This window comes from Microvirga rosea (assembly GCF_020595095.1).
Classification (GTDB): domain Bacteria; phylum Pseudomonadota; class Alphaproteobacteria; order Rhizobiales; family Beijerinckiaceae; genus Microvirga; species Microvirga rosea.
This window is the reverse complement of record NZ_JAJDOP010000007.1, coordinates 1-226,085: the sequence shown is the minus strand read 5'-3', so window position 1 is coordinate 226,085 and position 226,085 is coordinate 1. Positions and strand designations below refer to the sequence as shown.

The window sequence follows — 226,085 nt, the reverse complement described above, 5'->3', positions numbered from 1 at the left end:
TCGTCAACAAGCGCTGCTTGCGCGAATACGGACGCGTGCCCAGAACGCTGTCCCCCACAACAACCAAGCCAGCCCCGTAAACATCATCCGACAATACCTCAATCCCGGGATCGCGACCTATCAGGGATGTCGCGACTCAACAGGCCAATTTCGAGCAACGGTGTCTATGCCCAAGGATTTAGAACCCCCGCGTAGACGGCTCTCCGAAATTCGATAAACTCCATCCGTAAAGCCGCTCCCATGCGGCTGTTCTGTTGATTGGAGATACCGGAATGCCTACATCCTTGACGCGCCGTCACTTGGCGAAGCTCGGCCTCGGCCTCGGCGCCGCTGCGGCCCTCGGCCGTAATGCCTTGGCGCAAGCGCCGGCGTTTTTCCGTATCGGCACGGGCGGAACGGCAGGCACGTATTATCCTGTCGGCGGACTCCTCGCCAACGCCATCTCCAGCCCGCCGCAGCTGATCCTGACCGCTCAGGCTTCCAACGGCTCCGTCGCGAACATCAACTCGATCGCCTCGGGGGCGCTCGAGTCCGGCTTCAGCCAAGCCGACGTCGCCTATTGGGCTTATACCGGCACCGGTCTTTTCGAGGGAAAGAGCAAGCTCGAGGATCTTCGCCTGCTCGCCAATCTCTATCCCGAGAGCATCCACCTCGTGGCCGCGAAGGCTGCCAACATCAAGTCCGTCGCCGACCTGAAAGGCAAGCGCGTTTCCCTCGACGAGCCGGGCTCGGGCACGCTCGTCGACGCCCGGATCATCCTGAATGCTTGGGGAATCAAAGAGGGCGACGTCAAGGCCGACTTCCTGAAGCCGAACCAGGCGGCGGAAAAGATGCGCGACGGCGGCATGGACGCCTTCTTCTTCGTCGGCGGTTATCCGACGAGCGCCATTACCGAACTCGCCGCGACGGGTGGCGGCATCGACATCGTTCCTCTTGCCGGCCCCGAGGCCGATGCGCTGATGAAGCAGTACAACTTCTTCTCCACAGACGAGATTCCGGCAAATACCTACAAGGATGTCGGAGCCGTCAAAACTCTTGCGGTCGGCGCCCATTGGATCACCTCTGCGAAGGTGCCCGAGAATGTCGTATACGAGGTGGTCAAGAATCTCTGGAGCGACAAGACGCGCGCCGCGCTCGATGCGGGGCACGCCAAGGGCAAGTTCATCCGCAAGGAGACCGCTCTGACCGGTGCCGGCATTCCGGTCCATCCGGGTGCCGCCAAGTTCTATAAGGAAGCAGGCCTCCTGAAGGCCTAAAGCCTAACCATCCTATGGAAATGCCCCTTACGGCCTCTGTCGTGAGGGGCAGTTTCATGTCGAGCGTTCGAAGCGAGCCTATCCCCATGTCCCATGCAGACGCCTCCGTGATCGTCGAAGATCGCAGCCTTGAAGAGAAATTCGATCCCGAGATGCGCTTCAGGCCTCTTCGGCCCGGCACCGCATGGATCGTGGCGGGGCTCCTCTTCGCGCTCTCCATGTTCCACTACTATACGGCCGGCTTCGGTCTGCTGCGCGAGACCACCCATCGCGGCATCCACATGGCCTTCGTCCTGGGCCTGATCTATCTCGTTTTCGCCGCACGCAAGTCGGATCAGGACAAGCTGGCGCCGTCCGAATGGTGGCGTCCGGGAGGAATTTCCCTTCTCGATTGGACACTCGCCGCCGTCGCTGCCGTGACGAGCCTCTACGTTCCCTGGATCTTCAGCGAACTTGCGTTCCGGGTCGGCAATCCCACGACCATGGACGTGATCATGGGCACCGCCCTGATCCTCGTCCTTCTCGAGGCGGTCCGGCGCTCGGTCGGCTGGCCGCTTCCCTTCATCGCAATTCTGCTGATGCTCTATGCATATTTCGGGCCATCGATGCCCGGAATCCTCCAGCATCCGGGAGCGTCCTGGCCGAACATCGTCAACCATCTCTATCTGACGAGCCAGGGCATCTACGGCATCGCCCTCGGGGTGGTTGCCACATACGTCTTTCATTATGTGCTGTTCGGCGTTCTGGCGACCCGTGTCGGGCTCGGCAAGCTGTTCATCGATCTGGCATCCTGCTTGGCGGGCCGCTATGCGGGAGGGCCGGCCAAGGTGTCGATCTTCGGCTCGGCCCTGTTCGGCATGATCTCGGGTTCGTCCATCGCCAATACGGTTACGGTCGGCTCTCTGACCATTCCCGCCATGATCCGCCTGGGCTATCCGCGCCACTTCGCGGCTGCCGTCGAATCGACCGCTTCGACGGGTGGACAGATCACGCCGCCGATCATGGGGGCAGCGGCCTTCCTGATGGTCGAGTTTCTCAACGTTTCCTATCAGACCGTGATCCTGGCGGCGATCGTCCCGGCACTGATGCACTTCTTCGGTGTCTTCATGCAGGTTCACTTCGAGGCCCGCCGCTCCGGCATGCGGGGCATGAACCCGGAGGAGCTGCCGAGCCCGGCACGGGTGCTGCGGGAAGGATGGCAGTCGGTTATGCCGCTCGCCGTTCTCCTCGTCGTCCTTTTCACCGGGTTCACGCCGTATCTTGCGGCCTTCTGGGGCATCACCGCCTGTATCCTCATCGGCACGGTGCGCATTCCGGTGATCACGCTCGCCTTCCTGGCGGCGATCGTCGGGGCGATCGCCGGTGGCGTGCTAACGCAGCTCGCCTTCGTGGTTCCCATCTTCGCCATCCTCGTCGGTTTGATGGTCTGGACCTGGCTCCAAAGCGACACCGGCAAGGCCAAGATCATCGATCTCATCGATGCCTTCGTCGTGGGCGCAAAATATGCCATCGGCGTGGGCGCCGCGGCTGCCACGGTCGGGATCATCGTCGGTGTCGTGACCCTGACGGGGGTCGGCTTCAAGATCTCCTTCATCGTCACGTCCTTCGCGGCGCAACTGGCGCAGGGCTTGGGAGACTATGTCCCGGCCGCGTTCTTCGACCTGAAGGGCATGACCCTGTTCTTCACACTCGTGATGACGGCCCTCGTCTGCATCCTGCTCGGATGCGGCGTTCCGACGACGGCGAACTACATCATCATGGTGACCGTGGCGGCCCCGGCCCTCGGGCTTCTTGGAGTGCAGCCCATCGTGGCGCATTTCTTTGTGTTCTATTACGGAGTCCTCGCCGACATCACGCCACCTGTTGCGCTCGCCGCCTATGCGGGTGCGAGCATGGCGGGCGCCGATCCGTTCAAGACCGGAAACACCGCGTTCCGGCTTGGACTCGGCAAGGCGCTCGTGCCGTTCGTCTTCGTCTATGGCCCTGCCATGCTGATCGTGACGCCTGAATTTACATGGCCCAGCTTCCTCTTCGTCACCGCAGGCTGCATGTTCGGGATCGTCCTCCTGTCCGCGGCGTTCACGGGTTATGCCCTCGGGCCGATGCGAGCGTGGGAGCGGTGGCTCGCGGGAATTGCCGCCCTGCCGATCATCGCGCCCGACGTGACCATGACGTTGGTTGGTTTGGCGCTTGCGTGCCCGGTGATCATCGTCCAGCTGATGCGGGCTCGCCCGCATCGGCCTCCGTTGCCCGCCTAACGGTGCAAAGGGTGCCCTCCCAAGGCCCTTTTCCACCCGCCGACCTTCTGCGTTAGGACCATGCCATGACGTCGAAAACCGAGAGTCTTCGAGCTTACACGCGCCTCGCGCCGGTGATCCCGGTCGTGACGATCGACGATGCACGCATGAGCATCGACCTTGCTCAAACCCTGGTGCAGGCCGGGTTGCCCGTTGTGGAAGTGACCTTGCGAACGCCGGAGGCGCTCGATGCGATTGCGGCCATCGCGAAAGCGGTCCCGGAAGCCGTTGTCGCCGCAGGCACGGTTCTCACCGCGAGCCAGGTCAACGAGGTGATCGATGCCGGGGCCAAGCTCATCGTCACGCCGGGGACGCCGCCGAAGCTGGCGGAGCATCTTGCGGACGCGTCCATTCCGGTCATGCCAGGCTGCGCGACAGTGTCGGAAGCGATGGCCCTTGCCGGTCTCGGCTTCGAATTTCTCAAGTTTTTTCCTGCTGCGGCATCCGGCGGCGCGGCGTGGCTGAAAGCCGTTCAGGGGCCGCTCCCGAAGTTGTCCTTCTGCCCCACGGGGGGCATCGACCTCGCCAGTGCACCCACCTATCTGGGCCTTGGCAATGTTCCTTGCGTCGGAGGAACCTGGGTCACGCCTGCGGATGTCCTCCGCAAAGGCGATTTCAAGCGCATCGGCCAACTGGCGGCCGCGGCGGCCGCTCTTCGCCGGACAACCTGAACCATTCGAGGCCGCCCTCGTTGTGTCCGTGACTGGAACATAACGAAGGGAGGCCCTCGTGGTCGATTACCGCAAGCTGCTGGATGCCGTCGTCGGAGCTTTGGCAAAGCCCGATCAGGGACAGGCCCCTGGGGCATCGGGTGCTGCCTCAGGATCATCAGGGTCGCAGACGGGCACCACGTCGCTCCCTCCGGTGCTGGATAAAGCCAAGGAGCTCGCCACGAAGCATCCTGCCTTGGCGCAGGCTGCCTTGCTGGGACTCGCCGGCCTCATGTTCGGCAAACGAAAGAAGGGCGGCATCGCGGGCGGCATTGCGAAGCTCGGGGGCCTCGCGGTCATCGGCGGGCTCGCCTACAAAGCATATCAGAGCCAAAAGGGCAGGGCGTCTGAGACCGCCGCCATGGATACGGTCACGGCTTCCCCTTTGCAGATGTCGTCGGGGGTCAGTCCTTTGGACGTGCCCGAAACCTCCCGTTTCCATCCCGTATCGCAGACGGAAGACGACGCCATGCGGTTCCTCCGGGCCATGGTCGCTGCGGCCGCCGCCGACGGGCAGATCGACCAGATCGAGCGGGAGCGGATTACACGAGGATTGGCGCAGGCCGGTATCGACCCCGAGGCAACCCGTTGGCTCGATCGGGAGATGGAAACGCCTGTCAGCGTCGATGAACTGGCGGATGGCGTCGAGGACCCCGAGCTGGCTGCCCAGGTGTACGCCGCGGCTTTGCTGGCCATCGATCCCGACACTCTTCAGGAGCACGAGTTTCTGCGGCAGCTTGCGGATGCTCTCGATCTCGATCCGAAGCTCAAGAGCCAAATCGAGGAGACGATCGGGGCAGCCCGGTGAGGACGAGCCTTCGAGGCTAAAGAGGGGCGCTGCGCGCGAGCGGGCGGATGCGCTGATAAAGGACGGTGGTCTGGCGTCCGCCCTTGTCGTCGTAGCGTTTCCCGAGAACGAAGCCGAGCTCGGAGGAGTACAGGTCGGTGTGCTCGGAGAGAACCCGGCCCTCCGGGTTCATGAGGCGGTTCCGGATGATCAGGACATCATAGCCGCAGGATCCAAGCTGCAGCTTTTCCTGTCCGGCAACGGTCATTTCCAGGGAGATCGGAGCACCGACCCGGCTAGGCTCGGCCGGAGCATAGGTGAAAGCGCGCCGGGCCTTCGGATCCAGCGGAAAGATCGAGCGCAGGTCCGAGAGCGGCACATTGAAACGGCGCCCGTTCTCGTCGGAGCGGCTGATTTCGAAGAGCCCGCGATAATAGATCACATCCTGCTTCTTCCCGCCCGGATAGAGATTGACCACATGCACGAAGTTCTCGGCGCTTGGCCGCACTTCGGCCTGGGTGCCTTGGCGCTCGAGCACGAAGCCTGTTCTGGCCGTTTGGGCCGTCAGGCACTCGTCGGCCGTTGCCGGGGCAACGGAGCCCAGGACAAGAGCAAGAAGCAGAAAGCGGTGAACCATTCGACTATCCAGGTGTTCTCGGACCTCGATGAGAACGATTTTTGGTATGATGTTGCAAGAGGAATTTCCTGGTCCCTTGATTTCCTGGTCCCTTGATTTCCTGGTCCCTTGGTTTCCTGGTCCCTTGCAAGTTCGATCGACGCCATTGCTGACGAAGCCGGCTTCGCTTGCAGGAAGGCGTCCCGGCCAAAAGCATACCTGCGACGATCCGAGGATGGTTGATTTCCGTCGCGGCTCCAGATCAAATCGCGGCACGCACAGAGTTCAGTGGAAAGGATCCATTCATGGCCGAGAAGCCGAGACGCCGGACGCCTGATCAGCTTCGCTCCCGGTTGTGGTTCGACAACCCGGACAATCCCGGCATGACCGCCCTCTACCTGGAGCGGTACCTCAATTACGGCCTGACCCGGAACGAATTGCAGGGCAAGAAGCCGATCATCGGCATCGCTCAGACGGGATCCGATCTGTCTCCCTGCAACCGTCACCATCTCGAGCTGGCAAAACGCGTCCGCGACGGCATCACCGAGGCCGGAGGCCTGGCGTTCGAGTTCCCCTGCCATCCGATCCAGGAGACCGGCAAGCGTCCCACAGCCTGCCTTGATCGCAACCTTGCCTATCTGTCGCTGGTCGAGGTGCTGTTCGGCTATCCGTTGGACGGCGTCGTGCTGCTGACCGGCTGCGACAAGACCACGCCCGCCTGCCTGATGGCGGCGGCGACGGTGGACATCCCGGCCATCTCCCTCAATGTGGGTCCCATGCTCAACGGCTGGTTCCATGGCGAGAGAACCGGTTCCGGAACGGTGATCTGGAAGGCGCGTGAGCGTCACGCCGCCGGCGACATCGATTATCAGCAGTTCATGGACATCGTCGGCTCTTCCGCTCCGTCGGTCGGGCACTGCAACACCATGGGCACCGCGTCGACCATGAATGCCCTGGCCGAAGCGCTCGGCATGGCCCTGCCTGGATCTGCCGCCATTCCGGCGCCTTACCGCGAGCGTGGCCAGGTGGCCTACGAGACGGGCAGGCGCATCGTCGAGATGGTGTGGGAGGATCTCAAGCCCTCCGACATTCTGACCCGGGAGGCTTTCGAGAACGCCATCGTGGCCAACGCGGCCATCGGCGGCTCCACCAATGCCCCGATTCACCTCAATGCGCTCGCCAAGCATATCGGCGTTCCGCTCGATTGCGACGATTGGGAGCGCGTCGGTTTCGAGATCCCGCTGCTCGTGAACGTGCAGCCTGCCGGCGAATATCTCGGCGAAGAATATTTCCGTGCCGGCGGTCTGCCTGCCGTGATGGCCGAGCTGATCGGTGCCGGCAAGATCCATGAGAACGCCCTGACCTGCACGGGCGCCACCATGGGCGAGAACTGCCGCGGCAAGTTCACCTGGGACCACGACGTGATCCGCAGCTACGACAATCCGCTGAAGGAAAAGGCGGGCTTCCTCAATCTGAAGGGAAGCCTGTTCGATTCCGCCATCATGAAGACAAGCGTGATCAGCGAGGAATTCCGGAACCGGTACTTGAGCAATCCTCAGGATCCGAATGCCTTTGAAGGCCCCGTGGTCGTCTTCGACGGGCCGGAGGATTATCACCACCGGATCGACGATCCCTCCCTCAACATCGACGAGCACACCATCCTGATCATGCGCGGTGCCGGCCCGGTCGGCTATCCGGGCGCAGCCGAGGTGGTGAACATGCAGCCGCCGGGAGCGCTGATCAAAAAGGGTGTCCTGTCCCTTCCCTGTATCGGTGACGGGCGCCAATCGGGGACATCCGGAACGCCGTCGATCCTCAATGCATCGCCGGAGGCTGCCGTTGGGGGAGGGCTTGCTCTGCTCCGGACGGGGGACCGCATCCGGGTCGATTTGAACAAGCGCAGCGCCGACATCCTCATCTCCGACGAGGAGCTGCAGCAGCGTCGTCGGGACCTCAAGGAGCAGGGCGGTTATCCCTATCCGGAAAGCCAGACGCCTTGGCAGGAGATCCAGCGGGCAATGGTCGACCAGCTGTCGGAAGGCATGACCCTCAAGCCTGCCGTGAAGTTCCAGCGCGTGGCGCAGAAGTTCACGCCGCGCGATAACCACTGAGGCCATCAACGCCGGAAAGACGGCCCATGGACAGGCTCAAGGGAAAAACCGCCCTCGTCACCGCAGCGGGGCAGGGGATCGGGCGCGCCATCGCGGAGGCATTCCTCCGCGAAGGTGCGTCCGTTTGGGCAACGGATCTCGATCCGCTCAAGCTTGAAACCTTGGAGGGGGCACGGACGCGAAAGCTCGACGTGCTTTCCACATCCGATGTCGAAGCCCTCGTGGCCGAGGCCGGTCCGCTCGATATTCTGGTGAATGCCGCAGGCTTCGTGCACCATGGGAGTGCTTTGGACTGCTCGGAGCGGGACTGGGATTTCTCGTTCGATCTGAACGTGAAATCGATGCACCGCACGATTCGAGCCGCGCTTCCGGGAATGCTCGAGAGGGGAAGAGGTTCGATCGTCAATATCGCGTCCGGCGCTTCGTCCGTGAGGGGCATCCCCAATCGCTATGTTTACGGCGCGACCAAAGCGGCGGTGATCGGGCTGACGAAAGCGGTCGCGGCCGATTTCATCCGAAAGGGCATCCGCGCCAACGCGATCTGTCCCGGAACGGTCGAATCACCCTCCCTCGACGAGCGCATCGCGGCTTTGGCCGAGGCGTCCGGTCAAAGCCTTGAAACGGTTCGGCAGGGCTTTGTCGACCGGCAGCCAATGGGGCGGCTCGGAACTCCGGCGGAGGTGGCCAGTCTCGCCGTTTATCTGGCCTCCGACGAGGCCAGTTATACGACCGGCCAAATTCATCTCGTGGATGGTGGCTTCGCTCTCTGATGGAGTGACGATTTGGGGACGCGGTCCTTAAAAAAGGAAAGTCGTCACATCGGCCGCGGCATTCTGATCGCCAGCGTCTCCCAAACGGCGGTTCTTCTTTTCCTGCGCCATGCGGTCGATCCATGAGGCGGCTTCCTCATGCCGCCAGTTCAGACGCAGGGCGCAGCGGAAATCGTTAATCGCAGCGTCAAGCAATCCCAAATGATACAAAATTCGGCCACGCTTTAAGTGAAGCTGGATCCGAACTTGACGATACATAGCGTTACAAAAAGACTTCATCAATGGTGATAGCGGCTGTGAAGAGCGAATATATTTTGCTCTTGAGAAAGTATTAGGGACGACAACGCTGCAGAACTGATGGGTCATTGATGTATCCAGCGAATTGTCTTGAGTTTTATTGGCAGTCTTCGTTTGTAGGAATTTTGAGGTGCGTTCTCTGTTGACCCCTGAACATTGCCACTGGGCCTCACCCTACGAAAATCGGAATTGCGCACGACTTGTCGGAATTGCGCAGAAATCGTAGGTATCCTGGAGGTCTGTCATCTCGGGAGCATTTGAAGAGTAGATGGCGCGGAGAACTGGGCTGGGCGACTGCGGACTACTTTATTGCATTTCCTGGCGCCCTGCTGTCTCGCAGACACGCATGGCCTTGCCTTCCATGGCTCTCGGAAGGCCGGCGATGGCGCGAAAGACGCAAACAGCTTTCAAAACCGGCCGTTCCCTTGCTCGAAAGACGCCGGGCCTGCCGTCTCATCGGGGCTCGTTGAACCGGGTATGAGAGAGTTCTTCTCGACGTCTCCCATGCGTCATCCCGGCAGTTTCGGCGACACAAGCAGGGTCTGTGCTCGGGACCGGCGCATTCCTCGCATCATGGCCCGCGACACGCTGCCGAAGAGGGACGACGCATGAACCGTGCGTCGCACACCCAGGAGAAGGACGAACTCGTTCCCGGTCAGGATGGTGCGCGCGGCAATGCCGGCGACAGCAGCGTTCTTCAGTATACGTACAAAACGCCCAAGCTCGACGAGATCGAGGACGCGCTCAATCGGTTCGTCGCTCCGGAAAAGCTGGTTCCCGTTGCGCGCGGTCAGCAGACCGACGGAGCATTTCGGTTTCTGGCGGGAACGAGCCTGGGGCTTTTCAATGTTCAATTCGGACGAGAGATCGTTTGCGAGCTCCTTCCTGAAGAAACGGACGACCGCGTCGCCGTTGTCATGAGCACCAACGGTAACGGCAAGCTCGACTTCCGCGGCAAGAGTTATGACATTTCTCAGAAGAGCGGCGTTCTTCTCACCTCAGGCAATTCCAGGGTGCTTCACTTTGGAGAGAATACCGCAAATCAGGTTTTGCTGAGCGAGCAGAGCAAGCTGCTGGAAGTCTGCGGCAAACTTCTCGGACATGAGGTGGTGAAACCCGTCAAGTTCGACGTCAGCTTCAATCTCGAGAGCGAGGCCGGGCAAAGCTGGATGAATTTGTTTCGCTTTGCGTCGTCGGAACTGGAGAGCCAACATTCTCTTTCCCGCTTTTCTCGCGCCGCACGAAAGCAAATCGAAGATATGGTGCTGACGGGTTTGTTGCTGGGGCACACCAACAACTACTCCGACGCATTGCTGCGGCCCCAGCCAGCCGTCGCGCCCTTTTACGTGAAGCGAGCCGAAGCCTTCATCGAAGCGCACTTTGCCGATCCGTTGTCGCTGGCCGACATCGCAGCTCACGCAGGGGTAAGCGCCCGGAGCCTGCAGAACGGGTTTCAACAATTCCGCGGCATGACGCCGATGGCGTTTCTGCGTTCGACCCGCCTGCAGCAGGTCCATGAGGCTCTGACGCTGGCAGATCCGTCCAAGGCGACGGTGACGGAAATCGCGCTAGCCTGCGGCTTCAGTCACATGGGGGAGTTTGGAACCCTCTACAAGCGTACCTATGGCGTCACCCCTCGCGAAAGCCTGCGGAAGGCCGCAGGTTGATGAAACGCACGCTCAATGCTCGGAGGAGAAAACCTTCCGGTCCGGAGCAGGTGAACGCGCTGGATAACGCCCCCCAGAGTGGAATTCTTCAGTACACCTACAGTACCCCAAAACTGGAGGAGATTGAGGACGTCCTCAATCGGTTTGTCGCGCCTCAGCGGCTCATCTCTGTTTCGCGTGCGCAGCATGCAGAGGACGCATTCGAATTTCTCGGTGGAGAAAGCTTAGGCTTATTCAAGATCCATTTTGGCCAGGAAACAGTTTGTGAGCTCTTGCCCGAAGAAACGGATGATCGAATTGCATTTGTGAGTGCCGGAAGCATGGCCAGCCGGGTTACGCTCAATGGGCAAGACTATGAGGTCTCGAAAGGCAAGGGTGCTCTTCTCACCTCAGGCTCGTCGCGATTGTTGCATTTTGATAACGATGCAGAACATAAAGTTCTGTTGAGTGATCAGGGCAAGTTACTGGAGGTTTGCAGTAAGCTGCTTGGCCATGAGGCCGTAAATCCTGTCAGATTTGATGTGAGCTTCAATCTTGAGGAAGAAGCAGGTCGACGTTGGATGAACCTACTTCAATTCGCCTCGGCGGAACTTGAGAACAAACAGTCTCTTTTGATGCAATCTCAGATCGCGCGAAAGCAGATTGAGGACATGGTGCTCACAGGCTTGTTGTTGTGCCATGCCAACAACTATTCCAATGCACTGCTGCGACCTCAATCAGCCGCTGCGCCCTTTTACGTAAAGCGAGCGGAAGCCTTCATCGAGGCGCACTTTGCCGATCCCCTGTCGCTCGCGGAGATCGCAGCTCGCGCCGGGGTAAGCGCCCGGAGCCTGCAGAACGGATTTCAGCAATTTCGCGGCATGACGCCAATGGCGTTTCTGCGTTCGATCCGCCTGCAGCGGGTTCATGAGGCCCTGAGAGTGGCCGATCCGACAAAGACAACGGTGACGGAGATCGCGCTAGCCTGCGGCTTCAGTCACATGGGCGAGTTCGGCACCCTTTACAAGCGCACTTACGGAGTCACGCCAGGGCAAACATTGTTGAAGCTCGCCTGATCGGCTTACCGCCGGCCAGCCTCGTAGGGCGTTTCCGGTACGGGCGTCAGGGGCCCCTTGCCCGAAAACCACGAAACGAGATTGTCGACGACGAGCTGTCCCATGGCTTTGCGGGTATGAACCGATCCCGAGGCGATGTGCGGGAGAAGGACCACATTATCCAGGTCGATCAGCGCCTGAGGCACGTGTGGTTCCTTTTCGAAAACATCGAGCCCGGCTGCGAGAATCGTACCCTGACGCAGGGCATCGATCAGGGCTGCCTCATCCACCACGCTGCCACGAGCGACATTGATCAGGACGCCGTTCGGACCGAGCGCCTTGAGGATTTCCGCATTGACCAGGTGCTTCGTGCCCGCGCCGCCGGGGGTGATCGCAATAAGAACGTCGACGGCCTCCGCCATGCCGACCAACGTCGAATGATAGACGTAAGAGACATGTTCCTGTCTGGTCCTGCCATGATAGGCGATCTCGACTCCAAAGCCTTCGAGCCGTCTTGCGATCGCCTTGCCGATCCGGCCGAGGCCGATGATGCCGACCTTGCGGGCGCGCAGGCTCGGCGACAGGGGAAACGGCGCTTTCAGCCATTGGCCGGCGCGCAGGTAGCGGTCCGCCTGGGGGATACGGCGCAACGTGGCGATGAGCAGCCCGATGGTCAGGTCGGCAACCTCGTCGTTCAGCACATCGGGGGTGTTGGTGACGATGATGCCGCGCTTCGCCGCCGCATGGACGTCGACATTGTCGTATCCGACGCCGAAGCTCGCGACGATTTCGGCATTCGGGAAGAAGCCCAGAAAATCCGCGTCCGCGCGTCCCGTCATCGTGCTGGTGGCAAGGCCACGGATCCGGGGGCCGATCTCGCGCAGGAAAGCGTCCCTGTCCGGGGCCTCCCACATGCGATGAAGGGTGAAGCGCTCTTCAAGAGCCTCGATGACGCTCGGCAGCATCCGCCCGGTCATGAGAATGTCCGTCTTGCTCATAATCCGCCCCGTTCGATGCGCTCAGTCGAGGCGACAGCGGGAGGAAAGGCCCCGCCGCAGCGCCTCGTTGATGGCTTTGGCTTCCTGCTGAAGAACGGTCTTAACCGAGGTTGGCAGATCGAGCCAGTGACATCCGCGCAGAGCCGCCTCCAGCCCGTAGAGAGCGTTCAGGGTGACCTCTTGAGGAAACAGGAACTTGAGCCGGCGGTAGGCCTCGACGGCGCCCAAGGATTGCAGGTCTCCGATCGTCGCGATGCCGGCTTCCTCCAGCCGCTTCTGGCTGACAGGCCCGATGCCCGGAAGGGTGCTGATGGGAGGACTGCTCATGAAAGCTCCGTCTGACGCGTTTCAGGACAACACGCTAGAACAGGGAGCCCGCCCGGGCGACGGTCGATTGCCGTTGCACACAGGTGTTGGAAGGAGCGAGGTTGAGCGTCAGGCGGTTGCCGCCAGGGGCTCTTCGAGCGCTGCGGCATCATCCCCTTCATCGTCGCCATCGAAGCCGCTCGGGTCGGCCCCAGTGATGTTGGCAAGGTTCTTCGCGGCGCGACGCAGGAGCTTGCGCAGTCGCTTGCGGTCCTTGTTGTCGAACCCGGTCAGAAGCTCGTTCTCGACCTCGTCCCAGAGAGCGTTGATCGCCGCAGCCTTCTTCTTGCCCTCCCGGGTCAGTTTCACCCGCACGACGCGGGCATCGCCGGGCTCGGTGTGCCGTTCCACCAGCTTCAGGCTCGAGAGGCGGGAAATCGTCTTCGAGGCTGTGGGAGGTCGCACGCGCAGGATCACCGCAAGGTCGCCCATGGTCATGGGACCTGAATGGGCCAACGCCTGGAGAACCTGTTCCTGGCCGGCAAAAAGACCCAGTTCGGAGAGCTTGTCTCCGGTGCGACTCCGATGGAGGCGTGCCGCCTGGACCAAAGACCACCCAACGCTCTTCACGCCAGGATGTCTGATATCGGTGTCCATCCCATTCCCCGCCATTTGAAGCTTTGGTGGCACCATGAGCGGAACTCATGACGGTTCGATGACAGTTTCATTGCAGAGAAGACAAGGTGCCTGATCGTAGGGGAGATCACCGGGTAGGGGCAAGGGCGCTTTCATGCCATCGCCTGAGAAGAACATGCGTGATGGCGGCCACGGCGCCGAACAGCACGATTCCCGTGATCGCCAGGAGAATCAGCGCCGCGAAGAGCCTTGGGATGTTGAGGCGGTACTGGCTCTCGATGATCCTGTAGGCCAGCCCCGATCCGGCGCCCGCCGAACCGGCGGCCATTTCAGCCACGACGGCCCCGATGAGGGAGAGGCCGACGGCGATTCGCAGCCCGGCCAGAAAGGCCGGTAGGGCCGCCGGTCGGCGCAGGTGCCACAGAACCCTCAGATGGGACCGCAGACGGGCTGCAGGGCCTTCGGAAGGCGATGCACCGTAAAGCGCGAAAAGGTCGATCAGGCCCCGGTCCACCGATTGAAGGCCGAGCATCGTATTCGACAGGATGGGAAAGAACGCGACGATCCACGCGCAGGCGAGGACGGCCGTATCCTGGGGCAGATAGATGAGGAGCAGCGGCGCGATCGCGATCACTGGAGTCACCTGAAGCGCCACCATAAAGGGATAGAGCGAATACTCCACGAGCCGCGACAGGCTGAACAGAACCGCCAGCATGACCCCGCCCACAAGGGCGAGGACGAGGCCCAGAAGCGTCGTGCGCAGGGTCACGAGAAGGGACGCGGACAGCACCGGCCAGTCGGACACGATGGTTCGGGCGATCAGGCTCGGCGCCGGCAGGATATAGGCCGGGACACCAGCCGCACGCACGTAAAGTTCCCATGCGGCAATGGCGGCGGCGAGAAGGCCGAACGGAAGGGCGATCCTGAGAGCGTCCCGCTTCCCGAAGCGCCTGCCGGATGAGGTTGATAAGGGTCGCTCCACGGTTCAGGCCTCTTTATCCGCCATGGCCTCGCTCAAGACCTTCGAGACCGCGCGGCAGAGTTCGCCATAGCGCGAGCTGACGCGGAAATCCTCGCCCCTGCGATCGGGCGCATCCACCTTAAGCTCCGCAATGACCGAACCGGGGCGGGGAGACATCACCACGACCCGGTCCGACAGGGAAACGCTTTCAAAAACCGAATGGGTCACGAACACGACCGTGCAGCCCAGATCCGCCTTCAGGCGCAGCAGATCGTCATTCAGACGGAAGCGGGTGATCTCGTCGAGGGCGCCGAAGGGCTCGTCCATCAGCAGCAATCTGGGCCTCATGACCAAGGCGCGGGCGATCGAGACCCGCATCTTCATGCCTCCCGAGAGTTCACGGGGATAGGCAGCGGCAAAGGCCTCCAGGCCGACCCGGGACAGGCTCTCGGCGATCTGCCGCGAGGCCTCGCGTCTCGACAGGCCGCGCAAACGCAAGGGCAGCCACACATTGTCGGCGACATTGGCCCAGGGCATCAGGGTCGGCTCCTGAAACACGAAGCCGATCTCGTGACGGTGATCGACTTGCGACGCTCCCGCCCACGCGACCGCGCCGCGCGTCGGCTCTGAAAGGCCCGCGATGAGGCGCAGAACCGTCGACTTCCCGCAGCCCGACGGCCCGAGAAGCGTCAGGAACTCGTTGCCGAAGACGGTGAGATCGAAATTGCTGAGCGCCTGGACACCGTTTTCGTAGCACTTTTCGACACGGTGCAGAGCAAGGATTGCTGTCGGCGGCAGGGTCATGGGGGCATCCGCATCATTGCAGCCTTGGCGATGCCGGCTCGCAGGACATGGCGGATGCCGGACGAGCTTCTGCGATTTGGCTTGCCTTGAGAATCTGCTCAAAAGCTTGGCGTGAAGCGCCTCGGGCGAACATCATGGCCGATGACTGCCGCTCCTCCAAGGTGAGCCAGGTCGCCAGCACCTCCTGTTTCTGTCCCATGAACATATCCGTCCTGGCAACACGAACCTTGCGGTCCCCGATCATACCGTTCCACTCCTCGGTGAACGAGGCAGGGCCCTTCGGTACGGGAGGCTGAAGACTGTTCCACCAAAAGAGATGAAATTCCCGTCCTTGCGGGTCGGACCAGGAGCAGAACACCTCATCGGCATGTCCCATCACGGGCGGGTTGAGACCGAGGACGGGAATGCGCTCCCTGGACTGGTTCACGAGAGTCATGTCCGCAGGCAGCATGAGAAGAAGGCCCGCGGCGATCCATGACACTTCAGCCATCCCGACCTGCCTTTACGGGCGGGGTTTCAGGTCGAGCCCGACGCCCTTGTTCACGAACTGGAGCGTGTAGGAGCGCCGGTAGTCGAGATCGGCTTTGAAAAGACCGGCCTTCACCATCTTGTCGAAAAAGTCCTTCATTCTCGCATCGGTCATGGCACCGATGCCGAGCTTCGCGGTGTCGCCTGAATCGACGATGCCGTATTCCTTCATTTTTGCGACCGAATAAGCGATCAGCTCGTCCGTCATCTCCGGATTGTCGCGCTTGATGAGCGCATTGGCCTTGGTGTTGTCGCCATAAAGATAGTTGTACCAGCCGATCGTCGAGGCATCGACGAAGCGCTGCACGAGGTCCGGGTTCTTCTCGATGAGCTCGCGTCGGGTCTCTACCGTGGTGGAATAGGTGCTGAAGCCATAATCGGCGAGCAGGAAAACGTTGGGTTTGAAACCGCCGGCTTTCTCGATGGTAAGCGGTTCCGCCGTCGCATAGCCCTGCTGCACGGCGCGTGGGTTGGCGATGAACGGGGCGGGTGTAAACCCGAACGGCTTCACCTGCTCGTCCTTGAACCCGTATTCAGCCTTCATCCATTGATAGAAGGTGGCAAAGCCGTCCTTGGAAAGCAGGATGTCGTTGGATGTCTTGAGGGACTCGAAGCCGTCGAGCCCCTGGCCCGGATGACTGAGAAGAACCTGCGGCTCCTTCTGGAAATGCGCGGCCACCACCACGGTCGGGATATTCTTCTCCACCGCGGAAAAGGCCTGGATCAGACTTCCGCCCATGTAGAAGTCGAGCTTCCCGACCGTCATCAGCATGCGGTTGTTGGCGCGGGGACCGCCCGGGACGATGGTGACCTTCAGGCCGTATTTCTCGTAGGTGCCGTCCGCGAGCGCCTGATAGTAGCCGCCATGCTCTGCCTGGGCGAGCCAGTTCGTCCCGAACGTCACATCCGTCAGAGCCTGTTCCGCCCATGCCGGGCTCGAGAGCCCCGCGAGACAGGCGCCTAAACACGACAATATCCCGGCCTTCATCACCATCTCGAACCACCCTGCCGACCTGCTGCATCCGGCGCTCTCTGTGCCGGGACAGGACAAGCTTGGCAAGGTGGCGCCGTCATGCGGGCATCATTCCACGGCCCAGGGATAAGTCCATGTTTCCGTCAGGGTCTTGTTGCCGGCGCGCAGGAAGGCCCGAAGATCCGTGGATTGCCCGGGTTCGAGCCTCACGTCGATGGCGACCCGGAAGCCCTTCGTGTGTTCGTTGGGCACCACGAAGGTATGGGTGATCGTCCCGGCCGAGGTCGTCGGGATCAGCTGCACCTGGCCCGGATCGGCCAGATAATAAGCGAGATCTCCCCCCGCGAAGTCGATGATGAAGCGCCGGTGAGTCGGGTCGCTCGGGCTGTTCGAGCCGCTGTTGCGGGCAGGGGACTGGAAGGTGTTGATGACTTTCGCGCCAGGATGCATCCCGTTCGACGTCGTGAGCGCGCGCAGACGATAGGACAGCGTGAGCTCCTGACCCGCCTCGACGGGACGGCTGGGTTGCCAATAGGCCACGATGTTGTCGTGGGTTTCGTCCGGGGTGGGAATTTCCACCAGCTCGACCCGGCCTTCGCCCCATTCTCCGATCGGCTCGACCCAGTAGCTGGGCCTCTTGTGGTAGAAGGTCTCCAGATCCTGATAATTCTCGAAGACCCGGTCCCGCTGCATGAGCCCAAAGCCGCGCGGGTTCTTGTCGCTGAACGACGAGATCGCCTTCCGTGGCGGATTGCGCAGGGGGCGCCAGATCCACTCGCCCGCACCGGATTGGATGAGAAGGCCATCCGAATCGTGGAGTTCCGGCCGGAAGTCGTCCGTCCGGCGCCGTTCGTTCTCACCTTCGAAGAACATGGACGTAAGGGGCGCAAGCCCGATATTCGGGATGGCGCGGCGGGGAAACAGCGTCGCCGTGACATCGAGGGCCGTTTCCTTCGACGGGTACAGGACAAACCGATAGGCTCCCGCAACCGACGGGCTGTCGAGCAGGGCATAGATCGTCGCCTGATCGCTGTCCGGCTTCGGCATCTCGACCCAGAACTCGCGGAAGTGCGGGAATTCCTCCGCTTCTCCGCTTTCCACGTTGATTGCCAGCCCCCGGACCGAGGCGCCGTATTTCTGATCGGCCCCGAGAAAGCGGAAATAGCTCGCCCCAAGGAAGGCAATGACCTCATCGAAGACCTTCGGGTTGTTGAGCGGGTAGTGAAGGCGGAAGCCCGCAAAGCCGAGATTGACGGGAAGCGGCTTGTCGATCTTGTTGTGCCCGTAGTCGAACAGCTCCTTCTGGTAAGGCACGGGCGTCGGAACCCCGTCCCGCAGGATGTTGACGGTGACGGGGCGCTGATAAAGAAACCCGAGGTGGAAGAGCTGCATCCGGAAGGGGCCGCCGCTGGAGGCGAGAAGGGCCTTGTCGGGGCGGAAACGGATGTCGCGGTAATCGTCGAAGCTCAGCCGGTTCAGGGGCTCCGGCAACTGAGACGCCATGGGCTCGTAAGGCTGCGCGGCGAGCTCGCGCGCGCGACGGACCACATCCTCGAAACGGAACGGATTGGGCGCCGGGATCCCAGGCTGCTGCGCCAGGGCCGGCAAAGCCACGCTGGCGAGGAGGCTCTGGAGAATGATTCGGCGCGTCGGGTTCATCATGGAGCGTGACGGTTCTTCTGATATGAGGGGCGGAACTGGAAATGGGCATCCAAGCCCTCTCCGTCCACGTGTGGCGCTTAATAAAAGCTGAACAATTCAAGAGGGACGGGGCCTCTGAGAGCCCACGCGAAAAAATCCCTCGGAAAGGCTAAAAAGGTCTTGTGATCCGGGCTCATTAGTCCTATTTCACTGCTTGCCCAATTTCGCACGTGCCTGTGGTCGCGTGCCGGTTGGTGGGCATCCGGACAAGAGGCCGGACAGCCGCCCGAGAACGACCTAGTTCTCGAAACCCCTAACCGGCAGCCGGAGGCGAAACCGGCGTACCCCGCTCTCAACGGGGGACGTGACTTAAAGCAACGACGAACGGGCTTTTTTGGTCTCGTTGGCCCTCCAAAGGTCAGCACCGAAGAGGCTTGTTTATCATTGCCAGGCGTGCGGACGGGAACTCCCATCCAATCCAAGGCAGCATCGTCGGGTGAAGAGCCCATCGCCGCTCATCGTGTCTCCATCGCACGACGCGGGATGTCATCTTCCCTCGCTGACGCCGGACGCGCAGAAGATCCTTTCGAGGAATTCCGCGACGTCTGAACTTCAATCCGGAGGCTTGAAGACCTCCATTGAACCTTTGGTGGGGAGAGCGCCATGACTGAGCGCATTCGTGAATTCCTTCGCAACCGACGTGAGGATGGCCCCTGCGTGGTCGTCGATCTCGACGTGGTTCGCGACAACTACTCGAAATTTGCCCGTGCGCTTCCCGACACGCGCGTTTTCTACGCCGTGAAGGCCAATCCTGCGCCAGAGGTGCTCAAGGCTCTCGCCGGTCTCGGCTCGTGCTTCGACACGGCTTCGGTGGTCGAGATCCAGCTCGCCCTCGACGCGGGTGCGACGCCGGAGCGGATCTCTTTCGGCAACACGATCAAGAAGGAGCGCGACATCGCCCGGGCTCTCGAGCTCGGCGTGCGTCTCTTCGCGGTCGATTGCGAGGTAGAGGTCGAAAAGATCGTGCGGGCGGTCGAGCAGGCCGGAGTGGCGTCTTCCGACGTGAAGGTGTTCTGCCGCATCCTCTGCGACGGCGCGGGCGCCGAATGGCCCCTGTCGCGCAAGTTCGGCTGCGTTCCCGAGATGGCCGTGGACGTGCTGGAGCATGCCTGTCGTCATGGACTTGAGGCTTATGGCGTCTCGTTCCATGTGGGCTCGCAGCAGCGCAACACGGAAGCCTGGGATCAGGCGCTGGCCTCCGCATCGGCGATCTTCCGCGAATGCGCGGCCCGCGGTATCCACCTGTCGATGGTCAACCTCGGCGGCGGTTTCCCGACGAAGTACCTGAAGTCGATCCCGCAGGTGGAAGCCTATGGCGAGTCGATCTTCCGGGCGCTCTCGAAGCACTTCGGCAACCGCATCCCCGAGACGATCATCGAGCCGGGTCGCGGCATGGTCGGCAATGCGGGCATCATCGAGGCCGAGGTCGTTCTCATCTCGAAGAAGAGCCAGGATGAGGACGAGGTGCGTTGGGTCTATCTCGACATCGGCAAGTTCGGTGGCCTCGCCGAGACGATGGACGAGTCGATCCGCTACCCGATCCGCAGCGAGCGCGATCACGACCGTAAGGTGCCGTGCGTGCTTGCCGGGCCGACCTGCGACTCGGCGGACGTTCTCTACGAGAAGGAGCCTTACCCGCTCCCCATCTCGCTGGAGATCGGCGACAAGGTGTTGATCGAAGGCACGGGTGCCTACACGACCACCTATTCGGCGGTGGCGTTCAACGGCTTCCCGCCCCTGAAGTCCTACGTGATCTAACTCACGTCCCGCCTGCCTCGGCGCATGAGGCAGGCACCAACCCCGAAAAGAGTTGTCCCGGACGGCCTGCATGCCCTGGCATGCAGGTGCGAGGGCTGTCGCTCACCCCAACCTTGGGAGGCTACGGCCATGATCACCATCCGCGAGGAAGTTCACCGCGATGTCGAGGCGCGTGAGGCGCTGCTCGATGCCTGCTTCGGTCCCGCCCGTTTTCAGAAGACCTGCGAGCGTCTTCGCGAGGGCAGGTTGCCGGCGGAAGGTTTGGCTCTTGTCATCGAGCAGAATGGCCGGATCGTCGGCACCGTGCGCCTCTGGCACGTCTCGGCCGGCCCGAACCGACCGGCCCTGATGCTCGGCCCGATCGCCATCGATCCTGCCCTGCAGGGGCTCGGCATGGGTGGAAAGCTCATGCGTGAAGCCCTCAAGCAGACGGCGGCCCGGGGACACAAGGCCGTGCTTCTGGTCGGAGATGCTCCGTACTATGAGCGTTTCGGTTTTTCGACAGACAAGACCGGCTCGCTCTGGCTGCCGGGTCCGTACGAGCGCAACCGTTTCCTGGCGCTCGAGCTTGAGGCCGGCTCCCTCGAGGGCGCGCGCGGTCTTGTCTCGGCAACCGGCGCGTTCGAGGAGAAGCCCGACCTCAGCGCTCTCGTGGCAGCGGCAGCGCAAGGGACTTGGCAAGGCGCCCGGGGCGGCATGCGCCCGGCGGCCTAACGCGCCGAACCCTCCGAGGGCCGCAACGGCTCGGCCCTCGGATTGGGCAGGGTGAAGGTAATGGCCGCCGCCGCAATCATGTAGGCGGCAAAGCCCAGCGCCACGACGTCGATTCCCACACCAATGTCGAACAGGGGGCCGGCGATGACCGGCCCGATCGCTGACGCGATCACCATGATGGCTCCCGCCAGCGCACGGATTTTTCCCAGATGCTTCGTACCGTAGATCTCAGCCAAAACTGCAGCGATCACCACGTTGGTGCATCCGGTGGTCAGGCCGATCAGGCCAAAGAAGAGAAGTGGGACGAAAGGTCCGTCGAGCGTGACCAGCGTGAAGGACGCGAGGATCATCCCCAACAGATAGAAATGGCTGAGCCGCACAGCGCCGAAGCGATCCACCAGGGCTCCCGCCGTCATGGTAACGGCGACGGATACCAGGGCGAACAGCGTGATTCCGGTCGCCAGCAATTCCACGGGCCATCCTTTCGCTTCCGCGATGAAGCGCTGATGGAAGAGATAAGCCGTCATGATGGCCGGATAGCCCACCATCGTCGGGATGAGGGCGACAAAGCGCCAATCCCGCAACGTGTCGATCCAGCGTGGCCCTGGCTCGCGGATCTGATCGCCATCCGTGGCTTCGGACATGTTCGCTGGGCGCGGCTTGAGAGCGAAGCCGAGCAGCCAGCCGATGCCCAGGCATGTGATGGCCACAAGAGCGGCGGTTCTCCAGGTGCCGGTCCAGCCGAGGACGGCGATGAGGGCAACCGCAATGCCGGGGAGCACGGCTTCGCCGCCGGAAAAGCCCAGGGTCGCAACACCCACGGCCCTGCCGCGAATGCCGGCAGGCAAGCGGGCCGTGCTCATCACGCCCGCATGGCCCAGCATGCCCTGTCCGCACAGGCGCAGGAAGAAAAGACTCAAGCCCAGCATGACAAGGTTCGACGCGAAGGAGAGGCTGATCGCAGCCGTCGTCAAACCCAGCAAGGCGACCGTCGCGTAAAACCGGATGCTGACGCGGTCGATCACGCTGCCGATCCAGATCATCAGGATGCCCGACACCAGGGTCGCGGCCGAGTAGATCAGGCTGAAGCCGCCATGGGTGAGGCCGAAAGCTTCACGAATGTCGGGACCCGACAGGGAAATGAAGAAGGTCTGCCCGAACGAGGACAGGAAGGTGAGGGCAAAGCCGAGGCCGATGGCGCGCCAGTGCTGCTTGAGAAGTTCGTGGAATGTCATCGATTCAGGTCGGACCGCGTGAGGCCGTCGATCATGCATCCATGTTTCATGATGTCGAGAGAAATTGCGCCCGCTCGGATTGCTTCGGTCATCAGTCCTTCGCTGTCCGCAGGGAACTTGCCCTTGGCCGCGCACGAGGGAGCGCAGCCATTGACCCCAAGGGCCCCTCAATCCTAGATGCGGCCGGAGCCGTTTTACCCGGAGACAAACTTCCTTCCATCATGCGCTTTCGCAAGGAGAACTATCGATGACCACTTGGCCCGTCCATGGCCGTATCACCGGCCCGATCGTGATGATCGGCTTCGGCTCGATCGGCAAAGGCATGCTGCCCCTGATCGAACGCCATTTCGACTTCGACAAGAGCCGCTTCGTGGTCATCGATCCGAACGATGCCGACCGTCACCTGCTGGACGAGCGGGGCATCAAGTTCGTCAAGGCCGCCGTGACCCGCGACAATTACCGCGAGCTCCTTTCGCCGCTTCTGACGAACGGCGACGGCCAGGGCTTCTGCGTCAACGTCTCGGTGGATATTTCCTCACGGGCCGTGATGGAGCTCTGCCGCGAGCTCGGCGCTCTTTATGTCGACACGGTCGCTGAGCCGTGGGCCGGTTTTTATTTCGACAAGAGCGCCGGCCCGGAGGCCCGGACGAATTATGCCCTGCGCGAGAACATCCTCGATGCGCGGCGCCAGAAGCCCGGCGGGCCGACCGCCGTGTCCTGTTGCGGAGCCAATCCCGGCATGGTGTCCTGGTTCGTGAAGCAGGCCCTTCTCAACATCGCCGGCGATCTCGGCATGAGCGTCAAGGAACCGACCTCGCGCGAGGAATGGGCCCGGCTGATGCAGCAGGTCGGCGTGAAGGGAATTCACATCGCCGAGCGGGATACGCAGCGCGCAACCTCCGAAAAGCCCATGGGGGTTTTCGTCAATACCTGGTCGGTGGAAGGCTTTGTCTCCGAGGGCGTACAGCCGGCGGAACTCGGCTGGGGAACGCATGAAAAGTGGATGCCGGAAAACGGCCGTACCCACGAGACCGGCAGCCAGGCCGCCATCTACCTTCTTCAGCCGGGCGCCAACACCCGCGTCCGCACCTGGTGTCCGACGCCGGGCCCCCAGTACGGCTTCCTGGTCACCCATAACGAGGCGATCTCGATCGCCGATTTCTTCACGGTGCGTGAGGACGGGAAGGCCGTTTACCGGCCGACATGCCACTACGCCTACCATCCCTGCAACGAGGCGGTGCTGTCCCTGCACGAGATGTTCGGGCAGGCGGCTCGCGTTCAGGACAAGCATCACATCCTCACGGAAAACGAAATCGTCGACGGCATCGACGAACTCGGTGTCCTGCTCTATGGCCATGCCAAGAACGCCTATTGGTACGGCTCGCAGCTTTCCATCGAGGAAACCCGGAAGCTCGCGCCCTACCAGAACGCGACAGGGCTTCAGGTGACGTCGGCAGTCCTTGCCGGAATGGTCTGGGCGCTCGAGAATCCCGAAGCGGGGATCGTCGAGGCGGACGAGATCGATTTCCGCCGCTGCCTCGAGGTTCAGAGGCCCTATCTCGGCCCTGTAGTGGGCGTCTACACGGATTGGACGCCACTCGCGGACCGCCCCGGCTTCTTCCCTGAGGACATCGACACATCGGATCCGTGGCAGTTCCGGAACATCTTGGTACGATGACGCGATAAAATGCCGTTCCCGGCCTGCAACGGCGGGCCGGGAACGGCCATGGAGACGCCGCTATGCCTCATTTCGAGCCTTTCTACGCCGACAAGCTCCGCGGTTCTCTCGGCGTCGTGGATGCGGAAGCGGTGATCGATCTGCGGGGTGCGTCCCGCGAACAGGCGGTTTCCTCGATCCAGGACATGCTGGAGCGCAGCCGGTTCGCGCAAAGCAAGTCGGTGGCCGTGCGTCTGTCGCCGCCTCCGGAAGGGGGAGGGGAGACCCTGTTCCAGCCGGTCGGCAAAGCGCTTCTCGAAGCCAAGAAGCGGGGCTGGATCACCCGTCTGCAGACCTTGCCGGCCCAGGACGGGCTCGGTTTCTACGTAGTTCTGTCGGGAAAGCCGGAAAACGCCTGATCTCAGGCCCGGGCAACGCGGGTCCGTGGGCGCCGCAGGCTACGCACGAAGTTTGCCAGGACCAGCAGGCACCCCCATGCGGCGATGAAGCCGAGGGCGGCCGCCAGGATGCCTTCTTCCGTCACCGGTACCGCCGGCTCGAAGTCCTGATAGGCGGCCTCCATCACGTCCGTATCCCCGTTACGGATCATCAAGGCGACACGCATGAAGGGTCCCGCCTCCATCATGGCCCGGCGATGGGCCTCGAGCCGTGAAAGCCGCTCCGCATTCGCCTGCATGGCGACGCCCTGGCGGCTGATCAGATTGTCCGCGTTGCCGCGCAGGCGAAGGATCGCGCTCTCCCGCGTCTCGCTGTTGTTCCGAGCATCCGAATCGAAGCGCTGGAGCACCCTGGTCAATTCGTCGATGGACCCTCCCAGGCGCTGCCGATATTGCTGGGAGAACTCCGGGAGCTGGGATGTCAGAACCCCGCCCAGAAGGCCAAAGCCGAAGGCCACGATGCGTGTGATCCGAAACAAGAGCATCTCCCTCAGAATCCAAGCGCAACGGCGATATCTTGTTCCGTCACCTGATCCAGGGGCTTGGAGATCTTGTAGGCTCGGGTCTTCACGCCGGGCTCCATGACCAGGATCACGGTCTCGATCCCGGGACAGGCCGGGTCCGTGCAGGCGATCTCGTTGACCGCAAAGGCCGTCTCAGGCGGAAACGGTCTTGCGGCGCGGGTCAGGTTCTTCACGCGCTCGATCCCCTCCCGGTCCGGTTTCGGGATCCCGAAGGCTCCTCTCAGGAAAGCACCGAGGCGAGCCATGGCCTTAAGGAAGGGTCAGGATCCCGGCCTGCCCATCCTCGCAGCCGAAGGCGAGGTGACGGCCGGCCTTGTCCCAGGCCATGGCGGTGATGCCGCTTTCCTTCACGGCCGGGCGAACCAGGAGCTCGGAGGCGTCACCCAGGCGGATCAGAAGAATGCAGCCGTCCTCATAGCCGACCGCCAGCACATAGGCGTTGGGATGGAAGGCGACGCGGCTGACCTTGGCCGGACGGACGCCGCATTCCCGGGGCGCCTTGCCCATGGGGCCTTCCTTGGATTCGAACGGCCATACGATGGCGGCTTCCGCGCCGGAGGTGGCGAGCCACTTTCCATCATGGGACCAGGACAGGGAGCGCGTCTTCGACGGATAGCCCGTCATGCGCATGTGCCCCTTGTCGGGAACGAGTCGCCAGCCGTGAAGCGCGTTCTCCTGCATGGACGTGACCACGAAACGGGCGTCGGACGACCAGGTCACGTCCAGATGGGAGCCTTTCCATTCCAGCCCCTCGGGCTTGGCTTCCACATTGGGGAACCAGAGGGTGACGCCGTTGTAGTGAGCGATCGCCAGGCGGTAGCCCTTGGGCGCGAAGGCAAGGCCCCGGGCCGTCGTGGGAACTTCGAGGACCTTTTCACGGCCCTTGTCGTCCCGGGCGATCACCCGCTTGCCGGCTCCGTAGGCGAAGGCGCCGCTCCCGCTCACCGCAAGGGAGTCGATCCAGGCCCCCTTCGTCTCGGCAAGGGTCTTGATCGAGCCGTCGGCTCCGGTCACGGCCACCCGGCCATCATCGCCGCCGGTCAGGAACCGCTCCCCGTCGCTCAGGCCGATCAGTACGCCCGCGTCGGGATGGGCCTCGACCCGGTGCGTTTCCCCGTCCTTGGCCAGAAGCACGCCTCCGTCTGCGAGGCCGAAAGCCACGGTGCTTTTCATCCACCCGATGGCGGTCACATGGGCTCCCGCGTTCAGGGGAGCGATGCTTTCAGTCAGAGAAGACGAGGCAGTTCCAGCAGTCATCGAGGCGATCCCTTTCACGGGAGCGTTATCACAGGTTGGTGGCGTTGGGGCAGGGGCGCGCGGAAAATCGGCTCCTCGCAGCGGGCCACGGGCCTTTCCGACGGGATCCGATGCCGCGGGCCGCAGCGCACGGGTGCCGTTACACGGCGCAGGCCAGGAACCCTTCCGTGATGGCTTTCTCGTTCAGGTCGCGTCCGATGAACACCACCTTGGAGTCGCGCTTCTCGCCCGGTTTCCAATCGCCCTGCACATCTCCGTCGAGGATCATGTGGACACCCTGGAAAACGAAGCGCTTCGGCTCGTTCGGGAAAGCCACGATGCCCTTGCAGCGGAGAATGTTCGGACCCTCCACCTGGGTAAGGTTGGAAATCCACGGCATGAACTTTTCGGGATCGACCTCGCCATCCACGCGAACGGAAATGGACTGCATGTCCTCGTCGTGATGATGGTGATGGCCTTCTTCCAGGAAATCCGGCTCCAGCTCGATGATCCGGTCCAGATCGAACGCCTTGCGGTCCAGGACCTCGCTGATCGGAATGGCGCAGTTCTGGGTGCGATGAAGCCTTGCGTAGGGATTGATGGAGCGAATGCGCGCCTCGACGGCGTCGAGCTCCTCGGGCGTCACGAGGTCAGTCTTGTTGAGGATGATGACATCCGCGAAGGCGATCTGGTTCTTCGCCTCGGGGGCATCCTTGAGCCGGTCGGACAGCCACTTGGCGTCGGCGACCGTCACCACCGCATCGAGGCGTGCCGTGTCGGAGACGTCCTGATCCATGAAGAAGGTTTGCGCCACCGGAGCCGGATCCGCGAGGCCGGTGGTCTCGACGATGATGGCGTCGAACTTGCCCTTGCGCTTCATCAGCCCGTCGAGGATGCGGATGAGATCGCCGCGCACGGTGCAGCAGATGCATCCGTTGTTCATCTCGAACACTTCCTCGTCGGCGCCGACCACGAGCTCGTTGTCGATGCCGATCTCGCCGAATTCGTTGACGATCACGGCATATCGCTTGCCGTGCTGCTCGGTCAGGATGCGGTTGAGGAGCGTCGTTTTTCCGGCGCCGAGATAGCCTGTGAGGACGGTGACGGGAATCTTGTCGGTCATCGGACAGTCCGCAGATTTGAACCCGTCCCGAAAGGGGCGGGTCGGCCCTCGAGGGCCAGGGAAATTTGAACGATCGAGGCGAAGTCGCGCTGCCGCCTGCCCGGATCGCCGGGAGAACGGGTTCAGCTCGACAGGGCCGCGCTGAAGGCCCTTATATTGTGTCGCATCATGTCAATGTAAGTGCCGGCGGGCCCGTCAGGCTCCGAGAGAGCGTCGGAAAATACCCGGTCGCCGATCCGGGCTCCGGTTTCCTTGGCGATCCGCTCCATGAGGCGCGGGTCGGACACGTTCTCCACGAAGACGGCCTTGATCCGCTCGCGCTTGATCTGCTGGATGATCTTGGCCACATCCCGCGCGGAGGCTTCCGCGTCCGTCGAGACCCCCTGGGGGGACACGAAGGTGATTCCATAGGCTTCCTGGAAGTACCGGAAGGCATCGTGGGAGGTGATGAGCCTGCGCCGGTCCTTCGGGATCTGCGACATCTTCTCCTTGACCTCTGCGTCCAACGCCTCGAGCTTGTCCAGATAGGCGGCGGCCTGCGTCTCATAGGCGGTCCGGCCGGCCGGATCGGCGGCGATCAGAGCGTCACGGATGTTGGCCACGTAGATCTTGGCATGGGCGATGTTCTGCCAGGCATGGGGATCGAGCCCGCCGTGGTCGTGGCCATGATCATGGTCGGCGCCGTGATCGTGGGCCTCCTCCCCCGTCAGAGGCTTGACGCCCTTGGCGGCTTCGACCGTTGCGGCCTTTGTGCCGGAGGACGCGATGAGACGGTCGATCCAACCCTCGAACTTGAGGCCGTTCACGAACACGATCTTTGCGTCGGCGAGCCTTCGGCCATCGGCCGGTGTCGGCGCGTAGACGTGCGCATCGCCATTGGGTCCGACGAGCGTCGTGACGGTGACGCGGTCCCCGCCGACCTGTTTCACCAGATCGCCCAGGATCGAAAAGGTCGCCACCACATCGAGCTTCCGGGCGTCCTGTGCCGTGGCGGCAAACGGCGCCGCGGCCAGGGCAAACGCTCCCAGAAGAGATGTCAGCAGCTGTCGTCTCATCAGCATCGCAAGATCCTTTTCGTTTCAGGCTTCCAGGTGGCTTCAGGCTTCCAGGTGCTTGCCGGGCCACGCGAGCCAGAGCAGGCCTCCCTCTCGGCCGACCAGGAGGGACAATCCATAAATGCCGCCCGCCGTGAGAATGATCGCGGGGCCCGCCGGGAGTTCGGCGTGGAACGACAGCAGCAGCCCGCCGATTCCGGACGCAATCCCGATGGCGATCGAGACGATCATCATGACGGTGATGTCGTTGGTCCAGAAACGCGATGCGGCAGCCGGAAGCATCATCATGCCGACCGCCAGCAGCGTTCCGAGGGCGTGGAAGCCGCCCACCAGGTTGAGAACCACGAGGCCGAGAAAAACGAGGTGCGTCGGTGTTCCGGACCGGCTGACCGAACGCAGAAATGTCGGGTCGACGCATTCCAGCACGAGCGGCCGGTAGAGGAGCGCAAGGGCCACGACCGTGATGGTCGAGATCGTTGCGAGCAGCAGGAGCGTCTGATCGTCGAGGGCGAGCACGGTCCCGAAGAGAACGTGCAGCAGGTCCACGTTGGAACCGCGCAAGGACACGATGGTGACGCCCAGGGCCAGAGACAGCAGATAGAAGGCCGCGAGGGAGGCATCCTCCTTCAGGGACGTCAGACGCGACACGAGGCCGGCCGCCACGGCCACGATGACGCCGGCGATCAATCCGCCGATGGTCATGGCCGGCAGGGACAGGCCGGCGATCAGGTAGCCGACCGCGGCGCCCGGCAGGATCGCATGAGCCATGGCGTCCCCCGTCAGGCTCATCCGGCGCAGCATCAGGAACACGCCGACGGGACCGCCGCCCAGGGCGATGGCGACGATGCCCACGAGCGCGCGCCGCATGAACTCGAAATCGGCAAAGGGGCTGATGAGAAGATCGGCCATGAGCAAGTCCTTGGGCAGTCCTTCAAGAGTAGGCTGGCATCAGGCCGCGCTGCGTTGGCACGCCGTCGCATGGGGATCGTAGGCCTCGACCATCCGGCGGGCCGCGAGCAGGTTCTCGGGGCTGAGGACTTCACCGGTCTGCCCCCACGCAACCGGCTCGCGGGCGATCAGGAGGGTTTCGGGGAAAACCCGCCGCACCATGTCAAGGTCGTGAAGGACGGCGACAACGGTGCGCTCTTCTGCGTGCCAGCGGCGGATGAGGTCGAGAAGATCGGCGGTGGTCTTGGCGTCGATGGCCGTGAAAGGCTCATCGAGCAGGATCAGCGACGCGTCCTGAAGCAGGAGGCGCGCGAACAGGGCCCGCTGCATCTGGCCGCCCGAGAGAGTGGAAATCGGCCGCCGTTCGAAGCCGATCAGGCCGACGGCCGCGAGGGCTTCCTCGATCCGGCCCCGGTCCTTGCGGCCGATGCCGCCGAAGAGGCCCGAGCGGGACCAGAGCCCCATGGCCACGAGATCATAGACCGACAGGGGAAAGGACCGGTCGATCTCCGCGGCCTGGGGCAGATAAGCGATGGGCTCGAGCCTCTCGGTCTCGCGGCTGATCTGGCCTTCCAGGGGAGAAAGCGTTCCGACGATCCCTTTCAGCAGAGTGGACTTGCCGGCTCCGTTCGGGCCGACGATCGCCATCAGGCTGCCGGCCGGGATCGTGCCGTCCAGGTGATGAACGGCAGGGCGCCGGCCATAACCGAGGGTAACGCCATCAAAGCGAACAGAGGCCGTCGACATCGCGGCTTTTATCCCACAACCAGAAGAACCAGGAGCCACAGTCCCGCAAGCGCAATCCCGGCTCCGGCGACCCGCTGAAGTGCGGAAAGCCGCAGGAGCGAGAAGGTCGGAGCCGCTGCCACGGCGTGAGAAGCGTGGCGATGGTGTCCGTGTGCGTGATCGTGGTGGCTCATGACCCCTTAGTATAGGGAGAAACGCCCACTTTCCAGAGGCCGTATAGTATTTTATACGCATTTTTTGATTGTGCCTGGGGCGGGGCGCAACCTTAGAATGAAGGGTGATACTGATAGAGCCAGGTCTCGCTCAAAATCTCGTCCCCTTGGCGAAGGTAGCAGCGCATCTCCACCGGCTCCGTCCCGGTGACGCTCAGGTCGAACTGGGTTCGCCAGTGGCCGGGCACGTCGTTGGGAACGGCTTCCGTCAAAATGTTCGAGAATTCGCCGCGCGAGGCGGACAGGACGGGTCGCGGGATGACGCCGTTGGGCAGCCGGGCCAGGGGCTCGCCCTTGAATTCCACCATGAACTTGCGCACGCCCTTGGGACGTGCGGTCCCTGCCTGGCCTCCGTTGCCGAAACGGGTGGCGACCACCCGGGCCAGGGGGGTCGGATAGGGCTCGTCCGCGGTCCAGAACATCCGGTAACGCAGATCGAACGATTGGCCGGCCCGCGCCGGTTCCGCCGGCACCCACATGACGACGATGTTGTCGTGGATCTCGTCATCAGTCGGAATTTCGACGAGCTGAATCGATCCCTTCCCCCAGGATCCCAGGGGTTCGATCCAGAGGGAAGGACGCCGGTCGTAATAAACGCCGTCGAGGTAGTGATCGAAGTTCCGGTCGCGCTGGAGCAGCCCGAACCCTTTCGGGTTCTCCTCCACGAAGGCGGAAGTGACGATTCGCGGCGGGTTGTTGAGCGGGCGCCAGATGCGCTCGCCCGTGCCGGTCCACATGGCCAAGCCGTCGGAATCGTGGATCTCCGGCCGCCAGTCGATGGCGCTCGGCTTCGCTTTCTCGGAATACCAGTACATGGAGGTCAGCGGAGCGATGCCGAGGCGGCTCACGTCCTGGCGCAGGAACACCGCACAATCGAGGTCCATGATCACGGCCTTGGTCCGCCGCATGACGAACCGGTAGGCGCCCGACACGCTGGGACCGTCGAGAAGCGCATAGACGGTGACCGTGTCGGATCCCGGCTGCGGCGTGTCGAAATAGACATGCGTGAAGTCGGGGAATTCCTCGTTCTTGCCGAAAACCGCAACGTCGACCGCAAGACCGCGAGCGGATAGGCCGTACTGATAAAGTTCGCCGATGGCCCGGAAATAGGACGCACCCAGGAAGGCGACCCAGTCGTTCTTACGCCAGTCGAGCGGGCCGTTGCGCGATTCCTGGAAGCGAAAGCCCGCGAACCCTGAATTGACCGGCAGCTTATGGGCCGGGGAATCGGCCGGCATGTCGAAATAGGCGTCGTCGTAGATGATCTCGCGGGACTGGCCGTTCTCGACCACATGCATGCGCACGGGCTTCTGGAAATAGCGTCCCAGATGGAAGAACGTGACCGGGAACTCGCTCGGCCCATTGGCCCAGAGGGCGAGATCCGTCTTGAACTTGATCTTGCCGTGGGCGTCGTAATCGATCTGGTAGAGAACATCCGCCGGGGCCTGGGGCGGAGCCGCATAGGGCCGCTGCGCCAGGTCCTTCGCCCGTGCCTTGAGGGCATCGAAGGAGAACGCGGCGGATGCGCCGAACTTCAAGCCCTGCTGGGCCATGGCCGGAGCCGAGAAGCCCGAGGCGGCGAGACCTGCCGTAGCGGCAGCGTATTCCAGAAACTGACGACGATTGAACATGTAAGGGATGTGCTTCGACTGTGGAGAGACGAACCCCTACCGACCAAGGTGGCAGGATTAAGTCACTCTTATCCTCTTGAGAAATCCGCGTCAGCCGCCAAACTAGGCCCACACACAGGCACGAGCGTAACCGTGCCGTTGTCGGGAGAGAAGCATGAACCGCCGTATCGCGCGCCTTCTGGGCGCAGCCGCCCTTGTTTTTGCCGGGACGGGACTGCCCGCGCAGGCCCAGGAATTCCTCACCGTGCTGACGGGCGGAACCTCCGGGGTTTACTATCCGCTCGGAGCGGCCCTGTCGAAAATCTATTCGGACAAGATCCCCAACGTGCGTCCCTCCGTCCAGGCGACGAAGGCCTCAGTGGAGAACCTCAACCTGCTGCAGCAGGGTCGGGGCGAAATCGCCTTCACCCTCGGAGACAGCCTGGCTTTCGCATGGGAAGGAAACGAGGAGGCCGGATTCAAATCGAAGCTCACGAAGCTTCGCGGCGTGACGGCCATCTATCCCAACTTCATCCAGATCGTCGCCTCGAAGGATTCCGGGATCAAGACTCTGGCTGACCTGAAGGGCAAACGTCTCTCCGTCGGCGCGCCGAAATCCGGCACGGAGCTGAACGCCCGTGCGATCCTGCAGGGCGCGGGCCTCAGCTACAATGATCTCGGAAAGGTGGAATACCTGCCGTTCAACGAGTCGGTCGAGCTCATGAAGAACCGGCAGCTCGACGCGACCCTGCAATCGGCGGGCCTGGGCGTCGCGTCCCTCAAGGATCTCGCCACGTCGATCCCGATTGCCGTGGTGGAGATTCCGGCTTCGGTCGTGGACAAGGTGGGCGCGCCTTACGTCAAGGCGACGATCCCGGCCGGGACCTATACGGGCCAGGATGCGGCGGTGCAGTCTGCAGCGGTCGTGAACTATCTCGTGACCCGTTCCGATCTCTCCGACGACCTCGTCTATCAGATGACGAAGACCGTGTTCGAGAACCTGGGGGACCTGACGGCGGCCCATAGCGCCGCGAAGGACATCAAGCTCGAAAGCGCCATGAGCGGCATGCCCGTTCCCATGCATCCGGGCGCCGAGCGCTATTTCAAGGAAAAGGGCATCTCGAAATAGCCTTCGGATCCGATTTTCTCCTGTGGCCGGGCGCGCCTGTTCAGGCGCGCCCCTCTGTTTGACCAGAGATTCCCGATGAGTACTTCCGCCTATCCCGCGACTGAAGAAATCGCCGCTCAGATTCCGAACGTTCCGGATGTCGATATCGAACACGGTTTGCCGACCGGTTGGGGCGGAGGGATGAAGGGGCGCATCCTGTTCGGGATCGCGATCGCGTTTTCGGTCTTCCAGATCGCCACGGCCGTCTACGCCATCCTGCCGAGCCAGGTTCTGCGGACGGTCCATGTCGGCTTTCTGGTGCTCGTCTCCTCGGCTCTCATCGCCAACCACCGGTCGACGAACGCTGCCGGTCTGGCGCTCGGCTGGGGCATGGGGATCGCAGGATTCCTCATCGGCCTCTACCACTGGGTCTTCTACAACGATCTCGTGAACCGGGCGGGCGAGCTGCTGCCGATGGATCTGGCCGTGGGCATCGTCGGCCTGGTGATCCTGTTCATCGTCGCCTGGCGCATGATGGGACCGGCCCTGCCGCTCATCTGCCTGGCCTTTCTGGCCTATGCGCTCTTCGGCAATTACCTGCCCGCTCCCCTCAATCATCGCGGTTATTCCATCGACCAGGTCGTGGAGCACATGGCCTTCGGGACGGAAGGCATCTACGGCACGCCCACTGCGGTGTCCGCCACCTACATCTTCCTGTTCATCCTGTTCGGCTCCTTCCTGGAGCGGGCAGGGATGATCCAGCTTTTCAACGATGTGGCCATGGGCCTGTTCGGAAGTTCCAAAGGCGGTCCCGCGAAAGTGGCGGTTTTCTCCTCCGCCCTCATGGGGACGATCTCCGGATCGGGCGTCGCCAACGTGGTGACCACGGGACAGTTCACGATCCCGCTCATGAAGCGCTTCGGCTACAAGCCCTCCTTCGCGGGCGGCGTCGAGGCGACCGCCTCCATGGGCGGGCAGATCATGCCCCCAGTCATGGGCGCGGTCGCGTTCATCATGGCCGAGAATATCGGCGTGCCCTATGCCGACATCGTCAAGGCGGCGATCATTCCGGCGATTCTTTATTTCGGCTCCGCCTTCTGGATGGTTCATCTCGAAGCCGGCAAGGAAGGCCTCGTCGGCATGGCGCGCCACGAATTGCCGAGCCCCGTCCTGGCGCTCCGCCGGCAATGGCACCTCGCCTTGCCCCTGATCGTCCTGATTGTTCTCCTCTTTGCCGGGTTCACGCCTCTGTTCTCCGGTTCCGTCGGTCTGGCTCTGACGGCAGTTCTCATCCTCGGAAACGCCATCGCGGCCGCCATTCCGAGCCGAGCCCTGAGAACCTTTTTCTGGCTGGGCCTCGTTGCCATCGTCATCTACGTGATCGGTGCCGCCATTCTCCCGTCCCTGCCGGACTGGGTCGGCACCATCTTCAGGGTGTTGAGCATCCCGCTGCTGGCGCCGGCCTTGTTCGCCGCGGGACTTTTCACGCTGATCGCCGTCCTCGTCGTCATTGCTACCCTGCGCCGTGACTGGCGGCAGACTCTGGTCGAGTGCCGGGACGCTCTTGCGGACGGCGCGCGCCAGGCTTTGGCCGTCGGGCTCGCCTGCGCCATCGTGGGTACGGTGATCGGGACCATGACCCTGACCGGAGCGGCGACGACATTCGGCAACTACATTGTGTCGTTCGGGCAGGAATCGATCTTCCTGTGCCTCGTGCTCGTCATGTTCACGAGCCTGCTTCTGGGCACCGGTCTGCCGACGATCCCGACCTACATCATCACCGCGGCCCTTGCGGCGCCGGCGCTGCTGAAGCTGGGCGTGCCGCTGATCGTCAGCCACATGTTCGTGTTCTATTACGGCATCATCGCCGACCTGACGCCGCCCGTGGCGCTCGCGGCTCTGGCAGCCGCGCCGATCGCGAAAGCCTCCCCGGATGCGATCGGCTGGCAGGCGAGCCGCGTGGCTCTGGCCGGCTTCCTCATCCCGTTCATGACCGTTTATGAGCCGTCCCTGATGCTCCAGGACGGAGGCGCCATCGCGGCGCAATACGGCTATTGGGTCGAAGTCGCCATTGTGCTGTTCAAGGCACTCGTGGTCGTCGGCATGTCGGGCGTTGCAGCCATCGGCTTCCTGTTCAGCCGCACGCCGCTGGCGGAGCGAATCCTGGCAGGTGTTGCCGCAGGACTCCTGATCGGCAATTTCCCCTGGAGCGATACTCTCGGGCTGCTCGCCGCAGCGGTCGTCGTCGGGTTGAATCTCTCGCGTGCCCGCAAGGACGTGAACTCCCCCGTTCAGGCTCGATCATGATCTGCCTGCTCGCAGGTTCGAAAGTCGTGCCGCTGCTCGTCAGCGCCATGACTCTCGCCTGGACGCATTCCGTGGAAAAAATCCTCTGGGAGGAGGAGTGGCGCTCGGGTCCCGCCGGACTCGAACTGGTGGAGGCACGGGTGCGCGGGTCCGGCGCCGGCATGGAGCCACCTCCGGAGGCGACATCCGATCACGGAGTTTGGAAATGGCGGCCGAATGTGCCGCCCCTTCAGGAGGTCGCGTTGAGGCGTTCGGGGGCGACGGCCGACTGGGGCATCTGCATCGAGGGCCGGTGCAGGCCCATGGGCGAGTTCGTGCCGCCCGAGGCCGATCCCGTCGTGATGAAGCCCTGCGACGGTTAAAGAGCCTCAGGCGCCGGTGATCGGCTCGACGGCGATGCAGCGCCGCCAGAGGATGCTGAGAATATAGAGAGCGAACAGGCTGAAGATCCCCATGAGGGCATAGCCGACCATGTTGCCGAGCTCAAAGAGGCCGGCAATGGCCCAGCCGCCAGCAATCGCAACGCCGAGCACCTCGGTCCCTACCAGGATCATGATGCTCAGGATCGTCACGAGATTGCGCGTGTTCATGCGTTTCGCCTGAGCCACTCTCGCGTCTCCCTTCATTTCGATGCCGGAGGCACTACCCTAAGTGACCCCTGCCGTGCAAGTTTCGCCCGCCGGAATCACCCGGTCTTTTCATCGCATCCATGCCGGAAACTCCTGTTTTTGCCACCGCCGCCGTCGCCGCGCCCCATTCCTCGGCAGCCGAAGCCGGCCTGATGATCCTCGCCGCGGGCGGCAACGCCGTGGAGGCAACCATTGCCATGGCGGCCAGCGCGTCGATCGCTTGCCCTCACGTTTCAGGTCTTGGGGGCGATGGCTTCTGGCTCGTGCGAGAGCCGCGCGGGCGCGTTCATGCTCTCGATGCTTCCGGACCTTCCGGCAAGGAGGCCGGTCTTCGGCAATACCGCCGCAACGGTTACGATGCGCTGCCGGTCCGGGGACCGGACGCGACCGTGACGGTGGCCGGAGCCGTGGCCGGCTGGGCGCTGGCCCTCGAGCTTGCCAGGGCCCTCGGCGGCCATCTTCCCCTCGACATGATCCTTGCCGATGCGATCCGTTTGGCGCGCGACGGTCTTGCGGTGAGCGGGCGCGACGCCGCCCGCAAGGCTCTCCAAGACAAGGACCTGCGGGCTTCTCCCGGCTTTGCGGCAACCTTTCTCTCCAGCGACGGCAAGGTCCCGGAAGCCGGTGCGCTGCGCCGTTTCCCGATGCTGGCCGACACCCTCGGGCAGCTGGCCCATGCAGGGCTCGGCGACTTCTATCGCGGCGACGTGGGGCGGGAGATCGCGGCGGATCTGGAGCGCCTCGGCAGTCCGGTCCGGCGCAAAGACCTGGAGGAGTATCGGGCCAGAGCCCTCGCGCCCCTGTCCGTCGCGCTGCGCTCCGCCACCGTCTTTGCCCCTCCCTTGCCGAGCCAGGGAATCGCCTCTCTCATGGTGGCCGGGATCATGGACCGGATCGATCTCCGCCGGGGTGAGAATGCGGAGCGCCACCATGCGATGGTCGAAGCCGTGAAGCGCGCCTATGCGGTCCGAGACAGGATCGTGACCGATCCCCGCGAAACGCCCCGCGATCCGGGCCTGTTTCTCGAACCGACGCAGCTGGAGCGCGAGAGCGCGGCCATCGATGGCCAGCGCGCTGCGCCCTTCCGGTCGGTCGTCCCGCCACAAGGGAATTCCGCCTGGATGGGCTGCATCGACAAGAACGGGCTGGCGGTCTCCTATGTCCAGTCGCTGGGCCCCGACTTCGGCTCGGGATGTGTCCTCCCGGGAACCGGCGTTCTCTGGCATGCCCGCGGCGGCGGCTTCTCCCTCGATCCGAGCGGTTGGAATCCGCTCGAGCCCGGACGAAAGCCGTTCCATGCCCTTTCGCCCGCATTGGCTGCCTTCGCCGACGGACGTGTTCAGATTCTCGGGGCCGGCGGGTCCGACGAACCTCAGGCCGTGGCCCAGATCTTCGCCCGTTATGCCGAGATCGGCATGGCGCCGGCCGAGGCCGTGGAAGCCCCGCGCTGGCTGCTGGAGCCGGAACACGGTCAGGAGCCCGCCTGCCTGCGCGTGGAGGCGGACTTCGATCCAGCTTTGGCTCGCGACCTCGCCCGGCGCGGTCATCGGATGGAGGAAATCGGGCGGGATGCCGGAGACGGCATCGGCGCGGCCGGGATGCTGGTCAGACATGTCAGGGACGGGCGGGTCGCCGCGACGTCGGATGTCCGATCCGAGGGAGCGGTTCTCGGCCTCTAGCTTGCGAGACCGGAGGTCCACAGGCCGAACAGCAGGCTGCCGCCCAAAACCACCACGAAGGCGGCCGCCAGGAGTTCGATCACGGCAACGGCGAGTGCGCCCGCCGCTCCCCGGCCTCCCGCCAGTCTCAAGGCGGCCGTCTTGGCGAAAACCGCCAGTGCCGCGATGGCTCCGGTTGTCAGGGCCGTGCCGAGGGCCATGGCGAAGGTTGCGGCAATCCCTGCGGCGAGCACGCCTTGTGAAAGGGCGAAGACCAGGACCACCAGGGCGCCGGCGCAGGGCCGGATGCCTGCGGCGAGCGCGACGGCGGCCATGTCGCGCCAGTGGTTCAGGCGGCGCAGCTCTTCCGGCTCGGGCATGTGCACATGATCGCAATCCGCGTCCTGCGGAGCGGCCGCCGGGTCGCGGGCGAGTGCCGCGACGCCCAGAACCTTTCCGGCCTTCCGCCAAGTGATGATCGAGCCGATGAGGGCAACCGCCGCGAAGCTCATCCATTCGATGCCGGTCGTCACCTGCGTCATCGTCGCGGCGGTTGCGCGAAACAGGAGGGCCGCGATGCCGACGATCAGGATGGCCACCAGCGCCTGCACGAGCGCGGCCGCGAGACTGAGGCCCAGCCCTTTGGCGAGCGCCCGCTCGTCGGCGACCAGGTAGGCGGCGATGACGCCTTTGCCGTGCCCGGGGCCGGCCGCGTGGAAGACCCCGTAGGCGAAGCCGATCAGCACGAGGGTCGAGAGCGCGGCGCCATCACTTTTAAGGGCGGTGACCGCCTGTTGCAGGTGCCTGTAGAAATTGCTCTGGACGGCCAGAATATAGGCGCCGAGATCGCCCGTCGGAGCGGCCTCCCGGAGCCCCATCCCGAAGGGATTGCGGGCCGGTGGCGCCGCACCCGGGGCCAGCCACCAGAGAAGAAGCGTCACGACGATCCCCACCGACGCAACGGCGCCGACGGCCAGAACGATGCGCTGCCCCACGGGGCGTCCGGCGGCATCCGGGAGACCGAGCGGCTCGGCTGTCAGGGACATGCGACGATGGCCTTGTTGGCGAATTGCACGGCGAAGGTAGAGGCAGCCGTCAGAGTCTCGAAAAATGCCTCCGACATGGGCTGGGCCTGGGTCGGCGGAGGGGTTTCCTTGGGCCGTGAAATGTTGGTCGCGCAGCCCTGCGGCGCGCCCGCGAGGGTCACCGCATCGCCTTCGGCCAAGCTGAACGACACGAAATAGGTCGGGTCGTAGACCTCGAGCGAAACGGTCTTGGCTGGCGCCGGGGCCTTCAGGGGAAGAAAATAGGACATGGTCACCGCCTCGTCCGCATATTCCATGCGGTAGTCGCGCGGCGCGCCGAAATCCTGTTTCAGGCCGTTGCCCTTGAGCACGGTGAAATAGTCGAATTCCGAGAGGGACTCGGTGTTTTCCCTGGCAAGGTCCTGAAGCTCGTCCGGCGTCAGCTTGCCGTCGCCATTCTTGTCGAGACCCTGGGTCACGAAGGCCGAATAAGCCTTGTCGAAGGTCCAGGCGTGTCGGACGCCGGTCATCCGTCCCTCGCCGTCATAGACAAGCTCCGCCTTCGCGGTGACCCACACATGAGGGTGGGCGAGAGCCGGAGACGCAAATGCCGCGAGCGCGGCCATGGCGAGCGAAACGAGGACAGGGCGACGAATCATGCAGCTCACCGTAGAAGGATTCCCGTAGGGAGAGGACAGGGTGGTCATCCAGAGTTCTGATGCATGATGGTTAATGGAGGCGAAACGGAGACCTGTCTTTAGGGGATCTGCCTTTCATTGACGGAGGAACGGACATATGTCAGCATTGCTGACATAATTCATGAAGAACAAGACCGGTAACCGGCAGCAGGGGCTCACGCCTCAGGAGGAAGACGGACGATGGCCGAAGGTCGCATGGCGCTCCGTGACGTATCGCTCGACGATAAGTACGACCTGACGAAGGACCGGATCTTCATCACCGGCACTCAGGCGGTGGTCCGCATGCTGCTCATGCAGCGCGAGCGTGACCGGCTTGCCGGCCTCAACACGGCCGGATTCGTGTCCGGCTACCGGGGCTCGCCGCTTGGCGGCATGGATCAAAACCTGTGGCGCGCCCGCCGGTGGCTCGAACAGGCGAACGTTCTGTTCCAGCCGGGCCTGAATGAGGAGCTCGCCGCCACGGCGGTCTGGGGCTCGCAGCAGGCGGAAATTCGCGGCGACGGCAAATACGACGGTGTATTCGGCCTCTGGTACGGCAAGGGGCCCGGGGTCGATCGCTCGGGCGACGTGTTTCGTCACGCCAACATGGCCGGCTCCTCGAAGCACGGCGGCGTGCTGGCTCTCATGGGCGACGATCATACGGCGGAATCCTCCACCGTCGCCCATCAGTCCGAGTTCCACTTCGTCGATGTCATGGTCCCGATCCTGAACCCGGCGGGTGTTCAGGAAATTCTCGATTACGGTCTCTACGGCTACGCCATGAGCCGCTTCTGCGGAACATGGGTCGCGTTCAAATGCGTGAAGGAGAACATCGAGTCGACGGCGTCCGTGGACGGCTCCCTCGACCGGGTGAAGATCGTCATGCCGGACGATTTCCAGATGCCGCCCGGCGGCCTCAACATCCGGGCGCGGGATGGCGTGCTCGATCAGGAAGCGCGACTTCAGGACTATAAGCGTGACGCCATGATGGCGTTTGTCCGCGCCAACAACCTGAACCGGATCATTCTGTCCGGCGGGCGGCAGCCGAAGATCGGCGTGATCACCGTCGGCAAGTCCTATCTCGATGTCCGGCAGGCCCTTGACGAACTCGGCATCGACGAGGTCAAGGCGAACGATATGGGCCTGCGACTCTACAAGATCGCCTGTCCCTGGCCGCTCTCCCAGAGCGAGCTTCTCGATTTCGCCCGCGGCCTCGACATGGTGATCGTGGTCGAGGAAAAGCGCTCGCTGATCGAGGTGCAGCTGCGCGAAGAGCTGTACGGAACGGCGAACCAGCCCCTCTGCATCGGCAAGAAGGACGAAAACGGGAACTGGCTCTTTCCGGTCAAGGGAGCGCTCGATCCCAATGACATCGCCATCGCCATCGGCGAGCGCCTTCTCAGGTATCACAACAATGACGATCTGCGCGGCCGCGTCCAGCGTCTGCGTCACGCCCAGCAGGTTCTGTCCGTCACGACCGATGTGGCGACGCGCGTGCCCCATTTCTGCTCCGGCTGTCCGCACAACACGTCCACCAAGGTGCCCGAAGGGATGCGTGCCTATGCGGGCATCGGGTGTCACTACATGGTACAGTGGATGGATCGGGAGACCGACGGCTTCACGCAGATGGGCGGCGAGGGCGCGAACTGGATCGGCGAGGCGCCGTTCTCCAGCCGCGGGCACGTTTTCCAGAACCTGGGCGACGGGACCTACAACCATTCCGGTGTGCTGGCCCTGCGGTGGGCCATCGATACGAAAACCAACATCACCTACAAGATCCTCTTCAACGACGCGGTCGCCATGACCGGCGGGCAGAAGCACGAAGGGGGGCTGACCGTGGACATGATCGCCCGTCAGGTGCGCGAGGAGGGTGTCGAGCGCGTCGCCCTCGTTACCGATGAGCCGCACAAATACCCGAAGTCGATCCGCTGGCCTGACGGGATGACGATCCATCACCGCTCCTCATTGGAGGCGGTTCAGCGGGAACTCGCGGCGATCCCGGGTGTCACGGTCATGATCTACGACCAGACCTGCGCGTCGGAAAAGCGCCGGCGCCGCAAGCGCGGGGAGTTTCCCGATCCCGACAAACGCGTCATCATCAACGATCTCGTCTGCGAGGGATGCGGCGATTGCTCCGTCCAGTCGAACTGCGTCGCCGTACAGCCCGTCGAGACCGAGTTCGGCCGCAAGCGTCAGATCGATCAATCGAACTGCAACAAGGACTTTTCGTGTGTGTCGGGCTTCTGCCCTTCCTTTGTGACTGTCCATGGCGCCAAGATAAAGAAGACCGTACCGGACGCCGCTGCCCTCGACGGCCCGGCGCTCGCAGACCTGCCAGAGCCGGTCATTCCGGCGATCGACCGCACCTTCAACATGATCGTGACCGGCGTGGGCGGCACGGGCGTCGTCACCATCGGGGCCATCCTCGGCATGGCGGCGCATCTCGAAGGCAAGGGCCTGGGCATGATCGACATGGCGGGACTCGCCCAGAAGGGCGGCGCCGTGTACAGCCACGTGCGTCTCGCCAATTCTCAGGATGATATCCATGCCATTCGCGTCACGGCGGAGGCGGCTCACCTGGTTCTCGGCTGCGACCTCGTCGTCACCGGCACGAAAAAGGTGCTGGCCTCGGTGAAGAAAGGCCAGACGGCGCTCGTGGTGAACACGGCCGAGGTCATGCCCGGAGAATTCACCCGCAATGCGGATTTCTCCCTGCCGACCGAGCGCCTGAAACGCGCCGTGATATCGTCCGCCGGACAGGAAGGCGTCGACTTCATCGATGCGACTGCCATCGCGACGGCGCTCCTCGGCAATGCGATCGCCGCCAATATGTTCATGCTCGGATACGCGTATCAGAAGGGCCGCGTGCCCCTGTCCCGCGCGTCGATCGAAAAAGCCATCGAGCTCAACGGCGAAGCGGTGAAGATGAACCTTTCCGCCTTTGCCTGGGGTCGGCAGGCGGCCGCGGCGCCCGAGACGTTGGCGTCGCTCATGAATGCCGCGAAAGCGCCGACGGAATCGCGACAGCTCTCGGAAACGCTCGACGAGGTGATCGACCGGCGTGCCCGGTTCCTGACCCGCTATCAGAATGCACGCTATGGCGAACGCTATCGCAGGATCGTGGAGCGTGTGAGGGCGGCGGAAGCGCGGACCGTGCCGGACGCGAGCGGGTTGACCGATGCGGTAGCCCGGTCCCTTTTCAAGCTGATGGCCTACAAGGACGAGTACGAGGTCGCCCGCCTTTACACGAGCGGCAGCTTTCAGCGGCAGGTCGACTCGACCTTCGAGGGCGAGAACCTGCGCTATGAGTTTCACCTGGCGCCGCCGCTTCTGGCCCGCAAGGACCCGGCGACCGGATTGCCCCGCAAGATGAGCTTCGGCCCATGGATGATGAAGGCCTTTGGCGTGCTGGCGCATCTCAAGGGCCTGCGCGGCACGCCCCTCGACATCTTCGGCTATACGCATGAACGCCGGACCGAGCGCCAGCTCATCCGCGATTACGAGGCTCTGCTCCAGGAGATCGTCGCAAAGCTCGATGCCCGCAATCATGCGACGGCGATCGGCTTGGCATCGCTCCCGCAGAAGATCCGTGGCTTCGGTCATGTGAAGGAGCGCAACCTCAAGGCCGCGAAGGCGGAGGAGGCGGAATTGCTGTCGCGCTTCCGCACGGTGGAGCAGCCGGTCGCGATGGCGGCGGAGTAGCGCGCCTTAGAGGTCGAGGACCCAGTTCTCGCCCACGAGATCGTGTCCGAAGCTGTGGTGGGCTTCCGCGCTGACGAGACGGAAGCCCGCTTTGTCGTAGATGCCGCGAGCCGCGTGGAGGATGTCGTTCGTCCAGAGGGTGATCTGCCGATAGCCCCGCTCGCGGGAAAAGCTGATCGCCTCCTCGACAAGGCGCTTGCCGACGCCGAGCCCACGCGCACGAGGCTCCACGTAAAGGAGCCGCAGCTTGGCGATGTCGTCCGATTGCCTGACGATGAAGATCGAGCCGAGGATGTCACCGTCGCGGTCGGCCAGCCAGCAATGTTCCTTCTCGGGATCGTAATTCCTGACGAAGCTCGCGACGATGTCCGCCACCAGAGCCTCGAACGTTTCATCCCAGCCATATTCCTGCGCGTAGAGCGCCCCATGGCGATGCACGATCCAGCCCATGTCGCCGGGACGGTGTGGGCGGAGCGAAAAGGTCTCGTTTCGATCACGGGCACCGTCAATCTTCGCCTCGATGACGTGCATGCTCGCAACCAGCTGCCGCTGACCGGATTCCGGCAGGGCTCCCAGAAGACTGGCGATCTGCTCGCGGGATTGGCGATCGAGCGGAGCGAAGGCTTCGTGCCCCTTCGCCGTCAGCACGAGATGATGCTGCCGGCCGTCCTGCTCGGATCGCACGCGCCGGACAAGGTAGAGGTCTTCGAAGCGTTTCAGGATGCGGCTGAGATAGCCTGGATCGAGATCGAGTTCATGACAAAGCTCCGTGGCGGTCGGAGCATCTCTGTGCGCCAGCTCATAAAGCACCCGAGCTTCCGTCAAGGAAAAGGGGCTGTCGAGCAGACCTTCGCGCAGGACGCCCAGGCGCCTCGTATAAAAGCGGGTGAACCTGCGGACGGCTGCGATCCGGGCGTCCATGGGAGAGACATACGTCATGATCGGTCTCCTTCGACAGGAGAGTGAGACCGATATTTGACAAAGTCAAATAGTTTAGTCGAGACGCCAGTCGATAGGCTTCAGGCCTTTCGTCTCCAGCCAAGTGTTGGTGCGGCTGAACGGTCTCGTGCCACGGAAATCCTGAAGGCGGTTGAGGGGCGACGGGTGGCCCGCCTCGATCACAAGGTGCTTGGTGGTATCGACCAGGGTTGCACAGGTTCTTGCCTTGGCGCCCCACAGAAGAAACACGGCCGCAGGCCGACGATCCGAGACTGCTTTAACGGCCTGTTCCACGAGGGCGGACCATCCGAGCTTGAGATGCGCCCCGGCTTTGCCGGCCTCCACGGTCAGGGCGGTGTTCAGGAGCAGCACGCCCTGTTCCGCCCATCGGGAGAGATCGCCCTTTCGCGGCATGGGAACGCCGAGATCGTCGGCCATTTCAGCCAGAATCGTACGCAGCGAAGCCGGGAGGCGGCGGTTGCCCGCATAGGAAAACGCCAGTCCGTGCGCGTCACCCGGCGTCGGATAGGGATCCTGGCCCAGAATCACGACTTTGACACGCTCAAGAGGAGTCAGAGCGAGGCTGTTGAAGATCTTGTCCGGGGGCGGCAGCACATGGGCCCCCTCGGTGGCGCTCGCATCCACGCGCCTCGCAATGCTGTCGGCTTCGCCGTCCCGGAAGAACGGCAGGGCGCACCAGGAGGCGGCTTCGGGTTGAGCGCGAAATGCCGCGAGAGCCTTGCTGACGGGACCGGTCATCGGACGGTGTTCTCCTCGGGTGTCGCCGGTATCACCGGCGGCCTGTCCTGTCGAGACGCTGACGTCTTGTGCGAGAGCGGGAAGACGGCCTCGGCGTCATGACCTGGAACGGTGTCCCCAGCCGACAGTTCACTTGGAAAGACAACCCTGGAGAGCCGCGGCTGATCCGCAGCCTCGTTCCCGCCCAGATCCGACGAATGAGCCCCAGGAGGCCCCAGTGACAGACCATTCCGACGTTCCTCCGACCCGCACGGTCAAACCGGTCGACGCCCCTCCGCCCTCTGGCCATCCGACCACCGCCATGCTGAAGGCGGACATCGACAGCGGCCGCACCGGCGATAAGAATCCCGTGTTCGATCCGGGGTTGTCGCCCCTGGGGACGGACGATGAAGCCGCTGGAGTTCCGCCGTCTCCCTTCCGCGTCAGGCTTGCTCGCACCTATGAAAACATGATGCGCTGGTCACAGGGCGCCCAGGCCGTCGGCGCGGCTCACCACAAGCAGGATGGCTTCCCGACGATTTTCGTCAGCTTCATTGCGGCCATCGGCGTCGTTTTCGTTCTCGGTATCTGGTTGGTGCGAGCCGGCTAGAACGACAGGCGGCAATTCGCTCGCTTGCCTTTAGGCCCGTCAGAAGGGATTGCCCCATGGCTCATTCCTCCGAGCTCTCCGTGAAAGCGGACATGCGTCCGCGTGTCGTTATCGTCGGAGCAGGCTTCGGAGGACTCGAAGCCGCGAAGGCACTTCGGCACGCCCCGGTCGACCTGACGGTGATCGATCGTCACAATTATCACTGCTTCCAGCCGCTCCTGTACCAGGTGGCGACGGCGACCCTGTCACCCTCGGATATCGCATGGCCCATTCGGGGGATATTGCGGGGGCAGAAGAACACAACGGTTTTCATGGCCGAGGTTACGGGTGTGGACACGGCCACGCGGGTCGTCCATGCCGGTCCTCGCGCCGTGCCTTACGATGACCTGATCCTGGCCACCGGTGCGACGCATTCCTATTTCGGCCACGACGCATGGGCTCCGGTTGCTCCGGGCCTGAAGCGGATCGAAGATGCCACGAGTATTCGCCGCCGGATCCTTCTCGCGTTCGAGTGTGCGGAACTGACCGACGATCCCGCCGAGCGGGAGAGGCTTCTCACGTTCGTCATCGTCGGGGGCGGGCCGACCGGCGTCGAAATGGCCGGCGCGATCGCCGAGGTGGCCCGCCAGACCCTGCCGCCGGAATTCCGCAACATCGATCTGCGCGGTTCGCGGATCATCCTCCTGGAAGCCGGGCCCCGGGTCCTGGCGACCTTCCCGGAGGATCTATCGGCCTATGCGCAGCGGGAGCTCGAGCGGCTGGGCGTCGAGGTCCAGACGGCCACCGCCGTCACCGCATGCGATGAACGCGGTGTCGAGACGGCCAAGGGACGGGTCGAGGCCGGAACCATCATCTGGGCAGCCGGTGTCGTCGCATCCCCCGCTGGCGGCTGGGTCGCGGCCGACCGGGACAGGGCCGGACGAATCAAAGTCTCACCGGACCTGACGATTCCAGGCCATCCGGAGATTTTCGCCATCGGCGATACGGCCGGGCCGACGGGCGACGATGGCCGGCCCGTTCCCGGCATCGCGCCTGCGGCCAAGCAGATGGGACGCTATGTCGGAACCGTCATTGCCGCCCGGGTGATGGGGCGGGAGGTTCCCGGTCCCTTCCGCTACCGCCATCAAGGAGATCTCGCGACGATCGGGCGTAAGGTCGCAGTGGTGAAGTTGCGCCATGTTCACTTGCGCGGTTTCATGGGGTGGATGTTCTGGGGCATCGCCCATGTGTATTTCCTGATCGGGCTGAGAAATCGCTTCGTCGTTGCCTTCACCTGGCTCTGGAACTACTTCACGTTTCAGCGCGGAGCCCGCCTCATCACCGAACCGACACCGGCCGATCCGAGACAGGCGCCCGCGGCTCTGCGGAAAGCTCCCGCGGACTCCCCCGGGATCCCGTCCGCCTCTCTCACCGAGCGCTGAAACGGCGTTAGGCATGCCGAGGATCCGGCGACGGGAGGCGTCGACAGGATGTTACTTCTGTGACACGTTTCGCCCCTAGGCTTCCTGTACTCACCGGTGGAACTCACCCCCATGCGAGGATATTCGACGATGCATCAAAGCCGCCCGCTGGCCGCTCTCCGTGCCGGCTTTCTTGGATTCTCCCTGCTTCTGTCGGGAACGGCGCTGGCTCAGGAAGCCGTGACGATCCGCTTCGTGCAGACGAACGATATCGACCGTATGAGCCCGGAAAAGGGCCGGGGGGGCTTTGCCAAGCTCGCAACGGTGATCAAGGAGGAGCGGGCCAAGGGCAACGCCTTCTTCATTCATTCGGGCGATACGATCTCGCCCTCGCTTCTGTCCGGTTTCGACAAGGGCGCTCACGTGATCGACATCCTCAACCATATGGGGGTCGACGCCATGGTGCCGGGCAACCATGAATTCGATCTGGGGCCGGATGCATTCCGGGCCCGCATGGCCGAAGCCAAGTTCGACGTTCTCGCGACGAACATCGTCGACGGCGATGGGCTTCCGGCGAATACCAAACCCGACAAGATCATCGACGTGCAGGGAATCAAGATCGGATTCTTCGGTCTGACGACCGAGGACACGCCGATCGCGTCGAGCCCGGGCAACATCAAGTTCAAGCCTTCGGTCGCCACGGCCCGTGACAAGGTCAAGGATCTGCGCGCCAAAGGGGCCGATCTCGTGGTGGCCGTGGTTCACACGCCTCTCGAAGTGGACATGCTCCTCGTTCGGTCCTCGGGAGCCGACGTGGTTCTCAGCGGCCATGACGAGCACCTGCTGGCCTTCTACGACGGCAAGGTCGCCCTCACCGAATCGGAATCGCAGGGCAATTACATCAACGTGGTCGAACTCTCCGTGACCAAGGCGGAAAAGGACGGCAAGACAACGGTGTCCTGGCGGCCCAATTTCCGCATTGTGGATAGCGCGGCCGTCAAGCCCGATCCGGAAATCGAAGCGATCGTCAAGGGATACGAGGACAAGCTCTCTAAGGAGCTCGACATCGAAATCGGCGTGACGGAAACGCCCCTCGACAGCCGCCGCGCGACGGTCCGCGGCGGTGAGGCGGCCATGGGCAATCTGGTCGCCGATGCCCTGAGGGCCTCGGTCGGCGCAGATGTGGCCATCACCAACGGGGGCGGGTTGCGGGCCGACAAGGAGTATCAAGCGGGACAGAAGCTGACGCGGCGCGACATTCTGGCCGAGATGCCCTTCGGCAACACCACCGTCCTGCTCGAGCTCACCGGCGACAAGATCAAGGCGGCGCTCGAAAATGGCGTCAGCCAGATCCGCGAACTCGGCGGACGTTTCCCGCAGGTGTCCGGCATGGTTGTCGAGGTCGACACGAAGCAGCCTCCGGGAAGCCGCATCAAGTCGGTGACGATCAACGGCCAGCCATTGGATCCCGCCAAGACCTACAAGCTCGCCACGAACGACTTCATGGCCCGGGGCGGCGATGGTTACCGCCCCTTCGCGGACGCCAAACAGCTGATCGACGTGGCCGCGAGCCAGCTCATGGCATCGCAGGTCATCGATTATGTGTCGAAAGCCGGCAAGGTCGCGCCAAAGGTGGAAGGACGCGTCGTCCTGCGCTGATCGCCCCGTCGGAGGACAGGCCGGAACTCTTATGTTCCGGCCTTTTTCGTCGTCCGATGTTTGGAAAATGGGAAACCGGCTGCTATGTCTCCCATCCGACATCGTTTTGCCGCGGATGACTGGCGAAACGGTTCAATCCAACGAGATTTCGAAGCGACCTGCCCTTGCAGAAAAAAACCCGTCAGGCGGATTTAGTTCTGTCTCAGAAAAGGCGACGCCAGTCTCTGTTTCGCGGGCGGATGACCCTTGCCATGGGGTTTCTCGGGATCGCCTTCATCGTGCTGACTTTCGCGTTTATCGCCTGGGAGCAGCGTAGCCGCCTCATCCAGCGGGACGTGGACGATATTCGCAACAATGCTTTTTTCCTTGCCGACCACGCGGCTCGCCTTCTCGAGGTCACCGACGTGACTTTGCGGCAAACGGCCGCCCTCATGGAGGATGAGAGCTGGTACACGGTCTCGCCCTCGCGGTCCCTTTGGGAGCAGATACGGGCCGTCAAGCAAGCGCTGCCTTTCATCGAAGACATCTGGCTCAACGATGCGCAAGGCAAGTTGCGTCTCACGACGGCGGCATTCCCGACCCCGGAATCGTCCGCCCTGGATCGCGATGCGTTCCAGGCGCAAATGGATACGGACCAGGGACTCTTCGTCGGGGAGCCGATCATCGGCCGCGTGACGAATGCGCCGACATTCATGGTCAGCCGGCGCCTGCAATATCCCAACGGGACCTTCCGGGGCGTGGTCTCCGTGACCGTTTCGCTGACCTACCTCAACGATTATTGGGCACGGCTTCGGCTTCCTCGGGGCACCAGGGTGAGCCTGATCCGCGCCAGCGACGGCAAGATCATCGCCCAGCATCCCATGGAGCTCGGGAACATTTCGTTCGCGCCGATCGACAAAGACGCCTTTGACCGCGCGATATCCGAGAATTTCGAGGCGGGACTTTACACGGCCGTCAGCGACGGCAGGGAGCGGCTGGGGGCTTATCACAGGATCGGACAGCTTCCCCTCCATGTGCGTGTCAGCATTCCGGCGGATTCCTACTGGAGGCCCTGGATCGATCAGATCAGGATCTATGGTTCCTTCGCACTCTTTGCCTTGATCGCTCTCCTGGCGCTCATGGCCGTCGCCGCGCACCAGTTTCAGGAGCAGGCCGCCACAGCGGCGCTTCTGGAGCGGGAGGTGGCTTTGCGGACGAGCGAATTACGGACGGAAACAGCCGCGCTCGAAGTGCTGAACCGCACCGGCCGTGCGCTCGCGGCGGAGCTCGAATTCGGAAAGATCGCCCAGCATGTCATCGATGCGGGAGTCGAACTGACGGGAGCGCAGATCGGCGCCTTCTTCTACCACGTCGACGAACATGCGCAGACCAGCGACAGCGCGCGCCCGGCCCCCATGCCGTACGCGATTTCCGGGGAACTGCAGGCGAAGTTCGCCGACATTGCGATGGTTCAGCATACATCCGTCTTCGCCCCCACGCTGGTCGAGGGCGAGATCGTGCGGTCAGACGACATCACGACGGATCCGCGTTTCGGACCGGCCGAACGCCGCAGGGACGTTCCCGACTGGCATCCCCTGCTGCGCAGCTATCTGGCGGTTCCCGTGGTCTCGCGCACGGGAGCCATCGAAGGGGCGCTGCTGTTCGGCCATGAAAAGCTGGGCGTCTTCACCGCCCGTGCGGAGCGCCTGGTGATCGGCCTCGCGGGACAGGCGGCCATCACGCTCGAGAACAGCAATCTCTACAAGGCGGCCCAGCACGAGATCGAAGAACGCAAACAGGCACAGGCGCAGCAATCCCTGCTGATCCGCGAACTGCACCATCGGGTCAAGAATACCCTCGCGACCGTTCAGGCGGTGGTGGGCGCCACGGCGCGTTCCACATCGAGCATCGAAGACTTTTACGCCGCCTTCGTCGGGCGCATCATCTCGCTCGCGAACACCCATTCGCTGTTGACCGAGGCCATCTGGCAGACGGCCTCCTTGCGCGAGATCCTGGAAAAAGAACTCAGCCCCTATAACGACGACACCGGCGAGCGGATCATCATCGACGGCCCGCCGGTCGAGCTTCCCTCGGAGGCCGCCGTCCCCATCGGGATGGCGATTCACGAACTGACCACGAATGCCGCAAAGTATGGCGCCCTCTCCATCGCGGCTGGCCACGTCATCGTCCGCTGGGAATCGGCTATCGAACCCGGCGGCCTGCGGCTGAAGCTGACCTGGAGCGAGGAGGGAGGACCGTCCGTCGAGCCGCCCAAGCGCCAGGGGTTCGGGTCCCGTCTCCTGCACCGGGTCCTGGCGACCCAGCTGAATGCCGCCGTTCAGATGGATTTCGAGCCGAGCGGATTGAAGGTTTCCATCGACGTGCTCTTGAGGCCGGGTGGCTTCGTCAATCCTTCCGCCTAAAGCCGGGCCAGAAGGGCCGGGAGCATTCATCCGGGCGCGTCGTGGCGCCCGGTTGGCGCGGGGGCGAGAAAATCCTATCTAGAACTATCTCAAGCAACCGGCCCATGCAGCCATGTGCCAAGGGACTCCTCGATGAACGAAACTGTCAAGCTCGCCGACCTCCGCCAAGGAGTTCGTCCGGTCGATCATCCGACCGCCAGGACGGGACGGATCGGCGTTCTGCTTCTCAACCTGGGAACGCCCGAGGGGACGAGCTACTGGCCGATGCGACGGTACCTCAAGGAGTTCTTGTCCGACCGTCGGGTCATCGAAACGCCCCGGCTCCTGTGGTGGCCGATCCTCAATCTCATCATTCTGACCACGCGGCCCGGCCGGAAGGGGCGCGACTACGCGACCATCTGGAACAAGGAGCGGGACGAAGGGCCCCTCAAGACCATTACCCGGGCTCAGGCCGAGGATCTCGCCCGGCACCTGAAGGGCGTTGCCGGCGACAAGGTCACGGTCGACTGGGCCATGCGGTACGGCAAGCCGGAGGTTCGCGAGCGCATTCAGGCTCTGCTGGAGCAGGGATGCGACCGCGTCCTTCTCGTCCCGCTTTATCCGCAATATTCGGCCGCCACCTCCGCCACGGCCTGCGATCAAGCCTTCCGAGCCCTCATGGACATGCGCTGGCAGCCCACGATCCGCGTGTCGCCGCCCTACCACGACGATCCGGTTTATATCGACGCGGTGGTGTCGTCCATGAAGCGAGATCTGGCGAAGCTCGACTTCGAGCCGGAGGTGATCCTCGTCTCTTTCCATGGCGTGCCCAAGGAATACCTCCTGAAGGGCGACCCCTACCATTGCCATTGCGTCAAGACGTGGCGTCTGATGCGGGAAGCATTCGGCTGGCCCGCAGACAAATTCCGGATGAGTTTTCAATCCCGCTTCGGCACGGCGGAATGGCTCCAGCCCTATACGGACAAAACCGTCCAGGCGCTGGCCGAGAGCGGCATCAAGCGCATGGCGATCGTCGCGCCCGGCTTCTCCGCCGATTGCCTGGAAACGCTCGAGGAGCTGGATGGCGAGAACCGTGAGATCTTCATGCATCATGGAGGAGAGAAGTTCGCGTATCTGCCATGCCTCAACGACAGCGAGGATGGAATGCGTGTGATCCGCCACATCGCGGAGCGGGAGCTGCAGGGCTGGATTTAACCGAGAGGCTGCTCGTCTTTCGGCCGCCACGCGTCCTTTAGGGAATGCCCTTGAGTTAAAGGGCATTCCGTCTCGGATTTTCGAACAACATTTCAAAAGTTTTCAAGAAAATATTCATTGTTCTGAGGCATGACTGGCGAGCCTGATTTCTTCGCGTCAGAGCGGCGCGAGCCTCCACGGCGATGTGGCAGGTCCCCTGAACCGACATGCGTGCCCTTCGATCCCTCTCCATCCGTGCCAAGCTGATCGGCGCATTCTCCTTCCTTGTGCTGCTGCTGCTCGCGCTTGGTTTCCTGGGTCTTCGCGGCCTTCAGGCGATCAATGCCCAAACGGCTGAAATTGCCGATAATTGGCTGGTCTCGACCCAAAGGATCGGCGCCCTCAACGCCGATGTCCGCGAGTTTCAGACGATTGTCCTGCGTCACATGCTCGCCAATGGCGAGGAGGCCCAGGAAATCGAGGAGGGCCTGGCTTGGCGTCTCAACAATATCGCGGACGCCACGAGCTCCTACGAGAAGACAATCATCGACGAACAGGACCGCAAGCAGTTCCAGGAGTTCAAGAAACTCTGGGGCGACTACGAAAAGGAAGCCAGGAACATCCTCGACCTGTCCCGTAACGGCGAGGTCGCGAAAGCAAGGGATCTGAACTCTCAGAAGGCGGTTCCGATCGCCGAACAGATGAGCTCCCTGCTGACGCGGATGACGAAGTGGAACCGCGACGGCGCCAATGCGGCAAGAGCGCGTGCCTCGAACGTCTATGGCGACACACAGAGCCTGACCCTCGCCGTTCTGGCGATCGGCACGATCCTGGCCATTGCTCTCGCGGCGCTCCTCACACGCTCCATTTCCCGCGGCATCGAGTCGGTCACGCATTCCATGGGGTCGCTGGCGCAGGGTGATCTTTCGACGGTGATTCCCTATCGCGGCGAGAAAACGGAGCTGGGCAAGATCGCGGACGCGGTTCAGGTCTTCAAGGAAGCTCTGATCGCCAAGCAGCAAGCCGACGAGGCCGCAGCGCTCGAAGCCGACGCCAAGATGCGCCGGGCGCAGAGGCTCGACGAGCTGACGCGGCGCTTCGAGGCCAATGTCTCCGCCTTGACGGAAGGCCTGGCCGGAGCCGCTACCCAGATGGAAGTGACGGCGCAGGGCATGACCACGGTTGCGGATCAGACCAACCGGCAATCGGTGCACGTGGCGACCGCCGCCGCGCAGACCTCCGCGAATGTCCAGACCGTCGCCGCGGCGACGGAGGAAATGTCGATCTCCATTCAGGAGATCGCCACGCAGGTCACCCAGTCGTCCCAGATCGCCAACCAGGCTGTCGAGGGCGCCAAGCGCACCAACGCCACCGTTCAGGCTCTTGCCACGACCGCGGAGAAGATCGGCAACGTCATCGCCCTCATCAACACCATCGCGGGACAAACCAACCTGCTGGCCTTGAATGCCACCATCGAAGCGGCCCGCGCCGGAGAGGCCGGACGCGGCTTTGCGGTTGTGGCGAGCGAGGTGAAGGACCTGGCGAGCCAGACCGCGAAGGCCACGGAGGAAATCGGAGCCCAGATCGCGAGTGTCCAGCAGGCGACGCAGGATGTGGTCGCGGCCATTCACGAGATTGCCCAGACGATCTCCGACATGTCGCAGATCTCGACCGGCATCGCCGCGGCGATCGAGGAGCAGGGGGCCGCCACCCGTGAAATCTCCCGTAACGTGCAGGAGGCTGCCCGCGGCACCGAACAGGTGACCAGCAGCATCGGCGACGTCCAGACGGGGGCCGGCGAGACGGGTGAGGCCGCCACGCAGGTTCTCGGCGCCGCGCAGGACCTTGCCCGCCAGTCGGAAAGCCTCAGCCGCGAGGTGGCCGATTTCCTCTCCGACGTGAAGGCGGCCTAGGACTTTTCGAGCGCCTGGAGCGAGCCCCGCTCTAGGCGCTTTTCACACTTTGCGATAGGTTGAAGATCCTGCAACTCCGTTGCCTGGAGGCGTCATCCGTGCTGAGTGGTTTCGACATTTTCGTCATCGTCCTCGTGTTCATCGTGATCGTGACGATCGCCATGGGGATCAGGACGGTTCCGCAAGGTTACGCCTATACGGTCGAACGTTTCGGACGCTATTCCCGTACTTTAAGTCCGGGCCTCGGGCTGATCATTCCTTACATGGAACAGATCGGCAAGAAGGTGAACGTCATGGAGCAGGTTCTCGACGTTCCCAGCCAGGAGGCTTTCACCCGTGACAACGCGGGCGTCAAGATCGATGCCGTTGCGTTCTTTCAGGTGCTGGATGCCGCGCGGGCATCCTATGAAGTGTCCAATCTCAATCAAGCGCTTCTCACCCTCACCATGACCAATATCCGAACGGTCGTGGGATCCATGGATCTCGACCAGCTCCTGTCCCACCGGGACGAAATCAACGAGCGTCTCCTGCGGGTCGTGGATGCGGCTGCCTCGCCCTGGGGCGCGAAGGTCACCCGCGTCGAGATCAAGGATATCGTGCCGCCGGCGGACCTTGCCGGCGCCATGGCGAGGCAGATGAAGGCCGAGCGCGAGAAGCGCGCCGCCGTGCTCGAAGCGGAGGGCATGCGTCAGTCGGAGATCCTGCGGGCCGAGGGCCAGAAGCAGTCCCAGATCCTGGCCGCCGAAGGCCGCAAAGAAGCAGCGTTCCGCGACGCCGAGGCCCGCGAGCGCCAGGCCGAGGCGGAAGCAAAGGCGACCACCATGGTCAGCGAGGCGATCGGCGCGGGCGATCTCTCGGCGGCGAATTTCCTCGTGGCGGAAAAGTACGTCGATGCCATCAAGGCCCTGGCGACGGCTCCGAACCAGAAGGTCGTGATCGTGCCGATCGAAGCGGCCGGCCTTGCCGGAACCCTGGGCGGGATCGCTGAAATCACCAAGTCAGTTTTCGGCGACGGCGGGCCCGCAAGGCCGGCGCGAAGCGTTCCCACCGTGGTGAGCGGAACCGAGCGCCCATGATCGCGAGCGCCTTCGCGGGCCTCGGTGCCTGGGCCTGGATCATTCTCGGTCTTCTGCTCGCCGGCGTCGAACTGATGGCGCCGGGTGTCTTCTTCATCTGGCTGGGGTTGGCGGCTCTCGCGACCGGAGTGCTCGATGCGGTTCTCGGCCTATCCTGGCAGGCATCGGCGCTTCTCTTCGCATTCCTGTCGATCGTTGCAGTGTTCGCCGGGCGTGCCCTGACCCGTCCGAAACTGCAGCCGGATACGCAGGCCGACTTCCTCAACCGGCGGGGACAATCCCTCGTCGGTCGCATCTTCGTCCTCGAGACCCCGATCAAGGACGGGGAAGGGCGGATCAAGGTCGACGACAGCTCCTGGCGCGTGACCGGCGCGGACCGGTTCGCAGGGGCGCGGGTGAGAGTTGTCAGGGTCGAGGGCTCGACCCTCGTGGTCGACGATCCTTAAGCAGCTCCGGCGCGCAGCAGGTCCAGATAGTGCACGAGGCCGACGGGGCGGCCGTTCTCGACCACGATCAGGGCCGTGATCTTCGAGCTTTCTTGGATTTCGAGGGCGGATGCGAGGAGGTCGTCGGGCGCGATGGTGCGGGGCGTTTTGGTCATCACGGCGGTCACGGGCAAGGTACCGAGTTCGGGCCGCAGGTTGCGCCGCAGGTCGCCGTCGGTGACGATGCCGGCGAGCGTACCGTCGGGGTGAACGACGATCACCGAGCCAAAGCCTTTGCGGCCGATCTCCTCGATGGCTTCGCTCATCCGCGCATCGATTCCGACGATCGGCAGGCGCTCGTTCTTGTGCATCACGTCGCGCACCAGCTTGAGGCGTGCCCCAAGCTTTCCTCCGGGGTGGAACACCCGGAAATGCTCCGCCGTGAATCCCCGCCGCTCGAGAAGCGCGACCGCCAGCGCGTCGCCGAGGGCGAGCTGCATAGTGGTGGAGGTCGTCGGAGCCAATCCGTTGGGGCAAGCCTCCTTGGCTTTCGGCAAGGTCAGGCAGAGATCGGCCGCATGCCCAAGGGTCGAGGCCGCGTTGGACGTCAGGGCAATCAGCGGAACCCGGAAGCGCTTGGCATAGCCGATGATGTCGGCAAGCTCCGCCGTCTCGCCGGACCAGGACAGGGCGATGATCACGTCGTCCGGCTGCACCATGCCCAGGTCGCCGTGGCTGGCCTCGGCGGGATGAACGTAGTGAGCCGGGGTGCCGGTCGACGCAAGGGTCGCCACCATCTTGCGGGCGATATGGCCGGATTTGCCGATTCCGGTGACGATCACCCGGCCTTGCGCGGCCGCAATCTTCTCGACGGACGCCGTGAAGACCAGCCCCAGGCCATCGTCCAAGGCATCCATCAGGGCGGTCAGGCCGTCCCGCTCGGTTGCAAGCGTCCGCAGGGCGGAGGACACGGCCTGGTCGGGGGAAGAAGGGAGAGGATGAGGTGTTGCCATGGCCGCCCGTCTAGCACGGGGCGGCCACCTGGCAAAATCGTGCCTGCGATCACTTCTGCCGCAGAAGGGCCTCGAGTTCCCGGCGGAAATCCGGGCCGAGATCGTCCCGCTCCAGCGCATAGGCGACATTCGCCATGAGGAAGCCGATCTTGGAGCCGGTATCGTAGGTCTGGCCGTCATACTTCATGCCGAAGAAGGACTGCTCCTTCATGAGGCGAATCATCGAATCCGTCAGCTGGATCTCATTGCCCGCGCCGCGCTCCTGCGTGGACAGAAGATCGAAGATCTCCGGCTGGAGGATGTAGCGGCCGGAAATGATGTAGTTGGAGGGAGCGGTGCCTTTCGGGGGCTTTTCCACCATGCCGGTAATCTCGAAGGTCTGGCCGAATTCCTGGCCGACCGAGACGATCCCGTACTGGTGCGTCTGGTCCTCCGGCACCTCTTCGACCGCGATGACGTTGCCGCCGTGCTTTTCATAGGCGGCGATCATCTGGGCCATGGAGCCGCGGCTCAGCATGTCGGGAAGGATGACCGCGAAGGGCTCGTCTCCGACGATCTCCCGCGCGCACCAGACCGCATGGCCGAGCCCGAGGGGCTCCTGCTGGCGGGTGAAGCTCGTCTGGCCCGCCTGAATCTGGTCCTTTGCAAGGGATTCCAGTTCCTTCGTCTTGTTGCGGCCCGCGAGGGTCTGGTTCAGCTCATAGGCAATGTCGAAGTGATCCTCGATGACCGCCTTGTTGCGACCGGTCACGAAGATGAAATGCTCGATGCCCGCCGCGCGGGCGTCGTCCACCACGTGCTGCACGACGGGACGGTCCACCACGCAGAGCATTTCCTTTGGAACGGCCTTGGTGGCCGGCAGGAAACGGGTGCCGAGACCGGCGACGGGCAGAACTGCTTTGCGGATGCGCTTCATGGAGTGAGCCATTGGGGCGAAGGATACCTAAGGAGAAACGGAGGAGGCGAACTGTCAAGGTTCGACGGGTCTATAACGCCTGAGTGAAGGTCTTGTTGCAATCAGGCGCATTTCCTTTTGCGGCGGCGGATCTGAATTGGGGGTGAAGCGTTAGGGTTAAGCTGTAACAACATGGCTTTCGGGAGATACGGATGGCGGTTCTGGTCGTCGGCGGCGCCGGCTATATCGGCAGTCACATGGTGCTCGAGCTCTTGGATGCCGGTGAGAAGGTGGTCGTTCTGGACGATCTTTCAACCGGGTACCGATGGGCCGTGCCTCCGGCCGCGACCTTCGTTCTGGGCGATGCCGGCGATCAGGGTTTGGTGTCCCGCGTCATCGACGAGCATGGAATCGACAGCATCCTGCATTTCGCCGCCAGGATCGTGGTTCCGGAATCGGTTGCCGATCCGCTCGCGTACTATCTAAACAATACGGTGAAGTCCCGCGCGCTGATCGAAACGGCTGTCGAAAAGGGCGTTCGCCACTTCATCTTTTCCTCAACCGCCACGGTCTATGGCAATGCCGATGTGAGCCCGCTCAGCGAGGACCTCCCCGTCGCGCCGATCAATCCGTACGGCCGCACCAAGGCCGTGACCGAATGGATGCTGGAGGATGCCCACCGGGCCCACGGCCTGCGTTATGCGGTTCTGCGCTATTTCAATGTGGCGGGAGCCGATCCCAAGGGGCGTTCCGGTCAATCGACCCCCCAGGCCACCCACCTTCTGAAGGTCGCCTCCCAGGTGGCCCTTGGCCAGCGGCCCTTTCTCGAGGTCTACGGGACCGATTACGATACGCCCGACGGCACTTGCATTCGGGACTATGTCCAAGTCAACGACCTGGCTCGCGCCCATCTCGTCGCCCTCGATCATCTCCGTAAAGGCGGGGACTGCACCGTCATGAATTGCGGCTACGGCCACGGGGCGTCGGTCCTCGATGTGATTCGGGTGGTGAAGAGCGTCTCCGGCGTCGATTTCGAGGTCCGTTACAGTCCTCGCCGTGAGGGAGACCCCGACACGCTCGTGGCCAAGGTCGACCGGATTCGGGGCCTCGGGTGGCAGCCTCGCCATGACAATCTTGAGGAAATTGTCGCTCAAGCGTTGAATTGGGAGCGGGCTCTGGCGGAGCGGAAAGCCGCATAGGACCCCCCCTATCAACCAGCTTTTAACCTTCATAAGGTCGCATGGCGGGATTCTTGTGCCTGTCCTGACCGTGAGCGACCTTTATGAAGCAGCCCGTTCGCCTGGTTCGTCGCCTCCTTTGTGGCGCCCTTCTCCTCGGCTTGGCCCTGGCGGGAGGGCGGGAAGCCGTATTTCCGCAAGCGCATGCCCAGGCGCAGGGAAGCTTCCAATCCTTCGTCGAAAATCTGTGGGGCCCGGCAAAGGCCCGGGGCGTCTCGCGCGCCACCTTCAACGAGGCGTTTCGCGGGGTCGAGCCGGATCCCAAGATCATCGCCCTGACGAAAAAGCAGTCGGAATTCGTTCGGCCGATCTGGGAATACATCGAAGGTTCCGTCTCCGCGCAGCGTCTGGACCGGGGTCGGCAGATGGCGTCCGAGTGGTCTCGGACCCTCGACCTGGTCGAGCGGACCTACGGGGTACCGCGCTCCGTCGTGCTCGGCGTCTGGGGAATGGAAACCAATTTCGGCAGCTTCACCGGCTCGATTTACGTAGTCCGTGCCCTTGCGACCCTGGCGTATACCCGCTACCGCGGCGACTTCTTCAAGGAGGAGCTTTTGACGGCTCTGCAAATCCTGGAGAACGACCATGTCGATCGGGAAAAGATGCTGGGTTCCTGGGCCGGCGCCATGGGCCAGACACAGTTCATGCCCTCGAGCTTCATGAAATTCGCCGTGGACGGCAATCGGGACGGGACGCGGGATATCTGGACCTCGGTTCCCGATGCGCTGGCGTCAACCGCCAACTATCTGCGTCAGCAGGGATGGGAGCCGGGCCTTCCTTGGGGATTCGAGGTGAAGCTTCCGAAAGGCTTCGATTTCCGCAACCTCAGGCAGGGCTTTTCCAGCTGGGCCGCCCTTGGCCTGCGGCGGGCAGACGGAAAGGCGCTGCCTCGCTCCGGTGAGGCGTCCCTGTTCTTGCCGGGTGGCGCAAGCGGACCGAGTTTTCTGGTCACCGACAATTATGACGTGATCAAGTCGTACAATTCCTCCGATGCCTACGCGATGGGCGTTGCCTATCTGGGCGATCGGGTCATGGGAGGTATGCCGATCCAGGGCAACTGGCCCAAGGGCAAACCCTTGCTGGACAAGGAACAGCGCGAGGAGGTGCAGCAGCATCTGGCAAACCTCGGCTTCTATGACGGCAATGCGGACGGCAAGCTCGGCTCCAAGACGCGGGAGGCAGTTCGGAACTTCCAGCTCAGACGCGGCTTGGTTCCGGATGGCTATGCCGACCTCGCCCTTTTGCAGGAATTGCGCGCGGCCCGCTGACGGAGCCTCGGCAGGGCTCTATATAGGAAGCGGGTCCGCTCCGAGAGGGAACCGCCGATGAGGATGCCTTGCGCCCTGCGCCACCTGCTGATCGTCCTGCCGCTCCTACTGGTCGGCGGTAGTCTTTCGGCATGGGCACAGCCAGGCTACCCCCCTCCCTACGGGCCCTATGGCCAGCCACCGCCTCCAGGCTCAAGGGATATGCGGGCGTATCCACCCGGTTATTATCCCGGCAAGCTCGTCCAGCCGGCTCAGCCGCAACCGGGCTTCAGTTTCCGTCGTTTGTTCGGCGTGCCGGATGAACCGCCGCCTTCGTCGCGCAAACCCGTGGCGCGGCCGCGGCGCCCGGCGCCTCCCCCGGCCGCGGTGGCCCGCCAGGAAAAGCCCAAGACGAATGCCGCCACGCAGGTCGTCGTGTTCGGCGATGCGCTGGCCGGCGCCGCAGGACAGGGAATCGCGGATCTCTATGCGGATTCCGATGACGTTGCGGTCGTCCGCAAGACGAAAGAGGAAAGCGGCCTCCTGCGGGCCGACGCGGAGGAGTGGCCGAAATTCATCCGCGAGGTCCTGGACGGCGGGCAGAAGGCCAGCCTCGTGGTTGTCATGCTGGGGTCGAAGGACAGGATCTCCTTCAAGGATCAAAACGGTGACCACGAGCCCCTTTCGCCCGCATGGCGCGAAGCCTATCGCCAGCGGATCGATGGGGTGCTGAGAACCTTCAAGGAGCGCGGGATTCCGGTCATCTGGATCGGTCTTCCGCCCATGAAGAACGAGGCGATGTCGGAGGATCTCGTGGCCATGAACGAGATCTTTCAGGAGAGCGTCCATCGCAACGGCGGCACCTATGTGGACATCTGGCCGGGCTTCGTTGACGAGGACAGCCGTTATACGGCCACGGGCCCGGACATCGACGGGCAGCCGGCCAAGCTCCGGTCGAGCGATGGGGTTTCGTTCACGAAGGCGGGTGCCCGCAAGCTTGCCCATTTTGCCGATACCGAGATCAAGCGCATCATCTCGGCAAATCAGGTTGGAACGGCCAATGCGGTTCCGCCACGCCCGGTGGAGGGAGGGACCGAAACCTCCCCCACGCCTTCCTCGATCGAGGCCGCCATTCCGGCTCCTCCGGAAGCCGCGAGCCCCGTATCCTTGCCCTCGAAGCCCCTGATCGGGCCGGTTCTGCCTCTCAACCGCCCGGAGGTGACCCCCAGCGGCACGCTGATCTCCAGCAAGCCGAAGCTCTCGGGCGATCAGGTCTATCCGATCCAGCGGGCGCTGCGGGACGGCGTCGCCCCGAGTGCGCGACCTGGCCGCGCCGACGACTTCCGCTGGCCGCCACTCTAGGTGCCTTCAAGCCCGGTTGTGGCGGTTCGCGATATATCGTACCACTGCCGGGTGGCGATTGTTCACGTTGTCCGGACCCTCCTCATCGTGGCCGTTTTGCCCCTGTATTCAGGCATGTCCGAGGCCTGGGCCGAAGAGCAGGGTTCGGGTGAATGCGTGCTCGACGTGCCCGAACCCGTTTTCGCGAAGGGTGGGTTTGCGCTCGACGGCAGCAGGAGGGCGGCCCGGGAGACGCTCCGGCTCAACGGCACCGTCGTGGTTCATCTCGAACAGACCCAATGCGAATATCGGACCCAGATCTACACGTTCGCCATCAAGGGATTGCCGGAGGAGACAGAAATCACCGGGTGGCAATATCGAAAAGCCGTCGATCTTCTGTCCCTGCTCGAGGCCCGTTCAATTCCCAAGCTTAAATTCACGGCCGAAAAGAAGGCCCTGAGGGCTTATGAGCAGCTTGTCGCCGACGCAAAGCCCGACGTCGATATCAACATCAGGCCGCCCCATGACCAGTTCTCCGAGCTGATCTCCGTATCCGCGCAAACGGGCGGGCAGGACCATCGCATCACGGTCAAAATCTGGAGCGGTCCATATTAGGCACTCTGCATGAAGCAGGCGCCGAAATCGCCCGGCATGGCTCGGGCGATTTCGGCAACACCTTGGAGGAGCCCTCGAGATTATCGGGGCAGAGCGCTCGATCCCGTCAGGAATTCGTCGATGGCGCGCGCAGCCTGCCGACCCTCGCGGATCGCCCAAACCACCAGAGACTGCCCGCGCCGCATGTCGCCTGCGACGAACACCTTGTCGCTGGTCGTCCGGTAATCCTGATCGCTGGCCACCACATTGCCGCGGCGATCAACGGACACCCCGGACTGCTCCAGGAGACCCTCTTTCACCGAACCGGCAAAGCCGATCGCCAGGAACACGAGATCCGCCTTGAGGATGAATTCCGAACCGGCGACCGGCTGGCGCTTCTCGTCCACACGGGCGCATTGGACGCCGATGACACGGCCCTTCTTGCCTTCGATGCCGAGGGTCGCCGCCTGGAACTCGCGCTCCGCGCCTTCCGCTTGGCTCGACGAGGTTCGCATCTTCGTGGGCCAGTAGGGCCACACGGTCAGCTTGTCTTCCCGCTCGGGCGGCTTGGGACGGATATCCAGCTGGGTCACCGACAGAGCGCCCTGGCGGAAGGCCGTGCCGACGCAATCCGACGCCGTATCGCCGCCGCCGATCACCACCACGTGCTTTCCGGCGGCCAGGATGGGCTCGCCGGTGAAGTCCTCCTGGCCCACGCGCTTGTTGGACTGCGTGAGATACGGCATGGCGAAATGAACGCCCGCGAGATCCTGCCCGGGAAGCTTCGGGTCGCGCGGATCCTCGGCGCCGCCGGCGAAGAGCACCGCGTCGTACTCGTTGTGGAGCGAAGCGAAGCTCTTGGTCACGCCGACATTGACGCCGCAATGGAACACGACGCCTTCGGCCTCCATCTGCTTGACGCGCCTGTCGATATGGTACTTCTCCATCTTGAAGTCGGGAATGCCATAGCGCAGCAAGCCGCCCGGCTTTGCCTCGCGCTCGTACACGTGCACCTCGTGGCCGGCGCGGGCGAGCTGCTGAGCCGCCGCAAGGCCCGCCGGGCCTGAACCGATGACCGCCACGCGCTTGCCCGTCGATACCTCGATCGTTTCCGGCTTGATCCAGCCCATCTCCCAGGCCTTGTCGGCGATGGCCTGTTCGATGGTCTTGATCGTGACGGGCTGGTTTTCGAGGTTGAGCGTGCAGGCTTCCTCGCACGGGGCCGGGCAGATGCGCCCGGTGAATTCCGGAAAGTTGTTGGTGGAGTGCAGGTTGCGCGCTGCTTCTTCCCAGTCGTTCTGCCAGACCAGGTCGTTCCAGTCCGGGATCTGGTTGTGCACGGGACAACCCGTCGGTCCATGGCAGAAGGGAATGCCGCAATCCATGCAGCGTCCCGCCTGCTTCTTCAGGTCGTTGTCGTCGAGCGGCAGCGTGAATTCGCGGAAGTGGCGAACGCGTTCGCCCGCGAGCTGATACTTCTGTTCCTGACGGTCGTATTCGAGAAAGCCTGTGACCTTGCCCATTGGAAGTGCCCCCGATCCTTATTCCGCTGCCTGCAAGGTGCGCAGCCGATCCATTTCCTGAAGCGCGCGGCGGTACTCGACCGGCATCACCTTCACGAACTTCGTCCGATAGGTCGCCCAGTTGTCGAGGATCTCCTTGGCGCGCGCCGATCCCGTGTAGGTGTGGTGGTTGGTGATGAGCTGCATCAGCCGCTCCTCATCCGAGCCCGACATGTTGGCGAGAATGTCGATCCGTCCCTTGGTTTCCAGATCGCCGCCATGATGCAGCACACGCCGCATCAGGTCCTCTTCTTCCTCGACGGGCTCGAGATCGACCATGGACAGGTTGCAGCGCTTGGCGAAGCTGCCGTCCTCGTCGAGCACATAGGCGATGCCGCCCGACATTCCGGCCGCGAAGTTGCGTCCCGTCTGACCGAGCACGACCACGAGGCCGCCCGTCATGTATTCGCATCCATGGTCGCCCGTGCCTTCCACCACCGCAATGGCGCCGGAATTGCGCACGGCGAACCGTTCGCCCGCGACGCCGCGGAAATAGGCCTCGCCCGCGATGGCGCCGTACATGACCGTATTGCCGACGATGATCGAGCGCTCCGGCACGGCTTTCGTCGTGGCCGCCGGCCTGATGATGAGCTTGCCGCCGGACAGTCCCTTGCCGACATAATCGTTCGCTTCGCCCTCGAGAGCCAGCGTCACGCCCGCCGCAAGCCATGCGCCGAAGCTTTGGCCGGCTGTCCCCTTGAGCTTCACGGTGATCGTGTCGTCCGGCAGGCCCTCGTGGCCGTAGCGCTTGGCCACCTCGCCCGAAAGCATGGCTCCCACCGCGCGGTCGGCGCTGCGGACCGTCTCCTCGATCACGACAGGCTCGCTGTTCTCCAGGGCCGGACCGGCCTTGGCGATGAAGGCGCGATCGAGCACGTTGGCGATCGGGTGGACCTGACGCTCCGCATGGCGGATGGCGACCTCCGGCCCGACCTGCGGCTTGAGGAAGAGCCGCGTGAAGTCGAGGCCCTTCGCCTTCCAGTGGTCGATCACCGCGTTCTTGTCGAGAAGGTCGGACTGGCCGACCATTTCGTCGAGGGAGCGGAAGCCCATTTGGGCCATCAGCTCACGTACTTCCTCGGCCACGAAGAAGAAGTAGTTGATCACGTGCTCGGGCAGGCCCTTGAACCGCTTGCGCAGCACCGGATCCTGCGTCGCGACACCCACCGGGCAGGTGTTGAGGTGGCACTTGCGCATCATGATGCAGCCCGCCGCGATCAAGGGCGCGGTCGAGAAGCCGTACTCGTCGGCGCCGAGCAGGGCGGCGACCACGACGTCGCGTCCCGTGCGCAGGCCGCCGTCGGCCTGGAGCGCCACACGGCCGCGCAGGCGGTTCAGCACGAGCGTCTGCTGCGTCTCGGCAAGCCCGATCTCCCACGGAGAGCCGGCATGCTTGAGAGAGGTGAGGGGAGAGGCTCCCGTCCCGCCTTCGAAGCCCGAAACCGTGATGTGATCCGCCCGCGCCTTGGCGACACCTGCGGCCACCGTACCGACGCCCACTTCCGAGACGAGCTTCACGGACACGTCCGCCGACGGATTGACGTTCTTCAGGTCGAAGATCAGCTGCGCCAGATCCTCGATGGAATAGATGTCGTGATGGGGCGGCGGCGAAATCAGGCCGACGCCGGGCGTCGAATGGCGCACACGGGCGATCTTGGCATCCACCTTGTGGCCCGGAAGCTGGCCGCCCTCGCCGGGCTTGGCGCCCTGTGCGACCTTGATCTGCATCATGTCGGCGTTGACGAGGTATTCGGTGGTCACGCCGAAGCGGCCGGACGCCACCTGCTTGATCGCCGAACGCTTGGAGCGGCCATCGGGAAGCGGCTTGAAGCGTTCGGGCTCCTCGCCGCCTTCGCCCGTGTTGGACTTGCCGCCGATGGTGTTCATGGCGAGCGCCAGCGTCTCGTGCGCCTCCTTCGAGATGGAGCCGAAGGACATGGCCCCCGTGGAGAAGCGCCTCACGATCTCCTGCGCCGGCTCGACCTCCTCAAGCGGCACGGGAGCGCGGCCGGTTTCCTCCGCGAGCTTGATGCGGAAAAGGCCACGGATGGTCTTGAGGTTGTTTTCCTGCTCGTTCACGAGCCGGGCGAACTCACGATAGCGGTCATGCGCATTGAGACGCACCGCGTGCTGCAGCGTCGCCACCGTGTCCGGATTCCACGCATGCCCCTCGCCGCGAATGCGGTAGGCATATTCACCGCCCACGTCGAGCATGTTGCGATAGACCGGAGCATCGCCAAACGCGTCCCTGTGGCGCTGCACGGTCTCCTGTGCGACCTCGTCCATGCCGATGCCTTCGATCATGGTCGCGGTGCCGAAGAAATCGCGGTTCACGAACTCGGACTTGAGGCCGACCGCATCGAAGATCTGCGCGCCGCAATAGGATTGATAGGTCGAGATGCCCATCTTCGACATGACCTTGAGCAGGCCCTTGTCGATCGCCTTGATGTAGCGATGGACGATTTCGTCCTCGTCGACTTCCGGCGGCATCTCGTCCTTCATGGACAGGAGGGTTTCGAAGGCGAGGTAGGGATTGATCGCTTCCGCGCCGTAGCCCGCAAGGCAGGCGAAGTGATGGATCTCGCGCGGCTCGCCGGATTCGACCACGAGGCCGACCGATGTGCGCAGACCTTTGCGGATCAGGTAGTTATGAACGGCGGCGGTCGCGAGCAGCGCCGGAATCGGGATGCGGTCCGGCCCCACCATGCGGTCGGACAGGATGATGATGTTGTAGCCTCCGTGAACGGCGGCCTCGGCGCGGTCGCAGAGCCGGTCGAGAGCGCCGTCGAGAGCCGAGGCCCCGAGCTCCGCCGGATAGGTGATGTCGAGGGTCTTGGTGTCGAAGCGGTCCTCGAAATGACCGATGCACCGGATCTTCTCCAGATCCTCGTTGGTGAGAATCGGCTGGCGCACTTCCAGGCGCTTGCGGCGCGACGTGCCCTCGAGATCGAGAATGTTCGGGCGCGGTCCGATGAACGACACGAGGCTCATGACGAGCTCTTCGCGGATCGGATCGATCGGCGGATTGGTCACCTGCGCGAAGTTCTGCTTGAAATAGGTGTAGAGCAGCTTCGACTTGCTGGAGAGCGCGGAGATCGGCGTGTCCGATCCCATGGAGCCGACGGCCTCCTGTCCCGTGACGGCCATGGGCTGCATGAGAAGCTTCAGGTCTTCCTGCGTGTAGCCGAAGGCCTGCTGGCGATCGAGGAGCGACACGTCGGTGCGCGATTCGCGCGCCTGCACGGGCTTGAGATCTTCAAGCACGATCTGCGCGCGCTTGAGCCAGTCCTTGTAAGGATGAGCCTCCGACAGCTGGCGCTTGATCTCGTCATCGGACACGATGCGTCCCTGTTCGAGGTCGATCAGCAGCATCTTGCCCGGCTGCAGACGCCACTTCTCGACGATCTTTTCTTCCGGAATCGGCAGCACGCCCATTTCGGAGGCGAGCACCACGAGCCCATCGTCGGTCACGAGATAGCGGGCAGGCCGCAGGCCGTTGCGGTCGAGGGTCGCGCCGATCTGCTTGCCGTCCGTGAAGCACACGGCCGCAGGCCCGTCCCACGGCTCCATGAGCGCGGCGTGATACTCGTAGAAGGCGCGCCGGCTTTCATCCATGAGCGGATTGCCGGCCCAGGCCTCGGGGATCAGCATCATCATGGCGTGCGCCAGCGAGTAGCCGCCGCGCACCAGGAATTCGAGGGCGTTGTCGAAGCAGGCCGTATCCGACTGGCCCTCGTAGGAGATCGGCCAGATCTTCGAGATGTCGTTGCCGAAGAGGTCGGAATCGACGGATGCCTGGCGGGCCGCCATCCAGTTCACGTTGCCGCGCAGCGTGTTGATCTCGCCGTTATGGGCAACCATGCGATAGGGGTGGGCGAGCTGCCATGTCGGGAACGTGTTGGTGGCGAAGCGCTGATGCACGAGCGCGATGGCGCTCTCGAAACGCGGGTCCTGGAGATCGAGGTAGTAGTTTCCGAGCTGCGTCACCAGCACCATGCCCTTGTAGACGATGGTGCGAGAGGACAGCGAAACTGGATAATAGCCCTCCGTGCGCGGGTCCTTCATGTCGTAGACCGCGTTCGAGATGACCTTGCGGGCCAGGAACAGGCGGCGCTCGAAGGTCTCCGGGTCGTCCATTCCCTTGCCCTTGCCGACGAAGATCTGCCGGTGCAGCGGCTCGGAGGCCTTGATGCTCTCGCCGAGATCGCTGGAATCCACGGGCACGTCGCGCCAGCCGAGCACTTGCAGGCCTTCGTCGGCGATCGCCTTCGTGACGATCTCTTCCACGAGCTTGAGGCCTTCGGGATCGCGCGGCATGAACAGGTGGCCGACACCGTACTCGCCCGCCTCGGGCAGCCAGATGCCGAGCTTGGCGCATTCCGCCGAGAAGAACTTGTGCGGGACCTGCACCAGAATGCCGCAGCCGTCGCCGGTCTTGGGGTCGGCGCCGACAGCGCCGCGGTGGTCGAGATTGAGGAGAATCTGCAGACCCTGCTCGACGATCGCATGGGATTTGCGGTTCTTCATGTCGGCGATGAAGCCGACCCCGCAGGAATCCTTCTCGTTTGCCGGATCATAAAGACCCTGCCGGATCGGAAGCGCCGGATCGCGTACGACTCGGACCGTATCCGTCGTGGCGGCCGTGCGGCTCGAGGCTTCGGTCGTCAGGCTCATCATCGGCACGTCGGTCATTCCAGATCCTCGCATCCAGGCGAACAGGTCATAAGGTTCGTTCGAGGCGGGTTTCGGGACCGCCGGATGTCGGTGAAGATCCGGAGCCCGCCGCTTCTTGCGTTTCTTGGAGGGTCGGGATCCTGGCAGGGGAGCCCGCTCCTCGCGGGCTGCCTTGGGCTTGAATTCAGCCCAGAGTCGCCCGTTCCGCCCACGTTTTGCGGGCAGTTTTATTGGTATCTCGTTTCGTTCGCGTCGAGCGAAGCATCAAGAAAACCTCAGGGACGAAAGAGCGCAGGCGCTCAGATGGGACAGCATCGCTGTCCTAATGCATGCAAATTGCCAGAACTCAGCCATCGGCACAAGAGGGTTTAGAAAAGTTTTAGACAAAAGTTTCAAGCGGAGCCTTCGGAATGTAACAAAGGCATGCTTTGGGCGCTGAGGACGAAAGGCTTCTCCGATGGGTCAATGTCCTTGACTTGATCGTCCAAGTCGTGACGGTTCGGCCCCAAGGAGACGATTTCATGAATTTTGCGAGCGATAATGTTGTCGGCGCCAGCGCGCCGGTGATGCAGGCCCTGATGCAGGCCAATGCAGGCGCCATGGCGGCCTACGGAGCCGATGAGATCACCCGGCGCGTGAAGGCGCGGTTTTCCGAGATTTTCGAACGCGACGTCGCGGTTTTCCTCGTCACCACGGGAACGGCCGCCAATGCGCTTGCGCTTTCCTCCGCCGTGCCGCCGTGGGGCCTGTGCGTTTGTCACCGGGAGGCGCATGTGATCGACGATGAGTGCGGCGCCCCGGAATTCTTCATGCATGGGGCCAAGCTGATCGGCCTGCCGGGGATCGCCGCCAAGCTCGATGTCCCGACGGTCAAATCCTATCTGCAGGGCCTTCCGAAATCGGTGAAGCAAATGCCCCCGAAGGCGCTCTCCATTTCTCAGGCAACGGAATGCGGCACGGTCTACGCCCGCGACGAGATCGCGGCACTGGCGGCCGTGTGTCGCGAACATGGCATGGCGCTGCATATGGACGGAGCGCGCTTCGTCAACGCCCTGGTGTCCCTCGGCTGCACGCCGGCGGAGATGACATGGAAGCAGGGGGTGGACATTCTTTCCTTCGGGGCGACCAAGAACGGCTGCCTGATGGCGGAGGCGATCGTCGTTTTCCGGCCGGAACTGGCGGAGGCCCTTGATTATCGCTCGAAGCGGGCTGGGCAGATCATCTCGAAAGGGCGCCTCATCGCCGCGCAGCTCGAGGGCTACTTCGCCGACGATCACTGGCTCGCCAATGCCCGTCATGCCAACAGGATGGCGGGCCTGCTCGCCGAAGGACTGAAGCAGCTCCCCGGCGTCCGTCTCGCCTGGCCGGTCGAGGCAAACGAGGTGTTTCCGATCATCCCGAAGGCCATGAGCGAGGCCCTGAGGACGGCAGGCGTGCTGTTCATGGGATGGACGGAGGCGAGTCTGCCGGAGGGAGAAGCGATTGCGCCCGACGAGGCTCTGGTGCGCCTCGTCACTTCCTTCATGACCCCGGAGGAGGACGTCGGCCGGCTCATCGAGATCGCCCGCGGCGCGGTCGCAAGACAAGCGGCGGAATGACTTCGCCCTAACCCTGCCGCATTCTCCGACGATGTCTGCCCTCGAGACCGAACACCGGGGTGCCTCCAGCCCCAGCGGGACTCAAAGGACCAGGTCTGATAATCAAGAACGAATAGCATTGCGCCCCGGTTTTGCCGGGGCGCCTTTTTTATGCCGATCGGCAAGGCCTGCGGATTTACGCGGCCTGCTGGGCCTCGATGGTCCGGGACACACCGTTGGTGTTGATCGGAATGAGCTTCGGCTTCTTGGCTTCGGGGATCTGCCGGGTGAGGTCCACGTGCAGCAGCCCGTTTTCAAGGGCTGCACCCACTACCTGGACACCGTCGGCGAGCTGGAAACGGCGCTCGAAGGTGCGAGCCGCGATCCCCTGATACAGGACATCCGTCTTGCGCTCTTCCGAGGCTTTCTTCTCACCGCGGATCGACAGGGCGTTTTCCTTCACTTCGATGGAAAGGTCCTGATCGGTGAAGCCGGCGACCGCAACCGAGATCCGGTATGCGTTCTCACCGGTCCGCTCGATGTTGTAGGGCGGATAGCTCGGAGCCGCGTCGACGCCGACGAACTGGTCGAGCATCGAGAAAAGACGGTCGAAGCCGACCGTGTTGCGGTACAGGGGGGCAAGGTCAAACTGGCGCATGGCATATTCTCCACTTGAAGCAACATGCAGTGACGATCCACCTTCAAAAGGCTGGATCTAAGGGGGCTGTGCCGCCTTCTGGCCGGCACAATCCCGATGTGGGAAGCGGCGTTTTTCCTGTCAAGGGGAGGGCTTAAGGCCAGTGGCCGAGGCCGAAAATACCCTATAAAGAAAGTAACCCCGATCTCGAGACATCATCCGTGCAGCTCGTTCCCACTCCCGACAATCCCATTCCGGCCGAGCCGACGCTTCATGCCGTCAGAACGAAGGACGGTCTGTCCCTGAGGGTCGCCACCTGGCTTCCGGAGACGGAAAAGCCGCGCGGAACCGTGTGCATTCTCCAGGGGCGGGCGGAGTTCATCGAGAAGTACTTCGAGGTCGTCGGCGAACTGCTCCATCGGGGCTTCGCGGTCGTGGCCTTCGACTGGCGCGGACAAGGGCTTTCCGACCGGCAGGTGAGGAATGGCCGCAAGGGGCATGTTCGGCGTTTTGCCGATTACCGCCATGATCTTGAGGCGGTCAGGGATCAGATCCTGGTGCCGCATATGCCCGAACCGCATTTCGGTCTTGCCCATTCGATGGGGGGCGCGATCGCCCTGAACGCCGCGCATGAGAGCTGGCTGCCCTTCCGCCGTCTCGTGACGACGACGCCGATGATCTCGCTCAGCATGATCAAATCGCTCCGGACCACCGCCGTTCTGGCACGCCTCCTCCGATACACGGGCTTCGGCAGGGCCTTCGTGCCCGGTGGCGGGGAGACGTCCATCTCGACCAAGCCCTTCAAGGGCAACAGGCTGACCAGCGATCCGGACCGCTACGCCCGCAATGCGGAAGCCGCGACGGCCATTGGGAACGGTGCGATCGGCGCTCCGACGGTGGCATGGCTCGATGCGGCGTTTCGCTTCATGACCTGCTTCACCGACCCGGCCTATGCCAGAAAAATCCGGTTGCCGACGCTGATCATCGCGGCGGGTGCTGATCCCGTTTGCGCGACGCCCGCGACGGAACGCTTCGCGTCCCGGCTGAAGGCCGGACATGCCATCGTCATCCCAGGGGCCCGGCACGAAATCATGATGGAGCGGGACAGCATCCGCGAGCAGTTCTGGGCCGCTTTCGATGCCTTCATCCCCGGCAGCGCGGGGCTCGTCGCGGAGGAGACGGTTTCCGAGGCGTCGGCGCCGCCGGACGCGCTAGCGGCCGAGGAGCTCGACGGCGGCGGCATGGACACGGCGGTCCCCCGCCGCGACGATGCGGCCGCCCTGAGCGGCTGACCCGCCGTCCCAGGCGGTCACGATCCCTCCGGCCCCCTCGATGATCGGGATCAGGGCCACGATATCGTAGGGCTTGAGGCCGGACTCGACCACGAGATCGATATGTCCCGCTGCCAGCATGCAATAGGCATAGCAATCGCAGCCGTAGCGGGCGAGACGGGCTACGCTCTCCACCCGGTCGTAGGCCCGCAACTCCTCCCCGGCGAAGAGCTTGGGGCTGGTGGTCGAGATAATGGCGTCCTTCAGGGACGCGCAGCGGCGTGTCATGAGCTTCCGCTCGCCGCCGGGGCCACGATAGGTCGTGCGGCCTCCGTCACCGAAGAAGCGCTCGCCCGTGAAAGGCTGGTGCATCATGCCGAAAGCCGGCTGTCCGGCCCGCGTCAGGCCGATCAGCGTTCCCCAGGTAGGAAGTCCGGCAATGAAGGCGCGGGTGCCGTCGATGGGATCCAGAACCCAGACATATTCCGCGTCTTCACGCTCGGAGCCGAATTCCTCTCCGATGATGCCGTGGGTCGGGAAGGTGCGCTTGATCAGCTGGCGCATGACGGCTTCACTGGCCCTGTCGGCTTCCGTCACGGGATCGAAGGCCCCGCCGCGAGACTTGTCCTCCGCCGCGATGGCGCTGCGGAAGAAGGGCAAAATCGCCTGACCCGAGGCAGCCGCGAGCTCATTGACGAAATCCGTAAAGTCGATGAGCCTCATGGCGCTCGTTGTCCTCTGACCTGAAAACGGTCTGACGCCGGGGAATGGCGAGGCCGTCAGGCTTCGCTTTTACCAAGTGCGTATTCGGCGGCAAGAGCGCACACAACCAAAGCCCGATCAACCACGGCGCCGCCATTGCGGCGGGGACCCGATGCGTCGCTAGATTTGCTCTCGATGCAAGCGGCTAAAGAAAATCCAGGCTGACATGCGCCAAAGGCATAGCTTCTTGTTATTTTGCGCTTGCAAATGGTGCGGTGCACTTTATATTGTGCAGTGCGATATGGCGATGGCGTCGTCATATCGCTGCCCTTCTTGGGCGTTTCCTCCCTAAACTTCGGGCCGCTGGCAACAGCGGCCTTTTTTCTTTTGGGCTCCGCTGCTCCGAAACCCATGAGGGCGGATGCGGCAGCCGACGGATGTCGCAGGCGCAGCCGGTCGACTCACATTCCGACGGAATCCTTGACGCACTTGTTGGTGAAGCTGGTCTTCGCGGCCCCGTTCAGCTTCTTTTCCGATGCCTGTGTGTCACACGAAGCCTTCATGTCCCGTTCGCACTTGGTCATGAAGCTGGTCTTTGCCGCCCCTGCGAGCTTCTTTTCCGTGGCTTGAGCCGTGCAGGAACTTTCGGCCGCGACGGCACTGCCGGCGCACATCATGAGAACGAAGGCTGCAGCAATGGTTTTCATGGAAGGGTCCTCCAGCATGCGATCCTGCTGAAAAGGTTAGGGCGCTTCAGAAGGAAGGCAAAGGGTATGGACGCGGCCTCACGGAGCGTGCGTGAACTCAAAGGGGGTGGTGCATCCAGAGATTGGGTTCGACATAGAGCCCGGTTTGCGCCTCCCGGTCGATGTCGACCGGCGCCAGCGCGCCTGGAACCCAGTATCGTCCCGACGCGGGAAATCGCAGGCCGGTCCAGCTCTCCCATGCCGAGACGGATCCCGGAACCGTCATGGAACGCCCTGCGATCTTGAGAACGTGGGCCCCCAAACGCCGATGGGTTCGGATCCAAGGGTCGAACGGCAGGCCGTCGGAGCCGGTCCAGGCGCAGTACTCCTCGAAGGACTGCAGAGGATATTGGGCTTTCCGTGTCGGGCGGATGGGAGCGACCATGTGCGCAAGGCCGGCTTCCCGCGCGGAGCGCTTCATATTCCGGATCAGCGTTTCCGCCAGCCCCGTTCCGCGCCGATCGGGGTGAAGGGTGATCGAAAGCGCCGAAAGCGCATTGGCCTCGTGCCCGGCCAGCATCGCCTCGACGCCATCCTGAAGCACCGCGTCCCATCCGTCGTCCGGAAGACCCGCGGCCAGATCGCCATTGTCCAAGGCACATCGGAACGGGATGGCATTCGCGAAGCCGACGACACGATCGCCCCTGCCCAGTCCCTCGACCGCAAAAGTCTGGAAGGCGGCAAGCTGCGGTTTGTAGAGATTGTGCCAATAGCGGCCCGCGATGGGGTCTTTCAGGACAAACGTGGGCCAGAGGGAGGCGACCAGTTCATCGGCCTGGGTCAGGAGATCCGGGCGCTCCTGCAATGTGACGAGTGCGATGGACAAGGACGGCGATCCAGCGGCGATGGGATGGTGTCCTGTAGAGAAATCCTGCCGCAGCGTCGAGCTTGCAGGGCCACGCTCGATCGCAGCCGGAGACCGCGTCAGGCGGAAACGCTCCCGGGAGGCCCCCTGGCATCGGCATTCGGCGGTGCCTGACGGCTTAGCCGAACGCGTGATTGCAGAGCGTGCCAAGCACGCCGAGTCCGATCAGCATGAAGACGAACCACTTCGGGCAGTGGTCGGAGCGATCTTCGCGATCCAGTTGGGGATCCGCAGTGTATCTATCGGTCGTTTGCATCATACCAGGGCCAATAAAGCCGCCATGTTTCGCTTTCGTGACAATAGGCGTGCAGCATGGACCCCGTCATTGCGTAGGGTCAACCTGGTGAAGAGGCTTTCTAGACGAAGGGCGTAGGCCGCCGAGGCGGGGTGCGATTTTCGTAGGCGGTCGTTCGCCGATATTGATGGAAAATAGGGCAGGGGTGCTGCCCTTTTAATCTTGCGAACAGTTCAGTCGGAAACTAATTATTGCAGTGCGATATGGCGATGGCGTCGTCATATCGTTGCCCTTCTTGGGCGTTTCCTCCCTAAACTTCGGGCCGCTGGTAGCAGCGGCCTTTTTTCTTTTTGGGCCGATGGACCGGGATTATTCGGCTGCGATCTGCCGAGGGTGCAGGTCGCCGGTCAGGTCCTCGATGACCTGCGAGAACACGCCCGCGAGATCCGATGCCAACACGTCGAAGCCTGGCTTTTTCCGCAGGCTGCGCTCATCCATGTAGATCGAGCGATTGATCTCGACCTGGAGCGCGTGCCGGTCGAGGGCGGGTTCGCCGTAGTGCTCCGTGATGAAGCCGCCCGCATAGGGCTTGTTGCGGATCACCGTATAGCCGCGGTTGCGCAGGGCCGCTTCCACGAGGTCGATCAGAAGAGGCGTGCAGCTCGTGCCGTAGCGGTCCCCCAGAACCACGTCCGCCTTGGCGCCCTCGTCGCGGCTGACGCTGGTCGAGGGCATGGAATGGCAGTCGATCAGGAAGGACTGGCCGAAGGTCTGGGCCGTCCGGCGGATGAGATGGCGCAGGGTGCGATGATAGGGCTTGTATAGCCATTCGATCCGGTGGAGGGCCTCGTCGACCGACAGGCGCCCGGCGTAGATCTCCTGCCCGTCGGCCACGATCCGCGGAACCGTGCCGAGGCCGCCGGCGACCCGCATGGACCGGGTGTTGGCGAAAGGCGGAAGCCGCCCGTCGAACATCCGGGAATCGAGTTCGTAGGGCTCCCGGTTCAGGTCCAGGTAGGCCCTCGGGAACCGGGCCGTCATGAGCGGCGCTCCGAGTCCGACGACCGCCGCGAACAATTCGTCGACGAAAGCATCCTCGGAACGGCGCAGGGCGAGGGCATCCAGACGCGACGATGCCAGGAAGGCCGCCGGATAGATCGCCCCCGCATGAGGAACATTGAAGATGAAGGGCACCGTCCGGCCGATTGGCTCGACGACGACAAAGGGGGGTTCGAACTCGTCGGTGATGACTGGCCGCATCCGGTTTTTATAGGTCTTGATCTGGTGGCAGGAAGAAGGCTGGAGATAGTGTAAGGCAGCGCCATATTCTGTCCATGGCAATATCGTGGACGGACTGCGTCGTTCTTTCACGGCTTATTTACCCCGACAAGGCATCAAGGCTGGAGACGTTCGTGACGAATCGAGGTTGGCGGCGATGAAGATCCTTCTTGCCGAAGACGATAACGACATGCGGCGCTTCCTTGTGAAGGCGCTCGAGAACGCCGGCTACGACGTAGCCTCGTTCGATAACGGCCTTTCGGCCTATAACCGGCTGCGCGAAGAACCCTTCGAGCTGCTCCTGACCGACATTGTCATGCCGGAAATGGACGGAATCGAGCTGGCGCGCCGGGCAACAGAGCTTGATCCGGATATCAAGGTGATGTTCATCACGGGCTTCGCGGCCGTGGCGCTCAACCCCGATTCCCAGGCTCCGCGGGAGGCCAAGGTGCTGTCGAAGCCCTTCCATCTGCGCGATCTGGTGAACGAGGTCGATAAAATGATGGCGGCCTGAAAAAGGTCGTGATCATGGCTTGCGTCCCCGCGCGCTTGCCGGTATATCGCGCACCACACCTGAAGCGGGACCCAAACCTTCGCCGTTTCATGGGCGCGTAGCTCAGCGGGAGAGCACTACGTTGACATCGTAGGGGTCGCTGGTTCGATCCCAGCCGCGCCCACCATTTGCTTTTTGTCGGCCTTCCCGAAAGGCTGCTGCAGGAGATCGGACATGAAGATCCGTAACTCGTTGAAGTCGCTCCGCGGCCGTCACCGCGACAACCAGCTGGTTCGTCGCAAGGGCCGCGTGTACATCATCAACAAGACCCAGAAGCGCTACAAGGCTCGTCAGGGCTAAGCTTCGACGGGCGGCTTTGCCGCACGATTTTATGAATTGACGGCGCATGCCGGGATCCTAGAATCCCGGCATGCGCTTTTTTGCGTTCCTTCTGACCGCATCCTTAAGTCTCGTGGCCGTGCCTGTTTCGGCGCAGGAGGACGCACGTCCTCCGGGGATCAAGCCGCCTCAGAATCAGCAGGTACGCCGCCCGGTCACGCTGGACAGCCTCTTCGAGCGCCTGGCCAAGGCCGAAAGCGAGCGGGAGGCGGACGGGATCGCCACGCTGATCGAGCGGCGCATGTCCCGCTCGGGCTCCGACACGGCCGATCTTCTCTTTTCCCGTGCCGCCAAAGCCCTCGAGGACAAGGATTATCCCCTGTCGATCGAGATTCTCGACCGGATCCTGGCGCTCGAGCCGCAATGGGCGGAAGCCTGGTATCGTCGCGCGCTCGTCTTCTACATGCTCGACGATCCCGTGGCGACGCTGGCCGATCTCCATCAGGCGGTGACGCTGGAGCCGCGCCATTTCGGCGCCTGGACCGCGCTCGGCCACCTCTTCATGGCCTCGGATGAGAAGTCTCAGGCTCTGGCGGCCTATCGGAAGGTGCTGCAAATCAATCCTCAGACATCCTCCGTCCAGACCATCGTGTCCCGGCTTGGCCTGGAAGTCGATGGACAGGACCTCTAAGGGCCCGGGATGGGGTTTCTTTTCGGCGCCTTGGGACTTGCGCTTGCCGTCCTCGTCACGGGCGTCACCTTCACCCGAATCTATGCTGCCAGGGTTGCGGCCCTCTACCCGCCCAAAGGGCGGTTCCTGACCGTCGACGGCGTCAGGATTCATTACATCGACGAAGGCCCAGGGACCGGATCCCCTGGCGGAACCGTGGTGCTGCTGCATGGCGCTTCGTCGAATGCAACCGAATCGATGCTGGGGCTGGGAAAAGCTCTTGCGGACCGATACCGGGTCGTCGCCTTCGACCGCCCCGGCCTGGGATGGAGTGCGCGCAGCAAGCCGGACGACATGTGGACGCCGGCTCGACAGGCCCAGGTTCTGGCACAGGCCCTTCGCCAGCTCAAGATCGAGAAGGCGGTCGTGGTCGGCCACTCCCTGTCGGGATCGGTCGTGCCCCATTTCGCCCTCGACCACACGGACGTCGCCGGCGCGATCCTGATTCTCTCGGGGGTGACCCATCCTTGGCCCGGCGGTCGTGTCGCTTGGTACAACCACATGGCGGCTTCGTGGGCGGGCTCGCTCCTCACGCGGTCGCTTGCGACGCCGCTGGGCCTGATGCTGTTTCGCGCAGCCCTGGCGCAAACCTTCGCGCCGCAGGCGGTGCCGCCCGGCTTCGTGGAGAAGGCACAGATCCCGCTCGTCTTCCGCCCGGCCTCGTTTCAGGCGAACGGGGTGGATATCGCCGGTCTCTACGAGGCGGTGCGGCAGCAGAGTTCGCGCTATCCGGAAATCCGCATCCCGGTCACGGTCATCGGGGGTGATGCCGATGAGGTCGTCTGGACGGACCTGCACAGCCGATCCTTCGCCCACGACGTGCCCCATGCGAGGCTGATCGTCCTGCCGGGGATCGGGCATATGCCGCAATATTCCCGATCCGATCTCATCGTGGCTGAGATCGGGGCGCTCGCCGTGCAGATCGCCGCGCCCGCAGGCGCGGCGTCGTAGCCGGCCGATTCAGAGAGGTTCGGCCGATCAGGCCTTGGCGGCGTGCTCGCTGTTGATGAAGGCGATCCGCACCATGTTGGTCGCGCCGGGAGTTCCGAACGGAACGCCGGCGACGATGATGATCCGGTCGCTCACCTCCGAGAAGCCTTCGCGCACGGCGAATTTGCATGCGCGGAACGCCATGTCGTCGATGTCGCTCGCATCCTTCGTCCGAATCGGATGCGTCCCCCATACCAGGGCCAGACGCCGGGCCGTGTGGATGTTGGGCGTCAGGGCGATCACGGTCGAGTTCGGCCGCTCGCGAGCCAGGCGGAATGCCGTGGCGCCGGACGACGTCCAGGCCGCGATCGTCTTGAGGTGAAGGGTTTCGGCAATCTGGTGGGCACCGGCGGCGATGGCGTCGGACCCGGTCGCTTCCGGCTCGGCGGCCTGGGTCTTGATGATCGACCAGTAGCTCTGGTCCTGTTCCACTTCCTCCGCAATGCGGTTCATGGTGGACACCGCCTCGATGGGATACTGGCCCGAGGCACTCTCGGCGGAGAGCATCACCGCATCGGCGCCGTCGTAGACGGCGGTCGCGACGTCGGAGACCTCGGCGCGGGTCGGGACCGGCGAGGTGATCATGGATTCCAGCATCTGGGTCGCGACCACCACCGGCTTGCCGAGCTTGCGCGCCGCACGGACAATGCGCTTCTGGATGCCCGGAACCTTCTCGAGGGGCATCTCGACCCCGAGATCGCCGCGCGCCACCATCACGGCGTCGGAAATTTCCATGATCTCGTCGAGCCGGGTAATGGCTTGCGGCTTTTCCAGCTTCGACATGACGAGCGCCCGGCCTCGCGCCACCTTCTTGACCTCCGCCACGTCCTCGGGGCGCTGCACGAAGGAGAGGGCGATCCAGTCGACCCCCGCGTCGAGTGCGGCCTCGAGATCCGAGCGGTCCTTCTCGGTCATGGCCGCGACGGGAATCACCGTGTCCGGCAGGCTGACGCCCTTTCGATTGGAGATCTTTCCGGCAACCTCCACGGACGTGACCGCGGTTCCCGGCTTCACGCTCGTCACGCGCAGCCGCAGCTTGCCGTCATCGATCAGGATCGTATGTCCGGGCTCGAGGGAGGACAGGATTTCCGGATGCGGCAGGTGAACCCGTTCCCCGTTGCCGGGAGCCTTGTTGTCGTCGAGGGTGAAGGTCTGGCCCTTCACCAGCATGGCGCCGTCGTTGTCGAAGGTGCCGACGCGCAGCTTCGGTCCCTGAAGGTCGGCCAGGATGGCGATGGGCCGCTTGAACTTGGCCTCGACGTGGCGGATCATCTCGACCCGCTCCTTGAGCTTCTCGCGGGGCAGATGGCTCATGTTCAGGCGAAAGACGTCCGCGCCGGCCTTGAACAGGCTTTCCACCATCTCCGGATTCTCGGAGACCGGTCCCAAGGTTGCGAGGATTTTCGTGCGCCGTACGCGTCTCATGATCATTGCCCCCCCGGGCGGTTCGTTTCGGTCAGCTGGATCGTCCAGCTCTTCTGTTCACCTGTGTCGACTTCAAAGAAGCCGTTACGATCAAAGCCCCTCGCGAGGCAATCTTCCGTCCCGCGAATCGTGAATTCCCGTTCCCGGGTGCACATGAAGGACCGGCCGCTCCAGTCGCCGCCCCGGTCGTAATCGATGGCGTAGACGTAGTAGAACCGGCTGGCGAGCTGGCCCTTCAGAAGCGTCTCGCATCCACGCGAGTCGAGGTTCCACCAGCCTTCGGTGACCCAGCCCTGAGTGTCCCGATAGCCGATCGCCACCCCGACCCGGCTCGACGTCATGTTGCACATGCGCAGGTCCGCGTGGGCAGGGGAGGCCGCCATAAGGCCGCCGAGAAGGATGGCCGCGAGCCCAAGGCTACGCCACCCGCTATGAGCCGATAGGGAGAATCCGGCAATCATGGATGTGTTCGAGTCGATTCGGATAATGAAGATGCACAATGCTTCGGGAAGTATGTCGGCCCCTTGTCGGCCAGAAGTGCCGCCGCATCAAGTCCTATGGTGAAAAACACTCCGGCCCCGGCTGCCGAAAATGGCGGCGATCCTCATTTCTCCTGCTTCGCCTTCGGACGGGCGACCCAGATCCCCGCAAGGATCGCGGCTCCGCCGAGGGCCTGGACCGGGGTGATCGCTTCACCCAGCAGAAGCCAGCCGAACAGGGCCGCCGCCACCGCTTCCAGGAAAATGACAAGGGACGAGAAGACGGGCGAAAGGCGCCCCAAGGCGATGGACAGGAGCCCTTGGCCCCCGGCATGGCTGATGAACGCCATGGCGACGAGAGCGGCGAGGCCCTGGCCCGTCTGCGGGAGAAGGCGGCCTTCGAACACGAGGGCGATCACCACGAGGACCGCGGAGGTGATGACCCCGCTCTCGAACGTGACCCTCGCGGCGCCGGCCACGGTCCGGGCCCGGCTGGCGAAGATGAAATAAAGGCCGAAGAAGAACGCGGTGGCGACCCCGAACAGGTCGCCGCGGATGCGCGACGGGTCCACCTGAAGGCTCTGGCCGATCAAGGCGGTACCGCCGAGCAGGCACATGACGAGACCGAGGAACGTGCCGCCCGAAACCTTCTGCTTCAGCACCAGCCACACGACGAGCACCACGAAAAGGGGCGCGGTGGTGGCGAAGAACGTGGCGTTGGCGACCGTCGTGCTAAGGATCGACAGGTGCCAGAAGAACAGGTCCGCCGAGAAGGCCAGCCCGGCGAAGATCGTGACCTTGGGGAAGGACTGGCGGGGTGTACCCGCCGGGGCCTTGGCCTCCTCGATGCGCATCCAGCCATAGAGAAGCGGAAGGGCCAGAAAGACGCGCCAGAAGGCGCTGGTGAAAGGACCCACATCCGCCGAGGCGTAGCGCACGAAGATCGGCGAGATGCCCATCGCCACGGCCCCCAGGCAAAGGGCCGCGAACGCGGAGGCAAAGCCTGATTCCAGGCGTGCCTGGGCCGAAGAGGGGGATGTCGGTGTCGGGGCCATGCGCTTCATCGAGAAAGAGCCGCATCGGCCAAGTGCCGCGCGGGAGGGTCGCGTTGTCAGCTTTCCTAGGGCAGGGTAAGGCTTCTCTTCAATCCTTAATGTTTCATCGAGCTCCTTCCGTCTTTCCATCATGACCGCGTCTCCTGCGCTCCGGCGCGACGAAACCGCCCCCGACGCCGATCCTTGCCTCGACACCTGTCCCGTCGAGACCATCGAGGGCTCGGTCCAGTCCGGCGTCCTGCTCCTGTGCGACCATGCGTCGAACGCCGTCCCGCCCGATCTCGGGGATCTCGGCCTGCCGCCGACGGAATTTCAGCGCCACATCGCCTACGATATCGGGGCGGCAGCCGTGACGCGGTCCCTGGCCCGGCGGCTCCGGGCGCCGGCGGTGTTGACCCGGTTTTCACGGCTGATCATCGATCCGAATCGGGGCCGGGACGATCCGACCCTCGTGATGCGCCTGTCGGACGGGGCGGTCGTTCCCGGCAATGCGCGCATCGCCGAAAAGGACGTGCAGGAGAGGATTCGCCGTTTCTACGATCCTTACGATGCAGCCATCGATGACGCCGTGGCACGGGCCATGGCGGCCGGGCATCCGCCGGCGATCGTGACGGTTCACAGCTTCACGCCGATCTGGCGGGGCTGGCCGCGTCCCTGGCATGTGGGAATCCTGTGGGACGCGGACACCCGGTTCGCCCAGCCGCTCATCCGGGCCCTGCAGGCGGAGGAGGGACTCGTCGTCGGCGACAACGAGCCTTACGATGGGGCACTGCTGGGCGACACGGTGGACCGGCATGCGACCCGCCGCGGCCTTGCCAGCGCGTTGATCGAAATCCGGCAGGACCTCATCGCGGCAAAGGATGGGCAGGAGGAGTGGGCGGAGCGTTTTGCCCGTCTTCTTGCTCCCCTGGTTGCCGATGCCGCGCTCCGGCGGCCGGCGCCGCAACCGACCCGCACCAGGGAGCGCCTGCGCCGGCATTAGGGGCAGGCATCAAGGGTAGGCTTCAAGGGCAGGCTTCAAGGGAAAGACACATCATGACCATGGATCCGAACGTCAGGACGCAACTCGAAGCAGCGGCCTTTCGCAGGCTTCTGGAGCATCTGCGCGAGCGAACGGATGTTCAGAACATCGATCTGATGAATCTCGCGGGCTTTTGCCGCAACTGCCTTTCGAACTGGATGAAGGAGGCTGCCGATGCGGCAGGCGTGCCGCTCTCCAAGGAGGAAAGCCGGACTTACGTCTACGGAATGCCCTACGAGGAGTGGAAGGCCCGCCACCAGACCGAGGCCACGGGGGCTCAGCTGAAGGCCTTTGATGAATCGAAGCCGGGTCATTAAAACGGCCTCAACCAAATGACCTTAACATTTCCCCCGAACCCATTCCTGGCGCCAGCGCCATCACTCAAAGGTTACATTTATGGATGACGCAGCTTTTCAAACCGAATCCGTCGCGGCCGACCAGCTGAAGGCCTTCATCGAGCGGATCGAACGTCTCGAGGAAGAGAAGGCCGGCATCGCGGGCGACATCAAGGATGTTTACGCGGAGGCGAAGGGCAACGGCTTCGACACCAAGGTCCTGCGCAAGATCATCGCCCTCCGCAAGCGCGATTACGCCGAGCGGCAGGAAGAAGAGGCGATCCTCGAGCTCTATATGCAGGCCCTCGGCATGGCCGGCTAAGAACGACTTTCGTCGATCAACAAAAAGCGGGGCCGAAAGCCCCGCTTTTTGCATTCGGAGGTTCCTCAACAACGGCTCGGCGTTCCCGAGGGATTGGCGTTGGCGCCGGTCTGGCCGTTCTGTTCCGGAAAGCACGGATTGCGGCCGCTGGCCCCGCTCTCGGCCGCGTTGTTCCGGCCGGGAGTAAAGGTTCCGGGTGGATTGCCGGGCGGATTGACGTCGGCGTTGTTGCGGCCCGTGGCGCCCGTCGCCTTGGGGTCCGAGGTCTCTCGAACCGGAAAACGTGGGCTACCCGCATTCCCCATATCGGGGGTCGGGGCCACGGTCGACATTCCCGAAGGACTCCCCGGCCGGCTCCCGGTCTGGCCCGAGCCGACGGAGCCCAGACCTTCCTGCGCCAGTGCGATGCCCTGTCCGCTGACCAGCGCGACCGTAAGGCCCAGAACGGGCCATAGCTTCACTGCCATCGACAATCTCCAACCACGGAACGAGACCCAATGGGGAGAGACTCGCCCGGCGGAGAGTTGTTTCACCGTGGCCGGAGATTTCGCCGAGGCGTCCTTTCCTCGGTTACCGTACGACCGGGAGGGGCTTCACGGCGGGGCCCGTGAACCGGTTCGTCGCAAGATCGCCGACCGGCTTCGACGAGAAGCCCATGTTGAGACTGGGACCCGCGGTCAGGAGAGCCCGTGGGGCTGCCGGATGCTGGGCCTTGTCCTTGCCGTCCTTGGATGGAGCCGATTTGGTTTCGGCTGCGGCAGCTTTCGGTTTCTCGACCGTGAGGTTCGTCGTCCGGGCAGGCGCGGGAGCCTGGACCGGAATCTCGACCGGGGCGGCCGACGCGACGGCGACCGCACGGCCACTCGGCCTGGGCGGCGGGAGCGGGACGCCCGCATTTCCACCACTGCTCTGCACGAGGTTCGCGATCTGCATCGAACCGCGCAAGTCCGGGATGCCGGGGATCGGGTTGCTTTCCGCAAGGGCGCTGGGCCGCGCCGGCGGGATCGGCGCATAGGCGATGGCACCGGTCGCGGAAATATCATCCGGCCGCCGGGGCGGCATCGGCGCGAAGGCGATCTCGCGACCGGTATCGGAACCGGAATTCTGCCCGGAGGGACCTTGCTGCCAGGAAAGGGTCGGGCCGGTGGGCGTCGCCACCGTGCTCGGAAGTCCGGCGATCCGGGTTGGCGGCAGGGGCGGAGGAGGAGCGATTTCCTCGCGCAGAGCCGGAGCCGCCGCCGCGATGGCCGCCGCCGACGGCGCAGGCATCGGCGCGGGAGCCGGTTCAGGCTCGGGTCTCGGCTGAACGACCGGGACAGGTGCGGGCCGGGCCGCGACCTGCGTCCGTGCGACCGGCTGGAGGGCCGCGTAGACGGAGGAATTCGAATCGCTCGCGTAATAATCCTGCTGCGGCTGGGGCTGCGGCGCCGAACGGGAGGCCAGCAGATTGCGGCCAGGCCGGGACGCGGCGCGGATCTCCTCCACGTCCTCATCCTCGTCGCTGCTGCCGAACAGGGTCGCCCACAGGCTCTTGCGCCGGGTCGGTGCCGCGACCTCGCCGGCTTCGGCGACGGCCGTATAGCCCGCCACCGTTCCGCCGTTGGCGAGAACTTCGGCACGGGCCAGCTCATAGCCCGGCAGGGGCGTGCCGTCCGCCGGAATGTGAACGGTCTTGCCATCGGGGAAGAGGCGGACGAGCTGGTCCCGGGTCATGCGCGGCCAGGCGCGCACGCTGCCCACGTCGAGATGCACGAAAGGCGTGTAGGCATTCGGGTAATAGCCGACGCCGCCCCGCTGGAGGCGCATGCCGATGGCGCGCAGGCGATCCGCGGACGCGTCCGGCAGATAGAAGTCCAGTGCCTTGCCCTGCATGTGCTGGCTGTTCTTCGCCACCACGCTGGAGCGGCGCCGGAGCATGGAATTGGTCTGCGGCGACCGGTAGGCCGAATTCACGTGGACCGGGGCGCTCGATCCCACTTCCCGATAGACTTCCCAGACGGTGTCGAAGAGACGCGGGTCCATGTGCGTCTTTTCTTCCCGCCGCCAGTCGCGCAGGAACCAGTTCAGCTGTTCCAGGGCCTGCGGGTCGTACTGGCCGTTGCGCCGGAACGTGACCGTCAGGCTTTCCTTCGTATTGTTGTGGTAGAAGGTCAGTGTGCGCGTGTCGCCGTTGGCGACGGCATCCTGCGTCCCGCGTGTTCCGCCAAACAGAACAGCCAAAACGGCCGCAAGACCGATACCGGCACGGCACACGAACGTTGACGCGGCCGCTCGGCGATCCGAACGCAATACTCTCACTGTGATACTCGTCTTTACGCGCCGCTGGTGTGGGTGCGGCATCCCTTATCGTGAAGGGATCTTTGCCGAAGACGGTTACTTCGAGGTTAAGTGCGCGGCAAAAAAGTTCGCCGCGCGGGCACGAAACGTGCGCAGTTAAAGGCCCAGGGCCTCGCGGACCTTGTGATTGAAGCCGTAGAGATCCTCGAAGGTTTTCATCTGACCCTTTGCGTCCACGGCGAGCGTGAAATAGGTGAGGTGCACGGGCAGCGGGCGGCTGAGGTTGAGATAGCGCTCGCCCTTGCCGATCAGGCCCCGCAGCTTTTCTTCGGACCATTTCTCGCCCAGCACTTCCTCTGCGAGCTGGAAAGGCTGGTCGACGCGCACGCAGCCATGGCTGAAGGCACGCTTGCCGGCACCGAACAGCTTTCGGTTGGGCGTGTCATGCAGATAGACCGCATGCTGGTTCGGGAACATGAACTTGATGAAGCCGAGGGCATTCCGTTCTCCCGGCGGCTGCTGCACGGTGATCCGGTTGCCTTTGCGGATAACCTTGTAGCCCTTCTTCTCCGCATAATATGGGTCGTTGGCGAGAGCCGGCAGAAACTCTTTCTTGAGAATGGAGGGCGGGACGGTCCAGGACGGATTGATCACCAGATACTTCATGTTCTCCGAGAAGATCGGCGTCTGGGACTGCTCCTTGCCGACGATCACGCGGGTCTGATGGATCACATCGCTGCCGTCCACGAGGCGCAGGCTGAATTCCGGCACGTTCACCATGATGTGGCGCTCGCCCAGATCGGACGGCAGCCAGCGCCAGCGCTCCATGTTGGCGATCAGCTCGCCTTCCATGCGCGCGACGGACGGTCCCGAGAGCGCGGCCACCGTTTCCGGGCCGAGCATTCCATTGCCGGGAAGGCCCTGTTCCTTCTGGAAGGCCGCAACGGCGGAAGCAAGACGCGCGTCATAGACGGTTCTGTCCTCCGGCTCCTTCCCGAGATTGAGGCGGGATCTGATCAGCGGCACGCGGTCGTCGCGCATGCCGACCCGCAAGGTCGGGCCCTTGGGCACCTTCACGCTCGGCTGGGACGGGTGCGTGGCACGCAGTTTGGCGAGTTGCGCCTTCAGGGCCCGGTAGCCTTCATGGGGTGGGTTGTAGGTTTCCAGGGCAGCGCCGGCATCGGCGGCCTCGGCCACGCGGGCCAGGACATCGCCGGCATCCGGCAGATCGAGCTTTGGGGTGATGAGGGGAGAGAGCCGGGAGGGGTCGATGCGTCCGCCCCGCGCATCCCGGGCGTAGCGGATCACGGCGGCGCTGAGTTTCAGATCTGTTTCGGCCCATTGCGCCGGAGGTGCGCTCTTGGGAAGCCGCAAATCGGGAATGGGGTAGTCAGCCGGGTCGAGCCCATCCTCGTCGGCGGCCTTGATGCGTGCGACGGCCGCTTGGGCTGCCGGAGTGAAGGCGCCGTCGCGGATCCAGGCCAGGGGATACTCCGCCTTCGCGTAGTAGGCGGAAAGGGATTCCCTGTCGCTCTGCCTCAGGCGCAGCTCCCGCAAGGTTAAGTCGGCTGACAAGCGGGCCTCCACGGCCACGCGCAGCCAATCCTTCTGCGCCGCCGCGAGCGCCGCGGCCGAATCGGGCAGAGGGATGTCCGGCAGCGGCCTGATGACTTCCGCCGCATCGATCGTCACGGGTGCGGCGGGCGGAGGATCCGGCAGGGCGACGTCCTTCGGAGCCGGGGCTGCCGGCGGGGGGGCCACATCCGCAAAGGATGGTTCTGCGACATCGATCGTCACGGAGGGAGGGATCGGCTGCGGGCCGCCTGCATCGCCTTCCGCCGCACCAGCAGCCAAGGACATCAGCGACACCGTGCCCAATAGGCCAAGCCACAGTGCCGTCTTGCGCAGGCTAAGCATCCCGTTGCTCATCATCATCCGTCTCTTTCGGGCCGACCGCGAATCGTCCCATGGTTCCTAAACTGCGGGCGTGACGATGCACACCCGCCAAGCTCTCAACGTATCAACGCTCAAGCGGCTTCATCGCTCAGCCCAAGTTCCTTCAACTTTCGGTAAAGAGTGGAACGGCCGATGCCGAGACGGCGGGAGATGGCCGACATCTGGCCCCGATAATGCGACAGCGCGAACCGGATCACTTCGGCTTCCAGTTCGGCCAGCGTGCGCATCTCTCCGCAGGCGCTCATCAGCGCCAGCGTTCCGGCGTCCTGCATCTGAGGCAGGAGACGGTCATAGGCGGGAGCCGGCGCGCGGGTTTCGGGCAGCGATGGGATATCGATCCTGCCTCTTCCGGCACGCGCGGCGACCTGGGGGAACTCGGCGGGGGTCAGCAACGGGCCGTCCGCGAGCGCCACGGCCCGATACACGGCGTTTTCCAGTTGCCGAAGATTGCCCGGCCAGTCGTACCCGGCGAGGAGATCCAGGGCCTCCGGGGTCAGGTCGACGAGAGACTTGCCCTCCTCGCGCGCGAAAATGCGCAGAAAGGCACGAGCCCATTCGTCGATGAGCCCCGGCTCCATCCGCAGGGGACGAAGGATGATCGGCTGGATCTGGAAACGGTAATAGAGACTCTCGCGAAACCGGCCGCTGCGCACCTCGTCGCTCAAGGTCAGCCCGGTCGTGGCGATGATTCGCATATCGAGCCGGGCGGGGCGGCGCGTGCCCTCCTGCTGCGCCAGCGCGTCGAGCAGTCGGCTCTGCGCCGCCGGCGACAGACATTGGATGTCCTCGATGCAAAGGCTGCCGCCATGGCCGTCCCGCAAGCGGTCGTGAAGAAGTTCTTCCTGATCGACGCCCGGCCGAAGCAGCTCCTCGCTGCGCAGGACCGTGAAGGGTTTCGCCTTGCGATCGCTGGCCAGGTGGATGGCGCGCGCGAGCGCCGACGCGCCGCTTCCCGGCTCGGCCTCGATCAGGACCGGCGACAGGGACCGGGTCGCGCGGTCGGCGAGGCGGATCGTGCGAAGGCCCTCAGGGTGCCGCACGTGCCCGCCAGCGCCCTGGCGGAGAGCCCGGATATCGTCCGCAAAGATCTGATGAAGCGACATGAAAATACATCAAATATCGAGAAGAGAAGGTGGCGATGCTGCGCGACAACGGTAAACCGGTTCTTAACAAAACCGGCCAAGAGCGCGCTTATCCTCGGTTGATCGCGGGTTGATCCGGCGAGGCAGACGGCCAATATGGGGCACAGAGCCCTCGAAACTCGTTCCCGGAATGGTAATCGCCTTGAAACGTCAGAACAGTTCTCCGTTGCATCATGTGTCTTCCAGCGGCGCCAAGCAGGCCGAAATCGGTGCCCTGCCCGAGTGGAATCTCGCCGACCTGTATCCGGCGATCGACAGCGAGGCGCTCAAAAGCGATCTCGCCAGGGCGGAAACGGAATGCCGGAGCTTCGCGGAGGCCTATGCCGGCAAGCTCGAGACCCTGGCGCGCGCGGACGACGCGGCGACGTCCCTGGGAGAGGCCGTGAAGCGCTATGAAGCCATCGAGGATCTTCTCGGGCGGCTGATGTCCTACGCGGGTCTCGTTTATTCCGGCGACACGACGGATCCCGTGCGGGCGAAGTTCTATGGCGATACGCAGGAGCGGCTGACCGCCGCGTCGAGCGATCTCCTGTTCTTCGGGCTCGAGCTCAATCGCATCGAGGATGACGTCCTGAACACGGCCATGGCCGAGGAGCCCCTGGCTCATTACCGTCCCTGGATCGAGGATCTGCGCAAGGACAAGCCCTATCAGCTCGACGACAAGACGGAGAAGCTCTTCCACGAGAAGTCGGTCACCGGCCGCGCCGCCTGGAACCGGCTTTTCGACGAGACGATCGCCTCGCTGCGGTTCCAGGTCCGCGGCGAAGAGCTTGCCATCGAACCCACCCTCAACAAGCTGCAGGATTCGGACGAGAGCGTCCGCAAGGACGCGTCGGATGCCCTGGCCAAGACCCTGAAGGCCAACCTCCGGACGTTCACCCTCATCACCAACACCCTGGCCAAGGACAAGGAAATCTCGGATCGCTGGCGCGGCTTCGAGGATGTGGCGGATTCGCGCCATCTGGCGAATCGGGTGGAGCGCGAGGTGGTCGAGGCGCTCGTCTCCGCCGTGCGTGAGGCCTATCCGCGCCTGTCGCACCGGTATTATTCGCTGAAGGCCAAGTGGTTCGGCAAGGACCGGCTCGACCACTGGGACCGCAATGCGCCCCTGCCGAAGGTCGAGCAGCGGACGATCCGCTGGGAGGAGGCCAAGGACACGGTGCTGTCCGCTTATTCGGCTTTCTCGCCGCGCATGGCCGATATCGCCCGGCGCTTTTTCGATGAAAACTGGATCGACGCGCCCACGCGTCCCGGCAAGGCGCCGGGGGCGTTCGCGCATCCGACGGTTCCGTCGGCCCACCCCTATGTCCTCCTGAACTACCAGGGCAAGCCGCGGGACGTCATGACCCTGGCGCACGAGCTCGGCCACGGCGTTCATCAGGTGCTCGCGGCTCCCAACGGCGCCCTCATGGCGCCCACGCCCCTGACCCTCGCCGAAACCGCCAGCGTCTTCGGCGAGATGCTGACCTTCCGGCGGCTGCTCGATCAGACCACCGACCCGGCCCAGCGCAAGGCGATGCTGGCCGCGAAGGTCGAGGACATGATCAATACGGTCGTGCGCCAGATCGCGTTCTATTCCTTCGAGCGGAAGGTCCATGTGGAGCGCCGCAACGGGGAGCTGACGGCGGAAAAGCTGTGCGAGCTGTGGATGTCGGTCCAGGACGAGTCCCTCGGTCCTGCGATTCGCCTCGGCCCGGGCTACGAGTCCTTCTGGACGTATATTCCGCACTTCATCCATTCGCCGTTCTACGTCTATGCCTACGCGTTCGGCGATTGTCTGGTGAACTCGCTCTACGGCATCTACGAGCGCTCCAGCGACGGTTTCGTGGAGCGGTATTTCGCCCTGCTGTCCGCCGGCGGCACGAAGCATTATTCGGAGCTTCTCGAACCCTTCGGCCTGGATGCCCGCGATCCGTCGTTCTGGCAGATCGGCCTGTCGATGATCGAGCGCCTCATCGGAGAGCTCGAGGCGATGGAGAAGGCGGCCTGACCTGATGTCCGACAACGATCCCGAGGCCAACCGTTTCTCCGCCCGCGCCGCGCGATATGCGCGGGTGGGGGCCAATATGGGAGGTGTGGCCGCCCGCATGGCAGGGGCGCGCCTCTTCGGCCAGGACGGGGCCAACGCGTCGAACGCCGCGGCCTTGGCGCAGGCGCTCGGAGGCCTCAAGGGGCCGATCATGAAGGTGGCGCAGCTCCTCGCCACCGTCCCCGATCTCATTCCGCCCGAATATGCCGCGGAGCTCCAGAAGCTCCAGAGCGAGGCGCCGCCCATGGGGGCGGCTTTCGTGAAACGGCGCATGCAGGCGGAACTCGGACCGGGATGGCAAGGCCGGTTCGGCAGCTTCGATCTCAATCCGGCTGCCGCCGCGTCCCTCGGCCAGGTCCATCGGGCGACCACGAAGGACGGGGAGCCCCTGGCCTGCAAGCTGCAATACCCGGACATGCAATCCGCCGTGGAGGCCGATCTGTCCCAGCTCGAATGGGTGTTTTCCCTTCACCGGCGCATGGACCCCGCCATCGACACCCGCGAAATCGCCAAGGAGATCGGCGAGCGGGTGCGCGAGGAGCTGGATTACGAGCGGGAGGCTCGCCACGCGGCGCTTTATGCCAGAACGCTGGCCGATGTCCCGGACGTCGTTGTGCCGAAGGTCTATCCCGATCTCTCGACGCGCCGCCTTCTGTCCCTGGAATGGCTCGAAGGCGACAGGATCCTGAATTACGCGCAGGCCGACGTGAGCATCCGCAACCGGCTTGCCGTCGCCATGTTCAAGGCCTGGTGGCATCCCTTCAGCCACGCGGCCGTGATCCACGGGGATCCGCATCTGGGCAATTACACCGTGTTCTCCCGGGACGGAGAGCCCGGCGGCATCAACCTTCTCGATTACGGCTGCGTCCGGATCTTCCATCCGCGATTCGTCGGCGGCGTGGTGGATCTTTACCGCGGGCTTCAGAACAATGAGCGGGACCGGATCGTCCATGCCTATGAGACCTGGGGCTTCAAGGGATTGTCGGCGGAGCTGATCGACATTCTCAACATCTGGGCGCGGTTCATCTACGGGCCTCTCCTGGACGACCGGGTCCGGACCGTGGCGGACGGGGTGAAGCCGGGCGATTACGGCCGCCGGCAGGCTTTCGAGGTTCACAAGGCGCTGAAGGAAAAAGGCCCCGTCACCGTCCCGCGCGAATTCGTTTTCATGGACCGGGCGGCGGTCGGGCTCGGCGCCGTGTTCCTTCATCTGCGGGCGGAGCTGAACTACCACCGGCTCTTCGAAACGGAAATCGAGCGGTTTTCCCTTGAATCCCTTGCGCAGCATCAGGAAGAGGCCCTGAAGGCTGCCGGTCTCCCCCTGCCGATGTAATGGAGTTGCGTTGTCGTCCGTCTCGCCGTAGAGGAAAGGTGACGGCGCGTCAGGGGAAGCCATGAAGTTCGTTTTCGTTCACCAGAATTTTCCCGGCCAGTTCGGCCGGATCGCCAAGGCGCTCGTGCAGGACGGGCACGAGGTGGTGGCCCTGGGAATGGTGAAGGATTGCACGATTCCCGGCGTCCGCTACGTCTCCTACAACGCCGTGCCGGGCCCGGACGATGCACCGTACCAGAACCGCTATTCAGCCGTCGTTCCCCGGTTGCGGCGGTCCTATGGGGTGGCCCACCGGGCGCGGCAGATGGCCGAGCAGGGGTTCCATCCCGACGTGGTCGTGGTGAACACGGGCTGGGGCGAGAACCTGTTCCTCAAGGACGTCTGGCCCGCCGCGAAGCATGTGGCCTATTTCGAGTATTATTATGCGGCAAAGGGCCAGGACCTGGATTTCGATCCGGAGTTTCCCGTCACGAACCCCGAGATCATCTGGCGGCTGAGGGCGAAGAACGCCATGCAGCTCGGCGCGCTCGACGCGGCCGATCTCGCGGTTGCCCCGACCCATTACCAGAGAGATACTTTCCCCGCTTACCTGCGGGACCGCATTGCCGTGATCCACGACGGCATCGATGCCCAGAACCTCAAGCCGAATCCGAACGTCAGCATCCGTCTCGGCGAGAAGGGCCCCCGGCTGAGCCGGGAGATCCCCGTCGTGACCTATGTCAGCCGCAATATCGAGCCGATGCGGGGCTCCCACATCTTCTTCAGGAGCCTCCCCGACATGCTCAGGATCGATCCGCGGCTGCGGGTGGTCGTGGTGGGCGGCAAGGGCACGAGCTATTCCGGCCAAGCTCCCGGCGGAAAAAGCTGGTTCGACGTGTTCCGGGAGCGAATCAACGAGAAGGTGGACTGGTCGCGGGTCCATTTCGTCGGAAACTTGCCCTACGACCAGTTCGTCAAGGTGCTCCAGGTCTCCTCTGCCCATATCTACATGACGTACCCGTTCGTGCTGTCCTGGTCGTCGATCGAGGCCATGGCGCTCGAGTGCCGGATCGTCGCCTCGGACACGGCGCCGGTGCGGGAGATCATTCAGGACGGGGTGAACGGGAGATTGTTCGATTTCTTCGACTCCAAGGCTCTGGTGGAGCGCGTCCGCGAGACCCTCAATGACCGTACCCGCTCCGCCGAAATGGCGCGGGAGGCGCGCCGCATCGCCTTGGAACGATACGACTTTCAAAGCGTATGCCTCCCGAAGTGGCAGGCGTTTCTGGGGGCGTCATAGGACATTGCCGATTATTTTGGCGCCTTGTCGGTAGCGAAGCGTTGCGGCGCCTCACCGCATGGGGTAAACGCAGCCAAAAGAACTGTTGCGAAACAAGGCATCGATTATGGCCGATACAAAACACGCACCCTTTGGGGGTTACAGCCCGGACATGGACGGGCCGGCGCACGAGACGACGTATGGCGGTTTCGTCCGCTTCGTCGAGATCGCGACGGTCGTTGTCATCTGCCACGTCCTGGCGCTCGCCGTCGGTGGCGTCCACCATGCCTGGCTGACGGCGATCTTCGGCGTCGTCCTGTCCCTGGCGGCAGGCGGCATCGGAGCGGTTTCCCCAGCAATCGGCGTCCGGGCTCCGGCCGTGGTCGCCGTGCTCTTGCTTCTGGCGCTCCTTTTCTATTGAAATGGGCCGTAAGGGGACAATAGTCCCCTTCGAGCAATAAGAGGTCTGCCGGTCAGGCAGACATGGCGGGGGGTTGCATGCGGATTGCTGTTCTCTCGGAGTCCGATCTGGCGGAGACGCGCGTCGCCGCGACCCCCGAGACCGTCAAGAAATACAAAGCGCTCGGCGCCGACGTGACGGTGCAGGCGGGCGCGGGAACACGGGCCGGAATTCCGGATGCGGACTTCGAGGCCGCCGGCGCAGCCGTCGCGGCGACCGGCGCGGAAGCCGCCCAGGATGCCGAAGTCGTTCTCAAGGTTGCGCGTCCCAAGCCGTCCGAGCTGGCTTTTCTCAAGCCCGGCGCCCTTCTGATCGCCATTCTGAACCCTTACGGCGACAACGCCTTGCTCAAGGCCCTGGCCGACGCGAAGGTCGCTGCCTTCGCCATGGAGCTGATGCCGCGCATCACCCGGGCCCAGGTGATGGACGTGCTGTCCTCGCAGGCCAACCTAGCCGGATACCGGGCCGTGATCGACGCGACGGCCGAATATGGCCGCGCGATGCCGATGATGATGACCGCGGCCGGAACCGTCCCGGCCGCGCGCGTCTTCGTCATGGGCGCCGGCGTTGCCGGTCTTCAGGCCATTGCGACCGCGCGGCGCCTGGGCGCCGTGGTCACCGCGACCGACGTCCGCCCCGCCGCCAAGGAGCAGGTGGAAAGTCTCGGCGCCAAGTTCGTCGCGGTGGAAGACGAAGAGTTCAAGCAGGCCGAGACCGCGGGCGGCTATGCCAAGGAAATGTCGGCCGAATACAAGGCCAAGCAGGCGGCGCTCGTCGCCTCCCACATCGCCAAGCAGGATATCGTCATCACCACGGCGCTGATTCCCGGGCGCCCGGCGCCCAAGCTGATCAGCCGCGAGATGATCGAGGCCATGCGGCCGGGTTCCGTGATCGTCGATCTCGCGGTCGAGCGGGGCGGCAACGTGGAATTGGCCGAGGCCGGCAAGGTCGTCGACCATAACGGGGTGAAGATCGTCGGCCACCTCAATGTGCCGGGCCGCCTCGCGGCGACGGCGTCGAGCCTTTACGCCCGAAACCTCTATGCCTTTGTCGAGACGCTGATCGACAAGAACACCAAGACGCTTGCCGTCAAATGGGACGACGAACTCGTGAAGGCCACGTGCCTGACCCGCGACGGGGCGATCGTCCACACGGCTTTCCAGCCGACTGCGTAAGGGGGCTCCGCCATGGCAGTACTGACACCCGAACAGGCCGTCGAACAGTCTCGGGCGGCGGCTGAGGCTGCCCAGAGGGCGGCCGACACGGCTCACGCCATCGCCGATCAGGTGGCCGTGGCCGCATCGGCCGTTACCCATGGGGCGGTGGATCCGACCGTGTTCCGCCTCGCGATCTTCGTCCTTGCCATCTTCGTCGGCTATTACGTCGTCTGGTCGGTGACGCCGGCCCTTCACACGCCGCTTATGTCGGTCACCAACGCGATTTCGTCCGTGATCGTCGTCGGAGCCGTTCTGGCGGTCGGGGTCAACGTGGCTCCGGCTCTCGGCGACGGGCCGATCTGGGCGCGGGCCTTGGGCTTCATCGCCCTGGTTCTCGCCTCCATCAACATCTTCGGCGGCTTCCTGGTGACCCAGCGCATGCTCGCCATGTACCGCAAGAAGGGTTGAGGCGATGTCGGCAAATCTGGCCTCGATCCTGTATCTGATCTCCGGCGTTCTGTTCATCCTGGCCCTGCGGGGTCTGTCCCATCCCACCACCTCCCGGCAGGGCAACCTCTACGGCATGGTGGGTATGGGAATCGCCGTCGTCACCACCCTCCTGGTCTCGCCCCCCAACGGGCTCGGAGGCTGGGTCCTGGTGATCGCCGGCCTCGCCATCGGCGGCGGCATCGGTGCCGTGGTGGCGAAACGGGTCCCCATGACCGCGATGCCGCAGCTTGTGGCGGCGTTCCATTCCCTCGTCGGCATGGCGGCTGTTCTTGTGGCGGCCGGTGCTCTTTACGCGCCGCAGGCCTTCGGCATCGGCTCGGTCGGGACCATCCACGGCGGCTCGCTCTTCGAAATGGCCCTTGGCGCCGCCATCGGTGCCGTCACGTTCACGGGTTCGGTGATCGCGTTCCTGAAGCTCGACGGACGCATGTCCGGAAAGCCGATTCTCCTGCCGCAGCGTCATTTGCTCAACATCGCCCTCGGCGTGCTGCTGCTCGTTCTGCTCGTCGCCTTCATCCGCACGGAAAGCCATACGCTGTTCTGGCTGATCGTGCTGGTCTCGTTCGTGCTCGGCGTCACGCTGATCATCCCCATCGGGGGCGCGGACATGCCGGTGGTGGTGTCGATGCTCAACTCCTATTCGGGGTGGGCCGCCGCAGGCATCGGCTTCACGCTCGGCAATCTGGCGCTCATCATCACCGGCGCGCTGGTGGGCTCTTCGGGTGCGATCCTGTCCTACATCATGTGCAAGGGCATGAACCGCTCGTTCATCTCGGTGATTCTCGGCGGGTTCGGCGGCGAGACGGCTGCGGCCACCGGCGGAGCCACGGAAAGCCGTCCGGTGAAGCAGGGCTCTGCGGATGACGCCGCCTTCATCATGAAGAACGCCTCCAAGGTCATCATCGTGCCGGGCTACGGCATGGCCGTGGCCCAGGCGCAGCACTCGCTGCGGGAGATGGCCGACCAGCTCAAGGCCGAAGGCGTCGAGGTGAAATACGCCATTCATCCCGTGGCGGGCCGCATGCCGGGCCACATGAACGTCCTCCTGGCGGAAGCGAACGTGCCCTACGACGAGGTCTTCGAACTGGAGGACATCAATGGCGAGTTCGCCCAGGCCGACGTGGCTTTCGTGATCGGCGCGAACGACGTGACGAACCCGGCCGCCAAGACCGATCCGGCCTCGCCGATCTTCGGCATGCCGGTTCTCGATGTCGAGAAAGCCAAGACGGTTCTGTTCATCAAGCGCAGCATGGGATCCGGCTACGCGGGCGTCGAAAACGAACTCTTCTTCCGCGACAACACCATGATGCTTTTTGGCGATGCCAAGAAGATGGTCGACGAAATCCTGAAGAACCTCGACTGAGCAATCGTCCGCGACATTTCTCGTGAGTCGAAGGCCGGTTCCGCGCCGGCCTTCAGCTTATGGAGCCTGGCATGAGCGTAACCTTGCGGACGGCGCGCCCCGCCGACCGGAGCATCGTGATCGAGCTGATCCATCGCCTCAACCTTTTCGAGGCGGACCTCACCGGTGACCGCCGAAGGGACTACAAGGGCGCGGGCGCCTATTACGACGAGCTGCTCCAGCGTCTGAGCGGACGGCAGGGCCGCGTGATCCTGGCGGAAGACAACGGGATCGTGGTTGCCGCCATGGGGTTTTCGATCGATCAGGATGCCGCCTACGTCACGGAGGACGTGCGCCGGCATGGCACCGTGACGGATCTCATCGTGCACGAGGATTGGCGCGGCCGCGGCATCGGCCAGATGCTTCTGCGGGAAGCCGAGCGTCTGACCCGCCAGGCCGGGCTCAAGCGCCTGATGATCGGCGCCCTCGTGGCGAACGAGCGGGCCGAGCGCACCTACCGGCAATTCGGCTTCGAGCCGTACGTATCCTATATGGTCAAGGCGTTGTGACGGCGGGCGGGCCGTCGACAAAGGTCAGCTTCGGCCAGCGTTCGGCCCAGTTCTTCCGCGCCAGGCGCTCGCGATAGATATCCATCTTCCCGAGAAAGGCCGGCGTCGGCCTGACCTTGAGGGCGAGAAGGTCATCGACTCCGTGCGGAGCCATGATCTCCACCCGCCGGCCCACGAGCCGGGCCGCGATCGCCGTTGCGGTTTCGGGCCAGCGGGCAATCGCATCGGCCGTGCCGTCATAGGGCCCATCGCCGTTGCGGACATGCATGCGGGCCTGGTTCTTCACCTGCCAGACGGGGCCGGGATGAAGACGCCCGAGATTCTCCTGGAGCGTGTGATCCCGCTCGGCACGCGGGTTCGCGGGATCGAAGAACACCACATCGACATCCTCGAGGGATGCGAGCGCGAAGGCTCTTTCATGGAGGGCGTCCCAGACCGCATTGCGCACGAAGCCTGCTCCGATCCAGGCGTCCGGCAGGCGGAGAGACGCCACGGCAGCCAAAAGCCCACGCATGGGAGCGTGGGCTTCGATCAGGTCGGAAATGTCGGACAGGCCGCGCACGAAGAACGCGCCCTTCAAGCCGCTCAGAGGCGGGAATTGCCCTGACGCGCCACCGAATTGGAGTTGTCGAGGGCAAGCGCCCGCTGGAAGCTCTCGGCCGCCTGGCTCTTGTTGCCCTGCTTCTCGAAGGCCACCCCGCGCCATGCCCAGGAATCGGCGTCGCGCGCGTTCACGTTGAGGGCGGCGTTGAAATCCTCGATGGCCTTGTCGTACTGGCCGATGGCGATGAGGCTCTGGCCACGGGCCGCATAGGGTGCCGCCACGAAGGGATTCCGGTCGATGGTCGCGTCGAAGTCGAGGATCGCCTGCTGGTGCTGGCCCTGGCGCTGATAAAGCAGGCCGCGGGCATGAAGCGCCTCGGCGGATTCCGGCACGAGGCGGATCGCCACGTTCAGATCGTTGAGGGCGTCCTGATATTGGTTTTGCGCCCGCAGCAGGTTGCCGCGTCCGATATAGGCCGGTCCATAATTGGGATCGGCCTGGATGGCGCGGGTGAAATCCGCCAGCGCCTGATCGTTCCGGCCCGTCTGCCGAAGGGCGAGGGCGCGGTTGGTATAGGCGGGCGCATAGTTCGGATCGAGCTGGATCGCCTTCGAGAAGTCGGCCATGGCGTCGCTGTAGCGCCCGACCCTCGCATAAGCGGCGCCACGGGTATTGTAGGCGCTCGGATCGCCCGGGTTGCGCTCGATCACGTCCGACAGGGACGCGATGTTCACCTTGCTGGTGCCTTGGGTGTCCTCTTCCACGACGGCAATGCGACGGGTGACACCGCCGCCGGTGGTTTCGCACCCTGCAAGGCCGAGGGCGACAAGGACAAGGGTCAGGGGCGCAAAGCGGCGAATCGATGTGACGAGCACCTTCGTCTCCAGCTCAATGAAGGGGGATCGGGCTACCCTAAGGGGTAAACCTTAACAGCCATGAAATAAAGCAGCATAAACGGAGGGGGCGGCCCCTGAAATGCAATCGGCGCCCGGTCTTTTCAGACGGGCGCCGTTCACAATCGAAAGACCAAGATTTTTCAGCTCTCGAAAGAGCTTAGCGGGCCGGGCGACCCGGAGCGACCGTGCGCGGCTTCGAAGGCAGAAGGCCTTCGCGCTGCATGCGCTTGCGGATCAGCTTGCGGGCGCGGCGAACGGCCTCGGCCTTCTCACGGGCCTTCTTCTCAGACGGCTTCTCGTAATGGCCGCGAAGCTTCATCTCGCGGAAGATGCCCTCACGCTGCATCTTCTTCTTGAGAGCGCGGAGCGCCTGATCGACGTTGTTATCCCGGACAAGAACCTGCACGCGAATTCCTCGTAATGATCCGTTTCGATTGTGGTAAAAACAAACGAGGCGCGTCGTGCGCACCTCTATCTGACCGGCGTGACTAGCAGAAGATGCCTTGATTGTCCAGGCTTCTTCACAAGAAAAGCGCCGGCGTCGATGATAACGCCGCGCTTTGGAAGAGGTTCAATCTCTTTCGGGATAGACGCGGGTCACGTGGCCCATCTTGCGGCCGGGGCGGGCCTGTGCCTTGCCGTAGAGGTGCAGGTGGGCGCCGCTTTCCGCCAGGATCCTCTCCCAGGCCTCCACGTCATCGCCGATCAGGTTCTGCATCTCGACCCGGCCGAGGCGGGTCGTGGCGCCGAGGGGCCAGCCGCAGATCGCCCTCACATGCTGCTCGAACTGGGACGTCACCGCGCCCCCGAGGGTCCAGTGGCCCGAATTATGCACGCGGGGCGCGATTTCGTTGACGACCAGACGCTCCCCGTCCTCCGTCGTCACCAGGAACAGTTCAACCGCAAGGATGCCCACGTAATCGAGGGCATCGGCGATGGCTTTCGCGATGTCGAAAGCCGCTTCCTCGGTCCGGCGTGATACGCCGGCCGGGATCCGGGTGGTCGCCAGGATATGATGGCGATGCTCGTTTGCGCACAGGTCATAGGCCGCAAAGCCGCCGGCTGCCGTCCGGGCGGCGATGACGGAGACCTCGCGCTCGAAAGGCACGAAACCTTCGAGAATGGCCGGCGCCTGACCGATGGCCGCGAAAGCCTCGGCCGGATCCGTGTCGGGACGGACCATCACCTGCCCCTTGCCGTCGTAGCCGAAGCGGCGGGTCTTGAGGACGGCGGGACGACCGATACGCTCCAGGGCTGCGATGAGGTCCGCCTCGGACGCCACGGCCGCGAACGGGGCGGTGGCGATGCCGAGCTCGGCCATGAAGGTCTTCTCCGTCAGCCGATCCTGCGACACCGCGAGCGCGCGGGCATTCGGCGCCAGGAGCGCGTGAGCCGCCAAGGTGGCGGCGGTGGCCGCCGGAACGTTCTCGAATTCGTAGGTGACCACATCCACGGCCTTGGCGAAGCGCACGAGGGCCGCCTCGTCCTCATAGGCCGCAACCGTGTGCTCGGCCGCGACATCGAAGGCCGGGCTGTCGCGCTCCGGCGCATAGACATGGGTTCGCAGCCCAAGCTCCGCGGCCGCCATGGCCATCATGCGGCCCAGCTGGCCGCCCCCGAGAATCCCGAGTGTGCTGCCGGGGCGGATCATCGGGCTCAGCCTTCGTTGACGGGCCGTTCGGCCACGCTCGCGCTCTGCCGGGCCCGCCACGTGTCGAGCCGTTCCGCCAGATCCTTGTCGTGCAGGGCCAGAACGGCGGCCGCCAGGAGCGCGGCATTCACCGCCCCCGCGCGCCCGATCGCGAGCGTTCCCACCGGGATGCCGGCGGGCATCTGAACGATTGATAAGAGGCTGTCCTGGCCGGACAGGGACTTCGACTCCACCGGCACGCCGAAAACCGGGAGCGGGGTCATGGCGGCGGTCATGCCGGGCAGGTGCGCGGCTCCGCCGGCGCCCGCGATGATCACTCGAAAACCCTCGGCCTTCGCGCTCTTGGCGAACGCCACCAATCTGTCGGGGGTCCGGTGCGCCGAGACGATGCGCGCGTCGTAGGGGATCGCGAGCAGGTCGAGGGTTTCGGCCGCATGGCGCATGGTCGCCCAGTCGGATTGACTGCCCATGATGATGGCAACGGGACTTCCCGCCATGTTCCGGCTCCGGCTTTGGCCAATGCGTCAGGGCGGGCATAGCGAAGGCTGCCCTGCCAAGCAAGGCCGATGCGCCGAAAGACCGGCTTTTCCCGTTGGTTTCGAAGAACCGCCGTATCGGGCCCTGCTGGAGGGAACCGTCAGGCGATGATGTCCGGCGTGATCTGATCCTCGATCTGCATGATGCGATCCTTGAGGCTCAACTTGCGCTTCTTGAGACGCTGGACCTGCAGCTGATCGCCGGTGATGATCTGTTCGAGCGCCTCGATCGCCATATCCAGATCCCGGTGCTCCTGCTTCAGGCGCGAAAGTTCCGCTTCGAGTTCAACCAGATCGTGCATCGAAAAGTCCAGATGGCGCATCGCCCGAAAAGGCGCGCGAGAAGCCAAAATTATGCTCTTTGGACATGCGCAGAGCAAGCTCAAACCGGACTGTTCACAGGCCAAGCTTCAAGGATTCTCTTTCTGCGTTGCAGCATGCTTTGCCTTCGACTCGCCACTTTCTCTGTGTCACACTTCCGTCGTCAGACATCGAACAGGAGGTTGCTGACATGCCGCTGCAGAATCATCTGGTGGAACTTGAACGGAGGCATCAGGCGCTCGAGCGCGAGATCCAAGATGCTCTCAACCATCCCTCCATGGATGACGCCAAGCTTGTGGAGCTCAAGCGGAAAAAGCTTCACCTCAAGGATCAGATCACCCGCCTCAGAGGTTCCCACGCGGTGATGCACTGATCACGCTGTTTTCAGACAATTCCCATCCAAAGAGCTGTCGCTCTCCTACAGGAAGCGGCAGCTTTTTTCATGACAGGTCTTCATAGAAAAGCCCGCGCGCCGTCGAACACGAGCTTCGCGCCGACAAGGATCAGCAGCAGATAGACGAGGGTGTAGAATCGCTCTCCCGAGGTTCGGCGGACGAGCAGGACGCCGAGCCAGGTGGACACCACCGCAACCGGAAACAGGGCCCCGGCGGTGGCGAGGTTTTCGCCCGTGAACTGACCGAGCGCCATGTAGGGCGGCACCTTGATCCAGTTGAGCAGGGCAAAGCAGATGGCCCCGGTGCCGACGAACACATCCCGCGGCAGACGCTGCGGCATCACATAGATCTGGAAGGGCGGGCCTCCAGCGTGGGCGACCATGCTGGTAAAGCCCATGACGTAGCCCCAGAGCAGGCCATGGGGCATGTCCGCCTTCGTCGGGTCAGGCGGTGTCGCGCGCCGCTCCAGGATCAGCCGGCGAACGGCGAAGGCGGTGGAGATGATGCCGACCGCCAGCGTGACGGCGGCATCGGAAACCCGCGCTGCCAAAAGATAGCCAGAGATGATGCCGATAATGCCGCTCGGAAGCAGGATGGCGAGATTGCGTCGGTCCCAATGATGCCGGTAGGCCCAAACGGTCACGACATCCTGGATGATCAGGATCGGCAGCATGATCGCGGCCGACTGGACGGGCGAGACCACGAGCGCCATGAGCGGCAACGACAGGAGGCCGAGGCCTGAAAAGCCGCCCTTGGACAGGCCCATCAGGACGACGGCCGGAATGGCCGCGGCATAGAACAAGGGGTCGGTGATCATGGCAAACTCGCCGAAAGTCGCCGCTGACCACGGCGTCTTTGCCTGCTACCACGGCAGAGCTTTGAAGTCTCACGTGGTGAACACATTGGGGTAGCGCCATGACAACGACCCGGATGACGTCGGAGACGCCAGGCACGGCCGCAGCCGGTCACGATGCCTTGCAAAGGAGCCGCTATGGCGAGGTCTATGCGCGCTGGCGATCCGATCCGGAATGGTTCTGGGAAGAGGCGGCCCGGGACATCGATTGGATCAAGCCTGCTGACAGGATCTTCGATCCCGCAAGCGGGATCTTCGGACGCTGGTTCGTCGGAGCCGAATGCAACGTTTGCTACAACGCCCTCGACCGTCACGTGGAGCGCGGCCGCGCGGGGCAGGCGGCGCTGATCTACGACAGCCCGGTGACCGGCACGATCAGAACCTTCACCTATCATGAGCTGCGGGATGAGGTGGCGACCCTGGCGGCCGTGCTGCAGGACATGGGAGTCGCCAAGGGCGACCGGGTCATCCTTTACATGCCGATGATCCCGGAGGCGGTGTTCGCGATGCTCGCCTGCGCGCGCATCGGCGCGATCCATTCGGTGGTTTTCGGGGGCTTTGCGGCCCGGGAGCTCGCGACGCGGCTCGAAGATGCCGCGCCGAAGGTCGTCCTCTCGGCCTCCTGCGGCATCGAGGCGGCGCGGGTCGTCCCCTACAAGCCGCTTCTCGACGAAGCGATTTCCTTGAGTTCCCACAAGCCCGAGACCTGCCTCATCTACCAGCGCCCGCAGGCGGAGGCGCGCCTTGCCGAGGGACGGGACCGGGATTGGGCCGCGGCGGTGACGGATGCCCGTAAGGCAGGCCGCATGGCGCCCTGCGTGCCTGTCGCAGCCACGGACCCCCTGTATGTCCTCTATACCTCAGGCACCACGGGACGGCCGAAAGGCGTCGTGCGCGACACGGGCGGCTACATGGTCGCTCTCAAATGGTCCATGAAGAACCTCTACGGCGTCGATCCGGGCGAGGTGTATTGGTGCGCGTCCGACGTGGGTTGGGTCGTGGGCCATTCCTACATCGTCTACGGCCCCCTGCTCCACGGCTGCACGACGATCCTCTATGAGGGCAAGCCGGTGGGCACGCCGGATGCCGGCGCCTTCTGGCGGGTGGCTTCCGAACACAAGGCGGTGGTTCTCTTCACGGCACCGACCGCCTTCCGGGCGATCAAGAAGGAGGATCCGGACGCCCGGCTTCTCCAGGGCTACGATCTTTCGGAGTTTCGCGCCCTGTTCCTGGCCGGCGAGAGAGCCGACCCGGACACGGTGCAATGGGCCGAGCGGATTTTGGGCGTGCCCATCGTCGACCATTGGTGGCAAACGGAAACCGGCTGGCCGATCGCCGGAAATCCCCTTGGTCTTGGGGCCCTGCCGATCAAGTATGGCTCGCCGACCGTGCCCATGCCCGGCTACGACGTTCAGGTTCTCGACGAGGGGGGGAAGCCGCTGCCCGCCGACACGATGGGCTCGATCGCCATCAAGCTTCCCCTGCCTCCCGGCTGCCTTCCCACCCTGTGGCATGCGGACGAGCGCTTCCGCGAAGCGTACCTGACCACCTATCCGGGCTACTACAACACCTCGGACGCGGGTTTCATCGACGGTGACGGCTATGTCTACATCATGGGCCGCACGGACGACATCATCAATGTCGCCGGCCACCGGCTCTCCACGGGCGGCATGGAGGAGGTCCTGGCATCCCATCCGGCGGTCGCCGAATGCGCGGTCATCGGCGTGAAGGATTCCCTGAAAGGGGAGGTGCCCTGTGGTTTCGTGGTGCTCAAGGCGGGCGTTGCCCAATCGCCCGCGGCGGTCGAGACGGAGCTGGTCGGCCTGGTGCGCGAGAGGATCGGTCCCGTGGCCGCCTTCAAGCTCGCCATCACGGTCGGGCGCCTGCCCAAAACCCGCTCCGGCAAGATCCTGCGCGGGACGATGAAGAAGATCGCGGATGGAGAAACCTGGACCATGCCGGCCACGATCGATGATCCCGTCATTCTCGACGAGATCGGAGACGCGCTTCGGCGGCGGGGAATGGGAGAAGGGCCATGACATTCTCCCGGGATCCGGAAAAGACCGCCGGAGAGGAGACTTCGGCCTCCGACGATCCGCTGCCGCCCAAGGAAGCTGATTTCGAGATGATGCTGAAACACGTCCTGTCCGACGAGGAGGCCCGCCTGCATCGGGCCGCCAAGGAACGCCGCCAGGAAGATCGGGGCGAGGCCGTCAAAGCGAAGCGGACCTTCGAGCGCGGCCGCGAACGGCCCGCGAAGCAGCCACGAAGAAAGGCCGGACGCGCCGGCTGAAAGTCCGGCAAAACAAAAAGGCCCGGATCGCTCCGGGCCGTTTGTCTTATTCCTCGTCTTCGTCGGGACGCTTGAGCTGCTTGAGCTTGGCGAAGACCGAGTTGACGTCGATCTCTTCTTCGGGAGCCGGTTTGGGACGGCTCATATCCGCAAACGGCTCGTCGCGCTCCGGTTCGGCGGTCGAGATTTCGGCCGGCATGAGGGTGCCTCCCTCCTGCGGCGCCACGACGGCGTGCGGACGGTCCTTCGCGGCGCGCTGGACCTCGAAATCCAGGTCGATCTGGGAGCACAGCCCGAGCGTCACCGGATCCATGGGGGACAGGCTGGCGGAGTTCCAGTGGGTGCGCTCGCGAACCTGCTGGATCGTGGTCTTTGTGGTGCCGACGAGACGCATGATCTGGGCGTCCTTCAGCTCGGGATGGTTGCGCACCAGCCAGAGAATCGCGTTGGGGCGGTCATGGCGGCGCGAGACGGGCGTATAGCGCGGTCCCTTCTTGATCCGCTTCTGCTCCGGAAGCTTCACGCGGGATTCGGCCATCCTGAGCCGGTAATTCGGGTTGTCCTGCGCCTTCTCGATTTCCTCACGGGTCAGCTGGCCCGTGGTTACCGGATCAAGGCCCTTGATGCCGGTCGCGACCTCGCCGTCGGCGATGCCCTTCACCTCGAGGGGGTGGAGCTTGCAGAACTCGGCGATCTGGTCGAACGACAGCGATGTATTCTCGACGAGCCACACGGCCGTCGCCTTCGGCATCAGCGGTCCTTGGGACATGGGCTTAACTCCTCCAGGCCGGGCGCCGGCTCTTCGGCGCCGCACGGCAAAACTCTCCTGCGCTCCGTCCCGGCCGGGCCGGAGCGATCTCGTCTCACATTGTGAGGGAAACAAGGTGATTATAGGGAGCCTGTCTCCGTGTTGCAATTCTTAAAGGGTGAGGACGATCTTTCCGATGTGCTCCCCGCCGTCCATGCGGGCATGGGCTTTGGCGACGTCGGCGAAGGGAAAGGCCGAATCCATCACGGGTTTGACCCGGCCCTTTGCCAGGAGCGGCAGCACCTTTTCTTCCAGCTCCCGGGCGATGACGGCCTTCTCCGCGACGGAGCGTGGCCGCAGGGTCGAGCCGGTGTGCGAGAGGCGCTTGACCATCAGGAGGCGGAAATCGACCTCGGCCCGGCTGCCCTGGAGAAAGGCGATCTGAACGATGCGCCCATCCCGGGCCGCAGCCTCGTAGTTCCGGGAGATGTAGTCGCCGCCGACCATGTCGAGGATGACGTTCGCGCCTCGCTTGTCCGTGATGTCCTTCACGGCGGCGACGAAATCCGTATCGCGATAATTGATGGCGTGGTCGGCCCCGAGCCTGAGGCAAGCCGCGCATTTGTCGGCGCTTCCGGCGGTCACGATGACCTGGGATCCGAAAGCCTTGGCGAGCTGAATCGCCGTGGTGCCGATGCCGGATGATCCTCCATGGATCAGAAGGGTTTCGCCCGGCTGAAGGCCGCCGCGCTGGAAGACATTGGTCCAGACGGTGAAGAAAGTCTCGGGGACGGCGCCTGCCTCTTCCATGGAAAGCCCCGCCGGGACCGGAAGCGCATTGCTTTCATGGACGACCGCATAATCCGCGTAGCCGCCGCCCGGCACGAGGGCCATGACCTTCGTGCCGACCGGGAACCGCGAGGCGCCGGGGCCGGTTGAGGCGACCTCGCCGGCGATCTCCAGCCCCAGGATGTCCGGCGCGCCGGGCGGTGGCGGATAGGTGCCCTGACGCTGGGCCACATCCGGACGGTTGACGCCGGCAGCCTGGACCCGAACCAGAATTTCGCCGTCTCCCGGGCGCGGGACCGGACGCTCGACCACCTGGAGGACCTCCGGCCCTCCGGCTCCTTGTGCAACAACGGCGCGCATCGTGTCAGAAATTGCCCCCATTCGGTCCTCCTTCGGTCAAAGGTTGATGGATATAGGGCAAGAGTGGCAAGGTGCGCACCGCGCTCTATCCTTATGGCAGCGTGAGGAAGGAGGATGTCATGGCTTTCGATCCTTTGGACGAGGAAACCCGTACCCACCCCGTGGGCCATGAGTTCGGCCAGGACCTCTCGGTGCTGTCGATCGACGAGATCGACGAGCGCATTTCCATGCTGGAGCGCGAAATCAACCGGTTGAAGGAAGTCAAGCGCGGCAAGGAAAGCTCGAAAGCCGCCGCGAGCGCCTTCTTCAAGCTCGGCACATCGTAAGCGGCGCTTAACCGGACCTTAAGGTTTCCAGACGATTATGATGGACATCCAGTCTTCCTCTGGATGTCGAGTGGCTCCTGTCACTCTGTTTGACGCCTCCCTGTGATGACTTGAGCCGCCTCGGGCGGCTCTATTTTTAACTGCTCTTTTTTCGCTTAACCTTAAGAAACGGTTAGCTGAGCATCGAACCAAGAGCCGCTCTATAGTGTTCTTCTGACATGAGAGCTCTCAGGCCGAGACCGCGGCCGGAGATTTGCGTCTATGGGGAGATGGCCAGTGAGCGAACCCGATGTGATCAAGCTTAGTACCGGAACCGTCCCGTTCGGGCACAGCTTCGTCCATTCGGACGCTTTCAAGGCTTTGTTCCAGGAAGGGATGGAGCTGGTGGAGGACACCGCCAGCTATCTCGACGGCCAGGGCCGCACCGATTCCAAGCTTCTGCCCCGGGACGGGGTGATCGCCTATGCGACGGAGAGCATGCGGCTCACCACGCGCCTGATGCAAATTGCCTCATGGCTGCTGCTGCAGCGCGCCGTTGCGGAAGGGGAGATCACGCCCGATCAGGCCCAGCTGGAGAAGAACCGAGTTCATCTGACCCGGCAGGATACGGTCACGACCATCGACGATTTCGAGGCCCTGCCGGTGCGCCTTCGCGAGCTCATCGGCCTCGCGACCCGGGTCCATGCCCGCATCCTGCATCTCGAACGCCTGATGAGCGAACCGGAGACGGTCCCCGTGGCGCCCCGCGCCAACCCGGTTGCCGCCCAGCAGCGCCTCCTCGAGCAGGTCTTCGGCGGGGGCTAGACGGAGCTGCCGCCGACGCAAGCCTTGCAGGCAAAAGAAAAGCCCCGCGCTGCGGGGCTTTTGTATGAGCTCCGCAGAGCCGAAGACGACTTACTTCTTGCCGAACGACAGATTGCCGAACTTCGAGTTGAAGCGCGACAGGCGGCCGCCACGGTCGAGCAGCTGCTGCTGGCCGCCGGTCCAGGCCGGATGGGTGTTCGGGTCGATGTCAAGGTTGAGCGTGTCGCCCTCTTTGCCGTAGGTGGACCGGGTGGTGTACTCGGTGCCGTTGGTCATCACGACCTTGATGAAATGATAATCGGGGTGGTCGGTTTCTTTGCGCGCCATTGCCATATCCTCTTGCGGTCCGCCAGCGTGTGCCCGCAGCCTAATGATCGAGCCTGTCTTGAAAGGTTGCGGGCCTATACCTTACTTGGAACCCTGAAACAAGTCGGGACAGGGATTCTCGCCCTTTGAACGCCCGTCTCCCGAAACGACAGTGATATGGCCTCTCATCCCGACGGTTCGCAACGCTCCAACGCCGCCTTGAGTTCTCTCAGGCCTCTTCTCCCTTACGCTCTCGCCTACAAGGGGCGCATCCTGGCGGCTCTTGCCGCCCTCGTCCTCGCCTCCGCGATGACGCTGGTCATGCCGGTCGCGGTCCGCCGGGTCATCGATCTCGGCTTTACCGACGGGGGCAGGGGCCTCATCAACGCTTATTTCGGCGTCCTCATCCTGGTGGTCGGGCTCCTCGCCCTCGCAAGCGCTTCCCGGTATTACTTCGTCATCACCCTCGGCGAGCGCGTGGTGGCGGATCTGCGCTCGGCCGTGTTCAGGCACCTGACCTCCCTCGATCCGGCCTTCTTCGACCAGACCAAGAGCGGCGAGATCGTATCCCGCCTCACCGCCGATACGACCCAGGTCAAGGCCGCTTTCGGGGCCAGCATCTCCATCGCCCTGCGAAACCTCTTCCTGTTTCTCGGGGCCGTCGCCCTGATGATCGTCACGAGCCCGAAGCTCTCGGCCCTGGTGCTGATCGCGATTCCGGTCATCGTTCTGCCTCTCGTGGTGTCCGGCCGCGCCGTGCGGCGGCGCTCACGGGCGGCGCAGGACCGGCTTGCCGACGCCTCGGCCTACGCGGCGGAGGCCATCGGAGCCGTTCGGACCATGCAGGCCTTCGGCATGGAGCGTCAGACCGCGCTGCACTTCGCCTCGGCGGCGGAGGAAGCCTTCGATGCCGCCCGCTTGTCGACCACCATGCGGGCTTTTCTGACGGGAATCGGCTTGTTCCTGGTGTCGGCCAGTGTGGTTGGGGTGCTGTGGTACGGCGCCCAGGACGTGATGGCCGGGACCATGACGGCCGGTCAGCTTTCCCAGTTCGTGCTTTATGCGGTCTTCGCGGCCAGCTCCCTCGGGCAGCTCTCGGAGGTCTACGGAGAGCTGGCGCAGGCTGCCGGCGCGGCGGAGAGGCTCGGGGAAATCCTGGCCGCCAAGCCTGCGATCGAGGCGCCCCCCGCGCCAAAGGCGCTTCCGCAGCCGTCTCTCGGGACGGTCGCGTTCGAGAACGTGCATTTCGCCTATCCGACCCGTTCCGAGCAGCAGGCGCTGCACGGCCTCACGTTCCGGATGGCTCCCGGCGAGCGGGTCGCCCTGGTCGGCCCTTCGGGTGCCGGGAAAAGTACCGTGCTTCAGCTGCTCCTGCGCTTCTACGATCCGCAGCAGGGCACCATTCTGGTGGACGGCATTCCGATCAAGGACACCGATCCCCTGGCCTTGCGTCGGCGGATGGCCCTGGTGCCGCAGGAGCCGACCGTTTTCGCCGCAAGCGTTTTCGACAACATCCGCTACGGCCGCCCGGAGGCCTCGGAGGAGGAGGTTCGCCACGCCGCCGAGCTTGCCTCCGCGGATGGATTCATCCGCGCCTTGCCGCAAGGTTATGCGACGCAGATCGGGGAGCGGGGCGTGACCTTGTCCGGCGGTCAGCGCCAGCGTCTCGCCATTGCCCGGGCCATTCTGAAGGACGCGCCGATCCTCCTTCTCGACGAGGCGACCTCGGCCCTGGACGCGGAAAGCGAGAAGAAGGTGCAGGTCGCCCTCGACCGGCTTATGCAAGGACGGACGACCCTGGTCATCGCCCACCGCCTCGCCACCGTCCGTTCCGCGGACCGGATCCTGGTCATGGAGGGAGGGTGCATCGTGGAGGAGGGCACGCACGACACCCTCCTGGCCGCCAGCGGGCTCTATGCGCGCCTGGCCCACCTCCAATTCACCGACGAGCACGGGCGAGCTCAAGCCGCCGAGTGAGCGAAATCGAACCGAACCTTGGCTCCGGAAGTTGATAATGGGCGCCGGCACACCCGCCGGTCCATGCAGCGTCAGGAGATCAGGATGGCTGACAGTCTGAACAAACGGCACCCGCAGGACGCCTCCCGGATCAATATCCACGAGGACTGGGAGGTCCGTTACTGGACCGACAAGTGGAGCGTATCCCGGCAGGAGCTGATGGACACGGTCAAGCGGGTCGGCGTTCAGGTCGCCGATGTCGCGAAGGCGCTGGGCAAGAACCACTGAGCCGGCCGCCACTGAGCTGCCGGTGAGCCGGACCCGCTAGCGCTCCGTCAGCTTCAGCTCGATCCGGCGATTGCGGGCATGGGCTTCCTCGGTCGTCCCGAGATCCAGCGGCTGGTATTCCCCGAAGCCCGCCGCGAGCAGGTGTTGCGGATGGACGCCCCGGGCCGCGAGGGCCTGGACGACCGCAATCGCACGCGCCGCCGAGAGGGCCCAGTTCGACGGGAATTGCGACGTGGCGATCGGGCGTGCGTCCGTATGGCCGTCCACGCGGACCACCCAGGGAATATCGGGCGGAATCTGTCTTTGCAGCTCGACGAGGGCGCTGGCGATCCGATCGATCTCATCGGACGCTTCCGGCTTCAGATTGGCTTGGCCGGCCGGGAACAGGACCTCGGACTGAAATACGAACCGGTCGCCCACGATCCGCACGTCGGGCCGGGTCCCCAGGATCTGCCTGAGACGCCCGAAGAAATCGGAGCGGTAGCGGGCCAGCTCCTGGACACGCTGCGCGAGCGCCACGTTGAGGCGGCTGCCGAGGTCGGCGATCCGCGCCTGACTTTCTTTGTCTCGGCTTTCGGACGCCGCAAGGGCTTCCTCCAGGGCGGCGAGTTGGCGGCGCATGGCGGCAATCTGCTGGTTCAGGATCTCCACCTGGCTCAAGGCCCGGCCGGTTGCCTGGCGCTCGGCCTCCAGGGCCGTGTTGAGCTCGCCCGCCTTGGCCTGAACGTCGCCGCCGCTCTCGATCAGGCTTTGGAGCCGCGCCCGGTCGGCCTCGGCGGCGCTGAGGGTGCTCTGAAGAGCCGTCAGGTTTTCTTCGCTGGTGCGGCGGCTCGATTTCTCGAGCGCCAAAAGGTCCGTCAGCTCGGCGATCTGGCGGTTCAGGCGGTCCAGAACCGTGTCGCGGCTCGACAATTCCCTGGACAGGAAGAACTGCCCGACCATGAAAACCGAGATCAGGAAGACGATGGACAGGAGCAGGGTCGACAGCGCATCGACAAAGCCGGGCCAGTAATTCAGCTGGCCCTGCCGGCTCCGGCGGCGCCCCCCTGTGCTCGCGACAGGCATCAGGGCAGCCTTTCGCGGGAGAGACGGTCCAGGACCTGCTTGAGTTCCTTCTCGCGGGCGGCCTGGGCTTCCACCCAGTCGCGGATCATCTGCTGCTCGGCGCGCATGTGCTGCACGAGACCCTGGACGCCCTCGGCCAGGTTGGCCATGGCCTGGGTCGACGCCCGTCCGTTCGCACCGTCGTTGACCGCGGCGGTCAGCCGGTTGAGTGCCACGGTGATGTCGTTGGGCATCGCGCCGGTCCGCAAGGGCGAGTCGGGCTGTATGTCGGTGGTGGAGGTGGCGAGCCAGTCCTCCAGCTCCGTATAGAAGCGATTCTGCGCCTGCCCGGCCTGAAGGTCGAGAAAGCCGAGCACCAGGGAGCCGGCGAGGCCGAACAGGGAGGCCGAAAACGACAGCCCCATGCCCTGGAGCGGTCCGGCCAGGGAGTTCTTCAGCTCGTCGAACAGCACCGCCGTATCCTGGCCGGTGCGAAGGGACGAAATGATGCGGCCGACGGAGCCCACCGTATCGATGAGGCCCCAGAACGTGCCGAGCAGGCCGAGAAAGACGAGCAGGCCCGCGAGATAGCGCAGGATCTCACGGCTCTCGTCGAGGCGCGCCCCGATCGAATCCAGAAGCGAACGGGTGGCGGCCACGGACAGCAGCGACTGGGAGGAGCGGTTGCTGATGAAGGCGGCAAGGGGCGCGAGGAGAACCGGCGTGGTCGGCTGAATGAGCCCTTCTTCCGTCTGGCGCAGGGTGTTGACCCAGCGCACCTCGGGAAACAGGCGCCATACCTGACGGATGGCAAGGATGATGCCGATGAACATCACGCCGATGATCAGGCTGTTGAGGCCCGGATTGGCCATGAAGGCGTTCCAGACCTGTTTGTAGAGGATGAAGGCGACAAACCCTGCCAGGATCAGGAAAACCGCCATGCGGATAAGGTAGATCCGCGGTGGGGTAAGGGTCTGATCGTCCATCTGGATCCTGCTCGCTGAGGCCTCTCGACCGTTCTAATGTGACCGGACGGGGTGGCAGGATCAAGCGTTGCCGCAAAATCCCTTGGTGCCACGAACAGAAATATCAGCTTTTTGACTTCTTCAAGAGCGCGAGCAGCTCCCGATGCAGAACTTCGTTTCCGCAGGCCACGCTTCCGGTCGCAAGCGGATTGGGACCGCCGTCCGCGTCGGAAATGAAGCCGCCGGCCTCGCGGATCATGAGAATGCCCGCCGACACGTCCCAGGAATTCAGCCCGCGCTCCCAATAGGCGTCGAGGCGGCCGCAAGCCACGTAGGCGAGGTCGAGGGCAGCCGCACCCCAGCGGCGCATGCCGCCCGCATAGCCCATCACGACGGATGATTCGCGCAGGAACAGGCCGTGGTCGCCCTTGCCGATATGGGGCAGGCCGCAGGCGATCACGGCGTCCGCCATGTCGTTGCGGGCCGCGACGCGAATGCGGCGGTTGTTGAGATAGGCGCCCTTGCCCTTCTCGGCGATGAAAAGCTCGTCCTTGGCCGGATCGTAGATCACGCCCGCCACCACCTGGCCGTCCCGCTCGAGGCCGACCGAGAGCGCGAAATGGGGCAGGCCGTGGAGGAAGTTCGTGGTCCCGTCGAGCGGATCGATATGCCAGCGGTGGCTTTGATCCTTGCCTACGACGACTCCGCTCTCCTCCATCACGAAACCGTAATCGGGACGGGCCTTTTCGAGAGCCTCGCGCAGGATCTTCTCGGCCTTGCGGTCGGCGGCGGAAACGAAATCGCCCGGGCCCTTGCGGGACACCTGCAGGTTTTCCACCTCGCCGAAGTCGCGCTTGAGCGAGCGCGACGCCTTCATTACGGCATCGGTCATGACGGTCATGAGAGGCGAGCGGATCATGGGCGGACGGTCCTGAAATGGGCGGGGGAATGTGATCCGGATGGACCACGGGTGGGAGCGAAGGTCAAGGGTTGCAGCTCACCGGGCGCCGAGGCGCTCCGCCGCGACCTTCTCGGCACGGGTCTTCTCGTCGGCCGTCATATCCTTCAGGGCGTCGTCGAGCCAAGGGTCCTTCAGCCCCTGTGCCGAAGCCAGAAGATGCCAAGCCGCCGCGTCGACCTTGTTCTGAGGCACGCCCCGGCCGGCCGCGAGCATGCGGGCGAGACGGTTCTGCGCAATCGCATTGCCTTTCGCGGCCGCGCTGCGGAAATACCGGGCCGCCCTGGATTCGTTTTTCGTGATGCCCTCGCCGTTGAAGAGCAGGATGGCGTATTCGACCTCGCCGATCGAGCTTCCGTTGCGGGCGGCGCGCTCGAAATAATGCGCCGCCTGGGCCGCGTCGCGCGTTACCCCGCGACCCTGGAGATAGAGCACCCCCAGGGCATGCTGGGCGTCCGAAACCTCCGCGTCGGAGGCCTGCCGCAGCAAGGCCGCGGCTTTGGCCAGCTCGGCGTCGCTGCCGGTCGTCAGAAGCATCAGGGCGAGATTGTAGGATGCCACCGGCTCGTCCTTGGCGGCGGCCTGTTCAAGCCATGTCCGCGCCTGAGCCGGGTCCTTCTTCATGCCGCGCCCGTCGAGAGCCATCAGCCCGAGGGAGGCGAGGGCATGGGCATCCCCGCGCTCCGCGGCGAGGCGATACCAATCCGCCGCCTTCTCGGGGCTCAAGGGAACGCCGAGTCCCTGATTGTAGAGTTCCCCCAGCAGGGTCATGGCGGGAGCGTCGTTCTTGTTCTTCTCGACCCGCAACGTCGCTTCACGAAAGGCCAAGAGATACTGCCCCCGCTGATACGCCCCAAAGGCGAGATCGGGTTCCGCATGGGCCATCGTCGCCGACCCGCCGATCAGCAGGGCCGCGAGGCACAGGGCGATACGCATCAGGACAAGGCCTCCTGCGCCGTGATCAGCGTCGCGGCCTCCGCGACGGCCTTGCCGGGCCCCTCCGGGTGGGACCAGACGACATCCCCGAGGGCGATGAACTCGGCTCCGGTGCCCGCAAGGGTCGTCACGGCTTCCATGGTGGGGGCAAAGACCACGCAAGGGGTTTCAAAAATTTCGGCCCACCAGGATGCCCGTTCGACCACGGTGTCGAGGGACGGCAGGGACCCGTCCGGTCGCGGCTCCCCGAACATCAGGTAATCGACCCCGGCTTCGCCCATGGTCATGGCGTCGTCCTTGGTCCGGAGCCCGCCGACGCCGATGGCCCGTTCGGTCTTCAGACGGTCCCGCAGCTCCTTGATGCGGCCGCTGCTGCCTGACAGGTGAATGCCGTCCGCCCCGCCGCGCGCCGCGATCGCCGCGAGGTCCGCCTCGCCCTCAACGGCGATGACGGCGGCCGCCTCGGCTTCCTGAACGGAAGGTACAAGGGCCTTCACCTGGTTGATGAGGCTGCGCTCGTCGGCGGAGCCGAGGCGCAGCAGCACGGCCGCCACCTGGCCGCCGGCGCAGGCTTCCGCCAGGCGCGGCGCAAGGGAGGCGTCCGTCAGGAGGGGAGTGACGAGGTAAAGACGGGCGGAGGGCTCTGCCATGGTTCTCGGATTCTTCAGAAGGTCCAGACATCCCCATAACGAAAACGGGGCCATCTTGCGAGGCCCCGTTCTGCGATGGGATTGAGGCGAAAGCCTGATGACCTACTCGGCGGCCTGCCGGCTCGCGCTGAAGGTCGGGTCGAGTTCGCCCGACGCGTAGCGCTTGGCCATCTCGGCGAGGGTGAAGACCCGCTTGATCTTGGAGGCCTGACCGGCGGTGTTGAACTCCTCGAGGCGCTGCTTGCAGAGCTTGGTCATCGCCTCCATGGCGGGCTTCAGATATTTGCGCGGGTCGAATTCGCCAGGATTCTCCGTGAGAATCTTGCGGATCTGACCGGTCATCGCCATGCGGTTGTCGGTGTCGATGTTGATCTTGCGCACGCCGTGCTTGATGCCGCGCTGGATTTCCTCCACCGGCACACCCCAGGTCGGCTTCATCTGGCCGCCATACTGGTTGATGATGTCCTGAAGATCCTGCGGCACCGACGAGGAGCCGTGCATCACCAGATGGGTGTTCGGAAGCTTGCGGTGGATCTCTTCGATGACATGCATCGCGAGGATGTCGCCGTCCGGCTTGCGGGTGAACTTGTAGGCGCCGTGCGAGGTGCCCATGGCGATGGCGAGGGCGTCGACCTTGGTCTCGGCCACGAACTTCACCGCCTCGTCCGGATTGGTCAGGAGCTGGTCGTGGGACAGCTTGCCCTCCGCTCCGTGGCCGTCCTCGGCCTCGCCCATGCCGCTCTCCAGCGATCCGAGCACGCCGAGCTCGCCCTCCACCGAGATGCCGCCGAGATGAGCCATCTCGACCACTTTCCGGGTGACGCCGACATTGTAGTCCCAGTCGCCCGGGGTCTTGCCGTCCGCTTTCAGCGAGCCGTCCATCATCACCGAGGTGAATCCGGCCTGGATCGCCGTCATGCAGGTGGCGGGCTCGTTGCCGTGATCGAGGTGCACGCAGATCGGGTTCTGCGGATAGATCTCCGTCAGCGCGTCCATCATGTGCTTGAGCATGACGTCGTTGGCATAGGAGCGCGCGCCGCGGCTGGCCTGGATGATGACGGGCGCATCCACCTCGCTGGCCGCCGCCATGATGGCCAGCGCCTGCTCCATGTTGTTGATGTTGAAGGCAGGCACGCCGTAATCATGCTCGGCGGCGTGATCCAGAAGCTGCCTCAAGGTAATGCGCGCCATCTCTTCCTCCTGATTGGGCGCGCTACTCAAGCGCGCCGAAACTGAACCGTGGCTTAAGCTCTCAGAGCTTCAACACCCGGCAGCGACTTTCCTTCGAGCCACTCGAGAAAAGCACCGCCTGCCGTTGATACATAGGTGAAGCTTTCGGCAACGCCAGCGTGGTTGAGGGCCGCCACCGTATCGCCGCCGCCCGCCACCGAGACGAGCTTGCCTTCCTTTGTCCGCGCGGCGGCATGGCGGGCCGCCGCGACCGTGCCCTGGTCGAAGGGAGCGATCTCGAAGGCGCCGAGCGGGCCGTTCCAGACCAGCGTCTTGGCGTCGTTGATCGCCGCGTTGACCCGTTCCACCGACTGGGAGCCCACATCGAGGATCATCTGATCCTCCGGGATCGCGTCGATGCCGTAGGTCTGGTTGTGAGCGCCTGCCTTGAACTCATAGGCGCAGACGCCGTCGACCGGCAGAATGATGGCGCAGTTGGCATCGCGGGCCTTTTCGATGATGCGCATCGCCGTGGCCGCCAGCTCCTTCTCGGCCAGGGACTTGCCGACGGTAAGGCCCGTGGCGTGCAGGAAGGTGTTGGCCATCCCGCCGCCGATCACCAGGGCGTCGACCTTCTGAACGAGATTTTCGAGCAGATCGATCTTGCTGGAGACCTTGGCTCCGCCGACAATGGCCACGAGGGGCCGCTGCGGAGCCTCGAGGCCCTTGGTCAGGGCATCGAGTTCCGCCTGCATCGTGCGTCCCGCATAGGCCGGCAGCACATGGGCGAGGCCCTCCGTCGACGCATGGGCGCGGTGCGCGGCCGAGAACGCGTCGTTCACGTAAAGATCGCCGAGCTTGGCCAGCTCCGCGACGAAATCCTTGTCGTTCTTCTCCTCGCCCGCATGGAAGCGGGTGTTTTCCAGGAGCAGAACCTCGCCGTCCTTGAGAGCCGAAACGGCCTGGGCGGCCGGTTCGCCGATGCAATCATCGGCGAACGCGACGGGTTTATCGAGGTGCTGTGCGAGCGCCTCCGCAACCGGCTTCAGGGAGTCCTTGGCGTCGCGGCCTTTCGGCCTTCCGAAATGGGCGAGCAGGATGACCCGCCCGCCTTTCTCGGCGATTTCCTGGATGGTCGGAAGGACGCGCTCGATGCGCGTCGCATCCGTCACTCTGCCGTTCTCCATGGGGACGTTGAGGTCCACCCGGACGAGAACGCGTTTTCCTTTGACGTCAGCCTGATCGAGGGTGCGGAAGGCGGTCATGAAAGCCTCCCTCAGATGAGCTTCGCCAAGGCAACGGCGGTGTCCGCCATCCGGTTCGAGAAGCCCCACTCATTGTCGTACCACGACAGGACGCGGACGAAATTGCCCTCCATCACCTTGGTCTGATCCAGGTGGAACACGGAGGAATGGGGATCGTGGTTGAAGTCCGACGAAACGTTGGGCTGGTTCGTATAGCCGAGGACGCCCTTCAGCTCCTGCTCGGCCGCGCGCTTGATCGCCTCGTTGATCTCTTCCTTCGTGGTCGTCTTCTTGGCGACGAACTTGAAGTCGACCACGGAAACGTTCGGGGTCGGGACGCGGATCGAGGAGCCGTCGAGCTTGCCGTTGAGCTCGGGCAGAACCAGGCCCACCGCCTTGGCGGCGCCGGTCGAGGTCGGGATCATGTTCAGGGCCGCCGCGCGGGCGCGGTACAGGTCCTTGTGCATCTGATCGAGGGTGGGCTGATCATTCGTGTAGGAATGGATCGTCGTCATGAACCCCTTCTCGATGCCGACCGCATCGTGCAGCACCTTGGCGACCGGCGCGAGGCAGTTCGTGGTGCAGGAGGCGTTGGAGATGACGACGTGGTCCTTGGTCAGCTTGTCATGGTTGACGCCGTACACGACGGTCAGATCGGCGCCGTCGGCCGGAGCCGACACGATGACGCGCTTGGCGCCGGCGGTCAGGTGCGCGGAGGCCTTCTCCTTCGAGGTGAAGATGCCCGTGCATTCCATTGCGATATCGACGCCGAGTTCCTTGTGCGGAAGGGTCGCCGGATCCTTGATCGCCGTGACCTTGATCTTCCGGCCGTTGATGACCAGGAAGTCCCCATCCACCGAGACGTCCGCCGGGAAGCGGCCGTGCACGGAGTCGAAGCGGAGCAGGTGAGCGTTCGTCTCGACCGGACCGAGATCGTTGATGGCAACCACCTCGATATCCTTGCGGCCGCTCTCCACGATGCCGCGGAGGATGTTGCGTCCGATGCGACCGAACCCGTTGATCGCGACCTTCACCGTCATAGCCTTAGCTCCCTTATGCGATGGGCTTGAATGTACTGAAGCCTCACAGATTGTGTGTTCTCAGGACCTGCTCGGCAACCGCCTCGGCGGTGATGCCGAAGTGCTTGTAGAGGTCCTTGTACGGCCCGCTGGCTCCGAAGCCGTGCATGCCGACGAAGATGCCGTCCGGACCGATCACCGCGTCCCAGCCGAAGCGGACGGCTGCCTCGACCGCGACCTTGACCGGCGCGTCGCCGATGATGCGGGCGCGGACTTTCTCGGGTTGAGCGAGGAAGAGGTCGAGCGAGGGCACCGAGACAACGCGTACGGCGAAGCTTTGTTCAGACAGAATTTTCTGGGCCGCAAGAGCGATCTCGACCTCGCTGCCGGAGGCGAAGATCGTCGCCCGCGCCTTGCCTTGAGCCGGAGACAGCTCATAGGCGCCGGTCGCCGACAGGTTCTCCCGGCCTGCGTCCTTGCGGACCTGAGGCAGGTTCTGGCGGGTGAGGGCCATCAGGGTCGGTCCATCCGTCCGCTCCAGCGCCAGCTGCCAGGCTTCCGCCGTCTCGACCGCGTCGGCGGGACGGAAGACGCGCATCTTCGGCATGGAGCGCAGGGCGGCCAGATGCTCCACCGGCTGGTGGGTCGGGCCGTCCTCGCCGAGGCCGATGGAATCGTGGGTCATCACGTAGACCACCGGAATTCCGGCAAGGGCCGCGATGCGCATGGCCGGACGGGCGTAGTCGGTGAAGACCAGGAAGGTCGCCCCCGCCGGCACGAGGCCGCCATGGAGGGCGATGCCGTTCATCGCCGCCGCCATGCCGTGCTCGCGGATGCCGTAATGGATGTAGCGTCCAGCATATTGGCCCGGAGAAATGGCCGACAGGTTCTTGGTCTTCGTGTTGTTGGACGGCGTCAGGTCCGCCGACCCCAGGACCAGCTCGGGCACCGCCTCGGTGATCACCTCAAGGGCAATCTCGCTGGCCTTGCGGGTCGCGACATTCTGCGGCTCGGCCGCGAGGCGCTCCTTCAGCCTGGCGACCGCGTCCGCCAACCCTTGCGGGCGCACGCCCTTGACCCGGCGCTCGAACTCTCCGCGCCTTTCGCCCGGAACGGCCTTCAGACGGTCGGTCCATGCCTTGCGCAGGCGGCGTCCTCTTTTGCCGGCCTTTGCCCAGGCATCACGGATATTCTCGGGGATCTCGAACGGAGCATGGTTCCAGCCGAGAGCCTTCTTGGCTCCCGCGAGTTCCTCCGCGCCCAAGGGTTCTCCATGGGCCTTCGAGGTGCCGGCTTTCTTGGGCGCGCCGAACCCGATGGTGGTGCGGCATGCGATCAGCGTCGGGCGGTCGGACTTCTGGGCGCGGGACAGCGCCCGGGCCAGGGCCTTCTCGTCATGCCCGTCGACCCGCACGGCACGCCAGCCGGCGGCCTCGAAGCGCTTTACCTGATCGACGGAGTCGGACAGCGACAGGGGGCCGTCGATGGAGATGCCGTTGTCGTCGAAGAGGACGATGAGGCGGTTCAGCTTCAGGTGGCCCGCGAGCGCAATGGCCTCCTGGCTGATGCCCTCCATAAGGTCGCCGTCGGAGGCCAGCACGTAGGTGCGGTGATCGACGAGGTCGTCGCCGTATTCCGCGTTGAGCATGCGCTCGGCCAGCGCCATGCCGACCGCTGTCGCGATGCCCTGGCCGAGGGGGCCGGTCGTGGTCTCGACGCCCGGGGTCATGAAGTTCTCGGGATGGCCCGGCGTCTTCGAGTCGAGCTGGCGGAAGCGCTTGAGCTCGTCGATGGTCATGCCCTTCACGCCGGTGAGGTGCAGCAGGGCGTAGAGCAGCATGGAGCCGTGGCCGGCGGACAGCACGAAGCGGTCCCGGTCGGGCCATGTGGGATCCGTGGCATCGTATTTCAGGAACTTCGTGAACAGGACCGTCGCCATATCGGCGGCGCCCATGGGCAATCCGGGATGCCCGGACTTGGCTTGCTCCACGGCATCCATGGCGAGAACGCGAACGGCGTTCGCCAGATCGGAGTGGGTGACACGATCGGCGGAAACGGTATTGGGCACGGCTTGATCCACAAAATCCTGACGGCGGGCCCTTGGGGGCCAAAGCCTATCGAAAAGAGCGTGGGCTCCTTAACACGGGGGAGGGGCGAGTCAAAGGCTCAAGGGTCTGAAATCCCCCATTGCCCGTTGCCGGTGGGCGGCGGGGGCCGTAGTGTCGTCAACGATTCCCGGAGGACAGATGACCGCCATTCTGGACGATGCGCTCAAACGGCTCGACGTGGCCGTGGGTCTCCTCGAGGCTTCCGTGCAGCGCCGTCTGGACATGGAGAAGCGGCGGGGGGATCTCGAAACGGAGCTCCAGCTCATGCAGGACGACAGGGCTCGCCTTGCGGTCGAACTCGATGGGGCGCTCACCCGGCTGCACCGGTTCGAAGCGGCGACGGACGATGTGAGCCAGCGCGTGCGGCAGGCGATCGGAGCGATCCAGTCCGTCCTGGTGCAGGCCGGGCAACTCGCGCCCGAGGAAACCTGACATGGCCCAGGTGACCGTGACCATTGCCGGAAAAACCTATCGCATCGCCTGCGGCGACGGCGAGGAGGGGCATCTCGAAGCGCTGGCGGCCTCCTATGACACCAAGATCGAGGAGATGCGCGCGGCTTTCGGGGAAATCGGCGAGATGCGGCTCCATGTGATGGCCGCCATCACCCTGGCGGACGAGATGCACGAGACCAGGAGCCGCCTCGCGGCCACCGAGGCCGAGCTGGCCGAACTCCGGCGTTTCGCCTCGCAGGGAGATGAGCGTACCCAGGCGATCGAGTCCCGTCTGGCCGAAGGCGTGCATCGGGCCGCCGAGCGAATCGAACTCCTGGCCCGAAGCCTCAACGCTCCCGGGCAGGGTTGACGCCGGGCAAGTCCTGCGCGCCGCTGCGGAAGGGCGTTGTCGACGGAAAACCCTTCTGATCTATTGCCAAGATGGCAGCTTTTTCCAAAACAGATGTGACGGCCCGGGTTCAGGAAGCCTGCCTGAACGGCTGGCCGGCCTTGCGTGAGGTCGCCCTCGACGGCTGGTTGCTGCGCTTTTCGCAAGGCTATACCCGACGGGTGAATTCGGTGAACATCCTGGCCCCGGGCGAACGCCCTCTGGACGAGAAGATCCGTTACTGCGAGGCGCTTTATGCCGACCAGGGATTGCCGACGATCTTCTGCGTTCCGACCACCGGCCTGATCCAGCTCGACCAAATCCTCGACCAACGGGGCTACGCCCCGCCCGAGGATGAGACCCGCGTGCTCCACGTGAGCCTCGAGCAGGGAGAGCCTGTTCGCTCGGAGGATGTGGCCCTGGACGAGGGCCGGCCGAGCGAGGATTGGCTGCAAACCCTCACGGATCTTCAGGGCCGCCGGGAGCGGGAGCGCCGTATTCACCGCCAGATCCTCGATGCCCTTGCGGTTCCGGCGGTCTTCGCAAGCGTCCCGGTCGGCGCCGGGCGGCTCGGGGCGATGGCCTTCGGGGCCGTGCATGACGGGATCGTCTGCGTCAATTCCGTCGCGACCGATCCGGAATTCCGCCGCCGAGGGCTTGCCCAGAAAACCATCGCGGCCATCCTTGCCTGGGCCCGCGATGTCCGGGGAGCCACGGGGGCCTGCGTGCCGGTTGCCGCCGACAACGCGCCCGCCGTCGCGCTTTATCAGGGGCTTGGATTTCGCGACGAGATCTTCCGCTACCACTATCGCCGCGCCGGGTGACCGGGACGCCGTGCGATATTCTCAAAATTCCTCTTCCCCCCGGCCCATTCGCTCCCTACATAGAACAGGCGGGGCTGCGGGGCGCGTTAGGAGTTCATTTCCCCGGGGCCTTATCGATCCTGAAGGGAGCTGTCCCTGACCCGGTCCGTGGACCGGGACATACGGCGCCCACCTACTTTGTAGGTTCCCGGGATCGCTTCTCCGACGGCTTTTGTGGCTCCGCACTTCATGACTTCTTCCTCTCTTCCCGAGCGCAAGGAACGGCTCCGCCGCGAGGCGTTCACCATTCGTGACGGTCTCGATCAAGCCTTTCGCACGAAGGCCGCGGACCGCATCGCCGAACGGGCCCTTTCCCTGGACGACCTGACGGATATCAATCCGGTCGGCAGCTACTGGCCGATCCGAAGCGAGGTCGATCCGCGTCCGCTGATGGAAGCGCTGACCGCCCGCGGCCAGGACGTGGCCCTCTCGCAGATTCTTCATCCGCACCTGAGCTTCCGGCTCTGGCGGCCGGGGGACGTTCTCGTGAAGGGCGGCTTCGGCGTCCGGGAACCGGGGCCCGACGCGCCGGAGGTTTTTCCCACGGCGCTCCTGGTGCCGCTTCTCGCCTTTGATCGGCGCGGAGGGCGGATCGGCTATGGCAAAGGACATTTCGACCGGGCTATCGCGGCTCTGGAGAAGACCCATCCGGTCTTGACCATCGGGCTCGCCTATGCGGTTCAGGAGATCGAAGAGGTTCCGGTGGAGCCTCATGACCGCTTCCTCGATCTCGTCATCACCGAAACCGAGCTTGTTCGCACCGCTCCCGCCCGTGGCCCATCGTAAGGACTGTTCATGCGTCTTCTGTTTCTCGGCGATGTGGTCGGACGGGCCGGTCGCAATGCGGTCATCGAGCGCCTGCCATCCTTGAGAGATCGCTGGCGTCTCGATTTCGTGGCCATCAACGGGGAAAACTCCGCCGGCGGGTTCGGCATCACCGAGGCGATCTGCGACGATCTGGTTCAGGCCGGCGCCGACGCCGTGACCCTCGGCAATCACAGCTGGGATCAGCGCGAGACGCTTGTCTTCATCGAGCGCCAGCCCCGGCTGCTGCGGCCCGTCAACTACCCGCCCGGAACGCCCGGGAGGGGCGCCAACCTCATCGAAAGCCAGTCCGGACACCGGATCCTCGTGATCAACGTCATGGGCCGCCTCTACATGGACGCCCTCGACGATCCCTTCGCGGCGGTCGATCGGGAACTCGATGCCTGCCCGCTCGCTCAAGTCGCCGATGCGGTCATCGTCGACGTTCATGCCGAGGCGACCAGCGAGAAGGAGGCGATGGGCCATCATCTCGACGGCCGCGCGAGCCTCGTGGTCGGAACGCACACCCATGTACCCACGGCCGATCACCGGGTGCTCCCGGGCGGCACCGCCTATATGTCGGATGCGGGCATGTGCGGCGATTACGATTCCGTCTTGGGCATGCAGAAGGAAGAATCCATTCGGCGCTTCCTGCAGAAAACGCCGGGACCGCGCATGGAGCCGGGCCTGGGAGAAGGAACGCTTTCGGGGATCGCGGTCGAGACCGACGACCGGACGGGCCTTGCCGTGCGCGTCGCCGCCGTACGTCTGGGGCCCTACCTCGAGGAATCCTGGCCGCGCTTCTGGGATTAGAAGCCCGTCCCCTTGGTTCACGGCAAAACGTGCCCATCTGTCTCCAGACGGAGACGCCAGTGGACGCCGAAAACCCGCAGACCCTTCATGATGTTCGTGACAACGATGCCTTGCCGGAGGCAGCACAGCATAAAAGCGTGTCGGCCGTTCTCAGGGCGGTGATCGACGGGGCCGAAGGCGAAACCATCACCATTGGCGAGATCATCGATGCCTTTGGCGAGCGCGCCTTCGGTTTCGTCCTGATCCTGTTCAGCCTGCCGAACTGCGTGCCCAACATTCCCGGAATCGCCGGGATCGTCGGCACGCCGGTTCTGATCTTCGGCATTCAGATGATGCTCGGACACCGGCATCCCTGGCTTCCGGGCTTCGTGAAACGGCGTTCGGTCTCGGTCGCGAAATTCAAGTCGCTTATCGACGTGGCGGAGCCGAGGCTGCGCTGGCTCGAAGGCTATTGCAAACCTCGGCTGCCGCAGCTTTTCAGCGTCATGGGCGACCGGATCGTGGGGCTCTTCGCCTTCCTGGTGGCAGTGTCGGTCCTGATCCCCTTTCCGGGCACGAATTTCCCGCCTTCCATCGCCCTCGTGGTGGTGTCGATCGCCGTCATGGAAGAGGATGGGTATCTCCTGCTGGTGGGCTATCTGATCGGGATCGCCGGGCTTGCCTATACGGCAACCGTCTTAGGGGCCTCCTACCATCTGATCCGGGCTGCCCTGACCAGTTGGTTCGGGATCTGATCGAGGGGGCTTTGCCTCCGGCGGTGAGCCGCCTTATAAGCCCTTCATCGTCAACATCCGCGGCCTGATGGGCTCTTGAACGCCAAGACGTTCTCGGTCGCGATCTGCGGAGGCCCCATGGCCGGACATTCACAGTTCAAGAATATCATGCACCGCAAGGGCCGGGTGGACGCCGTCCGCTCGAAGGTGTTCTCCAAGCTTGCTCGCGAAATCACCGTCGCGGCCAAGATGGGGCTGCCCGATCCGAACATGAACCCGCGCCTGCGTGCCGCGATCCTCGCCGCCCGCGCGGAAAACATGCCCAAGGACAACATTCAGCGCGCCATCAACAAGGCTGCCGGCAACGATGGCGAGAACTACGAGGAAATCCGCTACGAGGGCTATGGCCCGGGCGGCGCCGCCCTGATCGTCGAGGCGATGACCGACAACCGGAACCGCACGGCCTCGGACATCCGCTCCTATTTCACCAAGAGCGGCGGAAACCTTGCCGAAACCGGCGCCGTCTCGTTCATGTTCGACCGGGTAGGGTTCGTGGAGTTCGGCCCTGAGGTCGCAAGCGCCGACGCGGTGCTGGAGGCGGCAATCGAGGCCGGGGCCGATGACGTGGCGTCCACCGAGAACGGCCACGAGATCTACTGCGACCAGGGCTCGCTCAACGAGGTCACCAAGGCGCTGGAAGAGAAGTTCGGCGAGCCGAAGGCATCGAAGCTCATCTGGAAGCCTCAGACCCCGGTGGTGGTGGACGACGAGGCGGGCGAAAAGCTGATGAGGCTCATGGAGACCCTCGAGGAGCATGACGACGTGCAGAACGTCTACGGCAATTTCGAGCTGTCCGAAGCGCTGATGCAGAAGATGGCAGGCTGAATGTGAGCGAGCGCGTCCGCATCCTCGGTCTCGACCCCGGCCTGCGCAACACGGGCTGGGGCGTCATCACCGTCGAGGGGACGAGGCTCTCCTTCATCGCCTGCGGGGTCGTGACCTCCGATGGGGATCTGGGCCTCGCCCAGCGCCTCAAGCAGCTTCACGACCGCCTTACGGAGGTGGTCCGCACCTGGACACCCGACGAGGTCGCCGTCGAGGAGACGTTCGTCAACAAGGACGCGCAGGCGACCCTCAAGCTCGGCCAGGCCCGCGCCATGTCGCTCCTGGTGCCGGCGCTCCACAACCTGCCCGTGGCGGAATACGGCGCGAACCAGGTGAAGAAGACGGTGGTGGGCGCCGGCCACGCCGAGAAGGACCAGGTGCAGGCCATGGTGAAGATCCTGCTGCCCAAGGCCGACTTCAAGAAAGCGGATGCCGCCGACGCGCTCGCCATCGCCATCGCCCATGCGCACCATCGCAAGGCGCGGGCTTTGGTGGCCAGCCTTTAATTTGTTACAGAACAACCACTGTCATTCCGGGACGGTGGAGCGAAGCCCGGAACCCATGAACACCGGCAGAGCAGAAGACAGAACCGTCAGCGGTTATGGATCCCCGCCTTCGCGGGGATGACAGTGGAGGGGATAAGGACCGTGATCGGCAAACTCAAAGGCGTGGTGGATTCCTACGGCGAAGACTTCGTCATCATCGACGTGCACGGGGTCGGCTATGTGGTCCATTGCTCCTCCCGCACGCTCCAGAACCTGCCCCCGGTCGGCGAGGCGGCGGTGCTCTCCATCGAGACCCATGTGCGGGAGGACCTGATCCGCCTGTTCGGCTTCAAGTCCGATGCGGAGCGCGAATGGTTCCGCTTGCTCCAGAGCGTGCAGGGCGTGGGCTCCAAGGTGGCGCTCGGCATCCTCTCCGTGCTCGATCCGGGGAGCCTTGCCACCGCCATCGCCACCGGCGACAAGGCCTCCGTCGCACGCGGGCCCGGCGTCGGCCCCAAACTCGCCCAGCGCATCGTGTCCGAACTCAAGGACAAGGCGCCCGCCTTCGCCTCCGTGGACCCGGCCCTGATCCGCCTCACCGGCGCGGTGGAGGACCGGAGCGCGCCTGCCCCGGTGGCCGACGCCATCTCGGCTCTCGTCAATCTCGGCTACCCTCAGGTCCAGGCCTCCGCCGCCGTAGCCGCCGCCATGAGGCAGGCGGGCGAAGAGGCCGAGGCGAAGACGCTGATCCGGCTGGGGCTGAAGGAATTGGCCCGGTAGGAGCCGGAAGTTGGCACCCGCACGCGGCATTGATAAGAGGCGCTCCTTCGGCCGGCCCGCGGCCGATGGTCGTTCCTGTTTTGATCCTGTCGCAAATTAGCGTATGAGATCAGAGTTCCTCTTGATGATGGTTCCGGAAGGTAAGTCTCTTTGACCGATTCACGCCGCCTGCTCAGCCCCGAGAAACGCGAGGACGATGTCGATGCGTCGATCCGGCCGTTGTCGCTGTCCGACTTCACGGGCCAGGCTGCCGCGCGCGCCAACCTTCAGGTCTTCATCAACGCCGCCAAAACCCGGGGCGATGCGCTCGACCACGTGCTTTTCGTCGGCCCTCCCGGCCTCGGCAAGACGACCCTGGCGCAGATCGTGGCCCGCGAGCTCGGGGTCAATTTCCGCTCGACCTCCGGACCGGTCATCGCCAAGGCGGGCGATCTGGCGGCGCAGCTCACCAACCTCGAAGAGCGCGACGTGCTCTTCATCGACGAGATCCACCGGCTCAACCCGGCCGTGGAGGAAATTCTCTATCCCGCCATGGAGGATTACCAGCTCGACCTCATCATCGGCGAAGGCCCGGCGGCCCGCTCGGTGAAGATCGAGCTGCCGAAATTCACCCTTGTCGGCGCCACCACCCGCGCGGGCCTGCTCACCACGCCCCTGCGCGATCGCTTCGGCATTCCGATCCGTCTTGAGTTCTACACGGTCGAGGAACTCGAGCACATCGTCCGGCGCGGTGCCCGGGTGCTCGGTCTCGGCATGAGCGACGAGGGCGCCAACGAGATCGCCCGCCGTTCCCGGGGCACGCCCCGCATCGCCGGGCGCCTCCTGCGCCGGGTGCGCGATTTCGCCATCGTCGAAGGCGTCCAGACGGTGAGCCGCGATCTCGCCGACCGATCCTTGCGCCTCCTCGATGTGGATCCCATCGGTCTCGACCTGATGGATCGCAAGTACTTGACCATGATCGCCACTTCCTTCGGCGGCGGCCCGGTCGGCATCGAGACCATCGCGGCGGCCCTCTCCGAGCCGCGCGACGCCATCGAGGACATTATCGAGCCGTACCTGATCCAGAAGGGCTTCGTGCAGCGGACTCCCCGCGGGCGCATTCTGACGCCCCATGCCTTCAAGCATCTCGGCCTCGCCGAGCCTGCCCGCGAGACGGCGGCCCAGTTCGGCTTGTTCAACGGGGACGAAGATGCGTGAAAAGGCGCACGACCCTGTCGCGCTGAGGCCTGAGGCAACCTCTCCGGGCGGGAGTGCGATGCCGGACGCCGGGATTTCGGGTCATCTTCCCGGCCGGCTCGTGGGCGACACGCATCTTCTGCCGATCCGTGTTTACTACGAGGACACGGATTTCTCCGCCCGCGTTTACCACGCCAGCTACCTGCGCTTCATGGAGCGGGGACGGACGGAGCTTCTGAGGGCCGCCGAGGTGGCGCAATCGGACCTTCACGCTCAGATGGGAGGCCTCGCCTTCGTGGTCCGCAAGATGGTGATCGACTTCCTCGGGGCCGCCCTGATGGACGATGTTCTGACCGTGGTGACCCGTCCGAAGGAAATGCGCGGCGCCTCGATGACCCTGTTCCAGGAGGTCCGGCGCGGCGAGGACGTTCTTGTGACCGCCGAGGTCACCGTGGCGGCTGTTCGCGGTGGGCGCGCCGTGCGCATTCCCGATGAGCTGCGCGCGGCCCTCTCGCCCTTGGCGGAGTGATTTTCCTCAAACCGACAAAGACCCGTCGAGATAGCGCTGAAGGGTTGCGCGGGTCCCCTCCTGCCAAAGGCTGCGCAGCGCCGCCTCGAAGCGGGAGCGGAAGGGCGCTGCCGTCGCGAGGTCCCCGAAAATGTCCTCCAATCCGAGAAACGCTTCCGGATCGTGTTGCGCCGCCCGGGCTGCGGGGATCAGGCGGCCGGCCTGCGGATCGTCCAGCCGAGGCGGTGAGCCGCCATCCCCGTTTCCGGCGCAAGAGCGGCACCAGAGGGCCGAGACCAGGGCGAGACCCGTCACGTCGGCGCCCGCCTTCAGGCGGTCCCGGGTCGAAGGCAGGATGAATTTCGGCTGCCGGTTCGAACCGTCCTGCGCCAGCCGGGGGATCGTGTCGCCCACCTCCGGGTTGCTGAAACGCCGGGCGATCAGGTCGTAATAGGCGCGAAGATCCACGCCGGGGACCGGCGGCACGCAAGGGATGATCTCCTGCGTTTCCAGCTTGTCGAGGAAGGCGCGGACCTGGGGGTCCGCCATGGCGTCATGCACGAAGTGAATGCCGAGCAGCCCGGCCGGGTAGGCGAGCGCCGCATGCCCGCCGTTGAGGATGCGGATTTTCATGAGCTCATAGGCGGCCACGTCCGGCGTGAAGGTGACGCCCACCTCCTCCAGGGCCGGGCGGCCGCTCGGGAAGCGGTCTTCCAGAACCCATTGACGGAAGGGCTCGCAGAAGACAGGCCAATTGTCCCGAATGCCAAAACGCTCCTCCAGCATGGCGCGTTCTCGGTCGCTCGTGGCCGGGGTGATGCGGTCGACCATGCTGTTGGGGAAGGCCACTTCCTGGCGCACGAAGGCGGCAAGGGCCGGGTCGTAAAGGTCGAGGAGCCCTGCCACCGCATTCATCGCCACATGGCCGTTGCCCGGAATATTGTCGCAGGACATGACCGTGAAAGGGGCAACTCCCTGCTCACGGCGGCGCCTGAGGGCCGCCGCCAGAATGCCGAACACCCCTTTGGGCGAATCGGGATGAGCCGCGTCATGGCGGATCTCCGGATGGTCGGGATTGAAGGCGCCCGTCGCCGGGTCGATGCAGTAGCCGCCCTCCGTGACGGTGAGGGAGACGATCCGTAGGCGCGGATCGTCAAGGGCCTCGACGATCGCGCGCCCGTCCTCGCGGACCGGCACGAAATCCACCATGGAGCCGGTGACCCGGGCCCGATGAGCGCCGGGCTCCAGCTCCACCACCGTCGTCAGCCAGTCCTGCGGCGCCAGGGCGTCCCGCATGGCCTGGTCACCTGACCGCACACCCGCGCCGATCAGGGCCCAATCACGGTCCCGCCCGGCGCGAAAGAGATCGTCGAGATAGACCGCCTGATGCGCGCGATGGAAATTTCCGACGCCGATATGGAGAATTCCGGGCCGTAACGAACCGCGCTCATAGGTCGGGCGGTCGATCGCGGCGGGCAGGGACGGGAGGGTCGAAAGGGACAGGGGCTGGGCCATGACTTGAACTCTCCCGCTCACAGATACGCGGCATATCGCCGTCCGCGATGTCCCTTAAACCAACCCTTAACCTTGATCTGTGCTTAACATGTAACGGATCGGGAAGATCGGAGCCCATTGGCCGTACGCCCTTATTTTCGACAGATTCAGGCGCGAACGAACAATGATACGCACAAGATTTTCCTACGAACGCGGTGAGCCCTGTTCCGGGCTGCTCGAAGAGCGAGGACGCGAAATATGAATCCGGCTGATGTGGCCCAGGCTGTCCCTGTGGCTCACGACATGTCCCTGTTCGGCCTGTTCTGGCAGGCCCACTTCATCGTCAAGCTCGTGATGCTGGGTCTTCTCGGCGCCTCCGTGTGGTGCTGGGCGATCATCATCGACAAAACCCTTCTCTATGCCCGCACCAAGCGGGCGATGAACCGGTTCGAGGAAGTGTTCTGGTCGGGGCAGTCTCTCGAGGAGCTGTTCCGCTCCCTGCAAAGCCGCCCGGCGACCGGGCTGGCTGCGGTGTTCGTCGCCGCCATGCGCGAATGGAAGCGGTCGTTCGAGGGCTCCGGCCGCTCTTTCCAAAGCCTGTCTCAGCGGATCGACAAGGTTCTCGACGTGACGATCCAGCGGGAGGTCGAGCGCCTGGATTCCAAGCTCACGGTCCTGGCCTCGATCGGGTCCGCCGGTCCCTATATCGGGCTCTTCGGCACCGTGGTCGGCATCATGAACTCCTTCACGTCCATTGCCGCCTCCAAGAGCACGAGCCTCGCCGTCGTGGCGCCGGGCATCGCCGAGGCGCTCTTTGCCACCGCGATCGGCCTGTTCGCGGCCATTCCGGCGGTGCTGGCCTACAACAAGCTTCAAAGCGAAGTCGGCAAGCTCCAGTCGCGGCTGGAAGGCTTCGCGGACGAGTTCTCCGCCATTCTGTCGCGCCAGATCGACGAGCGCATCGCGCTCGCGGCGTAAGGGGGTTTGGCGATGGCATCCACGGCAGGCATGGCAAAGGGCGGTAGTAGGCGCCGTCGGCGCGCTCATCGCGGCGGCGCCATGAACGAGATCAACATGACGCCTTTCATCGACGTCATGCTGGTGTTGCTCATCATCTTCATGGTGGCGGCGCCCATGATGACGGCGGGCGTGCCGCTCGATCTGCCGCAGACCAAGGCGGCGCCGCTCAACATGGATGCAAAGCCCGTGACCCTGTCCATCAAGGCGACCGGACAGGTCTTCATGGGCGATGCGGAACTGCCCGACGATGCCATCGTCGGCAAGCTGGCCGAGGTCGCGAAGGGCGGCCTCGACGAGCGGGTCTTCGTGCGGGGCGACAAGAAGGTCGATTACGGCCGTGTCGCCCAGATCATGTCCATTGTCACCGGGGCCGGATACAAGCGCGTCGCGCTTGTCACGGAGCCGGATCAGCGCTGAACGGGATAGGGGCGAGGCCGTGGCGTTGAAGCTGAAGTTCAACTCCTCCGAACCGGGGCTCTGGGTCTCGGGCGCCACCCATGTGGTGCTCCTGACCGCGGCTCTCGTCGGCCTGTCGGCTGTCCACGAGTTCCCCAGCGCGGAAGAAGGCATCCCGGTCGAGGTCATCACCGACAACCAGTTTTCCCAGATCACCAAGGGCGAGAAGACCGCCAAGGCGGTCCTGCAGCAGCCCAAGCCCCGCGCCGAGCGGGTGGCCGACAAGGCCGAGCTGCGCGACCCGGGCGAGGACAAGCGCGATGTTCCGGCGCCGCCCAAGCGCCCGGAAGAGATGAAGGTCGCCGACAAGGAAGAGACGGTTGCCGCCCAGCCTCCTCCGCCGCCTCCACCGCCCAAGCCCACCCAGGCCGAAGCCGAGGCGAAGGCCAAGGCGCTCGAGGAAGAAAAGAAGCTCGCCGAGGCCAAGGCCGAGGCGGAAGCGATCGAGCGCGCCAAGGCCGCGGAGAAGGCGAAGTCCGAGGCGGAAGCGAAAGCCAAGGCGGAGGCCGAGGCGAAGGCTCAGGCTGAAGCCAAGAAGGTCGCCGAGGCGAAAGCCAAGGCCGAAGCGGAAGCCAAAGCGAAAGCCGAGGCCGAGGCCAAGAAGGTCGCGGAAGCCAAGGCGAAAGCCGAAGCGGAAGCCAAGGCCCGCAAGGAAGCGCAGGTCGCCAAGAAGCTCGACATGGGCGACATCAAGCAGTTCCTGGAGAACAAGGAACGGAACCAATCCACCGGCGCGACCGGCGCGGAGGTCCAGAAGACCGCCTCGCTCGGCACCGCGACGGGGTCGGCCGCGAAACTTAATCCCAGTCAGCGTGATGCATTGATGGGAATTCTTCAAGAGCAGATGAAACGCTGCTTTACGCCACCGATTAGCGCATCTGCCGGAAATGCAGTCGCTCCATTGCTGGACGTTCGCCTCAATCCGGACGGAACGCTGGCACAAGATCCTTCCGTTGTTCAGAGCGGACCGAACTCAACTGATCGTGCCGTTGCGGATGCAGCCCTGCGCGCTGTTCGTCGGTGTGCGCCCTATCGTGTCCCTGCTCAGTATGCCCCTCAGTATTCCGATTGGAAAATGCTGAAGGTCTATTTCGATCCCATGATCTGAAGCCCCTCATGCTTAAGATGAAAGCCATGATCACCCGTATCGTATCCAGTCTTGCAGTTGTCCTGACCTTTGTCTTGTCGATCGTTGCAGTGGCTCCTGTCGCGCACGCAGAGCTGAGCTTCCGGGTCGGCCCGGGAGGGCAGTTCCAGCCCATGCCGATCGCGGTCGCCGATTTCGCTGGCGAAGGCGATCTCGGACAGCGGGTTTCGGGGATCATCTCGAACAACCTGCAGCGCTCGGGCTATTTCGCCCCCCTCGACCGGTCGCGGTTTCCCGAGCGGCCCGCCTTCGACGTGGCGCCGCGCTTCGAGGCCTGGAAGCTCGCGGGCGCTCAGGCGCTGGTGACCGGCCGGGTCACACGTGATCCTTCCGGACGTCTCAAGGCCGAGTTCCGGCTCTGGGACGTGGATACGGGCCAGCAGCTCACCGGCCAGCAATACATGACGGATCCGAACTTCTGGCGCCGCGTCGGCCATATCATCTCCGACGCGGTCTATACCAAGCTCACGGGCTTCGGCGGCTTCTTCGACACGCGCATCGTGTTCGTCGACGAGTCCGGCCCGAAGGAGAACCGGCGCAAGCGGCTCGCGATCATGGACCAGGACGGCGCCAATGTCCGCTTCCTGACCCAAGGGGACAACCTCGTCGTCACGCCGCGCTACTCGCCCGCGTCCCAGGACATCACCTACATGTCCCAGGTGGAGGGGCAGCAGCCCCGCGTGCAGGTGATCAACCTGGAGACCGGCTCGCGCCAAGTGGTCGGCAACTTCCCGGACATGACCTCGAGCCCGCGTTTCTCGCCCGACGGTCAGCGCATCGTCATGAGCCTGCAGCAGGGAGGCAACGCCAACATCTTCATGATGGACCTGAACTCCCGCGCCACCACCCGCCTGACCTCCACCGCCGCCATCGACACGTCCCCGTCCTTCTCCCCCGACGGCTCGCAGATCGTGTTCGAGAGCGACCGCGGCGGCCAGCAGCAGGTCTACGCCATGAATGCGGACGGCTCGAACCAGCGCCGCATCTCCTTCGGTGACGGATCCTATTCGCAGCCGGCCTGGTCGCCGCGCGGCGACTATATCGCCTTCACCAAGCGCCGCGCCGGCGGCTTCGCCATCGGTATCATGAAGCCCGACGGGTCCGGCGAACGCATCCTGACGGAAGGCTTCCACAACGAGAGCCCCACTTGGGCGCCCAACGGCCAGTATATCCTGTTCTTCCGCGATCCCGGCGGGCAGGCGGGCGGCAAGCTCTACATGGTCGACATCACCGGGCGGGTCGAACAGCCGGTGCCGACCCCGTCCTATGCGTCGGATCCGACCTGGTCCCCGCTTCTCAGCGAGAACCGGGGCGGCTAGTCCACGGACCCGGCTTCGGCACCGTCATCCGGATGTCACGACCCTACATCCGGATGACCCTTTAAGGCTCAGCCGCGCAGCAGGGAGCGGGCGGTCGGCACCAGACGGGCGACTTCCCGCGGCCGCCAGATTTGCCGCTCCAGTTCCGGCTCGATCGCCCTGGCCCATGCTTCGGATTGGGCCAGGCTCGCCCGATAGCGCCCATGGGCCGCCAAGTCGGGAAAGCCCGAGAACCAGACAAAGACCGTTTCCCCCTCTCGCACCGGGAGGCGGGGGAACGTGTTCGGGCTCCGCTCCGTGACGAGGGATGCGAGGATCCTCGCCCCCGCGCCCTCCAGCAACGGCTGCACCTTCGCGGCAAAGAAAGCCGCGAACGCGTCCTCCGTCCGGGGGGCCAGGGAGCAGGTCGTCGCGATAATCAGGCCCGTATCCTTATCTCCGGTGGCCGGAGGACGAGACCGATCCGCCATCGGGAAGCCGCTTCCGGCCCGGGACGGCCGCAACAGCAGCACGTTGTCCGAGTTGATCATGGTGCCGTTTGCCTCATCCCGGTGCGCCGCCCAAACAGGCCCTCCGTAGAAGCGGCCCAGGGCGTCCGCACGGTGGGGCATATCGGCAAAACCCCGAAGCCAGACGAAGCTGTCGGGATCGTCCAGGTCCCGGAATTGGCCGATGACACGCATCCCGACCTCTTCCTGAGGTTCGATGAAGGTCCCATCGAAGAGATGGATCAGGGTCTCCCGTGCTCCCGGCCGGAGCCGGTACCGTCTGAACTCCACGATCGCGGCGCCGGAATGATCCGACGGTCCAGTTTCTCCAGTGTCGATTGCCATGGTTCCTCCCATCATAACCGGACAAGTGTCCTGTTTCGCAATACAGGACACTTGTCCGGTTATGTCAATCTGATAGTCTGACGAGCGGGAGAACCTCATGACGAAGCGAACGGAGCGGAACCGTATCAACGACCCGGAGGGGCTGCGCCAAAGGGTTTTGGACGCTGCCTACGGGGCATTTTGCACGCGCGGCTACAACGCGACCTCGGTCCATGACCTCAAGCGGGAAGCGGGCGCGACGGGCGGGGCCTTCTCCCACCATTATCCCACCAAGAAGGAGCTGGGACTGGCCGTTCTGGAGACCCGCGTCGCGGACGCGGTCGAGGAAACGTGGATCGCCCCGGTCCGTTCGGCCGCGACCGCGGCGTCAGGCATTGCGGCGGTTTTCGAGGCGATCGCGCAAGAACTCGACGAGCAGGGAACGGTCTCGGGCTGCCCGCTCAACAACCTGGCTCTGGAATTGTCCCGCCAGGACGACGACTTCCGGCAAGCGATCGAGGCGATCTTCGGGCGCTGGCGATCCGCCATCGCCGACCGGATCAGAGCGGACCAGGACGCCGGTCATCCAGCGCCACCTGACGCGGAGGCGACCGCCACCTTCGTGGTGGCGGCCTATTCAGGAGCCATGGCGATGGCCAAAGCCAGCCAGAGCGCCGAACCTCTCAGGACCTGCGCGCGGCTTTTAGGCCCCATGCTGGACCCGAACACCGGTTCCGGCAGGACATGAGGGGCTTTCGCCTCATGCTCCCCGTGGCATGGCCGTGGTGGCGGACGGGGTATCCTTCCGGCTTCTCAACTTGAAGGCCAGCACGAGAAGGGTGATCCCGAAGACCATCGCGTAGGCGCCAAGCCACCAGGTCAGCACCACCGCGCCGATCATCGGCGCGACCAGAAGCGCGATGCCGAACAGGATCGACACGATGCCGCTGAAGATCAACCAGCCACGTCCATAGGTCGGGTTCAGCTTGAACGCGGCGACGATCTCGAGAACGCCGGTGATCAGGGACCAGACCGCCATGAGGGTCACGAAGAACACCACCGTGAGGCCCGGCCACGCGAAAGCGATGACGCCCACCAGGATGTCGACGACGCCCTCAAGCACGAGAAGGCCCCATCGTTGGTGGTGGGAAGCCGCCCTGACCGCAGCCACGATGCTGAAAATCCCGTCCACCAGCATATAGGCCGCAAAGAACAGCACCAGGGACAGGAGCGTCGCTCCGGGAATAAAGAGGGCAATCAACGCGAAAATGATCGCGAAGACGCCGCGCAGGGCCACCGCCCACCAGTTTTGTGCGAGCAGTGCGCTCATTGCCTCCGCGCGGTCGAAGGATCCGTTGTTTTGGGATGTGCCGCCTGCCATGGTGATCTCCCTCATGAAGAGTCGGGCACATGCATCGTGCCTGACCTTGCGTTAGGCATCAAATCAACACTTAAGCTTGGCGGTAGGTTTCATTTCTCCGGAAATGTCGTGCGCTCGGGATACGCATGCGTGCCGTGGGCCTGCACGGTATGAGCTTGCATGGCATGAGCCCGCATGGCCTGTCGCCGTCGTTCGAGCTTGCGGCGCCGGAGCCGGATCCGCCATTTGAGGCGAAACGCCCGGATCATGAGGGCAAGCCCGAGCCATGTCAGACCGATGACGAGGGGCGAGACCACCAGAACCGGGAAGAGGGTGACGGCAACCGCAAGGGCCAGGAGCACTGCCCCGATCACCGCGATGCTGCTGGCCTCCGTCGCCGTCAGGGAGCGGGCGTTGTCCCTGTGGCTGATGCTGTTGCTGAGAGCCAGGGCGCCGGCCGCCAAGCGACGGACGCCGCCCTTTTTCGGGCGCGGAAAACGGCGCGAACGCATTTTCTGCGATTGTTTCCGCCGGGTCAGAAGGCCTGGAACGATCTCCGTGGCGTTGGCCAGATCCTGAAGATACATCTCTTCCATGGCCTCCGCGAAGCTGCGATCCTCGACGACGACGTCGAGTTCCCAGTTGGTGGCCCAGCTCGCCAGGTTGAGGTTCGTCGAGCCGACCCGCGCCCACCGTCCGTCGGCGACGGCGGTCTTGGCGTGAAGCATGGAGCCGTTCCACTCGAACACCCGGATTCCCGCCTCGACCAGGGACCGGTATCCCGCGCGGACGACCGGCTGGAGCAGCGCCACGTCACTGGCGCCCGGCACGAGGAGACGGACGTCGACCCCGTCCCGCGCGGCCTCGGCGAGGGCCTGGACGTAGGAGGTGGTGGCGACGAAATAGGCGTCGGTGAGCCAGAGATTGCGCTGCGCGGTTGCGGCGACGAACTGGTCGAACCGATAGGTCCGGAACATGCCCGGCTGTCCGCAGATGACGCGGGCCGCCACCGTCCCGGCCTCCGGGATGGCCTGGGTCGGCTCCCATTCGGTTCTGTCGAGGGGGGCGCCCGCGCGCGCCCAGCTATCAGCAAAAGCCGCATCGAGATCGGCGACCACCGGTCCTTCCAGCGCCAGTCCCGTATCGCGCCAGGGCTCGGCTCCGTGGGCGCCTTCCCAGGCGTTCGAGACGCAAAGGCCCGCGACGAACCCCCTGCGGCCGTCCACCGTGATCACCTTTCGGTGGTTGCGGCGGATCCAGAAAGGATCGGACAGGCGAGGCGGGTTGAAGACCCGCACATCCACCCCGGCGGCGCGCAGCCTGTTCCAGAATCGCGGGAGGGCCCGCCAGGAGGACCCGAGCCAGTCATACAGAACCCGGACCGTGACCCCGGCCTGCGCCCGTTCCATCAGGGCCTGAGCGAAGGTTCTGCCTGTCTCGTCGTCGGCGATGATGAAGTTTTCGAAGTGGATCACGTGGCGGGCGCTGCGAATGGCGTCCAGCCAGGCCGGATAATTTTCCCCCGCATCCCGCAGGAGAACGATCGCATTGCCCTGACGAAGCTCGCTGTCGGCGATTCGCGAAAAAGCCCGCTCTAGCCGAGGGTCCGTGGGACGGTACGGCAGGGACGATTCGGGAGTTCTGAACGGCATGGGCAGCGGTGTCATGTTCCCATAACGCACGAAACCGCCTTTCGGCTTCGCCGTAAGCTGTGGAACGTCGATCCGTCGCGGGGCCCGGCCTTGCGGCGCCGCCAACTCTTTGCCGCATTTACTCCTAATTAACCCTAAGCCCAGGTTTCCCGACCCGGGTTCGATTCACCTTAATCCAGCCTCTCCTCGTCCGATCGACGGAACCCTCCCTTAACCATCGCCCGATATAGATCACACAACGTTCGGCAGACGTATGTGTAAGGAGTATTGCCAATGATGACGTTGCGCGCCGTCAAGTTCGCCGCTGCCATCGTCCTCGCCCTCGGGGCGGCGGCGTGTTCGTCCAATAAAGATGGAATGGCCGATGGGGCCGGCGGCGGCTTTGGAGCCGGTGGAGCCGCCACACCGGGCAGCGCCCAGGACTTCGTGGTCAATGTGGGCGATCGTGTTTTCTTCGAAACGGACCAGACCGACCTGACCCCCACGGCCGCCGCGACCCTCGATAAGCAGGCTCAGTGGCTCAACCGCTACCCGAACTACACCTTCATCATCGAAGGCCACGCGGACGAGCGCGGCACCCGCGAGTACAACTTCTCCCTGAGCGCCCGCCGCGCCCAGAACGTTCGCGACTATCTGGTGTCCCGCGGCATCAACGCGTCCCGTCTGCGCACCGTGTCCTATGGCAAGGAGCGCCCGGTCGCGGTCTGCAACGACATCTCCTGCTGGTCGCAGAACCGTCGCGCCGTCACGGTCCTGAACACCGGCGCTGGCGCATAAGGCCTCTCATGAAACCCATTTCCTCCCATTTGGCGGAGGGCTGGACTGCGCCGCCACAATCTCGCCGTGGCGGCGCATTTGTGTTATCGGCACCCTCCATACGACCCTCATGGTACCCGAGCATGCTGCGCCGCCTGATCGTGTTTCTTACCCTCATGACCGCCTTGTCGGCGCCTGCCTTCGCGCAGGACGCCGCCGACGCCATCGTGCGGCTCAACCGGCTTGAGAGCCAATTCAGGCAGATGTCCGGTCAAATGGAGCAGCTTCAGCACGAGAACCAAGTGCTCAAGGAGCAGCTCCGGAAATTCCAGGAAGACGTGGAGTTCCGCTTCCAGGAAGGCCGCGGCGGGGGCAGCAGGGCCCCGTCCGCCACCACGCCGCCGCGTCCGGCTCAGCCACAGGCGCAACCGCAGCGTCGCAGCGATCTCTTCGATCCGTCAGAAGCGCCGGGGGCTCCCGGCGCTCCTCGTCCTTTAGGAACAACCGCTCCGTCCGTGCCTCTCACGGCCGAGGCGCAGCCGCCGTTGGGGCTGCCCGGCGGCCAGGCCATGGCCGATCAGCCCTCCGGGATCGGGGAGCTGATCGAAGAAGACGAGATGGCCATGGATGCCGCGCCGCTGGACATCAATCCGACCGGCCGCGTGGCTGCCGCTCCCCCGGCCCCCGCCGTTGCCGCGCCCCCGTCCCGGGGGCCGAGCGTGGCCGCCACGAGCGTCGGGGATCCGCGATCGGATTTCGAGATGGCCTATGGGTATTTCACCCAACGGCAGTATGAGGAGGCCGAAATGGGCTTCCGGCGCTTCCTCCAGTCCAACCCCCGCGACCGTCTCGTCCCGGAGGCATCCTACTGGCTTGGCGAGACCTACATGCAGCGCAACCGCTACCGGGAGGCGGCCGAGCAGTTCCTGAACGTGTCCACCGATCATCCGAACGCCGCCCGCGCGCCCGACGCGCTTCTGAAGCTCGGCATCGCCCTGAACAGCCTGGGCGCCAAGGACCGCGCCTGCGCCGTGTTCGCCGAGCTCGACCGAAAGTACCCGCAGGCTTCCGCCGCCGTGCGCCAAGGTTCCGAGCGCGAACAGCGCCGCTCCAAGTGCAGCTAGCCGTCGCGCCTGCTCCTGCGCCGCGTGCCATTCTCCTCCGCCCCGGACGATCTCCTTTCCGCTGAGCGGTTGAACAGTCTTTTCTCGTCCCTGTATTCCGCGAAGGCCATCCTGGCTGCCGTTTCCGGCGGGCCGGATTCCATGGCGCTAATGCATCTTCTTGCCCACTGGAGCCAGGAAACGCCTCGTCCTCCCATCGCTGTGGCGACCGTCGATCATCGGCTGCGGCCGGAGGCCGCGCAGGAGGCCGATTTCGTGGCGCGGGAGGCGGCCGCTCTCGGCTTGTCCCACCACACCCTCGTCTGGTCGGGCCCCAAGCCGACCACCGGCCTGCAGGAGGCCGCGCGCGATGCCCGCTACGACCTCCTCATCGCCTGGGCCCACGACCTCGGCGCGACCCATCTCGTCACGGCCCATACTCTGGACGATCAGGCGGAGACCGTCCTGATCCGTCTGTCGCGCGGATCCGGCCTCGCCGGACTCGGAGGGATGCGGCCGGAGCGGGATCGGGATGGACTTCGCCATGTCCGGCCCCTGCTCGCCTGCCCGAAGCAGCTGCTTCTGGACCTGTGTTCACGGGAAGAGTGGCCTTTCGTGCAGGATCCCTCGAACGCCGACGAGCGCTTCGCCCGGGTCCGGTGGCGCCGCCTGATGCCTGCCCTCGCGGCCGAGGGATTGACGGCGGAGCGCTTGGCGGGCCTTGCCCGCAGAGCCCGCCAGGTGGAGGAAGCGCTGGGTCGCAAGGCCGAGGAAGCCTTGGGGCGGGCAGGATGCGAGATCGGCGAGGGAGCCTTGCGCCTTCATGCCGCTCCCCTGGCCGAAGAACCGTTCGAGATCGCGCTTCGGGTTCTTCTGGGGGCTCTTCAAAGCGCCGGCATCCGCCTGGAAGCCAGCCGGCTCGTTCGCCTGGAGGCTTGCACGGAGCGCCTTCGCGGGGCGCTGGGGCGAGGGGAGGGGCTGCGCATGACGGTCGCTGGTGCCTTGCTCCAGCTCGACCGCCACGGACGCCTCACGATCGCCCCGGAACCTCCGCGCAAGCGGGGTCGTTAGCCAAGACTATTCATCAAAGGCAGCCGAAGATGCCGCAGAGGCGCCTCATTCCCTTGGCAAGGGGGAAACGCACGCCTACATTGAGTTTAGCCGCGCGGGGGTGTCCTCCGCGCTCATCTCCCTCTGGGGCAGAAAAACTGATCCGATGAATTCAAATTTCCGCAATTTCGCCTTGTGGGTCGTCATCTTCCTTCTGGTGCTGGCGCTCGTGACGCTGTTCCAAAGCCCGGGCCATCGTGGCGGCAGTGGCGATATTGCCTACAGCCAGCTTCTCAGCGATGCCGATTCAGGCCGCATCTCGAACGTCGTCATCTCCGGCCCGGAGATCAGCGGCACCTATACGGATGGCCGCACGTTCACGACCTATGCGCCGAACGATCCGACCCTGGTGTCCAAGCTGCAGCAGAAGGGCGTTCAGATCACGGCCCGGCCGCAATCCGATTCGACCCCATGGTTCATCGCCGTTCTCATGAACATCCTGCCGATTGCCCTGTTTATCGGCGCCTGGGTGTTCCTGTCGCGGCAGATGCAGAATGGTGCCGGCCGCGCGATGGGCTTCGGCAAGTCGAAAGCCAAGCTCCTGACGGAAGCCCATGGCCGCGTCACCTTCGATGACGTGGCAGGCGTGGACGAGGCCAAGGAAGACCTCCAGGAAATCGTGGAATTCCTTCGCGACCCGCAGAAATTCCAGCGCCTGGGCGGCCGTATTCCGCGCGGCGTGCTTCTGGTCGGCCCTCCCGGTACCGGTAAGACCCTGACCGCCCGCGCGGTCGCCGGCGAAGCCAACGTGCCGTTCTTCACCATTTCGGGCTCGGACTTCGTCGAAATGTTCGTCGGCGTCGGCGCGTCCCGCGTCCGCGACATGTTCGATCAGGCCAAGAAGAACGCGCCTTGCATCATCTTCATCGACGAAATCGACGCGGTCGGCCGCCATCGCGGCGCCGGTCTCGGCGGCGGTAACGACGAGCGCGAGCAGACCCTGAACCAGCTCCTCGTGGAGATGGACGGCTTCGAGGCCAACGAGGGCATCATCATCATCGCGGCCACCAACCGTCCTGACGTTCTCGACCCGGCCCTTCTGCGTCCCGGCCGTTTCGACCGCCAGATCGTGGTGCCGAACCCGGATGTCACCGGCCGCGAGAAGATCCTGCGCGTTCACGTGCGCAAGGTTCCGCTCGCTCCCGATGTGGATCTCAAGGTCATCGCCCGCGGCACCCCTGGGTTCTCCGGTGCCGACCTGATGAACCTGGTGAACGAGGCTGCCCTTCTGGCTGCCCGGCGCGGCAAGCGCATCGTCACCATGCACGAGTTCGAGGATGCCAAGGACAAGGTCATGATGGGCGCGGAGCGCCGGACCCTGGTCATGACCGACGACGAGAAGCGCCTCACCGCGTATCACGAGGCCGGCCATGCGGTCGTGGCCCTCAACGTTCCGGCCACGGATCCGGTGCACAAGGCCACCATCATCCCCCGTGGCCGCGCCCTGGGCATGGTCATGCAGCTCCCCGAACGGGACAAGCTGTCCATGAGCTTCGAACAGATGACCTCGCGCTTGGCCATCATGATGGGCGGCCGCATTGCCGAAGAGATGATCTTCGGCAAGGAGAAGGTCACGTCGGGCGCCCAGTCCGATATCGAGCAGGCGACCCGTCTCGCCCGGATGATGGTGACCAAGTGGGGCTTCTCGCCCGAGCTCGGCACCGTCGCCTATGGCGAGAACCAGGACGAGGTCTTCCTCGGCATGCAGATGGGCCGGCAGCAGAACGTCTCCGAGGCCACCGCCCAGAAGATCGACTCCGAAGTGCGCCGTCTCGTCGAGACGGGCCTTGAGGATGCCCGGCGCATCCTGACTGAAAAGGCCCATGATCTCGAGGCGCTGGCCCGAGGCCTTCTGGAATACGAAACCCTGACCGGCGACGAGATCCACAATCTCCTCGATGGTCAGCCTCCGATCCGGGACACGGGCGACAGCATGTCGGGGAGCCGCGGCTCCGCCGTTCCGACTGCCGGACGTGGCCGGCCGAAGGAAAGCGGTGGCGGCATGGAGCCCCAGCCGCAGGCCTGAATTTTTCGAAGCACTCCGTAAGAACGAAGCGCCCGCCTCGAGCGGGCGTTTTTTTGTGAATTCAAGAAGTTTAAGACTTCTTCAGAGCATCCGATCCCTGAATTGTAACAATTGCTCATCACTTGTGATGGCCGTATTGGCCTGAAAGCCTTGACCCGATTCAGGGAGGTTGCTTTGAAAAGACCAAAGCGCGTATCGGCGCTACAGAAGGCGGAGAACCAGCACGTGCGCAAATACTTTGGAACAGACGGCATCCGTGGCCGCGCCAACGGCGTCATCACCCCCGACCTCGCCCTGAAGGTCGGACAGGCGGCCGGTCTCATGTTCCAGCGGGGCGACTATCGCCATCGGGTCATCATCGGCAAGGACACCCGCCTTTCCGGCTACATGATCGAGAATGCCCTCGTGGCGGGCTTCACCTCCGTGGGCATGGACGTTCTGCTGCTCGGCCCCATGCCGACGCCCGCCGTGGCCATGTTGACCCGCTCCATGCGCTGCGACCTCGGCGTGATGATCTCCGCTTCGCACAATCCTTACGAGGATAACGGCATCAAGCTGTTCGGGCCCGACGGCTTCAAGCTCAACGACGATGTGGAGCACGAGATCGAAAGGCTGCTGGAATCCGATCTTTCCCACCGGCTCGCCGGCTCCTCCCTGCTCGGGCGCGCCAAGCGCATCGAGAGCGCCGATGCCCGCTATATCGAGTTCGCCAAGCGCACCCTGCCGCGCCAGTTGGACCTGGAAGGCATGCGGGTCGTGATCGATTGCGCCAACGGGGCCGGCTACAAGGTCGCTCCGGAAGCTCTCTGGGAGCTTGGGGCCGAGGTCATGTCCATCGGCGTCGAGCCGAACGGCTTCAACATCAACCACGAGGTCGGCTCCACCGCCCCTGATGCCCTGGTCAACAAGGTGCGGGAGCTGCGGGCGGACGTGGGCATTGCCCTCGACGGAGACGCCGACCGGGTGCTCATCGTCGACGAGAAGGGGCACAAGGTCGACGGCGATCAGCTCATGGGTGTCGTGGCGCGCTCCTGGCAGGAAGACGGTCGCCTGGCCCAGGGCGGCATTGTTGCCACGATCATGTCCAATCTCGGTCTCGAGCGCTATCTCAGCGATCTCGGCCTCAGCCTGATCCGCACGGCGGTGGGCGACCGGTATGTGCTCGAGCACATGCGTGCGCATGGCTTCAATCTCGGCGGCGAGCAATCCGGCCATATCATCATGTCCGATTACACCACGACAGGCGATGGATTGATTGCGGCTCTCCAGCTCCTGGCCGTCGTGAAGCGCCTCGACAAGCCGGTTTCCGAAGTCTGCCATTGCTTCGAACCCTTGCCGCAGATCCTCAAGAATGTCCGCTACAAGGCCGGACAGCCGCTGCAGGCCGAGTCCGTGGTGAAGGCGATCGAAGCCGGACGCGAGCGCCTCGGCGCCAATGGTCGCCTCGTCATCCGACCATCGGGCACGGAGCCGGTCATCCGCGTCATGGCGGAAGGCGATGACAGCGATCTCATCACCCGCGTCGTCGACGATGTAGTGGACGCGGTCTCCCGCGTCGCCAGCCAGACACTGGCGGAAGCTCCCATCAAGGGCGCGGCCTGACCATCCGATCATCCAAACGCATTCAGGATGGGGAGCTGCGAGAGCCGCTGCGGCTCATGCTGCGCAGTGAGTGGTTCTGGGTTCCGGACTTGCCTTGCGGCAATCCGGAATGACACAGGGACACCCCCGTCATTCCGGGGCCGCGCAGCGGAGCCCGGAACCCAGAGCCGCTGAGGATTCCGGAAAAGACGCAACGGCTGCCGTAGTGCCTCATCTCGAACCGTTAGGGGTTATGGGTTCCGGGCTCTCGCGACGCTCGCCCCGGAATGACAGGGAGCGTCCCCCGAACGATCCGTTAAGGTTAAGCGGCGCTTAACATCTCCGCATTAGGGTTGCGGCCCTCGGTCCGGCCGTCCCGGATGGCCGATGCCGACCTGTCCATTGCGGAGATTTCGATTGCGTCAGACCTTCCTTGCCCTGGCAAGCCTGGCCCTGAGCCTCGCCGGATCGATGGCCTACGGGGCGGACCTTCCGCCGGCGCCAGTGCTCGACGATTCCGACGAGCCGACCGCTTCGGGCTGGTATCTGCGTGGCGATATCGGGCTCGACGAGCCGGTGCTGCGCCATGGGCGCGACCTTGGAACGGCTTTCACGCCGGCTTTGAACAAGGCCCGCTTCGACCGGGAGGTGAGCCTCGGAGGAGGCATCGGTTTTCAGCTGGCTCCCTTCTTGCGAACCGACCTGACCATCGATCATCGGTTCGGTGCGACCTACAAGGGCAGCCGCTGGGGTGGCGCCTCCGGCCTGGCATTCGACCGGGCGGATTTCGAGGCGACGACCGTTCTCCTCAATGCCTATATCGATCTGCCGCTCTGGGACGGCGTCACACCCTACCTCGGCGCGGGCATCGGCGTCAGCCGGAACAGGATGGATGAGGCTCAACGGACCATTGCCGGCATGGCCGTCCCGCAAGACCTGCCGGCCCGGACGCAGACGGCTCTGGCCTGGGCTCTGACGGGTGGTGTCGCGGTCGATCTGACGGCGAACCTGAAGCTCGATATCGGCTACCGCTACAGCCATCTGGGCTGGGCACGCACCGGCTTCCTGGAAAACGGGGAGCCGCCGATCCGCGCCCGCAGCCTCGGCACGCATGAGCTGCGCATCGGCGCGCGGTATTATTTCAATTGAGCGCCTCCGCCCGATGCAAGGCGCATCGGGCTCATCAAGGAAACCTTCACTCCGCCGGATGGGCCGGCGGACGTTGCTCGGCCTGGCCGATATCCTCCCCATGCGGACGCATGCCGGTCTGTTCCCGCAGTTTCTCGATCAGATCGCTGACATAGGTCGCGGGCTTGGTGTAGCCGCCGAGAAGCAGATAGATCGATGGCACCACGAGAACCGTCAGCAGGGTGGAAAGGGTAACGCCGCCGACGATCACCGAACCGATGGCATTGCGGGCTTCCGCGCCTGCTCCCGATGACCATGCGAGGGGAATCGCGCCGCCGATCATGGCGATCGACGTCATGAGGATCGGACGCAGGCGCAGCACGGAAGCCTCGATCACCGCATCACGCACCGAGTAGCCCTGCTCGCGAAGCTGGTTCGAGAATTCGACGATCAGGATGCCGTTCTTGGTCATGAGGCCGATGAGCAGGATCATGCCGATCTGGCTGTAGATGTTGAGGGATTGTCCCGTCAGCGCCAGGGCCGCCAAGCCGCCGGTCACCGCGAGCGGGACGGTCAGCATGATGATGAACGGGTTGATCCAACTTTCGAATTGGGCCGCCAGCACCAGAAACACCACCAGCAGCGCCATGCCGAAGGTCACATAGATGGCGTTGGAGGATTCCCTGAAATCCTTCGACTGACCCGTATAGCCGATGCGTGCTTCCGCCGGCAGATTGTCGTGCACGATCTGCTCGAGGACCGCCAGGCCTTCGCCGATAGAAGTTCCCGGCCGCAAGGTCGACTGGATGGTGATCGAGCGCAGCCGGTCGAAACGGTTGAGCGTCTGCGGTGCGGCCGATTCCGTCAGCGTCACGAAGGAGGACAGGGGAACGAGCTCGCCGTTCGCCGAGCGCATGAATGTGTTCGTCAAGTCGTTCGGCGTCGCGCGGTCCTCAGGGCGTCCTCGCATGATGACCGAATATTCCTCGCCGCGATTGACGAAGGTCGAGATCTCCGTCTCGCCGAACATCAGTTCGAGCGTCCGGCCGATATCCTCCACGGACACGCCGAGATCGGCGGCGCGAGCGCGGTCGATCTGCACGCGGATATCGGGCTGAGATTCCTTGTAGTTGGAATCCATGTTGACGAAGAGCCCGGTTTCCTGGGCCTTCTGCATCACGATATCCCGCCAGTCCCGCAGAGTATTGTAGTCCGGACCGCCGAGCACGAATTGGATCGGCTGCGACAGGCCACGCTGGCCGAGGGATCCCGGGTTGATCGGGAAGGCGCGTGCGCCGGGGAAGTTCGACACCTTTCCGAACAGCTCCTGCGTGAGCTGCTGCTGTTTCATGCTGCGCTTGTCCCACGGCACGAGGCGCACGATGATGATGCCGGAATTGACCGGCGAGGGCCGCGCGAAGCCCGGGGCGACCTGGCTCGTGATGGACGCAACGATCCCTTTTTCCTGATAGGGCAGGATCTGCTTTTCCACCTCTTTCACGCGCTCACGGGTGTAGTCCAGGCTCGCGCCTTCCGGGGCCGACACCTGGACGATGATCGCGCCGCGATCTTCCGTGGGAGAGAACTCCTTCGGAATGATCTGGAAGAAACCGTAAGCCGCAAACGATACGGCGACGCCGAGAGCCAGGATCACCAGCGGCGCTTTCAGGGCCCGCGACAGGAGGCGCCGGTAGACGTTGTTCATGCCGGTGAAGAAGGGCTCCGTCATGAGCTGAATGCGGCCGTGGGCGGGCACCATCAGTTTGGAGCACAGCATCGGCGTGAGCGTGCGCGCCACCACGCCGGAGAAAAAGATGGCGGCGGCGAGCGTGATGGCGAATTCCCGGAACAACTTGCCCGTATTGCCGGTCATGAAGGCCAGCGGCACGAACACCGCCATGAGCGTTGCGGTGGTGGCGATCACCGCAAATCCGATCTCACGGGCGCCGTCGAACGATGCAAGCAGCGGCGGCTGACCGTCCTCGATGCGGCGATGGACGTTTTCGATTTCGACGATCGCGTCGTCCACCACGATGCCGATCGCCAGCACGATCGCCAGCAGAGTCAGCACGTTCACCGACGCGTTGAAAAAGCTCATCACCATGAAGGCCGCGATGATCGACACCGGAATGGCCACCATGGCGACGATCGTCGAGCGCCAGTCGCGCAGGAACAGCAGGATCACAAGAATGACGAGGGCGAGGCCTTCGACGAGAGTATGCAGGACGCCTTCGATGGACGCGCTGATGAACTGGCTCTCGTCATAGGAGACATCGGCCGAGGTGTTGGGGGGCAGGGAATCCTTGAGCTGCGCCAGCTCAGCCCGGACATCGTTGGCAACCGAGAGCGTATTGGCGGTCGACTGGCGAACGATGCCGATGCCGACGGCGGTCTTGCCGGAATCGTAGAATTCAAACCGGGTATCTTCCGCGCCGACTTCCACCCGGACCACCTCGCCGAGCCGAACCAGATAGCCGTTCTTGTTGGAAACGATGACCTGCTCGAAGTCGCGCGGGGAGGCGAGGCGGGAATCCGTCTTGACGGTGAATTCGCGCTGCTGCGACTCGATGCGCCCGCCCGGCAGCTCCACGTTCTGCTTCTTGATGGCGCTTTCGAGATCCTGAACGGTCAGGTTGCGGGCTGCCAGCGCGGCCCGGTCGACCCACAGTCGCATGGCATAGCGCCGCTCGCCGGCGAGGTACACATTGGCGACGCCCGGCACCGTGGACAGGCGATCCACGTAGACACGCTTCAGGAAGTCGCTCAGTTCGAGCGCGTCGAGGCTCGTCGACGTCACGCTGATCCACATGATCGCGGAGGCGTTGTCGTCCACCTTGCGGATGACCGGCTGGTCGACCCCGTCCGGGAGGCGGCCGACGACGCGGAACACGGCGTCACGCACGTCCGACGTCGCGCCTTCGGGGTCGCGGGAAACGTCGAACTCGATCGACACGGAGGAGCGCTCGTTCTGGCTCTGCGAGCTGATCTGGCGGATGCCTTCGATGCCCGCCACCGCGCCCTCGATGACCTCCGTGATCCGACTCTCGACGACCTCGTTCGAGGCGCCGCGATAGATGGTCGAGACGGAAACGACAGGCCGGTCCACGCTCGGATATTCCCGGACGGGCAAGTTGATCAGGGACGCCAAGCCGCCCACGACCAGCAGCAGGCTGACCACGACGGCGAAGACGGGACGGCGAATGAAAAGGTCTGAAACCTGCATGTTTTTACATCGTCCGAAGAGGGGCGGGGCCGCTCAAACGTGGAGCCGCCGCCCCTGTCTCATGATCGAGCAGGGGCGGGGCATAATTAGTTCCGCTCCGCCGCGACGGCGCTGCCGATTGCCGGCGGCAGGTTGAGTGAGCTTCGGGATGGTTGCTCCCTGTTGGCCGCCGGCGCCTGCTGGGGAGCAGGGGGCGCCGATCCCAGGGGACGGGCGATCACCTCGATGCCGGCCCGCACGCGCTGGACACCCAGCACGACGATTGTTTCGCCCGCTTTGAGACCCTCGACGACCTCGACGTTGCCACCCTGTCGCTGGCCGATGGTGACGACCCGGCGCTCCACCTTGTTGCCCTTTACCGGATAGACGATCTGGCGCAGGCCCTCGCTCACAACGGCTTCCTCAGGAACGATCACCGCATCGTCCTTTGTGGTCACCTCCAAGGCGACGGAGAGGAACATGCCGGGCTTGAGAGCCTCGTCAGGATTGTCGAACTCGGCCGTCAAGCGCACCGTGCGGGTAGTCTGCTCGACACGGGTATCGATGGTGGACACCGTGCCTTTGAAGACCCGGTTCCTGTAGGCCGGAGACATGGCGTTCACCGATTGGCCGGGCTTGAGACGTCCCAAAAGGTTCTCCGGAACCGCGAAGTCGAGGCGCACGCGGGACAGATCGTCGAGAGACGTGATGCGGGTGCCGGGGGAGATATACGCCCCGAGCGACACGGAGCGGGTGCCGACACGGCCCGCGAACGGCGCGCGGATCGTCAGATCCTCGAGGCGGGCTTCAGCGGCTTTCCGTTGTGCCTGGGCCGAAGCGATGGATCCTTCAAGGGATTTGACCTGGGCCGTCAGATCCTCGACCTGGGCGCCTGTCCCGGCGCCCGTCCGGTTCAGGGCCTGCGCACGCTCGAGCTTGATCGCAACTTCATTCCTGAGAGCGACGGCGCGGTTGGCCTCGGCGACGGCCTGCTCGATCTCGGCCTTGCGTTCCGCGGCATCGAGCTGAACGAGCATGTCGCCCGCCTTGACCTTTTGGCCCTCGTCGAAACCAATGTCGGTGATGACGCCTGCTATTTTGGCGGTCACGGTGATCGATTCATAGGCACGAACGGTGCCCACGGATTCACGGGTATCCACGATCCGGCCGGTCTTGACCTCGCTGACCTCGACGGTGGGTGGACCGGAGGCGCCGCCGCGTCCCCCACGTCCGGACCGGGCCGATGGTTCCTCTGCTTTCGCAAAATAGGACCCGATAACCGGTGCTTTCGCGAGATAGCCGCCTTGATAGGCATACCAGCCGCCATACCCTGCTGCCCCCAGCACGGCGATGACGGCGAGCTGACGGGACACACGCATGCTCGCTCCTTGAACCTTTTTATGTCGGAGTTCCTAGCACAATATATGCCAAGCACCGTGAACATACCTTAGGCCACACGACATTTTGTATTACGATTTCGTAATCTAGCACTTCATTCCTGTCCTGAACCTTCGCCCTTGACCTTTGAAGGCCTCTCCGTCATACCGGTCGGCGGGACACCTCTCCCCAACGAGAGGCGCCCATCTGTAAGGATGGAATGACATGACAGATCTGCCTGCCGCGCGTCCTCGCGCGCCTTTCTTCTCGTCCGGCCCCTGCGCGAAGCGCCCCGGATGGTCCCTCCAAAACCTGAAGACCGAGAGCCTTGGCCGCTCGCATCGTGCGAAGCTCGGCAAGGCGCGGCTGAAGCGCGCCATCGACCTGACCCGCGAAGTGCTCGAGGTTCCGGCCGATTACCGCATCGGCATCGTGCCGGCGTCCGATACCGGCGCCGTCGAAATGGTTCTCTGGTCGATGCTCGGCGCTCGCCCGGCGGACATGCTGGCCTGGGAAAGCTTCGGCGAGGGTTGGGTCACCGATGTCGTCAAGCAGCTCAAGCTCGCGGACGCCCGGGTCATCACGGCGCCTTACGGCGAGCTGCCCGATCTCACCCAGGTCGATACCAAGACCCGGGACGTGGTTTTTACCTGGAACGGCACCACGTCCGGCGTGCGGGTCCCGAATGCGGACTGGATCGCGGCGGATCGCGAGGGTCTGACCATCTGCGATGCGACCTCGGCCGCCTTCGCGCAGAAGCTCGACTTCGCCAAGCTCGATGTCGTGACCTTCTCCTGGCAGAAGGTGCTCGGCGGCGAGGCTGCCCATGGCATGCTCATCCTGTCGCCGCGCGCCGTGGAGCGCCTGGAAACGTACAAGCCGGCCTGGCCTCTGCCCAAGATTTTCCGCATGACGAAAGGCGGCAAGCTCATCGAGGGGATCTTCGAGGGCGAGACGATCAACACGCCGTCCATGCTCTGCGTCGAGGATTATATCGACGCGCTGGAATGGGCTCAGGGCATCGGGGGCCTGAAAGGGCTTCTGGCCAAGGCGGATGCCAACGCCAAGGTCATTCACGATTGGGCCGCACGGACACCCTGGATCGCCAATCTGGCCAAGGAGCCGGCGAACGCTTCCAATACCAGCGTCTGCCTCGTGATCGCCGATGCGGATGTCGTCGCAAAGGGAGCCGAGGCTGTGACCCAGGTCGCCAAAGGCATTGCCGCAACCCTGGACAAGGAAGGCGTTGCCTTCGACATCGGTGCCTATCGCGATGCGCCTCCCGGCCTTCGCATCTGGTGCGGTGCGACGGTCGAGGCCTCCGATCTCGAGGCTCTGACGCCCTGGCTCGACTGGGCCTTCGCGCAGGAAAAGGCAAAGCTCGCGAAAGCGGCCTGATGCCGATGTGCCCCAGATGCGGCAAGGCCACATCCGGGAGCTTTTTCAACGCTCTCTTTCCTTAACGATCCTGGCCGGCGCGACCTGAGCCGGGATGACGTGATCGGTGCAATTCCATGACCAAACCCCGCGTACTCATTTCCGACGCCCTGTCGCCCGCCGCCGTGCAGATCTTCAAGGATCGCGGCATCGACGTGGATTTCCAGCCGGACCTCGGCAAGGACAAGGACAAGCTTGCCGCCATCATCGGCGACTATGACGGTCTTGCCATCCGGTCCGCCACCAAGGTGACGGCGAAGATCCTCGAACAGGCGAAAAACCTGAAGGTGATCGGCCGTGCCGGCATCGGTGTCGACAATGTCGAGATTCCCGCCGCGACGGCGAAGGGCATCATCGTCATGAACACGCCCTTCGGCAATTCGATCACCACCGCGGAGCATGCCATCGCGATGATGTTCGCGCTGGCCCGCCAAATTCCGCAGGCCGATGCTTCGACGCAGGCCGGCAAGTGGGAAAAGAACCGTTTCATGGGCGTCGAGCTCACCGGCAAGGTGCTCGGCGTCATCGGATGCGGCAATATCGGATCCATCGTCGCAGAGCGCGGGATCGGCCTGCGCATGCGCGTGATCGCCTACGACCCCTTCCTGTCGCCGGAGCGTGCGCTCGAACTCGGTGTCGAGAAAGTGGAGCTCGAGGATCTCCTGCGCCGGGCCGACGTGATCACCCTGCACGTGCCCATGACGGAGAAAACCAGGAACATCCTCTCGGCGGAGAACATCGCCAAGACCAAGAAGGGTGTCCGCATCATCAACTGCGCCCGCGGCGGACTCGTGGATGAGGCGGCTCTGCGCGCGGCTCTCGATTCCGGCCACGTGGCCGGCGCAGCCTTCGACGTGTTCACGGAAGAGCCCGCGACCGCCAATCCGCTGTTCGGCCATCCCGCTGTCGTCTGCACCCCGCATCTGGGCGCCGCCACGACGGAAGCGCAGGAAAATGTCGCGCTGCAGGTTGCCGAGCAGATGTCCGACTATCTGCTGCAGGGCGCCATCCAGAATGCGGTGAACTTCCCGTCGATCACCGCGGAGGAGGCCCCGCGCCTCAAGCCGTTCGTGGCATTGGCGGAGAAGCTCGGCTCCTTCCTCGGTCAGCTGACCGAGGCTCCCATCAAGGGAATCCGCATCGAGTATGAAGGCGATGTGGCGGAGATGAATACCCGTGCGCTGACCTCGGCTGCGGTCGCCGGCGTGCTACGTCCCTTCCTGCAGGACATCAACATGGTGTCGGCGCCCGTGGTTGCGCGCGAGCGCGGCATTACCGTGGAAGAGGTCAAGCGCGAGAGCGCCGTCCGTGACTACGAGAGCTTCATTCGCATCGTGGTGGATGCGGAGGACATGGCCCGCCATGCGGGCGGCACGGTGTTCCAGGACGGAAAGCCGCGTGTGACCGAGATCCGCGACATCGCGGTCGATGCGGAGTTCGCACCGCACATGATCTATGTGCGCAACGCCGACAAGCCCGGCTTTATCGGCAGCTTCGGCACGTTGCTGGGCGAGTCCGGTGTGAACGTCGCAACCTTTGCTCTGGGCCGCGACAAGCTTGGCGGCGATGCCATCTGCTTCGTTTCGGTCGATCAGCCGGTCACGGACGAACTCCTGCGCAGGATCGAGGAGATCCCCCAGGTGAAGCGCGCCCGGTCCGTGCGGTTCTAAACGCGCTCAATGGCTCCAGGGCGGACATCGCCGTTCGCCCTGGAGAGCGGCCATCAGGCCTTTCGTTCCGAAAGCCAGATGCCGCCAAGCACGAGCACCAAGCCGAGCGCGTGATAGAACGCGAAGGGCTCGCCCAGCAGCAGCACGGCGAGCAGGGCGCCGAAGACCGGCACGAGGTTCACGAAAAGACCGGCCCGTGCAGGTCCGATCAGCTCCACGCCACGGATAAAGAAAACCTGTGCCAGGAGCGATGGCAGGAACGCGACGTAAATCAGCACCAGCCATCCGTTGAAGGTCGGCCATTGCGCGGTTCCATGGACGATTTCCATCGCAAGGAGCGGCAGTGAACTCAGAAAGGCCACGACCGCGAGTGCGGTGAAGAACACCAATCCCGATACCAGCGGCCGGTATCTGAGGCCCAGGGTGTAGCCCGCATAGAAGATGCAGGCGATCAGCATCCACACATCGCCGATGTTGAGCGCGAGCGTTCTGAGGATCTCAAGATCCGCTTTCACCGAGACGATGATCACGCCCACCACCGTCACGATCATGCCGAGGATCTGCAAAGGCAGAACCGGAGCCCGGAAGAACAGAACCATCCCGAGCAGCACCAGGACCGGAATGGCGCCTTGGAAGATCGTCAGATTAACGGCGCTGGTGTGATGAGCCGCGGCATAGAACAGGGCATTGAAAGCCGTGAAGCCGAAAGCCCCCATGAGAACGATGAAGAGCCAGCTTCGGCGAAGCAGGGGCAGCTCGGCCACCAGCTTTCGGCCGAGCAGGGGCAGCATGACGGACACCACCAGAACCCAGCGCAGGGCGGTGAGGACCATGGGAGAGATTTCTCCGACCGCGAGGCGGCCCGCAATGGCGTTTCCGCCCCAGAACAGGGTGGTGGTCACGAGCAGCAGATAGGCCTGCCCGAAGAATCCTTTCCAAAGGGAGCGAAGGACTTTCATGGGCCTTGGAACCTCCTAGCGCTTGCCGCCGAGCGCCGTTCGGGTAAACCGGCACAAAAGGGAGGCTTCAAAGGTCATGGCCTTAAGATTTCTGGTTGTCGAGGGCAATACGCAGAGTGCAAGGCAGGCCCACCGTGAGGCCTATGGACTCATGCCGTCCGAGTCCTATGCTGCCGTGTTGCAGGAAATCGAGGCGGACGCGGTTTGCGATCTGGCCTTTCCGGCCGACGAGGGGGCGAACCTTCCTGATGCCTCCGGCCTCGAATCCTATGACGGCGTCGTTCTCACCGGCTCCCATCTCAACATCTACGACCGGACGCCCGACATTCTGCGCCAGGTCGATCTGATGCGATCCATCTATGCCTCGGGAACGCCGAGCTTCGGATCCTGCTGGGGCTTGCAGGTCGCGGCGGTCGCGGCGGGCGGCGATGTCCGCCCCAACCCGTCGGGACGGGAAGTCGGATTCGCCCGCCGGTTGATGCGGACCGCTATCGGCGAGGCTCATCCGATGCTCGGCGGGCGCCCTCCCGTCTATGATGCACCGGCCATTCACCTCGATATGGTCACTGCGCAGCCTGAAGGTTGCACAGTGCTGGCCTCCAATGCGGTCTCCGCCGTTCAGGCCGCCGAGATCACGGTCAATGGCGGGACCTTTTGGGGCGTGCAGTATCACCCCGAGTTCAGCTTGGGCGAGCTGGCGGTGATTCTGGCGCGCCGGACGAACATTCTCGTGGCGGAGGGTTTTTGCCGTACGGCGGAGGATGCGGCCAGCTACATCGCGGACTTGAACGAACTGCACGCCAATCCGCAGCGCGCCGACCTCGCATGGCGCCACGGTGTCGATGGCGAGGTCCTCGACGCGACGCGCAGGACACGGGAAATCCGCAATTTCGTCGAGCATCAGGTCCGGCGGACGAAGAGCGCTCGCGGACGAGCCTGAAAACCCACGCTCTTTAGAGGACATCGGCGCATTCCGGCTTGACCTCGCCGCCTCGATCCACCATGAGAGTTTGCAAGGTTTTTCCACCCCAAACCCTGGCCTTGCGCCGGGGTTTTTTCATGTGAGGCATTAAGCGATGGCGAACGTGGTTGTCGTGGGCGCCCAGTGGGGCGACGAGGGCAAAGGCAAGATCGTCGATTGGCTCTCCGAGCAGGCCGACGTGGTCGTGCGGTTCCAGGGCGGCCACAATGCCGGCCACACGCTCGTGATCGGAGACAAGGTCTACAAGCTCTCGCTCCTCCCTTCCGGTGTCGTGCGTCCCAACAAGTTGTCGGTGATCGGCAACGGTGTCGTGCTTGATCCCCATGCCCTCGCGGGCGAAGTTGAGCGCCTCGCCGAGCAGGGGGTGGCCATCACCCGCGAGAACCTGCGCATCGCCGAGAACGCGACGCTGATTCTCTCCATCCATCGCGAGCTCGATGCCCTTCGCGAAAGCGGTGGCGCGGGCACGAAAATCGGCACCACCAAGCGCGGCATCGGCCCAGCCTACGAGGACAAGGCCGGCCGCCGCGCCATCCGGCTGATGGATCTTGCCGATCTTGGCTCCCTCCCGGAAAAGATCGACCGGCTCCTGAGCCATCATAATGCCCTGCGTCGCGGTTTCGGTCTTCCCGAGTTCGATCCAAAGGCGATCTATGACGAGCTCGCCTCGGTGGCCGACAAGGTGCTTCCCTATATGGATGCGGTTTGGCGGCTCCTCGATGAGGAGCGCCGGGCAGGCAAGCGCATCCTGTTCGAGGGAGCCCAGGGTTCTCTCCTCGACGTGGATCACGGCACATATCCTTTCGTTACCTCTTCCAATACGGTCGCGGGGCAGGCGGCGACCGGCTCCGGCCTCGGGCCTGGGGCGGTTGGCTACGTGCTCGGCATCGCCAAGGCCTACACGACCCGCGTCGGCGAGGGTCCTTTCCCGACCGAGCTGTTCGACGAGATCGGCGAGCTGATCGGACAGAAGGGGAAGGAATTCGGCGTCGTCACCGGGCGCAAGCGCCGTTGCGGCTGGTTTGATGCGACGCTGGTCCGCCAGACCGTGAGAACGTCCGGAATCGATGGAATCGCGCTCACCAAGCTCGACATTCTCGATGGCTTCGAGACGATCAAGGTCGGCGTCGGTTATCGTCTCGATGGCGAAACGATCGATTATTTCCCGGCGAGCCAAGGAGCGCAGGCGCGGGTCGAGCCGATCTATGAAGAGATGGAAGGCTGGAGCGGCTCCACGGCAGGCGCGCGCTCATGGGCCGATCTTCCGGCGCAGGCGATCAAGTATGTCCGCCGGATCGAGGAATTGATCGGTGCGCCGGTGGCCGTTCTCTCGACCTCGCCAGAGCGTGACGATACAATCCTCATGAAGAACCCGTTTGAGGGTTGACGCGGGGCCCGCTCCGCGCCATTCCGAGGGCAAATGGCAGATTATTACCCACTGATTGCCCGAGCCATCGAAGGCTTATCCGACCAGACCCCCGAGATGCGGCGCGCTGTTTATGAACGCGCGCGCTCCGCTCTCGTGGCTCAGCTGCGCTCGCTTGATCCTCCGCTGTCGGAGCCGGACATCCAAAAGGAAAGCCGGTCCCTCGACGACGCGATCGTTCGCGTCGAGGCGGACTTTTCGTTCAAGGATTTCGACTTCACCGAAAAGCCCCCGGCGGCTTCTTCCGCGTCGGAGGAAGCGCCGCGGCGACCAGGGCCTCAATCGGTCGTACCCCTTTCGGCACCCGCGGCCTTCCAGCCCGAAGAGGCACCGGGAGAAGCCGACGCGGTCGCGCAGGACACAGCGGCGGCGCGGCCTCGGGTTGAAAGCCGCCCCCATCCGGGAATGCAAAGCGGCAAGCGAGGGCGGACGGTCATCCTCGGCGCGGTGCTCGCATTGGTGATCGCCGCGATCGCCGCGTTTGCCTTCCTGTGGCGAGACAAGCCCGAAGACCTTACGCCTCAGGTTCCTGTCGCCCAGGCGCCGCAGCCCCAGCCCGATGCGAGCAAGAACAACGACCGTGTGGGCGCGCCGTCCACCCCGGCTCCGGCGTCGCCGCAGCCGGCCCGTCAGGAGATCGGCGTCGCCCAGCGGGCGGTCCTCTACGAAGAGGACCCGGCAAATCCGTCCAGCCCCAAAGCGCAGACCGGGCGCGTCACGTGGCGCCTCGAAGATATCAATCCCGGGCAGGGGCAGCCGCTTCAGCGGGCCGTGACCGCCAACCTGGACATTCCGGATGCCGGGTTGACGATGCGGATGGTGCTCCGCCGCAACCTCGACGCGACGTTGCCGGCCTCGCACACGGTGGAAATTTCCTTCACGACCCGCGCCGGCGATAGCGGACGGGTCATCCGTGATGTGGGGCTGCTGCAGTTCAAGGACGAAGAGGCCGCCAGGGGAACTCCGGTCGCGGGCCTTCCCGTGCCGGTGCGCGAAAACCTTTTCCTGATCGGTCTTTCGAATCTCTCGAGCGATATCGAGCGGAACACCGAGCTGTTCGTCAGACGGAACTGGATCGACCTGCCGGTCCGAATGGCATCGGGACAACGGGCCATTCTCAGCTTCGAGAAGGGGCCGTCCGGAGCACAGGTGCTCAACAGCGCCTTCAGCCAATGGCAGTAAAACAAAAGCCGCGGAAAACCGCGGCTTTTTCGTCTCTCGATAGAAGGCTTCAGTGGGCCTCTTCGGGAGCCTCGATCTTCGCGAGGTTCTTTTTGACTGCTTCCTGAACCTTTTCGAAAGCCCTCACCTCGATCTGGCGAACCCGCTCGCGGGAGACGCCGAACTCCGTCGATAACTCCTCGAGGGTGATCGGGTCGTCCGAGAGGCGACGGGCCTCAAAGATGCGGCGCTCCCGCGGGTTGAGGACCGAAAGGGCATTGCGCAGGGCGGACAGGCGATTCTGCCCTTCCTCTTCCTGCACGAGCATCTGCTCCTGGCTTTCGCTGTTGTCGACGAGCCAGTCCTGCCATTCGCCTTCGCCTTCCTCCCGCAACGGAGCGTTCAGGGAGGCATCGCCGCCGAGGCGGCGGTTCATGTCCACAACGTCCTGCTCGTTGACGCCGAGCTGGGTGGCGATCTGCTTCACCTGGTCGGGATGCAGATCTCCTTCGTCGAGGGCGGAAATCCGGCCCTTGGCTTTGCGGAGGTTGAAGAACAGCTTCTTCTGGTTCGCTGTGGTCCCCATCTTCACGAGAGACCAGGAACGCAGGATGTATTCTTGAATCGCCGCCTTGATCCACCACATAGCATAGGTGGCGAGGCGGAAGCCTTTGTCGGGCTCGAAGCGTTTGACGGCTTGCATGAGGCCGACATTTCCTTCGGATACGACCTCGCTGATGGGTAGACCATAGCCGCGATAGCCCATGGCGATCTTCGCCACGAGACGCAGATGGGACGTCACGAGCTTGTGAGCTGCTTCGCGATCTCCATGCTCTCGCCAGCGTTTGGCGAGCATGAACTCCTCATGCGGCTCAAGCATGGGGAACCGACGGATCTCGTCGAGATAACGCGAAAGGCCCCCTTCATTGGCAAGCACTGGAAGCGCTGCAGCCATATCGATCTCCTTATCTGGCTCCCTCCAGAGGTGAGGCAAGCCTGAGACGGCCTCCAGCGATGGCCGACCGTCTACGCACCCTATATAGACGGTCGAACCTTGTCAGAACAGAGGCAGTCAGGCTTCAGGAGGTGACAACGCGCGGAAGCCGCAAGGGTGCCGCCTTGACTGATTTTTGCGACGCATTGCCGCTTATCAGCTAGTGCCGAAACGACCCGAGAAGCGCTTCCATGTCCGCCGGCAGAGGACTTTCGAAACGGAGAAATTCTCCCGTTCCGGGATGCTCGAAACCCAGAACCGCCGCGTGAAGTGCCTGACGATCCAGGGCTTTCAAGGAAAGCTGCTGAGGTTCGGAAAGGCGATTGGCCTTCGTCTTGAAGCCCGATCCATAAAGGCTGTCCCCGAGCAGAGGGTGACCGAGATGGGCCATGTGAACGCGAATCTGATGGGTGCGGCCGGTCTCGAGAACGCAGCGCACCAGGCTCGCCAGCGGAGCCGAGGCAGGCAGGGGTTCGATCAACTCATAGTGAGTGATCGCATAGCGCCCACGCTCCTCGGGCACGACGGCGATTTTCTCGCGATTGTGCGTGCTGCGGGCAAGGGCCGCTTCCACGGTGCCATGCTGACGTGTCGGAACGCCCCACACCATCGCCAGATAAGCGCGTTCCAGGGGGCCCGTGCGTCCATGGTCCGCGAATTGCTCCGCCAGGCCTTGATGGGCGCGATCGTTCTTCGCCACCACGAGCAGCCCGGACGTGTCCTTGTCGAGGCGATGGACGATGCCCGGTCGTTTGACGCCGCCGATACCGGAAAGGCTCTCTCCGCAATGGGCAATGAGCGCGTTGACGAGAGTTCCCGAATCGTGACCCGCCGCAGGGTGCACCACAAGGCCCGCAGGCTTGTCGATGACGATGAGATCCTCATCTTCATAGACGATGACGAGCGCTATCGCTTCGCCCTGAGGCTCCGGCGGTACAGCAGGCGGAACCGTGAGAGCAATGCGAACGCCACCCGGGATCTTGCGACTCGGATCGAGGGCAGGAGCGCCATCGATCTCGACCTGACCATCACGGATGAGCGCCTGTAGCCGACTGCGCGACAGGTCGGTTGCCAGACGGGCCAGGACCCGGTCCAGCCGCTCGGCCGGTACCTCCTCCTCCAGGATCCATTCTTTGCGCGTTTCCCCGTTCACCACATCCTCATCAGGCTGATCCTTTGCTTTTTTCAGCAAAAGGACTTGAAGGCTCTCTCCGAGGTGGTTATACGAGCGGCCTTCACCTTGCTAGCTCCCTTCGTCTAGCGGTCTAGGACGTCGCCCTCTCACGGCGAAAACAGGGGTTCGAGTCCCCTAGGGAGCGCCAAAGGCAAGTTGTTGAAATCGCTGCATTTTTAACTTCTGAGGACCCTGTGGCTACACAGGATTCTACACATGCCGCGATACCTCTGGAAGCGCCCGTCGGGCTACGTTTTTCAAATCACTCCTCCTCAACGGTTTCTTGACCGCTTCGGTGCTACCCCGTTCCGGATCAAGCTTGGCCGTATACCTGCGGCCGAGGCGCGGCGTCGTGCCTGCATCCTTGCGGGTTATGCCGTTACCAGAATGGAGAGTAGGGACGTGTCGAGGGAATTGGTATCCCGGGGATTGGCTGCCTTGGCTGAACAGCTTGAGGCACTTCGCCGAGAGGAGTTTGGGGCGAGTCTCAAAGGTTTGAACGCTAATACGCGATGGCGTGAGGAGGAAGAGCACGGGGGTGCTGATCCAGAGGTCATCCAGATCTTTCAGGCTTTTGAGGCCCAGCACATGGCGCGGCGCGACGCCCTCCGTTCCGCCCGTGCTCGCCTCGACATTATCGGAGCCGAAATCAGGAGAGACGGCGAGGAGTGGCACCAAGAGCGTGCAGTATATGATCGAACTGTCGACCGTCTTGCGACCTTGAAAGGCAGGGTTGCGGAGGACTTGCCTCTCCTCAGTGTCTGTGCTGCCGAGGTCATCAAGACCAAGAGCGATGCGCTTGGAGAGAAGTCAGGATATACCCAGCGGCTCCAACGTGCTGTTCGAGCCTTCGTCGCGATCATCGGTGACAAGGCTGTCGACACCTATGTCCCTAGCGATCTCCAAACCTTCACAGCAGTCCTTGGACGTCTCCCTTCAACTTGGAATACGGACAAGCGGCTCCGGGACTTGCAACCGTTGGACATCATCGAGCGGGCCAAATCGATCCGTGGCCTGAAGCCGATTTCGAAGACAACTGTATCGGAATACTTGGCTGAATTCCGCCATGTCTGGAAAGTGATCCGGGCGACGTATCCGGATCATGTCCGCGCGCTTGGACACGAAGATGTGCCTATCACACTGCCCCGCTCGGCGGCCCGCCCGGTCACGCGCGAGGGGCTTGACGTTGAAAAGCTCAATATCTTTCTCGCCCGGGCAGCAAGGGAACGACGCCCAGATGATCGCTTCATCCCTTTGCTCGGGGTGTTGACAGGTGCGCGCTTGGGAGAACTCGTGGGCCTTCAGGTTGCGGATGTGCAGCCATTCGAGTCTCACTGGACTCTCAGTCTCGTCGAGGACATTGAGGGCGAGGATGGGGAGGTTGAGGAACGCCAGGTCAAGAATGACCGTAGCCGTCGCGTAATAGCACTTTCTGACGCGATTATCGGCACGGGATTCCTTGAATGGGTTGCTGGCCTTCGTTCCGGTACCTTGTGGCCGCAGCTATCGCGTGCCGTACGACCCCATGCAACAGCCTCGAAGCGCATGGCTCGTACCATGAAGGAGCTCGGTATCCACGAAGCGCGCGGCCAAACGTTTCACAGCCTTCGGCATGGCTGCAAGGACTGGCTCAGGTCACAAAAAGTGGACCTTCGAACTATCGACGTCCAACTTGGACATGCTCACAAGGATGTGGGGGCCACATATGGCTCCAAAACTCTTCGCGCAGACGAGATCCGAACTCTTGCGACAGCGCCCCTGCCAGAGGGTCTTGATCTTTCACCATACTACGCACCGTTCTCACCAGTGCCTGCCAGGAAGATAGGTCGTCCCCGGAAGGCATCTGGGGTCATTACGTAGTGCCGTTCCTGCTGGAAATGGGAGCGGGCTGGTCCTGAACCGTACTAGAGCGTTCCGCGGAAACAGGATTCCAAGTCCTGTGCGGGAGTTCAGGGCTGCGCCTGATCCTCAATGAAACCACTTCACTGCCCTCGAAGCCTCGGTCGCACAGAGACTAGGCATAGTGAGGGCTCTTCACTACTAAACAGGCTGACTGATGAGACTGGTTGAACTTTTCTGCGGCGCCGGTGGGATGTCGCTGGGCTTCAAGCGTGCGGGGTTCGCAATTTTAAGGGGCTACGACTACTGGCAACCCGCACTCGATATCCACGAAGCGAACCTGGGATCCCTGCTTCGCAAGGTGAACGGGTACAAAAAGGCTCGTCAAGCCAACTTAGGACGGTTTGACGGGGAATCCCCGGAACTCGGAGACATTCTCACCATCATCCCGGAGATCCTGGAGTTGGCTCCGGATATCATCGTTGGCGGCCCTCCCTGCCAACCGTGGTCCTCAGCAGGGCAGCGGAAAGGGGAGGAAGATGAGCGTGCCAAGCTCACTGATGCGTTTGCCTACATTGTGGCACTGGTAAAGCCCAGGTACTTCGTCATGGAGAACGTGCAGGGTCTCAGGCGATACGGCATCTTCAACCGGATCACGGCAATCCTTCGGAACGCCGGATATGGATTGACGGAGAAGGTCTTGGATGCGTCGTACTATGGCGTCGGCCAATCGCGGAAAAGACTGATCCTAGCAGGGTGTCTCGGCGAAGCAGATGGCTGGCTCCTTGATCATCTCGACTCAGAAAGATCTCCCAAGCAGATGACAGTTGCCGATGTCCTCGGCCCGGATTTCGGCCGAGTCTACTTTCGCCGTGGTCACAACGAGGGAGAGCGACGTTCGCTGTGGTCCTCGGCTGAGCCAGCACCATCGATCACTTCCACGTTCAGACGCAGTGCAGGCGACGCCGGGTATGCCTTGAGAGAAGCCGATATTGGTGTGCTTGAGACACTCAGCGAGGCAGAGCTTCAGGAAACCTGCCGCCTGTTCTGGCTTATGCCAGGTGGAATGAGTAGCGCTGGAACTCGTCGAGTTGATCAGCCTGCTCCAACGATCTCACATGGAGTGCGCGAGCGTCCCGGGGCAAGCTACCGCCCGAAGGCCAATGACGTCATCGATTTGGACAAGCTACCGATCCCGACTTTTGAGCAGCTCTCACTCATTGGAGGCTTTCCTTCGAAGTGGGACTGGTCGCCTGGCAAGTCGGAATCGGCCAAAATGCAGGCCTTGGCAAACGCCGTACCTCCGCCGCTCGCCGAGGCGATTGGCCGATGCATCGTGGCTCACTCCAAAGGCGAACGCCCGGCCGTGATAGATATGAAAGTACCGAGACCCTTCGTGACTTGGCTTCGGAGAAACAAGCCAATGGACGAAGGTCGACGACAGCAGGTACTATCGGAATTCAAGGCTGTTCAGCAGCTTGTTGGACAGCGCACATTCCCAGACGTCAATGCGGCGCTGGCGTTCCTCGAGACAGTTCCTGAGTTCAAGGGTTTGGGGACGACAAGGAAGTCCAATCTACGCGGGGCATTGCGCCTTTACGCGGAGTGCGATGCGGATCCCAATAGGTAGCGCAAGCCACACGCTGATAAGCGCTGTGTGACAAGCCAGAGTGCATCAAGTCATTGACGGGACACTGATTATTCGGACGTGTCCCGTTTTCCCATATCAATAGGAATAACTCATCTCAGGAGCAGGGCTTGACCCTTGCGCGGTCCGGCATTCCCCTCAATGGAAGCCCTGCTCCAAGCAATCCATTGGCGACGGGTCGTAGTGAATGATCGTCATGGATTGGCATAGGCCAGTGAGGGAGACGTCGTGAGTATCAACCTGGAAGCCTTTGAGTGGCTCCGGAAACGGACCTATGCGCATGCAACGACATGCGGCCAATCTGGCCGTGAAGAGAAAACACTAGAGGCTTGGTGCACACAGCAACTTATGGCTTGGCTCGCAAAGCATCCAGAGGGGGAAGAGATGGAACCCTCCCACGTCGCCGCAACAGCGCGCAGCGTGGCTCAGTATGTGTCGAAGAACTACAAGCCGCATCGAGCGCCGGCGACGACGACGCGGGAGCAGCGTCAGGCGGAGCAGAACATAACGCCGTTGGTCGCTGAGGATTATCAACGGCGGGGAATTCGCCCCACGGTCCGCCGCGTTGCCGGCTTCATGGATGTTTCCAAAAGTAAGGCCGGGAGGCTTCGCGCCCGGGAAGGCGTTGCTCCAGTCCGGGATCGACGGAAGGCACCTCTCCGTTCTGTGGCTCGTCAGGTTCTCGAAACCTTGGAAACGATGCTGCCCCGAGAGGGAAGCACTGTGGTCAGCTTGGACGATCTCGCTGGCCGGATCTGGCCGAAGTCGACCAATGAAGCAACGGGTCGGCAGCATCGGAAGCGGGTCAGGGATGCGTTGTCCGAAATCGAGAAGGCTCGTCTAGGATTCAACATTGTCTCGTCCTCCACGCTTGCTGCGGTTCAACGGGGACGTCGCTGGAAGCTTGGACAAGCGGATGCAGCGCTCGCAGCGGCCGAGGCAGCGCCAAGCCTTTTGTTCCCGGTCGACGCACTTCCAGAGCGCCCAGTTGGAGGTTCGTTCTGGGCCTCACCCGAAGTCCAAGACGTCATGATCATGCTCCGAGTTGCGGCGCAGGAGCGCCTGCCATTTCACCCTCTCGCACGTTTCATCCATGCCCACAGGCTGGTGATTGATCCTCAGCCATTGCTGGATATCGCTTGGCGTTTCAGTCAGCCCCAATATTCCCGGGACGAGATGCTGGAGCAGATGCGTCGCAAGGCATCGCAACTCATCGATCCGCGATGGAATGATGGGCGGCGTTATCTGTACGGGCCTCTACATAGGCTAGTGAACAGCATTCACTTGCTTACAGAGGATGGGTACTGGGGAAGGCCAGCACCGGATGCCTTGGATACGGCCCTGCGCGTCACGCATTACCTGGATCATGTCGATGAGAGTGCTCGGACCCGGATCGACATGCTCCGAGCAATTATTGAAGCGCTTTGGGAAAACGACGACAGGGTGGATCCCAAGGCCGCCGTAGCGGCGTGCAGACAGCTAGCCTTGGCTGAGGAGTCTGGGCAATGGACGCCTGCTGACGGCCACGTTCTCAGGCCCGAGCCAATGTTTGCCAAGGTGCTCGAAGTGCACGATGACATCCCGTTCTGAGGGATGTGACAGGTCATGCCGAGATAACCCATTAAAAAATAAGTTGATTTTGGATCGTGTCCCGTTTTCCCATATCAATATAGGGATGATAGTTTTGGGGATTGGCTCTTCCCATTCGCGTGGGTGCATGTTCCTGAGGCCGAAGTTCTTCGAGGCGCCCGGGAAGCGCCTGACGGGATCGCGGAGAAGCCCGTCGGGTGGCCTTTCCTTCAGCGTCCCGCCGTCGGAGGCGCAGCCGCACGCGGCTGACGGCCTGATGGCCCCGCCGGGTTGATTTCTAGGTTGCCCGTTCAATCTCCGTACTCCGGGCGATATCTATCCTCGAGGACGACCCATGAGCGATCTGCTTGACCAGATCCTTTCAGGCGGCGAGACAGCACTCCGTGAACTCGTGCTGGACCAGGAAGAATCCCTGCACCTTGAATTCAAGACGCTCGCGAACATGTCGGGGACGCACGTCACGAGGGATGACCGGAAGCTTCTTGCCAAGGCGCTGTGCGGCATGGCCAACGCGGAGGGCGGTCTCGTCCTCGTTGGCATCGACACACAGAAGCGGGACGGTCTCGACTTTGCGTCGGATCTCCGGCCTTTCGACGATAGGGAGGCCATCAGGAACAGGATCGTCGGCCTGCTGCCAGACCTGCTCTCGCCTCAGCATGTGGGTATTGCCGTGCACTCGATCCCAACCGACCAAGGCGGGTCCGGTGGCTTCGTGGCGATAAACATTCCCCCATCGGATATGCGTCCGCACATGAGCATCCAGGAGCACCGCTATTACCGGAGAGGGAGCGACGGCACGCGCATGATGGAGCACGGCGAGGTCCGCGACGCCATGATGGCTCCCCGGGAAGCATCCCTTGGCTTCTTCCTAGACGCAAGGCGTGGCGTCAGCAGTCCACTCATGTACGGAGCCACGCTCGTTCTCGGCATTCGGAATGTCGGGCGTGTTCCCGTGCGAGCCCCGTACATGAGATTCCATGGAGAAGCGGAGCGCCTCAAGCCAGCAGATGATTTCCAGCGGCGATATCGGCACGATGGAGCGGTCGGCTTTTATTCGCCATCCAGCTACGTCCTCCACGTTGAGGACGAGGTGATCATTGCGGAGTTCGATACGGGACTTCAGTTGCATGCGCCCAATGCAGCGAATCCAGCGTCCTTCCTGAAGCACATCGTCGACACCCACAATCCCGGCCTCTTCTCCATCAGACATTGGGAGGACATGCACCACAACCGTGACACGCGGGTGCACCGTCTTTTCAGGGCTGACATCAGGTACGGAGCCGAGAACGCGGCCATGCGCGGCGAGGCGGTCGATCTCGACCTTTGGACCATGTTCGAGATGCTTGCCCCTTTCGTTGAGACAGCCACGGCCTAAGGGAGGCGGCCCAAGGATTGGCCGGCGGCACGGACCTCGCTATAAGGACCCGGTGCACGCGCTCCTGGGTGCGCTCGGAATCGAAGCCGTCCCCGACGAGGCGGCGCTTCGCGCCTCGCGACGGCCGCGAGGAAACGTGTGACCGCACGAGCGTCCCTGCCGCGGTGCTCGGCCGTGCCTAAGCACGCCACCCTTCTGGCTGCGAATGTCGTATTCTGGCACACCTGAGACGCTACTCCGAGGGCTGCAATCCTCACGGAACCGGACCTTCCGAAAAGTGAATGGACTTCACTGCTTGACCCCAATGTATGGACCGGCCGTGCGTCGCAAGGGAATTCGGGATGGCGAGGTTGGTCTTGCGCTAATGTATCCGGCCCTTGCGGAGCAGAACTCCTGGCCATCATGGATATCCGCGCACACTGGTTCTCATTAGCGGATCGGCCCTTTCGGCCATTAGGGTCACCAGAGCACCAATGCGACGGCGCGACCGTTCTCCATCTCCTCGTCCTCTCGCAGACCTCGGCGAGCTCCAGGCGGCTGTTCAGGGCAGGGCGATGCTGCCCTTAGCCCATCACAGCCGCTGTACGGGGTTCATAAGTCCGGTTCTGGCTCAACACACTCCAGGCAATGCGAGCCAGCTTGTTGGCGAGAGCCGCCGCGAGCACGTTGTGGTGCAGGCGCATCGAAGCAGCCGTCAGCCATTCGCCAAAGCTGTGCTGGCGCCACTTGGCCGGCCAGAGCAGCAGCACACGAGCCGCCTGGATCAACAAGGATCGTAGGTAGCTGTTGCCGCGCTTGGTCAGGCGGCCCAGCACGGTTCTGTCCCCAGTGGAGATCTGACGCGGAACCAAGCCGAGCCAAGCTCCAAAGTCACGTCCCCGGCTGAAAGCGGCTCCGTTGCCGATGCTGGCCACCATGGCACTGGCAATGATCGGTCCCACCCCCGGCACGCTCATCAGGCGCTGGCAGGCCTCATCGGCGGCCACGAGGGCTTCGATCTCGCCAGTCACCGCATCGATACGCTCGTCGAGATGATGCCAGTCCTGCATCAGGCCCTCGATCAGGTGCGTCATCCGCGGCGTGAGCACGTCCGTGCGCTGGGCGAGAATATCCGGCAAGGCCTGGCGTAGCAAGCGCAGCCTCTGGCGCACCGCAATCCCGCGCTCCAGCAGGAAAGCACGGATCTGGTTGATCACGGCTGTTCGCTGACTCACCAGGCGCGAGCGAACGCGATGAAGAGCTTGCAGGTCGAGTTGCTCGACTGTCTTGGTGGGGACAAACCGCATGGTGGGGCGGAGCACCGCCTCGGCGATGGCTTCGGCATCACGGAAGTCGTTCTTGTGGCTCTTGCGGAAGGGGGACACGAACTGCGCCGGGATCAGCTTCACATCATGGCCGAGGGCCAGCAACTGACGGCTGAGATGGTGGGCCCCGACGCAGGCTTCCATGCCGATCAGGCAGGTTGGCATATTGGCGAGGCGCTGCTCCACTTGTCCGCGCGAGAGCTTCTGGCGCAGGACAATGGCGCCGCGAGCATCCAAGCCGATGAGGTGGAAGCTGTTCTTGCCGATGTCGATGCCAAGGGTGGCAATGGGCGGAAGCGGAGCTTTAGACATGGCTCAGATCCTCGTGCTGGGCGCCCCTGATGAAGGGTGCGCCGGTAAGCACGGCCGGTCCATCCCATTAGCAGACCTTCTGAAAACCCCGGATAGTAGGAGTCATCGTATGAGTTCACGGGTGGTACAGTTCCTCGCGGTCCTCATCACCGCTCTCGCGCTGGTGCCCGCTGGGGCCCACCTGTTCGCGCTGCCCAACAAGATCAACTTGCCGCGAGATGCCTACCTGAGCGTCCAGGGCATTTATGCCGGCTGGGCTTGGCTCGGACTCTTTGACGTGGTCGCACTCATCCTCAATGTCATCCTGGCGATCAAGCTTCGGCGCCAGTGTCCGGCCGTTTACTTCGCATGGACGGCAGCCCTGTGCCTCGTCGCCTTCTTCGCGATCTTCTTCGCGTGGACGTTCCCGGCCAATCAGGCGACCGCCAACTGGACGACCATGCCGGACGACTGGAGCGGGTTGCGCCGGGAATGGGAGTACTCGCACGCGGTGAACGCAGCCGTGATGTTCGTGGCCTTCTGCTCGGTGACGCTCGCGGTGATCACCGCGAGGCGGGATTGAGACCCGATCCCCATTCCAAGACGGCCGCTGGAGGACTATCATCGGCCCTGCGGACCGGGCGCCTTCGCCAGGGCTCGCCCTTGGCGGAAAGCCGGATCCGAACATTCTGTCTGAGTTGTGTTGCCCTTCCGGAGCGGAACGCCATCCGCCCGGCATCAGAGGTTGATGAGGAGGAATGCACAATGGCCCGCAATCCCATGACCCCCTTCCGCCCCGGCGGCGGGATGTTCCCCGGCGATCCCTTCCTGTCGCTCCACCGCGAGATGAACCGTCTCTTCGACGACGTCTTCCGCGGCGCCAGCCTGCCTGCCGCAGCCGGCAGTCAGGGCCAAGGTGACGTCGGCAACTTCGTCAATGCTAGCATGAACGTGTCGGAGACGGACAAGGACCTCCGCATCACGGCCGAGCTGCCCGGCGTGACCGAGCAGGACATCGACGTGAGCCTCGATGATGACGTGCTCACCATTCGGGGCGAGAAGAAGTTCGAGCGCAAGGACGAAAAGGAGAACTTCCATTTCGTCGAGCGCTCCTACGGCACCTTCCAGCGCTCGCTGCGGCTGCCGTACGCGGTCGATTCCGAGCAGGTCCATGCCAGCTTCGAGAACGGCGTGCTCACGGTGACGATACCGAAGACCGGGCGGCCGGAGCGCTCCCGGCGCATCCAAATTCAAGGACGGGGCCCGACCGGTCAGGGTGCAGCAGGTGAAACAGGACAGCAGGGAAGTGGGACCTCGGGGAAATCCGACGACACAAGGTCGAGCTAGAGGTCAGCCAACGTAACAGCGGTCGGAGCCGATCAGTTCGAGGACATCGTCATCCGACGGGGAAGTGACGCTCCCCGACTCGTCTTGATCCACGTCAACGTCGGCCCCCTCGAACGGGACTACGTTCAGGATCGCGCGCCGCGAGGCCGGCAGGCCCCGCACGAGCCAACCGGAGGACTGCCATGCCCAAGATGAAAGCCGCCATCTTCGTGGAGCCAGGTCGCATCGTCCTGGATGAGAAGCCGATCCCGGATATCGGTCCGCTCGATGCGCTCATCCGCATCACCACCACCACGATCTGCGGCACGGACGTCCACATCCTCAAGGGCGAATATCCAGTAGCCCGAGGGCTGACCATCGGCCATGAGCCTGTCGGCGTGATCGAGAAGCTCGGCTCGGCCGTGCAGGGCTACCGGGAAGGCCAGAGGGTCATCGCCGGCGCGATCACGCCGAGCGGGCACAGCGCGGCCTGCCTGTGCGGCTGCCATTCCCAGGATGGGGCCGGCACCAAGCACGGGTGGAAGCCGCTGGGCGGCTGGCGCTTCGGCAACACCATCGACGGCTGCCAAGCCGAGTACGTGCTCGTTCCCGATGCCATGGCGAACCTTGCTCCCGTGCCGGACGGGCTCACGGACGAGCAGGTGCTGATGTGTCCGGACATCATGTCGACGGGCTTCTCCGGCGCGGAAAGTGGGCGCATCCGCATCGGCGACACGGTGGTGGTCTTTGCACAAGGCCCAATCGGCCTGTGCGCCACGGCCGGCGCCCGGCTGATGGGCGCCACCTCCATCATCGCGGTCGAGAGCGTGCCCGCGCGCATGGAGATGGCACGCCGCATGGGCGCGGATCACGTGGTCGACTTCACGAAGGCCGATCCGGTCGAGGAGATCCGGCGCCTCACGGACGGACGTGGCGTCGACGTCTCCATCGAGGCGCTCGGACGGCAGGAGACCTTCGAGGCGTCGCTGCGGGTGCTGCGTCCTGGCGGCACGCTGTCTTCGCTCGGCGTCTATTCGGGCGATCTCAGGATCCCGCTCGACGGCTTCCTGGCCGGGCTGGGTGACCACACAATCCGGACGACGCTCTGCCCGGGTGGCAAAGAGCGCATGCGGCGCCTGATGGAAGTGATTGCGTCAGGACGCGTCGATACGCGTCCGCTGGTGACGCATCGCTTCAAACTCGACCAGATCGAGGAGGCGTACGAGTTGTTCGGCCATCAGCGCGATGGCGTACTGAAGGTGGCGGTCACCCCATAGGCTTGGGGAGATGCGACGAGTTCCGATCAGGCCTGCATCACGTAGGTGCCGGGTGCATCACCCAGGCCAGCGTACCCCTGTGCCGGTGCTCCGATGGAGGGCGGATCCGTGAACTCTCCGGAATGGGAGGACAGCCAACGGGTCCATTCGCGCCACCAGGAGCCCTCGAAGCGGGGTGCGATCCTGGTCCATGTGTCGGGATCCAGAAAGTGGCCCGCCGCGGATCTTGTCAGTACCTGGAAGCTTCCCTTCGAATTGTCCGGTCCGGCAACGATGCCGGCATTGTGGCCGCCCGTCGTGAGAAGGAATGTCACATCGGTATCAGCGAGCAGATGGATCTTGAAGGCCGAGCGCCAGGGCGCCACGTGATCGCGCTCGGTGCCGACCGCAAAGATCGGTGCCCGGATGTCGCTGATGGCGATGGAACGGCCGTCGACCTGGAAACGTCCTTCGGCGAGGTCGTTATCGAGGAAGAGCTGCCTCAGGTAATCCGCATGCATGCGGTAAGGCATGCGGGTTGCATCGGCATTCCAAGCCATGAGATCGTTCAGGGGCGTCCTCTCACCCATGAGGTAATGCCTGACGAGCCTCGACCAGATCAGGTCGTTCGAGCGCAGGAGCTGGAAAGCCCCGGCCATCTGCCGGGTGTCGAGATAGCCCTGGCTGCGCATCAGATCCTCAAGGAAGTGGACCTGGCTCTCGTTGATGAACAAGGTGAGCTCTCCGGCCTCCCGGAAGTCGGCCTGCGCAGCAAGCAGGGATAGGGTCGCCAGGCGCCTGTCGCCGTCGCGTGCCATCGCAGAGGCTGCGATGGAGAGGAGCGTGCCGCCAAGGCAGTAGCCGACCGCATGAACCTTCTGATCGGGAATGACCGCGTTCACGGCATCCAGCGCCGCCATCACCCCAAGCGTCCGGTAATCGTCCATGCCGAGATCCCGATCCTCTGCGGTCGGGTTCTTCCAGGAGATGATGAAGACCGTGAAGCCCTGATCCGTGAGGTAGCGGACGAGCGAGTTCTCCCGGGACAGGTCGAGGATGTAATACTTCATGATCCAGGCGGGCACGATCAGGATCGGTTCCGGCCGGACCGTATCCGTCGTTGGCGCATACTGGATCAGCTCGATGAGACGGTTGCGGTAGATCACCTTTCCCGGCGTGACGGCCACATCCCGGCCCACCTGGAAAGTCTCCACGCCAGCGGGAGGCTTCGAGCGGACGATCCGCTCCCAATCATCGAGGAAGTTGCGGAAGCCCAGCACGAGGTTCTGGCCGCCCGTTTCCAGGATGCGCCGCTGCACGACCGGGTTGGTCAGGAGGAAGTTCGAGGGTGATGTCATGTCGAGGATCTGGCGCGAGATGAACTCGACCACGGCCTGATGCTGCTTGGTGACGCCGTCGATCCCGGTCGTCGCGTTGTCCCACCATTGCTGCTGAAGCAGGAAGCCCTGCTGAATGAGATTGAAAGGCCATTGCTGCCACTCGGCTTCGGCAAAGCGTCTGTCCTGGGGCAACGGCTCGATGCACGGCTCGCATGTGCCTCCGCCAGTGGCGGAGCGTAACGCGAACTGCGCCAGCCGCGCCCATTTGCGGGCTGCCTTCGCCGCGAGTTCAACCTGCTTGCCCGGCGAGATGGCGAGATTGACGGCCCAGTCCATGTAGGCATCGAAGACGGCGGCCGGTGACAGTCCGGCCGTGAGACGCGCCAGACCCGCATGGGCGGCATGGTCCAGAGCGTCCCGGATCCGATGGAGTTCGGCATCATCGGATGGTTGGGACTGAAGGGGCGGCGAAGGCACGGTTCGTACAGGAAGCCGATCCGGCCTCTGCTCGGGAGGTGGGGCGGCTTGAGCCTTGGACTTGCGACCGCCCTTGAGAGCACCAGTCGTATGGGACGGCATTGCAGCCTCCGGGCTTGACCCCGCGTGCCGAGGTCGGTGGATCACTCGACATTAAATCCGAGCGATCTCAGGCGAATTGCGTCAGATCAAAGCATCCACCCCGATTTCGACTACATGATGATCGATAGTCGCTTCGGCACGACGGCTGTGTCCAGGCACGCAGAGGGAGAGAGCGATGATCAAGGACATCATGGTGCATCTCGATGGAAGTCCCGAAGACGAGATCCGGCTGGAACACGGGCAGGCCCTCGCGACACCTGGGCGCGCTCATCTGATCGGGCTCTTCACCAACCAACTTCCTGACCTCACGGTCGCCATGCCCATGGATGGCGGAGCGGCCGCGATCCAGGTTCTGACCGAGCTACAGGATCAAGCCCTGAAGGACGGTGATGCCACGGCCCGGCGGCTGACGGAGCGGCTTGCCGGCCTTCAGGTGCCGAGCGAGCTGCGCCGGTTCGACGAGACGTTCGGTGCCTTGTCCGGGAAGGTCGTCGACCAGGCCCGTTGCTCCGACCTCTTCATCGCCACGCGCCCCTATGGCGGGGCCGGAACAGCGGTCTGGCCTGACCTGGTGGAGGCGGTGCTCTTCGGCAGTGGGCGTGCGCTCCTGCTCGTGCCGCCCGGTCGCCGCCGGCAGGGGCCGATCCAGTCCGTGCTGGTCGCCTGGAACGGCAGCCGCGAGGCGGCCCGAGCCTTGCGCGAGGGGCTGGACTTCATCGAGCAGGCAGCTCGAGTAGTCGTCCTGGTCGTGGATCCTCCGGCGGATGCGGAGCCCTACGCGGAGGTGAAGGCCCATCTCGCCCACCACAATGTCGTCGCGGAGGTCGTCACCGCTGACAGCCGGAATCGCTCCGTCGCCGACGTCATCCTCGAGGAGGCGCGCCGCATTTCCGCGGACCTCGTCCTCATGGGCGCCTATGGCCACACCCGCCTGAGGGAGCAGGTGTTCGGCGGCGCGACGCGGGACATGTTGACCGCATCGGAAAGCCCGGTCCTGGTGGCCCATTGAGGCGGATCCTTCCAGCCGGGAGCGGACATGGCCGTTCATGCGCAAACCGCACCGAGTGGCCATGACGCGGATACCGCGACGGTCGCACCTGCGGGATTGACGGGCCTCGACGAGGCCGAGGCGCAGCACCGCCTCGCGCGCCATGGACCCAATGCGGTCGCGGGGACGCGCTCCCGCGGCTTGGTCGACATTGCCCGCGGCATCCTGCGCGAGCCGATGTTCCTGCTTCTGCTGGCCGCCGCGGGACTCTACCTGGTGGTCGGCGACATCGGGGAAGGCCTGTTCATGACGGCCGGGGCCGTCGTGACGATCGGTCTGGTGGTGCTGCAAGAGGCAAGGAGCGAGCGGGCTCTTGCAGCCCTGCGCGAGCTGGCCGAGCCCTTCGCCCGGGTGGTCCGCGGCGGGACCGAGCGGCGCGTCCCGGTGCGCGAGGTCGTGCCGGGCGATCTCGTCCTCGTCGGAGAGGGGGAGCGTCTGCCGGCCGATGGTCTCCTGATCGCGGGCGACGCGCTGACGGTCGACGAGTCCGCCCTCACCGGCGAGTCCGTGCCGGTGTCCAAACGTGCGGTAGCGGCCGACGTGGACCAGGCTGGCGATCCCGAGCCGGGGGGAGATGACACGCCCTACCTGTTCGGCGGAACCCTGAACGTACGTGGGCAGGGCATGGTTCATATCCTGCGCACCGGTCCCTCGACGCGGCTGGGGCGCATCGGCGCCTCGCTGGCCGCCATCGAGGATGAGCCGACGCTTCTACAGAAGACGACTGGCGCGCTCGTCGCCAAACTCGGGATCCTTGCGCTTGCATTCTGCGTCATCGTTGCCGTGGCATACGGCGTGCTGCGCGACGACTGGATCGGCGGCACGTTGTCCGGCATCACGCTGGCCATCGCGCTGCTGCCGGAGGAGTTCCCGATGGTGCTGGCGATCTTCATGGCGCTCGGAGCCTTCCGCCTCGCCCGGCACAACGTGCTCGTGCGCCGTGCCGCGGTGATCGAGACCCTGGGCGCAGCCACGTTCCTGTGCGTCGACAAGACCGGGACGCTGACCGAGAACCGGATGGCTCTCACCACGATCTGGCGGGACGGCAGGGTTCAGGAGCTTGAGGGCGGCACCGGGCTACCCGAATCCATGGAGCAGACGCTTCGGGTGGCCGCCTTGGCTTCGGCCATCCGTCCCGTCGACCCGATGGACCGCGCCGTCCACGCGATGGCGGAGCGGCTGCCCGGCGAGACGGACAGGTCAGGGCCCCCACTTCGCAGCTATCCGCTCCGTCCCGAGCTTCTGGCGTTCATCCAGGTCTGGCCGGACGCGATGGGCGGCGTTCTGTATGCCGCGAAAGGCGCACCGGAGGCGGTCTTCCGTCTCTGCCGCATGAGCGATGACGAACGGGCCGCGACGGACGCCGTGGTTAAGGGCCTCGCGAGCCGCGGCCTGCGGGTTCTCGGCGTGGCATCGGCGCACGAGGACAGGAACCGTGCGTCGGCTCCCGAGGATTTGGCGTTCGCCTTTGAAGGCCTCGTAGGCTTCGCGGATCCAGTGCGGCCCGATGTTCCCCAGGCCGTCGCCGAGGCGACACGGGCCGGGATCACTGTTGCGATGATCACGGGCGACTACCCGGCCACGGCCCTGGAGATCGCTCGCCATGCCGGGATCGATACGGGCGCCGGCGTGCTCACCGGACGGGAGATCGCCGAACTCGACGCGGAAGGCCTGCGCGAGCGGGTCCGGCGGATCCGGGTGTTCGCGCGCATCATGCCGGAGCAGAAGCTTGCCCTGGTCGAGGCGCTGAAAGCCAACGGCGAGATCGTCGCCATGACCGGGGACGGCGTCAACGACGCGCCGGCCCTCGAGGCCGGCCACATCGGCATCGCCATGGGGCAGCGCGGCACGGATGTGGCCCGGGAGGCAGCGGACCTCGTCCTTCTCGATGATCGGTTTGCCTCGATCATCGGCGGCGTGCGGCTCGGACGGCGCATCTTCATGAACCTGCGCAAGGCGCTGATCTACGTGACGGCGGTCCACGTGCCGATCGCCGGGCTGGCCCTGCTGCCGCTCATCATGGGCCTGCCGCCGATCCTGTACCCGATGCACGTGATCCTGCTGGAACTCGTGATCGACCCGGTCTGCTCGCTCGCCTTCGAAGGCGAGCCGAGTGAACGGCACGCAATGGAGAGGCCGCCGCGTCCTCCGACCGAGCCACTCTTCGGCATCTCCCAGATCGTGCTCGGGTTCGTCCAGGGTGCCGTGGTTCTCGGAGCCGTTCTCGGCCTCTATGCGTGGGCGCTGAGTGACGGCATCCCAGAGACGCAGGCGCGGGCCTCGGCGTTCGTCGCCCTGGTTGTCGGCAACCTGGTGCTGGCATTCGCCGACGCCGCGGAGCCGGAAACCTCGTTCTTCGACCGTAGCAGGATTGCCTTCTGGGTGATCGGGGTCGCGGCTGCGGCGATCGTCGCCGTGGTCCTTTACGTCCCACCCCTTGCCGCCATTCTTCGCCTGGCGCCGCCGAGCCTCTCATGGTTGGCAGCAGCCCTGACGATCGCGGTCCTGGCAGGCGGTTGGTACGGAGGCGCCAAGCGGCTCAGGGCGGTGTCGGTGCCACGCAACGAGCAAAGGACAGCGGCATGACGCGCATCGCCATCATCCAGGGCCATCCCACGTCCGGAGACGGACACTTCTGTCATGTGCTGGCGGACGCCTACGCGGAAGGAGCCTTCCACGGCGGTCATCAGGTCCGGTTCATTCCAGTCGCCGATCTCGACTTCCCTGTGCTGCGCTCGAAGGCCGATTGGGACAGCGCCGCGCCGCCGGCCGCCATTGCGGAGGCCCAGCGGACGATGGCCTGGGCCGAGCACCTCGTGATCATCCATCCCTTGTGGCTGGGAGGGATGCCCGCGCTCCTCAAGGGCTTCTTGGAGCAGGCCCTGCGGCCCGCCTTCATGACGGGCGGTGCCGGAGCGGGCAGCAGTTGGAGGACCGCGCTCAAAGGACGCTCTTCGCGCATCGTGGTAACCATGGGCATGCCCGCCTTTGCATATCGATGGTACTTCGGGGCGCACGGCCTCAGGAGCCTCAAACGCAGCATCCTGTCCTTGGTCGGCATCGGCCCGAACCGCCACACGCTCATCGGCATGATCGAGGGCATGGGCGACGGCAAGCGAATGGCATGGATCGAGGCCATGCGCCGCCTCGGCAAGAGGGCGCGGTAGTGTTCGGGAGCACCCTGCGTCCATTGTCGTAGACTCGATCCACGCTCAGCGGCGCTCCTGCAAGAGCTCGATCTGGAGTTCCTGGATTTCCGCGAGCCGCTCCCATTGCCGCGTGATCAGGTGATCGATCTTCTCGTGCAGGTGCCGGATCTCGAGCTCCGCCTTCAGGTTGACTTGATAGTCATTCAGGGAGCGCAGCCGATCCTTCGACTCCTGGCGCCTCTGGCTCATCATGATGATCGGGGCCTGAACGGCCGCGAGGCAGGACAGAAGCAGGTTCAGGAGGATGTAGGGGTAAGGATCGAATGCCTCCGGCCCACGCGCGACATTGATGGTGATCCACACACCAAGTGCCAGGGCGAAGAAGATGAGAAACGGCCAACTGCCGCCGAATGTGGCAAGCCCGTCCGACAGCCGCTCTCCCAAGGTGCGCTTCTCATCAAAGCTCTCTTCGACATTGGCCGAGACCATGCTGCCCTCGGCAAGGCTGCGGGCGACCTCGCTGTCAAGCTTGGTAAGCTCGCCGCGTTCCTGGCGGAGCAGTTCTTCAACATAGCGTAGGCGGTACTGGTCGATCGCTGCCCGGCTTATGCGACTGTCGGCAGCCAGATCCGGATGGTCCTGGCGGATCCTCTCGGCGAGAGCCGGATGTAAGTGATCGACGACGAAAAAGTCTCTTCGGGGGTAGGTCTTGCCTGTGATGGGGCAGATGTCGTTGGATGGCGCTGCGTGCGAGGTCATGATCGCCGTTCCGTTGGTTTGGCATGGATCAAACCTAGCGGCTCGACGGGGGTGTACCAAGGTGCGACTCTCCACGCTCGACGCTTCCTCGTATCCAGGAGGTTCCCTTGTCGTTTCGCCTTCACTTCCACGGCGCCGCCCGAACCGTGACGGGATCCTGCTACATGCTCGAGACGGAGGCAGCTCGCGTCTTGGTTGATTGCGGCATGTTTCAAGGATCAAAAGAGGAAAGGGAACTCAATTATCAGCATTTTCCCTTCCGCGCCGCAGGGATCGACGCGCTCTGTCTCACCCACGCCCACATCGATCACAGCGGCCTCGTGCCGAAGCTCGTGAAGGCCGGGTTCGACGGCCCGATCTACGCAACGGCCGGAACGGCCGATCTTGCGTCCATCATGCTGCCGGATTCCGGCTACATCCAGGAAATGGAGGTGGACCAACTCAACCGCCGCAACCGCCGCCGCGGGCGAGAGACAGTGTCCCCGATCTACACGGAGGAGGATGCCGTCGCGTCCCTCACGCAGTTCCGGCCAGTGGCTTACGGCCAATGGCAGGATGTCGCTCCCGGTGTCCGGGCCCGCTACTGGAATGCGGGTCATCTTCTGGGCTCGGCCTCCATCGAGATGGAGGTGACGCATGGCGAGGACGGGAAGCCGACGCGCCTCCTGTTCTCCGGCGATATCGGCCCTGACCACAAGCTCCTGCAACCGGACCCGGACGGCCCGAGGGACCTCGATTACGTCCTCCTCGAGTCCACCTATGGCGATACGGACCGGGCCGGCACCACCATCGAACACCGCCGCTGGATGCTGCGCGACGAGGTCCGCGCGGCCATGCATCCGAGCGGGGTGTTGCTCATTCCGTCCTTCGCGGTCGAGAGGACGCAGGAGCTTCTCGTCGATCTCATGGAATTGATGGAAGCGGGTGAACTGCCAGATATCCCGATCTTCATCGACTCACCCCTGGCATCCAAGGCCAGCGCCATCTTCAAGCGGCATGCGGGGGAACTCAGGAACGGCGCCGACCTGGTGCAGGCGCTCGAGTCCCGCTGGGTCCGTTTCACCGAGAGCGTCGAGCAGAGCAAGGCCATCGACCGCATCCATAGCTTCCACATCATCATCGCGGCGAGCGGCATGTGCGAGGCGGGCCGGATCCGGCATCACCTGAAGGCCTGGCTCTGGCGCGACGAGGCCACCGTTCTCTTCGTGGGCTTCCAGGCGCAGGGAACACTCGGACGTATCCTTCAGGACGGCGCCTCGAAGGTCCGGATCCACGGTGAGGAGGTGAAGGTGCGTGCCCGCATGCGGACGCTCGACCTCTACTCCGGGCATGCGGACGGGCCCGAGCTGAAGGCCTGGCTCGCTGAGCGCCTCCCGGTCCTGCGCGGGGTCTTTCTCGTGCATGGAGAGGATCCACCCCTCAAGGCGCTGCAAGCGTCCCTCGCCGACCTCGAGCGCGTGCCCGGGGCCATCATCCCGGAGATCGACGATGTCTATGATCTGGCGGGAGATCGAGCGGTCCAGATCGAACGCCATGAGGAGCGCCTGCCGGCCGCGAGCGCGGGCCATCGAGACTGGCACAACGACTACGCAGAGCTGCTTCTCGAAATCAACGACGCCATGGAGGTGGCGGCCGGCAGGAACGCGAAGGGAGTCATCATCCGGCGCATCAGAGAAGCCCTAAGGGACGGAGCCCGCGAATAGCCTCGGATCGATTTTTGTGATCCCAGTCCTGCTGCTTGTTGATCAGGATCAAGGTGGCAGTGCGCGGACCTCCCTAAGCTCTGCCACAATGGCATGTCCTATTGAAAGATGCGGCCATATCGGGGAGGGACCGATGCTCCATCACGTCACGCTACACTTGGCCCGCAACAAGCAGTTTCCCGAGGGAAGTTCCCGTTACGGCTACGACATCACTGCGCCGCTCGATGCGGAGGGGCATCTCGATCAGGACGAATGGGCAGTGAAACGAGATCACTGCCGGGTCCGCCGCTTCTGGGTGAATGAAGGCGAGCGTCAGGGTGTCCTGGTCCACAGGCCCGGCGGAGCCGGCGGAGCGACCTGGATGATCGACTATAACCAGGGCCGGCTCGGCGACGAAGAGGCGGGCTATCGCTTGCATCAGCACCGTTTTGCCGAAGGCGAATACATCACCATCGAGGACGATGATGGGAAGCCCTTTACGTTCCAGGTCGTCTCGGTGACGCCAGCGGAACGCGGCAGGGCAGGGGAGCATCGATGATGAGGCGGCTCATGCTTTTGGGCTTTTTCTTCGCTTTCGCCTCGTCGGTCGTCATGGCTCAATCGGGACGTGTGCAGCGCGGGTTCACGTTCGCGCAGACGAACTGCTCCCAGTGCCATGCCATCGGACGGTTCGGTGACAGTCCCATTCCGGAGGCACCGCCCTTCCGGACCCTGCACACGCGCTATCCCGTCGAGGACCTCGCCGAGGCCTTTGCCGAAGGCATCACCACAGGCCATCCGTCCATGCCCCAGTTCCAGCTCGACCCCGCCCAGATCAACGACTTGATCGCCTACCTGAACTCCATCCAGGGGTAGGACCCGGCGTCGTTACCGCACGACCAGGACCGGAATGTTCGAGTGGGCGAGCACCTTCATGGTCTCGCTCCCGAGAAGGAGAGCCGAGACCCCGCCGCGTCCATGCGAAGCCATGACGATCAGGTTGCAGACGTGATCCTCGGCCATGCGGATGATCGCCCGATAGGGTGCGTCGTCCTCCATCTGAAGCGTCGTGGCCTCGACACCCAGGTTGCGCGCGATCTCGGACGCTTCCGACAGGGTGCGCTCGGCCTGCTTCCGCATGTGCTCCCTGAACGAGTCCGACGTTTCCTCCAACTGATCGGCCTCGAGCGCGAAGACATGGAAGCGCTCGGTGACCGTCAGGAGCAGGACATTGGCACCGAGTGACTTGGCGAGGTTGACCCCGTGTTCGACGGCTCGGGCCGCCAGGGACGAGCCGTCGGTGGCAATCAGGATGTTCTTGTACATGCGGACCTCCCTCGGTGAAGAGTGTGCGCGAATGCCGGGCCTCTCCGGTCAGTAGGATAGGAACAGGGGCACCGGGGCGTTCCTGAGCAGGGATTGCGTCGTGCCGCCGAGCACCATTTCGCGCAGGCGTGAATGGACGTAGGCACCCATGACGATCATGTCGGCCCGCGTCAGGTGGGCATGGTTGCGCAAGGTCTCGGCCACGTCCCCATCCATGGCCGGCAGGGCCAGGACATCCACCGTGACGCCGTGACGGGTGAGATGCGGTGCGATCTCAGCACCGGGCACCGTGTGCTCCAGGTCCTTCTCGCCCGTGACGCTGATCAGCTCGACCTGCGTTGCCGCCCGCAGGAACGGCAGGGCGTCGTTGAGGGCACGCGCCGCCTTGGCGCTGCCGTCCCACGCCAGGACGATCCTCTCTGCCGTGAAGGCTTCGCGACCCTGTGGCACGACGACGAGAGGCCGCCCGCTGTCCATGAGCACGGCCTCGATCAGTCCGCGGTCGACGGCCAGGGCAATCGGCTCTGCGTCGAGGACCGTGAGATCATGGGCGCGGGCAAGGGAGCTGAAGCTCCTGATGAGAGCCGGATAGGCAAGCTGCGGCGCCTGCGTGGTGCAGGTAACTCCCGATGCGGCGGCGGCCCGCTGGGACGAGTCGGCGGCCGCGCGTGCAAGGGTATCGAGCCGGCGGTTCTCGGCGGCCACCAGCCCTTCGGCGAAGGCGCTGATGAAGGCATGGGTCAAGGTGAGCTTCAGGGAGGCAGCCTGGACGGTCACATGGGCGTCCGCCTGCCGGGCGAGCGAAAGCCCGTAGGACAGGGCGGACGAGCGTTCCTCGGCTTCGCCTTCTTCCGTAATCCCGATCAGGATGCTGCGAATGTTCTGGAGCATGGATTCCTCCCTCTGAACCTATGGTTCGGCTTCTGGACGCAATGACTTCTGTTCCCATCCTGCATCAGGGGACCAGGACCGCGGCCCCCTGGAGCCGTCCCGACCGCAGGTCGTCTAAGGCCTCGTTGGCGGCCTCCAGGGGATAGCGCACCGTCTGTGTCCTGATCCGGGCCTTGGGGACGATCGCCAGGAAATCCACGGCGTCCTGGCGGGTCAGGTTGGCGACGGAGACGACCTGTCGCTCCTCCCAGAGAAGCCGATAGGGGAACTGCGGGATGTCGCTCATGTGGATGCCGCCGCAGACGACGCGGCCACCCTTTCGCACGGCACGGAGCGCCAGGGGCACTAGCTCGCCCACGGGCGCGAAGATGATCGCCGCGTCGAGACGTTCGGGAGGCTCCTGATCGGAACCCCCGGCCCAGGCAGCGCCGAGCGAGCGCGCGAAATCCTGGGCGGCTACATCGCCCGGGCGCGCGAAGGCGAAGACATGCCGTTCCTGCCAGGTACAGACCTGGGTGATGATGTGAGCCGCCGCTCCGAACCCGTAGATGCCGATCCTCTCACCGGGACCCGCGGCCACCAGCGAGCGCCAGCCGATCAGGCCGGCACAGAGGAGCGGGGCCAGGGCAACGGGATTGCCATCATCCGGCAAGCGGAAGGCGTAGGCTGCGTCGGCGACTGCATGGGACGCGAAGCCGCCATCCTGGGTATAGCCCGTGAACAGCGGCTCGTCGCAGAGGTTCTCACGTCCGGAGGTGCAGTAGGGACAATGACCGCATGTGTGTCCGAGCCAGGGAACGCCGACACGCTCGCCGATGCGCAAGCCCGTCACGCCGTCGCCGAGCGCATCGATCCTCCCGACGATCTCATGGCCGGGAACAAGCGGCAGACTGGGATTTGCGAGATCACCGTCCACCACGTGAAGATCGGTGCGGCAGACCGCACAGGCTTCCACCACCAAGCGGATCTCGCCTGGACCCAGTGAGGGCAGGGGCCGCTCGTCAAGACGAAGGGGCGTGCGCACCTCGTGGAGGACCATCGCCTTCATGGACCGGACCTCTTCTCATCGGGCAGTTTCAGGGCCGCGCCTGATTACTCGAAGCAGTCCCTGACCTGCGCCTGTAGCTCCTCAAGCGCCGCTACGTAGGGTGCGCGGCGGTCCTGATGATCTTGCCAAAGCTGGGCGATCTTCCTGCGCTTGAGTCTCTCATCGCCGAGGCCGCGTTCGATGGCTGTGAGCGCCTGCTCACAGGCTAGGTCGATGTCCGCCAGGTTGGCCAGGAGCGACTGGAGCCGGGGTAGAATGTCGGGTGAATACACTTGATCGGTGTGCGATTGTTCCTGGAAGCGCAGGTGCTGCACATCTGTCGGCATGGCTCCCTCCGCTGGTGTTCTGGTTGTTACAGCGTCCACCTAAGCTACTAACCCAGGTTAAGCAGAACAATTCGGTGAACCTGAGGCAGCTTGGCGGCCGGCAATTCTTGAACTCGAACGAGACAGCACAATGGTGAGCAGCGTCGCTTGAGCCTGCCTTGATCTGAATCAAACCAGGCAAACGAATAGGTGCTATACTGAGGCAGTCTCATAGAAGGCAGGAGCAGACGGATCCTGTGCAGCCTTCAGCCGACGGAGGAGGACATGATCTCCTGGGTCGTCCGTCTCTTGATGATTGCCGCCGGTGCCGTGACAGGCTGGGTTGTCGCTGAGGACGCGCCCAACTTCGGGATCATCCAGGCAATGATAGGACTCCTGCTGCTCACACTCATCGTGGGCGTGCTGGCCTTCTGGCCATCCAACTGGACGGCTCGGCTCAACGGCTTGCAGAGGTCCCGATAGTCGACTTCCTATCAATTCCGTCCGCGTTGGATTGCGCACCATCATGGAGGCGGGAGATGGACGAGGAAATCAGACGAAAGATCCTGGCGCTGCTGGAGCAGCATCGGATTATGACGGTGGCCACCCTCCGGCCCGACGGCTGGCCGCAGGCGACCACCGTCGGCTACGCGAGCGAGGGCCTCACCCTCTACTTTCTGTGCGGCCTGGACAGCCAGAAGGCGAAGAATCTCGCGCGGGATGACCGGGTGTCCCTGACGATTGACCACGACACGTCGGATATCATGGCGATCAGCGGCCTATCCATGGCAGGACATGCGCGGGCAGTGACCGACGTGGCCGAGGCAGCCAAGGTGATGAGGATGCTCGTGCGGAAGTATCCCGAGCAGACCTCCCTGCCGGGGCCGATGCCGGGCCCGGAGGAGGTCCGCATCTTCCGCGTGACGCCGACCGTCATCTCGGTGCTCGACTACACCAAGGGTTTCGGACACACCGATCTCGTCAGCGTTGCCGATGCCCCGGAGGACGTCTTGGACATCGTCGAGGAGGCCGACGAGGAATCCTTCCCGGCCAGCGATCCGCCCGCCTGGACGCGGACGACCACCCGATAGGATCCGTTTGGCCATGAGGGCCAGCGCGCTTCCGATCCCGGGAGCGCATGCCTTCCCTGGACCGCGCTCATGCGCCGCAACGTGCCGTCCCGCAGGACGAACTGGTGCCAACAGGCGATCGGGCGTTCAGACCCGCGAGCCACAGGATCATGGCTCTCCCGGGCTCATGCACTTCGGCGAGAATCCTCGCAGATGAAATGCGGAGGTGATCCCAGCCATGAAGCCGATCGTGACCCTGACCCTCAACCCGGCCATCGATGGATCCAGCGAGGCCGAAGCCGTGCGCCCGATCCACAAGGTGCGCACAACCAACGAGCGCTACGAACCGGGTGGCGGCGGGATCAACGTCACACGCGTGATCCAGGAACTCGGCGGCCCGTCGCTCGCGCTCTACCTGGCCGGAGGTGTCACCGGCGCCGGGCTCGAGGAACTGCTCGCGGGGAGGCGAGTCGCGATCAAGGATCATACGCGGGTCAGTCACACCGTCTTCGAACGCAGCACCGGGCTCGAGTACCGTTTCGTTCCCGAGGGGCCTGAGGTTGGAGCCTCCGAGTGGCAGGACGCTCTTGCGGTGCTGGGCACCCTGGATTGCGAGTTTCTCGTGGCAAGCGGCAGCGTCCCCAAGGGCGTTCCCGCGGATTTCTATGTTCGGGTCGCCGCCATCGCGCGGGAGAGGGGGGGGTGAAATTCGTCCTCGATACTTCCGGCCGGGCCTTCCGCGAGACCATCGCGGCCGGCGGCATTCATCTTGCCAAGCCGAGCTTGGGTGAATTCGAGCAGTTCGTCGGTTGCAGCCTGAAGGACCCGAAGGCCCAAGAGGACGCCGCCATGGAGGTGGTCCGGTCAGGCCGCGTCGATTTCCTTGCCGTCACAATGGGCCGTGAGGGCGCTCTCCTGGCCCAGGCCAGCGGACCCAAGAGGCTTCCCGCCCTGAAGGTGGACGTCCGCAGTGCCGTGGGTGCCGGCGACAGTTTCCTCGCTGCGATGACGCTCGCCTTGGCGGGCGGCGCCGCGCCTGGGGAAGCTTTTCGATGGGGTGTCGCCGCGGGAACCGCGGCTGTCCTGAACCCCGGCACTGGGTTGGTCAGGCGTGAGGACGTCGAGCGCCTCTTTCAGGTGGTCGTCCACGGGCAGGGTGACGAAGGTGCTTCAATCCGCTGAGCAGGGTCAACTGGCTGTCTGCGAGTGCCCCCGTCGACGACCGACATGCGCCTCCCGGGGCGCCACAGATTCAAGGAATTGCACCCGGCTGTCTCAGATAGGACCTCCGGTATCTCTATGGCTTGTCCATCTTTCCGCCGGCAGACACCATGAGATAGCCAGCCATGGTGATACCGCCTCTTCGAGGCTCATCCCCAAGCCGGCAAAGGGAGGCAATGCCTCCCCGTTGACCCCACCGCTGTCGGCCCCGCCGAATGAAAGGACAAGCGATGATGTGTGATGCGGACATAGCCGTCCTCGACGAAATCATGGAGGAAGCCACGGACGAAGTGAACGCCACCGTGCTTGCCTTTCTCTGCGGCGAAGTCGGCGAGGCGGAGCGTGATGCGGCCTTGGCCCGCTGGAAAAGGACGCACGCATATTGGATGGGCGTGCGCCTGGCGCGAAGGGCCGCTGATGACCCGAGGGCGTCTGCATGATCCTGCGGGCAGTGCACGTGCGGCTCTCTGAAGGCTTGGCAGTCGCTCTTGATGCTGCCGCAACTGCCGAGGGCATCTCGCCCACTGGATGGGTACGCGCTGCCCTGGTCCGCGCACTTCCCGGCTGTAGTGATGTCGGTTCACTGCCGCCATCTGCCCGACGTCGCCCGGCCGTTGTACCTCCAGAAGACCTAGCAGTCATCGCACGCCTGACTGGGGAGGTCGGTCGAGCCACGGGAGCGACGATCCAGCTCGCTCGATCTTTCCGGGAGTTTGGGACCATGGATTCACACGCCGAAGCCGAGGCGGTCCTGAGGGGATTGCGGTCGATCCAAGCTGACCTTGTGGCCATCGTGTCTGTACTCCGTGAGATTCCTGCCCTGATGGGCCCACTTGGTCATGGGGACCGGGCGTGATCGCGGGCGCCACCCGGGGACAAGGGGGCCCCGCGCTTGCCAGCCACCTCCTGTCCCGGAAGGAAGGACAGGAGGTGGAACTCATGGAATCCCGGGGCTTGGCCGCCGCCGATCTCGGCGGACAACTCCGTGAGCTGGTCGCGGCTGCGGCGCACGGCCGGACGGATCGCCCGATCCATCACGTCCACATCGATCCACCGCCTGACTGTTCTGATCCAGCGGCTGTGATGGAGTGCTTCCTCCATCTCTACGAACTGGAATTTGGCCTTACCGAAGCGCACCGCTGCGGTGTCCGCCACCACAAGGAAGGTCGGGATCACTGGCATGTTGTGTGGTCTCTTGTCGGCTCTGACGGACGGGTCGCCAATCTGAGGCATGATCACGCCAGGCGGGAGAAGATCAGCCGCCTTGTGGAGTACGAGTGCGGTTTGGCCTGGACGAAGGGCAAGCACAACCGTGCCGTTGCCCAGTCGCTCAAGCGCGAAGGACGGGCCGACGTCGCTGCGGAAATGGAAGCTGCCGGCCTTCTCGATGGGAGCCGACCCATCGCCACATCATCTCCCCGGGAACGTGCGCAGGCCGAGCGCACTGGCGTTGCGCTAGCAGAGGTTCGCACTCGCGTACTCGCGGCGTGGCGTGCGTCAGACGACGGCGCCACATTCGCGGCGGCACTTCGGCCTTTGGGCCTACGCCTCGCTGCGGGGACCCGTGGTCCTGTCCTCGTCGACCGTTCCGGGGCGACCCACGGGTTGACGCGCAGCCTGTCTGCGGCCGCCCGCAAGGACGGCGACCGCATCACCGCGGCGGCAGTCCGCGCCCGTCTCTCAGGGTTCCACATTCCTACAATCGAGGAGGCTCGTAATGGCAGACCCCAAGCAGAAACCCAGTCCGGCCGAGGCGATCTACCGCGAGGCGAGAATAGCCCGGGAGACCTCGCAGCAGCTTCTGCCGCTCCTCTCGCTCGTGGCCGAGCAGAAGGACGAGAAGAACCCGTTGGACGAAATCCAGAACCTTCTCGGCTCAATCCTGTCCACATTGCAGAACCAGAGCGAGGTTCTCGCACGCCTCGAGGCCGTCTCCGCCAGCGTACTGCCGTCGCAGCCCTCGCAAGCCTCGACGTCCGGGAATTGACTATCCAGGCAGCCGCACTCGCGGCCGGCAGCAGGAGGTCCAATAATGTACACGGTTCACTGAGCGGAGGCGCATTGATGGCACACGGACTGAAACCAGCACGCAGTCTCGACTACAAAACGCAGCTCCTCTCTGACGTGGCGCCGAAAGGATTCGATGCGGCCGCTTGGCGCGATGATCTCCACCTGATCAGGCCTGCGAGCCCTAGCCAGCGAACCAGCAGAATTATGTTGAGGGATGGCGGCTGGGTTGAGATCGACGAGGCAGCAGGCGTCGTTCGGGCATGGGGACCCCGGGGGCGCTCCGATGCTTTGGCGGCCGCCCTCGCGGCCTCTGGGAACTGGGGCACCAAACGTCTGACGCGCACGGCCACGATCGCGAAGAACTCCCATGAACGCCGCCAGGAGCGCCTGTCCGAGGCTCAGGCAGAAGCCTTGGCAAGGTGGTGGCAGGATCGCGGTTACAGCGCAACGGCCGCACCGGACGGATGCTGGATCAGTGCCGGCTCATCGAGGATCCGCGACACAGGAGATCAACTGGAGATTCACGGCCCCGTCAGTGACGACGCAATCAAGGCCTTGGTCACGAAGGCGCGCGAGGCTTGGGGTGGGGGCGCCGTGCTGACAGGCCCTTGGTCGCAGGCTGATCAGGACCGCGTTTGGCTTGAAGCTCAGCGCCAGGGTGTCGTGCTCGAGGGCTGCCACCCGTCCGACGCTGCACAGCAGGCATGGGCGAAGGAGACCGCAACATCCAAGGTGCAGGCTGAGACCATTGGACTTGTGCGGGCCGGCGCCCGGGAGGCCCAGGACCTCCTCGCGGGGACTCGGGGTGACCCCGCGGCACTCGGCCGTCTGCCTCCAGAGCTCCAGGCATTTGTCGGCTCATACCTCGATGATGATCAGCGCCTGGAATTGGCCCAATCCGAGCTCGCCGATGTCGTTCCCGAACTCCATCGGTTCAAGGCTCTTGGCCGACAGGAGATGGAACAGATCGAGGGGCGCAGAGCAGAGGATCATGATGGAAAATCCAGCCGTCTTGGATTCGATCTGCCGCCGAAGAACCTCGGTGCTGATGCGGCCAAGCATACCGTTGCGCCCTTGGATGCGCCCTGATGCGTGATCCCGAGGCCCAACTGCTGCGCAGGTATGTCTTCGAACGAGCGGCAGGACGGATTCCTGCTGCCGAATACGTGCGGCTTGAGGAAGTGGCCCCAGGTGTTGGCGGATGGATCAGGTGTGATGAGAAGACAGCGAGGGAGTCGGAGCACTGGCGTCGTCTCCGGAAGCCAGGGGCGTTGTGGTGTCCGGTTCTCGGAAATCATCTCGGCATCGCACAGGACGTGGCGTTGCAGGCGTATTTCCTGACCGTTTCCGAGGACGGATGGCAGCGTCTCGCCAATGAGTTACGGCGATGTCCGTCGCAATGTCTCCGCCGCTGGCGCGATGCTGGGCGCCGAATCCTTAGAGCATCGGCTGCCCAAACATCAGGGGCGCTGCCGCCTCCCGGGAGACTGGCAGGCTGGCCGGCAGGACGCGGCATTGGTCCCCGCAGCCTGCTCTCACATCGCTACCCTACCTAACCACCTTCCGATTGGCATGGTAGGCAATCGGCTGCTCGTGTACAGGAATGATGGAATGGAAACCATCACGTAGGTTCCTAGCCATCTTCATGATGGTTTGGGTTAGCCGAATGATGTCTTCCTTCTTTTCTCCCTTAAGAAGTTGCCCGACGGTGACAGAGGTGTCGCCACTGTCATCGATGTATTTCTGGTCCACGGTCGCCCCCTTGTGCGTATAGACGTGTCGACGATGGAACATGATCTTGGCATGTTCCGCGTCGGAGGGGCTGACTTTCTTCAGGACATCAATATCGAAATCGCGCTTCAGATCTTCCGGGATCTTGTCGATCTGCTGGAAGTTGGCTCTGCCCCATTTTTCCTTGCGGGCAGGGGTCATTGGTACGTGCGCAACAAGTTGCCGTGCATGGTTTCGACCTACAGAATCGAACACATCCACTGCTTCCTTGAGTGCTATGGTTGTCTTGCCGCCTCCAAGAAGTTCCGTCCGGATCGCCTCGATATCGTGCTCCAGCATCTGGATATCGTTCCGAGTTCCACAGGTGGAGCAGTACCCAAACCTTCCCAGAATGTCGTTCTGGGTTCCACATGCGTCGCAACTGAAACGGGTCTGGCGTGTCACCTCGACGAAGAACTTGGGGGGCGCAGTTTTACCTTCGTCACGGGAGCCGTGCGTTTTTTCGATCAAATCTGCAACCTTGATGGAGAACTCTCCATCTCGGTCCAGGCTCTGCACGTGGTGATAGAAAGCACAGCAGGATTCGACAAAGGCTACCTGGGCGTCGCTCAAGCACAGATGAGGCTCGATGTGGACCCCACAGTAGGGACAGACTGCATTTGTGATCAGACCTGGCGCGGCAGTCCTCCAGTACCCGGCACACTTGGGGCATTTACGGCCCCACATTGCACGCTGGTCGGATGCAATGAGGATTGGAATGCAAGTGTGATGAGGACGCTGGGGTGCTGGCTCAGACCCGAATACTCCCGCGGGGATCCCCTGAGGAAGACACCAGATCCCATAGATCGCCCAGGGAAATGGCGAGGAGCAGGATGCGCCGAAGGAATACACCCGCTGTCCTTGAGGGTCGGTAGTGGTATCAATTGAGACAGTGAAGTCCGTAGTTGGAATGCTCTGGAAGTCCTCGTCCAATTTGGTCCCCTAACCCAGCCCAGCAGATCTCGTTGCGGGTAACCTTATAAAAGGTAGTAGAGTTCTATCCAAGGACGGCGCTATCCCCCTTCCAGCGACATAGAAGGCAATGACGGGCGGTACCAGGGCTGCTCACCCAAGGCAGTCTAACTCCCCGCGTCGCGAGTTCCTGAACGGGTCTCCAAACGTTGACAGTTCAGCCACGTTTGCCTACACAGGTGTCGACACAGGCCTCTGGAAAGAAGTCAGCCTTTTCAATCACTTGATCCTGATTCTCCCTGTCCGTCCCCTAGGGAGCGCCAAAGGTTTGTAAGGCTTCAGCCCCGCTCTGCGGGGCTTTTGCATTTCCGGGATCGGGAGCGCGCATCGGTCGATCTGCCACGCTTGCAAGATCGGAAGAACATCGGCTTCAATGATTCATGCGCCGCATTTTGCAATCCCTTCGCACCCTCATGGCCCGGTTGTTGGGGCGTCGGCGGTCCGAGGGCCTCACCGCCGTCGAGTATGAGGCTGTTTGCCTCCTGGCCTATGAGGGGCGCGATGCTCTCGCTCAGGCTCACCGCCAAGCGGAATATTGCCGCGTTATGAACAGTCCACGGGGCGTCCTGTTCTGGACGGCCGTGGCAGAGGAAGTTGCGCGCCGTACCGGAAGAGCCGCTGCGGCCAGAACCGGCGAGCGGCATCGCTGAGGCCAAGAGGCCGTCCATAGAGGCCGTCCATGGATATGGATGCGGCTTGGAACCTCCCTTCGTTTTGCCGGTTCACCCGAGCATCGCGGCTTGAGATGCGCCTTGATAAGGTGCCCGATGCTATCCTCACGGTCGCTCTCATGGAGATTCATATGCGCAAGGTCCTGATATTGGCAGCCGCCACCATGACGCTCATCGGCACGTCGGCCATGGGCCAATCCATCTCGCGGGATCGGGATGATGATTCGCGGGGCCGCTGGTATGACGGCTATAGCCGATGGGACCGGAACCGAGACGACATGCGCGGCTCCCGCGTTCGCGATGAGGATGAAGACGATCGCTCGGGCGGCAATGCGCGCTTCTTCGTGCGCAGTGGCGACACGCAGCTGCGCGTCGTGTGCGGCGACCGGGAATCCACGCAGGCTTGCGTGGATGCGGCGTTGCGGATGTTCGACCGGGTACAGTCGCAGCCGAGAAGCGCAGGAGGTTCCTCAGCCGCGCCGTCTTCCGCACCTTCGTCGCAGTGATTGATGCTCAGGACCGGTCGGTAGATCCTGCAGCCGGCCAGACAGCAGCGCTTCGAACACGAAAAAGCGGGCCTTGCGCCCGCTTTCTCAACAACATCGGTCTCGGGTGGTTCTCAGCGCCGACCGCCGCTTTCCATATCCGTCGATGGGGCCCGCTGGGGGTGTCCGCCGCCGCCTTGCCGTTCGAGCGCATGCTCGCAGCGGTCGATGTGGTCGCTGGCCCGTTGCTGCATCTCTTGGGTGTTGTGGCAGGGGTCTTTCACGTCCTGCTGACAGAATGCGCAAATCATAAGCATGGCCTCCAGGTTGAAGTGGTTGTGAGGCCAACGTGAAGGAAACGTCCGGGTTCCGACCGGCAGAAAGCCAGCCTGGAGGCGCTTCTTCGTGGGGCAGCGCAGAAAAGTTCTGCGTCCTGTCGCGGAAAAGCCGACCGAGTCGGATCGAAATCGGATGTGAGATTTGTAACGTCGGTTGCTCCGGCGCTACGCCTCGACCGGAGGAGCGAGACCCAGTTCGTTGAGCTTGGTCAGGACATCGGCCAACGAACGCTTCAGCTTCAGGCTGATCACTGAAACCGGCATACCTTCCTTGGCGAGAGACACGAGGGCATGCGTGTCTTCGAGAGTCCAGTTGCGTCCGTGAACGTTCATGTCGTCTCCTCCCATCACGCGGGATGGAGAAGGTTGGCCGCAACTGTGGCAAGACAATGATTGCGGGTGATTGCAAGCGCCCGCGGGTCAGACCTGCTCCAATGCCTGACGAAGATCGGCCAGGAGATCGTCGCGATGCTCAAGCCCTACCGACAATCGCACGAGGCCGTCGGTGATGCCCATCTCGGCCCGTAGCTCGGGGGTAAAGCGCCCATGGGTCGTCGTGGCCGGATGGGTCACGAGACTCTTGGCGTCTCCGAGGTTGTTGGAAATCTTGGTCAGCCGCAGGGCATTCATGAAGCGGAAAGCGCCGGCCTTCCCATCCTCGATGTCGAGGGCGATCATCGTGGAGCCGCCGCTCATCTGCCGCCTGATCAGGTCCGCCTGGGGATGATCGGGCCGTCCGGGATAGATCAGCCGGCGGACGCTTTCGTGATCGTGGAGAGCGTCTGCGAGAAAACCTGCCGTTTCCGTCTGGCGCTCGACCCGCAACGGCAGCGTTTCGAGCCCTTTGAGCAGGACCCAGGCATTGAAGGGCGAAATGGACGGGCCCGTCATGCGCAGGAACTGCTGGACCTTGGTCTCGATGAACTCCGTCGAGGCAAGGATGACGCCGCCAAGACATCGGCCTTGCCCATCGATATGCTTGGTGGCCGAATACACGACGCAGTCGGCGCCGAGAGCCAGCGGTTTCTGAAACAAGGGCGTCGCAAAGACATTGTCGACCGTCAGCGTCGCCCCGGCTTCGTGCGCGATGGCGGCGACGCCCGCGATGTCGATGATCTCCAGGCTCGGATTGGAGGGTGTTTCCAGCAGGAACGCCTTGGTTTCCGGCCGGACAGCCTGTCGCCATGCATCGAGGTCGGGGCCGTCGACGAGCGTGCAGCCTACACCGAAACGCGGAAAAAGATCCTCGACGATCCAGCGGCAGGAGCCGAAAAGGGCCCGTGCGGCAACCACATGGTCGCCAGCCTGGACCTGCCCCATCATCGCAGCCGTGACGGCCGCCATGCCGGTTGCCGTTGCCTGCGCTGCCTCCGCACCTTCGAAGGAGGCCATCCGCTCCTCGAACATGGTAATCGTGGGATTGGAGTAGCGCGTATAGCTGTAGCCCTGTTCCTCATTGAGGAAACGGCGCTCGGCGGTCTCGGCGCTCTCGTAGATGAAGCCTTGGGTCAGAAACAGGGCCTCGGACGTTTCCCCATAGGGCGTTCGCTTCTGGCCGTCGTGGACAAGGCGGGTTTCGAGGTGGTAGCCGTCAGGTGCGTCAGTCATCGGTCTCAAGGGAGGCTGTTCTCTAAAAAGAACAATCGTCCCTTTGGAAGAATTTGTCCAGCCTTACTATGCGCTGGAGAACAAATTGCTCGCGAGCCTCGCCGGAAGAGCAATCTTAAGCTGACAGGCCCAGGCGCTCGCCGCGATAGATGCCCGATCGCACCCGCTCCCACCATTCCTGGTTGGACAGATACCACTCGACGGTCTTGCGCAGGCCGCTCTCGAAGGTTTCGACAGGACGCCAGCCAAGGTCACGCTCGATCCTAGCCGCATCGATGGCGTAGCGCAGATCATGCCCGGGCCTGTCGCTGACGAAAGTGATCAGGCTCTTGCGCCGGCCGATGGTTCGGCTGGGAGCGATCTCGTCGAGGATTGCGCAGATTTCATGCACCACATCGATGTTGCGGCGTTCGTTATGACCTCCGATCGCGTAGCTCGACCCGGGGGCCGCCTTCTCCGCCGCCAGGATCAAGGCACGGGCGTGATCGTCGACAAAGAGCCAGTCACGCACATTCTCGCCCTTGCCATAGACGGGCAGGGGCTTTCCTTCGAGCGCATTGAGGATCGTCAGCGGGATCAGCTTTTCGGGAAAGTGGTAGGGGCCGTAATTGTTGGAGCAGTTGGTGACGAGGGTCGGCAGCCCGTACGTGTGGTGCCACGCCCGCACCAAATGATCCGACGCAGCCTTGGAGGCTGAGTAGGGGGAGGTGGGCTGGTAGGGATAGTCTTCATGGAAAAAGCCATCCGCCCCTAAGGATCCGAACACTTCGTCGGTGGAAATGTGGTGAAACCGGAAGGCTCCTTGCTTTTCGGCCGAGAGGCCGCGCCAGTAATCGAGCGCGGCCTGCAGGAGCGCATATGTCCCGATGATATTGGTTTGAATGAACTCCCCCGGCCCGTCGATCGAGCGATCCACATGGCTTTCCGCCGCCAGATGCATGATGACGTCCGGCCTGAAGGCCGCCACGACGGCGCGCATGCGCTCGGCATCGGCGATATCCGCCTGTTCGAACTGGTAGCGCGGATTGTTGGCGACGGGCTTCAGGGAGTCCAGATTGCCTGCGTAGGTCAGCTTGTCGACCACAAGCACGGTATAAGGCGTCTCGCGGATGAGCATGCGGACAACCGCGGAGCCGATGAACCCGGCTCCGCCGGTGACTAGAAAACGCTTCATGACGCCCCTTCGCTCAGTGCGTGATCGTCTCGAGAAGAGAGAGCATTCCTCGCCTTAAGCGGGAGAGGAATGCAAGACGCATGATGACGCTCAGTTGTTGCCGATGGCAACGCCCTCCCGTCTGCTATCGGCGCCGCCCACGAGCCCTGCGGGCGTAACCACAATGGCATGGATGCCCGAATTCTGGTCGATGAGTTTGACCTCGTGGCCCTTGGCTTCAAGGGCGGCCTTCCAGGCTTCCGCCTCGGTTCCGGCCTCGAGCTCGGTCGGACCATTGCGGCTCCCCACATTCGGAAGATCGGCGGCAACCTGCGGGTCCAGCTTCCAGTCGAGAAGGCCCACGAGAGCTTTGGCCACGTAATTGATGATCAGGCTGCCGCCCGGAGAGCCGACCACGGCATAGAGCTTGTTGTCCTGGTCGAGCACGATGGTCGGCGCCATGGAGCTGCGGGGATGCTTGCCGGGTTCGACCCGGTTGGCCACGGGCTTGCCGTCCTCCACGGTCGCAAAGGAGAAATCGGTCAGCTCGTTATTGAGCAGGAAGCCGCTCTTCGTCATCTGGCGGGAGCCGAACCCATCTTCGATGGTCGTCGTCATCGAAACGGCTTGGCCGTTCCGATCCACGATGGACATGTGGCTCGTTCCGAACTCGATCCCGTCCGAGGGTCCCCAAAGGAACGTTTTCTGAAACGGCGGGTCGCCGGGCTTGGCCTTGCCCATGGACTTGTTGGCGTCGATCAGGGCTGCGCGGCCTTTCAGGTAACCCGGATCGACCAGGCCTTTGACCGGCACCGATACGAAAGCCGGATCCGCCACGAACAGGCTGCGGTCCGCGAAAGCGAGGCGTCCAGCCTCAGCGATCCAATGCACGGCTTCCGGCCCTGGTTTCATGGCCGCCATGTCCTTGGTTTCGAGAATGCCGAGGATCTGCTGTACGGCAATGGCGCCGGAACTCGGAGGGCCCATGCCGCAGACCTTGTAGGTGCGGTACGATCCGCAGACCGGGTCCCGTTCCACGACCTTATAGGCTTTCAGGTCGTCCAGGGTCATGTCGCCCGGGTTGGTGGGGTGGCTGGTGACGGTCGCGACGATGTCCTCGGCGATTTCTCCCGTATAGAAGGCTTCCGCCCCGTTGTCCGCGATCGCGCGCAAAGTCTTGGCAAAGGCCGGATTCTTGAGAATCGTCCCAACCGCCTTGGGCTTCCCGTCAGCCTCATAGAAATAAGCCCGGGCGAGAGGATTGTTGGGCAGGTAGGTTTCCTGAGAGAGAAGGCCGTTCAAACGCGGAGAAATCGCAAAGCCATCCTCCGCCAGACGGATCGCCGGTTCCATCACCTGTTTCCACGGAAGCTTGCCCCAGCGCTTGTGGGCGGTTTCCAGAAGCCGCACGGTTCCCGGAACGCCGACCGACCGTCCTCCGACGACGGCCTCATAGAATTTCATCGGCTTTCCGTCAGGACCGAGGAAACGCTCTGGCTTGGCCGCGGCGGGAGCGACCTCCCGCCCGTCGAGGGTCGTCATCGACTGACCATCCCAGAAAACCATGAAGGCGCCGCCCCCGATACCGGAGCTTTGCGGTTCCACCAGATTGAGGACGAGCTGCACGGCAATCGCCGCATCGACCGCGCTGCCTCCGGCCGCGAGGATCTCGCGCCCGGCCTGCGCCGCGAGCGGATTGGCGGCCGCCACCATATCTTTCGTGGCTGCCGTAACCGACTTCGCGGATCGGCCGGTCGGTGCTTCCGGGGAGGGGGCAAGAGGTTGGGCGACGGCGAGGGACATCACAGGTACGCAGGCCAGGAGACCAAGTCCCACCCCATTCAACCATCGCAAGGCTCGAACAGTCATGTCGGCTACTCCCTTTGGTTTCTTTTTCTTCCGGCCAAGGCCGGGCAGAATGGGAGCCTAACAAAAGATAACCCGCCGCCGCCACTCCCTTTCAGCCTCATGCCCCTGCCGGGGCGCAGCAAGAACACATTCCCGCCTAGGTGTGCCAGCACAGTTCTGGCCCGTAAGTGTTGCGATTCGCGTCGAAAACGATCGAGGAGGATCGACATGTCTGCTTACAATCTCTTTAGAAACACGGGTCCCGAAGGTTTGTCCTGCGCGGTGCCTGAAGAGCGATCCGTCCCCCGGTTCGTGATCGCCCCCGAGTGGGAGTTCGCCGGGAAGGTCGAGAGCCTGCGCCAGATGCCCCTCGGCTTCGACGACAAGGCGGCCGCCACCGGCGTTCGCTTCAACGGTTTCTATCTTTTCGCCAGCTTCCAGAAGAGGGCCCGCGATTCACACCGGGTTCTTTGACCGTCTGCCGAGACTCCCTGGCTGACGGCACGTCTAAAAACATAAGCCGACACGCGAGAAGGACTCTTGATCTCTTGAGAGGGCTGGAGTCTCTTAGGAGACATCCCGCGCCTGCGCGCCTTCACCGCTGCCGCTCATTGTGAACTCATCCCTTTCCCTGATTTGGGCCGTTACGGCTGCGACCACGCTGTTGCAGTCGGGAAATGGCCTGCTCCAAGCTCTGATGCCGTTGCGGATGCAGTCGGCCGGCCTCTCCATTACGTCCATCGGTATCGTAGCGGCAGCCTATGGTCTCGGTTTCTCGACGGGCTGCTTTCTGGCCCCGGCGTTCATCCGGCATGTCGGTTATATCCGAGCCTTCGCGAGCCTCGCGGCTATCGCGGCCGTCGTCATCTTGATCATGACGGAGGCGGACAGCACGTTGGAATGGGTGGTGCTCCGCGGCCTGACCGGAGTGACGTTTGCCTGCGTCTTTACCGCAACCGACGGCTGGATCAGCGCTCGGGCGACGTCGAGCCACCGCGGCCGTATCCTGTCGATCTATATGATCTGCACAAAGATCGCCCTAATGCTGTCGCCTCTGGGCATCGCCTTGGGCGATATCCGGTCCGACGGGCTTTTCATGGCCGCAAGCGCGCTGATGTCCCTGTCGCTTCTGCCGATCGCGGCTACCACGACGCAGGAGCCTCCCGCTCCGCGAAGCGTCCGGATTCGCGTCAAGAACCTGTTCCTGGCCGCACCGTCCGCGGTTGTCGGCTCCTTCATCGTCGGGCTGGTGAACGGCCCGGTCATCGCCATCACCCCGGTGTTCGGCACCAGCATTGGTTTGAAACAGGGCGAGGCCGCCGCCCTGCTGTTTGCCCTGCAGGCCGGAAGCCTTCTCCTTCAGTGGCCCCTCGGCTGGCTCTCAGACCGTTCCGACCGGCGCTATGTGATCGCGGGTCTTGCGGCCGGAACGAGCGTCGTATCCGTCATCATTCTGCTTGCCAGCATGAGCGGGGCAGGAGCCGTGATCATCTGGGCCTTCGCCGCCTGGGGAGGCTTTGCCCTGTGCATCTATTCGGTGTGCGTCGCGCATGCCTGCGATATCGTCGAGCCGGAGAACATCATCTCGACAATCGGGACCCTGCTTTTCTCGTGGGCCGTCGGCGTGACGGTCGGGCCGCTCTTCGGCGCGATGGCGATGACGTCCCTGGGGCCTGGAGGGTTGTTTATCTATTCCGGCGTGGTCTGCCTTTTCCTTGCGATCTTCGTGGTGGTGCGTATCCGCAGGCAGAGGCGCGAACCGGCCAAAGGCGGGTTCGTCGATGTCTCGCCGACAAGTTCGCCAACCGCCGTCATGGCGCCCCGCGTCGAGAAGGGTACGTCCTCTCAACCGGTTGCCGCAGATGAATGAGGCGATGCCGCCGCGGTGGTGCTTGAGCGCTAGAAGCTGGAATCGGAGACGGCGACCGTCGATACGTCCTCGTAACGATTGAGGCGCTTGTCGATCATGTCGTCGATCTTGTCGTAGACCTGAGCGACCGAGAGCTGTTTCGTCTTCCGTCCCGCCTTGGCGAAGAACAGCGTGCGGTTGGCCCTGGCGGCGGCCGGAAAGACGCGCGGAGCGCTCTGTTTCGGCTTGGAGTCGAGAAGGGCGATGAACTTGCTGGCGCTCTCAACCCCGAAGAAGTGCGACAGGTAGAACTCGGAGCGGGTGATGGTGCGGCCAAGCCTGCTTTCGATCTTGGCGCGGTCACGCTTGAGCATTTCCGCGGCCATGAGGGCCGATACGTAGGGGTTGCGCCGAAGCCCGAGGATATGGTTGCGCATATTGTCCTCGGAAACGTTCAGCTGTCCGTCCTCGACCTGGATCGCTTCGGCTTCCGCCCGGTAGCCATACTTGGCACCGAAGGAGCGGACGACCTCCAGCCAGGTGCCCGTCACGAATTGGAACAATCCCTCGGCGGACGAGGTTGCGGCCCGGTTCTGCGGCAAGAAGCTCGATTCCTTGTCCGCAAGAGCCATCATGTAGACCGGGTCCACGCCGGTTTCTTCAGAAGCGCGGAGGATGGTGTCGACGATCCAGCGCGGCACCCGCATGGTGTCGAAGGTCACGTGATCGTCGGCCCGCTCCCCATCGTTCCGCACGGTCTCGGGCGTCGTGGTCATGGGCATGGAGGTGATGATCCGCGCCCGGACGTTCCGGGTGTCTGCCGGCTCGGCGGGAGTGATCGCCTCCAGAGGGTCGAGGGCTGCCGGCTCCAGGGCTTTCGGCTCCAGGGCTTTCGGCTCGAGGGCCGCAACCTGGATCGTCCCGGAGGCCGTCAGATCCGACAGATCGATAGGGGCTGCCGCCGGCGGCGTCATCTGAGGCTCTTGGGCGGAAAGCGTGTCCTTTCCGGCCGCGGCCGCAGGCGCAATGGCCGCCGACGCCGTCGCGACGGTCAGGCAGGCCCCAAGTCCCAGGCTCGATGTCAGCCGGACAAGGGAGCGCAGGAGAGGCGAAGCGTCCGCCTTTTCCTCCGCATCACGCGGGGTGAGCCAGAAGACCGGATCGTTGGAATCGCAAAGGCTGAGTGGCTGGCGAGCGTCGTGAGACGCTGTCAGGTCGACAGTCATGCAGGAAGCCCCCAAAGAAATGCCGCGTCACCCCGAAGCGGGCGTGCGGTCCTTTATGGTTTGAACACGCTCTTGGTGACCTCCTGATATGTCAAGAATAGGTCAGCTTAACCTTACGGGTTCCAAATATATTTTCTCCTGCGACCGGAAGTCGCCATTTAAACGGAGGGGATCGAGATAATGCTTTAGTTGATCAATGCATTCCTTAAACGAAGCCAGTCTTTTTCTTTTGGTATACCAAAGCGAAGAATCGTCGGGTCGAAATCGAAGGCCCGGACCCAGATTCCCGCATGGGCAAGGCGATGGAAGCGGAGCGGTGCGGTTTGATGACGGCCAAGCCTGAACAGGCAGGTTCCGCCGCAAACTTGAAAGCCGGCGCTTTTCAGAAGTTCGTCGAGCCGCAGGGCGTCCGTGCGCAGGCGGGCCTGCTCCCCGGCGAGCCAGGCCGAGTCCCGAAGGGCCTTCGCTCCAATGGCGAGCGCCGGTCCTGAGACGGCCCAGGGCCCGAGACTGCCCCTGATTTCTTGGGCCATTTGCAGCCAGGTGACCGCGAAACCAAGCCGCAGGCCGGCCAAGCCATAGGCTTTTCCGACGGAGCGGAGGATGATGGTGTTCGGAAGGGAAAGCCCTGCGACCGACACGCTGTCTTCCAGATCCGCGAAGGCTTCGTCGATGATGAGCCAGCCTCCCCGTTGTGCGAGCTGCTCGGCGGCCTGCGTCAAATGCGCCGCCGGGATGATCCGGCCATCCGGATTGTTGGGATTGACGGCGATGACCACATCGGCGGACGCCCCGAGAGCCTCCTCCAGCGTACGAACCTGGACGACGTCATGGCCCTCCCGTGCCCAGCGGTGGGCATGCTCGGCATAGGTCGGGCCAAGGATCGCGGTGCGTCCCGGGCTGCGAAGACGTGGCAGAAGGCCGATCAGCGCCTGGGATCCGGGCGCGGCGACGATCGACGAGGTCGCCGCGACACCGTAGGAGGCCGCCGCGATCCCTTCCAGATCCTGAACCTGCCGGGGCGAGGGCAGGCGGCGGAAGATCTCCGGATCGAGAGGCGGAGCTGGATATGTGCGCGGGTTGATGCCCGTCGACAGGTCTATCCACGGCTCGGGCGCTTCCGGAAAGCGCGCTTTTGCGTCATGAAGGTTGCCGCCGTGTTCCATGGCCGTTTGCTCCAAGTTCAATGTTCTTCATATCCGCTGGACTTCCTGTCGTCTTGACCGCCCTCGCCGTGGAGGCCGTGGCCGGTTATCCCTCCTGGCTGTTCGCACGCCTAGGCCATCCGGTGACATGGATCGGCGCAGGCATTGCGTGGCTCGAGAAAGGCCTCAACGATCCCGCGAGAACTCCCTCGGTCCGGCGCCGGCACGGGGTTGTCGCATTGCTCGTTCTGATCGCGATCGTCGGAAGCGCCGCCTGGAGCCTTGATCGGCTTTTGCACGAATGGCTCGGCACGTGGTGGTTTCTGGCCTCGGGCGTTCTTGCCAGCAGTCTCATGGCGCAGCGCAGCCTGCACGATCATGTCTCTCGCGTTACAACGGGTCTCGATCAAGGTCTCGACGACGCCCGCCAGGCCGTGTCCCATATCGTGGGGCGCGATCCTCTTTCCCTCGATGAGGCTGGCGTGGCGCGGGCGGCCATCGAAAGCCTGGCTGAAAATTTCTCCGATGGAATCGTCGCTCCCGTTTTCTACACCGCCCTCGGCGGGATGACGGGCGGTGTTCTCTACAAGACCATCAATACGGCGGACAGCATGATCGGGCATCGGACGCCGCGCCATGAAGCCTATGGGTGGGCTGCCGCACGGCTCGATGACTGGGTCAATCTCCCGGCATCGCGTCTTTCCGCAGCTTTCCTGATCCTCGCGGCAGCCCTCTTGCCGGGCTGCAGTGCCGTTGCGGCGCTGAAGGCTGTGTGTCGAGATGCGCGTCACCATCGGTCTCCCAATGCGGGTTGGCCCGAAGCGGCGATGGCCGGCGCCCTGTCGCTGCGGCTTGCGGGCCCGCGCATCTATGGCGGCGTCATCGTCGAGGATCATTGGATGGGAGATGGCACGCCGCATGCGGGCGCAAGGGACATTCGGCGTGCCCTCCGGATTTACAGAATGGCGTGCGGCCTGCAGGCGGGCCTGTTGGTCCTCCTGCTGGCCGCTGTGCTGGCATAAGGCTTGCGTCTACCAGGTTGCGCGCAGGCCCGCGTAGAACGAGCGGCCAGCCGTGCCGTAGTTGTAGACATCCTGATAGCGGGCGTTGGTCAGGTTCTCGGCGCGCGCATACATGCTGAATGTTTCGTTGATCTTATAATCAGCATAGATGTCGAAGCGCGCGTAAGACGCCAGCTCGTTCTGCTCGTCCTTCGACGAGTAGCGCTTGCCGACGAAGATCACGGTCGGTTCGATCGAAAGGCCCGCGATCGGCGTTACGATAAGCCCGAGGCGGCCTTCATCTTGCGGACGCCGTGCAAGGCGCAGATGCGTTTCGAGATCGAATGCATCCGTGTGTGTGTAGACGGCTTTGACGCGTAAGAGAGTCGGAATGACATCAACATCCGCAGACAGCTCAACGCCGGATGTCCGGGCCCGGGCAATGTTCAGATAGCAGCCGGAGGGATTGCTCGGGGGACATGCGGCCGGATCGAAACTGAAGTCGATGAGATCCTTGAACCTGTTGGCGAAGAAGGTGGTGGACAAGGTCAGCCGGTCATCGAGCAAGCGTTGATCGAGGCCGATATCCGCGCCGATCGAGCGTTCGGGGCTGAGATCGGCGACGCCGTAGATCGGATCATAGAGTTGGAACAGGCTGGGCGCCTTGGCGCCGGTGCCGACGCTCGCCCGCAAGGTCGTTCCGTAGGTGGGGAATTCGTAAGCGGCCGTGGCTCGCCACGTTCCGAAACGGTCGCCATCCTCGATGGCATCAAGGCGCCCGCCGAAGGAAAGGTGCAGGTTCTCGAACAAGGTGATCTGGTGCAGAGCATAGATCGAACGCGTGTCACGGGAAGCATCGTCGGTGACGCGGGGCAGGCTCGCGACCGGCAGCACGTCCCGTGCGCTCGATACGAAGCGTTCCCGTTCCAGTTTCGCGCCGAACGTGAGGAGCCCGAAGGTCCCGAGCCGCAGGTCGCCTTGGTATTCCGCCGAAACACGATCGCCCGTGTAGCCCGTGTTCGACCAGTTGGTGACGAGCGGAGCGCCAAAATAGCTCACGTCGCGGTAGTGGCGGTTCGTGCGGCTTCCCGACACGAGGAAGGTGTTACGCAGAATGCCTTCGAACGTGTTGAAGGTCAGCTTCGTGTGGCCCTCGAAGAGCCGCTGCTGCGATTGGGATGGAGTATCCGGGGCAGATCCGAACCCCGCATCATATTGTGCGCCGTTGTAGCTGGAATATCCGCCGACCTCCAGCTGCGCATCGGGCGACAAGGCAATCCCGACGCGGCCTGACGCACCCAGTCGCACGGCGGAATCGGCTTCCAGGGGCCATGCCCGCAAACGCTCGATACGGCCGATCCGGTAGCCGTAACGTGAAAATCCGGCCGTGTCGTAACCGGTTGCCGAAAAGGCATAGTTCACGGGACCGGACGAGCCGGAGACGGCCGCCCGCGTGGCCTTTGTGCCGTAAGACCCACCTTCCGCGCTGACGACGGCCCGCGGCGTTTTGCCCTTGCGGGTGATGATGTTGATGACGCCGCCTAGTGCGTCGGAGCCGTAAAGAGCGGATTGCGGGCCCCGCAGGACTTCGATGCGCTCGATATCGACGGCTTCGAGATTGGCGAAGTCGAACTCGCCGGACCCCGATGACGGATCGTTGACTCGTACGCCGTCGATCAGAACGAGAGTATGACGCGCCTCCGCGCCCCGGATGCGAACGGCAGTCGTTCCGCCAGGCCCTCCCGTTTCCGTTACGGAAAGACCAGGAGACCGGCGCAGGACATTGGTGATGTTCTTGGGGGATTCCTTGGCGATCTCCTCTCCCGTGATCACGGAAATGGAGCTGCCCGCGCGGCTGATCGCCTGAGGCGAGCGCGTGGCGGTTACGACGATATCGGGGATCAGCGTAGGCTCGGCTACGGATTGAGCTTGCGCCTCGACGGAGAGAAGGGCGCAAAAGGAAACGGACGCTGCCAAGAGGCAGCGCGAAGACATCAGCATGGAGACCTCCTGCTCGCCCCGCCGGCGAGCATCTGAGTTGACATTCAGACGCGGGCCGGTCTCCTGGCTTGCGGGTCATCGCGAGCGATCCGCCTTCCCAAATCATCTCGAGCTTGTCGGGCCCGCAGATTCAGTGGCATGTAGGATCGCCGCTCACCGCTTACAGTTGCGGGGGCAGCCACGGCATAGGAAAGTCCGCACCGTGTTCCCGTTTCACCTCGATCGCTCGAGGACCAACGTCTCTGTCTCTCATAGTCGGTCGCCTTTCATGCCGCAACTCTGCCTCGGGCGGATTCTCCGATTGATCGGGTTGGCATCCCTGATGCTGGCCACGGCAGCCCTGGATGTGGCGGCGCAGGCGCCGACGAGGGTCGTCTCCCTGAACCTGTGCGCCGATCAGCTCCTTCTGGCGCTGGCTGACCGGAACCAGATCGCGTCCTTGAGCCCGCTGGCGCGCGATCCCTCCATTTCCTTCCTTCACAAAGAGGCCGAGCAGCTGCCGATCAACAACGGCAAAGGCGAGGCGATCCTGTTCAGCGGCGCCGATCTGGTGCTGGCCGGATCTTTCGGCCAGCAGAGCCGCACGGCCTTGCTGCGCCGCCAAGGCCTTGAGGTCCTGGCTCTCTCCCCTTGGGGCAGTCTGGCGCAAGGGCGCGAGCAGATCAGGACTGTCGCCGGTCGCCTGGGTCATCCCGAGAGGGGGGAGGCCCTGATCGCGGCAATCGACGCGGCATTCGAGCGAACGAAGAATCGCGTCCCGGGCCGGCACAGCATTTTGACCTATTACCGACGCGGCTGGGTGCCGGCGTCCGATTCCCTCATCAGCGAGCTTTTGAAACATGCCGGCTTCTCCCTGCATCAGGATGTGCTCGGTCTTCGCCGGGGCGGGGTCGCGCGGCTGGAGAGCATCGTCGAGAATCCGCCCGATTATCTGCTGATGGACGATGATGCGGGAAAGACGGTCGATAACGGTTCGACCCTGCTGAGCCATCCGGCCCTCGCGCAGGCCGTTCCTCCTTCCCGGCGTCTTCTCGTCCCCGGCATGCTGACGATCTGCGGTGGCCCCTCGACGCCTGATCTCATCGACAGGCTGGGCGCTGAGATCAGAGCCAGAGTGCGCTGATCAGAGACCGTCCCGGGCGATGCGCAGGATTTGATCGGTGTCGAGATGATGGTCCAGATGGTCGGCAAGGGCGTCGAGGATCCGCTCCACCTCCGCTTCATAATAAAAGCTTCCCGTCGCAGCCTCGGGATGAAGGCTCGTCAGAAACGCCTGTCGGAAGGCGTCTGTCGCGAACAGGCCATGAAGATAGGTGCCGAAGACGCGGCCATCGGGTGAGACGGCCCCGTCGGGAAGCCCTTCCACTTCGAAGGGAGCCCGAACCGTATCCGCGCCGGATGTCCGCCCCAGGTGAATTTCATAGGCCGACAGGTCAAGTCCGCTCGGCAGGTGCCGGGCTTGGACGGGCCGCACGGTTTTGTCCGTTGTCAGGATTGTTTCCACATCAAGCAGGCCCAGGCCCGGAACGATGCTCGGCTCACCCTCGATTCCCTCGGGATCGGAAATGCTGCGCCCGAGCATCTGGTAGCCCCCGCAAAGGCCGACAACCTTGCCGCCATGGCGCAGATGCGCCGCAAGATCGATATCCCAGCCCTGCTTCCGAAAGAACGCGAGATCCGCCATCGTCGCCTTCGAGCCGGGAATCACGATGAGGTCCGCATCAGCCGGAAGCGGGGTTCCGGGCGGGACCATCGTCAGATCGACCGTGGGTTCAAGCTTGAGGGGATCAAGGTCGTCGAAATTGGCGATCCGCGGCAGGATGGGAACCGCCACTTTCAGGGTCGCGTCGGTTTTCGTCCCGGAGGTCAGATCGAGAGCATCCTCGGCCGGCAGCATGTGAGCGTCCTTGAACCAGGGGACGACTCCGAGGGTCGGCCAACCGGTCATGGTCGCGATGGTGGCAAGGCCCTCTTCGAACAGGCTGACGTCGCCACGGAACTTGTTGATCAGAAAACCGCGCACGAGCCCCTGGTCGTCCGGGCTCAGAACTGCATGCGTTCCGACGAGACTGGCGATGACGCCACCCCTGTCGATGTCACCGGCCAGGAGAACGGGAACGCGCGCCGCCGAAGCAAAACCCATATTGGCGATGTCGCCTTTGCGCAGGTTGGTTTCTGCCGGGCTTCCGGCGCCCTCGACGATGATCAGATCTGCGTCCCGGCTCAGATGCTCGAAGCTGGAGAGCACCGCTGGAAGGAGGCTTCCTCTCTCGCGGAAGGCCGATGCTTCGAGACGGCCATAGCGCTTTCCCTGAACGATGATCTGAGAGCGGCGGTCGGATTCCGGCTTGAGAAGGACAGGATTCATATGAACGGTTGCCGGAACACCGGCGGCGCGAGCCTGCAGGGCCTGCGCCCGTCCGATCTCGCCTCCGTCAACGGCGGCGGCGTTGTTCGACATGTTCTGCGGTTTGAAGGGGCGAACGCGAAGGCCGCGCCGTGCGAAGAGGCGGCACAGCCCGGCGACCAGCAGGGACTTTCCCACATTCGAGCCGGTGCCCTGGACCATGATGGCGGGAGTTCGCGCGCTCATGCGAAGGTCAGGTGCAAGGAGGGGGCAGGCTTCAGGAGAATCGGACATCCCGCCGCCACGAGGATAACGGCATCGCAGATTTCCGCGATCCGCTGATTCAGGCGCCCCTGGGCATCGCGGAACCGGCGTCCCAGTGCTGTGTCCGGCACGATGCCTTGGCCGACTTCGTTGGACACCAGGATGATCGGACCTGCCGCCGTCTTGATTGTCAGGGCCAGCCTGTCCGTTTCGTCATCCGTGTCTTTCCCCGCAAGCATCAGGTTCGACAGCCAGAGCGTCAGACAATCGACGAGGATCACCCGATCCGCCCCAGCCGCTTCGGCGACGGCCTCCGAAAGTTCAAAGGGGGCCTCGAGAGTTCGCCATCTTTCATCGCGTTCGGACTGATGACGGCAGATGCGCTCTCGCATCTCATCGTCGAAGGCCTGGGCGGTCGCGATATAGAGCAAGGGTTTGCCCGTGCTCTCGGCGAGACCTTGCGCCGTGCGGCTCTTGCCTGAGCGGGCCCCGCCCAGAACCAAAGCTCTGCGATGAACAGTCATGAGGGTATGTCCGAAAGAGGGCGGGACGGCTAGTTGGCGAGCCGATCGAGCGGGAAGGCCATGTGCACGCAGAGCCCTTCACGTCGCCATTCCCGCTCAAGGGTGCCGCCGAGCTGGCCCGTAATGCTTCTCTGGGTCAGTTGGCTTCCGAAGCCCTCGAAGGTGGGGGCCTCTTCAATGGGAGGGCCATGGGTTTCGGTCCATTCCAGCGCTGCCATGTCGTCTTCTTGCGCCCACCGCACGCTGAGCCGACCTTCAGGCTCTGAAAGACACCCGTGTTTGAGCGCGTTGGTGGCCAGCTCGTGGAACACGAGCGCAAGCGCGGTCGTCGTGTTGGACCCGACCCGAATGTCCGGGCCTTCAAGGACGATACCGTCGCCATGAGTTTCCTTAAAGGGGGCCAGCACCGCCTCGATCAGTTGACCGAGAGCAATATCCCCGCCTTTTCGGTCCTTTTCACTGGAGGGCGGCTGCACAAGTTCGTGGGCACGGGACAAAGCACCCAGGCGGCCCCGCAAGGCGGTTGCCATCTCTTTAGGATCCTTGGCCCCGCGGGCCGTGAGCGAGACCATGCCGTTGGCGATGGCGAAAAGATTCTTGACGCGATGGTTCAATTCCCGCGTCAAAAGATGCTGGCCTTCTTCAAGCGCATGCTGACGGGTGTTGTCATTCAGGACGCCGGAGAGACGGACGGCCCGCCGATCGGCTCCTTCGCCGACGAAATAGGCTTTTCCTCGGGCCCGGATCCAGCGCACTTCCCCGTCCGGCAGCGGAATACGATATTCCAGCTGATAATAGCCGTCGGCCCTCGCATCCGTCGCTGCGGCGATCCCCTTACGCATCGCTTCTCGATCATCGGCGTGGATCAGCGCGATAATATCCTCCAGATCCATTCCCTTGGCCCGATCCGGGGGAATCTGCATGAGACCGCAGGTCGCCGCGTCGAAGACCGCGGTATTGGTTGCAAGGTCGATGCTCCAGGTTCCGAGGCGGGCCGCCTGCAGAGCGAGGCGATGCTGCTCCTCCAGCTGGGCAAGGGCGTCCTCGGCTCTCTTCTGGGCGTCGATATTGGTGCAGGTGCCGAACCAGCGGGTGATTCGACCATCCGGGTCGCGATGAGCCAAGCCGCGGCTCAGCATCCAGCAATAGGCTCCGTCCGCCCGGCGGAGGCGGTATTGCGCTTCATATTGCGCACCGTCCTGGAGGGCTTGGCGCCATCGAACGTCGACGTGAGGGCGGTCTTCCGGATGAACGGCACTTTTCCATCCGTCGCCCCGGCATTGCTCCGCCGTCATTCCAGTCAGGTTGTACCAACGTCGATTGAAATAGTCGTGGTATCCGTCCGGGCCGGTAAACCAGACGAGCTGCGGCAAACGTTCCGCCAGAAGCACGAGCTGGTCATCATTATCTTTTAATACCACCCAGATCCCCTCGTGTTGGGCCCTCATTCATCCCTACTATGGTCATTGTTGTAGGCGTTTTTGAACCTGACAACCCCTATCACAAGAGCCCTGTTGCTAATCTGACACATTCGCGGCTCCGGTTCATTCAATAAGGTTAAGCAACCCGCGCCTCTGGCGGTTGAGCCCTTTAGCCCTTAGATGCAGGGCTGCATCCGATCCAACGAGACATCCGCTCCGAGGCTGGCTTCGCTGTTCATGAACGACATGAGACCTATCCCGGCTCCTCCTCCGGAAATAACTTCTGCTGAAGCTCTTCATCCGAAAGAGCGGCGCTCGCGCCGTTTCGCCTGGATCGGAATGGTCGGCAGCCTGCTCCTGTTCGGCGCCTCGCTTGTCGTTCTCTGGCACATCGTATCCGGGATTGACGTCAACGAGCTGAGATCCGCCTTCACCGCCGCCAGCCTGAGGCAGATCGGTCTCGCCATTCTGTTCACGGCCGTCAGCTATAGCCTGCTGACATGTTACGATGCCATCGCCCTTCGCCAGCTCAAGCTGCATATTCCTTACCGAACAACCGCTTTGGCGTCCTTTACAAGCTATGCGGTGAGCTTCACCTTGGGTTTTCCGCTCCTGACGGCAGGAACGGTGCGGTACTGGATCTACTCCTCAAAAGGGATCAGCGCAGGGCGGGTGGCGAGCCTCACCGTCATTGCCGGCGTGACCTTCTGGTTAGGGATGGCGCTTGTCCTGGCCTCGAGCATGATCCGGCAGGCCGATGAGGTGGCGAGCCTCATCTACACGAACATCTGGATCAATCAGCTCGTAGGACTTGTGGCCGCCGCCCTTGTGGTGGCTTACCTCGTCTGGGTTTCCATCAAGAGAAGGGCCGTCAAGATCCAGGGCTGGCGCCTCGATCTTCCGGGGTTTCGCCTGACCGTCGCTCAGATGCTGATCGGCGCGGTCGATGTCTGCGCCGGGGCCGCCGTCCTGTTCGTCCTCCTTCCGGGCGGTCACAACATCAGCTTCGAAACATTCGTCGCCATCTATATCTTTGCCGTCATGCTGGGCGTGGCGAGCCATGCTCCCGGCGGATTGGGTGTTTTCGAGGCAACGATTCTGCTCGCGCTGTCGAGCTATCCGCGAGAGCCCATCCTCGGGGCTCTCCTGCTTTATCGGCTGTGCTACTACCTCGTGCCGTTCGTCGTCGCCCTGGCGTTTCTCGGCGCCTATGAAATCCGGAACAGGATTCGCTCCATGCGCGGCAAGTTCAAGCCCGAAGAAGACGATGAACCTATTCTCGAGAAGTGAAACCTTGCGGGTGACTTCCAGAACCTTTTCCCATAGATAGAGCGCGTCGTCCTGCCGAGTTGATCATGAGCGAACCCGAGACAAGGGAGCCTTCCGGGCGTCGCAGGCTGCAGCCGGAGCGCAGTGCCGCTTTGAGCGCGGGCCTCATTGTCGCTCTGGTCATGATGGTTGCCGCTGCCGTTCGAGGCTACGGGGATGGTTGGCTCCTTGCGATCGCCGCCGTGGCCGTAGTCTTCGCGAGCGTTGCGGCGGGGCAGTCGCGCTCGTCGAGACATGTCGAGCGCCTGGAAACGAAGGAAGCGCGGCGCTCCAGTGTGGCCGAGGCCATTCTCGCCCATATCCCGGATCCCGTCATTCTGGTGGATCAGCGCTCCTTGATCGTCGAGGCCAACGAGGCCGCCCGGGTTTTGCTCCCGGGATTGAAAGTCGACCACCCGTTATCTTTCGCGCTGCGCAGCCCGGATGTTCTGGACGGCATCGATGACGTTCTGACCCACGGTGAACCGCTCAAGGTCGAATACGCGGAGCGCGTTCCGACGGAGAGGACCTTTGAGGTCCATATCGGTCTGCTCCGCGGGAGCCCGTCCGATCTCGGGGGACGTCCGGGAATCGTTCTTTTCTTCAGGGATCTCACGTCGACCCGCCGTCTTGAGGCCATGCGGGCCGATTTCGTGGCAAATGCCAGCCATGAGCTGCGCACGCCCCTTGCATCCCTGCTCGGTTTCGTCGAGACCCTCCAGGGGCCTGCCCGCAACGATCCCACGGCGCGTGAGCGTTTTCTCGAGATCATGCGCGGGCAGGCGCAGCGCATGAAGCGGCTGATCGACGATCTTCTGTCCTTGTCCCGGATCGAGATGAGAGCTCATGTGCCGCCGACCGAGAGCATCGATCTCAGGTCGATCACCGCGCATATGATCGAGACGCTTTCACCGCTTGCCAAAGATCGCAACGCGGTCATTCAGGCCCACCTGCCGGAGCAGCCGCTTTCCGTACGGGGGGATCGGGACGAACTGCTCAGGGTCCTCGAGAACCTGATCGAGAATGCAGTGAAGTATGGGGAAAGCGGCGGCAAGGTCGATGTGGAGCTGGTCCGTACTCGGGCTCCTGACGGCCGGCCTCGGGCCACGTTGAGTGTTCGGGATTACGGCCCCGGAATCGGGCCCGAGGACCTGCCGCGCCTGACCGAGCGCTTTTATAGGGTGGACGCTGCAGCAAGCCGTGAGAAAGGCGGAACCGGCCTTGGTCTGGCGATCGTCAAGCACATCGTGAACCGCCACCGCGGACGTCTGGATATCACGAGCGAGCTAGGGGAAGGGGCATGCTTCACGGTGACATTGCCGGCCTGCGAGGACGAGGTCACGATCCCGAATAAGTGATGCGTGCCGGTTGACCTCCGATCCTCCGATGGACGGTCTGGTGCTCGATCATGTCGCGAATCCGTGCCGCGAGATTGTCCACCGCAAACGGTTTGGTGATCATCTCCATGCCGTGACCGAGAAAGCCCGAAGCAAGAGCGGTATTCTCCGCATACCCCGTGATGAAAAGAACTTTCAGATCAGGCCGTTGCTCTCGCGCTGCGTCTGCGAGATCGCGTCCGTTCATGCCGGGCAGGCCGACATCCGTGATCAAGAGATCGATGTGGTGAATGGATTTGAGGCACTGCAACCCTGTGGGACCGTCACAAGCCTCCAGGGCCTGGTACCCGAGATCCGCCAGCACGTCGACGATCAGGCTGCGAACGGTCGCGTCGTCCTCCACCACGAGAACGACTTCGCCCGCGCCGGATTTCCGCTGCCCCGCATCATCGGGGGAAGCCTCGTCCTTTATGCCTCCCGTATAACGGGGAAGGTAAATCTTGACCGTCGTTCCCTTGCCGACTTCCGAGGTGATGCGGACATGTCCTTCGGACTGCTTCGCAAATCCATAGATCATCGACAGACCAAGGCCCGTTCCCTGGCCGAGAGGCTTTGTGGTGAAGAAGGGATCGAAGGCACGCATCCTGACCTCGGGCGGCATGCCGATGCCCGTGTCGGTGACGCAGAGCGCTATGTATTGTCCTGGAGAAATGTCGCGCTGTGCTGCCACCTCGTCGTCATCCAGGCCGACATTGGAGGTTTCGATCGTCAGCTTTCCGCCCTCCGGCATGGCGTCGCGGGCGTTGATGACGAGATTGAGAAGCGCGTTCTCCAGCTGATTGGGATCGCAGCGCGTCAGCCACAAGCCGGAATCTGTTTTCAGGTTCAGGCTGATGCTCTCGCCGGTGGTCCGGTGCAGAAGGTCCTCCATGGACTTCACGAGCTGATTGACGTTGACCGGTCGCGGGTCCAGCGGCTGACGGCGCGCGAAGGCCAGCAGGCGATGCGTTAATGAAGCAGCTTTATTGGCGGATGTCGTCGCCGCATCGGCGTATCGTGTGATGTGTTCGTAACGGCCTTGTCCGAGGCGGGTCTTCAGGAGATCGAGGGATCCGATGATGCCGGTGAGAAGATTGTTGAAGTCATGGGCAATTCCCCCTGTCAGCTGCCCGATCGCTTCCATCTTCTGGCTTTGCCTGAGTTGTTCCTCGAGTTCCTTGCGCCCTGTGATGTCGCGTCCTGCAGCGTAGAAGACGTCGCCCTCGGCGATGCTGGTCCAGTTATACCAGCGATAGCTTCCGTCATGCGCCCGGATGCGCAGGTCTGTCTCCACCATGTCGGTGTGGCGGAGGCGGTCGAACTCGCTCTTGGCTCTCTCCACGTCTTCGGGATGCACGAGGTCGAGACATGATCGTCCGATCAGTTCCTGAGCCGCGTAACCAAGGGCCTCCGTCCAGGCAGGATTGACACTCTGATAGTAGCCGTCAAAACCGCAGATGCAGAAGAGGTCCCGGGAAACGCGCCAAATGGAGTTCAACTCCCGCGTCCGCTGCTCAATCTTTGCCTCGAGGGCATCCGCGGCCAGGCGGGCTTCCGTGATATCGATGTTGCAGCCGACATAGCCGAGGAACTGCCCCATGGTGTCGCGCCGCGGGACGCCTTCGCATCGCAGCCACCGGAGTCGGCCCTGCCGATCCCAGACACGGACCTCGGCCTGAAAAGGCGTCTGTGTCTGATAGGCGCGCATGAATGCGCCGGTAAGCTGCTCGCCATCTTCCTCGTAGATGACCTTCCGCCATTCGCCCCGATGAATGCCCTCGAGAGTAAGACCGAGCTCCTTCTCGTAGCGCTTGTTGACGAAGGTCAGCTTGGCTTCGGCATCCGTGGCCCAGATCAGCGCGGGGGCGCTGTCGGCCATGAGGCGGAACCGGGCCTCGCTCTCACGCAGGGCTTCTTCGGTGTGCTTGCGCTCGGTCACATCGACCACCGCGCCGGGAAAGCGCAGCGGCTTGCCGTCCTCGTCGTAGAGGCATTCCCCCTGGCCGATCACCCATCTCAGGGTTCCGTCCTGTTGAATGAGCCGGTATTCCTGGGAGAATTTCTCGCCCGTCGCAATGCTGTGTTCCGTCGCCGCCATCACCCGCGCGACATCGTCCGGGTGAATTCGGCTCTTGAAGTTGCGCCTGGACGTTCCTTGGGCCGCTAGATCAGGATCGACTGAAAACATGTCCGCGAACTTGGCATCGGCGTAGATGGTGTCGGACGGAATATGCCAGTCCCAGGTGCCGACCATTCCGGCGGCGTCAAGGGCATAGAGAAGCCGCTCCTTGCTGATACGCAGCGCCTCTTCCGCTTCCTTGCGGTCCGTGATGTCCTGGACTGCACCGATGAAACGAACGCGCTTCCCGTCGGCATCATGGATGAACTTGGCCTTTCGGCTGATCCACCGCAGCTCCCCGGTATCGCGCCGAACGATCCTGTATTCGACCGAGGGCTGCGCTAGGCCGTTTCCTCTCGTCTCGGGACGAGAAATGATATCTTTGTCCTCCGGCAGGACAAGGCATTCGACGGCTGACGAGGACAGAACATCGGATGGCGGAAGGCCATAGATCCGGCAGAATTCCGGCGTGACGCTCAGCTGATTGCTGGCCATGTCGAGATCGAACATCCCAATCCCGCCCGCTTCCTGGGCAAGGCGCAGCTGCTCGTCCCGCTCCTCAAGGGCATTCTGCGTCCGAACGCGCTGGGTGGTTTCCACCACGACGGCAAGAACCCCCGCCGGACGATGGGTTTCATCCAGAACCGGGCTATAGTCCAGGTCCATCCAGACGTCTTCCGGGACGCCATTGCGATAAAGGACCAGGTGCTGGTCCTGAAAGGACAGAGTTTCTCCCCGCAGCCCGGTTTCCATCACCCTGCGGTTGAAGTCGGCGACTTCAGGCCACCCTTCAAGCACCTTGGAACCGAGAAGCCGTGGATGCCGGCCTGCCGCAAAGGTCGAGTAGGCATCATTGTACAGCATGACGCCATCGGGCCCCCAGAGCATGACCATGGGGACCGGCGTTTGCAAGATGACGTTCAAGGCCGTCTTGAGGCTTTGAGGCCAGGAGTGGATCGGGCCGAGGCTCGTCCGTGACCAGTCGAACGATCTGATGAGGGCTCCGGTTTGTCCCCCGCCCACAGGGAAGGCCTGCGGCATCAGGACCTCTGTTTCGTCATGTGACCCGTTAACCCCAAGCATGATGTCAGATCTACCGCCCAAGCCTCAGGTTGTATCTAGGCAAGACGCTCCGGGTTCAACTCCTGGGTGGACAAAGCATTTCTGCCCGCATTTCCCCTTCGTGCGCAACGCATCCTTGTTGCTCTCGGGGCGTTGTCACGGGACTGTCATCCAACTGTCTTAGACCCGTAACGGGGAGGCCATAGCTGTCCGGCGCGGCCAAGACTTGTCCTCAAAGGCAAGGTGCCGCGCTTGTATGAACAAGGAGACGTCTCGTGAAGTTCCTGTCCTTCGCCTTTGCGGCTGGCCTTGCCGCCGTTAGCCTCGCGACGCCGGCCGCTGCCGCCGATATCACCGGCGCAGGCGCAACTTTCCCCTTCCCGGTCTATGCGAAATGGGCCGAGGCCTATAAGAAAGAGACCGGAAACGGCCTGAATTATCAGTCGATCGGCTCCGGTGGCGGCATCAAGCAAATTCAGGCCAAGACCGTGGATTTCGGCGCAACCGATGCTCCCATGAAGGGAGAGGATCTCGAAAAGCACGGCCTTCTGCAGTTCCCGACCGTCATGGGCGGCGTGGTCCCGGTCGTCAACGTTCCGGGCGTCACCGCCGGCCAATTGAAGCTCACGGGCGAAATCCTGGCCGATATTTTCCAGGGTAAGATCGCCAAGTGGAGCGACGCCCGCATTGCCAAGCTCAATGAGGGCGTGAAGCTTCCCGACGCGGCCATCACCCCGGTCTATCGTTCCGATGCGTCCGGCACGACGAATGTCTTCACCACCTACCTGTCGCAGGTTTCCGCTTCTTGGAAGGCGGATCTGGGAGCGAACACCAGCGTGAGCTGGCCGGTCGGCCAGGGCGGGAAGGGCAACGAGGGTGTTGCGGCCACCGTCAAGCAGGTTCCGAATTCCATCGGCTACGTGGAATACGCCTACGCCAAGCAGAACAATATCCCGTACACGCTTCTGCAGAACAAGGCCGGCAAGTTCCCGGCCCCGGCCGACAAGGCATTCCAGGCCGCTGCCGCCAACGCGAACTGGAGCGCCGCTCCGGGCTTCGGCATCTCCCTGACCGATCAGGCCGGCGATGAAGCTTGGCCGATCACGGCTCCGACCTTCATCCTCGTCTACAAGGCTCCCGAGAAGCCGGAGCAGACCGCTGAAGTTCTGAAGTTCTTCGATTGGGCCTACAAGAGCGGCGACAAGCTCGCGAGCGATCTCGACTATGTTCCGCTCCCGGACAACGTCGTCGCCATGATCCAGGCCGCCTGGACGAAGGACATCAAGGACAAGTCGGGTCAGCCCCTCTTCAAGAAGTAAGTGGCTGACACTCTCTCGAAATCGGAGTACGGCGGATGGTTGCTTTGTCTGAACGGATGTCCATCTCGACCATGCAGACGACCCGCCGTGCCCCAAAATCGTTATCCGATGCGGTTTTCCGCTGGGCCAGTTTTTCTTCCGCCTTGCTCGTTCTGATCGTCCTGGCCGGCATTCTCGGCTCCATGGTTTACGGGGGCTGGCCGGCCTTCCGGGAATTCGGCCTGGGCTTCGTGACCTCCAGCGTTTGGAATGTCGGCAAGGAGGAATTCGGAGCCTGGGTGGCGATTGCCGGAACGTTGACGTCGGCCGTGATCGCCCTCGTGATCGGTGTGCCGATTTCCATCGGCATCGCCATCTTCCTCACGCAGCTTTGCCCACCTTGGCTGAAGCGGCCCGTGGCGACGACGGTCGAGCTTCTCGCCGCCGTGCCCAGCATCATCTACGGCATGTGGGGCCTCTTCGTTTTCGCTCCTTTGTTTGCCCGGTTCATCCAGGTGCCGGTCTCCAACCTCGTCGAAGGGCTGCCCATCGTCGGCACGGTTCTCTATGCGCGGGTTCCGTCGGGGGTCGGCCTCCTGACCGCCGGCATTATTCTGGCGATCATGATCATTCCGTTCATCGCGTCGATCACCCGGGATATTCTCGATCAAATTCCGACAATTCTCCGCGAAAGTGCCTACGGCATCGGCTGCACGACCTGGGAAGTCGTTCGCCATGTGCTCCTGCCGCAATCGGGTGTCAGCATCATCGGAGCGATCATGCTGGGCCTGGGGCGAGCGCTCGGCGAGACCATGGCGGTAACCTTCGTGATCGGCAACGCCAACCGTCTGTCCCTCTCTCTTTTCGATCCGAGTTCGACGATCGCGTCCCGGATCGCGAACGAGTTCAACGAAGCTTCTGATCTGCATCTGAGTGCTCTCATCGCCCTCGGTTGTATCCTGTTCCTGGTCACGTTTGCCGTTCTCGTCCTCGCGCGTCTCCTGATTGCGCGGGTCCGCACCCAATGAGAGGACAATGATGAGCGAAATCTCTCATGATGACCGGCAGGCGAGCGCGCCGGCCTGGGGCCGTGTGCGGAGAAGCCGCCGGCTTGCCGACCGGACGCTCAAGATCGTATGCACCGTATTTACGGCTCTTGGCGCATCCGTGCTCGGCTGGATTCTGTTGATGCTGCTCTATGAGGGCGGCACTGCACTTTCCCTCGATGTCTTTACGCATGTGACCCCCGGTCCAGGGACCGAGGGTGGCGGCATCGCCAATGCCATCGTAGGCAGCCTTATCCTGACCATGTTGGGAATCGTGGTCGCGACGCCGATCGGTGTTCTGGCCGGAACGTATCTGGCGGAGTACGGAAAAGGCTCCAAGCTCGCCGAGGTCATCCGCTTCGTGAACGATGTCCTCCTCGCCGCCCCGAGCATTCTGATCGGCCTCTTCGTCTACACGTTCATGGTTCCGCCCCTTGGCGGCTATTCCGGGTGGGCGGGCGGCGTCGCTCTCGCCATCATCGCAATTCCGGTGATCGTGCGGACGACGGAGGACATGTTGCGCCTCGTGCCCGGTTCCCTGCGTGAAGCAGGCGCTGCCCTGGGCGCACCCATGTCGACCGTTATTGTTCACGTCAGCTGGCGGGCTGCCCGCGCCGGCATGGTCACGGGCATCCTGCTCGCAACGGCTCGTATCGCGGGTGAGACGGCACCGCTGCTGTTCACGGCGCTCAACAACAATTTCTGGTTCAAGCCGAACCTGATGGGGGGCGTCTCCAACCTGCCCGTCATGATCTATCAGTTCGCGCTCGCCCCATACGAAAACTGGCGCTCCCTCGCTTGGGCGGGAGCCCTGATCATCACGCTTTCCATCCTGGCGCTGTCCGTCGTGGCGCGTCTGTTGTTGAAGAAGGATCATGCCCGATGACTTCGATCGCTGTCACCGCGAGCAACGCGATCGGGAATGCGGCGGCTGCCGATATCCATGCCCCGATCCGCATCTCCGTCCGGAATCTGAACTTCTTCTATGGCGATTTTCGAAGCCTGAAGGATATTTCCCTCGATTTCTGCGACCGGCAGGTCACGGCCCTCATCGGGCCTTCAGGCTGCGGCAAGTCAACCCTGCTGCGGACCTTCAATCGCATCTACAGCCTGTATCCGGAGCAGCGGGCACAAGGAGAGATCCTTCTCGATGGGCAGAACATCCTCTCTCCATCCGTGGATGTGAACGAGCTTCGGGCCCGCGTCGGCATGGTGTTCCAGAAGCCGACGCCATTTCCCATGTCGATCTACGACAATATCTCTTTCGGCATCCGCCTGTATGAAAAGCTGTCCAAGGCCGATCTCGATAACCGCATCGAAGAGGCTCTTCGGAAAGCCGCTCTTTGGGATGAGGTGAAGGACAAGCTGCGCCAATCCGGAATGGGCCTTTCGGGAGGTCAGCAGCAGCGGCTGTGCATCGCCCGGACGATCGCTCAACGGCCGGAGGTGATCCTGCTCGATGAGCCGACATCCGCTTTGGATCCGATTTCCACCGGGAAAATCGAGGAACTCATCGAGCAGCTCCGCTCCGAGTTCACGATCGTCATCGTGACGCACAACATGCAGCAGGCGGCTCGCATCTCCCAGTTTACGGCGTTCATGTATCTGGGAGAGCTCGTCGAGTTCGGGCCGACCAACAAGATGTTCATGACGCCGAACAAGAAACAAACACAAGATTACATCACGGGCCGCTTCGGCTGACCCTTCAAGGAGGCCTTTCCATGGCGGAGCATATCGTCAGCTCCTATGACAATGACTTGCAGAGCCTCCGGCGCCGGATCTCTGAGATGGGCGGCATCGCGGAGAAGATGCTCGTCGACGCCATTGCGGCTCTGGTGCGGGGCGATCTGCCGCTGGCGCAAACCGTTATCTCGTCCGACAGCCGGCTGGATCTGCTCCAGCGGGAAGTGGAGGAGAATGCCATTCTGACGATTGCGCGGCGCCAGCCTCTTGCAGTCGATCTTCGCGAGACGATCTCCGCCATTCGCGTCTCCGGCAACGTCGAGCGTATCGGTGACCTGGCGAAGAACATTGCCAAGCGTGCCCTGGCCATCGGAGGTCCCTTCCAGGCGCACAAGATCGTTGTGGGCGTTCAGAATATGAGCGATCTGGTTTTGGGCCAGCTCAAGGATGTCCTCGATGCCTATGCGCAGCAGGATACGGTGCGCGCTCTCGATGTGTGGCAGCGCGACGGAGCGATCGATGCGCTCTACACATCGCTCTTCCGTGAGCTTCTCACCTACATGATGGAAGATCCGCGGAACATCTCGTTCTGTACTCACCTTCTGTTCTGCGCAAAGAACATCGAACGCATCGGCGATCACACCACCAACATCGCCGAGACTGTCTATTATCTGGTCAGCGGCGAAACATTGGCGATCGACCGGCCGAAGAACGACCGCTCCATCGACGTCACGAAGGCCGGAGCTTGATGCATGGGGCCGCGTGTTCTGATTGTCGAGGATGAGGAGCCCCTGACACTTCTTCTTCGGTATAATCTCGAAGCCGAGGGCTATGAGGTTGATGCGGTCGGGAGAGGCGACGAGGCCGAGATCAGGCTGCGTGAACAGGTGCCGGATCTGGTTCTTCTCGATTGGATGCTGCCGGGCCTGTCAGGTATCGAACTCTGCAGGCGCATCCGTATTCGCCCCGAAACGGAACGCATGCCGATTATCATGCTCACCGCAAGGGGCGAGGAGGGCGACCGCATTCGGGGGCTCTCGACCGGGGCGGACGATTATATCGTCAAGCCCTTCTCGGTTCCCGAGCTTCTGGCGCGCGTCCGCGCGCTCCTACGCCGGACGAAGCCGACGCATATCGCGACGCTTCTGACAGCCGGCGACATGGAGCTGGATCGCGAAACCCATCGGGTGCGCCGCAGTGGCAAGGAACTCCATCTCGGGCCGACCGAGTTCCGTCTCTTGGAGTTCCTGATGACGAGCCCCGGCCGGGTCTTCACGCGCGAGCACCTGCTCAATGCCGTGTGGGGACATGATGTCTATATCGATGAACGCACCGTCGATGTTCACGTGGGACGGTTGCGGAAAGCGATCAAGATCCCGCACAAGCCCGATCCCATCAGGACTGTGCGCGGAACCGGTTATTCGTTCGATGAGACTTTCTCTCGCGACGATTAGGAATCTTCTTCGGTTCTTCCAATAAAAAAGGCAGGCCTTTGGGCCTGCCTTGACGTTTGTACGGTTGTGCCTTCTAGGCGCGTGCCAGCTTGCGCTCCCGCTTGCGGTCAGCCACCGGCTGATACGCAACACGAGCGTGATGAGCGCAGTAGGGCAGTCCAGTCACGGAACGAGCCCCGCAGAAGCGGAATTCCGGCTTCGTTGGGTCGCCCATGGGCCAGCGGCACATGGATTCGCGCAAGTCCATGATGGTTACGCGTTCCGACATCGGGATCGCTACGTCGTCCTCAGCCATCGTCTCGACTTCCTCTTCCGCTACCGGCGGACGGGGAATGGGTGCAATGACCACATTGTTCCGATTTTGCGGCGCAATAGGGGCCGGAGCGCTGGGAGCGCGGGCGGCTTTGCGGGGGCGCTGCGCGGCAGGAGTGGCTGCCTTGTCCTTGGCCCGTCCGGACAGGCCGAGGCGATGAACCTTCCCGATCACCGCATTCCGGGTCACATTGCCAAGCTCAGCCGCGATCTGGCTCGCGCTCAAGCCGTCGGCCCAGAGCTTCTTCAGAAGCTCGACCCTTTCGTCGGTCCAGGTTGCACCCGCATCTATCATTTTTATATTGCCTCCTCCGGGGCGCCTATACCCAGGGTCGAATCCCTCATGCATCGCGGACAGATTGAAAAGTCCGGCCGCGTTGTGAGGGTCTCTCCTGAAGGTGAAAGCCGCCGCTCGAATGCGTAATCGACAGCTTCGAAGTTACTAGATCGGTGGACTCCGGCGCAAGAGTCCCCGGACAGGCTCCGTCGTTTTCCCCAGGGATCTCCTTTGGGATGGAATTACATCTGTGATGGCTGAGTTCATTTCTCTTGAATTGACAGGGTCTCCGGTCTGATTAGAATCCAGCTGCTGCCGTCCCTGTTGGGGCGGCGCTTTCTTTTTCCGGCCTAGGTGCGACCTTTTGGTGCGGCCCTAAGCCTTCCGAGCGGAGAACGATCCCGTGACGTCGCCATTGTTGCCGACCTATGCCCGTGCCGATGTTTCCTTTGAAAGAGGAGAGGGCCCCTGGCTCTTCGGCCGAGATGGCGAGCGATATCTCGACTTCGGGGCCGGAATTGCCGTCAACGCCCTCGGTCACGCCCATCCGCACCTGGTTAAGGCCTTGACGGATCAGGCGTCCAAGCTCTGGCACACCTCGAACCTGTTCCAGATTCCAGAGGGTGAACGGCTGGCCCGGCGGCTTGTGGACAACACTTTCGCGGATGTGGTTTTCTTTTCCAATTCCGGTGCCGAGGCCAATGAGGCCGCCATTAAGATGGCTCGGAAATACCACTCGGCGACAGGGCATCCGGAGCGGTTTCGCATCATCACCTTCGAAGGCGCGTTCCACGGCCGGACGCTCGCCACCATCGCGGCAGGGGGACAGGCCAAGTATCTGGAAGGGTTCGGACCGAAGGTCGAAGGCTTTGACCAAGTTCCCTTCGGTGATCTTGAGGCCCTCAAGGCGGCTATCGGGCCGGAAACGGCAGCGCTGATGATCGAGCCGATCCAGGGAGAAGGGGGGGTGCGTGTGGTGCCCAACGCCTTCATCCGGGCCCTGCGAGACCTGGCCGATGAACACGGCCTCCTGCTGATTTTCGACGAGATTCAGACCGGCGTCGGCCGCACCGGGAAGCTTTTCGCCTATGAATGGACCGGAATAACGCCCGACATCATGACGGTCGCAAAAGGGATCGGCGGCGGCTTTCCGCTGGGTGCCTGCCTGGCCACCGCTGAAGCCTCCCAAGGAATGACCCTGGGAACTCACGGCACCACGTTCGGGGGCAATCCGCTGGCCATGGCTGTAGGCAACGCGGTTCTTGATGTCGTTCTCGAGCCCGGGTTCCTGCAGCGGGTGGAGCAGATGGGGCTTCTCATGAAGCAGCGGCTCGCCGAACTTATGGACCGTCACCCGAGCGTGATCGCAGAAGTGCGTGGCCAAGGGCTCATGATGGGCGTGCGGACCCAAGTCCCCAATACGCAATTCATCACGGCAGCCCGAAAAGAGAAGCTCATTCTCATCGGTGCCGGTGACAATGTTGCGCGTATCTTGCCGCCTCTGATCATCTCCGAAGGAGATATTGCAGAAGCCATGAACCGCCTGGATGCCGCCTGCGCGGCCATCGAAGCCGAGCTCGCTGGTGTTGCTCGGCAAGGAGCCGCCGAATGAAGACCCGTCACTTCCTCGATCTCAGCGATTTGTCGGGGGCCGAGATCCGTCATGTGTTGAGCACCGGAGCCGCCATCAAGGCTAAACGCCGTCGTGGCGAGCGGGCCAAGGATCGTCCTCTCGAGGGCAAGGTCCTGGCGATGGTGTTCGACAAGCCGTCCACCCGGACCCGCGTGTCCTTCGACGTCGGCATGCGGGAACTCGGCGGCGAGACGCTGATGCTGACCGGTAAGGAAATGCAGCTGGGGCGTGGCGAAACCATTGCCGATACGGCTCGGGTTCTGTCGCGCTATGTGGACGCGATCATGATCCGCACCCTCGACCATGCGATGGTGACGGAACTCGCGCAGAACGCCTCCATTCCAGTCATCAACGGCCTGACGAAGATGACCCATCCCTGCCAGATCATGGCTGATGTGATGACCTTCGAGGAGCATCGCGGGCCTATCAAAGGGCGAACGATCGCGTGGTCCGGAGATGCCAACAATGTGCTGGCATCCTGGGTGCATGCGGCGGCGAAGCTCGATTTCAAGCTTCGTGTCGCGTCTCCGCCGGAACTTGCGCCCCGTCCGGAGCTTTTGTCCTGGGCCAAGAAAGAAGGAGCGGACATCGTGGTCACGACCGATGCTTTCGAAGCCGCTGAAGGAGCCCATGCGATTGTCACGGATTGCTGGGTTTCCATGGGGGACGAGGATGAATTCCGGCGTCACAACCTCCTCAAGCCCTACCAAGTCAACAGGAAACTCATGAGCGTAGCCGACAAGGACGCGGTCTTCATGCACTGTCTTCCTGCGCATCGCGGCGAGGAAGTAACGGACGAGATCATGGACGGGCCGCAATCGGTCGTCTTCGATGAGGCCGAAAATCGCCTGCACGCCCAGAAGGGCATTCTCGCCTGGTGTCTGGGAGCGGCCGGCGAATGACGGCTGCTCCTTTCGAAGGCGCGGATGACGTCGTCCTGCCGTTTGCAGTTGAGCCGCTCGACGTGCGTGGGCGGATCGTTCGCCTCGGCCCGTCCATCGACACGATTTTGATGCGTCACGGTTACCCCGATGCCGTCGCACGAGTCATCGGCGAGGCTGCGGCTCTCACGGTCATGCTCGGCTCCTCCCTCAAGTTCGAGGGTCGCTTTCAGCTGCAAACGAAGACCGACGGCGCCATCGAGATGGTCGTGGTGGATTTTGACGCTCCCGATCGCCTGAGGGCAACCGCACGTTTCGATAAGGACAAGATCGAAGCGCTGCGTTCATCCACAACCCGAACCGGAGATCTTCTCGGCTCTGGCTATCTGGCAATGACCATCGACAGAGGGTCTGATCGCAATCGCTATCAGGGTGTGGTGGCGCTTGAAGGGCAGGGGTTCGAAGAAGCCGCGCACCAGTATTTTCGCCAGTCCGAACAAATTCCGACCCGTGTTCGTCTTGCGGTGGCGGAGCAGTTCGAGGAGGGACGGCACACGTATCGAGCCGGGGGGCTGATGATCCAGTTTCTGCCGACCTCCCCTGAACGGATGCGTCAGGCAGACCTTGACCCTGGCGATATTCCGGAAGGGCATCCTTCTCTGGAAATGACCACGGCCGGCGAGGACGATGCCTGGGTCGAGGCGAAGGCTCTCGTCGAGACGGTAGAGGATCATGAGCTTGTAGATCCGGCCGTGTCGAGCGAGCGCTTATTGTACCGCCTTTTCCACGAACGTGGCGTGCGTGTGTTCGAAGGTCAGGGCGTGCATGAGGAGTGTCGCTGCTCCGAAGAGCGCATCATGTCGATGATGCGTCGCTTCTCGCCCGAGGATCGCCGCGACATGGTGGGTGACAACGGACGGATCGGGATCACCTGTGAGTTTTGCTCCCGCTTCTATGATCTCGATCCTGCAAATGTCGAGGCGGAGATCGCCAAAGCCGAGCCCTGAGGCAGGCGGCTTTGGGCTAGCTCTGCGTGCAAATACTTGCGAGGCGACGCAGGAAGGCCTCGCCCGCCTCGAGTTGTTCAAGCGTGATGTACTCATCCGGCTGATGCGCCTGATTGATGGAGCCGGGACCACAGACCACGGTTGGAATGCCCGCAGCTTGAAAATGTCCCGCTTCGGTTCCGAACGGAACGGTTTGAGTCTGGTTCCTTCCGACGAGGCGGAGCGCCAACGTTTCCGCGTCTGAGCCGGGGTCCGGTGCGAGGCCCGGAACCGCGACTTCAAGGTGCGTTTCGATGCGCCCGAAATTGCCGTGGCGGTTCATGCGCTTGAGGACGACATCATTGGCAAAGCGCTCGAGACGCGTTGGAATTTCTTGCGGGTCGAGGTCCGGAAGACCACGAAATTCCCACTGGAAACTGCATTCTTTCGCCAAGATATTGCGGGCTGTGCCGCCGGCCATCACGCCCACATGGACGGTCGTGTAGGGGGGATCGAAACGCCCGCTCTTATCGCCGCGCTCCACCATCTCGTCGGCGATGCGGTTGAGTTCGGAGACAAGGTCGGCGGCCGCCATGACGGCGCTTGCGCCCAAATAAGGCTTCGAGGAGTGAGCCTCGAAGCCATGAACCGTCGTCAGAAAGGTCACCACACTTTTATGAGCGTCGACGACCTCCATCAGGGTCGGCTCGCCAATGATGGCCGCCTTCGGCATCGGCAGCTCATGGCCCATGCGGCGAATGGTGTCGACGACCCCCAGGCACGTCGTCTCCTCATCATAGGAAAGCATGATGTTGATGGGCGTCTTCAGGCCCGCTGCCAGAAATTCCGGCACGAGCGCGAGGGCCAGGGCATCGAACGCCTTCATGTCCACGGCGCCGCGGCCGTATGCACGTCCGTTCTCGACACGGAGCGCGAAGGGATCCGATGTCCAGGCTTGGCCCGTCACCGGAACCACGTCCGTATGGCCGGAAAGAACGATCCCGTTCCGGTCCTTGGGGCCGACCGTGGCATAGAGCGCCGCCTTGTCACCTTTGTCATTGTGGACGCGAATAAACGGAACATCCCAGCTGCGCAGATAGTCTTCGACGAACGCGATGAGCGGAAGATTCGACTTGGAGCTCTCCGTGTCGAAGGCGACAAGTTTCGCGAGCATTTCAAGCGGCGTCAGCCGCTGACCTTTGGGAGACATGCAAACCTCAGTGAACCACGCGCTTCGTATGGGGAATGTCGAGGGAGAAGAGGGGAATCTCGGCGTTGAAGGTTTCGCCGCTGCTTGTCTCCATGACGTAGCAGCCCTGCATGGTGCCGCTCGGCGTTGTCAGAGGGCAGCCGCTGGTGTAGCTGTAGCTTTCCCCCGGCCCCAGAACAGGTTGCTCGCCGACCACTCCCGATCCGCGAACCTCCTGTATATGCCCCCGCTCATCAATGATCTTCCAGTAGCGAGCGCGTAGCTGCACGCGTTCCCCGCCCGTGTTGATGATCTCGACCGTATAGGCAAAGAAATAACGGTTGTCGGACGGCGAGGATTCCTCCGGCATGTAGCGAGGCGTCACGGTGACACTGATGCCGCGTGTTACGGCCTTGTACATTCAGCTCTCTCGAAGGCACCGCTTGGAAACGAAAGGAGCGGGAGCCGTGACCGTGGTAAGGCGGCTATCGGTCCTCGTCAATCGGGCTGTGAAAGATCCCGCGTCTTCCGGCCCGCTCGCGGCCCATCACGGCCGAAGGTCGACCGGTTGCCGCGTATCCGGCCTTATGGACCCGGTTTACCGTCTTAACGGTGTCGGCGGACGTATCCGGGATTGAGGCCGAACGGGTCTTTGAGAATTGTGCCGTATCCCTTAGAGATAAGGTCACGTTTCAGCAGGAGAGTGGGCCGGGGCCCGTCGGAGTGAAGATGGTTGCGTTACGAGACGGGATTCAATCGGCTGATGCTATTCGTCTGCTTGCGGAAGAGGGAGTGATCCGGCCGGAAACCCCTTTCGCCCCGGATCAGGTGCAGCCCGCGAGCCTGGATCTCAGGCTCGGGCGACGGGCCTATCGGGTGCGTGCAAGCTTTCTTCCGGGCCGTCATCATACCGTCAGCGACCGGCTCGCGCAGCTGAGCTTCCATGAAATCGATCTCAGCATTGGGGCGATCCTCGAAACGGGAAGCGTTTATATCGCGGAGCTGCAGGAAAGCCTCGCTCTTCCGCCCGGCCTCTCCGCTGCGGCAAACCCGAAGAGCTCGACGGGCCGCATCGACGTATTTACCCGCGTCATCACCGATCGCAGCCAGGAATTCGATACGATCGGGACGGGATACACCGGCCCGCTTTATGCGGAGATCTCGCCACGGACATTCCCGGTTCTGGTCCGGACGGGAACGCGCCTGTCGCAGCTGCGCCTGCGGAAGGGAGCTGTTCGGTTGAGCGACACCGATCTTCACGCTCTGCACGCCAGGGAGAAGATCGTTACGTCAGCCGAGCCCTCGATCCAGGACGGCGTGGCCGTCAGTGTGGATCTGGCGGGGTTTGGACCCGACAACCTCATCGGCTACCGGGCCAAACGTCATACGGGACTGGTCGATGTGGATAAGCCCGGATCCTGCCGTGTCGCGGATTTCTGGGAGCCTCTCTACGCCGACGCCAGCCGCACGCTCATTCTCGATCCAGGTCAGTTCTATATTCTTGCCTCGAAGGAGGCAGTTCATGTCCCGCCGGATTACGCGGCTGAAATGGTGCCCTTCGATCCGCTGGTAGGCGAGTTCCGGGTCCACTACGCAGGCTTTTTCGATCCAGGTTTCGGCCATGCCCCGGCAGGAGGGGAGGGGGCTCGCGCCGTGCTTGAAGTCCGCTCCCGCGACGTGCCGTTTATCCTGGAACACGGCCAGATCGTCGGGCGTCTCGTCTATGAGCGTATGGCCGAAAGGCCTCAAACACTTTATGGGGCTGGCGCGGGTTCCAATTACCAGGCGCAAGGCCTGAAGCTGTCGAAGCATTTCCGCTAAACGTCTCGCCGGCCGCCTCGTCAAGGGCGGCGAGTGAGCCACGTAACCGAAAGAAATGCTCCGATCCAGGAGCCAAAGGCGGCGAAGATGACGTAGGCCGCATGCTCCGTATAGCTGATGACGGCAAAGGCCGAGAGCAGATACCAGATCCCGCTCCAATTCGCCGCACGGATGCGTTTGCGAGCAACCACCGCGGCATTGAAGAAGACATAAGCTGCGTCTGTGGTTGCGGTGGCCAGCACAACGCCGCCGGCAACCAACGGATCGAGATCGAAATTCATCATCATCATCTCCCATGAGGCCGGCGCGGCAGGAATATCTGCAGGGAGATGCCCTTCAGGGCTGAGAAGACAATGGACAGGGGCGCCAACGCTTTGCTAAGTTCCCTTGCCGATACCGGTTCGCCAGAACGGCCATCGCGGGTGTAGTTCAGAGGTAGAACGTCAGCTTCCCAAGCTGAATGTCGAGGGTTCGATTCCCTTCGCCCGCTCCAATCCCCCCCGATCTTGGAAGCTTTCGCCTAAGCTTGGCCCGTACTGTAATTTTGCAGCATCAGGCTCTTGTATCAGGTGAGCCAATCCCCACATCCCTCATACGGGAAGGGGCTCAGGCCTCCATCCCGGTTCTCCTTGATCCTTTGCTTTTCATACGGCCTCAGCGGATCCGGACGGTTCCGAGTGCGCAAGTGCGAATTTTGCAAAGGAAGGGTGTTGACAATCGCGGCTATCGGAGAGATATCCGCGGCCCCGCCGGATTTCATCCTGGCGAGCTTCAATCTCAAATGACACGGGCACAGCCGAGTTCCTCGGAGCTCTGCTTTGCGGCCGTGTCGGACCAAGGCTTCTCGAAGTCCTGGTCCTGAGCACGAACCTTCGAACCGGCCCTGTGCCTGTCATCGAGGCTCCTCTGCGAAAATCGAGAAGTTATCGAGCAATCTTGATTGCTAGATACTAAGTAACCGCAAGAGTATATACTCTCTTGCGAACGGTGAAGCTTGTCTGAATACTGGAGGGGGTCTAAAAAATACTAGGTTCGACGAAAAAAAATCGAACTTAGTGTTGACACCAAAAAGGGTCTGCTGTAGACCAATGTTCATCGGCGGCGCGGCCAACACGGTCAGTGCCGAGGACCTCGGACCCGGACGGTTCGGTCGGATGAAAATCTGATCGAGATCTGAGGGGTCTCCAAGAGGTTCGAACGCATCATTCGATGCTGCTCTTTGACAAGTGAAGATGAGAGAGAGAAGCGTGGACGGCGGTGTCCTTGCGGGGTTGCTTTCGGGCAGCCTGAGAAGATACCGACCAAGTCTATGCTTTGGTGAGTACCACCGTTCAGTGGAA

Annotated in this window: 211 protein-coding genes, 3 tRNA genes, 1 other RNA gene, 1 pseudogene and 1 riboswitch; of the genes and pseudogenes, 123 read left to right on the top strand and 93 right to left on the bottom strand. The window is 63.5% G+C overall.

The features are described 5' to 3' along the window. Nucleotides 1-272 precede the first annotated feature (272 nt). From LJD17_RS18165 to LJD17_RS18150, 4 genes are all read left to right on the top strand, one after another. On the top strand, nt 273-1,256 hold the full coding sequence (locus LJD17_RS18165) for a TAXI family TRAP transporter solute-binding subunit (RefSeq protein ID WP_227385615.1): 984 nt from the start codon (nt 273-275) through the stop codon (nt 1,254-1,256). Nucleotides 1,257-1,342: 86 nt separating this feature from the next. Then, complete coding sequence (locus LJD17_RS18160) at nt 1,343-3,514, top strand: TRAP transporter permease (protein WP_227385614.1); 2,172 nt, start codon at nt 1,343-1,345, stop codon at nt 3,512-3,514. Between the two features lie 65 nt (nt 3,515-3,579). After that, nucleotides 3,580-4,224, top strand: coding sequence for a bifunctional 4-hydroxy-2-oxoglutarate aldolase/2-dehydro-3-deoxy-phosphogluconate aldolase (eda, locus tag LJD17_RS18155; protein WP_227385613.1), 645 nt, complete (start codon nt 3,580-3,582; stop codon nt 4,222-4,224). Between the two features lie 58 nt (nt 4,225-4,282). Then, complete coding sequence (locus LJD17_RS18150; RefSeq protein WP_227385612.1) at nt 4,283-5,071, top strand: tellurite resistance TerB family protein; 789 nt, start codon at nt 4,283-4,285, stop codon at nt 5,069-5,071. 16 nt (nt 5,072-5,087) lie between these two features. Here LJD17_RS18150 and LJD17_RS18145 read toward each other — a convergent pair whose 3' ends face one another. Continuing rightward, complete coding sequence (locus LJD17_RS18145) at nt 5,088-5,687, bottom strand: hypothetical protein (RefSeq protein ID WP_227385611.1); 600 nt, start codon at nt 5,685-5,687, stop codon at nt 5,088-5,090. Nucleotides 5,688-5,971: 284 nt separating this feature from the next. Here LJD17_RS18145 and LJD17_RS18140 point away from each other — a divergent pair, with 284 nt between their 5' ends. Together LJD17_RS18140 and LJD17_RS18135 are read left to right on the top strand one after the other, a co-directional pair. Next, the gene (locus LJD17_RS18140; RefSeq protein WP_227385610.1) at nt 5,972-7,777 is read left to right on the top strand and encodes an IlvD/Edd family dehydratase; all 1,806 of its coding nucleotides are present in this window, start codon (nt 5,972-5,974) and stop codon (nt 7,775-7,777) included. A 26-nt stretch (nt 7,778-7,803) separates the two neighbouring features. Beyond that, nucleotides 7,804-8,547, top strand: a complete 744-nt coding sequence (locus tag LJD17_RS18135; RefSeq protein WP_227385609.1) for an SDR family oxidoreductase — start codon at nt 7,804-7,806, stop codon at nt 8,545-8,547. A gap of 27 nt (nt 8,548-8,574) precedes the next feature. Here LJD17_RS18135 and LJD17_RS18130 read toward each other — a convergent pair whose 3' ends face one another. Continuing rightward, nucleotides 8,575-8,913 (bottom strand): tetratricopeptide repeat protein, encoded by a 339-nt coding sequence (locus tag LJD17_RS18130; protein ID WP_227385608.1) that lies wholly within the window; start codon nt 8,911-8,913, stop codon nt 8,575-8,577. Nucleotides 8,914-9,452: 539 nt separating this feature from the next. Here LJD17_RS18130 and LJD17_RS18125 point away from each other — a divergent pair. Then, nucleotides 9,453-10,511 carry a helix-turn-helix domain-containing protein gene (locus LJD17_RS18125; RefSeq protein ID WP_227385607.1) on the top strand — a complete coding sequence of 353 codons (1,059 nt, stop codon included), beginning with the start codon at nt 9,453-9,455 and terminating at the stop codon, nt 10,509-10,511. Next, nucleotides 10,511-11,566: a helix-turn-helix domain-containing protein gene (locus tag LJD17_RS18120; RefSeq protein WP_227385606.1), complete on the top strand. Its 1,056-nt coding sequence runs from the start codon at nt 10,511-10,513 to the stop codon at nt 11,564-11,566. The genes LJD17_RS18125 and LJD17_RS18120 overlap by 1 nt, the downstream gene beginning before the upstream one ends. A gap of 5 nt (nt 11,567-11,571) precedes the next feature. On the opposite strand, the gene LJD17_RS18115 is transcribed toward LJD17_RS18120, so the two are convergent. The 8 genes from LJD17_RS18115 to LJD17_RS18080 all read right to left on the bottom strand — a co-directional run bounded on the left by LJD17_RS18115 (nt 11,572) and on the right by LJD17_RS18080 (nt 18,413). Further along, the gene (locus tag LJD17_RS18115; protein ID WP_227385605.1) at nt 11,572-12,543 is read right to left on the bottom strand and encodes a 2-hydroxyacid dehydrogenase; all 972 of its coding nucleotides are present in this window, start codon (nt 12,541-12,543) and stop codon (nt 11,572-11,574) included. A 21-nt stretch (nt 12,544-12,564) separates the two neighbouring features. After that, on the bottom strand, nt 12,565-12,870 hold the full coding sequence (locus LJD17_RS18110) for a TfoX/Sxy family DNA transformation protein (protein WP_227385604.1): 306 nt from the start codon (nt 12,868-12,870) through the stop codon (nt 12,565-12,567). Between the two features lie 108 nt (nt 12,871-12,978). Beyond that, entirely contained in the window at nt 12,979-13,506 is a 528-nt protein-coding gene (locus tag LJD17_RS18105) for a MarR family winged helix-turn-helix transcriptional regulator (RefSeq protein WP_227385603.1), read from the bottom strand. Nucleotides 13,507-13,612: 106 nt separating this feature from the next. Next, a complete protein-coding gene (locus LJD17_RS18100) occupies nt 13,613-14,467 on the bottom strand; it encodes an ABC transporter permease (RefSeq protein ID WP_227385602.1) in 855 nt (284 codons plus the stop codon). A gap of 3 nt (nt 14,468-14,470) precedes the next feature. Beyond that, nucleotides 14,471-15,250 carry an ABC transporter ATP-binding protein gene (locus LJD17_RS18095; RefSeq protein WP_227385601.1) on the bottom strand — a complete coding sequence of 260 codons (780 nt, stop codon included), beginning with the start codon at nt 15,248-15,250 and terminating at the stop codon, nt 14,471-14,473. A 13-nt stretch (nt 15,251-15,263) separates the two neighbouring features. Then, entirely contained in the window at nt 15,264-15,740 is a 477-nt protein-coding gene (locus LJD17_RS18090; RefSeq protein WP_227385600.1) for a hypothetical protein, read from the bottom strand. Between the two features lie 12 nt (nt 15,741-15,752). Further along, nucleotides 15,753-16,772 carry an ABC transporter substrate-binding protein gene (locus LJD17_RS18085; RefSeq protein WP_227385599.1) on the bottom strand — a complete coding sequence of 340 codons (1,020 nt, stop codon included), beginning with the start codon at nt 16,770-16,772 and terminating at the stop codon, nt 15,753-15,755. Nucleotides 16,773-16,859: 87 nt separating this feature from the next. Then, on the bottom strand, nt 16,860-18,413 hold the full coding sequence (locus LJD17_RS18080; protein WP_227385598.1) for a glucan biosynthesis protein: 1,554 nt from the start codon (nt 18,411-18,413) through the stop codon (nt 16,860-16,862). Nucleotides 18,414-19,055: 642 nt separating this feature from the next. Here LJD17_RS18080 and LJD17_RS18075 point away from each other — a divergent pair. Together LJD17_RS18075 and LJD17_RS18070 are read left to right on the top strand one after the other, a co-directional pair. Beyond that, nucleotides 19,056-20,210 carry a type III PLP-dependent enzyme gene (locus LJD17_RS18075; RefSeq protein WP_227385597.1) on the top strand — a complete coding sequence of 385 codons (1,155 nt, stop codon included), beginning with the start codon at nt 19,056-19,058 and terminating at the stop codon, nt 20,208-20,210. Between the two features lie 129 nt (nt 20,211-20,339). Then, nucleotides 20,340-20,924, top strand: coding sequence for a GNAT family N-acetyltransferase (locus LJD17_RS18070; protein WP_227385596.1), 585 nt, complete (start codon nt 20,340-20,342; stop codon nt 20,922-20,924). Here the strand turns inward: LJD17_RS18070 and LJD17_RS18065 are convergent. After that, complete coding sequence (locus LJD17_RS18065) at nt 20,921-22,159, bottom strand: MFS transporter (protein ID WP_227385595.1); 1,239 nt, start codon at nt 22,157-22,159, stop codon at nt 20,921-20,923. The genes LJD17_RS18070 and LJD17_RS18065 overlap by 4 nt on opposite strands. A 247-nt stretch (nt 22,160-22,406) precedes the next feature. On the opposite strand from LJD17_RS18065, the gene LJD17_RS18060 reads away from it, so the two are divergent. Both LJD17_RS18060 and LJD17_RS18055 read left to right on the top strand, forming a co-directional pair. Next, the gene (locus LJD17_RS18060) at nt 22,407-23,837 is read left to right on the top strand and encodes a homospermidine synthase (protein WP_227385594.1); all 1,431 of its coding nucleotides are present in this window, start codon (nt 22,407-22,409) and stop codon (nt 23,835-23,837) included. 62 nt (nt 23,838-23,899) lie between these two features. After that, the gene (locus tag LJD17_RS18055) at nt 23,900-24,235 is read left to right on the top strand and encodes a hypothetical protein (RefSeq protein WP_227385593.1); all 336 of its coding nucleotides are present in this window, start codon (nt 23,900-23,902) and stop codon (nt 24,233-24,235) included. A gap of 2 nt (nt 24,236-24,237) precedes the next feature. On the opposite strand, the gene LJD17_RS18050 is transcribed toward LJD17_RS18055, so the two are convergent. From LJD17_RS18050 to LJD17_RS18010, 9 genes are all read right to left on the bottom strand, one after another. After that, nucleotides 24,238-24,753, bottom strand: a complete 516-nt coding sequence (locus LJD17_RS18050) for a DUF2937 family protein (protein WP_227385592.1) — start codon at nt 24,751-24,753, stop codon at nt 24,238-24,240. An 11-nt stretch (nt 24,754-24,764) separates the two neighbouring features. Next, the gene (locus tag LJD17_RS18045; protein ID WP_227385591.1) at nt 24,765-25,043 is read right to left on the bottom strand and encodes a hypothetical protein; all 279 of its coding nucleotides are present in this window, start codon (nt 25,041-25,043) and stop codon (nt 24,765-24,767) included. A gap of 4 nt (nt 25,044-25,047) precedes the next feature. Then, nucleotides 25,048-26,055 carry a WD40 repeat domain-containing protein gene (locus tag LJD17_RS18040; protein ID WP_227385590.1) on the bottom strand — a complete coding sequence of 336 codons (1,008 nt, stop codon included), beginning with the start codon at nt 26,053-26,055 and terminating at the stop codon, nt 25,048-25,050. A gap of 139 nt (nt 26,056-26,194) precedes the next feature. After that, nucleotides 26,195-27,157: a CobW family GTP-binding protein gene (locus LJD17_RS18035; RefSeq protein ID WP_227385589.1), complete on the bottom strand. Its 963-nt coding sequence runs from the start codon at nt 27,155-27,157 to the stop codon at nt 26,195-26,197. A gap of 122 nt (nt 27,158-27,279) precedes the next feature. Further along, nucleotides 27,280-28,218 carry a metal ABC transporter substrate-binding protein gene (locus LJD17_RS18030; RefSeq protein WP_227385588.1) on the bottom strand — a complete coding sequence of 313 codons (939 nt, stop codon included), beginning with the start codon at nt 28,216-28,218 and terminating at the stop codon, nt 27,280-27,282. 36 nt (nt 28,219-28,254) lie between these two features. Beyond that, nucleotides 28,255-29,121, bottom strand: a complete 867-nt coding sequence (aztB, locus tag LJD17_RS18025; protein ID WP_227385587.1) for a zinc ABC transporter permease AztB — start codon at nt 29,119-29,121, stop codon at nt 28,255-28,257. 39 nt (nt 29,122-29,160) lie between these two features. After that, nucleotides 29,161-29,907, bottom strand: coding sequence for a zinc ABC transporter ATP-binding protein AztA (aztA, locus tag LJD17_RS18020; protein ID WP_227385586.1), 747 nt, complete (start codon nt 29,905-29,907; stop codon nt 29,161-29,163). 8 nt (nt 29,908-29,915) lie between these two features. Then, nucleotides 29,916-30,080 carry a hypothetical protein gene (locus LJD17_RS18015; protein WP_227385585.1) on the bottom strand — a complete coding sequence of 55 codons (165 nt, stop codon included), beginning with the start codon at nt 30,078-30,080 and terminating at the stop codon, nt 29,916-29,918. 92 nt (nt 30,081-30,172) lie between these two features. Further along, nucleotides 30,173-31,750: a glucan biosynthesis protein gene (locus LJD17_RS18010; protein WP_227385584.1), complete on the bottom strand. Its 1,578-nt coding sequence runs from the start codon at nt 31,748-31,750 to the stop codon at nt 30,173-30,175. Nucleotides 31,751-31,904: 154 nt separating this feature from the next. Here LJD17_RS18010 and LJD17_RS18005 point away from each other — a divergent pair, with 154 nt between their 5' ends. From LJD17_RS18005 to LJD17_RS17995, 3 genes are all read left to right on the top strand, one after another. Further along, nucleotides 31,905-32,858, top strand: a complete 954-nt coding sequence (locus tag LJD17_RS18005) for a TAXI family TRAP transporter solute-binding subunit (RefSeq protein WP_227385583.1) — start codon at nt 31,905-31,907, stop codon at nt 32,856-32,858. A gap of 180 nt (nt 32,859-33,038) precedes the next feature. Further along, nucleotides 33,039-35,144, top strand: coding sequence for a TRAP transporter permease (locus LJD17_RS18000; RefSeq protein WP_227385626.1), 2,106 nt, complete (start codon nt 33,039-33,041; stop codon nt 35,142-35,144). Continuing rightward, nucleotides 35,141-35,506, top strand: a complete 366-nt coding sequence (locus LJD17_RS17995; protein ID WP_227385582.1) for a DUF1850 domain-containing protein — start codon at nt 35,141-35,143, stop codon at nt 35,504-35,506. The genes LJD17_RS18000 and LJD17_RS17995 overlap by 4 nt, the downstream gene beginning before the upstream one ends. A gap of 6 nt (nt 35,507-35,512) precedes the next feature. On the opposite strand, the gene LJD17_RS17990 is transcribed toward LJD17_RS17995, so the two are convergent. Then, a complete protein-coding gene (locus tag LJD17_RS17990; protein WP_227385581.1) occupies nt 35,513-35,734 on the bottom strand; it encodes a hypothetical protein in 222 nt (73 codons plus the stop codon). A gap of 119 nt (nt 35,735-35,853) precedes the next feature. Between LJD17_RS17990 and LJD17_RS17985 the strand changes: the two genes are divergently transcribed. Next, on the top strand, nt 35,854-37,452 hold the full coding sequence (locus LJD17_RS17985) for a gamma-glutamyltransferase family protein (RefSeq protein ID WP_227385580.1): 1,599 nt from the start codon (nt 35,854-35,856) through the stop codon (nt 37,450-37,452). Here the strand turns inward: LJD17_RS17985 and LJD17_RS17980 are convergent. Together LJD17_RS17980 and LJD17_RS17975 are read right to left on the bottom strand one after the other, a co-directional pair. Continuing rightward, nucleotides 37,449-38,477 (bottom strand): nickel/cobalt transporter, encoded by a 1,029-nt coding sequence (locus tag LJD17_RS17980; protein WP_227385579.1) that lies wholly within the window; start codon nt 38,475-38,477, stop codon nt 37,449-37,451. The two genes, LJD17_RS17985 and LJD17_RS17980, sit on opposite strands and share 4 nt — an antisense overlap. Then, nucleotides 38,468-39,115 carry a DUF1007 family protein gene (locus LJD17_RS17975; RefSeq protein ID WP_227385578.1) on the bottom strand — a complete coding sequence of 216 codons (648 nt, stop codon included), beginning with the start codon at nt 39,113-39,115 and terminating at the stop codon, nt 38,468-38,470. The genes LJD17_RS17980 and LJD17_RS17975 overlap by 10 nt, the downstream gene beginning before the upstream one ends. Before the next feature lie 219 nt (nt 39,116-39,334). Here LJD17_RS17975 and LJD17_RS17970 point away from each other — a divergent pair, with 219 nt between their 5' ends. Next, complete coding sequence (locus LJD17_RS17970) at nt 39,335-42,835, top strand: indolepyruvate ferredoxin oxidoreductase family protein (protein ID WP_227385577.1); 3,501 nt, start codon at nt 39,335-39,337, stop codon at nt 42,833-42,835. A gap of 6 nt (nt 42,836-42,841) precedes the next feature. On the opposite strand, the gene LJD17_RS17965 is transcribed toward LJD17_RS17970, so the two are convergent. Both LJD17_RS17965 and ung read right to left on the bottom strand, forming a co-directional pair. Further along, nucleotides 42,842-43,774 carry a bifunctional helix-turn-helix transcriptional regulator/GNAT family N-acetyltransferase gene (locus LJD17_RS17965; protein ID WP_227385576.1) on the bottom strand — a complete coding sequence of 311 codons (933 nt, stop codon included), beginning with the start codon at nt 43,772-43,774 and terminating at the stop codon, nt 42,842-42,844. A gap of 54 nt (nt 43,775-43,828) precedes the next feature. Further along, on the bottom strand, nt 43,829-44,533 hold the full coding sequence (gene ung / locus LJD17_RS17960) for a uracil-DNA glycosylase (protein ID WP_227385575.1): 705 nt from the start codon (nt 44,531-44,533) through the stop codon (nt 43,829-43,831). Nucleotides 44,534-44,750: 217 nt separating this feature from the next. Here ung and LJD17_RS17955 point away from each other — a divergent pair, with 217 nt between their 5' ends. The 8 genes from LJD17_RS17955 to LJD17_RS17920 all read left to right on the top strand — a co-directional run bounded on the left by LJD17_RS17955 (nt 44,751) and on the right by LJD17_RS17920 (nt 55,191). Next, complete coding sequence (locus tag LJD17_RS17955; RefSeq protein WP_227385574.1) at nt 44,751-45,122, top strand: hypothetical protein; 372 nt, start codon at nt 44,751-44,753, stop codon at nt 45,120-45,122. Nucleotides 45,123-45,178: 56 nt separating this feature from the next. Next, nucleotides 45,179-46,543, top strand: a complete 1,365-nt coding sequence (locus tag LJD17_RS17950; protein ID WP_227385573.1) for an NAD(P)/FAD-dependent oxidoreductase — start codon at nt 45,179-45,181, stop codon at nt 46,541-46,543. 129 nt (nt 46,544-46,672) lie between these two features. Then, a complete protein-coding gene (locus LJD17_RS17945) occupies nt 46,673-48,181 on the top strand; it encodes a bifunctional metallophosphatase/5'-nucleotidase (RefSeq protein ID WP_227385572.1) in 1,509 nt (502 codons plus the stop codon). 239 nt (nt 48,182-48,420) lie between these two features. Next, on the top strand, nt 48,421-50,583 hold the full coding sequence (locus LJD17_RS17940; RefSeq protein ID WP_227385571.1) for an HWE histidine kinase domain-containing protein: 2,163 nt from the start codon (nt 48,421-48,423) through the stop codon (nt 50,581-50,583). Between the two features lie 132 nt (nt 50,584-50,715). Further along, the gene (gene hemH / locus LJD17_RS17935) at nt 50,716-51,777 is read left to right on the top strand and encodes a ferrochelatase (RefSeq protein WP_227385570.1); all 1,062 of its coding nucleotides are present in this window, start codon (nt 50,716-50,718) and stop codon (nt 51,775-51,777) included. A gap of 206 nt (nt 51,778-51,983) precedes the next feature. After that, a complete protein-coding gene (locus LJD17_RS17930) occupies nt 51,984-53,669 on the top strand; it encodes a methyl-accepting chemotaxis protein (protein WP_227385569.1) in 1,686 nt (561 codons plus the stop codon). 161 nt (nt 53,670-53,830) lie between these two features. Further along, complete coding sequence (locus tag LJD17_RS17925) at nt 53,831-54,745, top strand: SPFH domain-containing protein (protein WP_227385625.1); 915 nt, start codon at nt 53,831-53,833, stop codon at nt 54,743-54,745. After that, nucleotides 54,742-55,191 carry an NfeD family protein gene (locus LJD17_RS17920; protein ID WP_227385568.1) on the top strand — a complete coding sequence of 150 codons (450 nt, stop codon included), beginning with the start codon at nt 54,742-54,744 and terminating at the stop codon, nt 55,189-55,191. The genes LJD17_RS17925 and LJD17_RS17920 overlap by 4 nt, the downstream gene beginning before the upstream one ends. On the opposite strand, the gene LJD17_RS17915 is transcribed toward LJD17_RS17920, so the two are convergent. Together LJD17_RS17915 and galU are read right to left on the bottom strand one after the other, a co-directional pair. Further along, nucleotides 55,188-56,183 (bottom strand): KpsF/GutQ family sugar-phosphate isomerase, encoded by a 996-nt coding sequence (locus tag LJD17_RS17915; protein WP_227385567.1) that lies wholly within the window; start codon nt 56,181-56,183, stop codon nt 55,188-55,190. The two genes, LJD17_RS17920 and LJD17_RS17915, sit on opposite strands and share 4 nt — an antisense overlap. Before the next feature lie 49 nt (nt 56,184-56,232). After that, nucleotides 56,233-57,099, bottom strand: a complete 867-nt coding sequence (gene galU / locus LJD17_RS17910; RefSeq protein WP_227385566.1) for a UTP--glucose-1-phosphate uridylyltransferase GalU — start codon at nt 57,097-57,099, stop codon at nt 56,233-56,235. A 191-nt stretch (nt 57,100-57,290) separates the two neighbouring features. Here galU and galE point away from each other — a divergent pair, with 191 nt between their 5' ends. The 4 genes from galE (at nt 57,291) to LJD17_RS17890 (ending at nt 61,519) form a co-directional block, all read left to right on the top strand. Then, nucleotides 57,291-58,277, top strand: coding sequence for a UDP-glucose 4-epimerase GalE (gene galE, locus LJD17_RS17905; RefSeq protein WP_227385565.1), 987 nt, complete (start codon nt 57,291-57,293; stop codon nt 58,275-58,277). 83 nt (nt 58,278-58,360) lie between these two features. Then, complete coding sequence (locus tag LJD17_RS17900) at nt 58,361-59,584, top strand: lytic murein transglycosylase (protein WP_227385564.1); 1,224 nt, start codon at nt 58,361-58,363, stop codon at nt 59,582-59,584. A gap of 57 nt (nt 59,585-59,641) precedes the next feature. After that, nucleotides 59,642-60,925: an SGNH/GDSL hydrolase family protein gene (locus tag LJD17_RS17895; protein ID WP_227385563.1), complete on the top strand. Its 1,284-nt coding sequence runs from the start codon at nt 59,642-59,644 to the stop codon at nt 60,923-60,925. An 87-nt stretch (nt 60,926-61,012) separates the two neighbouring features. After that, nucleotides 61,013-61,519 (top strand): hypothetical protein, encoded by a 507-nt coding sequence (locus tag LJD17_RS17890; RefSeq protein ID WP_227385562.1) that lies wholly within the window; start codon nt 61,013-61,015, stop codon nt 61,517-61,519. An 80-nt stretch (nt 61,520-61,599) separates the two neighbouring features. On the opposite strand, the gene LJD17_RS17885 is transcribed toward LJD17_RS17890, so the two are convergent. After that, nucleotides 61,600-63,021, bottom strand: a complete 1,422-nt coding sequence (locus LJD17_RS17885) for a glutamate synthase subunit beta (RefSeq protein ID WP_227385561.1) — start codon at nt 63,019-63,021, stop codon at nt 61,600-61,602. Between the two features lie 18 nt (nt 63,022-63,039). Beyond that, nucleotides 63,040-67,767, bottom strand: a complete 4,728-nt coding sequence (gltB, locus tag LJD17_RS17880; protein ID WP_406600836.1) for a glutamate synthase large subunit — start codon at nt 67,765-67,767, stop codon at nt 63,040-63,042. A gap of 488 nt (nt 67,768-68,255) precedes the next feature. Here gltB and LJD17_RS17875 point away from each other — a divergent pair, with 488 nt between their 5' ends. Then, nucleotides 68,256-69,332 carry a threonine aldolase family protein gene (locus LJD17_RS17875; protein ID WP_227385560.1) on the top strand — a complete coding sequence of 359 codons (1,077 nt, stop codon included), beginning with the start codon at nt 68,256-68,258 and terminating at the stop codon, nt 69,330-69,332. A 175-nt stretch (nt 69,333-69,507) separates the two neighbouring features. Here LJD17_RS17875 and LJD17_RS17870 read toward each other — a convergent pair whose 3' ends face one another. Then, the gene (locus LJD17_RS17870) at nt 69,508-69,969 is read right to left on the bottom strand and encodes an Hsp20 family protein (protein ID WP_227385559.1); all 462 of its coding nucleotides are present in this window, start codon (nt 69,967-69,969) and stop codon (nt 69,508-69,510) included. A 200-nt stretch (nt 69,970-70,169) separates the two neighbouring features. On the opposite strand from LJD17_RS17870, the gene LJD17_RS17865 reads away from it, so the two are divergent. Further along, nucleotides 70,170-71,240: an alpha/beta fold hydrolase gene (locus LJD17_RS17865; RefSeq protein WP_227385558.1), complete on the top strand. Its 1,071-nt coding sequence runs from the start codon at nt 70,170-70,172 to the stop codon at nt 71,238-71,240. On the opposite strand, the gene hisN is transcribed toward LJD17_RS17865, so the two are convergent. The 5 genes from hisN to LJD17_RS17840 all read right to left on the bottom strand — a co-directional run bounded on the left by hisN (nt 71,160) and on the right by LJD17_RS17840 (nt 75,027). After that, nucleotides 71,160-71,942, bottom strand: coding sequence for a histidinol-phosphatase (gene hisN / locus LJD17_RS17860; RefSeq protein WP_227385557.1), 783 nt, complete (start codon nt 71,940-71,942; stop codon nt 71,160-71,162). The genes LJD17_RS17865 and hisN overlap by 81 nt on opposite strands. 56 nt (nt 71,943-71,998) lie before the next feature. Further along, on the bottom strand, nt 71,999-72,334 hold the full coding sequence (locus tag LJD17_RS17855) for a hypothetical protein (protein WP_227385556.1): 336 nt from the start codon (nt 72,332-72,334) through the stop codon (nt 71,999-72,001). A 48-nt stretch (nt 72,335-72,382) separates the two neighbouring features. Next, nucleotides 72,383-72,628, bottom strand: coding sequence for a PsiF family protein (locus LJD17_RS17850; protein ID WP_227385555.1), 246 nt, complete (start codon nt 72,626-72,628; stop codon nt 72,383-72,385). A gap of 97 nt (nt 72,629-72,725) precedes the next feature. Continuing rightward, nucleotides 72,726-73,493: a hypothetical protein gene (locus LJD17_RS17845; protein ID WP_227385554.1), complete on the bottom strand. Its 768-nt coding sequence runs from the start codon at nt 73,491-73,493 to the stop codon at nt 72,726-72,728. A gap of 643 nt (nt 73,494-74,136) precedes the next feature. Then, the gene (locus LJD17_RS17840) at nt 74,137-75,027 is read right to left on the bottom strand and encodes an N-formylglutamate amidohydrolase (protein WP_227385553.1); all 891 of its coding nucleotides are present in this window, start codon (nt 75,025-75,027) and stop codon (nt 74,137-74,139) included. Nucleotides 75,028-75,202: 175 nt separating this feature from the next. On the opposite strand from LJD17_RS17840, the gene cpdR reads away from it, so the two are divergent. The 5 genes from cpdR to LJD17_RS17815 all read left to right on the top strand — a co-directional run bounded on the left by cpdR (nt 75,203) and on the right by LJD17_RS17815 (nt 77,558). Then, the gene (cpdR, locus tag LJD17_RS17835; protein ID WP_109599450.1) at nt 75,203-75,559 is read left to right on the top strand and encodes a cell cycle two-component system response regulator CpdR; all 357 of its coding nucleotides are present in this window, start codon (nt 75,203-75,205) and stop codon (nt 75,557-75,559) included. A gap of 91 nt (nt 75,560-75,650) precedes the next feature. Further along, nucleotides 75,651-75,725 (top strand) — tRNA-Val (locus LJD17_RS17830). A 47-nt stretch (nt 75,726-75,772) separates the two neighbouring features. After that, nucleotides 75,773-75,898, top strand: a complete 126-nt coding sequence (gene ykgO / locus LJD17_RS17825; RefSeq protein WP_150941987.1) for a type B 50S ribosomal protein L36 — start codon at nt 75,773-75,775, stop codon at nt 75,896-75,898. A gap of 70 nt (nt 75,899-75,968) precedes the next feature. Further along, the gene (locus tag LJD17_RS17820; RefSeq protein WP_227385552.1) at nt 75,969-76,568 is read left to right on the top strand and encodes a tetratricopeptide repeat protein; all 600 of its coding nucleotides are present in this window, start codon (nt 75,969-75,971) and stop codon (nt 76,566-76,568) included. A gap of 9 nt (nt 76,569-76,577) precedes the next feature. Further along, a complete protein-coding gene (locus LJD17_RS17815; protein WP_227385551.1) occupies nt 76,578-77,558 on the top strand; it encodes an alpha/beta fold hydrolase in 981 nt (326 codons plus the stop codon). 27 nt (nt 77,559-77,585) lie between these two features. Here LJD17_RS17815 and pyk read toward each other — a convergent pair whose 3' ends face one another. The 3 genes from pyk to LJD17_RS17800 all read right to left on the bottom strand — a co-directional run bounded on the left by pyk (nt 77,586) and on the right by LJD17_RS17800 (nt 80,556). Next, nucleotides 77,586-79,022: a pyruvate kinase gene (pyk, locus tag LJD17_RS17810; protein ID WP_227385550.1), complete on the bottom strand. Its 1,437-nt coding sequence runs from the start codon at nt 79,020-79,022 to the stop codon at nt 77,586-77,588. Between the two features lie 2 nt (nt 79,023-79,024). Next, nucleotides 79,025-79,483, bottom strand: a complete 459-nt coding sequence (locus LJD17_RS17805) for a DUF1036 domain-containing protein (protein WP_406600835.1) — start codon at nt 79,481-79,483, stop codon at nt 79,025-79,027. 143 nt (nt 79,484-79,626) lie between these two features. Beyond that, nucleotides 79,627-80,556, bottom strand: a complete 930-nt coding sequence (locus tag LJD17_RS17800; protein WP_406600840.1) for a DMT family transporter — start codon at nt 80,554-80,556, stop codon at nt 79,627-79,629. A 130-nt stretch (nt 80,557-80,686) separates the two neighbouring features. Here LJD17_RS17800 and LJD17_RS17795 point away from each other — a divergent pair, with 130 nt between their 5' ends. The 3 genes from LJD17_RS17795 to LJD17_RS17785 all read left to right on the top strand — a co-directional run bounded on the left by LJD17_RS17795 (nt 80,687) and on the right by LJD17_RS17785 (nt 82,234). Then, nucleotides 80,687-81,538 carry an N-formylglutamate amidohydrolase gene (locus LJD17_RS17795; protein WP_227385548.1) on the top strand — a complete coding sequence of 284 codons (852 nt, stop codon included), beginning with the start codon at nt 80,687-80,689 and terminating at the stop codon, nt 81,536-81,538. A gap of 59 nt (nt 81,539-81,597) precedes the next feature. Further along, a complete protein-coding gene (locus LJD17_RS17790; RefSeq protein WP_227385622.1) occupies nt 81,598-81,894 on the top strand; it encodes a DUF1244 domain-containing protein in 297 nt (98 codons plus the stop codon). A 79-nt stretch (nt 81,895-81,973) separates the two neighbouring features. Continuing rightward, on the top strand, nt 81,974-82,234 hold the full coding sequence (locus LJD17_RS17785; protein ID WP_109599442.1) for a DUF2312 domain-containing protein: 261 nt from the start codon (nt 81,974-81,976) through the stop codon (nt 82,232-82,234). A gap of 65 nt (nt 82,235-82,299) precedes the next feature. Here the strand turns inward: LJD17_RS17785 and LJD17_RS17780 are convergent, their stop codons facing one another. From LJD17_RS17780 to LJD17_RS17765, 4 genes are all read right to left on the bottom strand, one after another. Then, nucleotides 82,300-82,701 carry a hypothetical protein gene (locus LJD17_RS17780; RefSeq protein ID WP_227385547.1) on the bottom strand — a complete coding sequence of 134 codons (402 nt, stop codon included), beginning with the start codon at nt 82,699-82,701 and terminating at the stop codon, nt 82,300-82,302. A 103-nt stretch (nt 82,702-82,804) separates the two neighbouring features. After that, nucleotides 82,805-84,532: a DUF882 domain-containing protein gene (locus LJD17_RS17775; RefSeq protein WP_406600834.1), complete on the bottom strand. Its 1,728-nt coding sequence runs from the start codon at nt 84,530-84,532 to the stop codon at nt 82,805-82,807. Nucleotides 84,533-84,667: 135 nt separating this feature from the next. Further along, nucleotides 84,668-86,428: a L,D-transpeptidase family protein gene (locus LJD17_RS17770; RefSeq protein WP_227385546.1), complete on the bottom strand. Its 1,761-nt coding sequence runs from the start codon at nt 86,426-86,428 to the stop codon at nt 84,668-84,670. A 110-nt stretch (nt 86,429-86,538) separates the two neighbouring features. Further along, nucleotides 86,539-87,570, bottom strand: coding sequence for a sigma 54-interacting transcriptional regulator (locus LJD17_RS17765; RefSeq protein ID WP_227385545.1), 1,032 nt, complete (start codon nt 87,568-87,570; stop codon nt 86,539-86,541). A gap of 169 nt (nt 87,571-87,739) precedes the next feature. Here LJD17_RS17765 and LJD17_RS17760 point away from each other — a divergent pair, with 169 nt between their 5' ends. The 8 genes from LJD17_RS17760 (at nt 87,740) to LJD17_RS17725 (ending at nt 96,267) form a co-directional block, all read left to right on the top strand. Further along, nucleotides 87,740-89,599 (top strand): M3 family oligoendopeptidase, encoded by a 1,860-nt coding sequence (locus LJD17_RS17760; protein ID WP_406600833.1) that lies wholly within the window; start codon nt 87,740-87,742, stop codon nt 89,597-89,599. Nucleotides 89,600-89,603: 4 nt separating this feature from the next. Continuing rightward, nucleotides 89,604-90,971, top strand: a complete 1,368-nt coding sequence (locus LJD17_RS17755) for an ABC1 kinase family protein (protein ID WP_227385543.1) — start codon at nt 89,604-89,606, stop codon at nt 90,969-90,971. 61 nt (nt 90,972-91,032) lie between these two features. Further along, a complete protein-coding gene (locus LJD17_RS17750) occupies nt 91,033-92,250 on the top strand; it encodes a glycosyltransferase (RefSeq protein WP_227385542.1) in 1,218 nt (405 codons plus the stop codon). Between the two features lie 106 nt (nt 92,251-92,356). Next, nucleotides 92,357-92,650: an aa3-type cytochrome c oxidase subunit IV gene (locus LJD17_RS17745; protein ID WP_227385541.1), complete on the top strand. Its 294-nt coding sequence runs from the start codon at nt 92,357-92,359 to the stop codon at nt 92,648-92,650. Nucleotides 92,651-92,727: 77 nt separating this feature from the next. Then, on the top strand, nt 92,728-93,864 hold the full coding sequence (locus LJD17_RS17740) for a Re/Si-specific NAD(P)(+) transhydrogenase subunit alpha (RefSeq protein WP_227385540.1): 1,137 nt from the start codon (nt 92,728-92,730) through the stop codon (nt 93,862-93,864). Between the two features lie 12 nt (nt 93,865-93,876). Further along, on the top strand, nt 93,877-94,314 hold the full coding sequence (locus tag LJD17_RS17735; protein WP_227385539.1) for a proton-translocating transhydrogenase family protein: 438 nt from the start codon (nt 93,877-93,879) through the stop codon (nt 94,312-94,314). 4 nt (nt 94,315-94,318) lie between these two features. Continuing rightward, nucleotides 94,319-95,719 carry an NAD(P)(+) transhydrogenase (Re/Si-specific) subunit beta gene (locus tag LJD17_RS17730; protein ID WP_227385538.1) on the top strand — a complete coding sequence of 467 codons (1,401 nt, stop codon included), beginning with the start codon at nt 94,319-94,321 and terminating at the stop codon, nt 95,717-95,719. Nucleotides 95,720-95,790: 71 nt separating this feature from the next. Then, nucleotides 95,791-96,267, top strand: coding sequence for a GNAT family N-acetyltransferase (locus tag LJD17_RS17725; RefSeq protein ID WP_227385537.1), 477 nt, complete (start codon nt 95,791-95,793; stop codon nt 96,265-96,267). On the opposite strand, the gene LJD17_RS17720 is transcribed toward LJD17_RS17725, so the two are convergent. The 6 genes from LJD17_RS17720 to LJD17_RS17695 all read right to left on the bottom strand — a co-directional run bounded on the left by LJD17_RS17720 (nt 96,254) and on the right by LJD17_RS17695 (nt 100,196). Next, nucleotides 96,254-96,847, bottom strand: a complete 594-nt coding sequence (locus LJD17_RS17720; RefSeq protein ID WP_227385536.1) for a nucleotidyltransferase family protein — start codon at nt 96,845-96,847, stop codon at nt 96,254-96,256. The genes LJD17_RS17725 and LJD17_RS17720 overlap by 14 nt on opposite strands. 5 nt (nt 96,848-96,852) lie before the next feature. Next, the gene (locus tag LJD17_RS17715; protein ID WP_227385535.1) at nt 96,853-97,686 is read right to left on the bottom strand and encodes a tetratricopeptide repeat protein; all 834 of its coding nucleotides are present in this window, start codon (nt 97,684-97,686) and stop codon (nt 96,853-96,855) included. Between the two features lie 178 nt (nt 97,687-97,864). After that, on the bottom strand, nt 97,865-98,113 hold the full coding sequence (gene rpsU / locus LJD17_RS17710) for a 30S ribosomal protein S21 (RefSeq protein ID WP_227385534.1): 249 nt from the start codon (nt 98,111-98,113) through the stop codon (nt 97,865-97,867). 165 nt (nt 98,114-98,278) lie between these two features. Beyond that, nucleotides 98,279-99,358: a 5-(carboxyamino)imidazole ribonucleotide synthase gene (locus tag LJD17_RS17705; protein ID WP_227385533.1), complete on the bottom strand. Its 1,080-nt coding sequence runs from the start codon at nt 99,356-99,358 to the stop codon at nt 98,279-98,281. 5 nt (nt 99,359-99,363) lie between these two features. Next, on the bottom strand, nt 99,364-99,855 hold the full coding sequence (gene purE, locus LJD17_RS17700) for a 5-(carboxyamino)imidazole ribonucleotide mutase (protein WP_227385532.1): 492 nt from the start codon (nt 99,853-99,855) through the stop codon (nt 99,364-99,366). A 140-nt stretch (nt 99,856-99,995) separates the two neighbouring features. Continuing rightward, on the bottom strand, nt 99,996-100,196 hold the full coding sequence (locus LJD17_RS17695) for a YdcH family protein (RefSeq protein WP_227385531.1): 201 nt from the start codon (nt 100,194-100,196) through the stop codon (nt 99,996-99,998). Between the two features lie 209 nt (nt 100,197-100,405). On the opposite strand from LJD17_RS17695, the gene LJD17_RS17690 reads away from it, so the two are divergent. After that, a complete protein-coding gene (locus LJD17_RS17690) occupies nt 100,406-100,588 on the top strand; it encodes a YdcH family protein (RefSeq protein WP_227385530.1) in 183 nt (60 codons plus the stop codon). 80 nt (nt 100,589-100,668) lie between these two features. On the opposite strand, the gene LJD17_RS17685 is transcribed toward LJD17_RS17690, so the two are convergent. Further along, nucleotides 100,669-101,427 carry a sulfite exporter TauE/SafE family protein gene (locus LJD17_RS17685; RefSeq protein ID WP_227385529.1) on the bottom strand — a complete coding sequence of 253 codons (759 nt, stop codon included), beginning with the start codon at nt 101,425-101,427 and terminating at the stop codon, nt 100,669-100,671. Nucleotides 101,428-101,540: 113 nt separating this feature from the next. Here LJD17_RS17685 and LJD17_RS17680 point away from each other — a divergent pair, with 113 nt between their 5' ends. Together LJD17_RS17680 and LJD17_RS17675 are read left to right on the top strand one after the other, a co-directional pair. Continuing rightward, the gene (locus tag LJD17_RS17680) at nt 101,541-103,502 is read left to right on the top strand and encodes a propionyl-CoA synthetase (RefSeq protein ID WP_227385620.1); all 1,962 of its coding nucleotides are present in this window, start codon (nt 101,541-101,543) and stop codon (nt 103,500-103,502) included. Then, complete coding sequence (locus LJD17_RS17675) at nt 103,499-103,756, top strand: hypothetical protein (protein WP_227385528.1); 258 nt, start codon at nt 103,499-103,501, stop codon at nt 103,754-103,756. The genes LJD17_RS17680 and LJD17_RS17675 overlap by 4 nt, the downstream gene beginning before the upstream one ends. A gap of 46 nt (nt 103,757-103,802) precedes the next feature. On the opposite strand, the gene LJD17_RS17670 is transcribed toward LJD17_RS17675, so the two are convergent. Then, nucleotides 103,803-104,525 carry a DUF1013 domain-containing protein gene (locus LJD17_RS17670; RefSeq protein ID WP_227385527.1) on the bottom strand — a complete coding sequence of 241 codons (723 nt, stop codon included), beginning with the start codon at nt 104,523-104,525 and terminating at the stop codon, nt 103,803-103,805. A 150-nt stretch (nt 104,526-104,675) separates the two neighbouring features. After that, nucleotides 104,676-105,674 carry an NAD(P)H-quinone oxidoreductase gene (locus tag LJD17_RS17665; RefSeq protein WP_227385526.1) on the bottom strand — a complete coding sequence of 333 codons (999 nt, stop codon included), beginning with the start codon at nt 105,672-105,674 and terminating at the stop codon, nt 104,676-104,678. Between the two features lie 98 nt (nt 105,675-105,772). Here LJD17_RS17665 and LJD17_RS17660 point away from each other — a divergent pair, with 98 nt between their 5' ends. Together LJD17_RS17660 and rcdA are read left to right on the top strand one after the other, a co-directional pair. Then, nucleotides 105,773-105,979 (top strand): DUF1192 domain-containing protein, encoded by a 207-nt coding sequence (locus LJD17_RS17660; RefSeq protein ID WP_227385525.1) that lies wholly within the window; start codon nt 105,773-105,775, stop codon nt 105,977-105,979. Between the two features lie 276 nt (nt 105,980-106,255). Continuing rightward, nucleotides 106,256-106,783, top strand: a complete 528-nt coding sequence (gene rcdA, locus LJD17_RS17655) for a protease adaptor protein RcdA (protein WP_227385524.1) — start codon at nt 106,256-106,258, stop codon at nt 106,781-106,783. A 90-nt stretch (nt 106,784-106,873) separates the two neighbouring features. Here rcdA and rpmE read toward each other — a convergent pair whose 3' ends face one another. Continuing rightward, complete coding sequence (rpmE, locus tag LJD17_RS17650) at nt 106,874-107,110, bottom strand: 50S ribosomal protein L31 (protein WP_227385523.1); 237 nt, start codon at nt 107,108-107,110, stop codon at nt 106,874-106,876. A 156-nt stretch (nt 107,111-107,266) separates the two neighbouring features. Here rpmE and LJD17_RS17645 point away from each other — a divergent pair, with 156 nt between their 5' ends. Both LJD17_RS17645 and LJD17_RS17640 read left to right on the top strand, forming a co-directional pair. Next, nucleotides 107,267-109,066 carry an ABC transporter transmembrane domain-containing protein gene (locus tag LJD17_RS17645; protein ID WP_227385522.1) on the top strand — a complete coding sequence of 600 codons (1,800 nt, stop codon included), beginning with the start codon at nt 107,267-107,269 and terminating at the stop codon, nt 109,064-109,066. Between the two features lie 84 nt (nt 109,067-109,150). Continuing rightward, complete coding sequence (locus LJD17_RS17640; protein WP_227385521.1) at nt 109,151-109,333, top strand: DUF3606 domain-containing protein; 183 nt, start codon at nt 109,151-109,153, stop codon at nt 109,331-109,333. A 36-nt stretch (nt 109,334-109,369) separates the two neighbouring features. Here the strand turns inward: LJD17_RS17640 and LJD17_RS17635 are convergent, their stop codons facing one another. The 9 genes from LJD17_RS17635 to tkt form a co-directional block, all read right to left on the bottom strand. Continuing rightward, nucleotides 109,370-110,398 (bottom strand): peptidoglycan -binding protein, encoded by a 1,029-nt coding sequence (locus tag LJD17_RS17635; RefSeq protein ID WP_227385520.1) that lies wholly within the window; start codon nt 110,396-110,398, stop codon nt 109,370-109,372. Continuing rightward, the gene (locus LJD17_RS17630) at nt 110,398-111,363 is read right to left on the bottom strand and encodes a flagellar motor protein MotA (protein WP_227385519.1); all 966 of its coding nucleotides are present in this window, start codon (nt 111,361-111,363) and stop codon (nt 110,398-110,400) included. Before LJD17_RS17630 ends, LJD17_RS17635 begins: the two co-directional genes overlap by 1 nt. A gap of 103 nt (nt 111,364-111,466) precedes the next feature. Then, on the bottom strand, nt 111,467-112,261 hold the full coding sequence (locus LJD17_RS17625) for an inositol monophosphatase family protein (RefSeq protein ID WP_227385518.1): 795 nt from the start codon (nt 112,259-112,261) through the stop codon (nt 111,467-111,469). Between the two features lie 78 nt (nt 112,262-112,339). Then, the gene (locus tag LJD17_RS17620; protein WP_227385517.1) at nt 112,340-113,236 is read right to left on the bottom strand and encodes a tetratricopeptide repeat protein; all 897 of its coding nucleotides are present in this window, start codon (nt 113,234-113,236) and stop codon (nt 112,340-112,342) included. Next, a complete protein-coding gene (locus tag LJD17_RS17615) occupies nt 113,236-113,886 on the bottom strand; it encodes a thiamine phosphate synthase (protein WP_227385516.1) in 651 nt (216 codons plus the stop codon). Before LJD17_RS17615 ends, LJD17_RS17620 begins: the two co-directional genes overlap by 1 nt. Before the next feature lie 102 nt (nt 113,887-113,988). Next, nucleotides 113,989-115,077, bottom strand: a complete 1,089-nt coding sequence (fba, locus tag LJD17_RS17610; RefSeq protein ID WP_227385515.1) for a class II fructose-bisphosphate aldolase — start codon at nt 115,075-115,077, stop codon at nt 113,989-113,991. Nucleotides 115,078-115,130: 53 nt separating this feature from the next. Then, nucleotides 115,131-116,321 (bottom strand): phosphoglycerate kinase, encoded by a 1,191-nt coding sequence (locus tag LJD17_RS17605; protein WP_227385514.1) that lies wholly within the window; start codon nt 116,319-116,321, stop codon nt 115,131-115,133. An 11-nt stretch (nt 116,322-116,332) separates the two neighbouring features. Continuing rightward, nucleotides 116,333-117,340 (bottom strand): type I glyceraldehyde-3-phosphate dehydrogenase, encoded by a 1,008-nt coding sequence (gene gap, locus LJD17_RS17600; RefSeq protein WP_227385513.1) that lies wholly within the window; start codon nt 117,338-117,340, stop codon nt 116,333-116,335. 43 nt (nt 117,341-117,383) lie between these two features. Then, entirely contained in the window at nt 117,384-119,318 is a 1,935-nt protein-coding gene (tkt, locus tag LJD17_RS17595; RefSeq protein ID WP_406600839.1) for a transketolase, read from the bottom strand. A 247-nt stretch (nt 119,319-119,565) separates the two neighbouring features. Here tkt and LJD17_RS17590 point away from each other — a divergent pair, with 247 nt between their 5' ends. From LJD17_RS17590 to ybgC, 12 genes are all read left to right on the top strand, one after another. Beyond that, nucleotides 119,566-119,859, top strand: coding sequence for a DUF4164 domain-containing protein (locus LJD17_RS17590; RefSeq protein WP_227385511.1), 294 nt, complete (start codon nt 119,566-119,568; stop codon nt 119,857-119,859). A gap of 1 nt (nt 119,860) precedes the next feature. Further along, nucleotides 119,861-120,229, top strand: coding sequence for a cell division protein ZapA (locus tag LJD17_RS17585; protein WP_227385510.1), 369 nt, complete (start codon nt 119,861-119,863; stop codon nt 120,227-120,229). A 71-nt stretch (nt 120,230-120,300) separates the two neighbouring features. Continuing rightward, a complete protein-coding gene (locus tag LJD17_RS17580; RefSeq protein WP_227385509.1) occupies nt 120,301-121,071 on the top strand; it encodes a GNAT family N-acetyltransferase in 771 nt (256 codons plus the stop codon). 68 nt (nt 121,072-121,139) lie between these two features. Beyond that, nucleotides 121,140-121,295: non-coding RNA, 6S RNA (gene ssrS, locus LJD17_RS17575), on the top strand. Nucleotides 121,296-121,299: 4 nt separating this feature from the next. Continuing rightward, entirely contained in the window at nt 121,300-121,896 is a 597-nt protein-coding gene (locus tag LJD17_RS17570) for a 5-formyltetrahydrofolate cyclo-ligase (RefSeq protein ID WP_227385508.1), read from the top strand. 9 nt (nt 121,897-121,905) lie between these two features. Then, complete coding sequence (locus tag LJD17_RS17565) at nt 121,906-122,727, top strand: TIGR00282 family metallophosphoesterase (protein ID WP_227385507.1); 822 nt, start codon at nt 121,906-121,908, stop codon at nt 122,725-122,727. Between the two features lie 59 nt (nt 122,728-122,786). After that, a complete protein-coding gene (locus LJD17_RS17560) occupies nt 122,787-123,461 on the top strand; it encodes an exopolysaccharide biosynthesis protein (RefSeq protein WP_227385506.1) in 675 nt (224 codons plus the stop codon). Between the two features lie 117 nt (nt 123,462-123,578). Further along, entirely contained in the window at nt 123,579-124,325 is a 747-nt protein-coding gene (locus tag LJD17_RS17555; RefSeq protein WP_227385505.1) for a YebC/PmpR family DNA-binding transcriptional regulator, read from the top strand. A 2-nt stretch (nt 124,326-124,327) separates the two neighbouring features. Beyond that, nucleotides 124,328-124,831, top strand: a complete 504-nt coding sequence (ruvC, locus tag LJD17_RS17550) for a crossover junction endodeoxyribonuclease RuvC (RefSeq protein WP_227385504.1) — start codon at nt 124,328-124,330, stop codon at nt 124,829-124,831. Nucleotides 124,832-124,972: 141 nt separating this feature from the next. Beyond that, complete coding sequence (ruvA, locus tag LJD17_RS17545) at nt 124,973-125,590, top strand: Holliday junction branch migration protein RuvA (RefSeq protein ID WP_227385503.1); 618 nt, start codon at nt 124,973-124,975, stop codon at nt 125,588-125,590. 150 nt (nt 125,591-125,740) lie between these two features. Continuing rightward, nucleotides 125,741-126,787, top strand: a complete 1,047-nt coding sequence (gene ruvB, locus LJD17_RS17540; RefSeq protein ID WP_227385502.1) for a Holliday junction branch migration DNA helicase RuvB — start codon at nt 125,741-125,743, stop codon at nt 126,785-126,787. A 58-nt stretch (nt 126,788-126,845) separates the two neighbouring features. After that, the gene (gene ybgC, locus LJD17_RS17535; protein WP_227385619.1) at nt 126,846-127,295 is read left to right on the top strand and encodes a tol-pal system-associated acyl-CoA thioesterase; all 450 of its coding nucleotides are present in this window, start codon (nt 126,846-126,848) and stop codon (nt 127,293-127,295) included. Between the two features lie 6 nt (nt 127,296-127,301). On the opposite strand, the gene LJD17_RS17530 is transcribed toward ybgC, so the two are convergent. After that, nucleotides 127,302-128,789, bottom strand: a complete 1,488-nt coding sequence (locus LJD17_RS17530; protein ID WP_227385501.1) for a mannitol dehydrogenase family protein — start codon at nt 128,787-128,789, stop codon at nt 127,302-127,304. Between the two features lie 237 nt (nt 128,790-129,026). Here LJD17_RS17530 and tolQ point away from each other — a divergent pair, with 237 nt between their 5' ends. Genes tolQ through tolB form a run of 4 tightly spaced genes read left to right on the top strand, consistent with a single transcriptional unit; the run spans nt 129,027 to nt 132,710 of the window. Continuing rightward, nucleotides 129,027-129,746 (top strand): protein TolQ, encoded by a 720-nt coding sequence (gene tolQ, locus LJD17_RS17525; RefSeq protein WP_227385500.1) that lies wholly within the window; start codon nt 129,027-129,029, stop codon nt 129,744-129,746. Between the two features lie 12 nt (nt 129,747-129,758). Beyond that, nucleotides 129,759-130,205 (top strand): ExbD/TolR family protein, encoded by a 447-nt coding sequence (locus tag LJD17_RS17520; protein WP_227385499.1) that lies wholly within the window; start codon nt 129,759-129,761, stop codon nt 130,203-130,205. 25 nt (nt 130,206-130,230) lie between these two features. Further along, nucleotides 130,231-131,352, top strand: coding sequence for a cell envelope integrity protein TolA (gene tolA / locus LJD17_RS17515; RefSeq protein WP_264478468.1), 1,122 nt, complete (start codon nt 130,231-130,233; stop codon nt 131,350-131,352). 17 nt (nt 131,353-131,369) lie between these two features. Next, complete coding sequence (gene tolB / locus LJD17_RS17510) at nt 131,370-132,710, top strand: Tol-Pal system beta propeller repeat protein TolB (protein ID WP_406600838.1); 1,341 nt, start codon at nt 131,370-131,372, stop codon at nt 132,708-132,710. Nucleotides 132,711-132,778: 68 nt separating this feature from the next. Here tolB and LJD17_RS17505 read toward each other — a convergent pair whose 3' ends face one another. Beyond that, nucleotides 132,779-133,543, bottom strand: coding sequence for an NIPSNAP family protein (locus LJD17_RS17505; RefSeq protein ID WP_227385496.1), 765 nt, complete (start codon nt 133,541-133,543; stop codon nt 132,779-132,781). Between the two features lie 97 nt (nt 133,544-133,640). On the opposite strand from LJD17_RS17505, the gene LJD17_RS17500 reads away from it, so the two are divergent. Further along, nucleotides 133,641-134,270, top strand: coding sequence for a TetR/AcrR family transcriptional regulator (locus LJD17_RS17500; protein ID WP_227385495.1), 630 nt, complete (start codon nt 133,641-133,643; stop codon nt 134,268-134,270). 12 nt (nt 134,271-134,282) lie between these two features. On the opposite strand, the gene LJD17_RS17495 is transcribed toward LJD17_RS17500, so the two are convergent. Beyond that, the gene (locus LJD17_RS17495) at nt 134,283-134,903 is read right to left on the bottom strand and encodes an HdeD family acid-resistance protein (protein ID WP_227385494.1); all 621 of its coding nucleotides are present in this window, start codon (nt 134,901-134,903) and stop codon (nt 134,283-134,285) included. Nucleotides 134,904-134,992: 89 nt separating this feature from the next. Then, nucleotides 134,993-136,534 carry a phospholipase D-like domain-containing protein gene (locus tag LJD17_RS17490; RefSeq protein ID WP_227385493.1) on the bottom strand — a complete coding sequence of 514 codons (1,542 nt, stop codon included), beginning with the start codon at nt 136,532-136,534 and terminating at the stop codon, nt 134,993-134,995. A gap of 273 nt (nt 136,535-136,807) precedes the next feature. Between LJD17_RS17490 and pal the strand changes: the two genes are divergently transcribed. From pal to LJD17_RS17460, 6 genes are all read left to right on the top strand, one after another. Beyond that, on the top strand, nt 136,808-137,311 hold the full coding sequence (pal, locus tag LJD17_RS17485; protein WP_227385492.1) for a peptidoglycan-associated lipoprotein Pal: 504 nt from the start codon (nt 136,808-136,810) through the stop codon (nt 137,309-137,311). 122 nt (nt 137,312-137,433) lie between these two features. Then, nucleotides 137,434-138,414, top strand: a complete 981-nt coding sequence (ybgF, locus tag LJD17_RS17480) for a tol-pal system protein YbgF (protein ID WP_227385491.1) — start codon at nt 137,434-137,436, stop codon at nt 138,412-138,414. A 69-nt stretch (nt 138,415-138,483) separates the two neighbouring features. Beyond that, nucleotides 138,484-139,464: a tRNA lysidine(34) synthetase TilS gene (gene tilS / locus LJD17_RS17475; RefSeq protein WP_227385490.1), complete on the top strand. Its 981-nt coding sequence runs from the start codon at nt 138,484-138,486 to the stop codon at nt 139,462-139,464. Between the two features lie 145 nt (nt 139,465-139,609). Beyond that, nucleotides 139,610-141,529, top strand: a complete 1,920-nt coding sequence (gene ftsH / locus LJD17_RS17470; protein ID WP_227385489.1) for an ATP-dependent zinc metalloprotease FtsH — start codon at nt 139,610-139,612, stop codon at nt 141,527-141,529. 225 nt (nt 141,530-141,754) lie between these two features. Next, a complete protein-coding gene (gene glmM / locus LJD17_RS17465; protein ID WP_227385618.1) occupies nt 141,755-143,131 on the top strand; it encodes a phosphoglucosamine mutase in 1,377 nt (458 codons plus the stop codon). 396 nt (nt 143,132-143,527) lie between these two features. Next, nucleotides 143,528-144,259, top strand: a complete 732-nt coding sequence (locus LJD17_RS17460) for an outer membrane protein (RefSeq protein ID WP_227385488.1) — start codon at nt 143,528-143,530, stop codon at nt 144,257-144,259. 46 nt (nt 144,260-144,305) lie between these two features. On the opposite strand, the gene LJD17_RS17455 is transcribed toward LJD17_RS17460, so the two are convergent. Continuing rightward, nucleotides 144,306-147,461, bottom strand: coding sequence for an efflux RND transporter permease subunit (locus LJD17_RS17455; protein WP_227385487.1), 3,156 nt, complete (start codon nt 147,459-147,461; stop codon nt 144,306-144,308). A gap of 86 nt (nt 147,462-147,547) precedes the next feature. Next, nucleotides 147,548-148,819: an efflux RND transporter periplasmic adaptor subunit gene (locus tag LJD17_RS17450; RefSeq protein WP_227385486.1), complete on the bottom strand. Its 1,272-nt coding sequence runs from the start codon at nt 148,817-148,819 to the stop codon at nt 147,548-147,550. Between the two features lie 223 nt (nt 148,820-149,042). Here LJD17_RS17450 and LJD17_RS17445 point away from each other — a divergent pair, with 223 nt between their 5' ends. Both LJD17_RS17445 and serA read left to right on the top strand, forming a co-directional pair. Beyond that, a complete protein-coding gene (locus LJD17_RS17445) occupies nt 149,043-150,215 on the top strand; it encodes a phosphoserine transaminase (protein WP_227385485.1) in 1,173 nt (390 codons plus the stop codon). A gap of 116 nt (nt 150,216-150,331) precedes the next feature. Continuing rightward, a complete protein-coding gene (serA, locus tag LJD17_RS17440; protein ID WP_227385484.1) occupies nt 150,332-151,924 on the top strand; it encodes a phosphoglycerate dehydrogenase in 1,593 nt (530 codons plus the stop codon). Between the two features lie 53 nt (nt 151,925-151,977). On the opposite strand, the gene LJD17_RS17435 is transcribed toward serA, so the two are convergent. Then, nucleotides 151,978-152,883 (bottom strand): DMT family transporter, encoded by a 906-nt coding sequence (locus tag LJD17_RS17435; RefSeq protein ID WP_227385483.1) that lies wholly within the window; start codon nt 152,881-152,883, stop codon nt 151,978-151,980. Between the two features lie 76 nt (nt 152,884-152,959). Here LJD17_RS17435 and LJD17_RS17430 point away from each other — a divergent pair, with 76 nt between their 5' ends. The 3 genes from LJD17_RS17430 (at nt 152,960) to LJD17_RS17420 (ending at nt 156,473) form a co-directional block, all read left to right on the top strand. Next, on the top strand, nt 152,960-153,823 hold the full coding sequence (locus LJD17_RS17430) for a type 1 glutamine amidotransferase (protein WP_227385482.1): 864 nt from the start codon (nt 152,960-152,962) through the stop codon (nt 153,821-153,823). 136 nt (nt 153,824-153,959) lie between these two features. Further along, nucleotides 153,960-155,252, top strand: coding sequence for an adenylosuccinate synthase (locus LJD17_RS17425; RefSeq protein ID WP_227385481.1), 1,293 nt, complete (start codon nt 153,960-153,962; stop codon nt 155,250-155,252). 33 nt (nt 155,253-155,285) lie between these two features. Then, nucleotides 155,286-156,473 (top strand): histidine kinase, encoded by a 1,188-nt coding sequence (locus tag LJD17_RS17420; RefSeq protein WP_227385480.1) that lies wholly within the window; start codon nt 155,286-155,288, stop codon nt 156,471-156,473. A gap of 49 nt (nt 156,474-156,522) precedes the next feature. Here LJD17_RS17420 and rpoH read toward each other — a convergent pair whose 3' ends face one another. Together rpoH and LJD17_RS17410 are read right to left on the bottom strand one after the other, a co-directional pair. Beyond that, nucleotides 156,523-157,407, bottom strand: coding sequence for an RNA polymerase sigma factor RpoH (gene rpoH, locus LJD17_RS17415; RefSeq protein ID WP_227385479.1), 885 nt, complete (start codon nt 157,405-157,407; stop codon nt 156,523-156,525). Between the two features lie 199 nt (nt 157,408-157,606). Then, entirely contained in the window at nt 157,607-158,599 is a 993-nt protein-coding gene (locus LJD17_RS17410; protein WP_227385478.1) for an RluA family pseudouridine synthase, read from the bottom strand. A gap of 93 nt (nt 158,600-158,692) precedes the next feature. Here LJD17_RS17410 and LJD17_RS17405 point away from each other — a divergent pair. The 5 genes from LJD17_RS17405 to LJD17_RS17385 all read left to right on the top strand — a co-directional run bounded on the left by LJD17_RS17405 (nt 158,693) and on the right by LJD17_RS17385 (nt 165,072). After that, nucleotides 158,693-158,768 (top strand) — tRNA-Glu (locus LJD17_RS17405). A gap of 254 nt (nt 158,769-159,022) precedes the next feature. After that, nucleotides 159,023-160,480: a tyrosine-type recombinase/integrase gene (locus LJD17_RS17400; RefSeq protein WP_227385477.1), complete on the top strand. Its 1,458-nt coding sequence runs from the start codon at nt 159,023-159,025 to the stop codon at nt 160,478-160,480. Between the two features lie 196 nt (nt 160,481-160,676). After that, nucleotides 160,677-162,089 carry a DNA cytosine methyltransferase gene (locus tag LJD17_RS17395; protein ID WP_227385476.1) on the top strand — a complete coding sequence of 471 codons (1,413 nt, stop codon included), beginning with the start codon at nt 160,677-160,679 and terminating at the stop codon, nt 162,087-162,089. A gap of 402 nt (nt 162,090-162,491) precedes the next feature. After that, nucleotides 162,492-163,697 carry a hypothetical protein gene (locus LJD17_RS17390; protein ID WP_227385475.1) on the top strand — a complete coding sequence of 402 codons (1,206 nt, stop codon included), beginning with the start codon at nt 162,492-162,494 and terminating at the stop codon, nt 163,695-163,697. Between the two features lie 334 nt (nt 163,698-164,031). After that, nucleotides 164,032-165,072 (top strand): AlbA family DNA-binding domain-containing protein, encoded by a 1,041-nt coding sequence (locus LJD17_RS17385; RefSeq protein WP_227385474.1) that lies wholly within the window; start codon nt 164,032-164,034, stop codon nt 165,070-165,072. A 563-nt stretch (nt 165,073-165,635) separates the two neighbouring features. On the opposite strand, the gene LJD17_RS17380 is transcribed toward LJD17_RS17385, so the two are convergent. After that, on the bottom strand, nt 165,636-166,688 hold the full coding sequence (locus LJD17_RS17380) for an IS110 family RNA-guided transposase (RefSeq protein ID WP_227385473.1): 1,053 nt from the start codon (nt 166,686-166,688) through the stop codon (nt 165,636-165,638). 109 nt (nt 166,689-166,797) lie between these two features. Between LJD17_RS17380 and LJD17_RS17375 the strand changes: the two genes are divergently transcribed. The 3 genes from LJD17_RS17375 (at nt 166,798) to LJD17_RS17365 (ending at nt 169,270) form a co-directional block, all read left to right on the top strand. Further along, nucleotides 166,798-167,250 (top strand): DUF1772 domain-containing protein, encoded by a 453-nt coding sequence (locus LJD17_RS17375; protein ID WP_227385472.1) that lies wholly within the window; start codon nt 166,798-166,800, stop codon nt 167,248-167,250. 182 nt (nt 167,251-167,432) lie between these two features. Next, nucleotides 167,433-168,014, top strand: a complete 582-nt coding sequence (locus LJD17_RS17370) for an Hsp20/alpha crystallin family protein (RefSeq protein WP_227385471.1) — start codon at nt 167,433-167,435, stop codon at nt 168,012-168,014. 182 nt (nt 168,015-168,196) lie between these two features. Next, nucleotides 168,197-169,270 (top strand): NAD(P)-dependent alcohol dehydrogenase, encoded by a 1,074-nt coding sequence (locus tag LJD17_RS17365; protein WP_227385470.1) that lies wholly within the window; start codon nt 168,197-168,199, stop codon nt 169,268-169,270. 26 nt (nt 169,271-169,296) lie between these two features. On the opposite strand, the gene LJD17_RS17360 is transcribed toward LJD17_RS17365, so the two are convergent. Next, nucleotides 169,297-171,168, bottom strand: a complete 1,872-nt coding sequence (locus tag LJD17_RS17360) for a PHA/PHB synthase family protein (protein ID WP_227385469.1) — start codon at nt 171,166-171,168, stop codon at nt 169,297-169,299. A gap of 175 nt (nt 171,169-171,343) precedes the next feature. Here LJD17_RS17360 and LJD17_RS17355 point away from each other — a divergent pair, with 175 nt between their 5' ends. The 3 genes from LJD17_RS17355 to LJD17_RS17345 are packed head-to-tail and all read left to right on the top strand — an operon-like array spanning nt 171,344 to nt 175,383. After that, nucleotides 171,344-172,177 carry a universal stress protein gene (locus LJD17_RS17355; protein ID WP_227385468.1) on the top strand — a complete coding sequence of 278 codons (834 nt, stop codon included), beginning with the start codon at nt 171,344-171,346 and terminating at the stop codon, nt 172,175-172,177. Between the two features lie 27 nt (nt 172,178-172,204). Next, complete coding sequence (locus LJD17_RS17350; RefSeq protein WP_227385467.1) at nt 172,205-174,802, top strand: cation-translocating P-type ATPase; 2,598 nt, start codon at nt 172,205-172,207, stop codon at nt 174,800-174,802. Then, nucleotides 174,799-175,383, top strand: a complete 585-nt coding sequence (locus tag LJD17_RS17345) for an NAD(P)H-dependent oxidoreductase (protein WP_227385466.1) — start codon at nt 174,799-174,801, stop codon at nt 175,381-175,383. Before LJD17_RS17350 ends, LJD17_RS17345 begins: the two co-directional genes overlap by 4 nt. A gap of 45 nt (nt 175,384-175,428) precedes the next feature. Here the strand turns inward: LJD17_RS17345 and LJD17_RS17340 are convergent, their stop codons facing one another. Next, entirely contained in the window at nt 175,429-176,124 is a 696-nt protein-coding gene (locus LJD17_RS17340) for a DUF1003 domain-containing protein (RefSeq protein WP_227385465.1), read from the bottom strand. 107 nt (nt 176,125-176,231) lie between these two features. On the opposite strand from LJD17_RS17340, the gene LJD17_RS17335 reads away from it, so the two are divergent. From LJD17_RS17335 to LJD17_RS17325, 3 genes are all read left to right on the top strand, one after another. Then, nucleotides 176,232-177,827, top strand: coding sequence for an MBL fold metallo-hydrolase (locus tag LJD17_RS17335; RefSeq protein WP_227385464.1), 1,596 nt, complete (start codon nt 176,232-176,234; stop codon nt 177,825-177,827). A gap of 133 nt (nt 177,828-177,960) precedes the next feature. Next, entirely contained in the window at nt 177,961-178,365 is a 405-nt protein-coding gene (locus tag LJD17_RS17330; protein WP_227385463.1) for a hypothetical protein, read from the top strand. Nucleotides 178,366-178,418: 53 nt separating this feature from the next. Beyond that, nucleotides 178,419-178,682, top strand: coding sequence for a c-type cytochrome (locus tag LJD17_RS17325; protein WP_227385617.1), 264 nt, complete (start codon nt 178,419-178,421; stop codon nt 178,680-178,682). A 12-nt stretch (nt 178,683-178,694) separates the two neighbouring features. On the opposite strand, the gene LJD17_RS17320 is transcribed toward LJD17_RS17325, so the two are convergent. The 4 genes from LJD17_RS17320 to LJD17_RS17305 all read right to left on the bottom strand — a co-directional run bounded on the left by LJD17_RS17320 (nt 178,695) and on the right by LJD17_RS17305 (nt 181,397). Next, nucleotides 178,695-179,132 carry a universal stress protein gene (locus LJD17_RS17320; protein ID WP_227385462.1) on the bottom strand — a complete coding sequence of 146 codons (438 nt, stop codon included), beginning with the start codon at nt 179,130-179,132 and terminating at the stop codon, nt 178,695-178,697. Between the two features lie 48 nt (nt 179,133-179,180). After that, nucleotides 179,181-180,023 carry a universal stress protein gene (locus LJD17_RS17315; protein ID WP_227385461.1) on the bottom strand — a complete coding sequence of 281 codons (843 nt, stop codon included), beginning with the start codon at nt 180,021-180,023 and terminating at the stop codon, nt 179,181-179,183. Between the two features lie 64 nt (nt 180,024-180,087). Next, on the bottom strand, nt 180,088-181,071 hold the full coding sequence (locus LJD17_RS17310; RefSeq protein WP_227385460.1) for a zinc-dependent alcohol dehydrogenase family protein: 984 nt from the start codon (nt 181,069-181,071) through the stop codon (nt 180,088-180,090). 44 nt (nt 181,072-181,115) lie between these two features. Further along, a complete protein-coding gene (locus LJD17_RS17305) occupies nt 181,116-181,397 on the bottom strand; it encodes a hypothetical protein (RefSeq protein ID WP_227385459.1) in 282 nt (93 codons plus the stop codon). Nucleotides 181,398-181,661: 264 nt separating this feature from the next. On the opposite strand from LJD17_RS17305, the gene LJD17_RS17300 reads away from it, so the two are divergent. The 8 genes and pseudogenes from LJD17_RS17300 (at nt 181,662) to LJD17_RS17270 (ending at nt 186,766) form a co-directional block, all read left to right on the top strand. Continuing rightward, nucleotides 181,662-181,859: a hypothetical protein gene (locus LJD17_RS17300; protein ID WP_227385458.1), complete on the top strand. Its 198-nt coding sequence runs from the start codon at nt 181,662-181,664 to the stop codon at nt 181,857-181,859. A gap of 56 nt (nt 181,860-181,915) precedes the next feature. Continuing rightward, the gene (locus tag LJD17_RS17295; protein WP_227385457.1) at nt 181,916-182,467 is read left to right on the top strand and encodes a pyridoxamine 5'-phosphate oxidase family protein; all 552 of its coding nucleotides are present in this window, start codon (nt 181,916-181,918) and stop codon (nt 182,465-182,467) included. Nucleotides 182,468-182,684: 217 nt separating this feature from the next. Further along, the gene (locus tag LJD17_RS24115) at nt 182,685-183,152 is read left to right on the top strand and encodes a 1-phosphofructokinase family hexose kinase (RefSeq protein ID WP_264478460.1); all 468 of its coding nucleotides are present in this window, start codon (nt 182,685-182,687) and stop codon (nt 183,150-183,152) included. Continuing rightward, nucleotides 183,149-183,628 (top strand): PfkB family carbohydrate kinase, encoded by a 480-nt coding sequence (locus LJD17_RS24110; RefSeq protein ID WP_319799704.1) that lies wholly within the window; start codon nt 183,149-183,151, stop codon nt 183,626-183,628. The genes LJD17_RS24115 and LJD17_RS24110 overlap by 4 nt, the downstream gene beginning before the upstream one ends. A 269-nt stretch (nt 183,629-183,897) precedes the next feature. Continuing rightward, entirely contained in the window at nt 183,898-184,107 is a 210-nt protein-coding gene (locus tag LJD17_RS17285) for a hypothetical protein (RefSeq protein ID WP_227385456.1), read from the top strand. Nucleotides 184,108-184,606: 499 nt separating this feature from the next. Continuing rightward, nucleotides 184,607-184,894 (top strand): annotated as a pseudogene (locus tag LJD17_RS24375) (relaxase/mobilization nuclease domain-containing protein); the annotation flags it as partial. Nucleotides 184,895-185,384: 490 nt separating this feature from the next. Next, nucleotides 185,385-185,654: a hypothetical protein gene (locus tag LJD17_RS17275; RefSeq protein ID WP_227385454.1), complete on the top strand. Its 270-nt coding sequence runs from the start codon at nt 185,385-185,387 to the stop codon at nt 185,652-185,654. Between the two features lie 77 nt (nt 185,655-185,731). Beyond that, a complete protein-coding gene (locus LJD17_RS17270) occupies nt 185,732-186,766 on the top strand; it encodes an LPD7 domain-containing protein (RefSeq protein ID WP_227385453.1) in 1,035 nt (344 codons plus the stop codon). Between the two features lie 459 nt (nt 186,767-187,225). On the opposite strand, the gene LJD17_RS17265 is transcribed toward LJD17_RS17270, so the two are convergent. Beyond that, entirely contained in the window at nt 187,226-188,020 is a 795-nt protein-coding gene (locus tag LJD17_RS17265; protein WP_227385452.1) for a hypothetical protein, read from the bottom strand. Between the two features lie 779 nt (nt 188,021-188,799). Between LJD17_RS17265 and LJD17_RS17260 the strand changes: the two genes are divergently transcribed. Next, complete coding sequence (locus LJD17_RS17260) at nt 188,800-189,069, top strand: hypothetical protein (protein ID WP_227385451.1); 270 nt, start codon at nt 188,800-188,802, stop codon at nt 189,067-189,069. A 95-nt stretch (nt 189,070-189,164) separates the two neighbouring features. Then, entirely contained in the window at nt 189,165-189,596 is a 432-nt protein-coding gene (locus tag LJD17_RS17255; RefSeq protein ID WP_227385450.1) for a hypothetical protein, read from the top strand. Between the two features lie 482 nt (nt 189,597-190,078). Here the strand turns inward: LJD17_RS17255 and LJD17_RS17250 are convergent, their stop codons facing one another. The 4 genes from LJD17_RS17250 to ggt all read right to left on the bottom strand — a co-directional run bounded on the left by LJD17_RS17250 (nt 190,079) and on the right by ggt (nt 194,543). Then, nucleotides 190,079-190,246 carry a hypothetical protein gene (locus tag LJD17_RS17250; protein ID WP_227385449.1) on the bottom strand — a complete coding sequence of 56 codons (168 nt, stop codon included), beginning with the start codon at nt 190,244-190,246 and terminating at the stop codon, nt 190,079-190,081. Nucleotides 190,247-190,333: 87 nt separating this feature from the next. Then, on the bottom strand, nt 190,334-191,521 hold the full coding sequence (locus tag LJD17_RS17245) for an O-succinylhomoserine sulfhydrylase (RefSeq protein ID WP_227385448.1): 1,188 nt from the start codon (nt 191,519-191,521) through the stop codon (nt 190,334-190,336). A gap of 115 nt (nt 191,522-191,636) precedes the next feature. Further along, nucleotides 191,637-192,695: a dTDP-glucose 4,6-dehydratase gene (gene rfbB, locus LJD17_RS17240; RefSeq protein ID WP_227385447.1), complete on the bottom strand. Its 1,059-nt coding sequence runs from the start codon at nt 192,693-192,695 to the stop codon at nt 191,637-191,639. A gap of 90 nt (nt 192,696-192,785) precedes the next feature. Next, on the bottom strand, nt 192,786-194,543 hold the full coding sequence (gene ggt / locus LJD17_RS17235) for a gamma-glutamyltransferase (RefSeq protein ID WP_227385446.1): 1,758 nt from the start codon (nt 194,541-194,543) through the stop codon (nt 192,786-192,788). 207 nt (nt 194,544-194,750) lie between these two features. Here ggt and LJD17_RS17230 point away from each other — a divergent pair, with 207 nt between their 5' ends. Together LJD17_RS17230 and LJD17_RS17225 are read left to right on the top strand one after the other, a co-directional pair. Then, nucleotides 194,751-194,996, top strand: a complete 246-nt coding sequence (locus tag LJD17_RS17230) for a hypothetical protein (protein WP_227385445.1) — start codon at nt 194,751-194,753, stop codon at nt 194,994-194,996. A gap of 139 nt (nt 194,997-195,135) precedes the next feature. Beyond that, a complete protein-coding gene (locus LJD17_RS17225; RefSeq protein ID WP_227385444.1) occupies nt 195,136-196,392 on the top strand; it encodes an MFS transporter in 1,257 nt (418 codons plus the stop codon). Between the two features lie 29 nt (nt 196,393-196,421). Here LJD17_RS17225 and LJD17_RS17220 read toward each other — a convergent pair whose 3' ends face one another. Both LJD17_RS17220 and cobD read right to left on the bottom strand, forming a co-directional pair. Further along, nucleotides 196,422-197,597, bottom strand: coding sequence for a transglycosylase SLT domain-containing protein (locus tag LJD17_RS17220; RefSeq protein WP_227385443.1), 1,176 nt, complete (start codon nt 197,595-197,597; stop codon nt 196,422-196,424). A 185-nt stretch (nt 197,598-197,782) separates the two neighbouring features. Beyond that, nucleotides 197,783-198,763 (bottom strand): threonine-phosphate decarboxylase CobD, encoded by a 981-nt coding sequence (cobD, locus tag LJD17_RS17215; RefSeq protein ID WP_227385442.1) that lies wholly within the window; start codon nt 198,761-198,763, stop codon nt 197,783-197,785. Nucleotides 198,764-198,783: 20 nt separating this feature from the next. Here cobD and cbiB point away from each other — a divergent pair, with 20 nt between their 5' ends. Beyond that, the gene (gene cbiB, locus LJD17_RS17210; RefSeq protein ID WP_227385441.1) at nt 198,784-199,764 is read left to right on the top strand and encodes an adenosylcobinamide-phosphate synthase CbiB; all 981 of its coding nucleotides are present in this window, start codon (nt 198,784-198,786) and stop codon (nt 199,762-199,764) included. Between the two features lie 9 nt (nt 199,765-199,773). On the opposite strand, the gene LJD17_RS17205 is transcribed toward cbiB, so the two are convergent. Then, the gene (locus LJD17_RS17205) at nt 199,774-201,744 is read right to left on the bottom strand and encodes a TonB-dependent receptor plug domain-containing protein (protein ID WP_227385440.1); all 1,971 of its coding nucleotides are present in this window, start codon (nt 201,742-201,744) and stop codon (nt 199,774-199,776) included. A gap of 36 nt (nt 201,745-201,780) precedes the next feature. Next, a riboswitch (cobalamin riboswitch) is annotated at nt 201,781-201,997 on the bottom strand. Nucleotides 201,998-202,012: 15 nt separating this feature from the next. Between LJD17_RS17205 and LJD17_RS17200 the strand changes: the two genes are divergently transcribed. Continuing rightward, nucleotides 202,013-202,867: an ABC transporter substrate-binding protein gene (locus LJD17_RS17200; protein ID WP_227385439.1), complete on the top strand. Its 855-nt coding sequence runs from the start codon at nt 202,013-202,015 to the stop codon at nt 202,865-202,867. On the opposite strand, the gene LJD17_RS17195 is transcribed toward LJD17_RS17200, so the two are convergent. The 3 genes from LJD17_RS17195 to LJD17_RS17185 are packed head-to-tail and all read right to left on the bottom strand — an operon-like array spanning nt 202,868 to nt 206,300. Further along, the gene (locus tag LJD17_RS17195; RefSeq protein WP_227385438.1) at nt 202,868-204,337 is read right to left on the bottom strand and encodes a cobyric acid synthase; all 1,470 of its coding nucleotides are present in this window, start codon (nt 204,335-204,337) and stop codon (nt 202,868-202,870) included. Continuing rightward, entirely contained in the window at nt 204,334-204,879 is a 546-nt protein-coding gene (gene cobU / locus LJD17_RS17190) for a bifunctional adenosylcobinamide kinase/adenosylcobinamide-phosphate guanylyltransferase (RefSeq protein WP_227385437.1), read from the bottom strand. The genes LJD17_RS17195 and cobU overlap by 4 nt, the downstream gene beginning before the upstream one ends. 29 nt (nt 204,880-204,908) lie before the next feature. Then, on the bottom strand, nt 204,909-206,300 hold the full coding sequence (locus tag LJD17_RS17185; RefSeq protein WP_227385436.1) for a sensor histidine kinase: 1,392 nt from the start codon (nt 206,298-206,300) through the stop codon (nt 204,909-204,911). A 237-nt stretch (nt 206,301-206,537) separates the two neighbouring features. Between LJD17_RS17185 and LJD17_RS17180 the strand changes: the two genes are divergently transcribed. Then, entirely contained in the window at nt 206,538-207,590 is a 1,053-nt protein-coding gene (locus LJD17_RS17180) for a lysylphosphatidylglycerol synthase domain-containing protein (protein WP_227385435.1), read from the top strand. 65 nt (nt 207,591-207,655) lie between these two features. Further along, on the top strand, nt 207,656-208,966 hold the full coding sequence (locus tag LJD17_RS17175) for an ATP-binding protein (protein WP_227385434.1): 1,311 nt from the start codon (nt 207,656-207,658) through the stop codon (nt 208,964-208,966). On the opposite strand, the gene LJD17_RS17170 is transcribed toward LJD17_RS17175, so the two are convergent. Next, nucleotides 208,947-212,144, bottom strand: a complete 3,198-nt coding sequence (locus LJD17_RS17170; protein WP_227385433.1) for a PAS domain S-box protein — start codon at nt 212,142-212,144, stop codon at nt 208,947-208,949. The genes LJD17_RS17175 and LJD17_RS17170 overlap by 20 nt on opposite strands. A 296-nt stretch (nt 212,145-212,440) precedes the next feature. On the opposite strand from LJD17_RS17170, the gene pstS reads away from it, so the two are divergent. Genes pstS through phoB form a run of 6 tightly spaced genes read left to right on the top strand, consistent with a single transcriptional unit; the run spans nt 212,441 to nt 217,646 of the window. Beyond that, the gene (gene pstS / locus LJD17_RS17165) at nt 212,441-213,484 is read left to right on the top strand and encodes a phosphate ABC transporter substrate-binding protein PstS (RefSeq protein ID WP_227385432.1); all 1,044 of its coding nucleotides are present in this window, start codon (nt 212,441-212,443) and stop codon (nt 213,482-213,484) included. A gap of 35 nt (nt 213,485-213,519) precedes the next feature. Continuing rightward, the gene (pstC, locus tag LJD17_RS17160; RefSeq protein WP_227385431.1) at nt 213,520-214,491 is read left to right on the top strand and encodes a phosphate ABC transporter permease subunit PstC; all 972 of its coding nucleotides are present in this window, start codon (nt 213,520-213,522) and stop codon (nt 214,489-214,491) included. Between the two features lie 7 nt (nt 214,492-214,498). Further along, on the top strand, nt 214,499-215,395 hold the full coding sequence (pstA, locus tag LJD17_RS17155; RefSeq protein WP_406600832.1) for a phosphate ABC transporter permease PstA: 897 nt from the start codon (nt 214,499-214,501) through the stop codon (nt 215,393-215,395). Beyond that, nucleotides 215,392-216,210, top strand: a complete 819-nt coding sequence (gene pstB / locus LJD17_RS17150) for a phosphate ABC transporter ATP-binding protein PstB (protein ID WP_227385430.1) — start codon at nt 215,392-215,394, stop codon at nt 216,208-216,210. Before pstA ends, pstB begins: the two co-directional genes overlap by 4 nt. Before the next feature lie 20 nt (nt 216,211-216,230). Then, the gene (gene phoU / locus LJD17_RS17145) at nt 216,231-216,941 is read left to right on the top strand and encodes a phosphate signaling complex protein PhoU (protein WP_227385429.1); all 711 of its coding nucleotides are present in this window, start codon (nt 216,231-216,233) and stop codon (nt 216,939-216,941) included. A gap of 3 nt (nt 216,942-216,944) precedes the next feature. Next, a complete protein-coding gene (phoB, locus tag LJD17_RS17140; protein ID WP_227385428.1) occupies nt 216,945-217,646 on the top strand; it encodes a phosphate regulon transcriptional regulator PhoB in 702 nt (233 codons plus the stop codon). A gap of 73 nt (nt 217,647-217,719) precedes the next feature. Here the strand turns inward: phoB and LJD17_RS17135 are convergent, their stop codons facing one another. Then, nucleotides 217,720-218,253, bottom strand: coding sequence for a GcrA family cell cycle regulator (locus tag LJD17_RS17135; protein WP_227385427.1), 534 nt, complete (start codon nt 218,251-218,253; stop codon nt 217,720-217,722). Nucleotides 218,254-218,638: 385 nt separating this feature from the next. Between LJD17_RS17135 and LJD17_RS17130 the strand changes: the two genes are divergently transcribed. Genes LJD17_RS17130 through LJD17_RS17120 form a run of 3 tightly spaced genes read left to right on the top strand, consistent with a single transcriptional unit; the run spans nt 218,639 to nt 221,756 of the window. Beyond that, nucleotides 218,639-219,847 (top strand): aspartate aminotransferase family protein, encoded by a 1,209-nt coding sequence (locus tag LJD17_RS17130; protein ID WP_227385426.1) that lies wholly within the window; start codon nt 218,639-218,641, stop codon nt 219,845-219,847. Then, nucleotides 219,844-220,770: an ornithine carbamoyltransferase gene (gene argF / locus LJD17_RS17125; RefSeq protein ID WP_227385425.1), complete on the top strand. Its 927-nt coding sequence runs from the start codon at nt 219,844-219,846 to the stop codon at nt 220,768-220,770. The genes LJD17_RS17130 and argF overlap by 4 nt, the downstream gene beginning before the upstream one ends. Then, nucleotides 220,767-221,756, top strand: coding sequence for an Hsp33 family molecular chaperone (locus LJD17_RS17120; RefSeq protein ID WP_227385424.1), 990 nt, complete (start codon nt 220,767-220,769; stop codon nt 221,754-221,756). Before argF ends, LJD17_RS17120 begins: the two co-directional genes overlap by 4 nt. 16 nt (nt 221,757-221,772) lie before the next feature. On the opposite strand, the gene argE is transcribed toward LJD17_RS17120, so the two are convergent. Next, a complete protein-coding gene (gene argE / locus LJD17_RS17115) occupies nt 221,773-222,945 on the bottom strand; it encodes an acetylornithine deacetylase (protein ID WP_227385423.1) in 1,173 nt (390 codons plus the stop codon). Nucleotides 222,946-222,952: 7 nt separating this feature from the next. Further along, nucleotides 222,953-223,345: a Co2+/Mg2+ efflux protein ApaG gene (gene apaG / locus LJD17_RS17110; protein WP_227385422.1), complete on the bottom strand. Its 393-nt coding sequence runs from the start codon at nt 223,343-223,345 to the stop codon at nt 222,953-222,955. A gap of 308 nt (nt 223,346-223,653) precedes the next feature. Here apaG and LJD17_RS17105 point away from each other — a divergent pair, with 308 nt between their 5' ends. Continuing rightward, the gene (locus tag LJD17_RS17105; protein WP_227385421.1) at nt 223,654-224,745 is read left to right on the top strand and encodes a 2'-deoxycytidine 5'-triphosphate deaminase; all 1,092 of its coding nucleotides are present in this window, start codon (nt 223,654-223,656) and stop codon (nt 224,743-224,745) included. A gap of 20 nt (nt 224,746-224,765) precedes the next feature. Here the strand turns inward: LJD17_RS17105 and LJD17_RS17100 are convergent, their stop codons facing one another. Next, nucleotides 224,766-225,029: a hypothetical protein gene (locus tag LJD17_RS17100; protein WP_227385420.1), complete on the bottom strand. Its 264-nt coding sequence runs from the start codon at nt 225,027-225,029 to the stop codon at nt 224,766-224,768. 134 nt (nt 225,030-225,163) lie between these two features. Between LJD17_RS17100 and LJD17_RS17095 the strand changes: the two genes are divergently transcribed. Then, nucleotides 225,164-225,238, top strand: a tRNA-Gly gene (locus LJD17_RS17095). Nucleotides 225,239-226,085: the final 847 nt, after the last annotated feature.

Bases quoted from the DNA above. Each gene is read 5' to 3' on its own strand.
- LJD17_RS17790 (WP_227385622.1), top strand. From the start codon at position 81,598: ATGGATCCGAACGTCAGGACGCAACTCGAAGCAGCGGCCTTTCGCAGG.
- LJD17_RS17175 (WP_227385434.1), top strand. From the start codon at position 207,656: ATGAGCGAACCCGAGACAAGGGAGCCTTCCGGGCGTCGCAGGCTGCAG.
- LJD17_RS17445 (WP_227385485.1), top strand. From the start codon at position 149,043: ATGACAGATCTGCCTGCCGCGCGTCCTCGCGCGCCTTTCTTCTCGTCC.
- pal (WP_227385492.1), top strand. From the start codon at position 136,808: ATGATGACGTTGCGCGCCGTCAAGTTCGCCGCTGCCATCGTCCTCGCC.
- LJD17_RS18075 (WP_227385597.1), top strand. From the start codon at position 19,056: ATGACTGAGCGCATTCGTGAATTCCTTCGCAACCGACGTGAGGATGGC.
- LJD17_RS17275 (WP_227385454.1), top strand. From the start codon at position 185,385: ATGGCAGACCCCAAGCAGAAACCCAGTCCGGCCGAGGCGATCTACCGC.
- LJD17_RS17555 (WP_227385505.1), top strand. From the start codon at position 123,579: ATGGCCGGACATTCACAGTTCAAGAATATCATGCACCGCAAGGGCCGG.
- LJD17_RS17870 (WP_227385559.1), bottom strand. From the start codon at position 69,969: ATGCGCCAGTTTGACCTTGCCCCCCTGTACCGCAACACGGTCGGCTTC.
- LJD17_RS17665 (WP_227385526.1), bottom strand. From the start codon at position 105,674: ATGGGGGCAATTTCTGACACGATGCGCGCCGTTGTTGCACAAGGAGCC.
- LJD17_RS17505 (WP_227385496.1), bottom strand. From the start codon at position 133,543: ATGGCAATCGACACTGGAGAAACTGGACCGTCGGATCATTCCGGCGCC.
- LJD17_RS17995 (WP_227385582.1), top strand. From the start codon at position 35,141: ATGATCTGCCTGCTCGCAGGTTCGAAAGTCGTGCCGCTGCTCGTCAGC.
- LJD17_RS17855 (WP_227385556.1), bottom strand. From the start codon at position 72,334: ATGGGTTTCGGAGCAGCGGAGCCCAAAAGAAAAAAGGCCGCTGTTGCC.
- LJD17_RS17675 (WP_227385528.1), top strand. From the start codon at position 103,499: ATGACATTCTCCCGGGATCCGGAAAAGACCGCCGGAGAGGAGACTTCG.
- LJD17_RS17425 (WP_227385481.1), top strand. From the start codon at position 153,960: ATGGCGAACGTGGTTGTCGTGGGCGCCCAGTGGGGCGACGAGGGCAAA.
- cbiB (WP_227385441.1), top strand. From the start codon at position 198,784: ATGTTCTTCATATCCGCTGGACTTCCTGTCGTCTTGACCGCCCTCGCC.
- LJD17_RS17875 (WP_227385560.1), top strand. From the start codon at position 68,256: ATGAATTTTGCGAGCGATAATGTTGTCGGCGCCAGCGCGCCGGTGATG.
- LJD17_RS17395 (WP_227385476.1), top strand. From the start codon at position 160,677: ATGAGACTGGTTGAACTTTTCTGCGGCGCCGGTGGGATGTCGCTGGGC.
- tkt (WP_406600839.1), bottom strand. From the start codon at position 119,318: ATGGATGCCGTGGAGCAAGCCAAGTCCGGGCATCCCGGATTGCCCATG.
- LJD17_RS17770 (WP_227385546.1), bottom strand. From the start codon at position 86,428: ATGCTTAGCCTGCGCAAGACGGCACTGTGGCTTGGCCTATTGGGCACG.
- LJD17_RS17645 (WP_227385522.1), top strand. From the start codon at position 107,267: ATGGCCTCTCATCCCGACGGTTCGCAACGCTCCAACGCCGCCTTGAGT.
- LJD17_RS18120 (WP_227385606.1), top strand. From the start codon at position 10,511: ATGAAACGCACGCTCAATGCTCGGAGGAGAAAACCTTCCGGTCCGGAG.
- tolQ (WP_227385500.1), top strand. From the start codon at position 129,027: ATGAATCCGGCTGATGTGGCCCAGGCTGTCCCTGTGGCTCACGACATG.
- LJD17_RS18160 (WP_227385614.1), top strand. From the start codon at position 1,343: ATGTCCCATGCAGACGCCTCCGTGATCGTCGAAGATCGCAGCCTTGAA.
- LJD17_RS17985 (WP_227385580.1), top strand. From the start codon at position 35,854: ATGCCGGAAACTCCTGTTTTTGCCACCGCCGCCGTCGCCGCGCCCCAT.
- LJD17_RS17490 (WP_227385493.1), bottom strand. From the start codon at position 136,534: ATGCCGTTCAGAACTCCCGAATCGTCCCTGCCGTACCGTCCCACGGAC.
- ykgO (WP_150941987.1), top strand. From the start codon at position 75,773: ATGAAGATCCGTAACTCGTTGAAGTCGCTCCGCGGCCGTCACCGCGAC.
- LJD17_RS17245 (WP_227385448.1), bottom strand. From the start codon at position 191,521: ATGACTGACGCACCTGACGGCTACCACCTCGAAACCCGCCTTGTCCAC.
- LJD17_RS18015 (WP_227385585.1), bottom strand. From the start codon at position 30,080: ATGAGCCACCACGATCACGCACACGGACACCATCGCCACGCTTCTCAC.
- LJD17_RS17370 (WP_227385471.1), top strand. From the start codon at position 167,433: ATGGCCCGCAATCCCATGACCCCCTTCCGCCCCGGCGGCGGGATGTTC.
- LJD17_RS18145 (WP_227385611.1), bottom strand. From the start codon at position 5,687: ATGGTTCACCGCTTTCTGCTTCTTGCTCTTGTCCTGGGCTCCGTTGCC.
- cpdR (WP_109599450.1), top strand. From the start codon at position 75,203: ATGAAGATCCTTCTTGCCGAAGACGATAACGACATGCGGCGCTTCCTT.
- LJD17_RS18005 (WP_227385583.1), top strand. From the start codon at position 31,905: ATGAACCGCCGTATCGCGCGCCTTCTGGGCGCAGCCGCCCTTGTTTTT.
- argE (WP_227385423.1), bottom strand. From the start codon at position 222,945: ATGTCTCCCAAAGGTCAGCGGCTGACGCCGCTTGAAATGCTCGCGAAA.
- LJD17_RS17580 (WP_227385509.1), top strand. From the start codon at position 120,301: ATGGCAGCTTTTTCCAAAACAGATGTGACGGCCCGGGTTCAGGAAGCC.
- LJD17_RS18070 (WP_227385596.1), top strand. From the start codon at position 20,340: ATGATCACCATCCGCGAGGAAGTTCACCGCGATGTCGAGGCGCGTGAG.
- ftsH (WP_227385489.1), top strand. From the start codon at position 139,610: ATGAATTCAAATTTCCGCAATTTCGCCTTGTGGGTCGTCATCTTCCTT.
- LJD17_RS17450 (WP_227385486.1), bottom strand. From the start codon at position 148,819: ATGCGTGTGTCCCGTCAGCTCGCCGTCATCGCCGTGCTGGGGGCAGCA.
- LJD17_RS17750 (WP_227385542.1), top strand. From the start codon at position 91,033: ATGAAGTTCGTTTTCGTTCACCAGAATTTTCCCGGCCAGTTCGGCCGG.
- LJD17_RS17685 (WP_227385529.1), bottom strand. From the start codon at position 101,427: ATGATCACCGACCCCTTGTTCTATGCCGCGGCCATTCCGGCCGTCGTC.
- cobD (WP_227385442.1), bottom strand. From the start codon at position 198,763: ATGGAACACGGCGGCAACCTTCATGACGCAAAAGCGCGCTTTCCGGAA.
- hisN (WP_227385557.1), bottom strand. From the start codon at position 71,942: ATGAGGCTCATCGACTTTACGGATTTCGTCAATGAGCTCGCGGCTGCC.
- LJD17_RS17295 (WP_227385457.1), top strand. From the start codon at position 181,916: ATGGACGAGGAAATCAGACGAAAGATCCTGGCGCTGCTGGAGCAGCAT.
- LJD17_RS18055 (WP_227385593.1), top strand. From the start codon at position 23,900: ATGCCTCATTTCGAGCCTTTCTACGCCGACAAGCTCCGCGGTTCTCTC.
- LJD17_RS17625 (WP_227385518.1), bottom strand. From the start codon at position 112,261: ATGATCCGCTCGCCTCTCATGACCGTCATGACCGATGCCGTAATGAAG.
- LJD17_RS18110 (WP_227385604.1), bottom strand. From the start codon at position 12,870: ATGAGCAGTCCTCCCATCAGCACCCTTCCGGGCATCGGGCCTGTCAGC.
- cobU (WP_227385437.1), bottom strand. From the start codon at position 204,879: ATGACTGTTCATCGCAGAGCTTTGGTTCTGGGCGGGGCCCGCTCAGGC.
- LJD17_RS17605 (WP_227385514.1), bottom strand. From the start codon at position 116,321: ATGACCGCCTTCCGCACCCTCGATCAGGCTGACGTCAAAGGAAAACGC.
- LJD17_RS17920 (WP_227385568.1), top strand. From the start codon at position 54,742: ATGATCGCGAGCGCCTTCGCGGGCCTCGGTGCCTGGGCCTGGATCATT.
- LJD17_RS17640 (WP_227385521.1), top strand. From the start codon at position 109,151: ATGGCTGACAGTCTGAACAAACGGCACCCGCAGGACGCCTCCCGGATC.
- LJD17_RS18085 (WP_227385599.1), bottom strand. From the start codon at position 16,772: ATGGTGATGAAGGCCGGGATATTGTCGTGTTTAGGCGCCTGTCTCGCG.
- fba (WP_227385515.1), bottom strand. From the start codon at position 115,077: ATGGCGCGCATTACCTTGAGGCAGCTTCTGGATCACGCCGCCGAGCAT.
- LJD17_RS17590 (WP_227385511.1), top strand. From the start codon at position 119,566: ATGACCGCCATTCTGGACGATGCGCTCAAACGGCTCGACGTGGCCGTG.
- LJD17_RS17820 (WP_227385552.1), top strand. From the start codon at position 75,969: ATGCGCTTTTTTGCGTTCCTTCTGACCGCATCCTTAAGTCTCGTGGCC.
- LJD17_RS17350 (WP_227385467.1), top strand. From the start codon at position 172,205: ATGGCCGTTCATGCGCAAACCGCACCGAGTGGCCATGACGCGGATACC.
- LJD17_RS17585 (WP_227385510.1), top strand. From the start codon at position 119,861: ATGGCCCAGGTGACCGTGACCATTGCCGGAAAAACCTATCGCATCGCC.
- LJD17_RS17635 (WP_227385520.1), bottom strand. From the start codon at position 110,398: ATGCCTGTCGCGAGCACAGGGGGGCGCCGCCGGAGCCGGCAGGGCCAG.
- LJD17_RS17900 (WP_227385564.1), top strand. From the start codon at position 58,361: ATGAAGCAGCCCGTTCGCCTGGTTCGTCGCCTCCTTTGTGGCGCCCTT.
- pstB (WP_227385430.1), top strand. From the start codon at position 215,392: ATGACTTCGATCGCTGTCACCGCGAGCAACGCGATCGGGAATGCGGCG.
- LJD17_RS18140 (WP_227385610.1), top strand. From the start codon at position 5,972: ATGGCCGAGAAGCCGAGACGCCGGACGCCTGATCAGCTTCGCTCCCGG.
- LJD17_RS18105 (WP_227385603.1), bottom strand. From the start codon at position 13,506: ATGGACACCGATATCAGACATCCTGGCGTGAAGAGCGTTGGGTGGTCT.
- LJD17_RS17195 (WP_227385438.1), bottom strand. From the start codon at position 204,337: ATGAGCGCGCGAACTCCCGCCATCATGGTCCAGGGCACCGGCTCGAAT.
- LJD17_RS17285 (WP_227385456.1), top strand. From the start codon at position 183,898: ATGATGTGTGATGCGGACATAGCCGTCCTCGACGAAATCATGGAGGAA.
- LJD17_RS17765 (WP_227385545.1), bottom strand. From the start codon at position 87,570: ATGTCGCTTCATCAGATCTTTGCGGACGATATCCGGGCTCTCCGCCAG.
- LJD17_RS17420 (WP_227385480.1), top strand. From the start codon at position 155,286: ATGGCAGATTATTACCCACTGATTGCCCGAGCCATCGAAGGCTTATCC.
- LJD17_RS17735 (WP_227385539.1), top strand. From the start codon at position 93,877: ATGGCAGTACTGACACCCGAACAGGCCGTCGAACAGTCTCGGGCGGCG.
- LJD17_RS18115 (WP_227385605.1), bottom strand. From the start codon at position 12,543: ATGAGCAAGACGGACATTCTCATGACCGGGCGGATGCTGCCGAGCGTC.
- serA (WP_227385484.1), top strand. From the start codon at position 150,332: ATGACCAAACCCCGCGTACTCATTTCCGACGCCCTGTCGCCCGCCGCC.
- LJD17_RS17620 (WP_227385517.1), bottom strand. From the start codon at position 113,236: ATGCGTATCGCCCTGTGCCTCGCGGCCCTGCTGATCGGCGGGTCGGCG.
- argF (WP_227385425.1), top strand. From the start codon at position 219,844: ATGAAGACCCGTCACTTCCTCGATCTCAGCGATTTGTCGGGGGCCGAG.
- rpoH (WP_227385479.1), bottom strand. From the start codon at position 157,407: ATGGCTGCAGCGCTTCCAGTGCTTGCCAATGAAGGGGGCCTTTCGCGT.
- LJD17_RS18165 (WP_227385615.1), top strand. From the start codon at position 273: ATGCCTACATCCTTGACGCGCCGTCACTTGGCGAAGCTCGGCCTCGGC.
- gltB (WP_406600836.1), bottom strand. From the start codon at position 67,767: ATGCGAGGATCTGGAATGACCGACGTGCCGATGATGAGCCTGACGACC.
- LJD17_RS18045 (WP_227385591.1), bottom strand. From the start codon at position 25,043: ATGGCTCGCCTCGGTGCTTTCCTGAGAGGAGCCTTCGGGATCCCGAAA.
- LJD17_RS17570 (WP_227385508.1), top strand. From the start codon at position 121,300: ATGACTTCTTCCTCTCTTCCCGAGCGCAAGGAACGGCTCCGCCGCGAG.
- LJD17_RS17345 (WP_227385466.1), top strand. From the start codon at position 174,799: ATGACGCGCATCGCCATCATCCAGGGCCATCCCACGTCCGGAGACGGA.
- LJD17_RS18065 (WP_227385595.1), bottom strand. From the start codon at position 22,159: ATGACATTCCACGAACTTCTCAAGCAGCACTGGCGCGCCATCGGCCTC.
- LJD17_RS17745 (WP_227385541.1), top strand. From the start codon at position 92,357: ATGGCCGATACAAAACACGCACCCTTTGGGGGTTACAGCCCGGACATG.
- LJD17_RS17305 (WP_227385459.1), bottom strand. From the start codon at position 181,397: ATGCCGACAGATGTGCAGCACCTGCGCTTCCAGGAACAATCGCACACC.
- LJD17_RS17895 (WP_227385563.1), top strand. From the start codon at position 59,642: ATGAGGATGCCTTGCGCCCTGCGCCACCTGCTGATCGTCCTGCCGCTC.
- LJD17_RS17970 (WP_227385577.1), top strand. From the start codon at position 39,335: ATGGCCGAAGGTCGCATGGCGCTCCGTGACGTATCGCTCGACGATAAG.
- LJD17_RS17795 (WP_227385548.1), top strand. From the start codon at position 80,687: ATGACCGCGTCTCCTGCGCTCCGGCGCGACGAAACCGCCCCCGACGCC.
- LJD17_RS17380 (WP_227385473.1), bottom strand. From the start codon at position 166,688: ATGTCTAAAGCTCCGCTTCCGCCCATTGCCACCCTTGGCATCGACATC.
- LJD17_RS17755 (WP_227385543.1), top strand. From the start codon at position 89,604: ATGTCCGACAACGATCCCGAGGCCAACCGTTTCTCCGCCCGCGCCGCG.
- LJD17_RS17220 (WP_227385443.1), bottom strand. From the start codon at position 197,597: ATGACTGTCGACCTGACAGCGTCTCACGACGCTCGCCAGCCACTCAGC.
- LJD17_RS17660 (WP_227385525.1), top strand. From the start codon at position 105,773: ATGGCTTTCGATCCTTTGGACGAGGAAACCCGTACCCACCCCGTGGGC.
- LJD17_RS17105 (WP_227385421.1), top strand. From the start codon at position 223,654: ATGGTTGCGTTACGAGACGGGATTCAATCGGCTGATGCTATTCGTCTG.
- LJD17_RS17885 (WP_227385561.1), bottom strand. From the start codon at position 63,021: ATGGGCAAGGTCACAGGCTTTCTCGAATACGACCGTCAGGAACAGAAG.
- LJD17_RS17695 (WP_227385531.1), bottom strand. From the start codon at position 100,196: ATGCACGATCTGGTTGAACTCGAAGCGGAACTTTCGCGCCTGAAGCAG.
- tolB (WP_406600838.1), top strand. From the start codon at position 131,370: ATGAAAGCCATGATCACCCGTATCGTATCCAGTCTTGCAGTTGTCCTG.
- LJD17_RS17135 (WP_227385427.1), bottom strand. From the start codon at position 218,253: ATGATAGATGCGGGTGCAACCTGGACCGACGAAAGGGTCGAGCTTCTG.
- rfbB (WP_227385447.1), bottom strand. From the start codon at position 192,695: ATGAAGCGTTTTCTAGTCACCGGCGGAGCCGGGTTCATCGGCTCCGCG.
- LJD17_RS24115 (WP_264478460.1), top strand. From the start codon at position 182,685: ATGAAGCCGATCGTGACCCTGACCCTCAACCCGGCCATCGATGGATCC.
- LJD17_RS18010 (WP_227385584.1), bottom strand. From the start codon at position 31,750: ATGTTCAATCGTCGTCAGTTTCTGGAATACGCTGCCGCTACGGCAGGT.
- rpmE (WP_227385523.1), bottom strand. From the start codon at position 107,110: ATGGCGCGCAAAGAAACCGACCACCCCGATTATCATTTCATCAAGGTC.
- gap (WP_227385513.1), bottom strand. From the start codon at position 117,340: ATGACGGTGAAGGTCGCGATCAACGGGTTCGGTCGCATCGGACGCAAC.
- LJD17_RS17680 (WP_227385620.1), top strand. From the start codon at position 101,541: ATGACGTCGGAGACGCCAGGCACGGCCGCAGCCGGTCACGATGCCTTG.
- hemH (WP_227385570.1), top strand. From the start codon at position 50,716: ATGAACGAAACTGTCAAGCTCGCCGACCTCCGCCAAGGAGTTCGTCCG.
- LJD17_RS17850 (WP_227385555.1), bottom strand. From the start codon at position 72,628: ATGAAAACCATTGCTGCAGCCTTCGTTCTCATGATGTGCGCCGGCAGT.
- LJD17_RS17925 (WP_227385625.1), top strand. From the start codon at position 53,831: ATGGGGATCAGGACGGTTCCGCAAGGTTACGCCTATACGGTCGAACGT.
- LJD17_RS17500 (WP_227385495.1), top strand. From the start codon at position 133,641: ATGACGAAGCGAACGGAGCGGAACCGTATCAACGACCCGGAGGGGCTG.
- LJD17_RS17630 (WP_227385519.1), bottom strand. From the start codon at position 111,363: ATGGACGATCAGACCCTTACCCCACCGCGGATCTACCTTATCCGCATG.
- LJD17_RS18080 (WP_227385598.1), bottom strand. From the start codon at position 18,413: ATGATGAACCCGACGCGCCGAATCATTCTCCAGAGCCTCCTCGCCAGC.
- LJD17_RS17495 (WP_227385494.1), bottom strand. From the start codon at position 134,903: ATGGCAGGCGGCACATCCCAAAACAACGGATCCTTCGACCGCGCGGAG.
- LJD17_RS17320 (WP_227385462.1), bottom strand. From the start codon at position 179,132: ATGTACAAGAACATCCTGATTGCCACCGACGGCTCGTCCCTGGCGGCC.
- LJD17_RS18035 (WP_227385589.1), bottom strand. From the start codon at position 27,157: ATGACCGACAAGATTCCCGTCACCGTCCTCACAGGCTATCTCGGCGCC.
- LJD17_RS17965 (WP_227385576.1), bottom strand. From the start codon at position 43,774: ATGACGTATGTCTCTCCCATGGACGCCCGGATCGCAGCCGTCCGCAGG.
- LJD17_RS17200 (WP_227385439.1), top strand. From the start codon at position 202,013: ATGCCGCAACTCTGCCTCGGGCGGATTCTCCGATTGATCGGGTTGGCA.
- LJD17_RS17730 (WP_227385538.1), top strand. From the start codon at position 94,319: ATGTCGGCAAATCTGGCCTCGATCCTGTATCTGATCTCCGGCGTTCTG.
- LJD17_RS17930 (WP_227385569.1), top strand. From the start codon at position 51,984: ATGCGTGCCCTTCGATCCCTCTCCATCCGTGCCAAGCTGATCGGCGCA.
- LJD17_RS17455 (WP_227385487.1), bottom strand. From the start codon at position 147,461: ATGCAGGTTTCAGACCTTTTCATTCGCCGTCCCGTCTTCGCCGTCGTG.
- LJD17_RS17690 (WP_227385530.1), top strand. From the start codon at position 100,406: ATGCCGCTGCAGAATCATCTGGTGGAACTTGAACGGAGGCATCAGGCG.
- LJD17_RS17270 (WP_227385453.1), top strand. From the start codon at position 185,732: ATGGCACACGGACTGAAACCAGCACGCAGTCTCGACTACAAAACGCAG.
- LJD17_RS18095 (WP_227385601.1), bottom strand. From the start codon at position 15,250: ATGACCCTGCCGCCGACAGCAATCCTTGCTCTGCACCGTGTCGAAAAG.
- LJD17_RS18040 (WP_227385590.1), bottom strand. From the start codon at position 26,055: ATGACTGCTGGAACTGCCTCGTCTTCTCTGACTGAAAGCATCGCTCCC.
- LJD17_RS17670 (WP_227385527.1), bottom strand. From the start codon at position 104,525: ATGTCCCAAGGACCGCTGATGCCGAAGGCGACGGCCGTGTGGCTCGTC.
- LJD17_RS17120 (WP_227385424.1), top strand. From the start codon at position 220,767: ATGACGGCTGCTCCTTTCGAAGGCGCGGATGACGTCGTCCTGCCGTTT.
- eda (WP_227385613.1), top strand. From the start codon at position 3,580: ATGACGTCGAAAACCGAGAGTCTTCGAGCTTACACGCGCCTCGCGCCG.
- LJD17_RS17365 (WP_227385470.1), top strand. From the start codon at position 168,197: ATGCCCAAGATGAAAGCCGCCATCTTCGTGGAGCCAGGTCGCATCGTC.
- LJD17_RS17325 (WP_227385617.1), top strand. From the start codon at position 178,419: ATGGCTCAATCGGGACGTGTGCAGCGCGGGTTCACGTTCGCGCAGACG.
- LJD17_RS17815 (WP_227385551.1), top strand. From the start codon at position 76,578: ATGGGGTTTCTTTTCGGCGCCTTGGGACTTGCGCTTGCCGTCCTCGTC.
- LJD17_RS17435 (WP_227385483.1), bottom strand. From the start codon at position 152,883: ATGAAAGTCCTTCGCTCCCTTTGGAAAGGATTCTTCGGGCAGGCCTAT.
- LJD17_RS17230 (WP_227385445.1), top strand. From the start codon at position 194,751: ATGTCTGCTTACAATCTCTTTAGAAACACGGGTCCCGAAGGTTTGTCC.
- LJD17_RS17375 (WP_227385472.1), top strand. From the start codon at position 166,798: ATGAGTTCACGGGTGGTACAGTTCCTCGCGGTCCTCATCACCGCTCTC.
- LJD17_RS17260 (WP_227385451.1), top strand. From the start codon at position 188,800: ATGCGCCGCATTTTGCAATCCCTTCGCACCCTCATGGCCCGGTTGTTG.
- LJD17_RS18000 (WP_227385626.1), top strand. From the start codon at position 33,039: ATGAAGGGGCGCATCCTGTTCGGGATCGCGATCGCGTTTTCGGTCTTC.
- aztB (WP_227385587.1), bottom strand. From the start codon at position 29,121: ATGGCCGATCTTCTCATCAGCCCCTTTGCCGATTTCGAGTTCATGCGG.
- apaG (WP_227385422.1), bottom strand. From the start codon at position 223,345: ATGTACAAGGCCGTAACACGCGGCATCAGTGTCACCGTGACGCCTCGC.
- LJD17_RS17805 (WP_406600835.1), bottom strand. From the start codon at position 79,483: ATGATTGCCGGATTCTCCCTATCGGCTCATAGCGGGTGGCGTAGCCTT.
- LJD17_RS17840 (WP_227385553.1), bottom strand. From the start codon at position 75,027: ATGCGGCCAGTCATCACCGACGAGTTCGAACCCCCCTTTGTCGTCGTC.
- ung (WP_227385575.1), bottom strand. From the start codon at position 44,533: ATGACCGGTCCCGTCAGCAAGGCTCTCGCGGCATTTCGCGCTCAACCC.
- LJD17_RS17310 (WP_227385460.1), bottom strand. From the start codon at position 181,071: ATGAAGGCGATGGTCCTCCACGAGGTGCGCACGCCCCTTCGTCTTGAC.
- LJD17_RS17250 (WP_227385449.1), bottom strand. From the start codon at position 190,246: ATGAACGTTCACGGACGCAACTGGACTCTCGAAGACACGCATGCCCTC.
- purE (WP_227385532.1), bottom strand. From the start codon at position 99,855: ATGGCGGGAAGTCCCGTTGCCATCATCATGGGCAGTCAATCCGACTGG.
- LJD17_RS17300 (WP_227385458.1), top strand. From the start codon at position 181,662: ATGATCTCCTGGGTCGTCCGTCTCTTGATGATTGCCGCCGGTGCCGTG.
- phoU (WP_227385429.1), top strand. From the start codon at position 216,231: ATGGCGGAGCATATCGTCAGCTCCTATGACAATGACTTGCAGAGCCTC.
- LJD17_RS17940 (WP_227385571.1), top strand. From the start codon at position 48,421: ATGACCCTTGCCATGGGGTTTCTCGGGATCGCCTTCATCGTGCTGACT.
- LJD17_RS17205 (WP_227385440.1), bottom strand. From the start codon at position 201,744: ATGCTGATGTCTTCGCGCTGCCTCTTGGCAGCGTCCGTTTCCTTTTGC.
- pstA (WP_406600832.1), top strand. From the start codon at position 214,499: ATGATGAGCGAAATCTCTCATGATGACCGGCAGGCGAGCGCGCCGGCC.
- LJD17_RS17330 (WP_227385463.1), top strand. From the start codon at position 177,961: ATGCTCCATCACGTCACGCTACACTTGGCCCGCAACAAGCAGTTTCCC.
- LJD17_RS17100 (WP_227385420.1), bottom strand. From the start codon at position 225,029: ATGATGAATTTCGATCTCGATCCGTTGGTTGCCGGCGGCGTTGTGCTG.
- LJD17_RS17780 (WP_227385547.1), bottom strand. From the start codon at position 82,701: ATGGCAGTGAAGCTATGGCCCGTTCTGGGCCTTACGGTCGCGCTGGTC.
- LJD17_RS17520 (WP_227385499.1), top strand. From the start codon at position 129,759: ATGGCATCCACGGCAGGCATGGCAAAGGGCGGTAGTAGGCGCCGTCGG.
- LJD17_RS17705 (WP_227385533.1), bottom strand. From the start codon at position 99,358: ATGATCCGCCCCGGCAGCACACTCGGGATTCTCGGGGGCGGCCAGCTG.
- LJD17_RS18030 (WP_227385588.1), bottom strand. From the start codon at position 28,218: ATGCTGATGAGACGACAGCTGCTGACATCTCTTCTGGGAGCGTTTGCC.
- LJD17_RS17950 (WP_227385573.1), top strand. From the start codon at position 45,179: ATGGCTCATTCCTCCGAGCTCTCCGTGAAAGCGGACATGCGTCCGCGT.
- LJD17_RS17360 (WP_227385469.1), bottom strand. From the start codon at position 171,168: ATGCCGTCCCATACGACTGGTGCTCTCAAGGGCGGTCGCAAGTCCAAG.
- LJD17_RS17725 (WP_227385537.1), top strand. From the start codon at position 95,791: ATGAGCGTAACCTTGCGGACGGCGCGCCCCGCCGACCGGAGCATCGTG.
- LJD17_RS17255 (WP_227385450.1), top strand. From the start codon at position 189,165: ATGCGCCTTGATAAGGTGCCCGATGCTATCCTCACGGTCGCTCTCATG.
- LJD17_RS18060 (WP_227385594.1), top strand. From the start codon at position 22,407: ATGACCACTTGGCCCGTCCATGGCCGTATCACCGGCCCGATCGTGATG.
- LJD17_RS17785 (WP_109599442.1), top strand. From the start codon at position 81,974: ATGGATGACGCAGCTTTTCAAACCGAATCCGTCGCGGCCGACCAGCTG.
- LJD17_RS17390 (WP_227385475.1), top strand. From the start codon at position 162,492: ATGGAACCCTCCCACGTCGCCGCAACAGCGCGCAGCGTGGCTCAGTAT.
- LJD17_RS18135 (WP_227385609.1), top strand. From the start codon at position 7,804: ATGGACAGGCTCAAGGGAAAAACCGCCCTCGTCACCGCAGCGGGGCAG.
- LJD17_RS18125 (WP_227385607.1), top strand. From the start codon at position 9,453: ATGAACCGTGCGTCGCACACCCAGGAGAAGGACGAACTCGTTCCCGGT.
- LJD17_RS17800 (WP_406600840.1), bottom strand. From the start codon at position 80,556: ATGGCCCCGACACCGACATCCCCCTCTTCGGCCCAGGCACGCCTGGAA.
- LJD17_RS17760 (WP_406600833.1), top strand. From the start codon at position 87,740: ATGGTAATCGCCTTGAAACGTCAGAACAGTTCTCCGTTGCATCATGTG.
- LJD17_RS17530 (WP_227385501.1), bottom strand. From the start codon at position 128,789: ATGGCCCAGCCCCTGTCCCTTTCGACCCTCCCGTCCCTGCCCGCCGCG.
- LJD17_RS17915 (WP_227385567.1), bottom strand. From the start codon at position 56,183: ATGGCAACACCTCATCCTCTCCCTTCTTCCCCCGACCAGGCCGTGTCC.
- LJD17_RS18090 (WP_227385600.1), bottom strand. From the start codon at position 15,740: ATGGCTGAAGTGTCATGGATCGCCGCGGGCCTTCTTCTCATGCTGCCT.
- pstC (WP_227385431.1), top strand. From the start codon at position 213,520: ATGGTTGCTTTGTCTGAACGGATGTCCATCTCGACCATGCAGACGACC.
- galE (WP_227385565.1), top strand. From the start codon at position 57,291: ATGGCGGTTCTGGTCGTCGGCGGCGCCGGCTATATCGGCAGTCACATG.
- galU (WP_227385566.1), bottom strand. From the start codon at position 57,099: ATGAAGCGCATCCGCAAAGCAGTTCTGCCCGTCGCCGGTCTCGGCACC.
- LJD17_RS17990 (WP_227385581.1), bottom strand. From the start codon at position 35,734: ATGAACACGCGCAATCTCGTGACGATCCTGAGCATCATGATCCTGGTA.
- LJD17_RS17385 (WP_227385474.1), top strand. From the start codon at position 164,032: ATGAGCGATCTGCTTGACCAGATCCTTTCAGGCGGCGAGACAGCACTC.
- ggt (WP_227385446.1), bottom strand. From the start codon at position 194,543: ATGACTGTTCGAGCCTTGCGATGGTTGAATGGGGTGGGACTTGGTCTC.
- LJD17_RS17945 (WP_227385572.1), top strand. From the start codon at position 46,673: ATGCATCAAAGCCGCCCGCTGGCCGCTCTCCGTGCCGGCTTTCTTGGA.
- LJD17_RS17430 (WP_227385482.1), top strand. From the start codon at position 152,960: ATGGCCTTAAGATTTCTGGTTGTCGAGGGCAATACGCAGAGTGCAAGG.
- ybgF (WP_227385491.1), top strand. From the start codon at position 137,434: ATGCTGCGCCGCCTGATCGTGTTTCTTACCCTCATGACCGCCTTGTCG.
- LJD17_RS17980 (WP_227385579.1), bottom strand. From the start codon at position 38,477: ATGTCCCTGACAGCCGAGCCGCTCGGTCTCCCGGATGCCGCCGGACGC.
- ybgC (WP_227385619.1), top strand. From the start codon at position 126,846: ATGCCGGACGCCGGGATTTCGGGTCATCTTCCCGGCCGGCTCGTGGGC.
- LJD17_RS17975 (WP_227385578.1), bottom strand. From the start codon at position 39,115: ATGATTCGTCGCCCTGTCCTCGTTTCGCTCGCCATGGCCGCGCTCGCG.
- phoB (WP_227385428.1), top strand. From the start codon at position 216,945: ATGGGGCCGCGTGTTCTGATTGTCGAGGATGAGGAGCCCCTGACACTT.
- LJD17_RS17740 (WP_227385540.1), top strand. From the start codon at position 92,728: ATGCGGATTGCTGTTCTCTCGGAGTCCGATCTGGCGGAGACGCGCGTC.
- aztA (WP_227385586.1), bottom strand. From the start codon at position 29,907: ATGTCGACGGCCTCTGTTCGCTTTGATGGCGTTACCCTCGGTTATGGC.
- LJD17_RS17180 (WP_227385435.1), top strand. From the start codon at position 206,538: ATGAACGACATGAGACCTATCCCGGCTCCTCCTCCGGAAATAACTTCT.
- LJD17_RS17340 (WP_227385465.1), bottom strand. From the start codon at position 176,124: ATGACCTCGCACGCAGCGCCATCCAACGACATCTGCCCCATCACAGGC.
- LJD17_RS17355 (WP_227385468.1), top strand. From the start codon at position 171,344: ATGATCAAGGACATCATGGTGCATCTCGATGGAAGTCCCGAAGACGAG.
- pyk (WP_227385550.1), bottom strand. From the start codon at position 79,022: ATGAGACGCGTACGGCGCACGAAAATCCTCGCAACCTTGGGACCGGTC.
- LJD17_RS17170 (WP_227385433.1), bottom strand. From the start codon at position 212,144: ATGCCGCAGGCCTTCCCTGTGGGCGGGGGACAAACCGGAGCCCTCATC.
- LJD17_RS18130 (WP_227385608.1), bottom strand. From the start codon at position 8,913: ATGACCCATCAGTTCTGCAGCGTTGTCGTCCCTAATACTTTCTCAAGA.
- LJD17_RS17615 (WP_227385516.1), bottom strand. From the start codon at position 113,886: ATGGCAGAGCCCTCCGCCCGTCTTTACCTCGTCACTCCCCTCCTGACG.
- LJD17_RS17565 (WP_227385507.1), top strand. From the start codon at position 121,906: ATGCGTCTTCTGTTTCTCGGCGATGTGGTCGGACGGGCCGGTCGCAAT.
- LJD17_RS17315 (WP_227385461.1), bottom strand. From the start codon at position 180,023: ATGCTCCAGAACATTCGCAGCATCCTGATCGGGATTACGGAAGAAGGC.